215 protein-coding genes, 1 other RNA gene and 2 pseudogenes (2 of these 218 only partly in view) are annotated in these 230,686 nt (G+C 32.9%); 97 read left to right on the forward strand and 121 right to left on the reverse strand.

The genetic code is table 11. The features are described 5' to 3' along the window. From CHB80_RS07520 to CHB80_RS07535, 4 genes are all read left to right on the forward strand, one after another. Positions 1 to 361, forward strand: the 3' portion of a protein-coding gene (locus CHB80_RS07520; protein ID WP_089370841.1) for a hypothetical protein. 41 nt of this gene lie to the left of the window's left edge; 361 of the gene's 402 nt are visible here — the last part of the coding sequence; the start codon falls outside the window, past its left edge; its stop codon occupies positions 359 to 361. Positions 362 to 583: 222 nt separating this feature from the next. Continuing rightward, the gene (locus CHB80_RS07525; RefSeq protein WP_089370842.1) at positions 584 to 1,447 is read left to right on the forward strand and encodes an ABC transporter ATP-binding protein; all 864 of its coding nucleotides are present in this window, start codon (positions 584 to 586) and stop codon (positions 1,445 to 1,447) included. Positions 1,448 to 1,499: 52 nt separating this feature from the next. Next, the gene (locus CHB80_RS07530) at positions 1,500 to 3,047 is read left to right on the forward strand and encodes an ABC transporter permease (protein WP_089371313.1); all 1,548 of its coding nucleotides are present in this window, start codon (positions 1,500 to 1,502) and stop codon (positions 3,045 to 3,047) included. A gap of 164 nt (positions 3,048 to 3,211) precedes the next feature. After that, entirely contained in the window at positions 3,212 to 3,730 is a 519-nt protein-coding gene (locus tag CHB80_RS07535; RefSeq protein ID WP_089371314.1) for a DUF4494 domain-containing protein, read from the forward strand. A 67-nt stretch (positions 3,731 to 3,797) separates the two neighbouring features. Here CHB80_RS07535 and CHB80_RS07540 read toward each other — a convergent pair whose 3' ends face one another. Together CHB80_RS07540 and CHB80_RS07545 are read right to left on the reverse strand one after the other, a co-directional pair. Further along, positions 3,798 to 5,270 carry an alpha/beta hydrolase family protein gene (locus tag CHB80_RS07540; RefSeq protein ID WP_089370843.1) on the reverse strand — a complete coding sequence of 491 codons (1,473 nt, stop codon included), beginning with the start codon at positions 5,268 to 5,270 and terminating at the stop codon, positions 3,798 to 3,800. A 159-nt stretch (positions 5,271 to 5,429) separates the two neighbouring features. Next, positions 5,430 to 7,268 (reverse strand): S41 family peptidase, encoded by a 1,839-nt coding sequence (locus tag CHB80_RS07545; RefSeq protein ID WP_089370844.1) that lies wholly within the window; start codon positions 7,266 to 7,268, stop codon positions 5,430 to 5,432. Positions 7,269 to 7,423: 155 nt separating this feature from the next. Between CHB80_RS07545 and CHB80_RS07550 the strand changes: the two genes are divergently transcribed. Both CHB80_RS07550 and CHB80_RS07555 read left to right on the forward strand, forming a co-directional pair. Further along, complete coding sequence (locus CHB80_RS07550) at positions 7,424 to 8,434, forward strand: sensor histidine kinase (RefSeq protein WP_089370845.1); 1,011 nt, start codon at positions 7,424 to 7,426, stop codon at positions 8,432 to 8,434. Next, on the forward strand, positions 8,435 to 9,139 hold the full coding sequence (locus CHB80_RS07555; protein WP_089370846.1) for a LytR/AlgR family response regulator transcription factor: 705 nt from the start codon (positions 8,435 to 8,437) through the stop codon (positions 9,137 to 9,139). A 102-nt stretch (positions 9,140 to 9,241) separates the two neighbouring features. Here CHB80_RS07555 and CHB80_RS07560 read toward each other — a convergent pair whose 3' ends face one another. The 3 genes from CHB80_RS07560 to CHB80_RS07570 all read right to left on the reverse strand — a co-directional run bounded on the left by CHB80_RS07560 (position 9,242) and on the right by CHB80_RS07570 (position 12,357). Next, positions 9,242 to 10,759, reverse strand: coding sequence for a serine hydrolase (locus CHB80_RS07560; protein ID WP_089370847.1), 1,518 nt, complete (start codon positions 10,757 to 10,759; stop codon positions 9,242 to 9,244). A gap of 13 nt (positions 10,760 to 10,772) precedes the next feature. Then, a complete protein-coding gene (locus tag CHB80_RS07565) occupies positions 10,773 to 11,186 on the reverse strand; it encodes a nuclear transport factor 2 family protein (protein WP_229746868.1) in 414 nt (137 codons plus the stop codon). 112 nt (positions 11,187 to 11,298) lie between these two features. Beyond that, positions 11,299 to 12,357, reverse strand: a complete 1,059-nt coding sequence (locus tag CHB80_RS07570) for a helix-turn-helix domain-containing protein (protein ID WP_188476169.1) — start codon at positions 12,355 to 12,357, stop codon at positions 11,299 to 11,301. A 341-nt stretch (positions 12,358 to 12,698) separates the two neighbouring features. On the opposite strand from CHB80_RS07570, the gene CHB80_RS07575 reads away from it, so the two are divergent. Beyond that, positions 12,699 to 13,811: an acyltransferase family protein gene (locus CHB80_RS07575; RefSeq protein ID WP_179218108.1), complete on the forward strand. Its 1,113-nt coding sequence runs from the start codon at positions 12,699 to 12,701 to the stop codon at positions 13,809 to 13,811. Between the two features lie 58 nt (positions 13,812 to 13,869). Here CHB80_RS07575 and CHB80_RS07580 read toward each other — a convergent pair whose 3' ends face one another. Continuing rightward, positions 13,870 to 14,193, reverse strand: a complete 324-nt coding sequence (locus CHB80_RS07580) for a hypothetical protein (RefSeq protein WP_089370851.1) — start codon at positions 14,191 to 14,193, stop codon at positions 13,870 to 13,872. Positions 14,194 to 14,478: 285 nt separating this feature from the next. Between CHB80_RS07580 and CHB80_RS07585 the strand changes: the two genes are divergently transcribed. Beyond that, positions 14,479 to 15,045 carry a YceI family protein gene (locus tag CHB80_RS07585; RefSeq protein ID WP_089370852.1) on the forward strand — a complete coding sequence of 189 codons (567 nt, stop codon included), beginning with the start codon at positions 14,479 to 14,481 and terminating at the stop codon, positions 15,043 to 15,045. Positions 15,046 to 15,107: 62 nt separating this feature from the next. Here the strand turns inward: CHB80_RS07585 and CHB80_RS07590 are convergent, their stop codons facing one another. Continuing rightward, the gene (locus tag CHB80_RS07590) at positions 15,108 to 16,004 is read right to left on the reverse strand and encodes a winged helix-turn-helix domain-containing protein (RefSeq protein WP_089370853.1); all 897 of its coding nucleotides are present in this window, start codon (positions 16,002 to 16,004) and stop codon (positions 15,108 to 15,110) included. 212 nt (positions 16,005 to 16,216) lie between these two features. Between CHB80_RS07590 and CHB80_RS07595 the strand changes: the two genes are divergently transcribed. Then, complete coding sequence (locus tag CHB80_RS07595) at positions 16,217 to 16,573, forward strand: hypothetical protein (RefSeq protein ID WP_089370854.1); 357 nt, start codon at positions 16,217 to 16,219, stop codon at positions 16,571 to 16,573. A 243-nt stretch (positions 16,574 to 16,816) separates the two neighbouring features. Here CHB80_RS07595 and CHB80_RS07600 read toward each other — a convergent pair whose 3' ends face one another. Continuing rightward, positions 16,817 to 17,707: a phospholipase A gene (locus CHB80_RS07600; RefSeq protein ID WP_089370855.1), complete on the reverse strand. Its 891-nt coding sequence runs from the start codon at positions 17,705 to 17,707 to the stop codon at positions 16,817 to 16,819. A 178-nt stretch (positions 17,708 to 17,885) separates the two neighbouring features. On the opposite strand from CHB80_RS07600, the gene CHB80_RS07605 reads away from it, so the two are divergent. Beyond that, complete coding sequence (locus tag CHB80_RS07605; protein WP_089370856.1) at positions 17,886 to 19,499, forward strand: FAD-dependent oxidoreductase; 1,614 nt, start codon at positions 17,886 to 17,888, stop codon at positions 19,497 to 19,499. Between the two features lie 17 nt (positions 19,500 to 19,516). Here CHB80_RS07605 and CHB80_RS07610 read toward each other — a convergent pair whose 3' ends face one another. The 4 genes from CHB80_RS07610 to CHB80_RS07625 are packed head-to-tail and all read right to left on the reverse strand — an operon-like array spanning position 19,517 to position 21,849. Beyond that, the gene (locus tag CHB80_RS07610; RefSeq protein ID WP_089370857.1) at positions 19,517 to 19,846 is read right to left on the reverse strand and encodes a hypothetical protein; all 330 of its coding nucleotides are present in this window, start codon (positions 19,844 to 19,846) and stop codon (positions 19,517 to 19,519) included. Then, positions 19,843 to 20,415 (reverse strand): RNA polymerase sigma factor, encoded by a 573-nt coding sequence (locus tag CHB80_RS07615; protein ID WP_089370858.1) that lies wholly within the window; start codon positions 20,413 to 20,415, stop codon positions 19,843 to 19,845. Before CHB80_RS07615 ends, CHB80_RS07610 begins: the two co-directional genes overlap by 4 nt. After that, positions 20,405 to 20,734, reverse strand: coding sequence for a hypothetical protein (locus tag CHB80_RS07620; RefSeq protein WP_089370859.1), 330 nt, complete (start codon positions 20,732 to 20,734; stop codon positions 20,405 to 20,407). The genes CHB80_RS07615 and CHB80_RS07620 overlap by 11 nt, the downstream gene beginning before the upstream one ends. An 11-nt stretch (positions 20,735 to 20,745) precedes the next feature. After that, on the reverse strand, positions 20,746 to 21,849 hold the full coding sequence (locus tag CHB80_RS07625) for a serine hydrolase domain-containing protein (RefSeq protein ID WP_089370860.1): 1,104 nt from the start codon (positions 21,847 to 21,849) through the stop codon (positions 20,746 to 20,748). Between the two features lie 230 nt (positions 21,850 to 22,079). Here CHB80_RS07625 and CHB80_RS07630 point away from each other — a divergent pair, with 230 nt between their 5' ends. The 6 genes from CHB80_RS07630 (at position 22,080) to CHB80_RS07650 (ending at position 28,768) form a co-directional block, all read left to right on the forward strand. Further along, positions 22,080 to 23,861, forward strand: a complete 1,782-nt coding sequence (locus tag CHB80_RS07630) for an AraC family transcriptional regulator (RefSeq protein ID WP_089370861.1) — start codon at positions 22,080 to 22,082, stop codon at positions 23,859 to 23,861. A gap of 89 nt (positions 23,862 to 23,950) precedes the next feature. Further along, entirely contained in the window at positions 23,951 to 24,820 is an 870-nt protein-coding gene (locus tag CHB80_RS07635) for a T9SS type A sorting domain-containing protein (protein WP_089370862.1), read from the forward strand. 623 nt (positions 24,821 to 25,443) lie between these two features. Next, positions 25,444 to 25,593: a hypothetical protein gene (locus tag CHB80_RS24590; protein ID WP_179218109.1), complete on the forward strand. Its 150-nt coding sequence runs from the start codon at positions 25,444 to 25,446 to the stop codon at positions 25,591 to 25,593. Positions 25,594 to 26,043: 450 nt separating this feature from the next. Then, positions 26,044 to 26,427, forward strand: a complete 384-nt coding sequence (locus tag CHB80_RS07640) for a BlaI/MecI/CopY family transcriptional regulator (protein WP_089370863.1) — start codon at positions 26,044 to 26,046, stop codon at positions 26,425 to 26,427. A gap of 1 nt (position 26,428) precedes the next feature. Beyond that, positions 26,429 to 27,784 (forward strand): M23/M56 family metallopeptidase, encoded by a 1,356-nt coding sequence (locus CHB80_RS07645; RefSeq protein WP_179218110.1) that lies wholly within the window; start codon positions 26,429 to 26,431, stop codon positions 27,782 to 27,784. 195 nt (positions 27,785 to 27,979) lie between these two features. Further along, positions 27,980 to 28,768 (forward strand): M23 family metallopeptidase, encoded by a 789-nt coding sequence (locus CHB80_RS07650; protein WP_229746867.1) that lies wholly within the window; start codon positions 27,980 to 27,982, stop codon positions 28,766 to 28,768. Between the two features lie 64 nt (positions 28,769 to 28,832). Here the strand turns inward: CHB80_RS07650 and CHB80_RS07655 are convergent, their stop codons facing one another. Genes CHB80_RS07655 through CHB80_RS07665 form a run of 3 tightly spaced genes read right to left on the reverse strand, consistent with a single transcriptional unit; the run spans position 28,833 to position 35,277 of the window. Next, on the reverse strand, positions 28,833 to 32,429 hold the full coding sequence (locus tag CHB80_RS07655; RefSeq protein ID WP_179218111.1) for an ABC transporter permease/M1 family aminopeptidase: 3,597 nt from the start codon (positions 32,427 to 32,429) through the stop codon (positions 28,833 to 28,835). An 8-nt stretch (positions 32,430 to 32,437) separates the two neighbouring features. Beyond that, positions 32,438 to 33,325: an ABC transporter ATP-binding protein gene (locus tag CHB80_RS07660; protein ID WP_089370866.1), complete on the reverse strand. Its 888-nt coding sequence runs from the start codon at positions 33,323 to 33,325 to the stop codon at positions 32,438 to 32,440. A gap of 23 nt (positions 33,326 to 33,348) precedes the next feature. After that, entirely contained in the window at positions 33,349 to 35,277 is a 1,929-nt protein-coding gene (locus tag CHB80_RS07665; protein WP_089370867.1) for an ankyrin repeat domain-containing protein, read from the reverse strand. A 232-nt stretch (positions 35,278 to 35,509) separates the two neighbouring features. Here CHB80_RS07665 and CHB80_RS07670 point away from each other — a divergent pair, with 232 nt between their 5' ends. From CHB80_RS07670 to CHB80_RS07680, 3 genes are read left to right on the forward strand one after another with little or no spacing between them, the layout of a single operon-like run. Beyond that, complete coding sequence (locus CHB80_RS07670; protein ID WP_229746866.1) at positions 35,510 to 36,700, forward strand: sensor histidine kinase; 1,191 nt, start codon at positions 35,510 to 35,512, stop codon at positions 36,698 to 36,700. Further along, entirely contained in the window at positions 36,697 to 37,398 is a 702-nt protein-coding gene (locus CHB80_RS07675; RefSeq protein ID WP_089370868.1) for a LytR/AlgR family response regulator transcription factor, read from the forward strand. Before CHB80_RS07670 ends, CHB80_RS07675 begins: the two co-directional genes overlap by 4 nt. Positions 37,399 to 37,452: 54 nt before the next feature. Continuing rightward, the gene (locus CHB80_RS07680; RefSeq protein WP_089370869.1) at positions 37,453 to 37,722 is read left to right on the forward strand and encodes an EF-hand domain-containing protein; all 270 of its coding nucleotides are present in this window, start codon (positions 37,453 to 37,455) and stop codon (positions 37,720 to 37,722) included. Between the two features lie 46 nt (positions 37,723 to 37,768). Here the strand turns inward: CHB80_RS07680 and CHB80_RS07685 are convergent, their stop codons facing one another. The 4 genes from CHB80_RS07685 to CHB80_RS07700 form a co-directional block, all read right to left on the reverse strand. Then, positions 37,769 to 38,791 carry a hypothetical protein gene (locus CHB80_RS07685; protein WP_089370870.1) on the reverse strand — a complete coding sequence of 341 codons (1,023 nt, stop codon included), beginning with the start codon at positions 38,789 to 38,791 and terminating at the stop codon, positions 37,769 to 37,771. Between the two features lie 5 nt (positions 38,792 to 38,796). Further along, positions 38,797 to 39,765, reverse strand: coding sequence for a CHAT domain-containing protein (locus tag CHB80_RS07690; protein WP_089370871.1), 969 nt, complete (start codon positions 39,763 to 39,765; stop codon positions 38,797 to 38,799). A gap of 11 nt (positions 39,766 to 39,776) precedes the next feature. Continuing rightward, positions 39,777 to 40,721, reverse strand: a complete 945-nt coding sequence (locus tag CHB80_RS07695; RefSeq protein WP_089370872.1) for a DNA/RNA non-specific endonuclease — start codon at positions 40,719 to 40,721, stop codon at positions 39,777 to 39,779. Between the two features lie 78 nt (positions 40,722 to 40,799). Then, positions 40,800 to 46,193 carry a CHAT domain-containing protein gene (locus CHB80_RS07700; protein WP_089370873.1) on the reverse strand — a complete coding sequence of 1,798 codons (5,394 nt, stop codon included), beginning with the start codon at positions 46,191 to 46,193 and terminating at the stop codon, positions 40,800 to 40,802. 307 nt (positions 46,194 to 46,500) lie between these two features. Here CHB80_RS07700 and CHB80_RS07705 point away from each other — a divergent pair, with 307 nt between their 5' ends. Both CHB80_RS07705 and CHB80_RS07710 read left to right on the forward strand, forming a co-directional pair. Then, entirely contained in the window at positions 46,501 to 47,082 is a 582-nt protein-coding gene (locus tag CHB80_RS07705) for a Crp/Fnr family transcriptional regulator (protein WP_089370874.1), read from the forward strand. Positions 47,083 to 47,132: 50 nt separating this feature from the next. Next, the gene (locus tag CHB80_RS07710; protein WP_089370875.1) at positions 47,133 to 47,756 is read left to right on the forward strand and encodes an HD domain-containing protein; all 624 of its coding nucleotides are present in this window, start codon (positions 47,133 to 47,135) and stop codon (positions 47,754 to 47,756) included. Between the two features lie 3 nt (positions 47,757 to 47,759). On the opposite strand, the gene CHB80_RS07715 is transcribed toward CHB80_RS07710, so the two are convergent. The 14 genes from CHB80_RS07715 to CHB80_RS07780 form a co-directional block, all read right to left on the reverse strand. After that, positions 47,760 to 48,620, reverse strand: a complete 861-nt coding sequence (locus CHB80_RS07715) for a hypothetical protein (RefSeq protein WP_089370876.1) — start codon at positions 48,618 to 48,620, stop codon at positions 47,760 to 47,762. An 82-nt stretch (positions 48,621 to 48,702) separates the two neighbouring features. Then, the gene (locus CHB80_RS07720) at positions 48,703 to 49,266 is read right to left on the reverse strand and encodes a hypothetical protein (protein WP_089370877.1); all 564 of its coding nucleotides are present in this window, start codon (positions 49,264 to 49,266) and stop codon (positions 48,703 to 48,705) included. Positions 49,267 to 49,446: 180 nt separating this feature from the next. Then, complete coding sequence (locus tag CHB80_RS07725; protein WP_089370878.1) at positions 49,447 to 50,088, reverse strand: DUF4291 domain-containing protein; 642 nt, start codon at positions 50,086 to 50,088, stop codon at positions 49,447 to 49,449. A gap of 5 nt (positions 50,089 to 50,093) precedes the next feature. Then, entirely contained in the window at positions 50,094 to 50,822 is a 729-nt protein-coding gene (locus tag CHB80_RS07730) for a metallophosphoesterase (RefSeq protein WP_089370879.1), read from the reverse strand. 5 nt (positions 50,823 to 50,827) lie between these two features. Then, complete coding sequence (locus CHB80_RS07735) at positions 50,828 to 51,364, reverse strand: RNA 2'-phosphotransferase (protein WP_089370880.1); 537 nt, start codon at positions 51,362 to 51,364, stop codon at positions 50,828 to 50,830. A gap of 107 nt (positions 51,365 to 51,471) precedes the next feature. Continuing rightward, on the reverse strand, positions 51,472 to 52,464 hold the full coding sequence (locus CHB80_RS07740) for a hypothetical protein (protein WP_089370881.1): 993 nt from the start codon (positions 52,462 to 52,464) through the stop codon (positions 51,472 to 51,474). Between the two features lie 36 nt (positions 52,465 to 52,500). Next, positions 52,501 to 53,061, reverse strand: a complete 561-nt coding sequence (locus tag CHB80_RS07745; RefSeq protein WP_089370882.1) for an NADAR family protein — start codon at positions 53,059 to 53,061, stop codon at positions 52,501 to 52,503. 50 nt (positions 53,062 to 53,111) lie between these two features. Continuing rightward, a complete protein-coding gene (locus CHB80_RS07750; RefSeq protein WP_089370883.1) occupies positions 53,112 to 53,870 on the reverse strand; it encodes a phosphoribosyltransferase family protein in 759 nt (252 codons plus the stop codon). 10 nt (positions 53,871 to 53,880) lie between these two features. Further along, on the reverse strand, positions 53,881 to 55,335 hold the full coding sequence (locus CHB80_RS07755; protein WP_089370884.1) for a nicotinate phosphoribosyltransferase: 1,455 nt from the start codon (positions 55,333 to 55,335) through the stop codon (positions 53,881 to 53,883). Positions 55,336 to 55,460: 125 nt separating this feature from the next. Continuing rightward, a complete protein-coding gene (locus CHB80_RS07760) occupies positions 55,461 to 56,138 on the reverse strand; it encodes an NUDIX hydrolase (protein WP_089370885.1) in 678 nt (225 codons plus the stop codon). A 192-nt stretch (positions 56,139 to 56,330) separates the two neighbouring features. Next, positions 56,331 to 58,217, reverse strand: coding sequence for a tetratricopeptide repeat protein (locus tag CHB80_RS07765; RefSeq protein WP_143337071.1), 1,887 nt, complete (start codon positions 58,215 to 58,217; stop codon positions 56,331 to 56,333). Positions 58,218 to 58,476: 259 nt separating this feature from the next. Further along, positions 58,477 to 60,576 (reverse strand): flavin monoamine oxidase family protein, encoded by a 2,100-nt coding sequence (locus tag CHB80_RS07770; protein ID WP_089370887.1) that lies wholly within the window; start codon positions 60,574 to 60,576, stop codon positions 58,477 to 58,479. 270 nt (positions 60,577 to 60,846) lie between these two features. Continuing rightward, positions 60,847 to 61,500 (reverse strand): DUF6624 domain-containing protein, encoded by a 654-nt coding sequence (locus CHB80_RS07775; protein ID WP_089370888.1) that lies wholly within the window; start codon positions 61,498 to 61,500, stop codon positions 60,847 to 60,849. Between the two features lie 220 nt (positions 61,501 to 61,720). Next, positions 61,721 to 61,954 carry a hypothetical protein gene (locus CHB80_RS07780; protein WP_089370889.1) on the reverse strand — a complete coding sequence of 78 codons (234 nt, stop codon included), beginning with the start codon at positions 61,952 to 61,954 and terminating at the stop codon, positions 61,721 to 61,723. Positions 61,955 to 62,060: 106 nt separating this feature from the next. Here CHB80_RS07780 and CHB80_RS07785 point away from each other — a divergent pair, with 106 nt between their 5' ends. Further along, complete coding sequence (locus CHB80_RS07785; protein WP_089370890.1) at positions 62,061 to 62,429, forward strand: hypothetical protein; 369 nt, start codon at positions 62,061 to 62,063, stop codon at positions 62,427 to 62,429. Between the two features lie 3 nt (positions 62,430 to 62,432). Here the strand turns inward: CHB80_RS07785 and mazG are convergent, their stop codons facing one another. The 4 genes from mazG to ruvX form a co-directional block, all read right to left on the reverse strand. Further along, positions 62,433 to 63,206, reverse strand: a complete 774-nt coding sequence (mazG, locus tag CHB80_RS07790; protein ID WP_089370891.1) for a nucleoside triphosphate pyrophosphohydrolase — start codon at positions 63,204 to 63,206, stop codon at positions 62,433 to 62,435. Positions 63,207 to 63,274: 68 nt separating this feature from the next. Beyond that, positions 63,275 to 63,703 carry a DUF5606 family protein gene (locus CHB80_RS07795; protein WP_089370892.1) on the reverse strand — a complete coding sequence of 143 codons (429 nt, stop codon included), beginning with the start codon at positions 63,701 to 63,703 and terminating at the stop codon, positions 63,275 to 63,277. A 201-nt stretch (positions 63,704 to 63,904) separates the two neighbouring features. Further along, entirely contained in the window at positions 63,905 to 64,495 is a 591-nt protein-coding gene (def, locus tag CHB80_RS07800; protein ID WP_089370893.1) for a peptide deformylase, read from the reverse strand. Positions 64,496 to 64,498: 3 nt separating this feature from the next. Continuing rightward, on the reverse strand, positions 64,499 to 64,909 hold the full coding sequence (ruvX, locus tag CHB80_RS07805; RefSeq protein ID WP_089370894.1) for a Holliday junction resolvase RuvX: 411 nt from the start codon (positions 64,907 to 64,909) through the stop codon (positions 64,499 to 64,501). A 148-nt stretch (positions 64,910 to 65,057) separates the two neighbouring features. Between ruvX and CHB80_RS07810 the strand changes: the two genes are divergently transcribed. From CHB80_RS07810 to CHB80_RS07820, 3 genes are read left to right on the forward strand one after another with little or no spacing between them, the layout of a single operon-like run. Further along, positions 65,058 to 66,107 carry a TlpA family protein disulfide reductase gene (locus CHB80_RS07810; RefSeq protein WP_089370895.1) on the forward strand — a complete coding sequence of 350 codons (1,050 nt, stop codon included), beginning with the start codon at positions 65,058 to 65,060 and terminating at the stop codon, positions 66,105 to 66,107. 14 nt (positions 66,108 to 66,121) lie between these two features. Further along, entirely contained in the window at positions 66,122 to 66,937 is an 816-nt protein-coding gene (locus CHB80_RS07815; protein ID WP_089370896.1) for a 2,3,4,5-tetrahydropyridine-2,6-dicarboxylate N-succinyltransferase, read from the forward strand. A 12-nt stretch (positions 66,938 to 66,949) separates the two neighbouring features. Then, a complete protein-coding gene (locus CHB80_RS07820) occupies positions 66,950 to 68,011 on the forward strand; it encodes a glycosyltransferase family 9 protein (protein ID WP_089370897.1) in 1,062 nt (353 codons plus the stop codon). Here the strand turns inward: CHB80_RS07820 and CHB80_RS07825 are convergent. After that, positions 68,008 to 68,949 carry an NAD-dependent epimerase/dehydratase family protein gene (locus CHB80_RS07825; RefSeq protein ID WP_089370898.1) on the reverse strand — a complete coding sequence of 314 codons (942 nt, stop codon included), beginning with the start codon at positions 68,947 to 68,949 and terminating at the stop codon, positions 68,008 to 68,010. The genes CHB80_RS07820 and CHB80_RS07825 overlap by 4 nt on opposite strands. After that, positions 68,946 to 69,785 carry a glycosyltransferase family 2 protein gene (locus CHB80_RS07830; protein WP_089370899.1) on the reverse strand — a complete coding sequence of 280 codons (840 nt, stop codon included), beginning with the start codon at positions 69,783 to 69,785 and terminating at the stop codon, positions 68,946 to 68,948. The genes CHB80_RS07825 and CHB80_RS07830 overlap by 4 nt, the downstream gene beginning before the upstream one ends. 72 nt (positions 69,786 to 69,857) lie before the next feature. On the opposite strand from CHB80_RS07830, the gene CHB80_RS07835 reads away from it, so the two are divergent. Beyond that, entirely contained in the window at positions 69,858 to 70,616 is a 759-nt protein-coding gene (locus CHB80_RS07835; protein ID WP_089370900.1) for a glycosyltransferase family 2 protein, read from the forward strand. A 161-nt stretch (positions 70,617 to 70,777) separates the two neighbouring features. Here the strand turns inward: CHB80_RS07835 and CHB80_RS07840 are convergent, their stop codons facing one another. The 14 genes from CHB80_RS07840 to CHB80_RS07905 all read right to left on the reverse strand — a co-directional run bounded on the left by CHB80_RS07840 (position 70,778) and on the right by CHB80_RS07905 (position 83,664). Continuing rightward, positions 70,778 to 71,011, reverse strand: a complete 234-nt coding sequence (locus CHB80_RS07840; RefSeq protein ID WP_089370901.1) for a hypothetical protein — start codon at positions 71,009 to 71,011, stop codon at positions 70,778 to 70,780. A gap of 125 nt (positions 71,012 to 71,136) precedes the next feature. Beyond that, a complete protein-coding gene (locus CHB80_RS07845) occupies positions 71,137 to 71,364 on the reverse strand; it encodes a hypothetical protein (protein WP_089370902.1) in 228 nt (75 codons plus the stop codon). Positions 71,365 to 71,533: 169 nt separating this feature from the next. Continuing rightward, entirely contained in the window at positions 71,534 to 72,052 is a 519-nt protein-coding gene (locus tag CHB80_RS07850; RefSeq protein ID WP_089370903.1) for a hypothetical protein, read from the reverse strand. A gap of 303 nt (positions 72,053 to 72,355) precedes the next feature. Next, on the reverse strand, positions 72,356 to 73,171 hold the full coding sequence (locus CHB80_RS07855) for a prohibitin family protein (protein ID WP_089370904.1): 816 nt from the start codon (positions 73,169 to 73,171) through the stop codon (positions 72,356 to 72,358). 28 nt (positions 73,172 to 73,199) lie between these two features. Next, positions 73,200 to 75,233 carry a hypothetical protein gene (locus CHB80_RS07860; protein WP_089370905.1) on the reverse strand — a complete coding sequence of 678 codons (2,034 nt, stop codon included), beginning with the start codon at positions 75,231 to 75,233 and terminating at the stop codon, positions 73,200 to 73,202. 25 nt (positions 75,234 to 75,258) lie between these two features. Beyond that, positions 75,259 to 76,005, reverse strand: a complete 747-nt coding sequence (gene fabG / locus CHB80_RS07865; RefSeq protein ID WP_089370906.1) for a 3-oxoacyl-[acyl-carrier-protein] reductase — start codon at positions 76,003 to 76,005, stop codon at positions 75,259 to 75,261. Positions 76,006 to 76,201: 196 nt separating this feature from the next. Further along, entirely contained in the window at positions 76,202 to 77,074 is an 873-nt protein-coding gene (sucD, locus tag CHB80_RS07870) for a succinate--CoA ligase subunit alpha (protein WP_089370907.1), read from the reverse strand. A 63-nt stretch (positions 77,075 to 77,137) separates the two neighbouring features. Then, positions 77,138 to 77,551, reverse strand: coding sequence for a nuclear transport factor 2 family protein (locus tag CHB80_RS07875; RefSeq protein ID WP_089370908.1), 414 nt, complete (start codon positions 77,549 to 77,551; stop codon positions 77,138 to 77,140). Further along, positions 77,548 to 78,486, reverse strand: coding sequence for a UDP-3-O-(3-hydroxymyristoyl)glucosamine N-acyltransferase (locus tag CHB80_RS07880; protein ID WP_089370909.1), 939 nt, complete (start codon positions 78,484 to 78,486; stop codon positions 77,548 to 77,550). The genes CHB80_RS07875 and CHB80_RS07880 overlap by 4 nt, the downstream gene beginning before the upstream one ends. Before the next feature lie 21 nt (positions 78,487 to 78,507). Beyond that, positions 78,508 to 79,074, reverse strand: coding sequence for an elongation factor P (gene efp, locus CHB80_RS07885; protein WP_089370910.1), 567 nt, complete (start codon positions 79,072 to 79,074; stop codon positions 78,508 to 78,510). Positions 79,075 to 79,193: 119 nt separating this feature from the next. Further along, positions 79,194 to 79,979, reverse strand: coding sequence for an acyl-ACP--UDP-N-acetylglucosamine O-acyltransferase (gene lpxA, locus CHB80_RS07890; protein ID WP_089370911.1), 786 nt, complete (start codon positions 79,977 to 79,979; stop codon positions 79,194 to 79,196). A gap of 9 nt (positions 79,980 to 79,988) precedes the next feature. Next, positions 79,989 to 81,395: a bifunctional UDP-3-O-[3-hydroxymyristoyl] N-acetylglucosamine deacetylase/3-hydroxyacyl-ACP dehydratase gene (locus CHB80_RS07895; protein ID WP_089370912.1), complete on the reverse strand. Its 1,407-nt coding sequence runs from the start codon at positions 81,393 to 81,395 to the stop codon at positions 79,989 to 79,991. Then, positions 81,392 to 82,414 (reverse strand): UDP-3-O-(3-hydroxymyristoyl)glucosamine N-acyltransferase, encoded by a 1,023-nt coding sequence (gene lpxD / locus CHB80_RS07900; protein WP_089370913.1) that lies wholly within the window; start codon positions 82,412 to 82,414, stop codon positions 81,392 to 81,394. The genes CHB80_RS07895 and lpxD overlap by 4 nt, the downstream gene beginning before the upstream one ends. 23 nt (positions 82,415 to 82,437) lie before the next feature. Beyond that, positions 82,438 to 83,664 (reverse strand): HD domain-containing protein, encoded by a 1,227-nt coding sequence (locus CHB80_RS07905; protein ID WP_089371317.1) that lies wholly within the window; start codon positions 83,662 to 83,664, stop codon positions 82,438 to 82,440. Between the two features lie 106 nt (positions 83,665 to 83,770). Here CHB80_RS07905 and porX point away from each other — a divergent pair, with 106 nt between their 5' ends. From porX to CHB80_RS07930, 5 genes are all read left to right on the forward strand, one after another. Next, positions 83,771 to 85,318 carry a T9SS response regulator signal transducer PorX gene (porX, locus tag CHB80_RS07910; protein WP_089370914.1) on the forward strand — a complete coding sequence of 516 codons (1,548 nt, stop codon included), beginning with the start codon at positions 83,771 to 83,773 and terminating at the stop codon, positions 85,316 to 85,318. 218 nt (positions 85,319 to 85,536) lie between these two features. Continuing rightward, entirely contained in the window at positions 85,537 to 85,944 is a 408-nt protein-coding gene (tsaE, locus tag CHB80_RS07915) for a tRNA (adenosine(37)-N6)-threonylcarbamoyltransferase complex ATPase subunit type 1 TsaE (RefSeq protein WP_089370915.1), read from the forward strand. 359 nt (positions 85,945 to 86,303) lie between these two features. Next, entirely contained in the window at positions 86,304 to 86,903 is a 600-nt protein-coding gene (locus tag CHB80_RS24375; RefSeq protein ID WP_179218112.1) for a hypothetical protein, read from the forward strand. 73 nt (positions 86,904 to 86,976) lie between these two features. Further along, positions 86,977 to 88,176: an alanine dehydrogenase gene (locus tag CHB80_RS07925; protein ID WP_089370917.1), complete on the forward strand. Its 1,200-nt coding sequence runs from the start codon at positions 86,977 to 86,979 to the stop codon at positions 88,174 to 88,176. A gap of 3 nt (positions 88,177 to 88,179) precedes the next feature. Next, a complete protein-coding gene (locus CHB80_RS07930) occupies positions 88,180 to 88,557 on the forward strand; it encodes a DUF4258 domain-containing protein (protein WP_089370918.1) in 378 nt (125 codons plus the stop codon). Between the two features lie 12 nt (positions 88,558 to 88,569). On the opposite strand, the gene CHB80_RS07935 is transcribed toward CHB80_RS07930, so the two are convergent. Continuing rightward, complete coding sequence (locus CHB80_RS07935; protein ID WP_089370919.1) at positions 88,570 to 89,739, reverse strand: proline dehydrogenase family protein; 1,170 nt, start codon at positions 89,737 to 89,739, stop codon at positions 88,570 to 88,572. 86 nt (positions 89,740 to 89,825) lie between these two features. Between CHB80_RS07935 and aroB the strand changes: the two genes are divergently transcribed. Continuing rightward, positions 89,826 to 90,899, forward strand: coding sequence for a 3-dehydroquinate synthase (gene aroB, locus CHB80_RS07940; RefSeq protein WP_089370920.1), 1,074 nt, complete (start codon positions 89,826 to 89,828; stop codon positions 90,897 to 90,899). 15 nt (positions 90,900 to 90,914) lie between these two features. Here the strand turns inward: aroB and CHB80_RS07945 are convergent, their stop codons facing one another. The 3 genes from CHB80_RS07945 to CHB80_RS07955 form a co-directional block, all read right to left on the reverse strand. Continuing rightward, a complete protein-coding gene (locus CHB80_RS07945; RefSeq protein WP_089370921.1) occupies positions 90,915 to 91,433 on the reverse strand; it encodes a DinB family protein in 519 nt (172 codons plus the stop codon). A 78-nt stretch (positions 91,434 to 91,511) separates the two neighbouring features. After that, complete coding sequence (locus CHB80_RS07950) at positions 91,512 to 91,994, reverse strand: Lrp/AsnC family transcriptional regulator (RefSeq protein WP_089371318.1); 483 nt, start codon at positions 91,992 to 91,994, stop codon at positions 91,512 to 91,514. A 79-nt stretch (positions 91,995 to 92,073) separates the two neighbouring features. Beyond that, positions 92,074 to 93,195: a M14 family zinc carboxypeptidase gene (locus CHB80_RS07955; RefSeq protein WP_229746865.1), complete on the reverse strand. Its 1,122-nt coding sequence runs from the start codon at positions 93,193 to 93,195 to the stop codon at positions 92,074 to 92,076. 296 nt (positions 93,196 to 93,491) lie between these two features. On the opposite strand from CHB80_RS07955, the gene CHB80_RS07960 reads away from it, so the two are divergent. From CHB80_RS07960 to CHB80_RS07985, 6 genes are all read left to right on the forward strand, one after another. Beyond that, positions 93,492 to 93,890, forward strand: coding sequence for a helix-turn-helix transcriptional regulator (locus tag CHB80_RS07960; protein ID WP_089370923.1), 399 nt, complete (start codon positions 93,492 to 93,494; stop codon positions 93,888 to 93,890). Positions 93,891 to 93,916: 26 nt separating this feature from the next. Then, complete coding sequence (locus CHB80_RS07965) at positions 93,917 to 94,294, forward strand: DNA topoisomerase IV (protein WP_089370924.1); 378 nt, start codon at positions 93,917 to 93,919, stop codon at positions 94,292 to 94,294. Continuing rightward, positions 94,294 to 95,088, forward strand: a complete 795-nt coding sequence (locus tag CHB80_RS07970; protein ID WP_089370925.1) for a TerC family protein — start codon at positions 94,294 to 94,296, stop codon at positions 95,086 to 95,088. Before CHB80_RS07965 ends, CHB80_RS07970 begins: the two co-directional genes overlap by 1 nt. 183 nt (positions 95,089 to 95,271) lie before the next feature. Next, positions 95,272 to 96,567, forward strand: coding sequence for a hypothetical protein (locus CHB80_RS07975; protein WP_089370926.1), 1,296 nt, complete (start codon positions 95,272 to 95,274; stop codon positions 96,565 to 96,567). Positions 96,568 to 96,745: 178 nt separating this feature from the next. Further along, positions 96,746 to 98,065 (forward strand): dipeptidase, encoded by a 1,320-nt coding sequence (locus tag CHB80_RS07980; protein WP_089370927.1) that lies wholly within the window; start codon positions 96,746 to 96,748, stop codon positions 98,063 to 98,065. After that, positions 98,025 to 98,348, forward strand: a complete 324-nt coding sequence (locus CHB80_RS07985) for a hypothetical protein (RefSeq protein ID WP_143337073.1) — start codon at positions 98,025 to 98,027, stop codon at positions 98,346 to 98,348. Before CHB80_RS07980 ends, CHB80_RS07985 begins: the two co-directional genes overlap by 41 nt. A 9-nt stretch (positions 98,349 to 98,357) precedes the next feature. Here the strand turns inward: CHB80_RS07985 and CHB80_RS07990 are convergent, their stop codons facing one another. Together CHB80_RS07990 and CHB80_RS07995 are read right to left on the reverse strand one after the other, a co-directional pair. Then, positions 98,358 to 99,881 (reverse strand): DEAD/DEAH box helicase, encoded by a 1,524-nt coding sequence (locus tag CHB80_RS07990; RefSeq protein WP_089370929.1) that lies wholly within the window; start codon positions 99,879 to 99,881, stop codon positions 98,358 to 98,360. 104 nt (positions 99,882 to 99,985) lie between these two features. After that, positions 99,986 to 100,501: a DUF6155 family protein gene (locus CHB80_RS07995; protein WP_089370930.1), complete on the reverse strand. Its 516-nt coding sequence runs from the start codon at positions 100,499 to 100,501 to the stop codon at positions 99,986 to 99,988. A gap of 105 nt (positions 100,502 to 100,606) precedes the next feature. Here CHB80_RS07995 and CHB80_RS08000 point away from each other — a divergent pair, with 105 nt between their 5' ends. Both CHB80_RS08000 and CHB80_RS08005 read left to right on the forward strand, forming a co-directional pair. After that, a complete protein-coding gene (locus CHB80_RS08000) occupies positions 100,607 to 100,972 on the forward strand; it encodes a hypothetical protein (protein WP_089370931.1) in 366 nt (121 codons plus the stop codon). A 187-nt stretch (positions 100,973 to 101,159) separates the two neighbouring features. After that, positions 101,160 to 102,044 carry a hypothetical protein gene (locus tag CHB80_RS08005; RefSeq protein WP_089370932.1) on the forward strand — a complete coding sequence of 295 codons (885 nt, stop codon included), beginning with the start codon at positions 101,160 to 101,162 and terminating at the stop codon, positions 102,042 to 102,044. A 155-nt stretch (positions 102,045 to 102,199) separates the two neighbouring features. Here the strand turns inward: CHB80_RS08005 and CHB80_RS08010 are convergent, their stop codons facing one another. After that, on the reverse strand, positions 102,200 to 102,907 hold the full coding sequence (locus tag CHB80_RS08010; RefSeq protein WP_089371319.1) for an SDR family oxidoreductase: 708 nt from the start codon (positions 102,905 to 102,907) through the stop codon (positions 102,200 to 102,202). 138 nt (positions 102,908 to 103,045) lie between these two features. Between CHB80_RS08010 and CHB80_RS08015 the strand changes: the two genes are divergently transcribed. After that, entirely contained in the window at positions 103,046 to 103,324 is a 279-nt protein-coding gene (locus CHB80_RS08015) for a DUF3817 domain-containing protein (protein WP_089370933.1), read from the forward strand. Here CHB80_RS08015 and CHB80_RS08020 read toward each other — a convergent pair whose 3' ends face one another. Next, complete coding sequence (locus tag CHB80_RS08020; protein WP_089370934.1) at positions 103,325 to 103,690, reverse strand: DUF4870 domain-containing protein; 366 nt, start codon at positions 103,688 to 103,690, stop codon at positions 103,325 to 103,327. A gap of 87 nt (positions 103,691 to 103,777) precedes the next feature. Here CHB80_RS08020 and mnmE point away from each other — a divergent pair, with 87 nt between their 5' ends. The 5 genes from mnmE (at position 103,778) to CHB80_RS08040 (ending at position 108,274) form a co-directional block, all read left to right on the forward strand. Then, positions 103,778 to 105,190: a tRNA uridine-5-carboxymethylaminomethyl(34) synthesis GTPase MnmE gene (gene mnmE / locus CHB80_RS08025; RefSeq protein WP_089370935.1), complete on the forward strand. Its 1,413-nt coding sequence runs from the start codon at positions 103,778 to 103,780 to the stop codon at positions 105,188 to 105,190. 91 nt (positions 105,191 to 105,281) lie between these two features. Further along, positions 105,282 to 106,523 carry a toxin-antitoxin system YwqK family antitoxin gene (locus CHB80_RS08030; protein ID WP_089370936.1) on the forward strand — a complete coding sequence of 414 codons (1,242 nt, stop codon included), beginning with the start codon at positions 105,282 to 105,284 and terminating at the stop codon, positions 106,521 to 106,523. A gap of 423 nt (positions 106,524 to 106,946) precedes the next feature. Further along, positions 106,947 to 107,117, forward strand: coding sequence for a hypothetical protein (locus CHB80_RS24595; protein WP_179218113.1), 171 nt, complete (start codon positions 106,947 to 106,949; stop codon positions 107,115 to 107,117). Between the two features lie 292 nt (positions 107,118 to 107,409). Then, entirely contained in the window at positions 107,410 to 107,637 is a 228-nt protein-coding gene (locus CHB80_RS08035; RefSeq protein ID WP_089370937.1) for a hypothetical protein, read from the forward strand. A 115-nt stretch (positions 107,638 to 107,752) separates the two neighbouring features. Next, positions 107,753 to 108,274: a glutathione peroxidase gene (locus CHB80_RS08040; RefSeq protein WP_089370938.1), complete on the forward strand. Its 522-nt coding sequence runs from the start codon at positions 107,753 to 107,755 to the stop codon at positions 108,272 to 108,274. A gap of 71 nt (positions 108,275 to 108,345) precedes the next feature. Here the strand turns inward: CHB80_RS08040 and CHB80_RS08045 are convergent, their stop codons facing one another. Continuing rightward, positions 108,346 to 109,401: an adenylate/guanylate cyclase domain-containing protein gene (locus CHB80_RS08045; protein WP_089370939.1), complete on the reverse strand. Its 1,056-nt coding sequence runs from the start codon at positions 109,399 to 109,401 to the stop codon at positions 108,346 to 108,348. A gap of 327 nt (positions 109,402 to 109,728) precedes the next feature. Between CHB80_RS08045 and CHB80_RS08050 the strand changes: the two genes are divergently transcribed. Both CHB80_RS08050 and CHB80_RS08055 read left to right on the forward strand, forming a co-directional pair. Then, on the forward strand, positions 109,729 to 114,615 hold the full coding sequence (locus CHB80_RS08050) for a M14 family zinc carboxypeptidase (RefSeq protein ID WP_089370940.1): 4,887 nt from the start codon (positions 109,729 to 109,731) through the stop codon (positions 114,613 to 114,615). A 181-nt stretch (positions 114,616 to 114,796) separates the two neighbouring features. Further along, positions 114,797 to 115,525 (forward strand): tyrosine-protein phosphatase, encoded by a 729-nt coding sequence (locus CHB80_RS08055; protein WP_089370941.1) that lies wholly within the window; start codon positions 114,797 to 114,799, stop codon positions 115,523 to 115,525. 75 nt (positions 115,526 to 115,600) lie between these two features. Here CHB80_RS08055 and CHB80_RS08060 read toward each other — a convergent pair whose 3' ends face one another. The 28 genes and pseudogenes from CHB80_RS08060 to CHB80_RS08195 form a co-directional block, all read right to left on the reverse strand. Then, a complete protein-coding gene (locus tag CHB80_RS08060) occupies positions 115,601 to 117,988 on the reverse strand; it encodes a GumC family protein (RefSeq protein WP_089370942.1) in 2,388 nt (795 codons plus the stop codon). A 16-nt stretch (positions 117,989 to 118,004) separates the two neighbouring features. Beyond that, on the reverse strand, positions 118,005 to 118,784 hold the full coding sequence (locus tag CHB80_RS08065; RefSeq protein ID WP_229746864.1) for a polysaccharide biosynthesis/export family protein: 780 nt from the start codon (positions 118,782 to 118,784) through the stop codon (positions 118,005 to 118,007). Between the two features lie 90 nt (positions 118,785 to 118,874). Beyond that, entirely contained in the window at positions 118,875 to 120,848 is a 1,974-nt protein-coding gene (locus tag CHB80_RS08070) for a polysaccharide biosynthesis protein (protein ID WP_089370944.1), read from the reverse strand. A gap of 15 nt (positions 120,849 to 120,863) precedes the next feature. Next, positions 120,864 to 122,003 carry a DegT/DnrJ/EryC1/StrS family aminotransferase gene (locus tag CHB80_RS08075; RefSeq protein WP_089370945.1) on the reverse strand — a complete coding sequence of 380 codons (1,140 nt, stop codon included), beginning with the start codon at positions 122,001 to 122,003 and terminating at the stop codon, positions 120,864 to 120,866. Beyond that, on the reverse strand, positions 122,003 to 122,650 hold the full coding sequence (locus tag CHB80_RS08080; RefSeq protein ID WP_089370946.1) for an acetyltransferase: 648 nt from the start codon (positions 122,648 to 122,650) through the stop codon (positions 122,003 to 122,005). The genes CHB80_RS08075 and CHB80_RS08080 overlap by 1 nt, the downstream gene beginning before the upstream one ends. 2 nt (positions 122,651 to 122,652) lie before the next feature. Further along, entirely contained in the window at positions 122,653 to 123,252 is a 600-nt protein-coding gene (locus CHB80_RS08085; protein ID WP_089370947.1) for a sugar transferase, read from the reverse strand. Between the two features lie 30 nt (positions 123,253 to 123,282). Continuing rightward, positions 123,283 to 124,530, reverse strand: coding sequence for a glycosyltransferase family 4 protein (locus CHB80_RS08090; RefSeq protein WP_089370948.1), 1,248 nt, complete (start codon positions 124,528 to 124,530; stop codon positions 123,283 to 123,285). Positions 124,531 to 124,532: 2 nt separating this feature from the next. Then, entirely contained in the window at positions 124,533 to 126,374 is a 1,842-nt protein-coding gene (locus CHB80_RS08095; protein WP_089371320.1) for an alginate lyase family protein, read from the reverse strand. A gap of 31 nt (positions 126,375 to 126,405) precedes the next feature. After that, a complete protein-coding gene (locus CHB80_RS08100; RefSeq protein ID WP_089370949.1) occupies positions 126,406 to 128,526 on the reverse strand; it encodes a bi-domain-containing oxidoreductase in 2,121 nt (706 codons plus the stop codon). Continuing rightward, positions 128,527 to 128,688 (reverse strand): annotated as a pseudogene (locus tag CHB80_RS25125) (DapH/DapD/GlmU-related protein); the annotation flags it as partial. It abuts the gene before it with no gap. A 355-nt stretch (positions 128,689 to 129,043) separates the two neighbouring features. Beyond that, the gene (locus CHB80_RS08110; protein ID WP_089370950.1) at positions 129,044 to 130,186 is read right to left on the reverse strand and encodes a glycosyltransferase; all 1,143 of its coding nucleotides are present in this window, start codon (positions 130,184 to 130,186) and stop codon (positions 129,044 to 129,046) included. Positions 130,187 to 130,193: 7 nt separating this feature from the next. Further along, positions 130,194 to 131,177 (reverse strand): glycosyltransferase family 2 protein, encoded by a 984-nt coding sequence (locus CHB80_RS08115; protein ID WP_089370951.1) that lies wholly within the window; start codon positions 131,175 to 131,177, stop codon positions 130,194 to 130,196. Next, on the reverse strand, positions 131,174 to 132,382 hold the full coding sequence (locus CHB80_RS08120) for an O-antigen polymerase (RefSeq protein ID WP_089370952.1): 1,209 nt from the start codon (positions 132,380 to 132,382) through the stop codon (positions 131,174 to 131,176). Before CHB80_RS08120 ends, CHB80_RS08115 begins: the two co-directional genes overlap by 4 nt. Next, positions 132,370 to 133,818: a lipopolysaccharide biosynthesis protein gene (locus CHB80_RS08125; RefSeq protein WP_089370953.1), complete on the reverse strand. Its 1,449-nt coding sequence runs from the start codon at positions 133,816 to 133,818 to the stop codon at positions 132,370 to 132,372. The genes CHB80_RS08120 and CHB80_RS08125 overlap by 13 nt, the downstream gene beginning before the upstream one ends. Positions 133,819 to 133,829: 11 nt before the next feature. Further along, positions 133,830 to 134,411 (reverse strand): acyltransferase, encoded by a 582-nt coding sequence (locus CHB80_RS08130; protein ID WP_089370954.1) that lies wholly within the window; start codon positions 134,409 to 134,411, stop codon positions 133,830 to 133,832. A gap of 7 nt (positions 134,412 to 134,418) precedes the next feature. After that, a complete protein-coding gene (wecC, locus tag CHB80_RS08135; RefSeq protein WP_089370955.1) occupies positions 134,419 to 135,627 on the reverse strand; it encodes a UDP-N-acetyl-D-mannosamine dehydrogenase in 1,209 nt (402 codons plus the stop codon). A gap of 4 nt (positions 135,628 to 135,631) precedes the next feature. Next, positions 135,632 to 136,750 (reverse strand): non-hydrolyzing UDP-N-acetylglucosamine 2-epimerase, encoded by a 1,119-nt coding sequence (gene wecB / locus CHB80_RS08140; protein WP_089370956.1) that lies wholly within the window; start codon positions 136,748 to 136,750, stop codon positions 135,632 to 135,634. A 160-nt stretch (positions 136,751 to 136,910) separates the two neighbouring features. Next, a complete protein-coding gene (locus tag CHB80_RS08145; RefSeq protein WP_089370957.1) occupies positions 136,911 to 138,032 on the reverse strand; it encodes a glycosyltransferase family protein in 1,122 nt (373 codons plus the stop codon). After that, positions 138,025 to 139,230, reverse strand: coding sequence for a hypothetical protein (locus tag CHB80_RS08150; RefSeq protein ID WP_089370958.1), 1,206 nt, complete (start codon positions 139,228 to 139,230; stop codon positions 138,025 to 138,027). Before CHB80_RS08150 ends, CHB80_RS08145 begins: the two co-directional genes overlap by 8 nt. Further along, positions 139,230 to 139,757, reverse strand: coding sequence for an acyltransferase (locus tag CHB80_RS08155; protein WP_143337074.1), 528 nt, complete (start codon positions 139,755 to 139,757; stop codon positions 139,230 to 139,232). Before CHB80_RS08155 ends, CHB80_RS08150 begins: the two co-directional genes overlap by 1 nt. 116 nt (positions 139,758 to 139,873) lie before the next feature. Further along, positions 139,874 to 140,707, reverse strand: coding sequence for a hypothetical protein (locus CHB80_RS08160; RefSeq protein WP_143337075.1), 834 nt, complete (start codon positions 140,705 to 140,707; stop codon positions 139,874 to 139,876). An 86-nt stretch (positions 140,708 to 140,793) separates the two neighbouring features. Beyond that, entirely contained in the window at positions 140,794 to 142,233 is a 1,440-nt protein-coding gene (locus CHB80_RS08165) for an MBOAT family O-acyltransferase (protein ID WP_089370961.1), read from the reverse strand. Positions 142,234 to 142,241: 8 nt separating this feature from the next. Beyond that, complete coding sequence (rfbD, locus tag CHB80_RS08170) at positions 142,242 to 143,108, reverse strand: dTDP-4-dehydrorhamnose reductase (protein ID WP_089370962.1); 867 nt, start codon at positions 143,106 to 143,108, stop codon at positions 142,242 to 142,244. Positions 143,109 to 143,112: 4 nt separating this feature from the next. Further along, on the reverse strand, positions 143,113 to 143,664 hold the full coding sequence (rfbC, locus tag CHB80_RS08175) for a dTDP-4-dehydrorhamnose 3,5-epimerase (protein WP_089370963.1): 552 nt from the start codon (positions 143,662 to 143,664) through the stop codon (positions 143,113 to 143,115). After that, a complete protein-coding gene (gene rfbA, locus CHB80_RS08180; protein ID WP_089370964.1) occupies positions 143,665 to 144,519 on the reverse strand; it encodes a glucose-1-phosphate thymidylyltransferase RfbA in 855 nt (284 codons plus the stop codon). Further along, positions 144,516 to 145,559: a dTDP-glucose 4,6-dehydratase gene (gene rfbB / locus CHB80_RS08185; protein WP_179218115.1), complete on the reverse strand. Its 1,044-nt coding sequence runs from the start codon at positions 145,557 to 145,559 to the stop codon at positions 144,516 to 144,518. The genes rfbA and rfbB overlap by 4 nt, the downstream gene beginning before the upstream one ends. After that, positions 145,559 to 146,839 carry a nucleotide sugar dehydrogenase gene (locus CHB80_RS08190; protein WP_179218116.1) on the reverse strand — a complete coding sequence of 427 codons (1,281 nt, stop codon included), beginning with the start codon at positions 146,837 to 146,839 and terminating at the stop codon, positions 145,559 to 145,561. The genes rfbB and CHB80_RS08190 overlap by 1 nt, the downstream gene beginning before the upstream one ends. A gap of 20 nt (positions 146,840 to 146,859) precedes the next feature. Beyond that, complete coding sequence (locus CHB80_RS08195) at positions 146,860 to 147,858, reverse strand: SDR family oxidoreductase (protein WP_089370966.1); 999 nt, start codon at positions 147,856 to 147,858, stop codon at positions 146,860 to 146,862. Positions 147,859 to 148,055: 197 nt separating this feature from the next. Between CHB80_RS08195 and CHB80_RS08200 the strand changes: the two genes are divergently transcribed. Together CHB80_RS08200 and CHB80_RS08205 are read left to right on the forward strand one after the other, a co-directional pair. Continuing rightward, positions 148,056 to 148,937 (forward strand): hypothetical protein, encoded by an 882-nt coding sequence (locus CHB80_RS08200; protein ID WP_089370967.1) that lies wholly within the window; start codon positions 148,056 to 148,058, stop codon positions 148,935 to 148,937. Between the two features lie 56 nt (positions 148,938 to 148,993). Further along, complete coding sequence (locus CHB80_RS08205; protein ID WP_229746861.1) at positions 148,994 to 149,497, forward strand: hypothetical protein; 504 nt, start codon at positions 148,994 to 148,996, stop codon at positions 149,495 to 149,497. 12 nt (positions 149,498 to 149,509) lie between these two features. On the opposite strand, the gene CHB80_RS08210 is transcribed toward CHB80_RS08205, so the two are convergent. The 4 genes from CHB80_RS08210 to CHB80_RS08225 form a co-directional block, all read right to left on the reverse strand. Next, on the reverse strand, positions 149,510 to 150,064 hold the full coding sequence (locus tag CHB80_RS08210) for a 1-acyl-sn-glycerol-3-phosphate acyltransferase (RefSeq protein WP_089370968.1): 555 nt from the start codon (positions 150,062 to 150,064) through the stop codon (positions 149,510 to 149,512). Positions 150,065 to 150,070: 6 nt separating this feature from the next. Beyond that, positions 150,071 to 150,814, reverse strand: a complete 744-nt coding sequence (kdsB, locus tag CHB80_RS08215; RefSeq protein ID WP_229746860.1) for a 3-deoxy-manno-octulosonate cytidylyltransferase — start codon at positions 150,812 to 150,814, stop codon at positions 150,071 to 150,073. Between the two features lie 77 nt (positions 150,815 to 150,891). Then, a complete protein-coding gene (locus tag CHB80_RS08220; protein WP_089370969.1) occupies positions 150,892 to 151,452 on the reverse strand; it encodes a DUF4126 domain-containing protein in 561 nt (186 codons plus the stop codon). A gap of 42 nt (positions 151,453 to 151,494) precedes the next feature. Then, a complete protein-coding gene (locus tag CHB80_RS08225; protein ID WP_089370970.1) occupies positions 151,495 to 152,928 on the reverse strand; it encodes an ATP-dependent DNA helicase in 1,434 nt (477 codons plus the stop codon). Positions 152,929 to 153,043: 115 nt separating this feature from the next. Between CHB80_RS08225 and CHB80_RS08230 the strand changes: the two genes are divergently transcribed. The 3 genes from CHB80_RS08230 to CHB80_RS08240 are packed head-to-tail and all read left to right on the forward strand — an operon-like array spanning position 153,044 to position 155,041. Next, positions 153,044 to 153,697, forward strand: a complete 654-nt coding sequence (locus tag CHB80_RS08230) for a hypothetical protein (protein ID WP_089370971.1) — start codon at positions 153,044 to 153,046, stop codon at positions 153,695 to 153,697. Beyond that, on the forward strand, positions 153,687 to 154,481 hold the full coding sequence (locus CHB80_RS08235) for a DUF3822 family protein (RefSeq protein ID WP_089370972.1): 795 nt from the start codon (positions 153,687 to 153,689) through the stop codon (positions 154,479 to 154,481). Before CHB80_RS08230 ends, CHB80_RS08235 begins: the two co-directional genes overlap by 11 nt. Then, a complete protein-coding gene (locus CHB80_RS08240; protein ID WP_089370973.1) occupies positions 154,478 to 155,041 on the forward strand; it encodes an RsmD family RNA methyltransferase in 564 nt (187 codons plus the stop codon). Before CHB80_RS08235 ends, CHB80_RS08240 begins: the two co-directional genes overlap by 4 nt. Positions 155,042 to 155,177: 136 nt before the next feature. Here the strand turns inward: CHB80_RS08240 and CHB80_RS08245 are convergent, their stop codons facing one another. Then, positions 155,178 to 155,432 (reverse strand): hypothetical protein, encoded by a 255-nt coding sequence (locus CHB80_RS08245; RefSeq protein ID WP_089370974.1) that lies wholly within the window; start codon positions 155,430 to 155,432, stop codon positions 155,178 to 155,180. Positions 155,433 to 155,852: 420 nt separating this feature from the next. Here CHB80_RS08245 and CHB80_RS08250 point away from each other — a divergent pair, with 420 nt between their 5' ends. Then, the gene (locus tag CHB80_RS08250; RefSeq protein WP_143337077.1) at positions 155,853 to 157,838 is read left to right on the forward strand and encodes a VPS10 domain-containing protein; all 1,986 of its coding nucleotides are present in this window, start codon (positions 155,853 to 155,855) and stop codon (positions 157,836 to 157,838) included. 108 nt (positions 157,839 to 157,946) lie between these two features. Then, positions 157,947 to 158,480 (forward strand): hypothetical protein, encoded by a 534-nt coding sequence (locus tag CHB80_RS08255; protein ID WP_089370976.1) that lies wholly within the window; start codon positions 157,947 to 157,949, stop codon positions 158,478 to 158,480. 57 nt (positions 158,481 to 158,537) lie between these two features. Here the strand turns inward: CHB80_RS08255 and rnpB are convergent. The 5 genes from rnpB to CHB80_RS08280 all read right to left on the reverse strand — a co-directional run bounded on the left by rnpB (position 158,538) and on the right by CHB80_RS08280 (position 161,491). Further along, positions 158,538 to 158,846: RNase P RNA component class A (gene rnpB / locus CHB80_RS08260), an RNA gene on the reverse strand. 53 nt (positions 158,847 to 158,899) lie between these two features. Next, positions 158,900 to 159,205 carry a 2TM domain-containing protein gene (locus CHB80_RS08265; RefSeq protein ID WP_089370977.1) on the reverse strand — a complete coding sequence of 102 codons (306 nt, stop codon included), beginning with the start codon at positions 159,203 to 159,205 and terminating at the stop codon, positions 158,900 to 158,902. Continuing rightward, complete coding sequence (locus tag CHB80_RS08270) at positions 159,195 to 159,491, reverse strand: 2TM domain-containing protein (protein WP_089370978.1); 297 nt, start codon at positions 159,489 to 159,491, stop codon at positions 159,195 to 159,197. The genes CHB80_RS08265 and CHB80_RS08270 overlap by 11 nt, the downstream gene beginning before the upstream one ends. A 24-nt stretch (positions 159,492 to 159,515) precedes the next feature. Further along, positions 159,516 to 160,844, reverse strand: a complete 1,329-nt coding sequence (locus CHB80_RS08275) for a histidine kinase (protein WP_089370979.1) — start codon at positions 160,842 to 160,844, stop codon at positions 159,516 to 159,518. A 14-nt stretch (positions 160,845 to 160,858) separates the two neighbouring features. After that, a complete protein-coding gene (locus CHB80_RS08280; protein WP_089370980.1) occupies positions 160,859 to 161,491 on the reverse strand; it encodes a hypothetical protein in 633 nt (210 codons plus the stop codon). Between the two features lie 287 nt (positions 161,492 to 161,778). On the opposite strand from CHB80_RS08280, the gene CHB80_RS08285 reads away from it, so the two are divergent. Next, positions 161,779 to 162,768, forward strand: coding sequence for a VPGUxxT family thioredoxin-like (seleno)protein, type 2 (locus CHB80_RS08285; protein WP_089370981.1), 990 nt, complete (start codon positions 161,779 to 161,781; stop codon positions 162,766 to 162,768). A gap of 246 nt (positions 162,769 to 163,014) precedes the next feature. Here CHB80_RS08285 and CHB80_RS08290 read toward each other — a convergent pair whose 3' ends face one another. Beyond that, positions 163,015 to 163,449, reverse strand: coding sequence for a DUF2141 domain-containing protein (locus CHB80_RS08290; RefSeq protein WP_089370982.1), 435 nt, complete (start codon positions 163,447 to 163,449; stop codon positions 163,015 to 163,017). Between the two features lie 221 nt (positions 163,450 to 163,670). Between CHB80_RS08290 and CHB80_RS08295 the strand changes: the two genes are divergently transcribed. The 5 genes from CHB80_RS08295 to CHB80_RS08310 all read left to right on the forward strand — a co-directional run bounded on the left by CHB80_RS08295 (position 163,671) and on the right by CHB80_RS08310 (position 168,824). Continuing rightward, positions 163,671 to 164,051, forward strand: coding sequence for a hypothetical protein (locus CHB80_RS08295; protein ID WP_089370983.1), 381 nt, complete (start codon positions 163,671 to 163,673; stop codon positions 164,049 to 164,051). 71 nt (positions 164,052 to 164,122) lie between these two features. Further along, complete coding sequence (locus tag CHB80_RS24600) at positions 164,123 to 164,299, forward strand: hypothetical protein (protein ID WP_179218117.1); 177 nt, start codon at positions 164,123 to 164,125, stop codon at positions 164,297 to 164,299. A gap of 171 nt (positions 164,300 to 164,470) precedes the next feature. Then, positions 164,471 to 166,117 (forward strand): SulP family inorganic anion transporter, encoded by a 1,647-nt coding sequence (locus tag CHB80_RS08300; RefSeq protein WP_089370984.1) that lies wholly within the window; start codon positions 164,471 to 164,473, stop codon positions 166,115 to 166,117. A 431-nt stretch (positions 166,118 to 166,548) separates the two neighbouring features. Continuing rightward, positions 166,549 to 168,249: a T9SS type A sorting domain-containing protein gene (locus tag CHB80_RS08305; protein ID WP_089370985.1), complete on the forward strand. Its 1,701-nt coding sequence runs from the start codon at positions 166,549 to 166,551 to the stop codon at positions 168,247 to 168,249. 203 nt (positions 168,250 to 168,452) lie between these two features. Continuing rightward, a complete protein-coding gene (locus tag CHB80_RS08310; protein ID WP_089370986.1) occupies positions 168,453 to 168,824 on the forward strand; it encodes a DoxX family protein in 372 nt (123 codons plus the stop codon). 117 nt (positions 168,825 to 168,941) lie between these two features. Here CHB80_RS08310 and CHB80_RS08315 read toward each other — a convergent pair whose 3' ends face one another. The 4 genes from CHB80_RS08315 to CHB80_RS08330 are packed head-to-tail and all read right to left on the reverse strand — an operon-like array spanning position 168,942 to position 170,991. Further along, entirely contained in the window at positions 168,942 to 169,490 is a 549-nt protein-coding gene (locus tag CHB80_RS08315; RefSeq protein WP_089370987.1) for a DUF4252 domain-containing protein, read from the reverse strand. A 3-nt stretch (positions 169,491 to 169,493) separates the two neighbouring features. Next, positions 169,494 to 170,030 (reverse strand): DUF4252 domain-containing protein, encoded by a 537-nt coding sequence (locus CHB80_RS08320; RefSeq protein ID WP_089370988.1) that lies wholly within the window; start codon positions 170,028 to 170,030, stop codon positions 169,494 to 169,496. A gap of 12 nt (positions 170,031 to 170,042) precedes the next feature. Then, complete coding sequence (locus tag CHB80_RS08325; protein ID WP_089370989.1) at positions 170,043 to 170,495, reverse strand: hypothetical protein; 453 nt, start codon at positions 170,493 to 170,495, stop codon at positions 170,043 to 170,045. Further along, positions 170,482 to 170,991, reverse strand: a complete 510-nt coding sequence (locus CHB80_RS08330) for an RNA polymerase sigma factor (protein WP_089370990.1) — start codon at positions 170,989 to 170,991, stop codon at positions 170,482 to 170,484. Before CHB80_RS08330 ends, CHB80_RS08325 begins: the two co-directional genes overlap by 14 nt. 244 nt (positions 170,992 to 171,235) lie before the next feature. Between CHB80_RS08330 and CHB80_RS08335 the strand changes: the two genes are divergently transcribed. The 9 genes and pseudogenes from CHB80_RS08335 to CHB80_RS08375 all read left to right on the forward strand — a co-directional run bounded on the left by CHB80_RS08335 (position 171,236) and on the right by CHB80_RS08375 (position 180,544). After that, positions 171,236 to 171,556, forward strand: coding sequence for a YbjQ family protein (locus tag CHB80_RS08335; RefSeq protein WP_089370991.1), 321 nt, complete (start codon positions 171,236 to 171,238; stop codon positions 171,554 to 171,556). 8 nt (positions 171,557 to 171,564) lie between these two features. Beyond that, positions 171,565 to 172,010 (forward strand): annotated as a pseudogene (locus tag CHB80_RS08340) (GNAT family N-acetyltransferase). A gap of 9 nt (positions 172,011 to 172,019) precedes the next feature. After that, on the forward strand, positions 172,020 to 173,084 hold the full coding sequence (locus CHB80_RS08345) for a flavin monoamine oxidase family protein (protein ID WP_089370992.1): 1,065 nt from the start codon (positions 172,020 to 172,022) through the stop codon (positions 173,082 to 173,084). Between the two features lie 71 nt (positions 173,085 to 173,155). Beyond that, positions 173,156 to 175,123 (forward strand): endonuclease, encoded by a 1,968-nt coding sequence (locus tag CHB80_RS08350; protein ID WP_089370993.1) that lies wholly within the window; start codon positions 173,156 to 173,158, stop codon positions 175,121 to 175,123. Between the two features lie 120 nt (positions 175,124 to 175,243). After that, a complete protein-coding gene (locus CHB80_RS08355) occupies positions 175,244 to 176,944 on the forward strand; it encodes a glycoside hydrolase family 9 protein (protein ID WP_089370994.1) in 1,701 nt (566 codons plus the stop codon). A 7-nt stretch (positions 176,945 to 176,951) separates the two neighbouring features. Beyond that, the gene (locus CHB80_RS08360) at positions 176,952 to 177,581 is read left to right on the forward strand and encodes a class I SAM-dependent DNA methyltransferase (protein WP_089370995.1); all 630 of its coding nucleotides are present in this window, start codon (positions 176,952 to 176,954) and stop codon (positions 177,579 to 177,581) included. Positions 177,582 to 177,646: 65 nt separating this feature from the next. After that, on the forward strand, positions 177,647 to 178,075 hold the full coding sequence (locus CHB80_RS08365) for a hypothetical protein (protein WP_089370996.1): 429 nt from the start codon (positions 177,647 to 177,649) through the stop codon (positions 178,073 to 178,075). Between the two features lie 42 nt (positions 178,076 to 178,117). Further along, the gene (locus tag CHB80_RS08370) at positions 178,118 to 178,675 is read left to right on the forward strand and encodes a hypothetical protein (protein ID WP_143337078.1); all 558 of its coding nucleotides are present in this window, start codon (positions 178,118 to 178,120) and stop codon (positions 178,673 to 178,675) included. Between the two features lie 102 nt (positions 178,676 to 178,777). Next, positions 178,778 to 180,544, forward strand: a complete 1,767-nt coding sequence (locus CHB80_RS08375; RefSeq protein ID WP_089370998.1) for a hypothetical protein — start codon at positions 178,778 to 178,780, stop codon at positions 180,542 to 180,544. Positions 180,545 to 180,610: 66 nt separating this feature from the next. Here CHB80_RS08375 and CHB80_RS08380 read toward each other — a convergent pair whose 3' ends face one another. Together CHB80_RS08380 and CHB80_RS08385 are read right to left on the reverse strand one after the other, a co-directional pair. After that, a complete protein-coding gene (locus CHB80_RS08380; protein ID WP_143337079.1) occupies positions 180,611 to 181,423 on the reverse strand; it encodes a hypothetical protein in 813 nt (270 codons plus the stop codon). 125 nt (positions 181,424 to 181,548) lie between these two features. After that, entirely contained in the window at positions 181,549 to 185,256 is a 3,708-nt protein-coding gene (locus tag CHB80_RS08385; protein ID WP_089371000.1) for a metallophosphoesterase, read from the reverse strand. Between the two features lie 49 nt (positions 185,257 to 185,305). On the opposite strand from CHB80_RS08385, the gene CHB80_RS08390 reads away from it, so the two are divergent. Then, positions 185,306 to 186,499 carry a Pycsar system effector family protein gene (locus CHB80_RS08390; protein ID WP_089371001.1) on the forward strand — a complete coding sequence of 398 codons (1,194 nt, stop codon included), beginning with the start codon at positions 185,306 to 185,308 and terminating at the stop codon, positions 186,497 to 186,499. A 49-nt stretch (positions 186,500 to 186,548) separates the two neighbouring features. Here CHB80_RS08390 and CHB80_RS08395 read toward each other — a convergent pair whose 3' ends face one another. Beyond that, entirely contained in the window at positions 186,549 to 188,924 is a 2,376-nt protein-coding gene (locus CHB80_RS08395; protein WP_089371002.1) for a GAF domain-containing protein, read from the reverse strand. Between the two features lie 114 nt (positions 188,925 to 189,038). On the opposite strand from CHB80_RS08395, the gene CHB80_RS08400 reads away from it, so the two are divergent. Continuing rightward, the gene (locus CHB80_RS08400) at positions 189,039 to 190,175 is read left to right on the forward strand and encodes a TlpA disulfide reductase family protein (RefSeq protein WP_089371003.1); all 1,137 of its coding nucleotides are present in this window, start codon (positions 189,039 to 189,041) and stop codon (positions 190,173 to 190,175) included. A 368-nt stretch (positions 190,176 to 190,543) separates the two neighbouring features. Here the strand turns inward: CHB80_RS08400 and CHB80_RS08405 are convergent, their stop codons facing one another. Next, on the reverse strand, positions 190,544 to 191,032 hold the full coding sequence (locus CHB80_RS08405) for a hypothetical protein (protein ID WP_089371004.1): 489 nt from the start codon (positions 191,030 to 191,032) through the stop codon (positions 190,544 to 190,546). Continuing rightward, entirely contained in the window at positions 191,032 to 191,826 is a 795-nt protein-coding gene (locus CHB80_RS08410; RefSeq protein WP_089371005.1) for an MBL fold metallo-hydrolase, read from the reverse strand. Before CHB80_RS08410 ends, CHB80_RS08405 begins: the two co-directional genes overlap by 1 nt. A gap of 123 nt (positions 191,827 to 191,949) precedes the next feature. Between CHB80_RS08410 and CHB80_RS08415 the strand changes: the two genes are divergently transcribed. After that, a complete protein-coding gene (locus tag CHB80_RS08415) occupies positions 191,950 to 193,392 on the forward strand; it encodes a nicotinate-nucleotide adenylyltransferase (protein WP_089371006.1) in 1,443 nt (480 codons plus the stop codon). A gap of 70 nt (positions 193,393 to 193,462) precedes the next feature. Here CHB80_RS08415 and bcp read toward each other — a convergent pair whose 3' ends face one another. Beyond that, positions 193,463 to 193,915, reverse strand: coding sequence for a thioredoxin-dependent thiol peroxidase (bcp, locus tag CHB80_RS08420; protein WP_089371007.1), 453 nt, complete (start codon positions 193,913 to 193,915; stop codon positions 193,463 to 193,465). Between the two features lie 111 nt (positions 193,916 to 194,026). Between bcp and CHB80_RS08425 the strand changes: the two genes are divergently transcribed. Beyond that, the gene (locus CHB80_RS08425; RefSeq protein WP_089371008.1) at positions 194,027 to 194,704 is read left to right on the forward strand and encodes an endonuclease III domain-containing protein; all 678 of its coding nucleotides are present in this window, start codon (positions 194,027 to 194,029) and stop codon (positions 194,702 to 194,704) included. A gap of 56 nt (positions 194,705 to 194,760) precedes the next feature. Continuing rightward, complete coding sequence (locus CHB80_RS08430; RefSeq protein WP_089371009.1) at positions 194,761 to 195,681, forward strand: leucine-rich repeat domain-containing protein; 921 nt, start codon at positions 194,761 to 194,763, stop codon at positions 195,679 to 195,681. 815 nt (positions 195,682 to 196,496) lie between these two features. Here the strand turns inward: CHB80_RS08430 and CHB80_RS08440 are convergent. Then, a complete protein-coding gene (locus CHB80_RS08440; RefSeq protein ID WP_089371011.1) occupies positions 196,497 to 197,081 on the reverse strand; it encodes an RNA polymerase sigma factor in 585 nt (194 codons plus the stop codon). Between the two features lie 238 nt (positions 197,082 to 197,319). Here CHB80_RS08440 and uvrA point away from each other — a divergent pair, with 238 nt between their 5' ends. Together uvrA and CHB80_RS08450 are read left to right on the forward strand one after the other, a co-directional pair. Continuing rightward, the gene (uvrA, locus tag CHB80_RS08445; RefSeq protein ID WP_089371012.1) at positions 197,320 to 200,112 is read left to right on the forward strand and encodes an excinuclease ABC subunit UvrA; all 2,793 of its coding nucleotides are present in this window, start codon (positions 197,320 to 197,322) and stop codon (positions 200,110 to 200,112) included. 6 nt (positions 200,113 to 200,118) lie between these two features. Continuing rightward, positions 200,119 to 200,871, forward strand: a complete 753-nt coding sequence (locus CHB80_RS08450; RefSeq protein WP_089371013.1) for a hypothetical protein — start codon at positions 200,119 to 200,121, stop codon at positions 200,869 to 200,871. Between the two features lie 75 nt (positions 200,872 to 200,946). Here the strand turns inward: CHB80_RS08450 and CHB80_RS24605 are convergent, their stop codons facing one another. Next, on the reverse strand, positions 200,947 to 201,117 hold the full coding sequence (locus CHB80_RS24605; protein WP_179218118.1) for a hypothetical protein: 171 nt from the start codon (positions 201,115 to 201,117) through the stop codon (positions 200,947 to 200,949). A 384-nt stretch (positions 201,118 to 201,501) separates the two neighbouring features. Here CHB80_RS24605 and CHB80_RS24875 point away from each other — a divergent pair, with 384 nt between their 5' ends. The 7 genes from CHB80_RS24875 (at position 201,502) to CHB80_RS08485 (ending at position 208,640) form a co-directional block, all read left to right on the forward strand. Next, a complete protein-coding gene (locus CHB80_RS24875) occupies positions 201,502 to 202,677 on the forward strand; it encodes a nuclear transport factor 2 family protein (protein WP_218823083.1) in 1,176 nt (391 codons plus the stop codon). Positions 202,678 to 202,686: 9 nt separating this feature from the next. Beyond that, positions 202,687 to 203,463, forward strand: coding sequence for a sugar-binding protein (locus CHB80_RS08460; protein ID WP_089371014.1), 777 nt, complete (start codon positions 202,687 to 202,689; stop codon positions 203,461 to 203,463). Positions 203,464 to 203,544: 81 nt separating this feature from the next. Then, positions 203,545 to 204,912 (forward strand): M28 family peptidase, encoded by a 1,368-nt coding sequence (locus tag CHB80_RS08465; protein ID WP_089371015.1) that lies wholly within the window; start codon positions 203,545 to 203,547, stop codon positions 204,910 to 204,912. 37 nt (positions 204,913 to 204,949) lie between these two features. Continuing rightward, positions 204,950 to 205,309 carry a four helix bundle protein gene (locus CHB80_RS08470; RefSeq protein ID WP_089371016.1) on the forward strand — a complete coding sequence of 120 codons (360 nt, stop codon included), beginning with the start codon at positions 204,950 to 204,952 and terminating at the stop codon, positions 205,307 to 205,309. 69 nt (positions 205,310 to 205,378) lie between these two features. After that, positions 205,379 to 207,004 (forward strand): M1 family metallopeptidase, encoded by a 1,626-nt coding sequence (locus tag CHB80_RS08475; protein ID WP_089371017.1) that lies wholly within the window; start codon positions 205,379 to 205,381, stop codon positions 207,002 to 207,004. A gap of 24 nt (positions 207,005 to 207,028) precedes the next feature. Continuing rightward, positions 207,029 to 207,835, forward strand: a complete 807-nt coding sequence (locus CHB80_RS08480) for an arginase family protein (RefSeq protein WP_089371018.1) — start codon at positions 207,029 to 207,031, stop codon at positions 207,833 to 207,835. 16 nt (positions 207,836 to 207,851) lie between these two features. Continuing rightward, positions 207,852 to 208,640, forward strand: coding sequence for a hypothetical protein (locus CHB80_RS08485; protein WP_143337080.1), 789 nt, complete (start codon positions 207,852 to 207,854; stop codon positions 208,638 to 208,640). Here the strand turns inward: CHB80_RS08485 and CHB80_RS08490 are convergent. Beyond that, entirely contained in the window at positions 208,633 to 209,025 is a 393-nt protein-coding gene (locus CHB80_RS08490; protein ID WP_089371020.1) for a hypothetical protein, read from the reverse strand. The genes CHB80_RS08485 and CHB80_RS08490 overlap by 8 nt on opposite strands. A gap of 54 nt (positions 209,026 to 209,079) precedes the next feature. Here CHB80_RS08490 and CHB80_RS08495 point away from each other — a divergent pair, with 54 nt between their 5' ends. The 12 genes from CHB80_RS08495 (at position 209,080) to CHB80_RS08550 (ending at position 219,432) form a co-directional block, all read left to right on the forward strand. After that, entirely contained in the window at positions 209,080 to 210,120 is a 1,041-nt protein-coding gene (locus CHB80_RS08495) for a zinc-dependent alcohol dehydrogenase family protein (protein ID WP_089371021.1), read from the forward strand. Positions 210,121 to 210,131: 11 nt separating this feature from the next. Continuing rightward, positions 210,132 to 211,511, forward strand: a complete 1,380-nt coding sequence (locus CHB80_RS08500; RefSeq protein WP_089371022.1) for an amidohydrolase family protein — start codon at positions 210,132 to 210,134, stop codon at positions 211,509 to 211,511. A gap of 107 nt (positions 211,512 to 211,618) precedes the next feature. Continuing rightward, positions 211,619 to 212,221 carry a YkgJ family cysteine cluster protein gene (locus CHB80_RS08505; protein ID WP_089371023.1) on the forward strand — a complete coding sequence of 201 codons (603 nt, stop codon included), beginning with the start codon at positions 211,619 to 211,621 and terminating at the stop codon, positions 212,219 to 212,221. Between the two features lie 147 nt (positions 212,222 to 212,368). Continuing rightward, positions 212,369 to 213,127, forward strand: a complete 759-nt coding sequence (locus CHB80_RS08510; protein ID WP_089371326.1) for an NYN domain-containing protein — start codon at positions 212,369 to 212,371, stop codon at positions 213,125 to 213,127. After that, a complete protein-coding gene (locus tag CHB80_RS08515) occupies positions 213,124 to 213,780 on the forward strand; it encodes a hypothetical protein (RefSeq protein ID WP_089371024.1) in 657 nt (218 codons plus the stop codon). Before CHB80_RS08510 ends, CHB80_RS08515 begins: the two co-directional genes overlap by 4 nt. Positions 213,781 to 213,856: 76 nt before the next feature. After that, complete coding sequence (locus CHB80_RS08520) at positions 213,857 to 214,696, forward strand: hypothetical protein (RefSeq protein WP_089371025.1); 840 nt, start codon at positions 213,857 to 213,859, stop codon at positions 214,694 to 214,696. Between the two features lie 41 nt (positions 214,697 to 214,737). Beyond that, a complete protein-coding gene (locus CHB80_RS08525) occupies positions 214,738 to 215,178 on the forward strand; it encodes a hypothetical protein (protein WP_089371026.1) in 441 nt (146 codons plus the stop codon). An 83-nt stretch (positions 215,179 to 215,261) separates the two neighbouring features. Further along, positions 215,262 to 215,672, forward strand: a complete 411-nt coding sequence (locus CHB80_RS08530; RefSeq protein ID WP_089371027.1) for a DUF3052 domain-containing protein — start codon at positions 215,262 to 215,264, stop codon at positions 215,670 to 215,672. 13 nt (positions 215,673 to 215,685) lie between these two features. Next, complete coding sequence (locus CHB80_RS08535) at positions 215,686 to 216,525, forward strand: helix-turn-helix transcriptional regulator (RefSeq protein ID WP_089371028.1); 840 nt, start codon at positions 215,686 to 215,688, stop codon at positions 216,523 to 216,525. 88 nt (positions 216,526 to 216,613) lie between these two features. Further along, a complete protein-coding gene (locus tag CHB80_RS08540) occupies positions 216,614 to 217,168 on the forward strand; it encodes a YbhB/YbcL family Raf kinase inhibitor-like protein (RefSeq protein WP_089371029.1) in 555 nt (184 codons plus the stop codon). Positions 217,169 to 217,342: 174 nt separating this feature from the next. Then, positions 217,343 to 218,398 (forward strand): bestrophin family protein, encoded by a 1,056-nt coding sequence (locus CHB80_RS08545; protein ID WP_229746859.1) that lies wholly within the window; start codon positions 217,343 to 217,345, stop codon positions 218,396 to 218,398. Between the two features lie 53 nt (positions 218,399 to 218,451). After that, entirely contained in the window at positions 218,452 to 219,432 is a 981-nt protein-coding gene (locus CHB80_RS08550; RefSeq protein ID WP_089371030.1) for a hypothetical protein, read from the forward strand. A 28-nt stretch (positions 219,433 to 219,460) separates the two neighbouring features. Here the strand turns inward: CHB80_RS08550 and CHB80_RS08555 are convergent, their stop codons facing one another. The 7 genes from CHB80_RS08555 to CHB80_RS08585 all read right to left on the reverse strand — a co-directional run bounded on the left by CHB80_RS08555 (position 219,461) and on the right by CHB80_RS08585 (position 228,512). Further along, positions 219,461 to 220,027 (reverse strand): TlpA family protein disulfide reductase, encoded by a 567-nt coding sequence (locus CHB80_RS08555; RefSeq protein ID WP_089371031.1) that lies wholly within the window; start codon positions 220,025 to 220,027, stop codon positions 219,461 to 219,463. Positions 220,028 to 220,058: 31 nt separating this feature from the next. Continuing rightward, a complete protein-coding gene (locus CHB80_RS08560) occupies positions 220,059 to 220,727 on the reverse strand; it encodes a Crp/Fnr family transcriptional regulator (RefSeq protein WP_089371032.1) in 669 nt (222 codons plus the stop codon). 104 nt (positions 220,728 to 220,831) lie between these two features. Beyond that, positions 220,832 to 223,102 carry an aconitate hydratase gene (locus CHB80_RS08565; protein ID WP_089371033.1) on the reverse strand — a complete coding sequence of 757 codons (2,271 nt, stop codon included), beginning with the start codon at positions 223,100 to 223,102 and terminating at the stop codon, positions 220,832 to 220,834. A gap of 283 nt (positions 223,103 to 223,385) precedes the next feature. Further along, complete coding sequence (locus CHB80_RS08570) at positions 223,386 to 224,339, reverse strand: AAA family ATPase (RefSeq protein ID WP_089371034.1); 954 nt, start codon at positions 224,337 to 224,339, stop codon at positions 223,386 to 223,388. Between the two features lie 5 nt (positions 224,340 to 224,344). Further along, positions 224,345 to 225,712, reverse strand: a complete 1,368-nt coding sequence (locus CHB80_RS08575) for a peptidylprolyl isomerase (RefSeq protein ID WP_308489200.1) — start codon at positions 225,710 to 225,712, stop codon at positions 224,345 to 224,347. Further along, on the reverse strand, positions 225,696 to 226,556 hold the full coding sequence (locus CHB80_RS08580) for a peptidylprolyl isomerase (RefSeq protein ID WP_089371036.1): 861 nt from the start codon (positions 226,554 to 226,556) through the stop codon (positions 225,696 to 225,698). The genes CHB80_RS08575 and CHB80_RS08580 overlap by 17 nt, the downstream gene beginning before the upstream one ends. Further along, positions 226,557 to 228,512: a peptidylprolyl isomerase gene (locus CHB80_RS08585; protein ID WP_089371037.1), complete on the reverse strand. Its 1,956-nt coding sequence runs from the start codon at positions 228,510 to 228,512 to the stop codon at positions 226,557 to 226,559. It abuts the gene before it with no gap. A gap of 137 nt (positions 228,513 to 228,649) precedes the next feature. Between CHB80_RS08585 and CHB80_RS08590 the strand changes: the two genes are divergently transcribed. After that, on the forward strand, positions 228,650 to 230,686 hold the 5' portion of the coding sequence (locus CHB80_RS08590) for an ATP-binding protein (protein WP_089371038.1). 210 nt of this gene lie beyond the right edge of the window; the window shows 2,037 of its 2,247 coding nt (coding positions 1-2,037); its start codon is at positions 228,650 to 228,652; its stop codon lies off the right edge, out of view.

The raw sequence follows: 230,686 nt of genomic DNA on the forward strand, positions 1-230,686 counted from the left end.
AGTTCAAACGATGGGATATAGTCAAGTAAATACAGCAGAGACTCTATCAAAAAATGAAAATGCTTCTTTAAAAAATGATCAGATAAAAGAAGAAGTTGATCACGCACAACTTCAAAAATTTGTTGGAAACTACCTTTTAGAAGAAGCAGATTTTGAGCTAGAGATTGTAAAAGAAGATGACAAGATGTATATCATTAGCCCATTTTCTAAAGATTTATTGACTCAAAAAAATGAAACTACCCTACGCGAGCCTACAAGAGGTGTAGATTTAGAATTAATAGCTGATAATAATAATGCATTGAAATTTACTCAAAATGGGTATGAGACTATTATCAAGAAAGTAAGATCTAAAACGGACTAAGTATCAATTTCCTTTTATAGATGTGTTATACGCTTTATCGCTTTGCTCTCCCTATGGTCGTGAACCTCACAAGTTCGCTTTACCATTTCATTCTTCCTTCGGTCGTGAATCTCGCAGGCTCGATTTCGCGAAAGCAAAAAAACATTCTTCCTCATTCTAAATTATATAAAATGCTATGGTAGTACTAGCTGCCATAGCAACTTGAATCAAAAAAATAAATCAATGTTATTAGATATACAAAACGTTTCTAAACGATATAATAAGAACAATTATGGAGTGAAAGATTTCTCTATGACTATCGAGAAAGGTATTTTAGGTTTATTGGGGCCCAATGGCGCTGGAAAATCTACATTACTAAAGATGATAGCTACGGTGAGTACACCGAGTAATGGTATTATTTCTTTAAATAAAAACAACATCGTAAAGGATGCAAATTATATGCGAAAACAACTTGGGTTTCTACCTCAAGATTTTGGTGTCTATCCAAACCTGAATGCCTATGAGTTTTTGAATTATATGGCAGCATTAAAGGGTATAGGAGGTAATAAGTTATCTACTAGGATTGCTCAATTACTAGAGGGTTTAAATTTACTGAGCGTTGCCAAAAAGAGAATTGGAAGTTATTCAGGAGGAATGAAACAAAGAGTTGGCATTGCACAGGCATTGTTGAATCATCCGAAAATTGTAATTTTTGATGAACCAACTGTTGGTTTAGATCCAGAAGAACGAGTGCGTTTTCGGAATCTTATTTCTGATTTAGCAAATGAGTGTATTGTAATTTTATCCTCACATATCGTTTCTGACATTGATACCATTGCAGATACGGTGGCTATAATGAAAAATGGGACGCTTATTTCTTATGGAAATCAAGAAGACAGCATTCAAAAAGTAAAAGGCAAAGTATTTGAAACTACCATTGAAAAAGAAGTATTATCTGATTTTAAGAATCAACATGTTGTTGTGAGTACTACCCGAACAGGAAACTCATTAATAGTTAGATATATCACAGATATTCCTGTTAAAAACTCTATAGAAAAAGAAGCCAATCTTGAGGATGCGTATTTATACTTCACCAAAACACATTAAGACACTACCTGAGATTATTTTGGAAGATCTAAAAACTATTAAAAATCACAGTATGGATTTATTACTTACGATTATAAAATCTGATTATTTACAGCGTACTAGAAGCTATGCTTTTTTAATTACACTTTGTGTAAGCTTAGCTATTGCGTATACATTTGTGCCAGAACCAAATGCAAATTATTCTACAATTAGGATTGCCGATCATGTAGGGTATTATAATTCGGCTTGGTTTGGGTATGTAACCGCAATTTTGACAAGTATATTCTTGTCTTTAATAGGATTCTATCTTATAAATAATAGTATCAAAAATGATATTCATACCAAAATAGGACACATTGTAGCCTCTACTCCTATTTCAAACTTCATCTATTTATTATCGAAAGTACTCAGTAATTTTTTAGTATTGTTTACTATAGCAGCAATGGTTTTTATCATGAGCATCTTGTTATTTATTTTATACAATGATGGTTATCCATTTGAACTTAACCAATTTGTAAAACCATATGTACTTATTGTGTTGCCTGCTCTTTTTGTAATTGCAGTAATAGCCATCGTCTTTGAAGTTTTCTTTGGTAAATATTCAGTACTTCAGAATATTGGTTTTTTCTTTCTTTTTTCAGGACTTTTAGTCATGACTCCTAAAACTGAAATGCAATTTTCAATGGATATTTTTGGGAGTAGCATTGTCATGCATGAATTAGAACAGACGGTAAGAAAAATTTCAAATACTCCTGAAAATACGGATCTTTCTATAGGTTATGTTCTAGGAAATGTAAAACAAACACATTCATTTGAATTTAAGGGAATGGAATTCCCAACCATATTTCTATTAAGTCGCTTTATATGGATTATTATTGGGATTTTAGTAATCTATTTGATATCTCATTTTTTTCATCGATTTCGCTTAAAAGAACGTATCTCTTTACGAAAACACTCTGTAGAAATTAGAAAAGAAGCAGTGTCAAAAGAGCTACTGCTTAACAAATTACCAACTCCAGAGATAAACTACAGTATATTTCCATTAGTGAAAACGGAGTTCTTATTACTCTTTAGAAAAGGGAAAAAATGGTTATGGATCGTTAATGTTCTTGGAATGTTATTGCTAGCAGTGCTTCCTATAGAAAAGGCACATCAACTTGTATTACCTATTTTATGGTTTCTGCAAGTAAGCAGATTGTCTGACTTGACCACAAAAGAATTTTTAAACAATGTTCACTATTTTGCATTTTCTGCTTATAAGCCTATGAGTAGATTATTGTTTTCGCAACTACTAGCGGCTATTAGTTTATTATTTTTATTAGCAGTTCCATTAGTTGTTAGGTATGCAATAAGAGTAGATTTTTATGCTATTTTTTCTATATACTTAGGGAGTGTTTTTATTGTGCTGCTTGCTTGCGCTTTAGGCATCTTATCAAAAGGCAAAAAACTATTTGAAGTGTTTTTCTTTATGATTACATATGCGGTTATCAATGGTATTCCTTTTGTAGATTATTTTGGAGGAAACTCGCATGATTCTATGTATCTAGTGTATCTTTTTATTTTAATATTTGTTTTGGGATGTATTAGTGTTTATATGAGGAGACATCAGTTATCTGAGTGATCTTTCATATAAATAGATTTTCTAGATCAAACAAATTCTTTTTTCCAATTCCTTCCATTCTAAAACATTAAAAAAGACTTTCTAAAATTGTGAATATCTATCTCAATTTTGACTTTTTTGCTTATCGCGAAATCTTATATTTGGCACCCTTAAAACAAAAAAATATGAGCGTAACTTGGTATGAGTGTAAAGTAAAGTATAGAAAAATGGATGAAGTATCTGGAATGCAAAAAGTAAAGACGGAACCTTTCCTAGTAGATGCCATTTCCTATACAGAAGCAGAAAGTAGAATTACTCAGGAAATGTCTGTGTATTTAAGTGATAGTGACGAAATTAATATCACTAATATTAAAGTAGCTAATTATGCAGAAATACATCCATTTGAAAATTCTGATAGATGGTTTAAATCTAAGGTTTCTTTAATTGCATTTGATGAGGAAAGTGGTAAAGAACGTAAAACCAATCAATATCTATTGGTACAGGCAAATGATGTAAAAGAAGCTTATGAAAATACGGAGAGTGTGATGAAAGACTCTATGGGAGAATACACAATTCCTGCTATTGCAGAATCTCCTGTAATGGATGTATTTCCATATTTTTCTGGGGAAGAAAGCGAATTAGAGCGACTAGAGAAATTTACAGCATTAAAAAATTCAGTACCTGTAACTGATGAAGAGGAATAGATAGTACCTTTTTTAAAATCTAAAGAGAGATTATACTATATGTGTAACCTCTCTTTTATGCTTTATATTAGAATTTGTTTCCATTCTTATATACTGTCATATCCAGTAGTTCATACTTCTTTGCTACATTTTGAGGGTCTGCAATTTTATCTTTTTTTAAGTGTTTGTCAAAGAATGAGAGGATGAGTTCGTTTGTTATCTGAATCCCTAACTTAGCATCAATAGTCCCTGTTTGAGCAAGACTTTCTACAGGAATCATTAAAGGTATATCCATAAAATTGGGATGTGCCGCAGTGAGTAATTTGCTTTCATAAAAGTAGTCGGTACTTTTATGCTTATATGTATGTGCATTAATATCATGATGATCTGCTGGCCAATCGGCCGAAATATATAAAAAGGGTTTGTGATACATGGTATCCATCATTTCACCCCATTGTACACCATCAATATTTACAGCTGCTTTTATTCGAGTGTCTTTTATAGTGAGCTGTCCTGCAGCGCCTCCACCTCTAGAGTGCCCAAAAACACCAATTTTTTCGAGATCTAGCCTATTTTTTAAAAAGCCATTTTTATTCCAGTCTTCTAATTGGTCTAAGGTGTATATCATGTCCTTGGTCCATCTCTTTACCATCTTGGTTACATTATATTCTTTAGAGGCCTCTCTAATTATAGCATGTCGCTCATCATATGAATAATCGTTTTCAAAAGCATTTTTTATAGGTGTGATATGTTGCATAGCATCTGCGCCATCTATAGCTTGGAATTCATAATCAAAAAACTTTTCTGAACCATCAGGAAATGTAGTTGCCAAGCTTTCATAAGTATGATTCATGTTGATCACAATATAACCATGACTAGCAATTTCACTTAGTAAGGCATAATATCCAGATGCATTAGATCCATAACCATGAGAAAATAATACTACCGGAAACGTATCTTCTATAATAGGTGCTTCTTGGTAGACATGTGTTGTTACTCTATCTAAATAATTCATAGAGGCTGGAGGTAATATACCACCACCGTACTTTTGTATAAAACTCGTTCTATTTGCTTTATCTAAGTAAGGCACTTCTTTCGCGAAAGCGTTATTATTAGATGGATACCAAACTTTCACCATAATTTCTCTTTTATCGGTTTCATCTTTTGTAATTGGCTCATCCATATCCGTTTTTAGATGAATAGCATGTGTTCCTACTTGATAAATACCAGTAGGTTTTGGTAGCGAAAATACAGGGAGTACATTAGGCACCATCCAACTTGGGAACAAAACGATGATGAGAATCACATACCCCAGGACTCTTATAAAAGTAAGTTTTATAGATAAAGTTTCATTTACTTGGTAAATCCTCCATAGGACAATCATAAGTAATACGTATACAGGAAACATTTGCCATCGCCAACCTTCAAAAATTAAATGACAGATCACTATAAGTGCTAGTATCATTAATAATGGTTTTTTCTTACTAATTTTAAGTACAGGTCGTTTTACAAATGGTAAAATAGTTACGATACATAGTAATACGATTTCTAGAATTCTCATACGTTTATAATTGATAATGAATGATCAATTCAAACATAAAATTTTTGTGATACGTTGTCAATGTTATAACTTGTGGTAAAACGGTTATGTATCGATATAAAAGTGTTGTTTTTAAAAACAAGAAGAATTTTTAAAGGAGTTCTATCATAACTACGCTTATCACTTCTCATTAATATGTTTAACTAATTGCTTTAATTGGGTATCTGTTCCTTTTAAAAGTTGGTCTTGGTTTATAGGAAGATAGATATCTGGTTTGGTACCGTTTCCATCCAATGTTTTTCCATTTCTTTGAAATGATAACATGGTAGAGATTTTTACTCTAATATTTGAATGTTTTAATTGTGTACTTTGCGAATTACCACTTGAACCATCGGTAGTAACACCTGCGATAGTAACATTGGGTAATCCTTTAAAAGCACTCGTAAAAACAGTAGCTGCACTAAAACTACGCTCATTTACTAGAATATAGATAGGCTTGTTATACGAGTGTTTCCCAGCATGAAGGATCATGTAGTGAGGATTACTAAATTTAGTAGTGTCAAACTTTTTCTGTGTATTAAAAAGCTCTAAAAAAGCAGTTATTGATGCCTTATCTGTTTCACTCCATTTGTCTGAAGCATATGGATATAAAAATCGATTGGACATAGAAGAGTGATCTGTATTTTTTGCTTCAGTTCTAAGATAAGCTACATTTGCTACCCAAGGACTATTTGATGTAGGTACTATATAATTTGCAAATTTTTGTATTAAATCTCTCCCTCCTCCAGGATTAAAACGAATATCTATAATAAGTGCTTTTGTATTTTCAAATGCCGTAAAAGTAGAGTCGATATATTCTTGCATGGCTTTTACCTCCTTAAAATGATACATTCTGGGAAGAGATATATAGCCAATATTCTCGTTAAGTAATTTTGAAATCCCGGCTAGCTTTCCGTTTTTAATTTCTTTCGATTTTATATATGTATTCCATGCTATTTTAGAATAGTATGGAGATTGTTTACTTTGTAATTGAACCCATGCGGTTTTATCTGTATGCCCATTGGTAAAAACAATTTTTGTTTGTTTAGGTAGTTGTAAGTTATTTGCAAAATAAATTTTACCAAGTTGCTGTATTTCAGAAACTCCTCTGCTGAGTTTTGCATCTTCTGGTGCTTTTTTATGTTTATAGACTAATGAATCTATCATCGTATGTATGGCAATATCATTAATAGATTTTACAAATGGAAAATCAGCGTGTAGGTATTCATAACTCTCTTCATCTGTAGTACGGCATACAGCAACTACTTGTCCGTTTAAAGAAGCTAGTGAAAAAGGTAATTGTAAAGAATAGGTTGCATGGCTTTCTTTTACAAAGGATTCATTTTTTACACTAGAATGCCTATCCCCTATTTCTGCGAGTATTTTTGCTAATTCATGTGTCAAATAATTTACCTCAATAGCTTCTTTTGAAGCTGTTATAGTATTCTTTAAAGATGCTATTGCCGTTTTATAGTCAAAAGCTGTCAAGTGTACATATGAAGAACGCAATTCAAGAATTTGCTGAAACTCTTCTATATCATTAATTGCTTGTTGAATAGTTATCTTTTGAGGGCTTTTATTGGTCTTTCTAGCTGTATGATTATATGCTACTACCTTTTGTCTATTTTCTAGCGTAAAGATTCCTATAACCTCTTTTTGTTGTGTAGCTTTATTTGAAAGTACCAGTGTTACTTTTTCTTGGGGTTGATATCCTATGGTTTTAAGGACTTCAACCAGATCTTCAGAGAAACGTTTTTTCCATTTAAGACCATATTGTTTTTTACAAAAAGCGACCAATTCTTCCGTAGTATATAGATCTAATTTTTCTAGAGTGTACCATTCATTATTAACGGTTACAATTGGTATATCATTTTCCCATTTTACAGCAGTAAATGGGGATGCTTTTTCAAGTTGTAATTGCTGGCTAATACCTGTAAAACAGATAAAACTTATAGCGAATAACATAAAAGAAGTTCTCATAATTTTAGTATTAAGTTCTTCTCAAACATATAAGTCATTACGTTTGTTTAAAAATAGTATCGACCAACTTGACTTGACAATAGATAATCCATCGCTTTTACTCGACTTAGCTGAATTGCATTTTTCTATATTTACATTAAAGCAAATAGCAACACATGATTCAATTATCTAGTCGTACTATACATACCATTAAACTTCTTTTTAATGTTGGTTTTATTACTGTGATCATATTTCGGTTAGTCAAAAGAGCTTTTGATTTATTACCAGATGATGCGTTATTTTTTATGACTAGTGATGCGGTAGAAAATTTTATGAGTGTTCTTATTGCTTACATGCTTTATTATTATGTTTTTCGATTAAAGCGTATTTGGCAAAAAGTAGTTTGTATTACCTTCTTTATGATAATGCTTATTGGACTAGCAATTTTAAAAGATATTAGAATACACGACGATGTATCTGCTAATGCCACTTTTGAATACTTTACTAGTTTTTTAGGACAAACCTTACTGTTTTATTTATTACTGCATTTTGTAAATAAATTAGATGTATTTAATTATTATAAAAAAATAGAAAATGAATTATACACAGCAAGAGAGCAATTATTACGTAATCAATTACATCCGCATTTCTTATTTAATGCTTTAAACTCGCTTTATAGTTTATCACTTAAAAATAGTACTGAAACTCCGGAGTATATATTGAAATTATCAAGTATGATGCGTTATATAACAGATCAAACACATCTTGCAAAAGTGCCTATAAGTATGGAGCTAGATTTTATAAAAAAGTATATTACACTAGAAAAAATGAGATTTGGTAACGATGCTGCTATTCATATGGCTATTGAGGGTACTATAACAGATGAAAAATTAATTGAGCCACTACTTTTGATCCCTCTTGTTGAAAATGCCTTTAAACATGGATTTTACACAAATGCAAATGACGCTTTTGTAAAAGTAGAAGTGAACATAGCTAATGATCACCTTATATTTTCAGTAAAAAATAATGTACCCGTAAAACAACATTTTCAAGAAAGCAAACGCATAGGCAAAGGACTTGATAATTTGAAAAAACGCTTGCAATTGTTATATCCTAAAGATTCAACTTTAGATATTAACACTACAGAAAATACATACGCGATACAACTTAATATCCATTTGAATTAAATGAACGTAGTATATAAAGCCATAGTAATAGATGATGAGCCATTAGCGATAGATGTTATTACACATCACTTAAAAAGGTTCTCCAATTTTGAAGTAGTCCGTACATTTACTGATTCAGTAGAAGCATTTAATTATTTGAAGGAAGAACATGGAATAGACATTGTGTTTACTGATATCGCAATGCCTGAGATTTCTGGAATTGAATTAGTAAAACTATCTAAAGCAAATACTAGATTTATTATGACAACCTCCTACAGTGAATACGCTGTCGAGAGTTTTGATCTTGAGGTAGTTGATTATCTTTTAAAACCTATTTCCTTTGAGCGTTTGAGTAAGGCAATAACACGCTTTGAAAATTCAAAAAAGACAACGAGTGAAAGCTCATTACAGCCTTCTTTTTATGTAAAAGAAGGTGACGATTTTATTAAGATTTTAATAAAGGATATAGATTACATTCAGGGATTGAAAGATTATGCTAAAATCGTGACTGGGAGTAATTATTGTATGGTTTTAAAAACACTAAAATCCATTGAGTCTATTCTAAACACCTATCAATTTATCAGAATCCATAAATCCTATATAGTACCCTTATCCAAAATAAGTCAGTATAATGGTAAATGTGTACTTATAAATAATACTGAAATACCTGTAGGAAATAGTTATAGAGAAACTTTAAAGGTGTATCTAAATAATAAAAGATTATAATAACAATTACCCAATTTCAATTGTTTTTTATACGCTTTCGCGAAAGCAATAGAAGTTTGAAAATAATTGATTTAAATTTTGGCATACAACGGTATTAAGCCGTTAATTCACTTTTTCAAATACAATGCCACCACTAGCGATGTTTAGTAATACGCCACTGATAGTGTTCGTCTCATTCACTTGAAATGTAAAGTTTAAAAAATTACCCACCACTTGAGACTTTCGCTCTGTAAAATGATCTTGAAATACATTTCCAGCTTCATGACTTAATCGAAAGGTTGTAAATGGTAGCGTTGCATACAGTGTTTTTTCTTCAAAATGTATTATGATATCTCCAAACCCTGGATGATGATAGGTGCCTACAAGCGCCCCTAATTCATATGGAGGAGGATCTGTTGTGTTAATGATGGTAGGTGTTTTAGAATCTTCTAAACCAATCACCGTAGAAAAATAAGGACCATTCGAACCTGTTTCAATATCTATATTTAGAAAACGTTCACTAATACGATCGGTGATCGCATAGGCCGTTCCAGCAGTATTTTGATTAGTTAATACAATAATACCTAGTTGTTCTTCAGGGTAATATGCAACATTTGAAGTATAACCAGATATTCCTCCAGAATGTTCTATTTTACGATATCCTTCTTGCTTACTGTTCATCCATCCAAAACCATAATAACGACTCTCAAGTGTGAGACTATCTGTATCTATGAGCTGTTGATTTCCTGTAGCTTGTTTAATATATGTTGGAGATAAAAAGGGTTGGTTGTTATGTACCCCATTATTCATCCAAACTTGTAACCATCGTGTCATATCTAGGACAGAACTATAGATATTACCACCAGCATCTCGTGTAGGGAAATTTTCAGGCAGCACTTGCATAGGAATTGTATCGTTTCTACTTACCCCATATCCTAGCGCGAAATTGGGATCGTTACTCGCAGGAACTACATTTCCATAGGTTGCATTCATTTCTAAGGGTCTAAATATATATTCAGATAGATTTTCTTGCCAACTTTTTTTCGTAACCCGTTCTGTAATACGTCCAGCCAATGCATATAAATAGTTATTATATATCCATCGCTCTCCTACTCCTGTTTGTGGTGCTATATATTTCAACCTAGGAATAATCACTTTTTTGTCATCAGATCTAAAAAATACGGCAGATGATTCTGTTGGTAAATTAGGAATACCTGTTCTATGGGAAAGGATATCACTTATTTTAATTTGAGCATCCATTTCTGAGTTATAAAATGCTAATTCAGGAATATATGCATTGGGTTTTTCTTCTAGGTCTAAGAGCCCTTTTTGTTCAAAAATACCCATTAATGCTGCTGTAAATGCTTTGGTACAAGAGCCTATTCCAAAGATAGTATTAGCATCTACAGGGTCTTTTTTAGATAGATCTTTATATCCAAACCCTTGTGTATATAGTACCTCGCCATCTTTAAGAACCGCAATAGATGCACCAACAGTATGATACACTTGCATAATAGAGTCTACTTCTTTTTCAAAGCCTTTTAATTCTGTTACTTCTACTTGATGTTCTTGTGCTTGACACGATATACCTATATATACCAATAAGATACTAAGAAGTTGTAGTGATGACTTTAGATTCATGGTAAGAGTGTTTTTAGTAGTTTTCAGAAGTATATGATTTATGGATAATTTTCCATTGTCCCGCTACTTTTAGAAGCATCATATAGTCCGTATACAATCGGTTTCTACTAGGAACATCTATTTCTACTTTTGCTATGGCAGCATTATTTACTACATCTATAGATATGATTTTGCCTACTCTATCTCGCTTCTGCCCTTCTCTAAAATAACTAATATATTTCTGTCCATTAGTGATACTCAATGTATCATTAGAAACACTGTAAAGATTAAGATCTTTGTGAAATGCTTTTTTAATCCGTTCAGGAGAACCATTGGCAGTGCCTTCTATATAATGTAGAAGGGTTTCTTTAATCTGTTCTTTATCTGTTTGAGCAAAACTTATTTGAACACAAAGCATGAAAAGCAGTATTAGATATGGATTTTTCATAGATCGTTTTTAAAAGATTGATTCAACTACGAATCTATAAGAATCCTTAAAAAATCAAGTGTATAAATACCTTGATGATCTGTGAATTTATAATTCTGTAGAAAAAAACACCTTATGAAAGGGATTTTTTAAACTGAGAAGGAGTCATTCCTTGGTTTTTTTTAAATGCCGTGTAGAAAGATGAATTTGATTTAAAACCACATTCATTTCCTATAGCTTCTAAAGTTAAGAGTGTATTCGTTTGAATTAATTGTGTTGCTGTTTGGATACGATAGGTATTGATATAATTTGAAAAACTCAATCCTACATTGTCATTTAGATATTGCGAAAGTTGGTGCGGTGTCACTTCTAATTGAGCGGCAACATCAGAGAGTTTTAAATTCGGGTTTCGATGAATTTGCTGTTGTTTGAATAACTCTTCCAACTTATCAGCCATAGAAGACGCTTTTTCTTCGGTAATCTTTTTATTAGCATATTTTACAGTAGGCGTTAAAAAAGTAAGCGTACTTTTTCTGCGTTTTATAATCCAGATGATAAGTGTGATATAAAATGTAAAAGAAAAGGATAAAGCTCCAACGATATATGATGTATATGTTGTTGTATTATAAGCTAGCCAAATAATAAACCCACCAATAACGATATTAAGAATCCAGAAATCTAAGGTGGTAATCTTTTTGTTTTTATCAAAAAGAGTTTTAAAAGCTCCTCTAGCTTGATAGATAGCAGCGACTGTATATAGAATCCATTGCGTACTTAAAATCACTCCAAATATTCTAGGAGGTCTACGCCACCAAAGATGTTTATATTCACTATATGGATATAAACTACTAATAATAATCATAAAAATGAGTACAGGGATAATATGGAGTAACCAATTCCATTGTTTCACCTTTTGTGGGTGTATCGCAATTCTGGTATAGAGATATAAAAAGGGACCTATTAAAAAGCAGGCAGCAAGTCCTACACTTATAAATACAGTTGAGGTACCTGGATAGAAAGAAAGAAATACAGACTTAGTAACACGTACACTAATCACAAATAACAGGGCCGCAAGAAAATAGGTGGCTCTACTCCTATTCTTTATTAAAAGTCCAAAATAGAGACTTAGAAAAAGCCCATTAAAAGCACCTAAGGCACTAAAAAAGAATAATACGTTTTTACTGAATTCCAAATGTAAGGCGTTAGTATCACAAATATAATCATTGTTCATTCAGTTTTTATCATTCTTAAATTCTCTATTCATACGCTTTATCGCTTCGCTCTCCTTATGGTCGTGAATCTCAGAAGTACGCTTTATCGCTTCGCTCTCTCTATGGTCGTGAATTTCAGAAGTACGCTTTCGCGAAAGCGTATAAAGTATCATTACGAATAGCACATACATTTTATTTCTTGTAGGTGTATCGTCGTATCGAGTCTCTGTCAATCACCCGACATTCTAACGCCATTCGCCTGTAATTGCTAGGTATACCTTTCTAAAAGGTATAGTTTTACAAGATCAATCAAATGAGCACTATGCAAAAAACACAACGACGTTATGACTTAGATTGGTGGCGTGTAATCTCCATCTTTCTAGTTTTCCTACATCATATTGGGATGCCTTTTAACGGGGATGGGTTTCATATTATGAATCCATCCTCCAGTAAATTGTTAGATGATATCATGGTGTTTTTTGAACAATTTAGGCTTCCATTACTATTTATAATCTCTGGAATTGGAACTGTTTTTGCGTTTTCAAAACGCAGCTGGTTGCAATTTATAAAAGAACGCGCTTTACGTTTATTGATTCCGTTGATTTTTGGCGTATTTGTCATTGTACCACCACAAACGTATATAGAGCACATAAATACCTACACATCCTACAGTAACTTTTACAAAGGAATTTTTGATCATATAGAAGTAAATCACCTTTGGTTTATTGAAAACCTATTTTACTTATCGGTATTAAGTATTCCTCTCGTTTTGTTTGTACGATCTAAGCATGCGGTACGATATAAGAATGCTATCACTGTATTTACTTCTAAACGATTAGGAATGTTTGCATTCGTACTCCCGCTTATCATTATAAAAATCGTAGCAAAACACTACTATCCAGAAGATGATAAGGCGATTACAAATCTTTCTTCTACTTTATTTTATGGGTATTTCTTTGTTATGGGGATTCTATTTGCAGGAACACCTACCGTTTGGGAATCATTAAAGAAGTATCGAAAAACGAATCTTTTATTAACCCTTATGGCAATCCTAGTGTTTTATGCGTATTATTTTATGCCAAATGATATAGCCAGTTCGTATTGGGAACTCTCTACACGATGGCGTATTTGGTATGGAGTTAGTGCTTTGGTAAGTTGGAGTGTTATCTGTACGCTATTGGGGTACGGACAAATTTGGTTATCAAAACCTAGTGCTTTGCTTACCAAATGTAATGAGGCGATCTATCCATTCTATATATTACATCAGACAGTACTTATTGTGATTGGATATTATGTGATACAACAACCTTGGAATATTCCTGTAAAGCTTTTAGTACTTGCGCTTAGTTCTTTTATCGTAATTGTTTTTATATATAGATATATCGTATATCCCTTTAAAATCTTGCGTTTTCTGTTTGGAATGAAAAATAAGTAAACCCTGTATACACATTTAATAAGCACCTACTAAACGTGTATACAGGGTTTAATATTCATTAAAATGGACAGGCTCTACGACATTCTCTAAATGCTACCATGCATTGGGAAATAGGTAAAGATGTGGTATTTACACACTCTACAAACTCATTATAACAATGCGTAAAACAACCCGAAGAGCGATTCTCCTTTTTTAAGAGTGTTTTTTTGAACGCTTGCAACGATGCTAGACTCTTTGCATCTCTCGTTGCTTTTTCTAATACTTCAAAATCTGAAATGATCATCGCTTCAATTTCATCATCTGAACAATTTTCGAAAGATGGGTTTGTGTAAAAAGAATTCATACCTACAAATACCATCACTAAAACAATTAATTTTTTCATAAGAATAAAATTTTATGGTTATAGTTCAAATGTATTTATCAATGAAACGAAATGAGTAAAGGATTATAATACTGGACAATTTATTTAGCATGTAACTTGCTTTATATCAGTGTTTAGTGTGGTTTTTGTAGTTGATGTGATTTATGACTTGTACAGCATTCCCGATGTATTTTTACAGTTTTCATTTTTATTGAGATAACTTTTACATCTGTTGACACTTCTTTTGCATCGTTTTGACATTTTTGTAGGTAGTTGGATTTAGTTTTATCTCAAAATTAAATCATTATGCAAAAACTATTTATTACTCTTATGATTCTCACTAGTACTATGGTTACTAGTCAAGTACAAAACAAAGCTGCAACCCACGCCTTAGATCATCAAAAAAGTGTCCTTCACTGGAAAGGTTCTTATACATTCAATATAAGTGAACACAATGGTGTCGTCTATTTTAAACAAGGCGAACTCACTACAATAGATGATCAAATTACGGGAGGTTCTTTTGTTATCAATATGCTATCCATAGATAATGTGCCTAATAGTGATCATAAAGGCCCTATTAAGCATCTAAAAGATCCTGATTTTTTTGATGTTTACAAATTTCCTGAAGCCCGCATTGTATTTACTTCGGTTACGTATTATCCAAATACCAATACTCACGAAATATATGCAGATCTTACTATAAAAGGAATTACACAAAATATCAAATTTTATGCTGATATAGACGGGATTAAAAAGACGATGAAAGCACATTTTAAAATTGATCGTACACGATGGGGAATTACCTATAATAACAAAGCAAAAGATAAAGCAATCTCTGATGCTGTTGAGTTTAGAGCTGAGTTATATTTTTAAAATACCAATTTATTGATGATTTCTTTCTTTGATTTTTCGCTTTGCGTTTAAGAAAGAAATCATCAGTAATTTATCTCTAGCTTATACCCTACTCCATGTACATTGGTAATCTTAATAGAAGTATCGTCTTTTAGTTTTTTACGAAGTTTTGAGATATACGTATCTAAGCTTCTTCCTACAATGACTCCATTATCTTCCCAAACTCTCTTGGTAAGCTCATCGCGTTTAATCACTTGATTAGGTTGTGATACAAAAATGGCTAATAATTCACATTCCTTTTTCGAAAGCCCAATTTCTAGTGCTTCTTTTACCAGTTTGTTTTGATCGGGATAAAATTTAAAAATTCCAATAGAGGTATGCGTATTGTTATTTGTATGATCATTGTTACTTAGTCCGCTTTCGCGAAAGCGTATAAAAATATCTTTCCAATACGCTAAAGCAATGAGCATTACAAAGAGTATACACAATAGGATCAAGCGTTGTGATTTACTCAAAAAAGGTGGTGGGTTTTCTATAAATTGCGCTTTTATTGTAAAACAGTTTTCTGGTAAAATTCTATTTGCACATGGAACAATATCTCGTTCTACATCATTAAAAATAGAATAACTATACGCAACTTCCTGATCTTTACATTGCACAACTTCTATAAGATACTTTTTAGGCAGTTCTGCTCTTTTAAAAGATTCCTTTACGATCGTTACAATTGTATTAGGTGCTATAGCTAGGGAACGTTCAAAAGACAATTCGTAATTTAACTGGTCTATTTCAATTACAGGAAGTACTAAAGAGGTACTGTCTTGATTTTCTAATAATAATTGATTTCCCACATCCCGTAAAGAAATTTTTACTCTTTCAGAAAAATTTACCTCTTGGTGATCTGGTGCAAAAAAAAGCCAGAGTATAGTTGTTAGTACTATAAAAGCAGCTCCGAGATAGGCATGTTTTCTTTTGAATGTCATAGTTGCAAATAACTTGTAAATTCTTGACTTTTTGTAGCGATTGACATTTCTTTTACACTTTTTTGACACTTTTTTATGCTTAAAAAATAGCTGATTTTAAAAAAGTACAATTTTTAGGGATTTTCTTGTAGTAACATACATCTTCTATGCTCGCATCTTTGCATTGTATTATTAAGTACTCAAATTATTATTAATAAAAAACAAAAAAAGACATGAAATTTGTAACAAAAAGAATACACGCATTTTTAGATTATCCAGTGGCTATTGCATTAATGGTACTTCCTTTCGTATTAGGTTTGGGAAGCTCTAATCCATTAGCCCTTCAACTTTCTGTAGCAACCGGAATTGCAGCATTCATTTTAACCCTATTAACAGACCACCATTTGGGTGCATTTAAAGTAGTATCCTATAAGATGCACTTGATTGTAGACTTTGCTGTGGCAGTTGTGTTCCTTCTAGCTCCTTTCGTTCTATCATTCGAGGGAATAGATATGTACTACTACTTAATTAATGGGGCGGCTGTACTTATTGTCGTGAGTTTGCATAAACCAGAAATCGCTGCATCGTGATGAGTACCATAATGTAGCAAACACTAAGATCTGGTGGGAGTAAAACTTCTGCCAGATTTTTTTTTAATAAAAAAGCAAAGCCTATAATAGGCTTTGCTTATCCCCCGTTTAGATATCTTATTTAGTTACTAATCAAAATATGAATCAAAATAAAGAGGACAGGGTAAAAGTACACATAATCCTTTTAATACATGCTGGTTAACAAAAAATATAACAGCAGTATAACACTTTACATATATGTATTTACTGCCATTGTATTAATGAAATTCCCAATCCAAACGTAGTTTGTTTATGATTGTAATCTATTAAGTTTTCTCCATATCCATGAAAAATCTGTGCTTGTATTTGTAAATTATCTAACAGCTGAAATGCGTAATCTAGTCTCACACTTCCTCTATTTTTACGACCACCACGTAAAGAATGTTTTGCTAGTATGCTCACATCATGTTTCCCTTTTGAAAAAACGGTGAGTAATTCTGTGCGTCCCACATAATCTTGTATATCTGGATTATTATCTTCAATACGATCTTCAGGAATACGCCACCATGGGCGTAATACAATACTCCAGGAAGGGCGTTCCCATCCAAACTGTAATACAACTCGATTCCAACTTCTTGAAAAGGGATTTGATCTCCCGTTACTTTCATGATTAATTCCGATGCCACTCAAGACAGCATTAAAACCAAATAGTTGATATGGTGTGTGAAAAACAAGCATTAATTCTGGTTCATAATTGGTTTCTCTGAATGGCCTAGAAATATTGGCACTATATAATTGCCATCGAGATGATTGGGTATACCCTATCCATAGGTCTCCTCCTACTTTATCTCCAAAAAGGTTTTTGATAGCTCTGGATTTAAAACTTAATTGAAATTTAAGTTCTGTATCCAAAAATTCTGTCGGTGTAGCTACTCGGTTTAATGGATTATCACTTGAAGGAAGATTATTTATAGCGGTAGTGTAATTTGCAAAAAGTATATATACAGGCTTGTAAGGGGTGATTTTAAAGAGCTTGGTACTGTCGTTTTGAATAAGCCAACGCTCAGAGAGGCTACTTCCGTTATTATGAAATAACGATTGTCCTATACTATGACTCGAAATAAGACCAATAATAAAAAAAATAAAGATTCTCATGGATGGTATTCAACTATAATTTTATGCAAAAATAAAGGTATATCTGTTGTATACGCTTTCGCGAAAGCGGAAACTTTCAAAAAACTATTTCTGAAATACTATTTATTATAATATTCTATTTGACAAACGATTACATTTTATATCTTACATGGGTTATTAACCATTTCAACAGTATCTTATGGAAAAATATAGAGAAGAGTTTGTAAATAAAGCTCCCAATGATCTTAGAATTATTTCAATAGGAGATCCATTATATCAATATGCACGTGTAATTTCTAATACGCGATTTGGTCATATGCCAACGAGTATTGCTTATTGTAGTAATGCGAGTCATGTACAGTTTTGTATTCATTTTTGCCGCGATTTTGATGTGCCATTTAGAGTACGTTCTGGAGGGCATCAACATGAAGGGATGAGTTCTGGAAATGGAGTGATTATTATTGATTTATCAGAGATGGATACCATTGAATATATAGATCACGATCATGCTTGGATTCCTGTAGGTAAACAATTGGGGAAAGTTTATGAAGAGTTGGAAAAACGAGGTCAGATTATACCCGGAGGAGGCTGCCAGTCTGTAAATGTAGGCGGATTAACTCAAGGTGGCGGATGGGGACTTTCTATTAGAAAATATGGAATGACCTGCGACTCTGTATTAGAATGTGAACTCATTCTTGCAGATGGTACTATTGTATATCCATCTCCTATTAATATGCCTGATTTGTTTTGGGCACTTAAAGGTGGTGGCGGTGGAAATTTTGGTGTTGTTACTCGTTTTCGATTTAAATTATCGTCTCTAGGAAAGGTTACCACTTCCTTTTCTTTATTATGGAAAAATGGTGAAAATGCCGTCAATGTTATGAAACTATGGACGGTACTTCACGGAAATCTAAATGAATTAGATCCTGCTTTATCTACTGCTTGTGGGATGATGGTCGCAGATCCAGGTGATGCCGTACTTCCTGAAGGACATGTGAGCGCTGTACACACACGTATGGGGGGGCTTTTTTATGGAACTAAAGAGGCATTAATTACCTTATTACGAACATATTTTGGAGATCTTATTCCGGAAGAATGTGATTTTGTTTCTTTACAAGAAAAGCACCATAATCAACTTACAAAAAGTAATGTAAGTATAGAAAAGAGTGATGCATCACTTTCTAGGCATCAAAGTATCATTTCAGATTTTGTAAATCCTACAGCATCTATTAATACAGCTTCTATTACTACTTGTGGTGATCGTGACTATCGTGTATTACCTGATGCACCTTCTTCTACTTGTGATAGACCCCATCCTCATAAAGTCACATCTGGGTTTCCAAAAGCAACTACAGATATGGAGCATCATCTACTTGTAGAGTCAATATATAACTATTTAGGGCGTACGTGTTTTTACATAGATGTAAATAGATATATGAGTTTTCATTGCTTAGGAGGAGCAGTAACAGAAAATCCAGAAAAAAGAGTATTTACATTTCCTATGAAACCATATCTATTACAAATACAATGTTGGTGGGATGATGCAGGGAATGCGTTTACTAATGTAGATCGTAATAAAGCGTATGTACAATGGGTAGCAGATTTTAGAAAGAGTCTATTATCGCAAATTGAAGGTGCATTTATTAATTTTATAGACCAATTACTGGTGCCACATCCAGAAACTCCCGAAGGACGATTGCAACTGTTAGAGATTTACTATCAAGAAAAACTAGAAAAACTACGAGATATAAAAACAACTTATGATCGTGAAAACCTATTTAATTTTGAAATGAGTATACCTCTTATAAATTAAGTTGCTTATTTATAATATCATACATTTTTTGAAGTCTCTTGAAGTTTAATAATAGTATTAATCATATATAAAAGAAGAAGTGTAATTGCAACAAACATTGGTGTGATAGGAATATTCTTAAATATGCTTAATACAGCACTCTCTTGACGTAATAGTCTAAATAAAAGACCTGTCGCAGGTATAATAAGTATAAGTGTAGTAATGAGCGTAAATTTGTAGGAATTCCAAAAACGTATTTTTTGTTGCTGTTTAGATACTTCAATGGTATCCATAAGGTTGTTGATAAAGTCATCAGAAGTCTCTAATGTACTTTTTTGCATGATTTTTTTAAGTGATTCTTCTTTCATAATAAATAGTTTAAATCGTCTCCTAATAATTGTTTTAATTGGAAATGAATATTTCCTCTTCCTCTATGTAGTAATACTTTTACTTTTGATGTTTTAAAACGTGTAATGCTTTCTATTTCTTTAATAGAGAGTTCACATAAATAAAAAAGACGTAGTACTAAAGATTCTTCTGGTTTTAATTGTTGTAATGCAAGCTGTATATACTTTTTTTGATCAGCCTCCTTGATGGATGTATCTGATGTAGATGGTAGCATGTAGGCTTCTTGTGTATTATTTATAGAGATATGGTATTTTTTCTTTTGTAACTCATTGTAACAAGTATTTACCACAATTCTATATAACCAGGTTGTAAAAGCTGCTTTAAATGTAAAGGTGTTTAGTTTATGATATACTTTTACAAACACATCTTGTAGTATATCTTCAGCTATTACTGGGTCTTTAATTATAGAAACAGCTAAGGAGAGTGATACATCTTTATGCGCATATACCAATTGTCTAAAAGCAGCTGTATCTCCCTCTATAGCTTTTCTGATTAACTCGTAATCCTTATGTGTAGGATTATTTTTCAAGTCTCTTTCTGATAAAATGTGCTACAATTAACCCTGCTGCACCAAATACTAAAATGGTTCCCCATACTAATAAATCCATGGTGTCTTCTAATAAATCCATTGTTGTAAATATGGAAGAGACAAATAGTCCAATGCCTAATCCAAATACGATACACCCTATATCTAAATATTTAAATTTAGTTGCTTTATTTTCTAAATACACTCCTTTCTCTATCATCATTTTCTTTACTAAGTATGTATATCTGGCTATGATAAACACAATGAGTAATAAGGCTACTATAATGACACTAAATCCTACTAATTCATTTAAATCTTTCATCTGTTTTTATTTTAAAAGTGTTCTCCTAATAATTCTTCTATCGTTTCTAGTAATGGGAATAAGTTATTTGAATTTCCAAACATAACAAATCCATATTTTTGGTCTGGTATAAACATGGTATATGCTTGGAAGTCGTGATTATTACCAGTGTGTAAGTGCATGAGTCCATATGGAGTAGGCTTTTGTGCAAAACCTAATCCCCAACCTGTTTGGCCTGTTTCCTTTATAAGTTTATTACCAGGCTTAAAGTGATTGTGTTCTGTAAGCATGAGATCACGTGTAGACTCTTTAATATTTTTTGGGTACATCATCTCTATTAAGAATCGTGCATAATCCTCTGCATCTGTTTGTAAACTATACCCAGGTCCTACATTTTTATCTCTATGTATTTCTGTGTTTACTTTTCCATCCATATGACCTGTAGCTACATTTTGTTCTAGGATATCATTCCAAGTATAAAAACTTCGATCCATACCTATAGGATGTGCCGCTTCTTTTAAGAAAAGTGTATCTAAAGCACTTCCCCAGCCTATTTCTTGTTTGGTTCCAAATGCGGCTCCTAAGTGCTGATACGCTTCTCCTGAATATGAAAAGTCAGTACCTGGAGTAAATGCAATTTTTATAGGCCCATTTTTTACCCAATTTTCTATTCCTGTACCATGTGATAATATAATACGAGGTGTTAATGTTGTATATGCTTGAAATGAATCTGGAGCAACAGCATCTTTTGGGAAGATAGATTTTAGATAGGGATATATAGGTTTATCTAGATCTAACTCTCCTTTTTCAACCATTTTCATAATAAAATATGCAAATAATGGCTTTGATAATGAAGCACCTTCAAAAATAGTCTGTTTAGTAACAGGTTTTTGTGTTTTTAGATTGGTGACACCAAATGTATTGTGATACACAATTTTATCTTCATTTACGATAGCAATAGAAAGCCCTGGTAATCCAATAGAATCCATTGCTTTTTTAATATGTGCATTCAACTCTGAAGTAGTGATTGTTCTTCCATCAGATCCCTTAAAGGTTTGTGCTGTGCTATGTGTAGTTATTCCTAAACAAAGAAGTATAAATAGGTAATGCTGTATATTTTTAAAAAATGTAATCATCTCGTTAAATTTTTAATGTGAGTAACTTAGTTATTGCGAATTCACATGTATTTGACAAGACGACTTTTTAAAAGGTTACAAATTTTTATAATTCAAAGATTATTAAGTGTTTATACGCTTTCGCGAAAGCGTATTTATTATGATTTCAACAGGTGTTTATGTAGTTTTAGGTCTAAATTATGAGTATTCATCTATTTTTTTATCCTAAAATTGATACATCTTAAAATTTTATGCGTCTATTTATTAAAGTAACCATTTACGTATCAGCTATGTACCATAAGATTTTTATTTTAAGTATATTTCTTTTTTTTACATATTCAATTGAAGCACAGGACCGATCTACGGCGATTCCTGATAGTACAAAAGCATTTATCTCTACATCAGATTCTTTAAGAGAGGTCGTACGATTTCTTAATAAAACTGTAAGAGAAGAAAATGACACCGTACGGGCAATTGCCTATCAGAAGTTATTTTTAGAAAGAGGTGTTGTTGAAAATGATTATAAAATTCAGACGTATGCAGCATACAGATTGGGATATTATTATAACGACCTAGCTGAGTACAGAAATGCGGTAAGTTATACTAAAACTGCTCTAGAAGCCGCTACAACAATCAAGGATACTACTAATATTGTTAAAAGCAATGTGTTATTAGGGAGTATTTATTTTCAATTGGGTATTTACGATAAGTCATTAGAACCCTACCAAGAGGCATTAAGACTTTCAAGAATAAGAGATCATAAAACTAATGAACTTTTATGCCTTGCAAATATTAGTAATATCCGAATAAAATTAGGGCGATATCAAGAAGCACTTGATGTATACACAACGACACTTACGCTTTTGGATAATGACGATTTAAAAGATAGTCCTGTGTACAACCAAACGTACTTGAGTACTTTATTAGGTAAAGGGAAAAGTCAAGAAGAGCTAGGATATTTAGATGAAAGTTTACAAACCTATGAGAAAGGGCTTGAGTTAGCAAAAGAATATAATTTATCTAATTACAATGGAGATTTTTACCTTAATATCGGACATGTATTTTCTGAAAAAGGCCAATACCAGAAAGCGATTGATTACTTAGAAAAGACAAAAACACTACTTGAGGAGTCCTATAACGATACGTATACAAATCTATTACTCGCAAACTTTTACTTGTCACAATGCTTTTATGGTATTCAGGAATACGATAAAGCCATGGAATTGTTACAACATAATTTTGAGTTGATAGGTACTAATTATAAGACCGATAAGATTTTAAAAATGTATGATCTAGGGATTAAAATTGCAGAAATACAAGGGGATAAAGATCTACAGTTAGAATTTTTAAATAAAAGTAATTTACTGAACAAATTACAATTAGAAAATCAAACAAAAACCCGAGATCTGTTATTTGATAATGATGTAAAAGCATTAGAAGATTCTAATAAGCAATTGGATGTTGAAAAAACAAAGCAGGAGTTTAGAAAGAAAGTTGCGATAGTTATAGCCGCTATTTTATTTATCTTATTTGTAGTAATGTATGTATTATACAAGCAGAAAATAAAAACAAATGAGAAGAAATTTAAAGCGATTATTGATAGTTTACAAGAGGTTACATCTAATGATCCGACACCCATAGTTGTCAAAAGGGATGAATTTTCAGTAAAAGATCATCGGGTTGAGGAAATAATGGAGAAGTTAAAGGCATTAGAAGCCTCAAATTTCTTTATTGAATTAGATTGTAATTTATATACCACCGCAAAGCGTATAGATACAAATACAACCTATCTATCAAAGACTTTAAATACCTATAAAAAACAATCATTTAATCAATATTTAAATGAGCTTAGAATTAAGTATGTATTGATACAACTCAAGGAAAACACTAAGTTTAGAGCCTATACATTAAAAGCAATTTCAGAAGAAATTGGGTATAAAAGTATTAATACCTTTACCAAAGCTTTTAAAACATATACGGGCTTAACTCCTTCCTATTACATCAAGCAATTAACTTCTGAAAATGACCAATAAAAATGTCAAATTTATAAATTTGATTTTTTGAGATTCATACTGCTATTAGGTGATCTGTATATTTGAATTCACCTTAAAATTTTAATCTCATGAAAAATTTCATCTTATTAATTATCACATGTTTATGTGTGGTAATCAAAACAAATTCTCAAGAAAATATAATTGCACCATCAAGTTCTTATATCCACCGATATAATGTGATATTGCATATTGAAGATACGTTAGTTGTACAATCTAATGGAGTTATAGGATTAGAACAAAAGTACTCGCTTAGACTTGGTAGATACCATGCCCATAATCATTTTAATCTCAATGATAAAGTTGGATTCCGTGTACTATTAGATTATGATTCTTCTATAACACCTGTAGCGCCGTTAGAATTTGAAGTACGTTTTTTAGATTATGTAGATGGTTCAGAAAATTACCCACTATTTGATGATCCGCAGGTAACACACGAAGGCGGTTTAAAACCTATTGTGATTCCTCCTATTGATGAAGATGACGAAGATGGATTTCCAGTAGAAACAGATGAACAGCAATTTATATTTTGGCAACCTGGAGAAAAGAGACTCATCTTTGAACTTCATCATGTTAATAGCGAACCTGAAAGTCCAAAAATAGCGGGCGTTAGAGGAACTTTTTTTGTTCGAGATTTTAGTAGTCCCTATGAGTCACAAACACAAGCCCCTATTCAATACAATGATATAGAGGTATATCCTAATCCGATACAGTCAGATTTATATATCAAAAGTATTATAAGTGATAAGGACGCAAATGCTCAAATACGTATTTATACTACTACAGGAGTTCAATTATATACTAGTAATCTCCAGTTAGGAGAAACAAAATCTAATCATACCTTATATCATTTTAGAAATCCAGATTTATCTCCAGGTCTATATTATTATACAATACAAATTGGAAATAAAACCTATACAAAACCTTTATTGAAAAAGTAATTTTTAAAAAGAATGTCAAATTTATAAATCTGCTATTCCCTTTCTTTTTATCTAATCAATTTCTTTATAGTTTGGTATTGTAAGCATCTGATAAGCATTTGATTATAATGTATGATGTTGCTTTGTTAAGCATGTTGAATAAATATATATAACACACCTCAAAACGCCTACAGCAATACACTCAAGGTATTTTACAAAAGGAAGGGCTGAATGTATGAGATAGAAGTTTTGAGGTGAAATTTTATCAATTTTTCAGCTCTTTCTATCCTTGGAAATATTGTAAAAGACATACACTGCAAGTGTCTTTAATTGTTTGCAGTATAACTATATTTTTTAAATCAATTATTATGTTAAAAAACATTGAAAAACTAAAAGGAGTAAAAACGATTGCACAATCAGAGCAATTAAAAGTTAATGGTGGAATGAACGCTTGTTTCTTTATCTCATGCAGACCAGGCACGGTATGCATAGATGGAAGATGTGTAGATTGCTAGAAAAGCGTAATCATCATATCAAAAAAGAACAGTAACTCTGATACAACTTACGTTCTATCAGTTTTAAATGACATTAATTGTGAGTGTCTTAAACAAAAATCACATAAAAATCATTTAAAATAATTCATCATGTTAAAAAACATTTTAAACGTAGAAGGTGTCCAAGAATTGGATAAGAAACAGCAAACAACCATTAATGGAGGTATTTTGATATACTGTAATTCAGATAGCGATTGCTATTTTGGACTTTCATGTGGCCCAAGAGGGTATTGTTGTTAATCTGAGCATTTTCACATATGTAAGCACCACACATATGTATTTAAAGAGATCAGTATATGTATATATGCTGATCTCTTATCTTTTTTATACGCTTTCGCGAAAGCGTATAATGAATTATATATTACAATAGTTTCACACCTCCCTACCCCTCCTTCTTAGGAGGGAATACTTAAATGAAAATTTAATAAAACATAACCGTTTTCCTACTAGAAAATAAAAGTCAAGGTGTGCTATTCAAAATAAATCTATATTCTACGAGAGAAGCGATCTATATTCTATAATCTTTTATACGCTTTCGCGAAAGCGTATACTCAAAAATTAAAATGTTAAGTATAATTTAACATTGTTTAAATGTCTGTAAAATAATTGTTTACATTATTTTATGACTATATTTATAGTTGTATGACTATAAATATAGTCATATGTTCAAAAATACTATATATTTGCAGTATGAAAGAACTTACAAAAGCCGAAGAGCAAGTCATGCAATATGTATGGAGATTAGAAAAAGCCTTTCTTAAAGATATTGTAGATGCTTTTCCTGAGCCTAAACCCGCTTATACTACTATTTCTACTGTGGTACGAGTATTAGTAAAAAAAGAGTTTTTAAAATTTGAAACGTTTGGAAAAATTAGACAGTACTCCCCTACTATTTCTAAAGAGGTCTATTTTAAAAGACATATTAAAGATATCATAGGTAGTTTTTTTAGTGGTTCGGTGAGCAAGTTTGCGTTATCCTTTACAGATGGAGAAGATATGAATCTAACTGAGTTGGAGAAAATGAAGCATATGATTGAAGAAAAGATTGAACGTTTAAAAGAAAATGATCAATAATATGTTCCTATATCTTTTTCAAACAACACTTATTTTTTCAACACTCTTTTTAGTGTATAAAGTATGGTTTAGTAAATTTACTTTTCATTCTTTTAATAGATACTTTTTAGTATGTATTCTTCCAGTTTCATTAGTACTTCCATTACTCGTACATCTATTGCCTCCCATTGAACAACATCCAATAGAAGAAATTCCACAGTTATTTGAACATATCACTACTATTACAACTTCCTCCCTTTCATCTACTACTGCCATTACAAAAGAAGATAGTAGTATTCCTATAGATTATATGACCATTGGATATATTATCTACTGTATAGGTGTTGGAATTTGTGTATTCCGTTTTTTATCAAGTATACGTCGTTTGTATCGTATTAAGAGACAATCTGTTCTTATTAAAAAAGATGAATATCTTATCTACGAATCGCCAGTTTCGACTATTTTTTCTTATTTCCATTGGATTTTTGTTCCTAAAGGAGAATCATATGATGCTTTAGTGATTATGCACGAAAGAGCACATATCCTTTTACGCCACTCTATAGATGTGCTTCTTACAGAGGTATACATCGTATTTTTTTGGTGGAATCCATTAGTATATCTATTTAGAAAGTCCTTAAAATCAATTCATGAATATCAAGCAGATCAATATGTACTTGCAAAAGATGTAAAAACTTCGGCGTATTTACAATTGATAGCACAAAGTATCGCTATCACAAAGACGAATCCCCTTTATAACTACTTTCAAACTCCTATTCTCAAAAAACGAATCCAGATGATGACCAAAAACACTTCTCATTACCTTTTAAAACTCACCTATATTGTCATAGTTCCTTTATGTATTTTACTAGTAGTTGCTTTTACAAAACCAAGAGCTAATAATACAATCGTTGTAGAAAATAATATAGACGTAGGGGCAGCGATTCCTCACACAGCTATTTCAGCTACTACTGCTGTTCCTACGTTTGCTTTTCCTATTGAGGGGAGTTCTAGAGAACAAATCACAGCTATTTTTAATGTAACCATAAAAGAACCTAAAACTAAAAAAAGGAAAGTACATACGGGTATAGATATTAAAGCGCCTTTAGGGACCCCTATTATTGCTACAGCAGACGGAACAGTTTTCCTGTCAAAAGATGTTGGGAATTGGGGCAACTTATTAAAAATTAAGCATGATGATAACTATGAAACCTGGTATGCACATTTAAAAGGTTTTGAAGCTCACTACGGGCAATCTGTAAAGAAAGGAGATGTTATTGGATATGTGGGAATGACTGGTAAAACTACAGGATCACACCTTCATTACGAGTTACACCATAATAAAAAGTCAATAAACCCACTTGACTATACAGAAAAATAATCCCCCACACCATAATCTCTATTTGTTTACGTTACGTATGTAGTGATACAACTACTTATATACATCCCTATTTAATATTTTATGAAACGCTTACTTTTTCTCCTTATTTGTATAAGTACTTATCAAATTCATAGTCAGATCATTGACCTTGGAATTATGAGGTTAGATTCGATTTCTTTTTCGAATCAGCTGGATATGATTATAAAAACACACCAAAGAGATAGTTTGGCCCAAGTCTATATGACAGAAAATTGGGACTCAACTACGTTTAATCCTTATAAAGAGTATAAACAAACATTTCCATTTGAAGTTTCATTTGCAGATAGTACGTTTACGTCTCCTATAGGTCGTAAAAAAGTTGTCACTTCTCGTTATGGATGGCGTAATAGAAGAGCACATAAGGGCATTGATATTGATCTGATTACGGGAGATGATGTAATGACCATTTTTGATGGTAAAGTACGTGCTGTGAGAACTTTTCCAGGTTTAGGAAAAACGGTTGTCGTGAGACATGAAAATGGTTTAGAAACTACTTATGCACATTTATCTAAACAAGTAGTCAAAGTAAATGATACCATTACAAAAGGAACGGTTATAGGTAAAGGCGGTAATACCGGTAATTCTAGAGGAAGTCATTTACATCTTATTGTAAGTTATAGAGGTGTATATATCAACCCAGAATACTTATTTGAATTTACAGAAGAAAATAAGATACGCAGTCAAGATATTTGGATAACTAGAAGGTGGGTAACTCCTTATTTACATAGTTCAAGAAGACAAAGTAACATTATTATAGCTACTACTGAAGAAGAAGCACTTCAGAATGAAGAAAAACAGAAGAAAATTTATATCGTAAAAAAAGGCGATACACTTTCAAAAATTGCTAATAGGCATCACACTTCTATTACGGCTATATGTAAAGAAAATTCAATTAAAAAGACGAGTACATTGCGTATTGGACAACAATTAGTTGTCAATAAGTAATAACTATAAATGAGTACGCTTTCGCGAAAGCGCACTCATGTTTATAATTATATCTATTTTAGAATTATTTCTTTTCTAGGATCATAATATTATCATTCTCATCTTTATCCATAAGTTTATTCATGGGGTCTACTCCTGCATTACCGGGTTCTTGACCTACGATGATTTCTAGGGTTGTATGTTGCTTAGTGATCTTATGTTTTTTAAGATATAATAGTTCATCACTATCTTTTGCATAGATTCCAATATCTATCCAATCATTTATAGGGATTCCATTTTCTTGTCCATCTATATCTTGACGAAATTTTGATGTTTCTATTTCTAATGATACTTGATATTGATGATCAGAAAGCTTATCATATGTAGCACTCGTTGTTTTATTTTTATAAAAGGTAACCGTTTCAAATAAATCTGTGATGGTATATTGTAGGCTATCTGGTGTTACCTCTCTAAAATAAGGAAGTAAATCTTTAGTAGTAGGATATTTATCTGTTTGTGACTTTTTAATTCCATCAAAACTATTCCAATCTTCTATAAAACGCTTTAGAGCTAGATTTACGCTATCTTCAGAGATGTAATCTTGAAATGCATATAGATTTACTAATCCTTTGCCATAATGGATATATTGCTGATTTCTATCTACTAAATATAGAGGCATCTCTTGTTCGTTCTCCTGTGTGCGTCCTTTTAAATAACGTTCTTTTTCTCGTGCAAGCAATTGGCGTACTTTTTCATTGGAGAATTCTTTTTGAAATACCATCATAGCTCCATATTGAGCTAATGATTCAGAGATCATGGACTTTCCTTGTACGTTTGCAGGATTTATTTGATGTCCCCACCATTGATGTGCGAGTTCGTGTGCAGTTACAAAAAATGCCATATCTACATCCTCTTCATCATCGATATCAAGTATAAAACCTATATCTTCTGAGAACGGTACAGTTGTAGGATATGACTGCGCTTTACTGTGATAATTGGGTACTTCTACAATACGCATTTGTCGATACGCATAGGGACTCAATACTGTATTAAAGTAATCAAAGGATTTTTTCATCCCGTGCATCATTCTATCAAGATTATACTCATGCCCTTTATGGTAATAAATCTCAAGATCTATAGAAGAATTCCATTGATCTTTAACAAGTTCATATTGAGCAGAAAGCATCGTATAAAAATTTGACATTTGACTATCTGCTTTATAGTGATAATAATGTCGTCCATTTTCTATCCATTCTTTCTGTAAGCTTCCTGGAGCAATGGCAGTTTGGTCAATTTCTGTCCCCATGATCATTTCAAAATGAATCTCTTCTCCGTCTCCATTAGCTCTAGCAGTGGTTAAATAACGGAAATCATCTATAGCAGCTCTTCCATTTTGAGGAGTTAATCCTTGTTTTAAACGTTCATCAGTATTTTCTAGTTCTATATCATTTTGATATCCTATCGTTGGAAAATGGAAATTGGTAAAAAATGTACCGTTATCTACAATTACTTTTTCTTTACCTTCTGTAAAACCTTTAGGAGCAAATACCTGTTTGAAGTTAAAATATAGAGAATCTTGCGATTGTAAAGGGGTTTCTAGTTCAAAAATGTGATACTTGAACTCTTTATATTTAGAATTGATACTTGATCCTTTATCAATTGTAAGATATTCATACTGAACATCATCACTAGGAAGCTCTTGGATGTGAATTTCACGTATAGGGTGATCGTACGTATTCTTCAATATAAAATACCCTTCTGCACTATACTTCCTTTCTGAAGGATACAATTCTACAGTAAGATGTACATCAATGATTTTGGGTTGTGGTAGATACTCAAATTGTTTAAGTTCTTTCTCATAACTTGCCCTATAGGTATTCTCAGTAGAAGAAAATGAATAGTTATTTAAGATATTGGTGTTATAAAATATAAAGCTTCCAGACCCTATTAGTATTACTATGAGTACGATACTAGCTTTTTGTAAAGGTCTTGTAAAGCGTAATTTCCCTTGCTTTAATCGTTTTAAAAAAGAGACTTTGGTTCCTCTTACAGAAATCACTGTAGCTCCTATAAGTAGTAATAATGCAAATGCACTCCAATAGGTTTTAAACCATAAATATGGCGTTAGAAAATGTCCATAACCATTCATATCAGAATACCCTCCTAAATCACTACCTCCAAAAGTGTATAATCCATGGTCAAGTCCTTTTACTTTTAAAGGGATTGTAATTGCAAATACAACAATTACAGTTACAATATGTGATACGAATTTATGATTAATGACAATCTGGAAGAAGAAACTGACGATCGATATTAAAAATATAAATGGAAATATTGCTATAAAAAAGCTAGTGAAATATACGTCCAATTCATATAGATAATACCCTCTATAGGTTTGAAACAATATACCAGCAATGATCATTGCTATCATTAAACTGGTAAGTACAAGCATTAATCCTAAGAACTTACTCATGATATTTAAGGAATCAGATATCGGTAATGCATCGTAAATAGGTTGCATTTTCTTATCTCTCTCTTTCCAAATGAGTTCTCCGGAATAGAAAATAATAATCAATAAAAAGAAAATAGCAGTATTCTCTATAAGCTCTCCAATAATAATATATGAAGTAGGATAACTATCTACTCCAAAAGCAGTTCCAAGGTTTATAGAACTTATTAATAGTATTGACATCGCACAAATCACTATGGCCCAAAAAGAGACTTCTTTTAGGATAGATCGATAATAGAATAATGAATGTTTAATGAATGATTTACAGGTAGCGATATATCCGGTATGTTGTGTTATACTTGGAATAACAGTCATTCTTTTAGGTGTTGAAAACTCTTGTTTTTTTGTTGAGACCTGGAAACCTTTTCGTGCTCGATCTCTTACAGCTATAAATTGAAATCTATAATACCCGATACCTAAGGCTATTATTCCTATTCCTATCCAAATTAAACGGTTATATAATAACACTCCTTCTAAAGAGATCAGCGTGTTATTTTGCTCAACAATGGTCCAGTATTGTGCTATAATCGCAATACTTTGAAAAGTAAAAGGTTCTAGTAAAGAGGCTACATAAAGATATTCACTTCCTTTAACTAACTGTAATGATACTATATAGATCATTAAAAACAATATCCCTTGAGTGTAGACGACTATAAGTTTTCGCGAAAGCGTACCGCTTACAAAGAAAATAGCACCTCCAAAAAATAAGGTTGGTATGACAATAGTGATAAAGGGGTGTATGTAATGCCAACTATTAAACGGAAGTAATAAATTAGGTTCGTGCCATGGTAAAAGATCCCCTAGCATCATTCCAAGTGGTACTGCACAAAATATTAGAATTAATACTGTAAGGGATCCTAAAAAGCGTCCAAGTAAGTAATCTCTTTTTTTAAATGGATTAATAAACATCAAAGATTCCATTCCATGATCAAAATCTCGTAATACGGCTACTCCCATAATCATGGATGAAATCATCATAAATAGTGCAGAAATAATTCCCATTGTTCTGGCAATGATGATTGGAGCATTCCTTTTAAGAGCCCCTAATGGCGCGTCATTTAAAAAGTCAACTGCAATGATAGAAAACAAGAATAATGCTAAAAAATAGATATATGTATCTGCGCGTTTTGCTCTGTATTTTAATTCAAATTTGAATATTTCTAAAAACATCATGTATCGTTTTAATTAGCTAGTGTGGATAGGTTTCCAAATATGTGAGAGAAATACACATCTTCGAGATCGGTAGGAATAGATTCAAAGCCATTCTGAGGGTGTATATCACTTAGAATATGAATGATAGGCTTCCCTAGAAGGAATCTTTCTGCTATGACTCTATACTCTTGTTTGTACCCTTGTAATTCATCTTTTGCAATCGTTTTACGATATACTTTCCCTTCTAATTGTGTTATGGCTTCTTTAGGATTGCCTTTATAGAGTACTTGCCCACTATTTATAATAGCCATATCGGTACATAACTCTTTTACATCATCTACAATATGTGTAGACAAGATGACTACTGCCTGCTCCCCTAGCTCACTCAATAAATTGTAAAACCTATTTCGTTCTGCTGGATCTAAACCAGCTGTAGGTTCATCTACAATAATCAATGAAGGGTTCGCCAGTAATGCTTGTGCGATTCCAAAACGTTGTTTCATTCCTCCAGAATATCCTCCAAGGTTTTTCTTTCGATGTTCGTACAAATTGGTTTTATGTAATAGTGCTTGTACAATTTCTTTCCGTTCGTTTTTATGACTGATTCCTTTTAATACAGCGAGATGATTCAATAATACTTCTGCAGAGACTTTGGGATATACTCCAAATTCTTGAGGGAGATACCCTAGCATTTTTCGTACAGTATCTTTTTGTTTTAGTACGTCTATTTCACCTAAGGTAACAGTACCTTGGTCAGCTTCCTGTAATGTAGCGATGGTACGCATTAAGCTTGATTTTCCTGCCCCATTAGGCCCTAAGAGTCCAAACATTCCTTTAGAGATTTCTAAAGAAACTCCATTGAGTGCTTTAACTCCGTTTGAATAGGTTTTAGAAAGATTATTGATGATAAGTTCCATACTGTTCGTTTTTTGATATTTGATTATTTGAGTTGTAGTTTTTCTCCTGTTAGGTTTCCGCGAATAAACGTATCAGATTCCCATAAGAGAATCTCAGCCATTTCCCCGCTTTTCATATTAGCATCAATAACAATCACTTTACCGTTATATCGTGATTCAATATGTCTGTGTGTCGTATGGCCTACTACAATCGCAGATGCATCATAGTATTGTAATAATTGATCAATTGCTGCTTCTTTTACAGTTTCTCCTTGAAAATATCCTCTATAATAAATAGGTCCATTTTCCCTATGTAGATATGTGCCTAATTCATTACGCCCGTTTGGTAGTTCGCTTTCAATTAATTGATTTGTGAATTCAGTATTAATATGTTGTAACGATATGTTTTTGGTAACCATATCTGGATGTAAACCTCCATGAGTAAATAGCATGGTGTTTATTTTAATAACTACTGGACGAGTACGCAACCAGTTTCCTAATACAGTTTCGCTTGTAAATAACTCTTCAAATGGCTTCCCAATAATAGTAGCTGTTTCTGTATACTTAGGGTGTACAGAACGAAGGTTTCCATTAAGCACCATAACATCATGATTACCAAGTAATACGTGTAGTTTACCACCACTCTTTGCTGCTTGTTTTTCTAAGTCATATAAAAACCATAAAACCTCTGTAACTTGTGGCCCTCTATCAAAAATATCTCCAGCAACTACTAAATGACCTTCCCCAAAATTCCATTTTTCATCTTGAGTTATGATGTTATTATTTTTTAATAATGTGATGAATGTATCATACTGACCATGGATGTCACTTATCGCAGCAATTTTTGAAACATTTGTATAAGTTATTTTTTCTTCCTTTATGGAGCTATTTTCATGAAGAGTAACTTTCGCGCCCTGATATTGAATGGTTTGCGATGCCTTAGTTATATTCTCCTGAACAAATACTTTTCCTTTATGAATCCAAGTAGCAACACGTCCCATTTCAGATTCTTGAATATATGGACCATCACTAATGCCTTCATAAGGAAGATTAAGCACCTCTAGTACTTCTCTACTATTTTCTTTTTTAGCTAGATCAATAGCAGTATACCCATCTTTAATTTCTTGAGTAAGATTTGCTCCATGATCTAATAATAATTGGAGAGCTTTTGTATCTCGTCCTTTTATTGCAAAAACTAATGCCGATTGTTTATCATCACTCACGTAGTTTATATCAGCATTGTGATTTATAAGCTCTTTAATAACGGTATGATTCTGGTAAGCAACTGCATACATAAGAGGAGATATATTTTTGCAGTTTAAATTTGGGTTGGCACCTTGGTTAAGTAAATACGTAGTGACTTTGTGTGATCTATCATTTTTGATAGCATAAAAAAGTAAAGAATACCCATCTTTATTTATTGCATTAATATCATTTCCTGTATTTAAAAAAGAACTTATAGCAGTGATGTCTCCTAGTTGAATATGCTCATAAATAGAAACCTTTTTTGTTTTATTAGAAGTAAAACGAGTACTAATTTCTTCTTTCGTTAATTTTCTAGCCATATTTAGAGGTAAAACCTTACCACTAGCAGAATGCCAATTACCCGTAATTTTTTTATCGCTAATAGTTCCAGCATAGTTTCCTTCAGAATGAATGGTAAATTTGAGTGTTGATTCAGAAAACGTGATGTCTTGCATCGGAAGTGTTGCTATCCCTTTGGAAGCAGGTCCCATATATCCTGAAAGTTTTCCTGTGTCTGATAGTTCAAAACGCCATAGAATACCAACCGTTTTTTGTTCATTTACAACAATGTTGCCTTCCCAATTTCCTACAATCGCATCTATAGAGATTTGAGAAGATTCTTGACCTTGTATGCTTTGGCTGTTAAGAAGCCATAAAGTCATTATAGAAAATGTAATGTATCGAATAGATAGCTTCTTAAAATTTGTATTGATTCTAAACATATTCATGATTTTAATTATTTATGATAATCCTGTTTTGATATGCCAAACCTATTAGAGATATCTTTTTAAAAGAAACAATTGTGACGAACAGCTTTATTGGTGTGAAATAAATTAGTTATGGAAATAGGAAATGGGTTGATCCCGCTTTCGCGAAAGCTTATCCCTATAGAAGACCTGTTTGTCAACTTTTTTGGTAAGAACTCATTATATCCCTAATATTGATTTCATAAACATGCATATGTCAATAATATCACGAAATAAACGTCCCTTAATAGCTATAATTCTTGGATTCCTATTTATGGCAAGTGGTGCTTTTATTATTTTGTTAGGACTTGTAAATACAGGTGGCCTCTTCTTCTATACACCAATTCTTCTATTAACATATATGCCTATTTATTGGTTTATAGAACATAAAGTGACTCCTCAAAAACTGTTGAGATGGAAAAAGAAGGAAGTTTGGGCAATTATACTATGGTTGTCCTTATTACAGATCATAGGTATTATAGAATCTATCATCTATAAAAAATCATTGATCTTCATTTTTATAATTGTATTCATCGCACTTATTGTATTAATAACAAAGTATTTGAATCCTACTAAAGTAAAAATCAATCAGTCATCAAATTATAGTAAAGTCTTTTTTTGGGTTATAAGTGTTGTCATATTCATAATAGTAGCTTTCTTTATTGTAGCGCTATCTACAGAAGTATCAGAAAGAGGTAGTTTAGTACTATTAGAGAACGATGAAGATCTTGTTGAGACCTTACTTTCTATTTTGGTAGTCGTTTTCTTCTTTTTTCTCCTAAGTTGGCTAATCTGGCAGGTTACATCAGCAATACGGTTAAAGAATGAAAAAAAGAAAACGGAAGTATTACACTTACAAAGTCAAGTAAATCCGCATTTTTTCTTTAATACGCTTAATAACTTATATGGCCTTGTTGCAGAAGATACAGAGAAGGCTCAAAGTATGATATTAAAGCTTTCTGATATGATGAGATACAGTATCTATGAAGGACAAAATGATCGTGTATCTATTATACAAGAAGTGACTTATTTAAAAAATTACATTGCACTTCATAAAATGCGTTACCATAAAGAAATAGATATTCGTTTTACCACAGATATTAAAGATGACAAGACAGTATTAATGCCACTGTTGTTTATATTACTATTAGAAAACGCTTTTAAACATGGTATAGAAAGACTACATACCGATGCTTATGTTTCTATTCATATAGAAAATACTTCACAAGAGATTTCTTTTTCAATTGAAAATAGGTATGATAGTTCTCAAATTCAAGAAAATTCAGGAATAGGATTGAAAAATTTAAAACGAAGATTAGCCTTAGTATATCCAAAAAAACATACCTTATCCTTTGATATAACAGAAGACCTCTATAAGGCGCAATTAATATTAAAAACACAATGATTACGTATCTTATTATAGATGATGAACATATAGCTCACGGAATTATTAAGCGCTATTGTGATATGATGCCCAATATGCAATTAATGAAAAATTGCTATGATGCATTAGAAGCTATTGAGTATTTAAATACACATACCGTAGATCTTATTTTTCTAGATCTTAATATGCCAAAATTAAAAGGGTTTGATTTTTTAAAAACACTTGCCTCTCCGCCTAAAGTCATTGTAACAACAGCCTATCAAGAGTTTGCCTTAGAGGGGTACGAACTTAATATTGTAGATTACCTTCTGAAACCGTTTAGTTTTGAGCGTTTTTTAAAAGCAGTAAATAAAGCAACTGTCAATACGACTCCTAACCCAACTATTATTAATACACAAACTACAGAGACGCACTCCTCAAAGATTTTCTTACGTTCTAATAAAAAATATACACAAGTAGCTGTTGATACGATTCTGTTCTTAGAATCTGCTGGCAATTATGTAAAAGTTGTAACGAAGGATAGTACAATTACTGTACGAGATAAAATAACAGATGTATTAGAAAAACTTCCTCAAAAAGACTTTATACAAGTTCATAAATCGTTTGCTGTAGCTAAAAACCATATAGATAGTATTGAAGGAAATCGAATCATTATTCAAGGCACTACAGTGCCTATTGGACAGACCTATAAATCAAATATTCATACCTTATTGCAATAAGATTTTCACCATTTTATTTATCTTTAGAATACTAACCAAAAACAAAACAATACTATGGCCACAAAAGATATGATCTTAGGAAAACTGCAAACACTTATTACAGAAGATTTTAATAATCCAGAGGCAGCATTTGCATTTTTTGATAAAGATGGAGATGGCAAACTAAGTAAGAAAGAAATAGTTCGATTACTTAAAAAAGCAGAAATATCTGGTTTTATAAGAGGTTTTGTTGCATCTAAGCTAATAGATGGATATAGTAAAGATGGTGACGCACAAGTGAGCTGGGATGAATTTAAGGCTGCACTAGACGAGATAAAAGAGTGATGTTTATTTTTTAGGTATGTATATACGCTTTCGCGAAAGCGGAAAACTATTTATTTGCACCGTTATAATGGACGATAAATAATTTGTCTTTTTCTGCATCTGAAACTCCCAAACCATCACCTGATTCAGTAACAAAGTTAACGCCTGTATCTCTTTTAAGAGCTGCTGCTATCTCTTTAGCCTTTGTTTCATTTTCAGATTTATAAAATATGACAACAGGGTATTCAGAGAAAAATGACATTTTTCGCTCCCAATCTGGAAAGAACTCTACATTATAGCCTTCTTCCATAAGTTGCTTTCGTGCAATATATTTTACTTTTTTATTAGGCTTATAGGAATAAAACTGAATATTCCATTTAGAGTTATCTGAAACGGTGTCTGTATCTGTATATTCTATTTGTACGGTTACCTTTTTCCAATCATATCCACGCTTGCCTTTAAATTGTTGTACAAGCTCTATAGGTATATTTTGCTCTCGTAATTTAGCTACAAGCTCATCTACGTATGCTTTTTTAACAAGACTACCGTAGTGAATGGTATTTGCCTGTTTATCAGTATCGCCTATTCCTTCGTAAATAGAATCTATTTTATAGAAAGGAGTTGTACTAGCTTTTACAATTTCTAAAATCTTTTTACTATCGTTAGGTCGTCTATAAAATCTAAAAGGAATAGTGTCTGAGGATAATCTTGAGACTTGTTTAGCAATATTTAATATAGAATCTATAGAGGAAATAATATCTCTATTTGCATAAGTACTACGATCTACTAATTTTTCTCTTATATCTTTTAATTCGTTTACGTATACCTCAGAAGTAAACTGTATAAGAGAATCTTTCTGTTCTTTTTCTTGTAAAATTTCTTTTTCTTTCTTTTTCTCATCAATAGCCCCTTTGTTATTGCTCTTAACGATTTCTTCAACCTTTTCTACTTTTTTTTCAGCCATTTCCGCTAAAAAGAATAAACTAACAAAAACGCCTAATAGTATAAGAGCCATTATGTACTTTAAATAGTTCCTCTTTTTAGTGTCAGATTCGAGCTCTTGTATTTTGTCTTCTAATTCGCTATTCATTATGATTATATTTTTGCCTCTACAATTCTTCTAAATTGATTATTTAATGTGCGTTTTTCTTCATCTGTCATTTCATGAGAGAGTTGAAGCTCATTTTCTAGAATAAGAATAGATTCTAATGCTTTTTTTATACTTTCTAACTTATCAAAAGGCCATTTAAGTGTGAAAAGTGGTAAACTACCTATAGAGGTAAACAAAATACTCTTGTCTTCCAAGCTTAAAGAACTCAAGACTAAAGCTGCAGAAGTAGCTACTAATACTGCTATAATGATATAGTAAAACCGCTTATCTTTAATACGATTTTTTTTAACGAGTGCTACATTTACTGGAGAAACGAGTGATACTGATTTTTGTGCTTGATTTTCTACTACTGGCTGTACTTCTACCTTTTCAGGTTTTAAAAACTCTTGGTCTGGTATGTTACTTTTAATATGCTTAGGAATAAGCTCATCATTAAAACCATCCATTCCCACTACTCCTTTTGCAGTTTCAAAGGCGTCCGTAACAGATTTTCCGTTACAATGGGAGGTATAAAATGCTCTAGCAAAAGCAAGTGCCGTATCATTTGGAACCTCTTCTTTCATACCTATGATATGAAAATTAGGGCTTGTAATAGTATCAATACCAGACATGCTAAAACAAGCATTCAAGAAAACACTATCTATATGGCTATCAAAATTCTTTAGGAATTCATAAAACTTTAATATCGATACTTCTTTTTTATGCCCTTCACTGTCGTGAAAAAACAGAACGCCCTCTTCACTTCCATGCCCAGATATATGAAGAATAGTAGGTTTGATTAATTCTAAATACTGATGTAAATCATCTGTAGTGACTGCTCCTCTAGACTCCAATGTAAATATATCACGATGTATACTTAGGTCTAATACTTGTCGTAAAGCCTTTTCCTCTTCGTCTAATCTAAGATTAACGGTTCCTATAGGATTAATTTTTATGAATAGTATTTTTTTCAAAATAGTAATATCTATAATTTTAGATTACTTCGTGATTGTGATCTACTTCGAGATCGAGTTGTCCCTATTGACTCTTCAGATCTCACATCAATTGCATCTAAAATAAGTTCTTCAGGTGTATTGTCCTTAAATATTTCTTTAGCTTCAGTAAATTTTAAATTTCCAATTGATTCTATAAAAGGGACACTAACCTGATATGTTTCTGCATCTTTAAAACCCTGAAACATGTCATTAGATTCTAAAACATCACCTCTTACTACTGGTTTTACAATCCTACGTTTTTGTAATAATCCTTTTTGACTCGTTAAAAAACCTGTTCTATATAACTCTCCATCACGCAAATAATAGATAATTTTATAAAATAGTGTAGGAAGTTGGATACTTATATTTTCCACTTTAGTTACAAATTCAGGATCTGAATCCAGCAATAGTGGTCCAGTTATTAATGAAATTTTCAAAGACTGCTTTACAACTTCGTGATGTAAAATATAATCTTCTATACGTCTCCATACACCTCGATTTAACCGATCAACTTGTGGAACAGCATTCGTATAATAGAATGTAGAAATTGCTGCATCTTTAGCAGTCTCTATATCATGACCCCATTGCACATCTTCACGTTTTGTTAAGTGCCCTTTATCAAAATCACTTTTTAAAGAACTATAAAGCTCTTTTCCTAATTGACATTCTTTAGGAATTCTATCATCCTTTTTCCAAGAATCACTTCCAGAAAATAATTCACCTCTTTTAATTTTCTTGAATAGCTCTCCATCTATATTTGCTGCAGTGTAATATGGGAATTTCCTAAAAGGATTCTGTAAAACACTATAATTAGCATATTCTAGATAATAATCTGCTACTGAAAAGTTAGTCGCTTTAAACTTTTCTTCTTCTATCACATCAATTTCTGGAACATTGACAATATGTCCTTTAAGAAAATTAGAAGAATATGCCATCAACACTTATTTTATTTATAACTACTTTAAAATTACTATTTATTTTATTAATTTTCAATTGTTTGAAAGTTAGAATGATTACTGTCTTCTTAATTTATTAATTTCTTCTTTAATTTGTTTTAACTGCATTAACACCGTCTCATCTTTCGTATAGTGCTCTATAAAACTAATTTGTAATAGCTCTATACTTATATATCTTGGACTATACAATTGCAGAAAAACATCTTTAAACTTATTGACAATATTAAGATCTTCATTAGCCATAAAATTATCTTTTAAGAGTGCTAATGCATATCCTAATTCAGCAATCCCAATACGTACTTCTAAGGCCACATTTGAAGTGTCTTTTGTAAAGATATCCTTGTATAGTGTTAAAATGTGTGTTTTGATCTCTTTAACACCTGCAAAAGCTTCACAGGTTTTGAGATGATTTATTAATGTTCCTTCACCATGTGTCTCTAAAATATGAGCTATAAAAATCATATTTGTTGTAGCATCTAGACAATCGGCACCATATATATCATTCGAAATCGAGAAACTCTCTGCAAATCCATTAAAAGCTTTATTTAGATAATAAATAGCATCTTTAGTAACTGTTTTTGTCTTTCTCTTTGATTTTGGTTTTACATCTAGTTTCATAGAAGCAAACTTATACGCATTTGCTATAATATTTATTCTTCCAGGATTCCTTCCAATAAGAGATAAAAATTCAATTTCTTGTAATTCTTCTTCTAAGGTATCTTTTTCAAACTTTCTAGTTTTAATAATACAATATTGTTCTAATGCACCAATAGAAAAAGTTCCTTTGCCATATTTGAAGAGCTCTTTAAATTTTTGGCAAGCAATATCATACTCGTCTAATTCATTATATATCAATGCTTCTTTTTCTAAAACTAATGCGTCAAGCAGATTTGATTTTTCTGCTTTCTCCATGTATCGGTTTAATTTTTGTAAGGTCTGTTCTCTATTATTTTTACGATCCCTAATAGCATTTAATAGATTGTCCATATCTGTATGAACTTGTGTGTCTATTACATAATCTAATAAATCTTCTTTACTATATTTTCTGTTACTAAATGTATAAAACTGATTTCCGTAACATTGGTAAGCCCCCCAAGTATTTGTAGAACGATGATTTTGGAAACAAGATAATCTTGCCTTTTGGACTGACGTGCCAAAATTATATCCATCTAGCATGTTTTTATAAAAGGTTTCAGAAAAATCTTCTGCTGCTGCATCATCTACTGCCCAACCAGAAATAATAATGGCTTTCACACCCATTTCTATAAGTTGAGTACCTACATTGGCTGCCAATCGATATCTGTCTCTAGTGTAAGAATCATCACTAGCTTTCATAGCACCAGAATAACAGCAATTTATAAATACAAATTCTGGTACATACCCAATCTGTCTTAACTTCTGTGGATCAATAAAAATACCATCTCCTATTGCAATACCTACTCTTCCGTTATCTATATCATAGAGTCCGTGACCGGCAAAATGCATGATTTTATATTGTTCGTTATATAACTCGGTTGTAATTCTTAAAGACGACTCATTTATGCAAGTAAAGGTCTTATACTCATGAGCGCTTAATGTATTAGAAACCCATTCAGCTTCTTTTTTTGCAGCAGGAAGCTGGGGTAAGGTATTATCATTATATATAGGATCTCCAATAATAAGGACATTCTTATTATTATGAGTTACTTGATCAAAACGCTCTATATCAGCCGTAACTAATTGCCTTATAAATGTTGAACCTACAGCAATAGGTGTATCATCTTCCTTTGAATGATGTATCAATTCCCATGGAATCTCTGCAGACTTTTTATCAACTTTGATAATCAAGTTTCCTTGATTTCTAAATACATTTTTGAAACCATTTGGAATTAACATCTCAAATAATGTCTTTGATAGACGTCTATCCCAATTAGAGGTACTTGCTTGTTGTAATAAAAGATGTTTTATGTCTTTAAAATCAATACCTATAAATTCTTCTTCTACTCTTGCTAATCCATTGGAAGCATAATACTTAAATCCTTTCTTTACAATTCCTTGATTCGTAGAAATACTCGTGTTTGTAATATGTAAGTTAAACCAAGAGGTATATGTGTTTGTTGTGAATGTTTGTTTTTTCTTAGCGCCTGTTCTACGTACTATACCTTTGTTTAATGTAAACGGAATACGATTATCATCATATTTGATTTTACTTAATGAAAAATAAGCTTCACTAGCAATAGATTCGTAATAGTTTATAATCTCAATATGAGTTATAGGTTTTAAACCTTGTTTTGCTCCAGTTTCTTTTAAGTATACATTCGCTTCTGCAACACCTAATAGAATACCTTTTAAAGATTCTTCTATTGGAAGTTTCCCATATCCTATTCCCATTAATATAAAAGAAATTCCTGAGGCATATTTTTTAGCTTGAGGAAGCGTATAATTATCACGCATAAACATTGCATACTTTAATACAGCGTTTTTCACTGTTTTTGAAAGTAAGAATTGGGTTAATGTTTCAGTGCTACCTAAACCACAAATAATAGCTCCTTTTGGTTGTGTTTCTAAATTAAAAAAGACTTCACTCTCTCCTATCTTACCTGGATAATATCCAATACCCATACGATGTGATAAACGATTTTCTAAGTAACCATCTAATGCTTTTTCGGCACTTAAAATAAGATCCATAAAGAAATGCCCTACCATTACTGGATAATACGACTCTTTCAAATCTCCATTAACAACCGTTATTTCAAATGTATCTGATTTTACTTCTTTTTGCTTTTCTGTTCCAAACACTGCGTTTAATACAGCATCAGAATCTGCAAGCGGTTCAACATACTCATGTACATCAGTGATAATCTCTCCACTTCTAGTACTTGCTGGCGGTTGTGTATCTAATTTATTTGTTTTACCACGTTCTAAAAGCTCCATGACTCCATCAAACATGGATGGTTCATTAGCTAATTCACCATGTGTTGTATTTGTATAATACAAGTTATTACTCTTTAATAACTGTTTTGGAATTCCCGTTTTCCACGTAACACTTCCATCTCCATGCGATGTTGCTTTGTAAACTAATTTCTTATGTCTTGATAAAAACTTATTCTTATATGCATAATCAAATACTGTTTTATCTGCCTTTCCACAGACATAATAGATTTTATCAAAGAAATCACTTTTTTCTTCTGCATCTAATCCTTTTAAGAACGCAAGAATTTTACTTCTAAAATCATCAAATTTTGATAATGATTCCTTATTATTAGCTAGATCAGGCATATTTTTTAGATTCGCCTTCTTTTTGACGGTATTCCAAAATGTAGCTGTCCAAAATTTTCGTGAAGGAATCTCTTCAATAGGAAGTAATTCAAAAACTCCTGGATACTTCCAGAAGATTTCTAGTAATTCTTCACGATCATTTCTAAAATCAATCATAGCGAGTTGCTTTACTCTTCTACTATGACCCGTAAGCACTTCCATAATAAGATAGGACCCTAACCAAGGGGTTCCTAACATCACAAATTTATTTTTGGTAGGCTTCATGAAATCATCCCAAGTTGCTGGGAAATCAATCATAAACTGTCTAGCAAGTAATCCTCCCATAGAATGAGCGACTATATGCACATTTACATTTGCTTTAAGCATTCTTTTTACAAGAGCTTCTAAGCCAATAGCTGCTTCTGAGACTGATTTTCTCCAGTCAAACTCATAGGATACTACATTATATTTAGTAGCAAAATGATCCCCAAATTGCTTGTAGAATTTCTCAACTACTCCAGATGCTTTTACATTTTTTGATTCTATGGCAAGTTTATCCACAATAGCTCCTTTATTAAGCGCTCTCATTTGAATCCATTGATCTTTACCACTAGAACTCAATGTAGATCCCATAATACCAGGAATTAAGATGAGTACATCTTTGGTTATGTCATCTAATTTTGGTTCTTCATAAGTAACACCAGATAATGATAGTTTGTCTAATAGTATACCACGTTGTCCGCTAGCATATACTTCTTTCGTGTACAAATTATGAATAGATTCATCTGTAGGTGCTAAAACTTGAAGGATCGCATCACACGAGTTTTTATTTTTAAAATAGTTAAAGTGATTTGTATCACTATCCCTAGAAGTAAATGTATAAAAGCCATCAACTCGTTTTACACCATGAGTCATACTACTAGTATCCACTACAAGGTCATTTGCAGCTCTATAAAATAGGTTTGCAAGAATTACTTTGATAGAATCAAAACTTACCCCTCCTACTTCAGAATCACCTATAATATTGTATAAATCACTCTCTACAGTTGTATCTGCTGCATTGATCATTTTTTGAAATAATGACCCAGGAATCATACTATTTAATCCAGGTAATACATCTGGATCATCTTTTTGACTAACTAATTCCAGTAAGAATGATTTGACAACTCCATATAATGGATTTTTGACCCCAAAGGCTAGTGAAATAGTATTTAATAAAAGATTAAAGAAATGATCCACACGCTGTGATAAAATAGTAGTTCCATTTGCAGGAGCAGCGACACGTACAATTTTGTTTACTGTAATTTGTTTTTGGAGTGCAATTTTGTTGATTTTCTGAATAATATCATACTCCTGTGGTTCTTTACTTCCCTCTGCATCTGCTTTTTGCTTTTTCTTTAGGAAAATATCTTGTTCATTCTTACTAAAACCAACTTCTTGGTTTTCATTATTATTGTAATCGCATTTTGCAAGAATATCTGCTATAAGCCCTCCTCGTGAGTGACTCATAATATCCAAATTACATTTATCCGGACATGCATTTAAAAAATCTAAGGCATTTTGAAGTGGGCTTTCTGATAATGTATAATGGTCAAGTGCCATTATATTGCTTTGATATTTCCCTGTAATTTTTTGCCAAGCATCACTATCATTAAGCTGTGAAAACGCATCTATAGAAGAAGAAATTGTCCCGTGTATTAATAATAAGTAATGATTGTTTTCTTTGTTTTCCTTAAAAGGGATTCTTTTAAAGTCATTATCTATGGCATATAAACCTGGTTTGGGCTGTATTTTTTTATCATACTTAAGTCCAAGAGCTTCCATTGTAATGGCAGCTACAGAGGTATTTGCACTAAAAACACTAAAAAGCTTTACAACAGCTTGTTTTATAATACCCCTAGTTTCACCTTGTGATGATATTTGAGTTTCAAAAATATAATCATCATCTGTGGTAGATCGTTTATTGAGAATACGCTCATCGTAAATCTCTTGTATATCTTCTGGATGACCTATCCATTCTGTATTATCTGCAAACTGTATAGCAACTAAATCATTTTCTTCAAATTCTACTTTAATTTCTTTACTATCAGATCTTGTAGTAGAAAGTTCTATATGTTTTTTTAATGTAAAGTTGGAAGCTACCTCTAATGGTAATGACATACTGATTTCACTTACTTCTCTACTATTTCCATATAGTTTTGCTTTTTTAGTCATAATCTTACCTTTATTTAATACATAAATACACGATGAAAATATTCAATAGCATACAGCCATGAATAGTGGTCACCATGCACCATTAATGATATATTTTAATTATTTGAAAGGGGAATTTGTCTATAAAAGGGAGTTTAAATATACAAAAAAAGATGTTAGTATATTCTTGTTACTCAATTTTATAGACTCCCTTCTCTTTCTATTCAATACCACGCTTTTAAAAATATTGATTCATATACATTGAAGAATATTTTTCTTTATACGCTTTCGCGAAAGCGTACTCAGGAAATAATAGTACATTTATCATATGTCTATTCCTACAGATGCTTTATTTGATTTTATAACGTCTAAAGTTCACCTTACCCCTGAAGACAAGCAGTCTATCTCTGATAAACTCTCTCTAGAGATCTATAACAAAGATGCTATTATTGTAAAACAAGAACAAGTCTGTACTTCCCTACGTTTTGTAGTTTCAGGAGTTTATAGAGTATACCGTATCGAGGATGGTAAAGAAATCACAAGTTACTTTAATTATGAGTCAAGAAATCCTTTTGTAGCTTCTTTTGTGAGTCTATTAAAAAATGAGCCCAGTGTAGAAATTATTGAATGTATTGTGCCTGGACAATTGCTTTCTATTCCATACTCAGAGTGGACTTCTTTATACACAGAAATTCCTACACTAAATACTTTTGGAAGACTCATGGCAGAATATAACTATGTACTTGCCATAGAACGAATAGAATCTTTACAATATAAAACTGCTACAGATAGGTATGTGTCTTTTCTTACACTATATCCTACGTTACTTAATAAAATTCCTCACCATTATATTGCTTCTTATCTGGGGATTACCCCAGAATCTTTAAGCCGTATTCGTAAGCAGCTGTAATCTTACCATACATCAATGCATGCTATTGTTATAGTCAAGACCTTTGACGTATGGAGAACAAACACATATATCAAGATTGGTTAAGTCTTACGCAAACAAAACATACTACTATTTCTGCTGCTTGTTTTATGGAAGTAGAAAAACAGTATACACAACCTAATAGGTATTACCATACCTTAGACCACGTAGCACAGTTATTTGATCAGATAAAGCTTTTAAAGCATTCAAAAACAGAAATACGCCTACTAGTTCATGTAGCTTTATTCCATGATGTTATATATGATTATAAGTCAACAGACAATGAGTTTCAAAGCGCTCAATTTGCTACTAAGTGGTTAACAACATTAGGCATAGAAATGACTAGTGTAGATAGTATTAATGACATGATTATTGCTACTGCTACACATACATCTGATTGTCCATTGACAAAGGTATTTCTTGATATGGACCTTTCTATACTTGGAGCAACTCCAGAAAAGTATCAACAGTATTGTAATGACATTAGAAAGGAATATCAAAAAATACCATTGTTTTTATATAAACAAGGACGTAAACGTTTTTTAAAACAATTATTAAGTCGAAATTGGATTTTTCAGACAAAGCACTTTCAAGTAGCATTTGAAGATAATGCAAGAAAGAATATGAAAAAAGAACTCGAAGAATATTCTAAATAAGTATTATTGTCCTCTTGTGATAAATGTATTAAAAGTATCTCCTATGATTCCAAATTGAGATTTAATAAGTTCTCCGTCTATAACTGCAGTATTTGTTATTGGACTTACTTTATTTGTATATACATTATTATATAATTCTGTAACTGCTTCCCATGAGGCTAAATCAATACCTGTATCACTTCCAATAAGTGTTGGGAATTCTTCTTCTGGTAATTTCAATTTTGAGTATCCACCTACTTTTAGAATAGTATTATATAGCTCGTTAACTAGTACTTTTTGTTTCTTATCACTGATTTCAAAAAGATTTACTTCATCTTTAATAGATGCATAGGTCTGCATTGCATCTTCATATTTTTCGTATTTATTCAGAACATCAGCTTTATTTCTTAATATTTCAAACTTATGACTTTCAGATGCGTAAAATTTATTCTCTAGCATCTCATCATATACTTCAATAGCTCTAGAATACTGTTTTCTATTTTTATATTTGACTGCTTCATCTCGTCTTGATATATATACATCAGTACGCCTTCTTAACTGAATAGTTCCATTCCCTCTATCGTATGGAATACGTTTCTTTTTTACGGTCCATTCTGAAGGTTCTAATACATCTATCTCAACAAATACCCTTTCATTTTGAGGATTAGGTACAGCCCTATTTATAAATCCTGGATATCTATTAAAACTTTCGCTTATTACTTCTTCTCCTACTATTATACTTATAATGATATCAATATTCTCTGCATCAGAAGCAGAAATACCAGGCCTAAAACTTAAACGTAATTTTACATTAGTATTTTGGCTTACTATAATTGAAAAACTAAATAAACAAAGGTATATACTTAATAAAATCTTTTTTCTCATTATAAATTTTTTAAGATAATTTCTCTAGAATAGGATTTAAGGGCTGACATATCTCCAAATTGGAGTTCATAAAACTCATAATTTATAGGGAATACCTGTTATTATAAGAATCTGCTTTTTCTTTAGGTACTAAAAATGAAAAATTCCCTTCTTGATCTGTCAATGTATTTATCTCATTTTCATCAGAAATCACTAATATAGAAGTTTTTCCAACACCAATACCTTGTTTATTTACGACGATTCCTTTAAATACATAATGATCTTTATAGGTTTCTAAAAGGCCAAAACCAGAAGTTAGGTTACAAAATATGAAAATATATATCACAAAATTTAAGAGAATAGGCCATTTAAGTTTTCCTGTGTTTACTTCTTTGCGTTTATATATCAAAATAATCATATAGATGATTGTCAATAGTAGTGCTATGAGAATAAATAATTTCCAATCTGGCCAATATAATAGATCATACTTCCCTAGTCTATTCAATATTATATATATAGAAATACCAAAAAGACTCGCAAAAAAGTTAAAGATAGATTTTAAATTAAAAGATGGGATCTTGAAATGGATATCTAGATTTCGCAACTGCGAAATCCAAGGGAAAGCTCCTACTAGAAAGGCTTCTGCAATGATAGAATAGTCGTACATTATTTTTAAAATAACTTAAAATAAGTAAGATAGGAATATAGACCATTAAAGATAATAATAAGTATTCCTTTTTACATACCTTAAAATTATGCTTTAAATTAACAAAAAAAATACCCAACAGTGGGTATTTCTCTTTAATTAGTATAAGAACTATATATTCTACATCGCTTTACATGAATTTCATAAAGTCATAATTCGTAATCGTTTTACAACCTCAATATCTTTAGGTATATAAGGAGCTTCAGAAGGCAATATTAAATCGTCTAATCTATTAGCAAGAACATGCTGATATTGTTCATTCACATATGCCGAGATATCTTCTATTTCTAGAATATCATCTTTGGCATAGGATACGATTTCTTGATTCCTTATTCCAATTTGGATGGCTCTACGGTCTACTTTGGCACCATACGGATCGTGGTCTGGATCCCATTGTAATCGTATCTCTGAGCTCTTTACAGCTTCTTGCCATGCCTCTTTAGTTTTATAAATGTCTTCCTGATAATTAGAATACACTGCTTTTGATAGATAACGTTCAAAAGCTTCTCTTTTTAAATGAATCGCGAGTACAATCTCCTGTCCTTCTTTAGTGCCCCAACCATTACGGTACATCATCCACAAGAAATTTGGTTTGATCCATGTCATTCTAGTGAGTTTGAAGGGGCCTCCAAAAAATTGATTTCTATAGGCAAAATTCCCAATAGCAGGTCGATATGATTGATATACAATTACTTTTTCATCATCATATTGTGCCATGATATGATGTCCTTCTTGAGGCCATTCTTTTACCTGTTCTTTATAGGGTTTTAGTAGTAGTTTCACAGTTTTTAATTTCTCCCCTTCTCATCTGGATATAAAGAGGGTAACGAATCACTTTGCCAGTATTCTTTGGTGTCTATATCCATCATTGTAAGTTTTCCTTTAAAAGCAGCTCCCGTATCTATATTATATACCTTGTATGCTTGTATAGGGGTATCTTGTTTATAATTTGTGGTAGGAGTATGTCCTATATAAATCTCATTATAATGAGCAAATCGTTGCGGGGGGGTCTTTTCAAGCATTTCTGGAGCAATATTTTTTGCTAATAATGCTGCCTCCCATAACGTTCTATCCCAATAGTAATTGGATTCATATTCTTCTTTTCCAACACCATGCATAGACGTAAATCCAGCATGAAGAAATAATCTGTTTTCTGAATCTATATAGTAATCTTGTAGTTCATTATAGAATGCAAGATGACGCTTATCTGCCAAAAGTCCTGTTTGTATATAGCTTGCCATGGTTTCTTTACCACCATGCGCTAGCCAAATTGGATTTGTAGCGCCTTTTTCTAGCCATAAACCACACCATACATCATGATTCCCTCGTATAAATACACAGGTATTACTCTTTGATAATGCGATTAGTTTTTCTACGGTTTGTGCAGATTCACTCCATCCATCCACATAATCTCCTAAAAAAATAAGCATGTCGGCTGTAGTCACTTCTGCTCTATCTAGTACTTGAAGTAATGCTTTATATCCTCCGTGTATGTCGCCTATAACTAGTGTTCTCATGCTTATTATTTAAAATCTATAAACTCAGAGGGTACATGATCTGTCAACCAAACATTATTTTCTGATTTATAAAATAAATGACCCTTTTGATGCATCTCTGAAGATCGAATCACTAGAATGGTTGGTACTCCTCTTCGAGCACCTACGCGCATCGCTGTAGTTTTATCTTCACTTAAATGTACGTGATGTCTACTCATTTTACGTAATCCTTGCTGTTTAATTTCTCCCATAAACTTAGGTACCGTACCATGATATAGGAAATTAGGAGGTGTAATTGCCTCATAATTCAAATCGACCGAAATAGAATGCCCTTGATTGGCTCTGATCATTGTTTGATCTTCATTAAAAGCAAAGCGTTTTTTATCATTGGTAGCAACGACTTCTTTTAGGCGTTCTACATCTACATTTTTACCTTGTGCATTCATTTTCTGTAGCAAGATATTGACATCTGTCCATCCTTGTGTATCGAGTGTAATCCCAAGTTTATCGGGATTATGTCTAAGTACGAGACTTAGAAATTTACTTATATGTTTTGTATTCATTGTTTTAATTTTTTAAACACGTTTCGTGTTGTTGTATACACTTTCGTACTTTGGCAAGCTCAGTATAAACTTCTGCGTCATTATACTCCTTGAAAGCGTACTCATTATCATCTTAATTTCTTTATAAGATCTCTTACAGCTGTCTGAGAGCTTCCATAGCTTACTATTTGTACATTCAATGGCATATCTTTGCATTTCAAGATTGCTTTATGTAAAGATTCTATAATCCAATCTGTCTCATTTCCAAAAGCACCACCTCCTACTAATGTTAGATATACTTTTGGACAACCTGTTTTTTCATAATTGAGCAATCCTGCATAAAGTGTTGCCTCATACGTAGCTTCTAAAATAACTCTTGCAAAAGACTCCCAATAATAAAAATCTATGATGGAGTATGCTACAGGTAATGCCGAACAATATACCTGAGAAACTAAATGATTTACTTCATTTAATGTAACCTCAGTATCCCATTGAATACCTACTTTGAGCTTCCCTTTAAGTACTTCTCTTTCTTCAATAGATAATTCGGCAATCACTTTATTAATGTGTAATAATCCTTTTTGAGAGACTAACGCATATCCATTTCTCATTTCCCACAAATTGTGCGTATTGTTATTAAGATAATTAGCAATATCCTCCAAACAATCTATCTGATTATCTGATGTTTGTCCTATTTTATGCCTTACGGGTACAAAATAGTTTCTATAGATCGTTCCTGCTCCGCAAGCAATAGCACATGCAGGTCCTTGTGTATAATCAAATTGATATCTCCCAACACCAGATTCAGGTGTTATTTCTGGCCCTACCATCTCTAACAAATTGAATTGAGAAGCTGCTTGAAATAATGCATTTACATTATCAACGTCTTTATGCAATTCTTGTACATTTGCTATACATTCAGATACTCTTATTTGAGAAGCACTACTATTTATGTATGCTACTTTCTCTCTAAGTTCCTGTACTGTTGGAATTTCTAGCGTACCACATTCATAGGATTCTCCGTTCACTTTAGAACGTAGTACTGTTCCATCCATCTCTAGATGTTTCCGTACATCATCTGGAGATATTTCATCAAATCCTACTAATTCTTTAAACCACATCTTATTTTTATTTTATAAGCTTTCGCAAAAGCGTACTCATCCATTTTCACTTACCAATTCATCTCTTACTTCCATCAAGGCAAAACCTAATAGATTTTCTCCTTTCCAAGTATTTGGATCTTCAATATTTGGTTTGCTTTGTGCTAAACCAATTCCCCAAATAGGGTCAAATGGACTTGCTTCTACCAAGATCCTATTAGCAGTATTGATTAAGAACTCCTTTAAATTAGAATGTTGAGAGAATTTATGATAGTTTCCTTCTTTTACAATTTCATATTTATGTGCATCCCAAATATCTGCATCAAAATTAGAGACCTTCCGCCCTAGCTTTTTTGCTTGATTAGGGTGTGATGCATTGATTATTTTCTCAAGAATGACAGTATCATTAAATAATCGAGCTTTCCCAGCCATCATCCAATGTTCTGCTGTTCTATATGTAATTCCGTTTACTTCAAAATCAAGTTCCCACCATTGGCTAAAACAGCTTTTTGTTGTATCTCCATTCTTGGAAGGTGTATGTCCCCAAAAAAAGACATATTTCAGCAATTCCTTTTGGATTCTATATTGATTCTTTATGGTTTCTATTGTGTATTTCATTTTACTATTCTTTATACGCTTTCGCGAAAGCGTATACATCATTTATTATACTATATCACTTCATATTGCGTTACAAATGGATCTTCTATATCTCTATAACTGTTGGTGCAATACACATGGTCAATACTTTGTTTTACTTCGTCAAACCCATAGTTAAACTGTGCATGTGTTACATATAAAAACACTTTTGTGGCACCTTGATTTTTGAGCTCTTCTGCTAATAATTTGAAAGTACGTCCCCCATCTGCGATATCATCTACAATAAGACATTCTTTATTTTTTACGTCTCCTTGTATGCTAATCATGGGTTTTCCATCTATACGTACTTTATTAGAAGGGATTAGATTTGCTTCTAATCGTTCTGCAATGCTATGTGATGTTTTATAGGCGCCCGCATCTGGACTTACTAAAACAGGATTTCCAATTGTATGATACGTCTTTTGTACATATTCAAAATGATCTATTTGTATAGCATTTTCAATCAATGCTAGTGATACATCACTATGTGGATGTAAAATCTGTACAAGATCAAATCTCATGCTATTTATAAAACGTGTAATCACTTTTAAATCAAATGACTCTTTCTCGTGAAACCGTCTGTCTGAACGTTGCCCTATTAAACAATACAAGGTTAGTGTTGTAGTAGCGCTTTTTTCTAAGGCATGATACGCATCCCAAGCATCTTTTATAGATGCTGCAGTAAACAGATCTTCATACGTATTGCCTCGTAAGGAAATATGTAAATCACCTTTTGTTAGTATACTAGCTGTTATTTGTCCGTCTTTAAATCGTTTTATAGTATATGACATGGTGTATTGTTTATAGAAATTGATTTATTCGATCTCTGATTTCTTTTAATGTTATTGATCTTTTAAAAATACCATTTTCATAGATGGTTTTTAGTTCGCCTTCTTGTTCTTCTTGTTCTGATACTTGATCTCTTAATTCATATGTGTTACCTACTTTAACGACTTGGAGTAATCCCTTTGCTGATTTCTTAACACCATTATCGGTAATAGGGTCTTTAAATATCTCTCTGCGTTTTCCATTTACTACTACCGAAGTAGCCTTCATAGCAAACCCAAAGGTATCTCTAGTTTTAAATTGATATGTAAAAGACCCTATTCCTAGCACCACACTAGTACTTGCAAACCCTTTATCGTGTAAACGTTTACAAATTTCTTCAGCTCTTTCTATGGTAATACTATCACCATAAATAGCTCCTATATGAGGATTTAAAATCTTAAATCCTTGTTTGTTTATGGTTCCTCCAAATACGTCCCAAAGCAATTCAACAACTCCTTTTTCTTGCGGTGTTATACCTCCTAAATGATTGTTTTCTCCACAAATAATTGTCACTGGATCACCACTATCTGGTCGTATTACAAGTTTTCCATCTCTACGTATTATTTCGTCTTTTAAAATTGGAAGATACCCTGTGAGTACTTTCCATAAATCCCAGGTATCACTTACTACAGAAAGAATTCCAGTAGGATATGTTTTCATTAATGTTTTAAAAGTGCCTATTTCGTCATCTTTAGTTCCTGCACACATCACCGAATGTTCTGTTGCATTTACAGAACCTATTACAAATCCTGTTGCATCATAATATGTTCGCAAACCTCTTATTACTGGTAAAGTATCTGATCCTAAAAATACAGATGCATGCCCCATTCCTGATGCTAATGCACTTTGTAATCCTCCCATACCTCGCATAGAAAAATCATGCCCTTGAAAATCTATAAAATCAATATGGTCTTTATCAGTAAGCATTGCCCAATGTTTGAAAATACGCTTGTATTGTAATGCTATAGAAGCCGATGTCATAGGCTGCCATAACATGGTAGATAATATGGTTTCTAAAAAATTAGTAATCCAATAAAAATCTTTATGTGTATTTACAATTGTAATCATGGGAATACGAATAGGTACCTCTACTCCTTCGGGTAATGATTTTACTCGTATAGGTAAATATTGTAACTCGTGTAATTGTTCTAAATGAGTAATATCATAATCAGTTCCAAGATATAAGGACAGCTCTTCTTTAATTTCTTTACAAACTTCTGACTTTGATTTTGAAAAGAAATGATCTTGAAAATAATCGTGTAACCATTGGATCACATATTGTTGTCCAAACGAGACTACTTTATTACAACCTTTAGGAGCGTATGTGTTACTTCTTGGAGTCCAATTTGAATATACTTCTTCTGTTCCTTCTGGATACTGTTGATGATGCCCTGTTTTATAACCATCAGTTATTAATATATTGCTCATATTCTTTTTAATTTACAAACTGTATTTGTGTAAATACAACGCAAATGTAAAATGAATATAAAAAATGCGCAAACTTTATTTGTGTTAATTTTACACAAATAAATTAAGTGTTTGATTTTCAGGAGTTAGATTTCAAAAATAATCCCTTCTTTCTTTAACTGGAAATAGCGTTTTTGATTAAATTGGAATAAATTGGCTGGCCTACCCGATCCTTTAGATACTTTTTTATCTAATTCATCTAATACATTTAATCCAAGAATTTTCTTTCTAAAATTACGTCTGTCTATAGGCCTTCCTAAGAGGGTTGTGTATAGTTTTTCTAAATCAGAGAAAGGAAATTTCTTATCTAATAACTCAAAACCTATAGGTTCATAGGTGATTTTAGCTTGTAGTCTAGCAATGGCCGTATGGAGAATCTTTTGATGATCAAAAGAGAGTTCAGGAAGCTTATCTATAGTAAACCATTGTACTTGGGAAGCATCTGTAGAAGCAAAGATTTTAAAAGTATTGGGTCTTACTAAACCAACATAGGCTACTGTAACTACCCTACCTCTAGGATCTCTCTCTACATCTCCAAAGGTATAGAGTTGTTCTAAGTAATTTATTTTAACACCAGTTTCTTCTTGTAACTCACGTTCTACGGCAGTTTCTAAGGATTCATTATTTAAAACAAACCCTCCAGGAATTGCCCATTTCCCTTTAAAAGGATCGTATTTACGTTTAATAAGTAATACAGAGATGACACCTTCTTCATATCCAAAAACTACTGCATCTACAGAAAGTCTAATTTTTTGCTCAACCATATTGTGTATAGTGTACACAAATATAGAAATTTCTACCTTAATTATTCTTTATGCACATTCGTACTTCGGTAAACTCTTTATAAACTCCTATGTCTTAATACGCTTTATCGCTTCGCTCCACATTTGGTCCTGAACCTGTCTGCAGGCAGATCTCACATGTTTGATTTCGCGAAAGCGTACTTAGAAGAGGCTCTATTCTTTCTTATAAAACGGATCTACATTTCTATAAATAGATTTTATTTGATCATTTGTTAATAGGTATAGTTGTGCTATTGGAAGTTTATTTTTATCATACCCCTTTATTTTTGAGGTGTTTTTTTGTATCCATTCTTCAGCAACTTCTACAATCATCGTATTTGCCATACCACTCCCTGTACTACCCGTGCCGGCAACCATATTGGCTAGTTCTAGTTTTGGAGATTCACTAAATACAATTTGTGATAACCGTGCTCTATACTCTATCATGGCAGTTCCTAAACTGCTATATTCACCTTGTAAAACAATTCTGTCTAAAGAATGCCTTCCTTCGTGTGCAAACATGGTTGCATTATCCCTGTAGAGATCATATAACTCTATAAATTTTAATTGTAATGTTACTCCTTTGTATCCTTTTTGCACCAATTGATCATAAAGTTGATCTAATGCATCTAGTTCTAATTTACTTGCGAGACCTGCTAATACTGTATTTTTATCTGAACTTAATGAAGATTCTAAGAGCGTTTTACGAATTTTATTTTCTGATTTTTCCCTTTTTACGGAATCAGTTACACTTTCCCAAGCGCTAATTCCAAGGTATTTAAACATTTTTTTTACTCTTAAAAAACCTCCTTGTATCGCAAAGCCTCCTGCACCCCTATCTTCCCAATACCAACTAGGATACCCGTTAGATACCATCATATCTAATTCTGTAAAGTTAAAATCTGCACTGTGACCATATTGTTCTACTTTACGAATACGTTCATTTACGATTTGCCCCATTACTAATCCCATTACATTAGAACTACTTGTTCTCCCTAATATAGATACGGTACCAAATTGAGTTCTGATAAGATTTCTAAAATTTTGCATAGAGAAAGTATCTTTTACTTTTTCTGTTCTAGTTAAATCTGTATAAAGCTTTTCACTCTTTGAAGTAATAAATGATATATATTCATCTGTGCTTCCTTCTTCTAGTGTCATTTCTCTATAATATTCATTAGTATATGACTTCAATTCTTGTAAGTACGTACTGTATAGAATGATTTTTTCTAGTTCCGTATTATTTTTCTCACCTAATTTCAGGGCCATAATTTTAGCATACGTATAGAATCGAGATTGCCCTAATGCTTTTATTAATTCAATGCATTCTTGATCATTTAATGTTGTTGTATTCCATTTGGAAAGAATTAGCTGAAGTTTTGTTGCAGGCTTTTTTAAATATGCATATACGCTATTTAGATCTGAAAATCTATAGTATGCAAACCAAGCCTTTAAAGCTGTATCTCCATCTTCAAGGAATAAAGAAATACCTAATAGGACTTCTGCAGCATTGACATTGGTTGGATTTACAGCTAGTACATCTTGCAATGTAATAGATGCTTTTTTTAGCAATGCTATATTAATAGGAGTCTCTAATTCGTATTGAGCCATTGCTTGTTGAAGAACTGCTTTACAATATTTGTATTTAGCGTATTGTTTATCAGCATCAGAAGTAGCGATTTGTTCTGATTTTTCTGCAGCTTCAAGGGCTTTTTTATACTGGCCAGCTTCTAATGCAATTCTATTTAGAATCACCCAAGTTTCTGATCTATAATCTCCAATAGAATCTGCTTTTGATAATCTTTTATAAGCGGTTTCTTTATCCTTAAAGAATTTCCAGTCTTGTACTGCTAATGATCTCAGGGCTTTACACTGTTCTTCTTTTGTTGCTTTATCATTGGTAACTACCTTATTAAAAAGATCTCTAGATTTTTTTAATTGAAGGGAACCTTCTGCTTGATATGCAGCCTGTAGTTGAGCACTGGCATTTATGTTTTGAGCAACTACACCACTTGACAACATGCACAAAATAAACACTACTCCTATTTGTTTTAAAAACATCAATATTTGATTTTAAATATGTATTAAAAAGCAAATATAACTAAAAAATTAGTTAAAACTAAGTTTTTAGTTTTGAGAAATGCATTACTAATATGTGTAACCTTTATTATAATAAAAGTTTCTATTCATTTCCTTGATGTATACTTCTTTTATATACCAACAAACAACAAGTCCTTATGTAATTTACATAAGGACTTGCTTTATAAGCGCTGCTCATTATATGAATGTACAGTGCTTCTCTCACTAGCGATTGAGAAATTTATTTTATAGCTACATCTGGAGCTGTGAGTCGACCCCACATTTTTTCCATGATTTTTATCTTTTCGGTTTCTCCCATTTGGGATAATATATTATTTACGGAATTATAAGCAGAATCTAATGCACCTACAATCCATCCATGATGAACAGAGCAGCACTCCCCTGCTATATTTAAATGTCCATTAAATTCAGGAGTTAATAAAGTCTCATATAAATTTGTAAACTGTCCTGGGCCAAATAAAGCAAAAGCGCCTCCTCCTGCATGATTATCCCAAAACCATGTTTTAGTTGTTTCTTCTGGTTTATACCCTGCAAATGATCCATATACGTCTGCATCTGGATATAAATATGCAATTCCTTTTAAACATTCATTTACTCGTTCTTCATCAGAAAGTGCTCCCATGCGTTCTGCATCTTGTGCCCAACAGTATATCTGTAATACACCACCTTGCGCCTCATATCCATAAGATGGATATACAATTTGTCTATTAGCTCTATCTGATGTACCTACGCCTAATCCTTTTCCTTGTCGTTCTCCCAGTTTTGTCCAAAACTGATCTTTAAACGTTATAAATGCTTTAAAAGATGGCATATAATTACATTCCCGTATCGCACGTGCTTTAGCGAAAGAAAGATGATCAAAGAAATTTGTTTTAAGTTCCCCGCTTAAATACGCTCCATTTGGAAGTGTACTTATGACATATGGATACTCTTTAGTAAGTGTTTCTTCTGCAGTTCCTTTTGCTACTTTCACTTTTAATCGTATACCTCCATTTGTATCATATAGTAATGGATCGTGTTCTACTTGCACAACTCTATGATTCATAAATACGCGTTGTTTTTCTTTAGAAGGCTTTCCAGCTACAGGTTTTGGAGGGTTTGCTGGTGGGACTGTAGACGGTGGTTGTGCATCCTTGGTTAAATTTGTAGGAGAATATCCTTTTTGTCCTTGTGCATCTTCTATCATTCCAATTTCAACTTGAGCTCTGTATCCATCTTCTGGTAAAACTCCTTGATCTAAATTTAATACAGATCTACAGGCATCTGGAAAATGTTGCATTCCTTTATTCATTGTAATCATATAAATATTAGGATCACTATGATCATAAGGATTCATACTTCCTTCCCAATCATATAAAGCGAGTACCATTTCTACAAACGAAACAGAATACATGCCAGTTCCAACATTTAAAGTTTCTAAGTAACTGGCAACACTATAAGGCAAATGATCATTCTTTTTACCCATTTTTGGATCATAATATTCACCGAGATGCTTTAATTTAAATTTATTAGTTAAGTACGTCCACATGGAGTAATTATCAAACTTCATGAGTTTTTTAAATGCTTTATCAAAAGGTTCATCTCTAAAGGCATCTAGGAAAGGACCGTTTACTTTTTCAAGAACCATATTAATTGGTAAATACGGCTCACCACCTGGTTGTGAGGTTGGTGTAACCCATACCATAGGGAGATCACCACCTTCGTCTTTTCCAAAATTTAAAGAATTTAATGTTGAGTTTTCTTTAATAATTGGAGCATCCATATTATTATAGCGTAAACGTTGCACATCAGAATCGTAATAAAATTTACGCCATTCTACCATTTTATCTACCATTTTGTTACGTTTAAGAACCGCATTAAGCGATAAACCTAAATGTTGTACAGGTAGCATATCTGGTGAAAATTGAGGAATACGCATCCCTCCTACTTCTCCATATAAACAGGCATTATTTGGATCTTTTGAATTGTATTTTGTAGAATACCAAGTGTCTATTCTTCCACCTACACGATTTGAACTTTCAAAAACTTCAAATTCTATTCCTAATGACTGAAGAATTAGTCCTGAATATAATCCAGCAAATCCTCCACCCACGATACCAACGACAGGGGTATCTGATGATTTTTGAGTGCTACGTAGTTTTGTAAGATTACTTTTAGTTTGAGAACGCTGTTTCTTTAATTCAGATGCATAGGTATCTCCATGATTTTTTATTAACCAATCAGAAAATGCTTTACGCATAGACCCTTTATTGGGTGATTGCGCTCTTTTACTAGAAACTTGCTTTCTCCGATTTGGATTGTTAAATGATAGGTAACTCATTGTTATATTGGATTATAGGGTTGATTGTGATACTTGTAAGTATGCCAAACAATTGGTTATTTAACAAATCTAACGGAGAATTCTATTTTTCTTATGGGGGAAACTACGTGTTTTTACACAAAATTAGTGGCTGTATATGCTTTTGTACTTCGACAAACTCAGCATAAACTTCTGCGTCTTTATACTCCTTGAAAGCAAACTTGTGAGACAAGCCTACCGGCAGGCAGGTTTACAACACCATAGGGAGAGAGAAACGATAAAGCAGATGTATTACTTTCTAAATCTAAGAGCAGTTTCTATAGTAAGTGTCTTATCCCAAACGATAGATACGCCTATATGTTCTTTTGTTTCTTTGATATAATCATTCATATCTGAAAGTCCAACAGTAGCTCTTAAATGGGATAGTTTCTCTAAATTTTCTATTGGCCATACTGCATTTTGATTATTTGTATTTTCAAAGGTTTGGGTTCCATATCGTTGTGGTAATCCTGCATTCATTTGCAATCTATCAAACATGGTTGCCGCATCATCAGGATCTAAATATCCTAAGCTTACCATTTCTTCTACTTTAGGATAATAGGCACGCATTAATGCATCATCACTATGTTGTAGTATGAGATACACAGCGGTATGAGCTTCTTTACTAAGTTCTTTTGGCCAGTCGCAATTTGAAAAAAGGGCGCGTATATACTCTTGATTATATTGATCTTGCTGTTGCATCTTCGTAATCATAGCATACCGTTTTAATGTTTTACTTACATCATCATCTTTTATACGTTCCGCAAGTAATGGCATGAGTTTCAATCTGATTTCTTGTCCTTTATCCTTTAGAGCAACGAGTTCTTTATTTAACTTTTTAATAGAACAGTCCATTACTTTTGGAGTATACATTATGGTAGAAAATGTACTAAATAATACAAGCATATAGCAATTATGTTATTTTGAATGTTAATATAAATAGGCTCTGTAGTTTTAATAGTTACAACACAATGGCATATAACGTGGTGCCTTATACGCCATGTGTTGAACTGGTTTTGAGAATAGACATATTGAGTGTTTCTCAAAAAAAGTAGCGTATATCTATGATCTTACTTTACAAATACGCCACGGTGGGGTGTTCTTTATTTTTAAATAGAGTATTACTCTATTTTTTCTTTGCCAGACTTTTAAGTCTATCTGTGACAATTTGCATTTTAAGCGCTATTAATCCTTCTACAGCTAGTGCAATATCTGGATTGTCTGTTTCTCCTCTAAACCACCTATGAACCGTTGTTCTTTCTATATCTGCCAAGGCAGCAATCTTTACAATATCACCATAGCCAAGCTTAGATTTAAGCTCTTTACGTTCCTTTATTTTACTTTCTATGTTATTATTCATTACTTTGTGCAACAGTTTGCTCTAATGAGTAATCAAAGATAGAGTATTACTCTAATATAACAAAATAAAATAGAGCATTATTCTATTTTAAATGAGGTGTTTAGGTATGAGTATAAAGGATAGGACACGTTTATTTGTAAAGTCTCAACAAATCACAATAAAAGCTTTTGAGAAATCAATTAATGCTTCAAACGGCTATATTAATAATATTACAAGAAGTATTAGTCTTGAAAAAATTGATTTGATTGTAGAGAACTATCCTGTTTTAAATATCGAGTGGTTATTGACGGGTAAAGGTGATATGCTTAAAGCCTTAACAGATTTAAATGAGCCTGAATCACAGTATGTTAATGAAGATGAAAAAACGAGAGCTTCTATGACTGCAAAAGCATTGGTGAAAATTGATGCCTCCGTTACACATTTACTTCAAGAAGTTTCTGAAATAAAAGAACATCTTACTAAGAAAGGAAAGTAATCGTTATAATTTCTTTGCTTCTTCCCAAAAAACATCCATTTCGGCAAGTGTCATATCACTTAACTTTTTATTTAAGATAGTCGCTTTGCTTTCTAAATATTGAAATCGTTTTATAAACTTCTTATTTGTACGTTCTAAGGCACTTTCTGGATCTACCTTTAAGAAGCGTGCATAGTTAATCATAGAGAAGAGTACATCGCCAAATTCGGCTTCAATTTTTTCCTGATCGTTTGCCTCTACTTCTTCTTGTAGTTCTCCTAGTTCTTCTTGTAGTTTTTCAAAAACCTGTTGTGGTTCTTCCCAATCAAAACCTACCCCAGCCACTTTATCTTGAATACGGCTTGCTTTTACCATTGCGGGTAGACTTTTAGGAACACCTTCTAATACAGACTTCTTTCCTTCTTTAAGCTTTAGTTTTTCCCAGTTGCGTTGCACTTCTGCTTCATCTGCTACATCAATATCTCCGTAAATATGGGGATGACGATCCACCAATTTATCCGAAATGCTATGTGCTACATCGGCGATATCAAAATCTTTGGTTTCACTTCCTATTTTAGCATAAAACACAATATGCAACAATAAATCACCGAGTTCTTTCTTAATTTCTTCTAGGTCATTATCTAGAATCGCATCGCCTAACTCATAGGTTTCTTCTATGGTAAGATGACGTAAACTCTGCATGGTCTGTTTTTTATCCCAAGGACACCCTACTCTAAGTTCGTCCATAATGGTTAAGAGTCTATCTATAGCGGCTAGTTGTTGCTGTCTTGTGTTCATACCACTAAACTAAAAAAGCCTTTACAATTAGATTGCAAAGGCCGTATGCTTTTATAAAAAGTTATGCACTATTCTTCTTCGTCAGAAGACTCAGCTGGAGTTTCTTCTGGAGCAGAAAAGTCCATCAAGTCATTTTTCTGTAAGATATTGTACCACTGTACTACTTTCTTAATATCACTTGGATATACACGATCTTCATCATAATCTGGTACTACATTAAAGAAAAACTCTTCAAGCTCATCTTTAGACACTTTATGATTTATCGTTGGTCCTCCATTTTCTTTGGCTTTGATTTTCTCAAAAACCTCACGTAATGGAATCTCTTCAGAAAGCGTATATATTGCGATTTCTGAAAGGATACTCACATTGTGACGTAATCCTACAGAAATACGTTTTCCATCTAATAACGATTGTGCTACAAAGCCACTACGCGTTTGTGCTTTTAATTCGTAAATACCTGGCTTTCCAGAAATGGATAATATTTTATCTAAACCCATATAATTGTAATATCAAAATTGGTCGGCAAATATGCATTGCCCTAATTTAAAATCAAAATTTATTGCCTACGAAAATGAGGTCTTTGTCATTAATTTAACACTTTACTCGATAATCGAGATTTAAATACTCCAAAGCTTACCTTTAAATTTAAAAAGCTCTTCCTTGTAAATACCTCTCATGCTAACCTCATGGTAGTTGTCTTATCTCTTTTTTGAAACACTAGGAAAACGCATACGGTAATCGGCATCACATTTTCCTTTAGAGATATTGGCTAGTCGTCCTTTTAAAATACGTTTTTTAAGGCTTGATAGTTTATCTGTAAATAAAATTCCTTCAATATGATCATATTCATGCTGAATCACACGCGCAATAATCCCATCATAGGTTTCTGTATATTCCTTAAAATTTTCGTCTTGGTATTTTATAGTAATTGTAGATTCTCTAAAAACATCTTCTGTTATACCAGGAATACTTAAACATCCTTCATTAAAAACCCACTCTTCGCCAGTACTTTCTAGAATTTCTGCATTGATAAATACTTTTTTAAAGTCTTTAAATACAGCTTGTTCTTCTTCTGTAAACTCTTTATCGTTTGCAAATGGAGAAGTATCTACCAAAAACATTCTAATAGAAAGTCCAATTTGTGGGGCCGCAAGTCCTAATCCATTTGCACCATACATCGTTTCAAACATATTATCTATAAGCTCAGGAAGCTTTGGATACTCTTTAGTGATTGGTTTTGCTTTCTTCTTTAAAACGGGATCTCCGTATGCAACTATAGGTAAAATCATATACTATTTATTATAGAGGTAATCTTGTAATATTATGGTAGCGCTTATTTGATCAATAAGGGCTTTGTTTTGTCTTTTCTTTTTTCCAATACCACTATCTATCATGGTTTGAAAAGCCATTTTAGAGGTAAACCGTTCGTCTTGACGAATAATTTTAAGATCAGGAAAGGTTTTGAGTACGCTTTCGCGAAAGCGTATAATGTGTGCTTCTACATCTGAAGCTTCATTGTTCATGCGCTTAGGCTCTCCTATTACCATAGCCTCTACCTGCTCTTTTTGAAAATATTCTTTTAAAAATGGAAGTAGCTGTTTTGTTTCAACCGTGGTTAATCCAGATGCAATCATCTGAAGTTCATCAGTAATTGCTATCCCTGTACGCTTCGTTCCATAATCTATCGCAATAATGCGCGCCATCTCTAAAATTTGGTGCAAAAATAAGCAAAACCTAAGTATAAGTCGCTAAGCGCATATACAATTATAAGGACTTGTTAAATTATAGGAAATCTAATGTTGGAAACGATTGCGAAGTTTTATCTTTGAGGTTAAATTTAACAACCAAATAATGCGCCTTCAATTTTCCATTAGTATCGTATGTATACTACTATTTGTTGCTTGTGGTAAACAAACAACAAAAAATACAGCGCATTCTAAAGAACATTTAGACCTATCTGATATCAATCTAGTCATTCAGTCAGATGCGACTATAGATAGTATCTGGGTAGCAGATATAGGTCAAGAAGAAAGCTTTTTCCTTCCTTATAAGGATACGATAAAGGTTGATGTACAGCGTGCTATTAATGATCTTTACAATGTCTATGTGCATACCAACGGTAAAAGAATAGGAACACAACTTTGGTTAGATGGCAAAAACGTACTTATAGACTTAACATTAAACGAACAGCAGCTAACCATAGACAAGGTAGACAGTTCTGCTTTATACAATGGTTCTAAAGACTATGAAGCTGCCTATAAAGAATTACTGACCTCTAAAGCAGATAGCACCACCATTGATAAATTTCTTATCTCAGAAATACGTACTCATATAGACACTCCTCTTTCTCATGCTATTGTGGGAAATTTTTTGGCTAGAAATCAAAATGATCGTGATAAGGTAGATCATGTGTACAGAATCATGCGAATGCAAACCGATAGTTTGAAAGATCATTTTATTACAAATAACAAGCTAATGGTGAGTCTTTTAGATGTAGAAGCGGTAAAATTTGATCAATATGATCTTGGTGATATACACAATCAAAAAACAACGATCACATTAGATCCTTCTAAATTATACTTATTAGATTTTTGGTTTGTGAAATGTCCTCCTTGTCTGGCAGATCATAAACGTATTGCAAAAAACTACACTATTTTTGAAGAAAATAATATAGCGCTTATCGGAGTATCAAGAGATGATAAATACACACTCTGGAAAAATTATTTAGATAAGCACGACTATCCATGGGTAAACGTTCGGGAGCAAAAACCCGAAAAACGATTGACCTATGATTTATCTATTTGGGCATACCCTACCTATGCACTTATAGATCATAAAGGAAGTATACAAGCTCGGTTTAGCAGTTTTGCTCAATTTGAGAACTATATAAATAAAAAATAATAAGAAAAATTGAAATGAATCAGTTACAAAATCTAATTGAAAAAGCTTGGGACGATCGTTCTGAATTACAAAACCCTGTTACCATTAATGCCATTCGTGAAGTCGTAGATATGCTTGACCGTGGTACTTTACGTGTTGCCGAACCTACCGATAATGGATGGCAAGTGAATGAATGGATAAAGAAAGCCGTAGTATTATATTTCCCTATTCAGCAAATGGAAACACTGGAAGCAGGAATTTTTGAGTATCACGATAAGATTCCGCTAAAAAGGGATTTCCAAAATCGAGGTATTCGTGTAGTGCCAAATGCCGTAGCACGTCACGGAGCGTATATTTCTAGCGGTGTTATTTTAATGCCAAGTTATGTAAATATAGGTGCTTATGTAGATGAAGGTACCATGGTAGATACTTGGGCAACGGTAGGAAGTTGTGCACAAATAGGTAAAAATGTACACTTAAGTGGTGGTGTAGGAATAGGTGGTGTATTAGAACCATTACAAGCCTCTCCTGTGATTATAGAAGATGGCGCTTTTATAGGAAGTCGTTGTATTGTTGTAGAAGGAGTACATATAGAAAAGGAAGCTGTTTTAGGAGCAAATGTTGTATTAACAATGAGTACTAAAATCATTGATGTTACAGGAGATACTCCTGTTGAAATGAAAGGAAGAGTTCCTGCGCGTTCTGTTGTAATTCCTGGTAGTTATACTAAAAAGTTTGCAGCTGGAGAATACAATGTACCTTGTGCTTTGATTATTGGTAAACGTAAAGAAAGTACAAATAAGAAAACCTCTCTTAATGATGCTTTAAGAGAATATGATGTAGCAGTATAGTCACATTCTATAATGGATAAAAAAATATTAATTATACAACACAAAATGATAGGCGATGTTTTGACATCGTCTATTCTTTGTGAGGCAATTAAACATAGATATCCAAAAGCAACTGTTCATTATCTAGTAAATGAACATACCTTACCTGTATTAGAAAACAATCCCTTTATAGATCAAAAGGTGGTGTTTACTCCAGAAATGGTAAAAAGCAGGAAAACAGCGAGAAAATTTCGTTCACAACTGGCTTCCCATGCATATGATATTGTCATAGATGTCTATTCCAAAATTGGGAGTGCCAGTATATGTAAAGCTACGAAGGCCACACAACGTATTGGTTATAAAAAGTGGTATACAAAAGCCTTTTATACAGATTTATATACATACCATTATACTCCAGAGACAGAAGCTGGACTTGCGATAGAAAATCGTATGAAGCTACTTCAAGCCATTGATGCTGATTTTCCTAAAGCATTAAAACCTAAATTGTATGTAACTGATGAGGAGATCGCTTCCGCGAAAAAAATACTAGCTGAAGTTAGAACAAACCCAGATCAAAAATTATACATGATAGGGATTCTTGGTAGTTCGTCTAATAAAACCTATCCCCTACGTTACCTAGCCACCCTATTAGATCATATTGTACATAAAACGGAAGCTCAGTTACTGTTTAATTATATTCCGAAACAAATAGATCAAGTAGAAGCATTGTATGAATTATGCTCAGAAAAAACCCAGCAACATATCTTAAAAGATATTTATGGGAAGAGTTTGCGTGAGTTCATTGCATTCACCACACAATGTGATGCATTGATAGGAAATGAAGGCGGTGCTATCAATATGGCGAAAGCATTGGATATTCCTACTTTTACAATTTTCTCTCCTTGGATACGTAGAGCCGCTTGGGCTTTATATGAAAATGATCAAAATCATGTGGTTCATCTACAGGATTTTGAATCGAGCTTATATACTTCAAAAAGTCTTAAGGATATGAAGAAACGAACGGAGTATTATTATTCGTTACTCACTCCTGAGAAAATTGTAGAGAAATTAGATGAATTTATTTCAATGCATTAAAGAAACTTCTCTTGATACCAAGCAACCTGTGCACGAAGTCCTTCTTCAAAATCAGTAGTTGGTTTGTAATCTAATAATTGTTTTGCCTTATCAATAGTTGCTGCTGTTTTTAATTGATCTCCAGGACGTTTCCCTACATGATCAATTAGCGCTTTCTTTCCAATTATTTTTTCAATGAGAGCAATCCCCTGCCCTGTAGTATACACCGCAGTACTTCCAAGATTGATAATCTCCCCATTACACCCCTCTTTATGGGTAATTATCTTTTCTAATCCGTCTATAATATCTCCCACATAGGTAAAACTACGCTCATGATGCTCACTGCCTTCATACAAGGGAAATGAAGTACCATCATAAATCGCTTTAATCAGTTTTGTATATAGTTTTTCCGGACGTTCTCTAGGGCCGTAGACAGAAAATAAACGGATAGAACAAGCATCAAGCTTTCCAGAGCGTTGTGATGCTAGAACTAATTGCTCTGCTGCCAATTTTGTAACACCATAATCTGATACTGGCATAGGTGCTTCTTCTTCGGTAGATGTAGCGTGTAAACCATAAATAGACGATGTGGCTATATTTACAAATAATTGCGTATTCTTATTTTGATGGATAGACCACTGCAATAAGTTTTGAGTTACTTGTATATTATTGCGTTCGTAATCTGTAAATGGTGTGGTTGCTGAAATACCAGGTTGTGCCGCAAAATGATAAATAATATCAATATCGTTAGGCAAGATGATACTTAAATCGTCAAGTAAATCTGCTGTAAGTAAAGTAACTCCAACTTTTTTGATATCATTTGCGTTGATTTCTTTTAATTTAGGGTCATAATACTCAGAAAAGTTATCTATTCCTAATACTTGATGTCCCTGAGACACTAAACGTTCACAAAGGTGAGAGCCTATAAAACCTGCTGCTCCAGTAACTAATATTTTCATTCTTCTATATCGTCGCCTTTTTTAATACCAAAATAGGTATAGGCATATCCTTTTTTTCTTGTGTTTTTTCTTATAGCTAGATTACGCTCCAGGGATTCTTTTGTTTTATATCCTCTAGGATGATCTAAATGCAAACATAATGCTCTATGACGAATTTGTTTGCCTTTAACTCCTGCATTTTCTAAACGTTCTCCTAATTCTCTATCTGGACCTCCATATTGCATACGTTCATCGTATCCATTAATACGAAGTAAATCTTCTAACCAAGCAGAAGAATTACAATTATTAAATGAGGCATTAGAAGGTGTAACAGCATCTAATAACTTTGCTACAGTCTCTCCACTGGCAAGTTTTCTATATTGCGAAGATCCAAGTGATCCATTTTCTTTTAACCACTCAACATTAAAACAATTACCAGATATAATATCTTCTTTAGTAATCCCTTCACTAAGACTCATATCCAATTTGCAGTATCCGCCAGATAAGAACTTACCTTTTTCAGCATAATTTGCATGACGTTCTAAAAAATCTTCTTTTGGAATGCAATCGCCATCTGTAAAAACTACATACTCATTTTCAGCTTTAGTTAGTGCTATATTAAGTATGGTTTGTCTTCGATATCCTTTATCTTCGTGCCAAATGTGACGTAAAGGTACAGGATACTCTTTTTGAAAAGATTTTATAAGATCTTCAGTTTCCTTTCCAGAACCATCATCTGCTATAATTACTTCAAAATCTGTATAGGTTTGTGTACTATAGCCGTGAAGTACCTTTTCTAACCATTTTACATTATTGTAAGTAGCTATGATCAACGTTATTTTAGGTAGTTGTTGCATTTGGTTGGTTTACTACAAAAATAAACTTTTAATTATAAAAAAGATTAGTAGTTTTGCTATCCTACTAAATTTATGGAAAAATTAACCGCAATAATCCCTACTGGCAACGAAGAGCACAATATTCGTGAGGTTCTCGAATCTGTGACTTTTGCTGATGAGATTATGGTCGTAGATTCCATGAGTACAGATAATACAATCTCTATAGCCAAAGAATATACAGATACTATCTTACGTCGCAAGTATCATTATTCTGCTTCACAAAAGAATTGGGCAATTCCACAAGCAAAACATGAATGGATACTCCTAGTAGATGCAGATGAAAGAGTTACGCCAGATTTAAGAGATGAGATTATAGAAATTCTAAAAAACCCACCTTCAGATGGAACTGTAGCCTACTGGATATATCGTACCAACCATTTTATGGGGAAACGTGTACGTTATAGCGGATGGCAAAATGATAAGGTAATTCGTTTATTTAGAAAGAGTAAATGTGCTTATGAAGATAAAATGGTACATGCAGAGATTGTTGCAGATGGTAACGTAGGATTTTTAAAGAATCGTTTTCATCATAATACCTATATCACATTAAACAGTCATATCACAAAACTCAATAGATATGCCGCTTGGCAAGCTAGAGATTATGATAAAAAAACAGGACGATTACATATCTATCATTTTGTAATCAAACCGTTTTGGGGCTTTTTTAAACATTATGTCGTTCAAATGGGATTTAGAGATGGTGTGGTAGGGCTTATTATAAGCTATTTACATGCCTATGCTATATGGATGCGTTATGCAAAGCTATGGTTGTATAGACGAGGATTGAAATAATAATTATTCTTTATACGCTTTCGCGAAATCGAACTTGTGAGATTCACGATCATAGTGAGAGTAAAGCGATAAAGCGTATGCTTCTACTTACTCAATAAAAAATAAAAGACAGCAATTAACTCATTGATTAATTACTGTCTTTACTTAAATTATATGCTATTTTATCTATGAGCTTCATGTCCACAAGAGGCGTCCCAGCCTAGGCTTCCCCAAGCATTTACCCATGCAGTAGCAGATGCTTCGCTTTGATTACCATAAAATGTATGGCTAACACCATCTTTAGTTCGGATACACGCAAAGGCATGATCTTCAGAAATAATTCCTCCGTTGGTATTTTTTAATTGAGCATTATTTAATTCTTTAACGCCATTTAGATTTACAATGTTCTTTAACATACGTATTTAATTTAAAAATTTATGATACTGGAAACATTTAGAGACACTTACAGCTTATGTCTATTATTATAAGAAATTCAATGATATGTTCCTTTTGAAAGAATTCTTATCCTTTGAACATTATTTTATTGTTGATGCTGACTGCCACAGGAAGCATCCCATCCTAAACTCCCCCATGCATTTACCCAAGCCGTTGCAGAACCTTCACTTTGATTTCCGTAAAAAGTGTGACTAACTCCGTTTTTAGTTCGGATACATGCCCAACTACCTCCTGAAGCTCCACCAAGAGTGTATTTTAATTGTTTCTTATTTAATTTCTGAGCACCATTTAATTCTAAAATGTTTTTTAACATAATTGTTTGATTTTAAAGATTACATCTTGAAATTAAATAAGAATTAAATTATGAACAATAGTAAATTCATATTTGCCTATGAAAAGTGTAAAAGCGTATTTAAATACAAAAGCCATCAGCATATGTTACTATACTGATGGCTTTTACGTGTGAATTATTAACTAAGCACTTACTGTTGTTCCATAATTACATAATAATATGCAATTCCAATAGGTCTACCTACTCCTACAAATCCGGATTTTACAAGAACAGCATTGGTGTTTCCTGGATATAGTTTTTGAAGTTTACTTACGGCATCAGCTATAGCAACATTAATATCTGTAGAATTGTATGCATAACCGACTACTTGATTATTAGCTGTTTGAGTAAGTTCTTGTGGAACAGCTCCTTTCTCATCCATTAAGTCGCGTACAGGAATTTTCTGCGTACCAGATTCAGTTTGGAAATACACAAAATCTAGATCTGTAGCATATGGAATTGTTTTGGTAACTGTATATGGAAAGTATCCAATAGCACCACATGGATCTCCAACCACCATAAATATTGGAGGATAGATTTGTGCTGCAGATTGTTCAATTCTAATTTTGCAATATCCGTCTTCATGACCTTTTGCTACAATGGTTACTTTTGGATCATTTCCAATTCGATATGCAAATACTTCTTCTGGGTATAAAACTTGACTACTCATAATATTAGGTGTTTTAGTGTTATGTTCTTACTCTATTTATATTGGTTTTTCAGAATCCACCAACTCTGTAATAGAAATGAAGTAGCTACTTAATAATCACATTTCAATTACATTGTAAAATTCTGATTATCAGTACTTTTTATTAAGAGCAAAAACCCCTAATTATAGAAATCACGTATAAACACTTGAAAACAAGGTATTTACACTCGTATTGTAATTAGTTAATATAAAACACAAAAAACCTCTAAAGAAGCTACTCTTTAGAGGTTTTACTATAAAATTGTTTTTAAAATGTGTGTATGCTTAGTTATTCCCTAAAATCAATGGGAGTCCACTATCGCCAGAACCTACTACCACTACTTTAGCATTAGGTGATTCAGAAAGTTTTAAAGTTGCTTCTATTCCTTTGTCTTGAAGAATCTTATCTGTAAGTGATGCACTTAGTATTCTGTTTGCATCTGCTTTTCCTTGTGCTTCAATACGAACTTTTTCTGCTTCTTTTTGAGCCGTAACTAATCTAAACTCATACTCTAAAGATTCTTGCTCTTGTTTTAGTTTACGTTCAATTGCTTCTTTTATAGTAGGAGGAAGTGTAACATCACGTATTAATATATTATTCAATTGGATATATTGATCCTTCACAATTTTTTCTGTTTCTTGAAAAATTTCTTCTTGAATAGCATCTCTTTTACTACTGTATAATTGTTCTGGTGTATAACGCCCTACCACACTACGAGCTGCGCTACGAATTGCTGGTTGAATAATTCTCTCTAAATAATCTTTTCCTTTTTGATTATGAAGTTTTCCTATATCTGCAGTTACAGGATTGTACCATGCCGTTGCATCAATTTGAATTTCAAGACCATTTGACGAAAGCACTCTCATTTCTTCAAATAATTGCTGCTGACGTGTTTCATAATCAATTACCTTATTCCAAGGAGCAATTAAATGAAATCCAGGTCCTAAAGGTTCTTTATCAGGATCTACTCCATCTCCTAATGTTTCATATAATACGCCTGCGTGACCTGCATCTATAGTAACAGCAGATTTTGCTAATACTACAATGACAAGAATTAGTATGACAATAATAGGTAATCCAATTTTTGGTAATTTATCCATAATCTATTTTTTTAGTTAATTTTTAGTTTTAAGTAAGACCATTGTATTTGCGCATAAACCACTCTATTCCAAGAAGCAATGCTAAAACGGCTAAGAGCCATTTCCAATCTATTAAAGGTACAACATTTTCGGTGCTTTTTTGAACAGGTCTATATCTACTGTCTTCTACTAAAGAAGTTATTAATTGATCAATATTTGAAATAATGTATTGTGTACCATTTGTATTTGTTGCTACTTGTGATAAGGCAGCTACATTAGCATTTAGAAACTGTTGTTCAACTTCAAAGGGAACAATGGTAAATGATCCTGATCTGGCTAACCCTTGATCTTGTACTGTCACTGTAAAAGAATAATCACCAGGCACAAGATTACTTAAGTCAATTTCATAGGCATTACGCTGTAATAGAAAAGGAGCATCATAAACATCTTCAGTTTCTTTATTTATTACTTTAATGGTTAGTGCTGCTCTATTATCAAACACATAGTTTTTATCAAAGTATTGTGCATAAAGTTTTACAGAACCATTGCCATAATAAAAAGAGTCATAATCTAAGTTAAGCCTACTCTTACGTTTATTTGAAGCGGCATATTGAATTAAGTTATCTATAAAATTATCAAAAGATTCAAAACTTCGAGTATCAACATAGCTTTGTGCTCTCCATCGCCAGAGACCTTCTCCAAAAATATATACTCCTCTTCTACCATTTTGATCTGTAGTAGCTAATAAAGGAGCATCTGTAGTAATGGCACCTATTTTTTGATATAAAGCAATGTCTGCCTCCGTTTTTAACGTGATATCCCCAAAACTCGTTTTTAAGGGAGGGAAATCTGAAAAGTTAAGATCATTTAAAACAAACGTAGAAAAATTAGGATTACTAATCCCTTGGACATCTTCATCTTGTGCTGTCACTTCATGAAATACCTCTGTTTGCAATTGATTAAGAATATTCCAATCTGTTTTGGCCCCTGTAATGGTCATGCTATTTTTTCCTAAAGTTTCTAGTTCCCTATAAACAGGTTGAAAAAGACCATTGGGTTGATACAAAATCACTAATTGGTACTCATTTAATGTTCCAATAGCCTCAGCAGGTTTTGCAAAAGTAGCAGTACGTAACCTATTACTTTCTATGCTCTTTTTAAGCATCCCAATATCTGGATGAGTAATATCTGAGACAATAAGCACATTGGTTTTTTGATCAATAATTTCTACAGCAAAATTCTTGCGATTATTATTTTTATTTTTTTCGTTTTCTATAGATTGAAGACTTACAGTATATTGTTGTACTCCAACACTATTTGCAGGAATTAGCGCCGTAATGATTTGTGATTTTTTCTGATTAGAAAAATTAATATTTTGCTGATATACTGTAGTATTTCCAGATCGTATGGTTAATCTAGATGAAACATCATTGCTCCCATTATAATTTGTAAAGACTTCTACTGGAAATTTATTGTTGATATATGCGTATCTATTTACATTTACCTGACTTATAATAAGATCGTCATATACAAGAGTATCACCTACAACAACTGGATATACATTCTGATTAAAGTTTTTACTCGTGTATTCAAATGCTTCTCCAAATGTTTGATTTCCATCAGATACCAGTATTACAGGCGCGACATCATTTCTATATAAAGAATTAAATGATGAAAAAACAGTTGCAATATTTGTTTGCCTTTCGGCGAAATCTAATGAATCTAGTGTTTCAACATTGGTTCCGAATCCAAAATACTGAATATCAAAGGCGTCATTTAAGTTTTTGCTTTCGCGAAAGCGTACCAATGCATCTTCTACTTGCGTATCGTACTCTAAATACCGAATACTTGCAGAATTATCTATAGCAACTGCTAAAGAGGGTTTTTCAGTATAAAAAGTTTGCTGCTTGTATTTAGGATTAATCAATAATAGTAATAATCCAAAAACAGTACAAAAGCGAAATAAAGCATATATTTTATTTCGCTTTGTTTTATATGTAGCCTTATAAAAATATTGAAATACAGCAACTGCTAAAGCAACAATCGCAGCTCCAATAATTAATAATAAGGTTGTACTTGTCATATAAATATAAGTCTTCTAATGACTTTTAAGTTAACATTCCTCCGTCTACATTAAGTACCTGTCCAGTAACATAGGCACTTAAATCACTTGCTAAGAAAACACATGCGTTTGCAATATCTTCAGGTGAACCGCCTCTTTTTAGCGGTATTGCATTACGCCATCCCTTAACCGTTTCTTCATCAAGCTTTGCTGTCATTTCTGTTTCTATAAACCCAGGAGCAATTACATTCGTTCGGATATTACGTGATCCTAATTCTAATGCCATTGATTTTGAAAAACCAATCATACCGGCTTTTGATGCTGCATAATTTGCTTGACCAGCATTCCCTTTTACTCCTACAACAGAGCTCATATTTACAATACTTCCATGACGTTGTTTAAGCATAGTACGTTGTACAGCTTTCGTCATATTAAAGATAGACTTAAGATTTACCTCAATTACTTTATCAAAATCTTCTTCAGACATACGCATTAAGAGGTTATCTTTAGTAATCCCTGCGTTATTGATAAGAATATCGATGCTTCCAAAATCTTCTATTACATCTTTTACAAGTTGTTGTGCTTGTTCAAAATCGGCTGCATTACTTTTATAACCTTTAGCTTTTACTCCTGCAGTATTAAGTGCATTTTCAAGTGCATTTGCTGCATCTACAGAAGAGCTATATGTAAATGCTACATTTGCTCCATGTTGTGCAAAAACTTCGGCAATACCTTTTCCAATACCACGACTGGCTCCGGTAATAATGGCTGTTTTTCCTTCTAGTAATTTCATATATGTTGGTCGTTTAATCTGTACAATGTGTGTCGTATTGCCAAGAAACAATAAAATACATTAAAAGACGTATTTCATCAATTAATTGGTAGTATCAAATATAAGGAAATGCGTAAGGGCTTACACAAAAAAACCTCTTGAAAATTCAAGAGGTTTTTAAAGTTTATGATAAGTTTATCATAATTATTTTTAGCAGTTATCCTAAAACTTCTGCTATTCTTTTTCCGATTTCTGCAGGACTATCAACAACATGAATTCCGCATTCTCTCATAATTGCTTTTTTAGCTTGAGCTGTATCATCACTTCCTCCTACGATTGCACCTGCATGTCCCATTGTACGACCAGCTGGGGCTGTTTCACCTGCAATAAAACCTACTACTGGTTTTGTGCTACCACTATTTTTATACCAATTTGCAGCGTCTGCTTCTAATTGTCCACCAATTTCTCCAATCATAACAACAGCTTCTGTTTCTGGATCATTGATTAATAACTCTACAGCTTCTTTTGTTGTCGTTCCAATAATAGGATCTCCTCCTATTCCGATAGCTGTTGTAATTCCAAGTCCTTGTTTTACAACTTGATCTGCAGCTTCATAAGTAAGCGTTCCTGATTTTGATACGATACCTACACGTCCTTTCTTAAAAACAAATCCTGGCATGATTCCAACTTTTGCTTCTTCTGGAGTAATTACTCCTGGACAATTAGGTCCTACTAAACGACAGTCTTTATTTTTTATATAATCTGATGCCTTAATCATATCGGCAACAGGAATACCTTCTGTGATTGTAATAATAACTTTAATACCCGCATCTGCAGCTTCCATAATTGCATCGGCAGCAAAAGCTGGTGGGACAAAGATTATAGTTGTATCTGCTCCTAGTTTTTGAACCGCTTCTTCTACAGTATTAAAAACAGGACGATCAAGATGTGTTTGCCCTCCTTTTCCTGGGGTAACACCTCCTACTACATTTGTACCATATTCAATCATCTGACCAGCGTGAAATGTACCTTCACTACCTGTAAATCCTTGAACAATAATTTTCGAATCTTTATTTACTAAAACGCTCATTGTATGTTTTTAAGTTTTGCTGTTGCAAAAATAGTTTTTTGTGGGCTTTTGTCGAAGGTATTTTTACAAATTTACACCTTGATAAGAAATCATAGCTTCTTGACTTTCTTCTGCGGGTTGACTCATTTGATATCCTTTATACATCAAACCGTCTTTTATCTCCCAAATAGCTACAAAATGAGCTACGGGAACTTCTTCATTTGGGTTTTCAATAGTACTAACAAAAAAAGTAAATCGTATGGTTACATTATTTCCATCTTCTAGTAAGTGTGTGATCTCACAACGTACACTTTCAAAAGACTTGGAAGCTTCTGAAGTCACTGCAGAGATATCTTCTATACGCATATGCGAATATCCAGTTCTTGCATTCCAGAAAAGTTCCATTTCGGGATGAAGATGTTTTTTAACATTAGCATTTTCATTAAAAAAGTCTGATGTGTAAAAATCACTTACAATACTTTTACCGCTTGTACTCATTTCTTATTCTTTAATTGTTCTATTAATTCTGGCACCATTCTAAGATTGGCAATCTCTTTATATTTCTCTCTAAAATCTCCTGCAGGAGTGCCAAAGTAACTCTTTTTACCTTCTAAAGATTTACTTACACCACTTTGTGCAGAGATTACAGCTTTTTCACCTATAGTAATACCGCTTGTTATGCCTACTTGACCCCATAATGTTACTTCATCTTCTATGATAACACATCCAGCAATACCTGTTTGAGATGCAATTAACACCTTTTTCCCTATAACTGTATCGTGGCCAATATGAACTTGATTATCGATTTTAGTACCCTCTCCTATAGTCGTATCTCCAGTAACACCTTTATCTATAGTACAAGCTGCTCCTATGTCTACGTGATCTTTTATAACAACACGTCCTCCAGATTTTAATTTATCAAAGCCTTCTGGACGTTTTTTATAATAAAATGCATCTGCACCTAATACTGTTCCTGCATGAATAGTAACATTATCACCTATTACTGTATAGTCATAGAGACTAACATTAGAATGAATTAAACAGTTTTTACCAATGGTTACATGATTACCAACAAAAGTATTAGGTTGTATAACTGTTCCCTCTCCTATAGTTGCAGTATCTGCTATCGGATTTTGTGCACTCATAAACCCTTTAAAATACTCTGTGAGTTTATTAAAATCTCTAAATGGATCGTCAGAAATCAATAATGCTTTTCCTTCAGGGCATTCTACTTCTTTATTAATAAGAATAATAGTAGCGGCACTTTCTAAGGCTTTTGAGTAGTATTTTGGGTGATCTACAAATACAATATCTCCTGGTGTTACCACATGAATTTCATTCATGCCCAATACAGGGAAGTTTGCATCTCCCACAGGAGTTGCTTGTATAATTGTAGCTATTTGTTGTAATGTATGTGCTTGAGGAAATTTCACGCTAAGGTTTTTTAAAAAGAATTATTCTTTAATTCTTTCTTTATACGTCCCTTTGGCAGTCTCAATTTTAATCTTGTCGCCTTCATTAATAAATAAAGGAACATTTACTCTTGCACCAGTTTCTACCGTAGCTGGTTTTGTAGCATTTGTTGCAGTATTTCCTTTTACACCTGGCTCGGTATGCGTTACTTCTAAAATAACACTTGCTGGCATATCTACAGATAGCGGTGCTTGATCTTCAGAGTTGATAAGTACTGTTACTACATCACCTTCTTTTAAGAATTCGGCAGCATCTATTGTATTTTTTTCTAATGTAATCTGATTGTAATCTTCTACATTCATAAAGTGATAGGTATCGCCTTCTGGATATAAAAACTGAAATTTATGTGTTTCTACACGTACTTCGTCTATTTTATGCCCTGCAGAAAATGTATTATCTATTACTTTTCCGCTAGTGACACTTTTCATTTTTGTACGAACAAAAGCAGGGCCTTTTCCTGGTTTTACGTGTAAAAACTCTATAACTTTATAAATATCGTGATTGTAATGAATGCATAATCCGTTACGAATGTCTGATGTTGTTGCCATATTTGTAATGCGTATAAATTTATATGATCTATACTGCTATTTTAAGGTTAAACGATTATTATGTGATCTTGTGATCTAACTATATATGCTTTCGCGAAAGCGTATACAATATTTTTATATTAATTATTACTGAAATATCCTTTCATAATACCACGTTGAGAGTTTCTAATAAATTGTAATATTTCATCTCTCTCTGGAGTAGCTTCCATTTCAGCTTCTATAATTTCTACAGCTTGCGTATTGTTATAGTTTTTTTGATATAGAATTCTAAAAATGTTTTGAATTTCGCGGATTTTTTCAGTGGTAAAACCGCGACGGCGAAGTCCAATAGAATTGATACCTACATAACTTAAAGGTTCTCTACCTGCTTTTACAAAAGGAGGTACATCTTTTCTTACTAGAGAACCTCCAGTTACAAAAGCATGACTTCCTATAGTACAAAATTGTTGTACAGCTGCCATTCCTGCTAATACAACGTGTTCTCCTACTGTAATATGTCCTGCTAGCGTACTATTATTAGAAAAGATACAGTTGTCACCTACAATACAATCGTGGGCAATATGACAATAGGCCATAATCCAACAGTTTTTACCTACTTCTGTTTTCATACGATCAGAAGTACCTCTATTAATGGTTACACATTCACGAATGGTTGTGTTGTCACCAATAATAGTTACGGTATCTTCATCATTGAATTTTTTATCTTGAGGGATCGCAGAAATAACGGCTCCTGGAAAAATGCTTACATTTTTACCTATTCGAGCACCTTCCATGATGGTTACATTAGATCCTATCCAACTCCCTTCTCCTATCACAACATTATTATGTATAGTACTAAAGGGTTCTATCACTACATTTTTTGCAATTTTAGCACCAGGATGCACATATGCCAGTGGTTGATTCATATATGTATGTTAGTTGTTCTTTACTTTAACAATTTGAGCCATTATCTCGGCTTCTGATACGAGTCTACCATTTGCATAGGCTCTCGCTTGCATTTGACATATTCCTCTTCGTATAGGAGACATCAAATCTAATTTAAAAATGAGGGTGTCACCAGGGACTACTTGTTGTTTATAACGTACATTATCTATTTTTAATAAATAGGTTAAGTAATTTTCTGGATCAGGTACTGTACTAAGTACAAGTATTCCTCCTGTTTGAGCCATCGCTTCTATTTGTAAAACACCTGGCATTACAGGCGCTCCTGGGAAATGACCAACAAAAAACGGCTCGTTCATTGTCACATTTTTCATTCCTATCACATAGGTATCGGTTAATTCCAATATTTTATCTACTAATAAAAATGGTGGGCGATGCGGTAGCATTTCCATTATTTGATTTACATCCTTCACCGGAGGTGCGTGTAAATCTACATCAGGAACGTGATTACGACGTTCTGTCTTAATGATTTTTTGAAGCTTTTTTGCAAACTGTGTATTTACATAATGCCCAGGTTTATTAGCAATTACTTTCCCTTTTATGCGTGTACCTATCAAAGCTAGATCGCCAATAACATCTAACAATTTGTGGCGTGCTGCCTCATTTGGGTGATGTAAGGTAAGATTATCTAAAATACCATTTGGTTTTACTGCAATGTGTTCTTTATTAAATGCAACTCGTAATTTCTCCATGGTTTTAGGAGACAACTCTTTGTCTACATATACAATAGCATTATTAAGATCACCTCCTTTAATTAGGCCATGCTCTAATAACATTTCGATTTCGTGTAAAAAACTAAATGTACGACTATCAGATATTTCCTCTTTAAATTCAGAAAGGTGTTTAATACTTGCATTTTGAGTACCTAACACTTTAGTACCAAAATCAACCATGGTTGTGATTTGGTATTCATCTGCCGGCATTAGAATAATTTCACTTCCAGACTCTTCATCTACATACGAAATGACTTCTTTTACTACATATTCATTACGACATCCTTCTTGTTCTTGAATACCTGCTTTTTCTAATGCTTCTACAAAGAATTTTGAAGAACCGTCCATTATAGGTGGTTCTGATGCGTTAAGCTCTATTAAGATATTATCTATTTCTAGGCCTACACATGCTGCAAGTACATGTTCTGTAGTTTGAATAGTAACTCCATTCTTTTCAAGGTTGGTACCTCTTTGAGTATTTGTTACTAATGAAGCATCTGCAGCTATGACAGGCTCCCCTTCCAGATCAACACGTTTAAACTTATAGCCATGATTTTCACTAGCAGGTTTAAACGTCATCGTCACATTGGCTCCCGTATGTAATCCTACACCGGTAAGTGTGACTTCCTTAGCTATTGTACATTGTTGTGCTCTAGCTTCACTCATTGATTTATTTTTTTGTCAAGTTGATTAACCGTTTGAACTATTTTTGGCAAATTTTTAAAATGGACATAGGATTTATTATAATCTCCATAATTAAGCGCTGGAGATCCTTGAAGAACTTCATCGTCTTTAATATTACGTCCTATTCCTGATTGTGCTTGAATACGTACTCTATCACCAATTGTAATATGTCCTACAATTCCTACTTGTCCTCCTATGAGGCAATGTTTTCCAATTTTTGTAGATCCAGCGATTCCTGTTTGAGCAGCAATGGCCGTATGTGCTCCAATTTCTACATTATGCGCAATTTGAATTTGATTATCAAGTTTTACGCCTTCTCTAATAACAGTAGAACCTAAAGTAGCTCTATCTATTGTAGTACCAGCACCTATGTCTACATAGTCTTCTATAATTACATTTCCAGTTTGAGGCACTTTACTATATTCTCCCTTTTCATTGGGTGTAAAACCAAATCCATCTGCTCCAACAATAGCACCACTATGTATATAAACAGAATCACCTATGATACATTCTGAATATACCTTAGCACCAGAAAATAATACGCAATTATCACCTATGGTAACATTATCACCTACATATGCATTAGGGTAAATTTTTACGTTATTACCAATTTTCACATTGTCACCTAGATAGGAAAATGCTCCTAAATAAAGACCTTCTCCATAGGTGGCTGACTCAGAAATATAACTAGGTTGTTCTATTCCTAATTTATTAAGTTTTACTTGATTATAATACTCTAATAACTTTGAAAAAGATTTATAAGCATCTTCTACACGTATAAGTGTAGTGTCTATTTTATTTTCAAGTTCAAAATCTGTATTAACAATAGCAATAGATGCTTTTGTTGTATATAAGTATGAAGTATATTTTGGATTAGCTAAAAATGTAAGTGATCCAGATGTTCCTTCTTCTATTTTTGCAAGCTTAGAAACTTGAACTTCAGGATTACCCTCTACTGTTCCTTCTAATATACCTGCTATTTGGGCTGCTGTAAATTTCATGTATGGCAAAAATAACAAAAAACTTAGTCTTTAGGTTTGGGGTAACAGATATAGTTTTTAACTACTTCTTTTGTTAACGATTTTAAGCTTAATTGGTCACTAGCTTTTACTACGTCTACAATCTTGCCATTTGGCAATACTATATTTATCCCTCCTTGTGTATAATTATATCCTTGATTTGATATTTTGCCTGTAAAAACAAAATAAGAAGCTTCGTAAGAACTAATGTCATAACGCTGCATTAATTGATTAATATGCTTTTGTTGTTTTTCTTCTGAAAATGGTTTTTTACGAATCTTAACCTTTAATAAATCTCTATTTATAATAGACTTAGATAATTCTCTAAGTACAAAATCTTCTGTGTAACACCATTCTTTCATAGCAGATATGATATCATAATCATCTAATTTTGAAAAAGTATCTAATGCATCTTTAAAATTATGTTGATCAATTTTATTTTTTAAAAAATATGATAAAGCACTACTCGCAGGCAGGTCAATTCCCGTATGTGATACTTCTTTTGCTCTTTTTAATACACGGGTTATTAACTGTTCAGCAACTACTCCTGTTTTATGTAAATATACCTGCCAATACATAAGACGTCTAGCAACCAAGAATTTTTCAACGGTATACACGCCTTTTTCTTCTACAACAAGTTGATCATCAAAAACATTAAGCATTGCAATAATACGATCTGTATTAATATTTCCTTCTGCCATACCCGTGTAAAAACTATCTCTCTTTAAATAGTCTGTACGATCCATATCTAATTGTCCAGAAACAAGCTGATTTAAAAATTTACGAGTATACGTTCCCTTAAATATTTGAAGTGCTAGCGTTAAACTTCCGTTAAACTCTTCATTCAAAGCTTCCATAAAAGCAATAGATATTTGCTCATGGTGAACACTTTCAATAATCGCTTCTTCCATAGCATGCGAAAATGGACCATGTCCTATATCGTGTAATAATATGGCAATAAGTGTAGCTTCTTCTTCTTCTTTAGAAATGACAACTCCTTTGTTTTTAAGGGTTGTGAGTGCTTTCTGCATAATATGCACACAGCCTATTGCATGGTGAAAACGAGTGTGATGTGCGCCCGGATATACCAAGTATGAAAGCCCCATTTGAGTAATGCGACGTAAACGTTGGAAATATGGATGCTGAATTAAATTAAAGATGATACCATTAGGTATGGTAATAAAACCATAGATAGGATCGTTAATTATAGTAACTTTGGTAGCCTGTTTTATCACAGAATTATTTAAAGAGTTTAAACAAATATACCACTAATCATACTAGCTTTTATGAGAGTTATTATTTGCTTTCGCGAAAGCGTATAAACACACCACACAATATATGAGTACAATCAACATTCTATGGGTAGATGACGAAATTGATTTATTAAAACCACACATCCTCTTTTTAGAGAAGAAAAACTATGCTGTTACTAAATGTACAAGTGGTACTGAGGCAATAGAAATTATAGATGAGCAAAATTTTGATATTGTTTTTCTAGATGAGAATATGCCTGGTTTAACAGGACTAGAAACACTTAATGAAATCAAAAACAAACGAGAGAGTGTACCTGTAGTAATGATTACTAAAAGTGAAGAGGAATATATTATGGAAGAAGCCATAGGTTCTAAAATTGCTGATTATCTCATAAAACCTGTTAATCCAAATCAAATCTTACTTAGTTTAAAGAAAAACTTAGATCACAGTCGTTTGGTGTCTCAAAAAACAGCTTCTTCATATCAACAAGAATTTAGAAAAATAGCCATGGACCTTTCTATGGTAAACTCTTTTGAAGAATGGTCAGAGTTGTATCAAAAATTGATTTATTGGGAAATGGAATTAGAAACCATTGAAGATCCTAGTATGTTTGAGATTTTAGAGTCTCAAAAAACAGAAGCCAACCATCAGTTTTGCAAGTTTGTAGATAAAAATTATCCAGATTGGTTTGCATCTCATGATGGCCCAATTATGTCACACACATTATTTAAGGAAAAAGTAGTGCCTGAGATCAAGAAAGATGAACCTATATTGTTTGTAGTCATAGATAATCTTAGGTACGATCAATGGAAAGCGTTTGAACCACATTTGTCATCTTATTATAAAAAAACAGATGAAGATGCTTATTATAGTATTCTCCCTACTGCTACGCAATATGCTCGTAATGCGATTTTCTCAGGATTAATGCCTAGTGAAATGAAAAAAAGGCATCCTAATTATTGGCTTGACGATACAGATGAGGGTGGGAAAAATATGCATGAAGCAGATTTTTTAAGAGAACAACTTAAAAGGCTACACTTAGACATCAATTGGGAATATCATAAAATTACCAATCTAAAAAATGGAAAAAAACTAGCTGATAACTTTAAGTCTCAAAAGAATAATGACCTCACGGTTGTGGTATATAACTTTGTAGATATGCTTTCACATTCTAAAACAGAAATGGAAGTGATTAAAGAACTTGCAAGTACTGATAAATCATATAGATCTCTTACAGAAAGCTGGTTTAAAAACTCTCCGTTACTAGAAATGATACAGCAAGCTCAACAAATGGGCTTTAAACTTATTATCACTACAGATCATGGTACTATTAATGTAAAGAACCCATCAAAAGTAATTGGAGATAAGAATACAAGTCTAAATTTACGTTATAAAACTGGGCGTAGTCTTACGTATGAAGATAAAGAAGTACTTGCAGCTAAAGACCCAAGAACGATTCACTTACCAACTATAAATATGAGTAGTTCATTTATTTTTGCTAAAAGTGATCTGTTTTTTGCATATCCAAATAACTACAATCATTATGTGAGTTATTATAGAAATACATACCAACATGGAGGGGTATCACTTGAAGAAATGATTATTCCAATAGCAATATTAGAACCTAGGTAGTTTTAAATTTGAAAATAAATATTATAATAAGCAGCATATAATTTATATTTATACTTAATTGTATGCTGTTTTATTTTTTATTAATTTATGATAGTATTTAAAACATCACTTTACTAAATGAAGTATTTACTTACAAAAGTCTTATGTAGTGTAGTTTTGTCTTCGTAACCTCTGATTCATTTTTTATATATTTAAAGTCCCAAGTTGAATTATATAAAATGGAAATAACCTACATACTATCACAAATAGATAGTATTTCTATGCGTATTATTGAAAATGCAAAAAGTAATATCTTACTTTTTTATGGCGAAATGGGTGTTGGAAAAACAACACTCATTACTTCATTAGCAAAACATTTAGGCGTTACTGATAACGTCTCAAGTCCCACTTTTTCAATAGTTAACGAATATAAGGCTAAAGATGATATAACTATTTATCACTTTGATGCCTATAGAATCGAGCAAGAAGAAGAAATACTTGATATTGGTTTTGAAGAATATATTGACCAAGGCGACTGGATATTTATAGAATGGCCAGAGAAAATAAGAAGTTTTATACCAGAGAATAGTCAAAAAATACATATTTCAATGAATGAAATTGGCGAAAGATTAATAAAACTAAACTAACAATGTTAAAATAATGTTAAAATTTTAAGCATTAGGTAGGAGTATTTTGTAGGTGAATTCTGAATTTATTTTAATATAATGCGATGAAAAACAATTTAAAATTCTCTTTAACGAAAAAAATGTTTTTAAAGGATAGTTAATAAACCAAGTGTAATCATAAGAAAAGCATGTATTTTTTTATAAAAACGCGCGAATATACAAAAAAAATGGAATAGCTTAACTTTTGAAGTGTTTAATGATTTTTGTTGTAACAAATCATTAATATTAAACACTCACGATTATGAAAGTTAAAGCTTTACTATTAGCTCTGCTTATAGCAGGCGCTACTGCTCTTATGTACACTGCAACTAACGAAACAAATGCAACCCAAGCAATTGACAAGAAAAAAGTCAAAATCCCAGGACAATACAATAACGTATAAGAAAATCCATGTAAATAAAAAGAAAGGATTATTTTATGGTAGCATAATTGCATTATTTATCATAATATCACCTTACTTTTTTTATCTTTATGAGGGAATCCCGGATGGTGACGTCTGGGATTCTCCTTTTGGTGTAATAAGTAGTAACTATTATGGAAGTGTTCAAGTATTGTTTTGGACATTGTTCAATAAAATTGTTCCTCTCTTTTTATTATTAATTTGGTTTTTTACCTGTAAACACTGGTGGTATCATGCGATTTTAGTACCTATTTGCATGATTATTATTCAGATATATACAATATTGAATGATGAAATTGAATTTCCAGATTCAAAAGTATTGTATATACTTGGGCCTATTATTTTTATCATGCTTATTTTTTCTTATACAGTTAGAACTAAAATTTTTGATAAATTATATGGGATTGACTTGAGTGAATTAAGTCGTGTGAATTGGAAAGGAGAAATTCAGTCATATCATACTATAGATGAAAATGATGATGACGAAGATGATGATGATCCAATGTTTATGAGTAATTAACACCCTACTCAATTTAACTAATAAGAATTCTTTTTTAAATCCGTATTTTTGGGTAACAACCTGACATATATTTATGGATACTCCCAATAGTCCTTTTACGAAAGCACAATTATTACCTCAAGAAGAAACCCTTGAAATTGCTAAGAAGAAAGGTGAATTATTTATAGGCATTCCTAAAGAAGCTCATTTTCAAGAACGCCGCGTATGTCTTACCCCAGATGCTGTAGCTGCTCTTACGGCAAATGGTCATCGTGTTCTTATAGAATCTAAAGCTGGTGAAGGAGCTCACTATTCTGATAAAGATTACAGTGAGGCTGGAGCCGAAGTTACTAACGATACCGCCAAAGTTTTTTCTTGTCCAATGATTCTTAAAGTAGAGCCACCCTCTATTGAAGAATTAGAAATGGTAAATCCACAAACGGTTCTTATCTCTGCATTACAATTAAAAACACAATCAAAAAATTATTTTGAAAAATTAGCTAGCAAAAGAGTTACAGCTATTGCTTTTGAATTTATTAAAGATGATGATGGCACCTACCCTGCTGTGCGTACGTTATCTGAAATTGCTGGCACTGCAGCTGTTCAAGTAGCGGCAGAGCTTATGAGTAATTCAGAATTAGGAACAGGAACGCTTCTAGGGAATATAAGTGGTGTTCCACCTGCTGAAGTCGTTATTATTGGAGCAGGAACTGTTGGTGAATTTGCAGCGCGATCTGCCATAGGACTTGGCGCTAACGTCAAAATTTTTGATAATTCAATCACCAAACTACGGTGTATACAAACAAATATTGGGAGACCTACATACACATCTACATTACAACCTAAAAATTTAATTAAGGCTCTAAAAAGGTGTGACGTTGCCATTGGCGCTATACGAGGAGCAAATAGATCTCCTGTTGTTGTTACCGAAACAATGGTGCAAGGAATGAAGGCTGGAGCCGTAATTATAGATGTAAGTATTGATATGGGTGGGTGTTTTGAGACCAGCGACGTAACTTCTCATGACAAACCTACTTTTGTAAAGCATCAAGTAACGCATTATTGTGTTCCAAACATACCCGCTCGATTTGCTAGAACTGCCTCAATATCATTGAGTAACATCTTCACTCCTTACCTTTTAGATATAGGTGAAGAAGGAGGGATTGAAAATAAGCTAAGATTTGATAAAGGATTGAAAAACGGTTTGTATTTTTACCACGGCGTTTTGACCAATAAGTCGGTAGCAAATTGGTTTAATTTGCATTATCGTGATATCAATCTTCTTATATTCTAATATATGCGTTTATTACATCGAATAGGTTACTATTTAGGTGGTTTCTCATTAGGCTTGATCGTTTTAGCCTTTTTCTTTAGTGGAAAAAAAACAAGTTGTGCATACTTTCCTCAAGCACGTGTTTCAAAAAACATTAATACAAAAATGTATACGCTTTCGCGAAAAGCGCACCAGTCTTTATCTCAATTAAAATTAGATACAATAGCTGTTAATGACGTATTGCAAAAAGGAGAAGTTGATTTTGGCGAAAGCCAACCCAGAAAAGAACCTTGTAGCGAATATAGCATCTATGGTAAAACTCAAAAAGAGCAAGATCTCAAACTAATTCTTATAAATTGTGAAGAAATAGTACAAGTATTAGATGTGCATCTGGTAAAATAAATAGTTGGATAGTTATATCTTCCTACGTTTTCTTTCAGATTTAATCAATTCTAATTCGCGATTTGTTTGCCCTGCCACTGAAGTGTTCTCCTCTGCTCTTCTAATCAAATAGGGCATCACATCTTTTACAGGTCCAAATGGCATATACTTGGCTACATTATAGCCTTCTGATGCTAGATTAAAGCTTATATGATCACTCATTCCGTATAATTGCCCAAACCAAACGCGTTTATCATTAATGATTATTCCTTTAGATTTCATAATATCGATAGCTAGCAAACAACTAGCCTCATTATGAGTTCCTAAAAATACAGAAATGTCATCTAAATTATCAAAAATGTATTTTAGTGTATTATCAAAATTTTGATCTGTATCTGCTTTACTAGCGCATATTGGAGTTGGATATTTCATTTCTTGTGCTCTGTCATTTTCTTTTTCCATATAAGCCCCGCGCACAATCTTCACTCCTATTTTAAAACCTTTTACTCTTGCGTCTACATGAAGTTTTTTAAGATATTCAAGTCTATCCCAGCGATAGCACTGTAATGTGTTAAATACAATTGCTTTTTCTTTATTGTATTTTGCCATCATTTCTGTCACAAGATCATCGGCTGCGTCTTGCATCCAGCTCTCTTCCGCATCAATTAAAACGGCAACATCGGTTTCTTTTGCTTTTTTACATATTTGATCAAATCGATCTACAATTTTATTCCACTCTTGTTCTTCTTCAGATGTAAATGCTTCTCCAGCTGTTTTTTTCTGCCAAATTGCAAAACGTCCAAAGCCTGTAGGTTTAAAAACAGATATAGGCATTGCTTCTTTTTCTTCAGCAAAATCAGTAAGCTCCATTACTTTAGTGAGACATGCATCAAACTGCTCTTCATTTTCTTTGCCTTCTACAGAATAATCTAAAACAGAACACACTCCTGCTTGAAAGAGTTTGTCCATTACTGGAATACAATCATTTTCATTTACGCCTCCACAAAAATGATCAAATACTGTAGAGCGAATAAGACCTTCTACAGGTAAATTGGCATTCAACGCAAATTTTGTCATTGCAGTACCTATACGTACAAGTGGCTCTTTTGAGATCATTTTAAATAGAAAATACGCACGTTCGAGTTCGCTATCAGATTTAAGTGCAAATGCGCGTTCTGTATTATCAAAAATAGATGATGGCATAGTATAATTTTTAGTGTTACAAATATAATTGAAACTGAATGTGAATTACACAAAAAGATGTAATTTGGCACCTTAAATTAAAATCTATGCAGCCTATCAAAGCGTCAAGCTATGAAATTGTTTTTAACACCTCTGGATATGAGGGACTCAATACACTATTACAAGAGTCAATTTATTCAAAAATATTCATTATTGTTGATAGCAATACGCAAGAGCATTGTTTAGCCTCATTTTTAAGTTTACTAGAAACTTCGATTACCATCGAAGTGATAGAGATTACACCTGGAGAAGAAAATAAAACCATAGCTACCTGTTCTGGAGTTTGGGATGCCTTAGCTGATCTTGATGCAGATCGCAAAGGATTAGTTATAAATCTTGGTGGTGGTGTTGTTACGGATTTAGGAGGATTTGTAGCTAGCACTTTTAAAAGAGGAATGGATTTTATTAATGTTCCTACTTCCCTACTTTCTATGGTAGATGCATCTGTTGGCGGTAAAACTGGTGTAGATTTAGGAAATTTAAAGAACTTAATTGGAGTGATTAATAATCCGAAATTGGTATTAATAGATACAGGATTTTTAGCCACGTTACCTAAAGTTGAAATGCGTTCTGGTCTTGCCGAGATGTATAAGCATGGTCTTATTGCAAGTGATTCTTATTGGAAACGGTTGTCAGATTTAACATCAATGACTACAGAAGATCTTAATACATTAATTTATGATAGTATTGTCATAAAAAACGAAGTAGTTCTTAAAGATCCAACAGAAAAAAACCTCCGGAAAACGTTAAATTATGGTCATACACTAGGACATGCTATAGAGTCTTATTGTCTTAGCAATGAAAGCTTAACAACACTATTACACGGAGAAGCAATAGCCATTGGTATGATTTTAGAGAGCTACATTTCTACTAAACTTACAGGCTTATCACAAGCAGATCTTGAACAAGTTACCCAGGTGCTTTCAGATATGTATGACGCCGTTACCTTTTCTAAAAATGATATAGATCGCATCATTGAATTACTTAAATACGATAAGAAAAATGCCAATGGTAAAATCTATTTCGTTCTTCTAGAGTCTATAGGTAAAGGAGTTATAGACCAAGAAGTTTCTAATGAATTGATTTATGAAGCATTCGAATTTTACGCTGCAAATTCTTAATGATTTTTTAAAGTTTTACAGATAACGTTCTTTAATGAGTGAAACATGATGTTTTTCATGCCCTACAGTGATAAACCCTAATGCTCTTACTGACATAGGGCTTCCGCTTCCCATTCCAATTTCTTTAAGCATCGTTTCATCAAAGTTTTTAAAAAGTACAACTGTGGCATTTCTAACTGCTTCATACTCTTCTATTAGAGATACTATAGATCGCGTATCTGCATTTGACGGGGGTATAAAGTCATTCTGATCAAACCCAAGAAGATCTAACTTATCTTTTCTAGCAAAGCGTAATGCTCTATAAGCAAAGATTCGCTCTGTATCTATAATATGCATTAAAACCTCTCTAGGAGTCCATTTATCAATATCATATCGATAGCTTAGTTTTTCAGTAGGAATTTCCTTAAAAAAAGCAATGACTTCATCTTTACTTTTTTTGAGTATTTCTACCAAAGAAACTTCAGTGCTAATTATTTTTATAAATGGCTCGTAATATGGATTATATTCTGAAGGATTTAAATCTGTAGTGTACATCGTTATTTTTTTAAGTAAAGGTACTAAAAAACCCTTCTAGGTAGCTAGAAGGGTTTATATACAATTACATTGAGATAATTATATTAAATCTTGGAATATAGAATGCATTAAACGCTTTTTATCATTAATGCTCTCTTCAAGAGAAATCATTGTTTCAGTACGGTATACTCCTTCTATATCATCTAATTGAAAGATGACATTCTTTGCATGATTCGTATCTCTAGCTCGTATCTTGCAGAAAATATTAAACTTACCTGTAGTTACATGTGCTACGGTTACAAAAGGAATTTGAGCAATACGCTCTAGCACAAATGTAGTTTGTGAGGTTTTGTTCAAAAATACACCTACATATGCAATAAAAGAATATCCTAGTTTTGCATAATCAAGACTAAGCGAAGAACCGATAATGATTCCAGCTTCTTCCATTTTCTTAACACGTACATGTACAGTTCCTGCAGATATTAGTAACTTTTTTGCGATATCTGTAAAGGGGATTCTGGTATTCTCTATGAGCATATCCAGTATTTGGTGATCAACTTCGTCAAGTTTGAATTTTGCCATTATTGTGTGATTCATTGAATTTAATTCAAAATTAAATCATTTTTATTGAATAATATGCAATTTTATTGGTTATTTAAAACTACAACGTTATCGTAAGTTGCTCATCTATTATTAAATGTCTTATATCGGGTTTCCCTATCACATTTTCTTGTAATAGTTTTTTAATTTTTAATCCCGAAACATCGATAACACGATGTCCAAACATAGAAGATGTTGCTTCTTTGGAAGCAAATTCAGGAATAAACTTGATTTTATCACTAGTCAATTTTTCTACATACAGAATTCCTATATCTCCATCTAATGAATTTTTAAATAGGATATCACAATAACACTTTTGATGCTCAGGAATATTAAAATACAAGGTTTCATCAAAAACTGTATTATTGAAAGTATTTTCAATGGCAGTTATTATTGCAATAAACATAAATTGCCTTGTTATCTCTCGATCATAATCATTAGGATAATGACCCGCTTCAAACAGTATGGTTGGAGTGCCGTCAGCCTGAAAAGTGTCTCCTGTACAATTATGATTAAAACCATCATCGTAAAGCCCGATATTTTTAGATAAGTACGGTGATAATGTATTATACATATGTGTAATCACTTGCATAGACCGCTTTCGCGAAAGCGTAATACTCCTTTCTTCATCTGCCGAAGGGGCTAAAAACGAAAGGATAGACGGTTTTCCAGTATCTTCAAAACCATAAATAGTGCGTTGTCCATGAAGATTGAAACAAAAATCTGGAGCAAAATCTTTATAAATATCCCAAAGTAATCTACTCTCTGGTTGAGATTTGTTTTGAGCATCTCTATTTAAATCTACATTATTTGCATTTATACGTGTATATCCATGCGCTCCATCTGGATTTAAAATAGGAATAAAACAAAGTGTACAAGAAGATAAAATAGTATCAAAGAGTGGTAATTGATCTGTGGTTTGAAAGGCATTAAAAAGGTCAAAAACTGCTTTAGTTGTAGTGCTTTCGTTTCCATGCATTTGTGACCAGAGTAATATTTTAATTTTACCAGTACCAATTGTAACTGTATGGATAGGTCTTTTTTCTACAGAAAGTCCGCGTTGTTTTACTTCAAATTCAGAAGGTAATTTATCTAATAACTCACGAATAGATTCCAAATGAATATAACGACCAAAGAGTTGTTTTTCGTGATTTTTTTTATGCCAGTTTAAAAGTGTCTCCAACAAGGTTTTCGTTTTATGTTTACAAAGTTAAACTTTATAAAATTTACATTTGTAAACATATGTATTTGTAGAAAATATTCCATTTGTAAACAATTCTGAGATATAATAACTAGTATGACTTGGAAATAATCCACTTGTATAATCAATATAATTCAAAACATTATTAATCAATGGATTAAGATGTTAATATAAAGTAATAAGTTAAGTATTTTTAAAACTTATCAAAATAAAAATTGCCTACTAAACATCAAAAATTTACATTTGTAACGTATATATAAGGAAAGGTGTTATTTACAATGGTAAACAATAAAATTTTTGCACAAAGACTGGATAAAATCCTTAAAGAATATGAATTATCTGCTGCTAATTTTGCAGATAAAATTCAAGTAGGTCGCGCTACTATATCACATATTTTATCAGGTCGTAATAAACCAAGTTTAGACTTTGTGTTAAAAATTACGCATGCATTTCCCGAAGTAGATTTGTATTGGCTATTAGAAGGAAAAGGATCTTTTCCTAAAGTTGAAGAATCCACCTCCTCTACTCTAAATAATATTTCAACTAAAGTAGACAGTCCTGAACAAAATGTATCTACTACTATTGAAAATACATATAAACAGATTTCACAGAAAAAGATTAAGCGTATTATTTTATGTATGGAAGATGGTACTTTTGAAAATTATGAAATAGGATAGGCTGTCCATTTTCGTATTTTTGTTGTATGATTAAAAAAATATTGCTTCCTGCTTGTATTCTATTATTGATTATTGCTTGCAAAACACCTGAAAGAGACTGTAATGCTTTTAAGACTGGTGAATTTAGTTATGAAGAGCTTATAGATGGAGTGCTTGTAACGACACGCTTCACTCGTAATGATACGCTTGAGGTTGCCTATTTTAATGAAGTAGTAGATTCTTCTAGTGTGCGTTGGATTAATGATTGTGAATGGATTGTACAAAAGATCAATCCTAAGAGTATGAGCGAAGAAAAAGCTGTTCATATGAAGATTTTATACACCGAAGGAGAATTTTATACCTTTGAGTACTCCCTAGTAGGGAAAACCAAAAAACAAAGAGGAACCGCCAAAAAACTAAACTAATGTTCGATATTTTTGCTTCATCTGACGCATGGATTGCCTTATTGACACTTACTTTTCTAGAAGTTATCCTGGGAATTGATAATATTATCTTTATCACACTGGCCTCAGATAAACTTCCAGAGAAAAACAGAAAAAAAGCAACTAACATAGGTCTATTTCTCGCCATGATTATGCGTATAGTCTTATTATTTGGGATATCCTACCTCATTGCGTTAAGTGTACCATTCTGGCATATCAATACTTCATGGATGACTGCGGGTATAAGCTGGCAAGCAATTATTCTCTTTGCCGGTGGGATTTTCTTATTATGGAAAAGTGTTCATGAAATCCATGAAAAAGTAGACGAAGCTGGTGTTGAAGAGCAAGAAATTAAAGATAAAAGCTCCTCCTCTCTTTCTAAAGCTATTATACAAATAGCAGTGATAAATATTGTTTTCTCATTTGATTCTATCCTTACAGCTGTTGGGATGACTAGTGGTCTTTCGCCAAATCCTGATGATGTACTAATCATTATGATTATAGCTGTCGTTATATCTATCCTTATTATGATGTTATTTGCAAACCCAGTAGGAGAATTTATAAATAAACATCCTTCATTGCAGATATTAGGGCTTTCATTTTTAATACTCATTGGTTTTATGCTTATAGCAGAAGCAGCCCATTTATCACATCTTAAAATATTTGGTTCTGAAATTGGAAGTATTCCAAAAGGGTACCTCTATTTTACTATTGCTTTCTCATTACTTGTTGAGTTTCTTAATTTTCAATTTCGAAAAAAAGCAGTCCCTAAATAGGTAAGAAACACTTAAAATTCTAAAAGCGATTATGATTTCATGATCGCTTTTTTTGTGAAATAAAATTTGTTTTTGATTTAAATAGCTGAAAATCAGTATTATAATATTTTTGGCACGCAACTTGTTATGTAGATAGTGTGTTCATCAATCAAACACACAGTTATGAATCTAAAAACTCGTATTATGAAAAAGTTTGCTTTATTACTCATCGGTCTTCTTACTATAGGATCAACTGCATATGTTGCAGCAGAAACTACAAACACTGTTCGTCGCGGTACTGTTTATGACGGTAGTAAATATATATTTGTAGAAAATGGAATTGAATTTTCAGTATTTCCTGACGGCGAATTCGATTTTTACATCCCTCAATACACAGACGGTCTAGCCGTAAGTGTAAATGCAGGACCTGTAGGAATTAGTTTCAATACTGGTTTTGATTATGATCCATATATCCAGTATGATGATTATGGAGCTGTTATTCAGATAGAAGGTACTCCATTATATTATGATTACTATGGACGTTTAACACAGGCTGGTGATGTACGTATCAATTATAGAAACAATAGATTAGTACAAGTAGGTGGATTATACGTACACTACAATAACTTTGGAGTATATTCTCATTACACTGGTTTTATAAATCCGTATAACAGATACTATGTATACAGCCCATTTCACGCTTATTTTTACAGACCAGTATTTAATAGATGTTTAGTATTTACAACTCCATATAGAAGATATTATACTCCAGTTCGCTATAGCTATACATATCACAGAAACAATTACTATAGAGGCTATGCAAATGGATATCACAATTCAAGACGTGACTTTAGACGCCCTTCGACTGGTCGTGTAGCACATAACAATGGACGTCGTGATAATGTAGATCGCAACAATGCACGCTTTAGAAGTGTTACTCCTACCTCTAGAAATAACTCAAGAGGAATTGCGAGCAGAAGCGATAGAAATACATCTAGAGATAACTCAAGAGGAATTGCAAGTAGAAGCGATAGAAATACATCTAAAGGAAACTCAAGAGGTGTTGCAAGCAGAAGCGATAGAAATGCATCTAAAGGAAACTCAAGAGGTGTTGCAAGCAGAAGCGATAGAAATGCATCTAAAGGAAACTCAAGAGGTGTTGCAAGCAGAAGTGATAGAAATACATCTAGAGGAACTGCAAGTAGAGCATCAAAGTCTTCTTCTAGAAGCGGAAATTCAAGAGGTGTAGCTTCTCGATCTACTACAAAAAGATCTAGTAGTGCTTCAAGATCATCTTCTAGTAGTCGTGCAAAAAGTTCAAGAGCACAGCGCTCTAGTGCCCCTAAAGCATCTAGGAGCAGTTCTTCAAACAAAAGATCAAGTAGTGCGACAAGAAGTAGTTCTTCGAGCAAGAGATCAAGCAGCGCAACAAGAAGTAGTAGCAGTCGCTCTAGTTCTTCAAAAGGAAGAGCAACCACTAGCAGATCTCGTAGAGGATAAAAAAAATAGATTTTTGGTTGGTTAGTTTGGGAAGTCCCTAGTAGCAATTAGCACTAGGGACTTCTCCTTTATACGCTTTCGCGAAAGCGTATAATTGCATATTAAAAACTAAAATACATGCATCTATAAGATTAACACACATTACGTATCTTTAGACAACAAAATTTAGAAACTAACTATGAATAAATCAATCATCCTTGTGGCGATCTTACTTTTGTCTATCGCTTGTAAAGAAAGCAATACTGAACAGCCAGAAACTACAACCCCTATGACGGAAGCAGAAATACTTACCAAAGCTAAAGAGATTCATAAAAATGTAATGACACTAGATACCCATTGCGATATCAATGTCAAGAACTTCACTGACTCTATTAACTATACGCAAAAACTTACATCACAAGTAAATCTTCCAAAAATGAACGAAGGAGGGCTTGATGTGCCGTGGTTTATTGTATATACAGGACAAGATTCTTTAAATACAAAAGGATATGCAGCTGCTTATGAGAATGCAATGTCAAAATTTGACGCAATTCACAAGCTTTGCGAAGAGATTGCTCCAGATCAAATTGAACTTGCTACTACTTCTGAAGAAGCAAGACGTATATGGAAATCTGGAAAAAAAGTAGCTATGATTGGTATTGAAAACGGATATCCTGTAGGTGAAGATATTGGGAATGTGAAAAAGTTTTATGATCTAGGAGGACGCTATATGTCTTTAGCACATAATGGTCATAGCCAATTAAGTGATAGTAATACTGGGGAAGCTGATGATGTATGGTTACATAATGGTTTAAGTGATTTAGGAAAGGAAGTAATTGCCGAAATGAATCGTGTAGGAATGATGATAGATGTATCGCATCCTAGCAAGGAAGCTATGCGTCAAATGATTGAACTTACAAAGGCACCTATTATCGCATCACATTCATCGGCACGTGCACTATGTGATCACAGTCGTAATCTAGATGATGAGCAATTACAATGGATGAAGGAAAATGGCGGTGTAGTACAAACGGTCGCATTTAAAAGTTATTTGAATACAGAAAAATTTGAAACACGTGTAAGTCATGAGGTAGAAATAGCCAAAGAGATTGCAGATTCTATGGGAGTTACCTGGTTAGATGGAAGAGCAGCAGTTATGGCATTAGATAATGAAGCTAGAGAAAAATATTTTGATTTCCTAGGAACAATGGCTGCCATACGTCGTGAAAAAATGAAAACTATGGATGACCTCCCTCCTGCTGTAAATGTGGCTGACTTTGTAGATCATATCGATTATCTTGTTGAAAAAATGGGATTAGAGCACGTAGGTATCTCTTCCGATTTTGATGGTGGAGGTGGTATAGAAGGCTGGGAAGATGCTTCAGAGACGATGAATGTAACTATAGAACTTGTACGCCGTGGCTACACAGAAGATCAGATTGAAAAACTGTGGAGCGGTAATCTTTTACGTGTACTTGATGAAGTGCAAGCCATCGCTCAAGAAATACAAAAAGGATAATGGAAATCTGTTGACAGAAGAAGAAAAAAATAAAGAAAGACGTAAAATAGCTTCTCTAACTACAGAAGAATATCTTACGTTTTTCTTTTTTCCTTATAACGATACAGGTAGATTAGGGAGCTTCACCAAAAGCTATAATCAATCTGAAGATGAGCGTTTTGCAAAACATGGCTTTGAAACCAAAATAAAACAAGCAAAAAGTGCAAGAAAATTAGGATTCCTTTTTTATGCAATTATGGTGTTTATCCTTATAGTGCTAGCAAAATACTTAGATTTCATATAAACAAAAGCCTTACATATCCCTTTCAGTACAAATTTGATTGATACGAAGGCGTAATTTACGTTCATAATCTTCTTGTAGCCAGTCTCTATAGTTTTGTGTATTATTCATGATACTATACGAATACTGTCTCACACGATACGCAATATCTTCTTTAAGCTTTCTAGCAAGAATACGAGCGTCAAAAACATCTTCACTATTCTCAATCACCATCATAGCGTGTTGCTCTACAGCATTATCGAGAGCGACTTTTGCTTTCTTACCTTCTGCTACTACCTTCTTATATTCTTTTTTGATATCAAAATATACCTTATCTGTATTTGCAAACTCTTTACGCAAATCTGGAGGCATAACGTATGCAAAATTACGTTCAATCTCTTCGTCACCAATTAGATTTTCTAAATAGAAATCTGGGAATTGGAAAATTTCTTTCCAATCTATAGGAGCTTCCCATAATCCAAAACGAGCCGCATTGTTTCCTAAGTCTAAAACTTTGAAATTCTTTTTATTTGGTAAAACACGAGAACCACGCCCTATCATTTGAAAATACAGCGTCAAAGATTTAGTTGCTCTATTCAGTATGATTGTATCGACTGTAGGTTCATCAAAACCAGTAGTAAGGATACTTACTGAGGTAAGAATAGCATCTGGAGTGTGTTTAAACCATTCTAAGATCTCTTTACGTTCTTTAGCACTATTTGTATTATCTAAATGTCGTATGGCATATCCAGCTTCTAAAAAAGTCTCCTGAACATATCTAGAGGTATTGATTCCATTATTAAAAATAAGTGTTTTCTTTCCTTTTGATTGATCTTCATAGGCTGCAAGTAACTTTTCTTGCATCGAAGTATCTGTATACAGGATGTCTGATGATTTTACTGTATAGTCTCCATTAATTCCCAATTTTAGAGAAGATAAACCTACATTATAGGAGATAGTTTGTGCTTTCGCCAGGAACCCTTTTTCTATCAAAGTAGGAATACTTTCACCTATCAGCAGTTCTTCATAGTTATCCTTCATAGGTAACTTTATATTTGAACTTAATGGTGTTGCTGTAACACCTAGGATAAATGATTTATGGAAATAACTAAATAGTTTTCTAAAAGAATTATAATGTGCCTCATCTATAATCACAAGCCCAACATCGTCAAAACTTATTTGCTCTTCTTGTAGTCTATTGGTAAGAGTTTCTACCATTGCTACATAACACATATAATCTTTGGCACCTTCTAAAGACTTTACATCACTAGAAATAATCATGTTGGGTACTTTAAACCCAGAAAGCATGCGTGATGTTTGTACAGAAAGCTCTATTCGGTGTGTAAGAATAACTACTTTCTTATTATTCTTTTCTATATATCTTCTTACAATTTCTGAAAAAATTACGGTCTTCCCTCCTCCAGTTGGAAGTTGATATAACAAATTGTAATCCATATTAGATCTATCCATGCAATCAAATATGGCATCAAGATCCTTTAATTGATAATCGTATAATTCTTTTAGTGGTGCTTTATCTTCTTGTATAATCTGGCTCAAAAATGAAGTTCTTTATTATGTTTAAATAGTAATCTTGCAAAACTAAGTGATTTTTACGCTTTCGCGAAAACATAATTAGAAAATCTCACAAGGGCTATCAACAATTAATCAACAAAATCGTTTGCAACTTCTTCAAAAAGATCGGTATTAGGCCAATTTTGTGATTCAGATTGATCTATGACTCCCTCTATTCTACTGCTAAATTCTTCTTTTAGTTGATAATAACTTACATATTGCATTACTTCTTTAAACGAAACAAGCATGCTTTTAAAGAATGCATCTGGCATTTTTGTAGCAGTATCACTATACGTTTGAGCGACTTCAATATTAAACAACATCAAATCACCTAGTAGTTTTGGGTCTACACCTAATAGTTTGTATTGCTTGATATATTTTTGCGCTACAGACCTTCTTTTACGTGCTCTTTTCCTTTTGGTTGGGAAATATTCGTTGCTAATTTTAATTTTCGCTTCTTCAATAAGCGCTTCTTCTTTAGGGTTAAATACAAAATCATAAAATGTCTTTACCTGCGGAATACGCTCATACAAATCTATAATCTGCTCTTTCAGTGCTTTTTCATCTAATGCATCTATATATTTTTTAAGTGCTCGTTTACTCATAAACTAATATTGAAATACAAACGAATTTATAACAAATTTTACTGGCAAAAAGCGATACAAAAACTTAAATTTGCAAACTACTAAATACTAAATCTACATCACCATATGAAAACACTTCAAAATTCTAAAGCCGTAAAATTGATTAACAAACTCATTGAAGATGTAGTTCAAAATGGTATTATCACAAATACCGTAGTAGAAGATTTAAAGGCTTTGCGACCATACACTATAGATGAGCAATTACCATTACTAGCAAAAGCAACACGTCTTTCTGCAGAACATATAGAAGAGCACGAAACATTTGATATTCCTATTCCACAGGATGAGCCTATTGAAGGAGAAGAGATAGAAGCTGTAGAAAGTGATCCAAAAGAGAGCCTACATTACTTTTTCTGCTTAATACGTGATATCAATAAGAAAGTAAACGAAGAAGAATTAAGAGAGTATGTAAAAGCACTAAACGAGTACTAAACACATCTCATCATCATACTATAAAGACCAATTATCATATGGATAGTTGGTCTTTTTATTTTTACACAATACCGTAATTAGATTACGGCATACCCACAAAATACCCTACATTGGGTATTTTAAAGGTTCTTGGAAAGCAGTAGGTTTATCCCATCACTATTTTAAACTTTTTAAAAAGAATTGAACCATGAAAAGAACCCTATTTATGATGTGCTGTTTAGGCATAACAATAATTAGTTGCTCTGTAGATGAAGAAGCTACTACTAGTACTACAGAAGACACTTTAACTACTTTAGAAACTCAACTCATACCAGATTTTCCAAACCCTGAAAACGATTATACAAGACAAGGTCTTTATCAAGGAACTATTGTAACCCAAGATCTTAGTTTTCATGAAAAAATCACATTAAACTTAGGTGACAATGGCTTTTATAATGCTAGAATAATCACTTCAGATAATCAGCAGTATATATTTAAAAGTCAAAATACTATAGAAGATTCTGTTTTGGATTTTGAAGGCGATCAAGGAACATTTTCGGTACAGTTTCTAGACGATAATAGCGTGAGTTTTACAAATGTTATCATCCATAATAAAGAAGCGGTAGCCACAGTATTTAAAGATCAAAGCTTTCAAAGGATGATGCCTTCATTAGGAAGCTTTTCAAGTACTGATAATGCTATTACTGGAACATGGGATTTTACATTTTCTCCAACAAGTTCTTTAGGGTACTCTATCACAACTACTACGATATTTATTAATCAAAATAGCGAGACATTTGTACTTGATATTTCTGGGAATTATCAACGTTTATGTAGCGCTCCTGGGACTCCAGTGCCTATTGGCGTTGTCAACTCTAGTTTTTTTAATATCCAAAGTTCAAATAATGTGCCTTTAGGAAATAGTGATCTAAACTTCACATTTGTTGCTAATAGATTAGAAGCTACTAATGTAGGATGCTTGGACCAACCATCTACAGATTTAAATATTACTATAGCAAATTGGAGCTGGAATGGTATATCAGGAACGTCTACAGTAGATACCTCTAGTCTTCCAGATTTTAGTGGTTTTTAGAATCATTTTAATATAAAAGTGGATGTCTAAAAAGGTATTATTTTTTACCAAACTTAACTTGTTTCGGTTTCTCATCATACTGATAATCTTTATAATGGGATGCTGAAATACATTCAGAATAACGTTGGTTCCTTTTTAGACACACTCTTTTATATCTACGAGCTTGCAGTTTTACTGGGTCTTACTTCAATTTTACTTGGTAATGTTCTTGGGTGCATTTGCAATAAATCTACCACCATTTGCCCTAGATCTTCTGGCTGTATACGCCAGTCTTTACCATCTTCAGGAGATCGTCCTCCAAAATGACTACTTACAGAACCAGGCATGATGGTAGTGACTTTTACATCGTCATTACGTACGTCAAGCATTAAGGCTTGTGTAAAACCAGTTAAGCCAAATTTACTAGCATTATAAGCAGTTCCTTTTGCAAAGAAATTCGTTCCAGCGAGACTTGAAATAGTGATGATATATCCTTTTGATTTCTTAATAGCTGCTAGGCTTGCTTTTACAGACAAGAAAACTCCTGTAAGGTTGGTATCTATCGTATCTTCCCATTGTGTAACACTCATATCTTCTATAGATGCAAAATGTCCTACGCCAGCATTAGCTAGTAATACATCTAACTGTCCAAAAGCTTCTATTACAGCTACAACAGCTTTCTCTTGACTCTCTAAACTTTTCACATCGGCTTGAATTCCTATGGCATTTGGACCTAAGCTTGCTGCTGCTTGTGTTGCAGATGCCTTACTACGTCCTGTGATAGCAACTTTCATTCCTTTGGTTAGTAGTGCTTCGGCAATCCCATACCCTATTCCTTTTGTGCCTCCTGTAATAAGAGCTACTTTCCCGTTTAATTGACTCATTTTCATTTTATTTTGAGGTAAAGTTACGATTGCTTTCGCGAAAGCGTATAAAGAATATATCAATTTTAACATCTTAAGAAATCACTAATAGATTGCTTATTCTTTTATCCAATAGTATCTTTGCAAAAAAATAAAACAATGCTCAAATCATTCCGAATTTTAAGTTTTCTAGAAGGTGTTTCGTATCTCTTAATTCTATTTGTAACCATGCCTTTAAAGTATATTTGGGACAATGGCTATCCAAATAAAGTGATCGGAATGGCACATGGGTTTCTTTTTCTTGCCTATATCGTAATGGCTATATTGATGAAACCAGAACGAAAATGGGACAACAAAACACTAACAATCGTATTGTTATGTTCTATCATCCCATTTGGAACTTTTTGGATGGATAAAAAATATCTAAGAGATTCCTAATTAACTAAAGAAAGGAATACTGATATAGTAATTTGGTTTTTCACCATTACTTGCTTTTACAGCATTTACAATAGGTAATACAAATGCAAGTATTCCAATGGCTATAATTCCTAGAATTCCTAATCCCAGAAGGAATACTGCTGGAATACATAGTATGGCATAAATAAAGATACTAATCTGGAAATTAATAATAGATTTCCCGTGCTCATCCATAGCGATCACTCTATCTTTATTGACTACCCATAAAATAAGTGGTACAATAAACCCTCCAAATCCTGTCACATAATCCAATAACTGCGATAAGTGCGTAAGGACTAATAACTGTTTATCTTCTCTAAGTGCTGTTTCGTGATGTACTATTTCCATGTTGATTTTTTGATTTTTTTGATTGATTTACACTATATAAGTAGCATTATTCTATAAAATGTTACAGGTTTACGTAATTTTGCTTTGATGAACACACAAGACACCATTGTTGCACTTGCAAGTCCTGCTGGAGCTGGCGCTATTGCAGTTATACGTGTATCTGGTCCAGATGCAATCACTATATGTACGCCTTTATTTAAATCGAAACGAGGAAAAGATTTATCCAAACAAAAAACACATACGATACATCTTGGTCATATTATAGATGAACAACGTGTGCTTGATGAAGTTTTGGTTTCCTTATTTAAAGGAACCAATTCCTATACAGGAGAACCTACTGTTGAGATTTCCTGTCATGGTTCTAGTTATATACAACAAGAAATTATACAATTATTACTTCGTAAAGGCTGTCGTGCTGCACAGGCAGGTGAATTTACCCTACGTTCATTTATCAATGGGAAAATGGATCTTTCTCAAGCAGAAGCCGTCGCAGATCTTATTGCAAGTGATAACGAAGCGAGTCATCAAATAGCGATGCAACAAATGCGTGGTGGTTTTTCTAACGAAATAGCACAGTTACGTCAAGAACTCCTCAATTTTGCTTCGCTTATTGAATTAGAGCTTGATTTTTCTGAAGAAGATGTAGAATTTGCAGATCGTACACAGTTTAAAGAATTGGTAGCACGTATCACCAAAGTTTTAAAACGTCTTATTGATTCATTTGCTACAGGAAATGTGATTAAGAATGGAATTCCCGTGGCCATTGTAGGAGAACCTAATGTTGGGAAGTCTACGCTACTCAATGCCTTGTTAAATGAAGAAAGAGCTATTGTTTCAGATATTGCGGGTACTACTCGTGATACCATAGAAGATGAGCTTACCATAGGCGGTATAGGCTTTCGATTTATAGATACTGCGGGTATTCGAGAGACCAAAGATGTCATAGAAGGTCTTGGTATTCAAAAAACCTTTGAAAAAATAGGACAAGCACAAGTCGTTATCTATTTATTTGATGCATCCCTCTCTGCCTTTCAGGCATCTCTTTCAGAAGGAGAGAAATATCAAGCTATTATCATAGAGATTGAGAAAATAAAGAATCAGTTTCCGCTGAAACCACTGATTATAGTTGCAAATAAAGTAGATCAACTTAGTGAATCAGAAATCAAAAATCTTCAATCAACAATCTCCAATCTACACATATTATCTGCAAAAAAAGGAATGGGTGTAGATGCGCTTAAAGCGAAATTATTAGACTTTGTAAACACTGGAGCATTGCGTAATGATGAAACCATTGTAACTAATTCTAGACATTACGATGCACTCTTAAAAGCACTCGAAGAGATTGAAAAAGTACAATATGGTCTAGATACTGATCTTTCTGGAGACCTCATGGCTATAGACATACGTCAAGCTTTATATCACTTTGGAGAGATTACTGGTCAGGTCACCAATGATGAGTTGCTTGGGAATATTTTTGCTAATTTCTGTATTGGGAAGTAAGTTATTAACTAAACAATTATATGTTTCTATTAGTTAAATACTTCTAACTCTAAATTGATTAATTTCACTATCTAAATATATCTTTTATAATATGAGCAAAGCTTTTTTATTTATTGTAATACCACTTTTATTTATTTCAATACGTTCCTACTCACAAAGTGATACAATTTGGTATGACAATAACTGGAAAACTGTTAATAAAGAAAAGGCTTCTTTTTTTAGATTACCTATCATAAAAGAGAACGATAAATATATTATATCTGATTATTATATTAATGAAACTATCCAAATGACAGGAACATCATTATCATTGAATGAAGAAATTTGGGATGGTGTTGTTAATAGATATTATGATAATGGTAACATACAATCAATATATAATTATAGTAAAGGAATATTAGAAGGGCCACATAAAGAGTTCTTAAGAAATGGAAATTTAAAAGGGATTGTTAATTATTCTAATGGAATATATAACGGTCAATTTGTTGAATACTATGAAAGTGGACAAATTAAGAGAACAGGGGATTTTAAAAATGGAGTAAAGCATGAAGATTGGGTTGCTTATTTTGAAGATGGTTCATTACACTACAAAGTATCTTATAGCTTAGGAAAAAGAGAAGGGCAACTAATTGAATATTATCAAAATGGTCAAATAAGAGGAAATGGGACATACATCAATGATAAAAAAAATGGTGCTTTTGAATACTATTTCAGTAACGGAGATATCATATCAACTTGTGAGTTTATAGATGATAAAATTAACGGGCGTTTATTTCACAATGATATTAGTAGAAATGTTATTGGTGAAGGTATATTTAAAAATGGCAATTTAATTAGCTATACCAGAAAATACAATAAACCAATTCGGGGAAGTAATTTTATGATGAAAGCTCGAATAGAAGACAACATTGAACACTGGGAAATATATAGAGATGAAAAACTTATAGTAACATCATTTTTTAAAAATACTCATAAAATTGGCAACTGGAAAATGTATGATATTGATGGAGAAAAATTATACAGGAGTGTTAATTATACTGACTATGCCGACTGTGAAACAATAATAGAAGTAGAGAGCAAAGAATTATCCTTACCTATATATGACCTCCCAAGCTATTATATTGATATTGAAAAACATAATATAAACCCTAGTTCATATATAGTAACTCTTGAAGGGTGTTTGAATGGTTTGTATAAAGAATATGACGTAGCAGGAAACTTATTATATGAAGTCAATTATAACAATGGAGTTTCTGATCCAGAATCAATTCGTAGATCAGACAATAAGAATGCAATCGAAATTCCAAACCCACTACTAACAATTAAAGAATAGTATTGTTATTTAAGAAAAGATACTCCAAAGATATTTGTAAAGTTATTCTACCAAAAGAAAACAAAATCCCCCACCCTACATACACCTCATAACGGTACAATCCCTTTAACTATAAGTATTATTAATATTTATTGGGTTGAAAAGTAGATGACTCTATACTATTACCTAACCGTCTAACTTTACATTAGATTCAAAAGCTGCTGTTACAATACGTATATAAAATGATATATAGGTGCTGTATAAAATCGTAAGGTTTTGTAGGGGAGCTAGTTACTTTATCGTAATTCATGAAAATCGAAATACATTTCTTTGAGATTTTTATAAATGCATATACTTTTAAGTTATACAAAACTAGTTTGTTAGACAGAAACTCTGGATGTCATTAAATAGATCAGAGTGTGTATAATTTAAAAATTTATTAGTATGTTAAAAAAGATTTCAAGTGTAAAAGGTGCTCAAAACTTAAGTCAAACAGCACAAAAGGAAATTGCTGGAGGAAGACCTCCTAGAAATATCTGCCATTCTGATGCAGAATGTACGTATCCGCAAAGATGTATCGCATGTATTTGTACTGCTCCTGGTGATCCAGTCTAATTAGAGAAAATATTGTTAAAAAGTATGAAAGCGAGCCTGTAGGTTCGCTTTTTTGTTTTAACTAATTAGGAATCAATCTTTAAAAGAAAAAAGCCTCCCATCTCTAGAAGACCTTCTCTCACTAAGTTTCAAATATAAATAATATTTATGAGTGTTATTTGTATTTAACAAAATGCTATTATACAGTCGGTTATAGACATGAATTATGATTCCTATAATTATAATTTATAGTAGAAATTTGCTAGATTAAAAATGTTTAACTAATTTTATATAATATTAAACAAGTCAAAGCATGGATATATTACAGGAAGCTTCAAACTTTGAAAATGCAAAAATGAGTCACATGTCAACAAGTGATCGTGTGGTAGCCTCTAGAGAAGCAAAACGCCTTATCCTTGCAATTAATGAAATCTATAAGAAAACTAAAGATTCAGAACTTATGGATATTATGAAACGACTTACTGCAAAGAAGAAGAAGATTGAAATACGTTTAAAAGGCAGACCAGATTCAGATATATAAAGGAAGTATCCTTTTTTACATTTATAAATTGTTATGAAAACTCGAAACACTTCTATAGAATAATAGAGGTGTTTCCTGTTTTATAAAATACATTTAATACATAGATAAAAATATTATGAACTTGATTAATAAAGCAAAAACTACATCTTCTATTCAAAAAAATACAGGACAATCATTATATGATATTACTATTAATAGTATAGATGGAAAACCTATAGATTTATCTAATTTCAAAAATAAAAAGTTATTATTTGTCAATGTAGCATCCGAATGTGGTTTTACCAAGCAATATAAAGATCTTCAAAAATTAAGTGATACCTACCCTACAGAACTTGTAGTGATAGGATCTCCTTGTAATCAGTTTGGGAAACAAGAACCTGGAAATGCAGAAGAAATACAAACTTTTTGCGAACGAAATTTCGGCGTTACTTTTTTGCTTACTGAAAAAATAGACGTTAAAGGCAGTAAGCAACATCCGTTATTTAAATGGCTTACGTCTAAAGAGTTAAATGGAAATAAAAACTCTAGTGTAAAGTGGAATTTTCAGAAATACTTAGTAAGCGAATCTGGCAAACTCATTGATTATTACTATTCGATTACAAGCCCTACAAGTCGCAAAATCACAAAGCATTTGTGATTATTTTCAAGGTGTAATTGTAGTAACTCTTTATGTAGAGGTAATTTATTATACGCTTTCGCGAAAGCGTATTAAGAAAGAATTGAATTAGAAACTGAATAAATTTGAACATTCGCTTGCTTTCCCCTCAGCATAATATCTCCTAAAAGTTCAACGTGATTATTTTTTAAATCTAATTTTGTCTTTAAACTCTCTGAAATCAATAATTCTTGTTGAAACTCATTACATTTTCCTTGTATTCTAGCAGCTGTATTAAGGGTGTCTCCATGATAAGCAATTTCCTTTTTATACTTTCCAACCTCTGTCGCTGCAACTACTCCATCATTGAGGCCGGCTTTAAAAAAGGGAACTAGGCTATAGTTTTCTTTATAATATTGCTGCTTCTTAAGTAATCTATTCTTAAAGTTAAAAAAAGCATTAATACAATTTTGATTTCGTAATCCATCTTCTAATTTCCAAGTTAGAATGGCCTCATCACCAACATATTGGTAGACTTCGGCTTCATTTTCTATTACCACGCCTAGGTCATTAAAACAGTCTCTGATAAGCATACTATACTTAAGATGCCCCAATCGCTCTGCATGTTCTGTAGATGATTGTAAGTCTAGGAACATAAAAATTCGATGCTCTTCGTGTGGAGTATAAAACTTACCTCGAAATATCTTCCATAAATTACTACCTCCTAGCATCAAATTAATTTGAGAAAAAGCTCCCATGAATGCATCTACACAAAACACATATATATAAATAGGTAAACTTCCATCATCAACTACAAAGTCTATAAAACTAATATCCACACTGAATAGCGGTGGTATAATGATATATGAAATTAAAATCAATATCAAAATAAAAAGAAGTGAAGAGGATATTCTTATAAGAAATAATTTACGGGCAGAAGCACGCTTGTAAATACGCTCATTAATATAAATTTGAGCATAACCAGAAATAGCACCAAATATAGGCCCCATTATGACTGAGTAAAGTACACTTGTTTTAAAATCAAAATCAAAAGCCCCATCTTCTGTAGCGCCTATACCCCTTATAATGCTTAGAAATATAAATGCTAATGTCCATCCTATACAATATGTAAGTATAATGGACCATCTATGTTTATTTCTAAAATTCATGGATCTTTTAAAGATTGATGTTTTAGTAAATTCAAAGTTATATAAATAATGTACTGCTATTAAATTAAAGATTATAAAAATAGCCTACGTATACGATTTACATAAAAACCTGTAATGCAGTATATTATAACCTAATTTTGAAAAATCATTAAATTTAGTAAGAGATTACCTACAATATTTAACTTTTTAAAACTAAAAGTCTACAAAACTACTAGGAATTACAACTGATTTCAAAAACACGTAATTATAACCATTTGATTATCAAGTATTTTTAATTAAATTTAAGTTCTCCCCCCTTATTGTAATTATTAATTAAAATCAATTTTTATGATTCGTAAACTATTTTATGGAGTATTCCTCCTATGCGTAATTTCTTCATACGCTCAAACTAACAAAAGGGTAAAAATTTCAAACATTACACAACAACAAGTATTACAATTAAGTAATGTAGGTATTGACATGCATTGTGGGGTTTATCAAGATGGCAATGACCTAATTTTGGAATTAACGCCTTATGAACAAGATCTTATATCATCTTTAGAACTTAACTCACAAACACTTATAGAAGATCTTTCTATATTTTATGCTGAGCGAGCAATCTCAGATATGGATATTGCTACGACAACACTAAATACAATGAAATCTAGACAACCAGAACCATTCCAACAAAGGTCTAGTGTTGCATCAGAAAGCATTACTAACATTGGACAGTATACCGGTGAGAATGAGATTAATTGGACGGTACCACAAAATTTTAATTTAGGAAGCTATGCAGGCTCGTTAACGCTAGATGAAGCACTCGCAGAACTAGACGCTATGCATGCGCAATATCCAAATCTAATTACTGCACGTATAGCGGCAGCTACAGAGACCACCATCGAAGGCCGTACTGTGTATTATGTCAAAATATCTGACAACCCAGATATAGATGAAGATGAACCAGAAACACTTTATAACTCATTGATTCATGCTAGAGAAATTTCTAGCCTCATGAATCAGTTATATTATATGTGGTATCTGTTGGAAAATTATGATACAGATCCAGGTATCAAAAACTTAATAGATCATCATGAGCTTTATTTTATTCCTATATTAAATCCAGATGGGTATCAATTTAATATTGATAATAACCCAAATGGTGGAGGTTTACAACGCAAAAACAGAAGAGTAACTAGTGGTTGTGGTGGGGATAATGATGGTGTCGATTTAAATCGAAATAGCGGTTACTTCTGGAATAATGGCGGCGCTTCTGGAAATCCATGTGCGCAAGACTTTAGAGGTACAGGACCTTTCTCAGAACCTGAGTCCCGTATTGTACGTGATTTTGTATTATCAAGAGATTTTAAAGTAGCATTAGATCATCATGCGTTTAGTAATATACTATATCATTCGTATTCAAGTATTGGTAGTGCTACAGGAAGAGAAGATGAATTTGCTCAATATGGGCATGACATGAGTTATTATAATAGATACGGTTATGGAGCTGTAACACAAACGGGACCGCCCGTAGCAAGTGGTAGTCATATTGATTGGTTATTAGGGGGTACTATACCGGATGGAACTGGATCTACTGGGTCTGGAAAAAATATTATTTCATTCAGTCCTGAAAATGGTAGTAGTGCAGAAGGGGGCTTCTATCCTTCTCCATCTAATATCCTACCAATTGCACAACGGGCTATGCGTGTAAATTTATTGGCTGCCTATTACAGTGGTAAATATGCAAAATATAAAGATTTAACACCCTCCAGTCTCTCTGCTATAACTGGGCAATTGCAAATAGGAATAGAATATCTAGGACAAACCCTCTCTCCTATTACAGTAACGGTTACTCCTATTTCTACTAATATAAATAGTATAGGAACTTCACAGACCGTAAATCTTACAAAATTAGAACAAGTAGGCTTGAATTTCTCATATCAGTTAGATCCTGGAGTACAATCTGGAGATATGATTCAATATGAAGTAACAGTAGCAAATGAAGACTATACACTTTATCAAGCCATTATTGAAAAACAGTATACTCCTACAATACTATTTGTAGATAATTCGGATGTTAATGGGCTTTCTAATTGGGCCAATAATGGTTGGGAATTAACAACCGATACTTTTTCAAGTGCTAGTGCCATCACAAATACTTCTACTAGTTACGGAAATAACATTTTTGAAACACTTACGCTTGTAAATCCAATAGACTTATCGGGATCACAGCAAAGTGTTATTCAATTTTTTGCAAAATGGGATATAGAACGTGATTTTGATTTTGCGCAATTGGAAGGATCTATAGATGGCGGGGCTTCATGGACACCATTAATAGGGAAATATACTAAGCCAGGAAGTCCATCTGACACAAATCCGTATAGTCAAAAATCAAGTTCGGACGAAGCGCATCAACCAGATGGAGAGCCTTTATATGATGGAGACACACAAGATAAATGGTCTTTAGAAGAGATTGTTATAGATGCAACAAACAATAGTTTTATGCAAGGCGCTCCCAATGCTTTAGTACGATTTGTTTTTGATTCGGATAGTTCCAATCTCACCAGCGGTTATACAACCACTTTTGAAGGGTTTTCGTTTGAAGGTTTTCAAATCGTAAATACCATTCCGATGCCACTCAGTACACAGTCTATTACATTTCCAGCTATTCCGGATCAGATTACGACTGCAGGGCCTATTACACTAAATGCTACAGCAAGCTCTGGACTTCCTGTGAGTTATAGTATCACATCTGGTCCAGCAACCATAAGTGGTAATTTACTAGTATTAGATGGAACTGTTGGTATTGTAACTGTAGAAGCTACGCAAGATGGTAATACTTCATTTGAAGCGGCAACACCGGTATCTATTTCATTTACAGTTAATCTTCCTGCTTGTGATACTGAGATTCCTCAAAATGTCATAGTAAACGCTATTACAGCCACTACTGCTACGGTACAATGGGATGCAACTAATGGGGTTTCATATGAAGTACGCTTTCGCGAAAGCGGAAACAACATATTTCAAACAATAAATACAACAGCATTACAGGTAGATTTGGCAAACCTGACAGGAGATACCGTTTATGAAGTAGAGGTTAATAGTAGCTGTTCAGATGGATCTACTTCTGCTTATAGTACTCTTGTTAGCTTTACTACATTAACGCCTCCTGTGACCTATTGTAATGCTTCCAGCAACAATGCTACCGAAGAGTTTATAAGCAGGTTTGAACTCAACACGATTAATAATAGTTCTGGAAGTCAAAATTATAGTGACTTTACAAACATATCTACTACGCTAGAAACAAACATATCTTATCCCTTTACCATTGAGCCTACCTGGACTGGAACCAATTACCCGGAAGCTTATGCCATATGGATAGATTATAATCAAGATGGTATTTTTAATGACGCTTCAGAGCGCGTTTTCACACAAACACCTACGACCAATCCATCTATCTCTGGTATCATTTCTATACCTAATAATGCACTTACCGGTCCTACTCGATTGCGAGTAATTATGCGTTATAATACAGTTCCCACAAGTTGTGGTAGCTATGATTTTGGAGAAGTAGAAGATTATACGGTAATCATTTCTCAAGGAGTTCCAGATACAGAAGCTCCTACAGCACCTGAAAACCTTATTGCCTTTGATATTACACAAATTGCAGCTACATTATCTTGGGATGTCGCAACCGATAATATTTGGGTTACAGATTATACCGTTTTTCAAGATGGACAGCCTATTGCAACGACAATAGGTACTACCTACACAGCCCTTAATCTGACACCAGATACCATATATTCATTTTTTGTTGTAGCAAATGATCTAGCTGGTAATGTTTCTGATCAAAGTAATAGTATTCAATTACAAACACTTGAGCTAGGAAATGGTTGTATAGAAGGGATTACCGCGCTACCCTATTTTCTAGGTTTTGAAAATGGTTTTGACAATTGGACTCAAAATACAGATGATGACATAAACTGGATAATAGATGCCAATGGTACTCCTTCTAATGGAACGGGGCCAAGTAGTGCTATAGAAGGTCAGAATTATATGTATACAGAAGCCTCTGGAAATAATGTAGGTTTTCCAAATAAACAAGCTATTCTAACATCTCCATGTATAGACTTAACGGCTAGCATTAATGCATATATTAGTTTTAAATATCATATGTATGGTACGAGTAATAATCTAGGTAGCTTAGATGTAGAGGTGAGTCTTAATGATGGTGCTAGTTGGTTTTCTATATGGAATGAAGATCAAAATCAAGGCAACCAATGGAACACTCAAATTATAAGCTTAGACCCATATATAGGGTTTCCTATACAATTACGATATAATAGAATTACAGGAAGTGATTTTAGAGGAGATGTAGCCATAGATGATATACAGATTATCCAAGGAGAAATACCTCCTGTACAGTCATGTAATGCTACAGAAAATGGATATCCATACCAAGCAAGTTTTGAAACAGATTTTAATAATTGGACACAAAGCACTGCAGATGATCTTAATTGGATCAGAGATGCAAATGGAACACCTTCAGCTAATACAGGGCCAAATAGCGCTAGTAATGGTGGTATATATCTTTATGTAGAAGCCTCTGGTAATGGTACAGGTTTTCCAAATAAACAAGCCATTTTAAACTCTCCTTGCTTTGATCTATCCATTTTAAATGGAAGCACATTTACGTTTGATTATCATATGTTTGGGAGTAATGACTTTGGGAGTATCTCTTTAGAAGCTAGTATAGACGATGGTAATACTTGGATTGAATTATGGTTTCTTAGCGGAAATCAAGGAAATCAATGGAATACACAAGTGATTGATTTATCACCTTTTGAAGGTGGCTCTGTTCAATTACGATTTAATAGAATCACTGGTGGTACTTGGCAAGCAGACCTTGCATTAGATAATTTTGAATTGAATGGAGCTGTTCCTTCATTTAATAATATATCATCAGGCAAATCTCAATTAGATCTAGATTATAACACAAGCATAAGTTCTGAAGATATTAGCTTATATCCTAATCCTGCTGAGAATGGAACATATATTCAAATTCAAACAACGATTCCTGTAGATTTTGATATCTATACTGTGCAAGGTAAATGGATCTATTCAGGAACTCAACAGGAGTCATTTATAGATACTCAAAAATTTAGCGCAGGAGTTTATTTCGTTCATTTTAAAAGTAATAATCGCATTGTTACTACTAAACGTTTTATTATTAAATAAGGATCCATCATAATCACCCCTGATTTAAAGGCTATTCATATTCTGGATAGCCTTTTTTACAGTAATGTTATTTAATTATATGCTTTCGCGAAAGCGTATAAAGAAACATCTATAGAAATATCAATATGATTTTAATAATTTTTAGATATCTACTCATTTAAATTTGGTTTATTTTTGTGGTATGTTACAATTTTTTAAAAAGAAAACCCCATTTGTAGATATATGGAGTGGTACTCCAGAAATGCATTGTCATGTGTTGCCAGGTATAGATGATGGTGCAAAAAATAGCCAAACGAGTATCATTCTTATTGAAAAATACAAAGAGTTAGGATGTCCTCACATTATTGCTACTCCTCACACAATGCATGGTATTTATGATAATACACCTAGTTCTATAGAAAATGCATATACGAGTATTAAAGATCAGATAGGGTCTATAAAGCTTAGTTTCTCATCTGAATATATGGTAGATGATAATTTTGAGACATTACTAGACAATAAAAGTATTTTGCCTTTATATAAAAACTATGTGCTTATTGAAATGTCATATTTTCAACCTCCTGAAAATATTAAAGATATCATTTTCAAAATCGGAACTTTAGGATATATTCCTGTATTAGCACACCCTGAACGTTATGCATATTATCATAATAAGATAGAAGTTTTTCAGGATTTTAAAGCTAGAGGATGTCTATTACAATTAAATGCACTTTCATTATCAGAGCATTATGGAGATTCTTGTCAAAAGACTGCATTAAAGTTATTGAAAGATGAATTTTATGATTTTATAGGAATAGATACCCATAAAATTGAGCACCTTACTAAAATTGAACATATGAAAATCGGAAACTCATATGTTCCTGCCTTAAAAAAGGTGTGTGATAAAACATCTTCTTTACTTACTTCATAAAAGTAAAAAACATATAAATAAAAAAACCTGTATGAATTTCATACAGGTTTTTTTATTTAAGTTTATAAAGAGGTATTATTTTTTTAATTTAAGAGCTCTTTTTAGTCGACTAAAAACACTTGGTTTTTCTTGTCCATACCCATACCCATAACCATACTTACTACCATAGCCAAAGTTAGTAAGCTTAATACCATTTATTGCAAAAGCAATATTTTTTATTTTTCCTTCGTCATACAATTCCTTAGGATATTGTAAGAGTTTTTTATCTGTATATTCTGCACGACAAACATATACAGTAGTATCTGCCATCTGACTTATAAGTAAGGTATCTGTTACTAATAATGTAGGAGCTGTATCTACGATTACATAATCATACTTGTCTTTTACCTCTGCTATAATTGTCTCAAAGCGTTCACTCATTAACAATTCTGCAGGATTAGGTGGTATTCTACCAGAAAGAATTACATCAAAGTTTTGCCCTTCTATATCTACTTTATTAGTGATAGAATTAACATCAACAGAAGAATCAAATAAATATTCTGAAAGACCAATTTTCCATTCGTTTTCATCAATATATCTATGTATCTGAGGATTACGGATATCTGCTCCAATAAGTAGTACAGATTTTCTAGTACTTGTTAAACTTATAGCTAAGTTATAGGCTACAAAGGTTTTTCCTTCTCCTTTTATAGTAGAAGTAACGAAAACAACATTCCCGTTTTCTTTTGAATTAATAAAATAGCCAAGATTTGTTCTTAGTATCCTAAAGGCTTCTGCCAATACAGATCTATCATTATTTGTAATAACCTCACTGTCTTTGCTGTCAATAACTGGAATTTCTCCAAGAATTGGAAGACTAGGTACTTCTTTTTCTACATCTACCCTATTATGAATTTTAGTATCAAAAAATGTTTTTATAAATATGATCACAAACGGAATTGCAAATCCAACGATGAGTGCAACTAAATAGATAAATTTTGGTTGAGGAGATACAGGCTCTTTTGCTGTATAAGCTTTATCAACTATTTTAGCTTTAGGCGTAGTTACAGCAAGTGAAATTGCAGTTTCTTCACGCTTTTGTAGTAAATATAAATATAATGACTCTTTAATAGTTTGCTGCCTTTCTATATCTCTTGAAGATTTTGCAATAGACGGTATTTGTGATATCTTACCTCCTATCTTATTGATTTGTTTTCTAATATCTCTATCTTCAATATCTAAGGCAAGTGTAACTGTATTAAGGTTTTCTTTTACATTTTCTTTGAATTGACTTATCTGATTAGATAATTCAATAACTATTGGGTTTTCTTCTGTAGAGCTATTGAGTAATCTTTGTCTTCTAATGATTAAGTCATTATATTCATTTACAGCTTGTACGACTCCTCCATTTTCGATTCCTAAATTAGAAGGTAATAATGTATAATCTTTACTAGTAGCAATATAGTCAGTCATTGACTTTAAAAGCTCTTTTTGAGTAGCAACAACTATTTGCTTTTTATTTAATTCACTAGCATTTTCTAAAAATAATTGTCCCTCTGCTCGTATATCCGTAAGTCTATTTTTTTCTTTAAAATCTACTTTACCGGTTTCTACAGAATCAAGTTCTCTTGTAATGATTTCTAATCGATTAATTATAAAATCAGCTGTATTTTTGGATACTAAGTTTCTATCATAAATTGCATCCTTATTGTATACAGCAACTAGTGTATCTAATGTAGCTTCTGCTTTTAATTTCTGAGCAGATATTATAGTAAGTTTTAGAATACTACTACTACTATTTTTACTTACAGATTGAACTTTTATTTTCCTTCTTAAATCATTAACTGCTTTATCAACCGTTCCAATAGCAACAATGAAATTTTCTTTCCTAAATTGAAACTCATCACTATCTACATTAGGTTCTAGAGCAACTTCTCCAATTCCTATTTTGAAAGGTTGATTAAAACTATATTTCTTAACTTCTCCTTCTTCTCCTTCTTTTATTTCAAACTCTGTATCTGAAAGTATTTTTATGATAAGGCTTTTAGAAGAAAGCTGATCTATATTTGTAGTATCAAATATGGTTAGTTTAAAAGGAAGATCCTCATAGAGTTCTGAGGTTTTAATGCTCCCTACTTTAAAATATCTAATATTAGATTTTAATTTTCTAACAACTTCTGATAATAAACGTCTTGACTTTAAAATCTCAATTTCATTTTCAAATTGTGATTTATTAAGTGCGGATCCTGTAAGTCCTAAATCTTCAAATATTGCAATTTCTGAAAGCGACGCATTCTTATCATCCTTAATTAAAATAGTTGCTTCAGAAACGTAACTATATGTACTATATCGCATGTTTAAAAACGCAATCGTAATACATATAGTAAGAGATAGTATAAACCAAAACCAGTATTGAAGATAATGCCTGATTTGATCTTTTAAGCTAACTTCTTCTTGACGAGAAAGTGATTCGTTTTCTTTCATAAAAATATAAAACCTATTAGTTGCGAGTTAAAACACTAATTACTGATATGATGATACCCGCTATAGAAATAAACACACTTGTATTTCTATTAAAGCTTGAACTTTGTATTTGAGCTTGATTTGGAGAAACTATAACTACATCGTTTTGTTGTAGGTAATAGAATGGAGAACTAATGATAGCAGATGATGTAAAATCTAATTCACCATATGACTTAACTCCATCTACTTCTCGTATAATCTTTACATTTTTACGATCTCCAAAGATTGTCATATCTCCCGCAAGACCTAATGCTTCCAATATTGTAATACGCTCATCATTTATTGTAAAAGTACCAGGTCGCTGTACTTCACCTAAGACAGATACTTTAAAGTTAAGAATTCTAATATTTATGATAGGATCTTTTACATATTTACTAACTAACCCTTTAATTTTTTCTGTAGCATCTGTACGTGTTAATCCTAATAAATTAACAGTCCCAACTAATGGAAATTCTATGGTCCCATCTACACTTACTAAATAGGTTTGTAATTGTTGAGAATTTTGAACAATTCCAGTTTGAGAAGGAAGGGTAACTAAAGGTAAGTTAAAAGGAACCACTGCTTCGGCATTAAGAGCAGAAACATTAATGGTAAGCAAATCATTTGCTCTAATTTTTATATTATAATTTGTATTTGCAGGATTATCTGCAATTTGTTCTATATCTTGAAGATAAAGTACTTTTTTCTTGGAAACACAAGAAGTTGCTAATAATGTTATCGATAGCAGAACGAAGCTAAATTTTATATATGATCTCAAAATTTATATCTCTAAAAATGAATGTGCAAAAGTAATCTTAAAAAGGTATATCAAGCAATCTTTTATAGCCCATCTTTATCACTTTTATAACTATTTTTGTTTCTCAACTTGAATATCTAAAATTTCATATTCTGAGTTGTTACTTTTAAATTCGGGAATTAGTTGTTTAAGCTTAGCTACTGTCTTATTATTCATATTTTCTGTTGCAGCTTCTACAATAGCTTTTATTGACTCATTTACAAGGTGATACTCTTTAGTTTCATCTTCACTTATCATAATTTTATCATGATGTGTGGGAAGTGTTCTACTTTTATCACTTAATAATTCTTCATAAAGTTTTTCTCCAGGTCTTAATCCTGTGATTTTTATATCAATATCTTCATTTGGAATATGACCAGCTAGCTTTATCATTTTTTCTGCAAGGTCCATAATTTTTACAGGTTCTCCCATGTCAAAAATAAAAATCTCCCCTCCTTTTCCCATAGCGCCAGCTTCCAGTACTAATTGACAAGCTTCTGGAATTGTCATAAAGTAACGGATAATATCTGGATGTGTAATTGTTACTGGACCTCCTGCTTCGATTTGTTTTTTGAATAAAGGAACTACTGAACCATTAGATCCTAATACATTACCAAAACGAGTGGTAATAAATTTAGTGATTTTGGTATTACTAAGCGCTAATTCCTTTTGTTCAAAATATAATGATTGCACATACATTTCTGCTGCTCTTTTTGAAGCACCCATTACATTACTTGGATTTACAGCTTTATCTGTACTTACCATTACAAAATGTCCTACTCCAAATTCTGTTGCGAGATCAGCCATCAATTTTGTTCCTAATACATTGGTATGTATAGCCTCAGATGGATTATCCTCCATTAATGGGACATGTTTGTATGCAGCTGCATGATATATTACGTCTATCTTATAGGCTTCAAAAAGTACACGTAACCGTTTCTTATTAACAACATCGCATATTACATAAGTGACTGTAAGATCTGGAAATTTGTCTTTAAGTTCTATATGTAGTGCATGTAATGGAGATTCTGCTTGATCTAAGATAATAAGTCTCTTAGGACTATATGTCGCAACTTGTCTTACAATTTCACTCCCAATAGAACCAGCTCCTCCTGTTACTAATATATTCTTATTACTAATTTGAGCAGTCTTATTCTTAGCATTAAGTACTATAGGGTCTCTATTTAATAAATCTTCTATTTGTAAAGATTTTAATTGATCAGTTACGGTTGTGTTTTCTGACCAATTTATAACTAATGGAGAATTGTAAACTTTAATATCATTCTCTAAACAATCTTTTACCAATGCATAACGCTCTTCCGCATTCAATGTATTACCAGAAAATATAATAGCCTGTGCATCCAATTTATGAACCAGACTACTAATAGAAGTGTTCATTTCTAAAACTGGTTTTCCTAAAATACGTAAGCTTTTGTTCTGTCTACTAGAAGCAAAACCTTGTATTTTAAAACGTTGTGGATGCTCAATATCTAATGCAGCTGCTATTGAAATAGCACCATCATCTACACCAACAATAACAGCAGTTATAAGTTCTTCTTCTTGTTGAGCAACTTTAAAATATTCATATAATTGCTTTACCGATAATCTAAAAACAAATAAGGCAGAAAAAGAAATAAACAGGAATACTATAAGGCCTGTACCAATAAAGATTTTATTCCCTATTACCGCTAGACTTATAATATTAATAATTAATAATGTCAGAAATGTAGAAACCGAAGCAAAAAAGAGTTTCAATGCATCCATATATGATGAATGTCTTATTAATCCTGCATAGGTTTTGAATAATAAAAGGAAAATGAAATTTATTCCAACAATAAGTCCTATTTGTTGTGAAACTCTTAATGTCTTTAAAGGAACAATGTTAAGGTCTTTTAAAAGAAAATAGGTGAGAAATAAACTAGAAGTAACGAGTATTGTATCAATAAATAATACAGCCCACCTAGGAAGATATCTAATATTCCTAATATCTAACTTATTATCGTCAGAAAATAAATTTTCAACAGCAATTTGTAATTTATTTTTCATACGCGTTAATCGTACCTATCTTGATAGTAGGTCAAAGATAACCTTTTCTATTCTTTGTCTATCTTTTGATATTAAATTTGAACCCGAAGGTACGCATAATCCGTTTTTAAATAGACGAAATGCAACATTTTCTCCATAAAAAGCACAGTTTTCAAAAATAGGTTGCATATGCATGGGTTTCCAAAGAGGTCTAGATTCTATATTTGCTTTCGCGAAAGCGAGACGAATATCCTCTCTCGTAACCCCATTGGTTTTTTCAGGATCTACTAAAATTGCTGATAACCAATGATTGCTGTAAAAATCTTCATTAGGTTCTGTAAATACAGTAATACCATCGTATTTTTCAAAAAGCTCTTGATAAAAAGAATTCATCTGTCTACGAAGGTTTATGTGTTTGTCGAGCACTTCCATTTGTCCTCTACCAATTCCTGCAGATATATTACTTAACCTATAGTTATAGCCTATATTACTATGTTGATAATGCGGAGCATCGTCACGAGCTTGCGTTGCTAGAAATACAGTATTCTTTTTTGCTTCTTCAGATGGACAAACAAGAGCCCCACCTCCACTCGTAGTAATGATTTTATTTCCGTTAAAAGATAAAACACCATAAGTACCAAAAGTACCACAGTTTCTTCCTTTATAGGTAGAACCTAATGCTTCGGCACTATCTTCTACAACAGGGATTTCATATTTATTGGCAATTGCATGTATCTCGTCTACTAAATACGGCATACCATATAAATGTACCGCAACTATTGCTTTTGGTTTTTTTCCTTTTGCTATACGATCAGTAATAGCTTCTTCTAAATATTTTGGAGAAATATTCCACGTTACGTCTTCACTATCTACAAAAACTGGAGTAGCCCCTAGATATGTAATAGGATTTGCGCTTGCAGAAAATGTAAATGATTGGCAAATAACTTCATCACCTTGGCCAACACCGCATTGTAATAATGCAAGGTGAAGTGCGGCAGTCCCAGAGCTCAATGCAGCTACAGGGTTATTATTAAGATAGGTACTTAAATCGTTTTCAAAGCCATTTACATTAGGTCCTAATGGAGCGATCCAATTTGTATCAAAAGCTTCATTTACATATTTCTGTTCTGCTCCTCCCATATGAGGAGAAGAAAGCCATATTTTAGCTTCACTCATTATTTTGAAAATTTAATAGGTTTTGCAGGTATTCCTACTGCTGTACAATTTTCGGGCAATGATTTAGAAACAACTGCACCTGCTCCTACAATAGTATTTTTTCCTATATGAACTAGATTTATAATTTTAGCCCCAGTACCTATATAAGAACAAGCACCTAATTCTACTTCTCCAGAGACATTAACGCCTGGCATTATTGAACAAAAATCCTTTATCAGAGTATCATGACCTATAGTACATGCTAAATTTAAAATCAAGAAATTACCAATTGTAATATCTACTGTAAGTATATTATTAGCACAAATTATACATCCATGACCAATGGTATAATTATTTGGGTTTCCAATGACACTTGGATGAATCAAATTCGGGAAACTTACTTTAGGATTATTAATTTTTTGAACAATACTTTTTTTAGTAATTGGATCACCAATTGCAACAGCTATAGAAATTTCATCATTCCAAGCGTTTAATTCTTTGATGCCTCCTAAAATTGTATAGTTATTTATAGTGTTTTTTATTTCAGGATTATCATCAAAAAAACCTATAAATTCATACTGTTCTTTATTTGTATTAATATCTTCAATTAGGCTTTTAACTTCTCGTCCAAAACCTCCAAACCCATAGATAGCTATTTTCTTTCCCATAATTACCCCTTAAAACTTTCTGTAGTTGCTTGTCCAGAAGAATTAATCCCTTCTCGCAAAAACACTTTCTTTACTGTTAACATTAATATTTTTATATCTAAAAGAAATGTTTGATTATCTACATACCAAACATCCAATTCAAATTTTCTTTCCCAACTTATTAAATTTCTACCGTTTACCTGTGCCCACCCAGTTATTCCAGGCTTAACATGATGCCTTCTAGCTTGTTCTTTTGAATATAGTTCTAAATATGAAGGAAGTAATGGTCTAGGTCCAACAATACTCATTTCACCTTTTATCACATTAAATAATTGTGGGATTTCGTCTAAAGACATTTTTCTAATGATCCGACCAATAACTGTCAATCGATCTGCATCTGACAGTAAATTGCCGTCAGCATCTCGCTCATCTGTCATAGTTTTTAGCTTGATAATATTAAAGATACGACCATTCTTCCCTGGACGTTTTTGCACAAAAAATGGAGTTCCAAAATTAACAATACTTAGACCTATAATTGAAAAAATTAGTATAGGACTTACTAATAACAGTACAATTATAGCAGTTACAATATCTAATAATGGTTTAAAGAAATTTGGGTACATATTTCTTATTCTTACTACAAAGTAACACTTCTATTTTTTATCACACAAGCTTTGTATATGATTTATATATTGTTGAGCTAAAATAGATCTATCGAAATGAATTTTCGCATAATTATATCCACGAATTCCACTTTCAATTAATTCTTCCCTATTTTGAAGTATTAACCTTATTTTGGTTTCTATATCTTCAATATTTTCTGGTTCTACATATACACCACAATCTGCTTTCTCAATTAATTCCCTTGATACTCCATCTATAGCTAAGAAAACGGGGCGTTTACAAGACATATAATCAAAAGTTTTATTAGAATAGATCGTTTTAAAGGTATCTACTTTCTTTAAAACTGAGGCTCCCATATCTGAAGCAAGAATATATTTAAAAACATCATTTTTTGGGACAGCGTTTCTAAAAATAACATTATTAAGGCCTCTATTTTTAACTTCATCCTGTAACATCTGTTTTTGCATTCCAGAGCCTATTAACTGAAAAATTACTGGAGTATCTTGTAGTTTACTAGCTGCGTCAACTAACTGTATTAAATGATTTGCAACACCATGAGCTCCTACATAGGTAATTACAAACTTCCCTTCTAGTCCTAACTCTTTTTTAAAGGCATCTGCATCAAAGTCACTATTTTGAATTTGTTCTGCTAGTGTAAAATCTGCGGCATTTGGTATAAATAAAATTTTCTCTTGAGAAACACCTTTTTCAATAAGTTTTGTTTTAAAAGCTGGTGTTAAAACATTTATTAGTGCAGATTTTTTATAAATAAAATTCTCAAACCAATATGCCATTTTAATAATGAGTTTATTTTTCAAAACTCCAGTGTCTATTGCAGATTCAGGCCATAAATCTCTTACCTCAAAAACAATTGGAACACGCTTGAAAATTGAAAGTATAAAAGCAGTAATTCCAACAAATAATGGCGGAGATGTTACGACTATAGCATCATACTTCTCTCTAGTTTTAAACAAACCTGCAATTGTAGAAGAAAAGACAAATGAGAAATACCCCCATAGTCTTCCTAAAAAATTTGTGTTATATGATTCAGAAACGTGACATCTGTATACATCTACTCCATCATAAAACCCAGTATCTTTATAAAAAGATTTTCCTTTATATTTTTCAGGTTTTTTTCCAGTTGCATAATTAACCATTCCGGATATGACATCAATCTTCACTCCGTCACTTGTCCATGCTTTTACCATTTCATTAAATCTAGAACCTCCCCCTTCATTTTTCTCCAGAAAATACTGATGAATTAATAATATGCGCATAATTAATTAGAACTCTTTATTTTGATGGTTGTAATAAGCTTGCCAGTTGTATCTTTAAATGACAGTTGCAAAGATGGGATTTTAACTCCATAATAACTGGAATACCAAGCAGTATTTTTTAACAGTTCTACTGGGTTACCATCTCTATTTACGGCTGTAATCTCTATAAGATCTTCTATATCAGGATTAATATGCCAAAATTGTTCTATAAAATCTCCTTTCTTTAAAGTCACTTCATCAATCACATTCCATTCTAATCGATTTTTAATTTTATCGACCTTACGTTTATGATTATATCCACCTATATGTTTGAATGCTTCTATTTGTCCTTCAAAAACATAGTTATTAGTAGTTTCTGAAAGATTACCTATTGCGTTTTTAATCCAATTATACCATATAAAACGACTTCCCTTTAACATTTGATCTTTTCCATTCACACTTATCGTATTATGGCCTTTTGTACCCATAAAAAAATCAAGCTCTTCTTTAGAAGTATTATACTTATAACTCCCTGCATCTCTTAAATAATTGATTCCATTTACCCAAATATCTAAATGTAGATTATCAGCCTGTGCTGGTCGATCTTTATACGAACCGCATTTAATAAATGTTTTAACACTCTCTTCTTGAATAATATAATATCCGCTTTCGCGAAAACTAAAGATACCATCTTTCCTAGTAGGATCTATTTTAAGGTCTTGTAAACCGTACCAACCTTGACTTTCAGAAGATTGTCTAACCGTTCCCGAGAGTACCGCCCGTAGGTCATCTAATTGTGATTGATAATTGCGATAATCATCATCGGTTAATTTGAAAAATAATGCCCCATCATTAGATCCATAATTAGGCAACTGTTTTGAGACAGGATCTTGAGAAGCTTCTAAAAAATCAAGTGATTTCTTTGCTTTTTCATATACTGCTTTTGTAAATGTATCATTATGCAGTTGTGATAAACGGATTCCCCAAGTAAGTAATTGTACAGCTACTCTATGATAATTCATAGAAAACTGAAGAAAAGTACCATCGTCATATATCTGATAATCAATTTCCTGTTCAAACCATTTTTTCCCTTGTCTACTCCATTTTTTAGTTTCAGGTATAAAAGGGAAAAGTAATCCAGATATGTAAAGCATTAAAGTCTCTGTAATTGCGTGATTATTACGAACAGCAATTCTAGAGAAATTAATATTATTATAAACGTGATGCAATTGCCAGTAAATACTATTTAAAATAGCCTCAAAACGCTCTGAAGTTAAATGTGTAGAGTGTTTATAATAATACAATGCAAAAGTCCAATTAAGAATACGCAAGCTAATCTCTTGACTACACTTATAATTGGGACCTAAATTAATTGGATTCTGATTTATAAAGCTTTCTATCTCTGAAAAAACAAATGCTGCTTGATTACTATCATTATGATAATCATGTCTTATAATATCATATAAGTATGAAAACCGTGCTTTCTCCCATACATATTTGATATCACCCGCTTCTGCAGAAAGGTCTTCAATTTCCGACCAGTGTTTTGTAATATCATAACGATAACCCGTTGCAGAGTTAACAATCCAATCATACGCTGTTCCTAAATCATATTTTTTACTACTAAAGAAGGTATAGGTTCCGTTTTTGCTTTCGCGAAAGCGTGACGCTAATACATCATTTTGTTTTTTATCTACAGGGATAGCATCTTTATCATCAAAAAAGAATAAAGGGGTATTGGCACGCCATGATGCTAACGTAATAAAGGATTTAGAATCTGGAGAGATTGGAAACTTATTCTTATGTATGCCTAACTTTGAAGACACCATATACTTCACTCTAAAAGTGACGTAACGGATCCCCATATTATTAAATAGGTCAATTAATTTCCGTAGTTTATTCAACATCTACCCAAGCGGCTGTTTTGAGACTTTCTATTGCTGCAAAAGAAGCTTTTGTTGTATTAATTAATTCATCAAATGGAATTAATGCTTCTCCTCCATTGTTTATTTGGTTTACTAAAAGTTCAAATTGATCTTTATGTCCTTTATCCATTTTAGTTTTCATTTTTGAAAACCCTTTAAAGCCATATCCTTTTAGATTACGCCAGTTGTCCAATATTAATGTACGTTCTTGAGAATATACTTCTACACGCTCTTTTGAGTATGATTTACTACCATTTGCAAAGTAATTAATCACCCCGTTAGAACCATTTGCGTATTTAAGTAATAAGGTTGCATTGTCTGTATTTTCTTCGGGTGCTTTTCCCATTGCATTCATACAAACAGCAATCACTTTACTTCCTGTAAAGTAACTTATTAAATCAATAAAGTGGCAAGCTTCTCCTATAATACGCCCACCTCCTACTTTTAGATCATGTACCCATACATTTGCAGGAATCATACCAGCATTCATCGTTGCGATTACATGAATAGGCGTATTTGAGTTTCCTAGTAAAGATTTCATCTTAACTGCATAAGGTGAAAACCTCCTATTAAATCCAACAGTTAATGTACTATTACCATTAGTATAGGCATCAACAATTTCATTAAGCTCTTCTGTATTGAGTGCCAATGGTTTTTCTACGAAGACATTTTTATTAGCCTGTAATGATTTAATAACCATAGGGGCATGTAAATTATGTCTTGTTGTAATAGCAACAGTATTTACAGTTTCTTCTTTTAATACCGCTTCATAATCTGTAGCACTATTTGAGATATTAAATTTCTTTGCTAATGCTGTTCCTGAGACTCCTCCAGAGCTTATGATATGTGATAGATTTGCATTGGTACCTTTAAGAGCTGGTAACATGGTCATTTTTGTAAAATTACCTGCTCCTACAATTGCTAATCCGTTTGATTTAGATTCACTTTTACGTGATTCACTCACAACAATGTCATTAGCATATACTGCATCTTTATAACTTAAAATGGAGGCAATGGATTTTGAACTACCAATTTCTCCATAAATTTTAAGGTAATCGTCTATATCTATTACTTCAGATATTAAAGGTTTTACATTAATGTCTGAAGCTTTAATAGCATTAAGTATTGTTTGAAAATTACGTTGTTCTGTCCATCGTACAAAAGATAATGGATAGTCCTGCCCTTTGGCTTCATAATTATCGTCATAACGTCCAGGTCCGTATGAACAAGATACTTGGAAGGTTAGTTCTTTTTCGTAAAAATCGGCTCTACTTATATCTAAGCCTATAACTCCTACAAGGATAATTCTACCTCGTTTACGAGACATTTGAGCTGCTTGCGCTATAACATCATTCGTTTTTGTTGATGCCGTAATAATTACACCATCAGCACCAATATTATCTGTAAGTTCTAATACAGTCTTTACAGGATCGTCACCTTTTCCTGGATTAATTGTTTCAATTCCCCACTGTTTTGCTAGATCAAGTTTAGACTGATCAAAGTCAATTCCTATAACTTTACATCCATTAGCTCTTAGTAACTGAGCTGTCATAAGTCCTATAAGTCCCATTCCTGTAACTACAATAGTTTCTCCGATGGTTGGGTTACATAAACGTATTCCTTGTAAACCTATACTTCCTATAACTGTAAAAGAAGCTTCTTCATCAGACACACCATCTGGAATTAAGGCTACTAAGTTTTTGGGTACAGAAACAAACTCAGCATGTGGACCATTAGAAGCTACTCTATCTCCCACTTTAAATTCAGAAACCCCCTGTCCTACGGCTTCTACAACACCTACATTACAATACCCTAATGGTAAGGGTTCTCCTAGTTTATTAAAAACAGCTTCTAAAGTAGGCATTAACCCTTCTGTTTTAATTTTATCTAAAACTTGTTTTACTTTATCAGGTTGTTGTCTTGCCTTTGCTATTAAACTAGATTTACCAAACTCAACTAGCATTCGTTCGGTTCCTAAAGAAACTAAACTCTTAGTAGTTCTTATTAATACTTGGCCACTCTTTACTTGTGGTGCTGGCACTTCTTCTAATATGGTTTCTCCTGTTTTGAAGGATTGTATAATTTGTTTCATTTAGTTTCTATTCTTAATAAATTTTGCTGGAATTCCACCAACGATTGTATAAGGTGCTACATCTTTTGTAACAACGCTTCCTGCAGCTACGACAGCTCCTTCTCCTATTGTAACTCCTGCTACAATAACAGAATTCCCACCTATCCATGCATCTTTTCCTATACTCACTTTTTCAGGAACATGACCTGCACCAAATATTCTACCTTTATTTTCTGGAATTGTGTGATTAGCGGATGATATGATTGTTCTATACCCTATTAAAGTTCTATCTCCAATTTCTACTTCTCCTCCAGTAGTAATAATAACTCCCCAAGCTAAATCTACATGATCTCCTAGGGTTATATTTCTAGCAGGGTTGATACGTATACCCGGATAGTATGTAATTCCTTTACCAATTTTTGCTCCTTGTATTCTCAAATAATTAGACTTAAAGAAGTTAAATAACTTATGCCTAGGTAAGTTAAACACAACAAAAGACATGCTTTCATATGTACACACTAAGAAGTTTTTTACTGTTTTATTCATTTAAAAGTTGTTGGAGGAACTCTATTTGTAAATTTACTTTTTCTTCAGGACTTGGATAATCTAAAAGAATTTTTTTAGCATTTTTTATATACAAATCTTGTTTTTCTTTGTTTTTAATATACGTGTCTATTTGTTTTGCAATATCCTGTGCATTATCTCTATTTACATATATAGCGGCGTCTTTACATATAGCCCTAGACCATTCGGCATCTGATATAAATAATGGTTTTTTGAAAAACCATGATTCAATTATATTATTACTAAAGCTTTCTAATAAGCTTAATAATCCTACACCGTCTATTTTATTATATAAATGAGGTAATTCATGAGGTCGAACACTTCCAATAAAAGATATGTGGTTGTCTACTTGTCGCGTTTTTGCATCACTAAGTAAAGCTTGCGATTCGGGGTGTGATTCAGCAACGGATATTACACAATTAACAGTGTTGCATCCTAACTTTTTTAATTCTTCTAAAAATAAAGGAATCATTTGTAGATTCTTATTTTTATGCCACCCTGTAAGAAAAAGGATATTAAAATGATCAGTATTAATTCTTTTTAATCTTGTTTCTAACTCCTCGGATATAGGAGTATCAAGATATTCTGATATTGATGGCAAAATAAGTTTTGTTCTATTTTCAGGAACCTTAAATAATGAAATTGCTCTAGATTGCATTGCTGCATTTTCAAAGACTATAGCGTCAGATCTTAATGTTGATTTTAATCTATAGTAATCAATAAGCTTTAGTTTTACTTGTTTAAGCTTTGAATAAGCAGACCAAAAGTCAATTTCGGGAAAAAACAAGTTAGAATAAGCACAGCCAGTAACCGTTTTAACACCATGTCCTTTAAGCGATGGACCAAAAAGTGTATAAATAATATCTATATCATGTTTTTTAATTATTTTTTTTAAATCAAATAAATTAAATACTAGTCTTGATGTAGGTTTAGGATCAACTATAACAAAATTCACATTCTCAGAATTTTCTAAAAGCTTATGTATTTCTGTTCCTTTAGTGACTAAATATGTACAATTAATGGAATTAATTTTTTGAACATGTGTCACAAAATTAGTTGCGACTTGTTGACCGCCTCCCTTTTTAATAGGTATTAAGTTTATGAGTATATTTTTCACAATTATGTTATGATATTTTCTTATACTTTAAATACATTTTTAATAAAACGGGAACTCTAATCATCATATACATGACCATTGTTTTTTTATCTTTTAGAGTATCAGATGAATACGAGAAAGATTTTTTTAGAAGAGCTTGACTTCTTTTGATTGCTTTTTTAAAGTCATAATCTTTGCCTCTAATAATGTATTGTAATGAAAACTCTACGATTCTTTTATTCAAGAAAAGTTTATAGTCTTTGTCAAAATTGTTTTCTTCAAAAAAACTTACAATATCTGTTATTGAATTAAATGAATCCTCATGTTTTTGTTTTGACATTGAAGATTTACGACTTATAGAGTTCTCTCTATATACCCATCCATATTCGGGATTACTTACAAACAAAAAGGTAGTTGCTTTTGGAAAAATTTTACAAGATATATTCCAATCCTGGCTATATGGTAAATCAAGAAAGTGCACACCTTCTAATAGCTCTCTATTTATAAATCTAGCACAAATATTAGTTCCAAAATTATTTATTATAGTTTTATAATCAATGTTTATGTCTAATAATTTATTTGGTTTTTGAAAATTATAGACTGTATTTTTAGAAGTGTATTTGTCATTTACATAAGTAGCATTTTCTAAGTTTAAAGAAATTATATCTATAGGTGTTTTTTTGAGTAGCGTTATAATTCTATCAAAACTAGAAGTATCATTTATTTGGTCATCACTATCAATAAAAAACACGTATGGTTTTGTAGAAGTACTGAATCCTAATTTTCTAGCATTATTTGCCCCTTTTTCCTCTGTATGGATAAACTTACAATCAATACTTCCATTAATTACAGTTTCCATAGATGCTTTAATCTCTTTAAATGCTGTTTCAGAAATAGAATTTCCTACAACAACTAATTCAAAGTCTTTAAATGTTTGATTTAATAAAGAAATCAACATTCCCTTTACATACTCATTATAAAAATAAACGGGGACTATTATTGAAAAACTCATTGTATACTATTTTTTTTCTGAAGTGAAATAAAAATTACGAGGATAAGCATAAAAACATTACCACTAAAAGAACCTAACCTAAAGTAAAATAACCCTGACACAATAAAATGTACATAGAATGTATATACCAATAAATATCGCAAACTGGAATTTTTAGATTTCTTAAATTGATATCTAAAATATTCTGTAAATAATACGCTTAGTATTATTAATGACAAAAAGCCATTTACATTATAGAAGTCTGTTAGAAAAGTCCCAAACGTCCACTCGTATGGCTCGGTTCTATCAAACTCTTCAATTGGTATTCCTAAGACACGATTAATCAATGGAAGTCGTAATGATGTTCCATAATAATATTGATCTCCATACCCTTCTCTTTGTATAATATTTTCTGCAAAAACATATGGCTGTGTAGCAATATACCCCATAGTACCTGCATCAGAATCTCCAAATCGGTCTTGAGTAAATGATCCCAAGACAAATACACCAATTGCTAATACAGAAAAACCAAAGATTTTAATTCTCTTTTTTAATCTATCATTAAAATAGCTCCAGTAATTTGTAACAAATATTGATCCAAAAATAATATAAAACAAAAACCCATCTCTAGCTGTATATGCAAGTGATACAACTATATAAGAAAGCGATGCTATAAAAAGTAAATATCTCCAAGTTTTTGAAAGATTACTTTTTAAAGACATAAAAAAAACAGCTAAAAAGACTGAGAAAAATGATGCAAATGCAACAGCTATGGTTGTAAATATAGAAATTGGTAATACTGTATTTGTTTTATCTTTTAAAAAACTATTTCTAATCTCTGAAGCTCCTAAAGCTACAGATTTAAATGCATGCGGAAATACATAGATAATAGCATAAATACCACCTAGAACTCCAAACATCAACAATCGTCTTTGATTTATGTTAAAGTTGACATGCTTAAGTTCAGGCTTATATTTAGGATTTCGTATGGTGTACAACGGACTTAGGCAGTAGCAAGCAAAAATACCATATAAGATAAAATATGAATCTGGATAATCGCTAAATCTTGTGAACCCTCTTATGTCTCCAGGATCAAAGAAAAATGCTAGTACGCTAGACATAAAATATAAACCCCAAATGATAAACACATCAAGACTTGTTCCTTTTCTCAACAGAGGAACAATAAAAATAATCGTTATTAATAAGTTTATAATTAATCCAAACAAGACAATCTGATTTTAATTTTTACATTCGGGTCATATGTAATATACTTAAACAAAATAAGTAACAAACCATAAACAATAGATGTTATTACTATATCGAAAAATATATTCAACTCAATAGATATTATTTGTATTAGCTCGGATACAATAGTTCCTATAAATGCCGATAGAATAATTACAGATAATTTCTTGTAAGGTATTAATTCAAGTATAGAAACTCCAAACCCTTTTGAAATCACCGAAAGATTAAATGGAACTGTCCAAAATAATACACTAATAATTAAACCATACGCAATACCATTTATGCCTGCTAATTGATAAAACAGTAAACTCAACACTAAACTTAGGATTAACTCTATAAGACTCCTCTTTAAAAGTATTGATGCCTTATCAAGAGCTATTAACACATTCCCATATTGTATAATTCTAATGGGTAATAAAAAAAGATAAACTTTAAATATATAATGACTTGCCTCATAAGTTTCTCCAAATAAAAGCAAAATTACATCCTTAGAATACCAAAATAAAAATGCAAAACTAGGAAAGAGCACTAATGCAGATGTAATTGTTATTTTTTTAAATAATGATAATGCCAGCGTGTAATTTTTATCCTTACAATATTGAGTCATAACACCAAAAGTAGCACCAGCTATAGATGAAGTGACAATTGATATTAAAGGCACTTCAAACGCTCCGTTTATGTATATTGCATAATCCTCTGGACTCGTAAAATTTGAAACTAAAATTTTATCGATTTTATAAGAAATCACTCCTACCAGCAACGACAATCCTACTGGATAAGAATACATAAATATTTTATTAAGATCTATTTTAAAATTACCCCAATTTTTATACTGAAAAATATAAGCCTTTGTTTGTAATAACATTAAAATAAAAATAATAGCAAATACTACAGTCCTGAAAATTAAGATAAACTCTAAAGAACTATAGTACATAGCCAAAAATAACATTCCAAGTAATAAAATGATATTACCAATAAAATTTATGACGAGGCTTGTTTTCGTTTTTTTGATCAAAATGAAATAAGAATACATTACAGTATTTGACAATGAAAAAAATGAAAATAAGCCTAGTATATAGAAGTAATTAATTAATGAATCATTTTTTAGAAGTGTTGCTATATGATAATCGGCACCTAAACTTATTATTAACTGAAATATTATAGAAATAACTAATACAATACTTAAACAAGTTTGAAGCAATTTAATTTTATTTTCAAAACGAGGAAAAAAATAAAAAATGGTATTTGATAACCCAAGCCCTAGAAGAGGCGCCAATACTTCAAATGGTAAAAAAAATTGCCTGTACGTGGCATAATCTTCTTGATCGAGAAAACGACTTAAAATAAGTACTAGAGCAAACTGCGTAGAAGAATTTACTAGATTAAATACAAATAATAAAATGACGTCCTTACGCATTGTACTTATTTCTAATTATTAGGGTGTTTTTTTGAATAAAAAAGATCTTGATTTGCAAGTTCTTCAAAGCGCTTCATATCCCTTTCTCCTACAACTCTTTGACCTTTACCTACTACAATTTCCCCTGGTTTTACATCTTTAGAAATAATTGTTCCCATACCTATAATCGCTCCATCACCTATAGTCACTCCTGGAGTGATTGAAGCTCCCATTCCTATCCACACACCTGAACCTATTGTAACTTTATCATGTATATAGTCATTAGAATAAGGAATCATAGTGCCATTATAATCATGATTGCTACTGTAAATTGTAATTCTTCTAGATAAAATAGTATTACTCTTTATTTCTATCCCTCCTTTTCCATAAAGAAAGCAATCGTAGCCTATACGTACATTATCTCCTAAAATGATATTTTCTGGATTCAAAAAGCGAGTGTATCCCATTACCTTTACATTCACTCCTTTGTTTTTTATTTTTCGAAGATTAGCAATACCCCAAGCTCTCTTTATTCTGAACATTAAAAAACGCTCATAAAAAAACAAAAAAAAACTTAGTATAGTAGCAAATAGATTTTCTAAAGAATTTCTCATTACTAAATTATTTATTTACACCTGCAAAATCTAAAATAATTTTATCTGATTTTTTAGGTAAGGTCTTAAATTCATCGTGAGCAACTAGGTATACTACGATTTCCGCTTTCGCGAAAGCATCCTCATATTGCGTTAATTTAAAAACTTTATGTTCTTCTATATTTGGCTCTACAATATAAAATTCTTCATCATTTGCATCTTGCAATACCTTTTGAGCAATATATTTTGCAGGAGACTCCCTTAAATCATCAATATTTGGTTTAAATGCAAGTCCCATTATTGCAATTTTTGGTTTACGACCATGATCTAATTGAAATTGAAGTTTTGCATTTTTAACCTGTTCTGCACACCAAAAAGATTTATAATTATTAATTTCTCTTGCTTTACCAATAATTTGAGATTCCATTGGGAAATCTGCAACTATAAAATAAGGATCTACTGCAATACAATGCCCTCCTACACCACAACCTGGTTGTAAAATATTAACACGAGGATGTTTATTTGCAAGATTAATAAGATCCCAAACATTTATATCTGCTTTAGCACAAATAAGAGAAAGTTCATTAGCAAATGCGATTTGAACATCTCTAGAAGAGTTTTCTACAAGTTTACACATCTCGGCTGTTCTTGCATTGGTAGGATGTAATTCTCCTTTTACGTAACTACTATAAAAAGCAATTGCTTTTTCTGTACTTTCACTATTAACCCCTCCGATAACTCTATCGTTATGAACTAATTCATACATAACATTACCTGGTAGAACACGCTCAGGACAATACGCTATATATAATTTATCTTTTAACTCTGGACGTTCTGAATAAATCAAATCCATCATTTTTTCTGTAGTCCCAACAGGTGAAGTAGATTCAATAATATAGAGATCTCCTTCTTTTAATAATGGCAAGATTCCTTTTGTAGCAGCTTCTACAAAAGAGATATCCGGTTCATTTTTTCCTTTAAAAGGAGTAGGCACTACGATTAAATAATTATTTGCTTTAACAGCTTTTACATCGGCTTTAAGGAAACCTCTATTTACTGCCTTAGCAACAGCATCATCAAGTTCTGGTTCAACAATATGTATTTCTCCTCTATTAATGGTTTCTACAACCTTAGGGTTAATATCTACTCCATGTACATTTACTCCATTTGAAGCAATTAGGGCTGCTGTTGGAAGGCCTATATATCCAAGGCCTATCATGACTACTTCTGGTTGCATGTAATTATTTTTGGTTTTTTATGAATTCAACGACGCGTTTACAAGCTTTACCGTCTCCGTAAGGGTTATGTAATTTGCTCATTTTTGTAAAGCGATCTGGATTATTTAATAAATCTAAAGTTTCTGATACAATTAAATCTTTATCAGTACCTACTAGTATAACTGTTCCTGCTTCTACAGCTTCTGGTCTTTCTGTAGTGTCTCTCATAACTAATACAGGTTTTCCTAAACTAGGCGCTTCCTCTTGTACCCCTCCACTATCTGTAATAATAAGTTTAGATCGATTCATTAACCATATAAAATCTTGATAGGCTAATGGATCTATAAGCATTATATTAGTTACTTCTGAAAGAATACGTTTTACAGGTTCTTGAACTTTTGGATTAAGGTGTACTGGGTATATAATAAGATGATTAGGTTTTTGTAGTGCGATTTCTTTTAATGCTTCACAAATTCTTACAAAACCATCTCCATGATTTTCTCTACGGTGACCAGTGACCAAGAGGACATCTTTTTGACCTATAGTAAGTTCTAAATCTTTAATAAGATCACTAGGATCACTATTCACTTTATTTACACTATCTAATAATGCGTCAATAACTGTATTACCTGTAACTATAATCTGATTAGATACTATATTTTCTTTAAGTAAATTTTGTTCTGACGTTATAGTAGGTGCGAAATGAAAATCTGCTATTCTACCGGTTACTTGTCTATTAATTTCTTCTGGAAAAGGAGACCATTTATCATTTGTACGAAGTCCTGCCTCTATATGACATACTTTAGATTGGTTATAAAACCCCGCTATACTAGTAGCCATCGTGGTTGAAGTGTCACCATGAACAAATACATAATCAGGATTAAAAGATTCCAAAACTGGTTTCATACCTGTAATAATATCTGCTGTAAGTGAATAAAGGTTTTGACCCGGTTTCATTAGATTAAGATCAAAATCAGGAGTGATTTCAAAAAAGTCTAAAACTTGATCTAACATTTCTCTATGTTGAGCAGTAACACATACCTTAGTTTCAAATATATCAGAAGAGCTTTGAAATGCTTTTACAAGTGGCGCCATTTTTATTGCCTCTGGTCTTGTGCCAAATACTATCAGAACTTTTTTCAAATCAATTAAAATTTGGTTATTTATATATGTAAATAAGGGGGGTGCAAATATAAAGTCTTTATACTTGATAAACTAATTTTAAGATTTATCTACATATAATATTTAATATATTGATTTTCAGATAATTGACATTGACAGCTAAACCTCATTACATTCAAATTTAACTTAGGCTAAATATTTTTTTAATATTCATATTAAAACATGGAATATCTTTCCCTAATTCCAAAGCGCGTTTTTTTAAAATATCTACTTCATTTTTATGCTCTGATAGATATATAATTTTAGATTTTAAAGCATTAACATCATTATAATATAACCCTATTGCTACTTTAGTGTCTATTATTTTTTTAGCGCTTATAATCTCTTTATTTACAATAATACCTATACCAGTTTTTAAAGCATCTCCCCATTTATTTGAAGCAGCATATCTGTTAATTTCCGAAATAGGATCATAATATGTGAAAACAAAATCTGATGCATAATATGAGGCCAATGCTTCTTGATTTGAAACTTCGCCTAAGTATTGTACATTACTTTTTTTTGAAAGTGAAATTGCCTCATCACAATCTAACTTGCCTGCCATAATAAAGCCTATATCATGATTTTTTAAAGAATCACATATTTCTAAAATAATAGCAAGTCCCCTACTTCTTGAAAGCCAACCATTAAGGTTAATTGTTAATGAGAACTTCTTCCATTCCTTATTATCATATATAGTTTTTGCTTCCTTTAATACGATATCACTTGGTACATTTTCGACCAAAAAGAAGTTTTTAGACGTAAAGTTATACCGTTCAAAAGATGGGATAATATGTTTATAAACAAGCTTCGAAGTTAAAAACTCTAGTGTTTTGACGATGAATCGAAGTATCTTATTTTTGATCAACATAGAAAAACGATCTGCATCATCAAAACATAATGTATATCCTTTAATCATACTAGATAATAGCAATGGGAATGCACTTTCAAACCCTAATGCCCATACAACATCATTTCTTTTTATTTTAAAACCATAAAAAAAAACGTTAATCATCCATAACACATATAAATAACGTCTTCCACTACCATAACCCCCTCCTTTTAGAAGAATTTTTTTTTCAACTGGAAAATCAAGTCTATGTTCTATACATTCTCCTGGAAGACGCTCCCATGCAATGTGAGTGATTTGAGGACATTTAGTTTCAAATAAAAATAGTGCTAATTTATAAAGCCTTGTTCTTAAAGACAAAGAAGACAGAGGCGCAACAATTATAACATTTGATTTTAATGTAGTATCAGACAACTGCTTTCTTATTTAGAATACGTTTTATATATATATTTGAAATAACAAATCTTGATATCCAGTTTATCAATGATAAAACTGAAATGATTTGTGCTGTAAATATACCTGAAAATAAAAATAATGCAACTACAACAGCAATCAAATATAACGCAGTAAATATTCCAAAATATCTAGCGATTCCTAATAATTCAGATTTATTAGCATATAAACCTACATAGACAGAATTTGTAACATAAATGCCTCTAATAAAACTTACGCCTGATAAAATTAAAATTAAGGAAAAATCAAAATCTTGTATTTCTATATCTAGGTAATATTTAAGAAACAAAACTCCAATGATAGATGAGAACAGCGTATTAACAATAGAAAAAAGGAATACTTTATGAAATAACTGCTTATAACTTTTGTGAGATTTTGAGTTTGATTCTCTAATGATTTTTGGGCCTAGATAAAATCCTAAAAATCCATTTAAACTCAATGCAATCGGAGTGATAACTGCAAAATATTTAAATAAATGCGCAGATGCTATTTCATCACCACAGAGATTAATTAAAAATTGCTCTCCGTAAATAGCCAATAATAAAGTAACTGAGGTAATTAAAAATGCTCTTGAAAGTCCTTCTGCTTCATTAACAGAGATATCATTAGTAAGAGTTTTATTATTTTTTGAGATATAACCTTTAAAGAAAAATACAAAAACCACTGTTATACTAAAAGCGATAATGAAGTATATAAATATATCTTGAACAAAATTACTCAGTAATAGAAGTAGAATGAAAAATTTCCAAAAGTTTTTTGAAAATTGAGATTTCCATAAATTATTATTTGCTCTAGACGCTGCTGTATTATAATTCATAAGTCCATATAGTACAATACCTAAGAAAATTAAAAATGCATTCTCCCAAGAATAATCTTTTATAAAAAAGATTATTAATGTACTACACAATGAGACAACTAATGCTCGTAGAAAAAACTTCTTAAAATGAATTCTAATTAATTTAGGATCTCTGAGTAAAACTTGATCATACCCTAAAAGAGTAAATGAACCAATTAAAATAATAGTAGATTTATAAAAGGCCCAATTTGCAATACTTGTTACATTGTATTTTTTTATGATTACTATTTCAATTATAAGAAACGATAGTAATCCAATACCATATATACCAAATGAGGCTAATAAATCTATCTTTTTTCTCATTAATCTAGAATCCTTCGGTTTGTAGTTTTTTGAGCTGGATTTCCAGTGTAAACACCGTAAGGCTCTGTATTTTTTGCAAGGATTGCCCCTGCTCCAATAATAGACCCTTCAGCTATATGAGTTACAGAAGGTAATATAATTGAACCAGCACCTACCCAAACATAATCCTCTATTTTTAGTGATGAAAAAACAATAGGATTCTGTTTCCAGTTTTTATGACCGTCATGGATCTTATGATTATGAGTAAAAATTTTAACGCCTTCAGAAATAGCTATTTTATCACCCATTGTAATACCTCCTGAATAATCAATATATGTATCTGCTCCTATATTAACTTCTCCTTTACATAAGAAATGGGCGTCTTTATTAAAATGAGCCATTGAAATGATTACTTTCTCACCAACATATAGTTGTGGTGAACGATAATATGTACGATATAAAAACCATTTCAACCTTCTGAAGCCTCTTACATTAAACAATGGAGAGTTTCTCACTAAAAGAATAAATAATTTGATGATTTTTCTCAAGATGACATTCTGTTTCTAGATGCTGAATATAATCATATTATCCTTTAAATACATAGCCTTTAAAAAGATAATAATGTAGGAAGATACTTTTTAAATTTTAATAACTAGCACATTAGTTATTGTAATAATTTCAATTCTTCTATAAGCTTATTATTAAAAATTGTTGCACCTTTTTGATTAAGGTGGTGTCTATCATAGAAATACGTGCTGTCAAGGGATAGTATTTTATTAAAATCATGGTATCCCCCATAGATATTCATCAAGGATTCAAAATCTAGCTGTTTAGAAATGCTAGTATATAAGGGTTTTGTTATTGGCACATAAACTAAGTGATACGTAATGCCTTTATTTTCTAACAATGTAATTATTTCATCAAATGCTTTTAACTGTATCTTTTTAAATTCAAAGTCAGTAATAATATATTGATTACCTCTATATCCAGTATCATTACTTTCTACATAACCTCCTGATACATACACAGTACTAGCAAAGCTATTTTTTTCTTTGTAACTAGATTTTTTATTAAAAAAATCTTCAAATGAGGAATATATTAATGCATTACTCACATTGATATCTTTCAATTTTGTTGCCAAAGCTACTGATTGTATATCGACAAAATCATTAGAAACTATATCTACCGTAGATTCTACACCATCTATAGCAAAAATAAAAGGCGATACCTGTAATACAACTTCTTTAGGGATAACTTTATCTAAATAACGACTTAATAAAAATTTTGTCTGTAATGGTGTTTGAGCACTTGTTCCTAGATTAAATGAAGTAATGCCTTTCTTTTCGTAAATACGTGTATCAAAGCCGTGATATGCATGGGAACTTCCTAAAAATAAAACATCAATATTAGAAACTGTTTTAACTTCCTGAAGCCTCGTAAATGTATATCCTCCTAAATTCTTTGTAGATTTTAAATTTGGTTTTAAGAATGGAGGCATTATTTCCCCAAAAACAAAAATTCCAATACAGTAAAAAACTATAAAAAAAGGAATAAATAATAATATTTGTTTGATAAACCGCCTCATTAAAATTGAAAATATATAAATGGTACTTCATCTGTATTTGCATACATTCCAATAAAAAATAATAACAACGCATAAAAAGACCATCGTATCATTTTTATCCTATTGTAAAACAGGAGTTTAATAGCATATGGCTCTTCTCTTCCTCTCCACTCTACTATTAATAATACGGATATAAAAAATAACAGAACGCTAAGACTTCGAATATCTGTAAAATTTGGAATACTAAATAAAGAAACAGAAAATAAGTTGCCTATGTATACAAAGGCATTGTCTAAACTTTCTGCTCTAAAGAAAATCCATGCAAATGACACTACAGAAAAAGTAATCAAAACCTGAATAACATATTTAAAGCCATACACTTTAGCTTTTGCTAAGTCCTTCCGTTTTCTCATAATATAATACGTTATTAAGTAGAGTATTGCATGAAAAAATCCCCAGAAAATAAATGTCCATGATGCGCCATGCCAAAAACCACTGATGATAAAAACCAAAAGAATATTACAGATAAAACGACTAGTACCCACCTTACTTCCACCCAATGGAATATACACATAATCCCTGAACCATGTAGAAAGTGAGATATGCCATCGTTGCCAAAACTCAATGATAGACTTTGAAAAATAAGGTGTTGCAAAATTTTGTTTAAGTTTAAAACCAAATAGTTTTGCTACTCCTATAGCGATATCTGAATATCCTGAAAAATCTGCATAAATCTGAAACGAAAAAAACAGAACTCCCAAAACTAAAGAGCTACTGGAATAATCAGACGAATTAGAAAATAGTATATCTACATAACGTCCACAATTATCTGCAATAACCATTTTTTTAAATAATCCCCAGAGTATTTGTTTCAAACCATCTACACCATCATTATAATTAAAATGGCGTTTCTTTTGAAATTGCGGCAATAGATGTTTTGCTCTCTCTATAGGACCAGCAACCAATTGCGGAAAGAAACAAACAAAAGCTGTAAAAGCAAAAAAATTAGTAGTAGGCTCGATGTTCCGTTTATACACATCAATACTATAAGACAGTGTTTGAAAAGTATAAAAACTAATTCCCACAGGTAAAATAAGATTTAAAGTAGATGCAGAAATATCTTTACCAAACAATGAAAAAGCATTTACAAAGCTTTCAACAAAGAAATTATAATATTTAAAAAACACCAGTATTCCTACATTAGTAATAATACTTAATACCAACAGCGCTTTTCTACTTTTTACTGAATGATACTTCTTGAGACCTATACCTACAAAAAAATCTACTAGTGTACTTGTTACAATCAAAAATAAAAAATGCCAATCCCACCACCCATAGAAAAGATAACTTGCAACTACAATAAAGATGTTTTGAAGCTTAATAGACTTATGAGTAACACCCCAATAGAGTAAAAAAACTATAGGTAAAAACAGTGCAAAATCTACAGAGTTGAATAGCATTATGCTTTTTATATAATTTGTTGCAACGCTTTATTCCAATCAGGGGAATTGACACCAAAGGTTTCAACTATTTTTGTGGAATCCAAGATACTGTTTTTTGGACGTTTTGCCACTGTAGGGTAAGCATCAGATGTTGTCGCTCGTAATTTTACATCTAATTGTGAATAATCAAATATCGCTTTCGCGAAAGCGTACCAAGTAGTAACACCGCTATTGCTATAATGATATATACCTCTATATGAATCATCAAATCGAGTGATCATTTGGAAGATCGCATCTGCCAAATCATTTGCGAAAGTTGGAATTCCATGTTGATCATTAACGACAGTAAGCTCCTCTCTTTCGTCACCTAAGCGTACCATCGTTTTATAAAAATTATGACCGTAACCACTAAATAGCCATGAAGTACGCACTATAGCATACGTAAGATTATCTGTGTTTTGAATGGCATGTTCTCCTGCTAATTTTGACTTTCCATAAATAGTCTGAGGATTGGGTATATCTTCTTCTGTATAAGGTGTATCAGAATTCCCATCAAAAACATAATCTGTAGAGATGTGAATAAGTGTTATGGAATATGAGGCACATAATGTAGCCAAATGACCAACAGCATGTTCATTTAGCAAATATGCATCTTCTTGATGACTTTCTGCAGCATCTACTGCTGTGTATGCCGCTGTGTTAATTATGACATCTGGTTGATGTACCTCAATAGCATCTTTAATAGATGCAACAGCGGTTATATCAAGCATTTCTCTTGTGGCAAATACACATTCATAGGTAACAAACTGAGAAGCTATTTCTTGAAAAGCATTTCCTAACTGACCATTTGCACCAGTAATAAGAATTTTTTTATTTGATGTAGTAAGACGCATTGTCTTATAGTTGCTGTTTTATAGTCTCAAAATCAGGAAGGTTTTGATCTTTTTCTGATAATATCAAATCATTAGCATCTAACTGCCAGTCAATTCCCAATTGCGGATCATTAAATTTGAGCCCTCTTTCACTTTCTTTATGATAATAATTATCACATTTATAAAAAAAAGTAGCTTTTTGGCTTAATACTAAAAAACCATGAGCAAATCCTTTAGGTATAAATAATTGCTTTTTATTTTCTGAAGATAATACAATAGAAAAAGACTGTCCAAATGTAGGCTCATCTTTACGAAGATCTACAACTACATCTAATACTTCTCCTTCTATGACACGTACTAATTTTGCTTGAGCCATTTCTCCAATTTGAAAATGCAATCCTCTTAGTACACCATATGTAGATTGTGACTGATTATCTTGTACAAATTGTGGTGACAATCCCGTTTTTTCTTGGAAAATCGTGTCTTTATATGACTCATAAAAATACCCCCGTTCATCATTAAAAACGGTAGGTGTACAAATTATTAAATCTTTAAAAGAAGTGTTTTTTACTTCCATTTATAGGGTTTTAATGTAATTTGCATAACTTCCTTTTCCATAACGCTTTGCGCTATCTTTCAATTCTTCATAAGAAATCCAAGACATTTTATATGCAATTTCTTCAAGGCAACTTATCATGGTACTTTGGTTACGTTGTAATACTCGTATAAACTCTGTTGCGTCATCAAGAGCATCTACCGTTCCTGTATCAAACCATGACATACCACGACTCATAACAACTACATCTAGTTTTCCCTTAGAAAGGTATTCTTGATTTATAGCTGTAATTTCTTTTTCTCCTCTAGCAGAAGGAGTTATAGATTTAGCGATTTCTATCACATTATTATCATAAAAATACAAACCAGGCACGGCATAATTAGATTGTGGAGACTCCGGTTTTTCTTCAATACTAGTTGCCTTGTTATTTTCATCAAAAGTAACGACTCCAAAACGTTCTGGATCCCTTACAGGATATGCAAATATAGCACCCCCATCAATTGCTGTCTTACTTTGAAGCATCTTGCTAAGACCGTTTCCATAAAAGATATTATCCCCTAGTACTAATGCTACTTTATCATTTCCAATAAACTTTTCGCCTATAATAAATGCCTCTGCAAGACCATTAGGCTCTGGCTGAACAGCATATTGGAATTCACACCCTAAAGTACTACCATCGCCTAAGAGCTTTTTAAAGGAGTCTTGATCTTCTGGTGTAGTAATAATCAATATTTGTCGTATCCCAGCTAGCATAAGAACTGAGATAGGATAATAAATCATTGGTTTGTCGTATACAGGTAATAACTGTTTACTTACCGCTATTGTAAGTGGATATAATCTAGTGCCGGCACCACCTGCTAATACGATTCCTTTCATGATGTATACATTTTTGAGTAATACTCTTTATAGTCACCAGAAGTAACATTTGTTAACCACACTTTATTGTTCATGTACCAATCTACAGTAGCTTTTAATCCTTGTTCAAAGGTAACTGAGGGCTTCCACCCTAGCTCTTTGTTTATTTTTGATGCATCTATCGCATAACGTTTATCGTGACCAGGACGATCTTTTACATATGTAATAAGGGATGCAGATGTACCACGCTTTCGCGAAAGCGTATCATCCATCATTTCACATAACAAATGAACAAGATCAATATTTTTCCACTCATTAAAACCGCCTATATTATAAGTTTCACCTATAGTTCCCTTATGCAGAATAGTGTCAATTGCAATCGCATGGTCTATTACATATAACCAATCTCTAGTGTAATTGCCATCTCCATAAACCGGTAAAGGTCGCATCTCTATGATATTATTGATAAATAATGGAATTAATTTCTCTGGAAAATGATTTGGCCCATAATTATTTGAGCAATTTGAGATAATATAGGGCAAATCGTAAGTTTCTCCATAAGCTCTTACAAAATGATCAGAACTTGCTTTTGAAGCTGCATAAGGCGAATTAGGACTATAAGAAGTATTTTCTGTAAAAAGCCCTTCTGCTCCTAATGAACCATACACTTCATCTGTACTAATATGGTAAAATAAGTGCCCTTCTTTCTGTTGCCATATAGACTTGCAGGCATTTAACAAATTCATGGTTCCCATGATATTTGTCTTTACAAATGCAAGTGGATCTTTAATAGATCTATCTACATGAGATTCGGCGGCTAGATGTATTACTTTATCAAATTTATAATTCTCAAAAAGGGTTTGTATATGAGATGCATCAGTAATATCTGCTTTGATAAAAGTATAATTAGGTAATGTGTCTATATCATGTAGGTTTTCTAGATTACCAGCATACGTCAAAGCATCTAGATTATAAATATGATATTCTGGATACAAAGTTACTAGCCTACGCACTACATGCGAGCCTATAAAACCAGCGCCTCCTGTAACCAAAATCTTCATTATAATTTTCCGTTTACAATATTTCCTAAAACACCTTTTACATCGTAAATAACTGACTTTTCCTTTTTGAAAGCCGTAATATCTATATCAGAAAATTCCTTGTGAGATACTGCGTGTACTATAGCATCAAACGTTGCATTAGGTGCTTCTGTAATAGCATCAAGGTTATATTCGTGTTTTACCTCTTCTGGATTTACCCAAGGGTCATATACTGTAACATCTACTCCGTATTCTTTTAAATCCCTAATGACATCAACAACTTTAGTGTTACGTACATCTGGACAGTTTTCTTTAAAAGTAATACCCAGCACTAATACTTTTGCATCTTTTACTCTAATATCATTTTGAAGCATCAATTTTACAACTTCTGATGCTACATAGGCTCCCATACTATCATTAAGTCTTCTTCCTGCAAGGATAATTTCTGGATGGTACCCTAATTCTTGAGCTTTTTGTGCAAGGTAATAGGGATCTACCCCTATACAATGTCCTCCTACTAATCCTGGTTTAAAAGGCAAGAAGTTCCATTTTGTTCCCGCTGCAGCTAGTACATCCTGTGTGTCTACCTCCATTAGGTTAAATATTTTTGCTAATTCATTGACAAAAGCAATATTAATATCACGCTGAGAGTTTTCAATTACTTTAGCAGCTTCTGCTACTTTAATAGTAGGAGCCAAATGAGTACCCGCAGTAATTACTGATGCATATAAGTCGTCTACTTTCTTACCTATTTCAGGTGTACTTCCTGAAGTAACTTTAAGTATTTTATCTACCGTGTGTAATTTATCTCCTGGATTAATACGTTCTGGAGAATATCCAACAAAGAAATCTTTATTAAAGGTAAGTCCGCTTACTTTTTCTAGTACAGGCACACACTCTTCTTCTGTTACACCCGGATATACAGTACTTTCATAAATAACGATATCTCCATTTTTAAGAACAGCCCCTACAGTCTCACTACTTTTATATAATGGAGTAAGTACAGGTCTATTATTTTTATCTATGGGAGTTGGCACAGTTACAACAAAATAATTGCAACTTTCTAAATCTTTAATATCATTAGAGCAATAAAGTCCAACCTGATCTGAATTAGTAGTTTTTAATACCGATTGAAGATCTTCTTGAGATACCTCAAGCGTACTATCTATTCCTTTATTAAGCTCTGCTATTCTATCATCTTTTATATCAAACCCTATTACATCATAGGAAGTCGCAAATAGACGAGCAAGCGGTAATCCCACATATCCTAATCCAATAACTCCTATTTTAATATCTTTCATATGTTCTTTGTCTTTGTGCTTTATTTTAAATTTTTCCAATACCAGGCTACCGAAGCTTCTAATCCATTTTTAAGATCAAAGTTAGGACTATATCCTAACAATGTTTTTGCTTTTTCTATAGAAGCTAACGAATGAGGAATATCCCCTACTCGTTCAGGTCCGTGAATGGTTTGTATATTTTTAATCTCATCATCATAATGAGATAATAAATCTTTTAATATATCAATAAGTTGATTGAGTGTTGTTTGTTCTCCATAAGCAACATTATAGACTGTATTCAAAGCTTCTTCATTAGAAGCAAGCATTGATTTTACATTCATTTCTATAACATTATCTAAATAAGTAAAGTCCCTAGAAAAAGAACCATCACCATTAACTACTGGTGATTGGTGGTCTATTAATTGTTTAATAAATTTAGGAATTACGGCAGCATATGCTCCATTAGGATCCTGCTTACGTCCAAATACATTGAAATAACGCAAACCAATAGTATCTATACCGTATGTTTTATGAAAAATATCAGCATATAATTCATTTACATATTTTGTAATCGCATATGGAGATAAAGGCGCTCCTATAATATCTTCTTGTTTAGGTAATGATTCCGAATCTCCGTAAGTAGATGAACTTGCAGCATAAATAAACCGCTTTACTTTCTCATCTCTAGCAGCAGTAATCATATTTAAAAACCCACCAATATTGACATCATTAGTTGTCTTTGGGTCTTTTATAGATCTAGGCACAGAACCCAAAGCTGCTTGATGCAATACATAATCTACAGAGGTAACAGCTCTTTTGCAGTCTTCAAAATTGCGTATATCCCCAATAAATAATGTAAAATTGGGGTGATCAAGTAACGAACTTATATTTTTCTTATGACCCGTAGCAAAATTATCTAAGCAATGTACAATAGCCCCATGATCTAATAGATACTCACAAAGATTAGAGCCTATAAAGCCTGCACCTCCTGTTACTAGTACCTTTACATCTTTTAAGCCATCTACAATTATATTGGTCATATATGCGTTATTTGAGCAGTGCAAATATAATACTTCTTAAGATGTAGATTGCATTATATATAAGACTCAATTATAACTATTTTTTATCTAATGATTTGTCCCATAAAGTAAGGTTTTACAAAAAAAATGAACCAAACATAATAGACATTACATACCTTTACTTCTATTACACCATTTTATACTATTGATATAAACACATGAAGTTGTTTTCAACACTTATTTTTCTCACACTAGTAGTAACACAATGCCAACCGCAAGATTATGGAGTATTAGATTACTATATGACACTACCTGATCTATTGGAAGAAAATTCAGGTATTTCTATCTCTCAGAATAAGACTCATATATATGCCATTAATGATTCAGGAGGTACAGCAACTGTATTTTCAATAAATATAAAGCATCAAGAAATCACTCAAGACATTACAATCACCAATGCTCAAAACATAGATTGGGAAGATCTCGCTAGTGATGGAAATAATTTATTTATAGGTGATTTTGGGAATAATGAAAATAAGAGAAAGGATCAAACCATATATTGGATAGAAAATATTGATCAAACTAAACCTGGTTCTTTTTCCGCTTTCGCGAAAAAGACCACATTCATTTTTGAAGATCAAAAGAAATACCCTCCTAAAAAAGGAAATCAAAATTTTGATGTAGAAGCTTTTATAGTATTCAAGTCTCATTTTTATTTATTTACCCGTAATCGTTCAAGTCACAAAAAATTTGACGGCACAACCAAAGTCTATAAAGTTCCTGTAAAAGAGGGACCACAAACAGCTATTCTTATAGATGAATTTAAAACCTGTCCAGACCGTGATGATTGCCAGGTAACTAGTGCTGCTATCCATCCAGAAACGGGAAAAATTGCACTTTTAAGCTATAATAAAGTTTGGATACTTGAGGGATATAAAGAGGATCGTTTCTTTTCAGGATCTGTAACTAAAATTAAACTAAAACATAGCTCTCAGAAAGAAAGCGTTACTTTTAAAGATGCCAATACACTCTTTATTTCTGAAGAGGCATCTTCAAAAAAACAAGGAAATCTATATACGTTAGATTTAAAAAAAATCTGAATATTCGCTGTTAGTATTGATCTTAAATGCCGACTTAAGCGTGTAAATCAATCATTATGAAAGCATCCATTTCTATTCTAGTAGTATTATTTTCAAGTTTTTTTGCGCAAGCACAAATGACCAATGAATTATTAGAAGAAATTCTTACAAGAGAAGTAGATAGTATTGAAGGCTATAGCGGAAGATGGCAAATGAAACTAAAAGAACTTCCCATGATTGTTCTTACGGATGAAACAAACGACCGTATGCGTATCATAGCTCCTATCATTGAAGCTTCAAGACTAGATGAAGATCTTTTATTAGATTGTATGACTGCAAATTTTCACTCAGCATTAGATGTAAAATATGCAATTTCTGATGGAATCTTATGGTCTGTATATATTCATCCATTAAGTCCACTTAATGAAGAACAAGTAAAAAGTGCTATAGAACAAGTATTTTTAGCAGCTGCTACTTTTGGCACCAGTTTTTCCAGTACTCCCTTGTTATTTGGTGGTGGAGATCAATCGCAGCAAAATGTTCCTGCAAAAAAAGACTCTCTCATTTTTAAGAAAACCTAAGGAAGTTTGTAATTACTTATTAGGTGTAAAACTATATTCAGGTACTTTACCAACTGCGCCTTCAAAAAAATCATGAATCATTGCCATATCTTGTTCCAAACTACCAGAAGGGTATAAAGGCTTTGATATACGATGTTCTTTTTTACCAAAATCGAAAGCAACCATAATGATAGGTACTTTTGCTTCCAGTGCGATATAATAAAAACCAGTTTTAAGTTTATCTACCTTTTTACGAGTACCTTCTGGAGCTAGTGTAAGTCTAAATTCTTCTTTATTTTCAAATACTTGCGCAATAGATTTTACTTTATCTTGACCCGAAGTTCTATCTATAGGAGCACCTCCCATCGCTCTAAAAAAATAACCAAAAGGCCATTTGAAAAGTTCTTTTTTTCCAACAAATCCTATTTTAACACCTAAGGTTGTACGCAGCAATACACCCATATAGAAATCATGCCAACTTGTATGAGGCACAGCAATTACGATACATTTTTTTACAGTATCTTCAGAGAAGTCACCTATAGACTTCCATCCAAGTACACTTTTATATATCCATTTTGATAATCCCATATATTCCTATTTCTCTATAAGTTGACGTGCTTTTTCTAAATCTTCGGGAGTATCTATCCCGATAGCTATATTATGAGAACGCACCATTTTTATTTTTTTTCCGTACTCTAAAAACCGAATGCATTCTATTTTTTCGGCAGCTTCTAAAGGGCGCATTTCCAAAAGAGAAAAATCTATAATTGCCTGTTTTCTAAACGCATAAATCCCTTTATGTTTATAAACCGTTAAAGGTGACTTAGGATCTCGTACATATGGTAAGGGTGATCTAGAAAAGTATAACGCATAATCCATTGCATCTACAATTACCTTTACATTATTTGGATTTTGGATGTCTTCTTCAGTTTCTAACGGAGTCATGACACTTGCTAGGTCAATTTGAGAAGCATCATCTCCATAAAACACTTGTAATACAGGAGCCAAATCTTCTCTCGTTGTAAAAGGTTCATCACCCTGTACATTTACTACGATATCACAATCTATTGCAGCTACTGCCTCGGCAATACGATCGCTACCACACTCATGATCTTCACGACTCATCAGTGCTTTTCCTCCTTCTGCAATGACTGCATCATAAATTACAGTACTATCTGTAACCACATATACATCATCAAAAAGTTGTGTCGCTACAGTACTTTCATACGTACGTACGATTACTGGTTTTCCTGCTAAATCTTTCATCATTTTACCAGGAAAACGAGACGCTGCATATCGCGCAGGAATCATTGCTATAATTTTTAATGATGTGCTCATGATGTTGTATACGCTTTCGCGAAAGCGTAAAATTTAAGATTAAATACAGATGCAAACATAGGTAAATTCATTTCGAATCAAGAACGTCTTAACTTTTTAATAAAACGCCAGATTCCTACTACTAATATTAGTACCACAATAAGCGCAATAAATGGAGAAAACACACTAGCAACTGAGATTGTTGTCGCTGCACCCGCCTCTGCTGTGGCCACTACAGGATTTGCGATCCCTCCTGTAGTTGCGGTAGAGGTAAGTCGTGTAGCTCCTGTAGTACCTGAAATAGCTGCCGCAGCTCCGCCACCTGCTACAATAGCAAGCGCCCAAGTAAATGCGGGATTTACATCTCCCATCGTTGCCACCATTAGCAAGGTGCCTGCAATGCCCGCTAAGGGCACAGAAACAGTATCTAAAAGGTTATCTAACCAAGGGATAAAGTAAGCAAACGTCTCAATAACCGCTGCAATCCCTAATAACCATAAAGCGGCACTACTGCCTACCCATTGCCAATTTTCATCGACCGGAAACCATCCATAATGAGCAGATAAACTCATAACAAGTAAAGGGATAAAGATTCTAAACCCTGCAGCTGCAGCGAGAGAGAAACCTAATACGATACTTACAATTAATTCAAAATTCATATAATAATAGTATAGAATACTGTTAAGATACAGTATTTGTTCTTATTCTTCTACAAACATATCTCCTTTAAACCCTATAAGATATACTTTTGATTTTGCTCTGGTTACAGCAGTATATAACCATCTCAAGTAATCTCTATTCATTCCATCAGGAAGATAAGGTTGTTCTATAAACACCCTTTCCCACTGCCCTCCTTGAGATTTATGACACGTGACTGCATACGAAAACTTTATCTGAAGCGCATTAAAAAACTTATTGTTTTTAATTTTTAAAAAGCGTTTATAGTTTGCCTTCTCATCTGCATAGTCTTTTTGTACTTCTTGATATAATCTATTTGAATCTTCATAAGGTAACGAAGGAGTTTCCATAGATAATACATCTAGCATGACAACGGTATCAAATGGTTTCATTGTTGGGTAATCGATCATTTGTACTTTTACCTCTGCAAATCTGAAGCCATATAATTCTTTTATAGCATAAATCTCTAAGATTTTAATAATATCACCATTAGCTATAAAACCTGCATCACTCTTTGCATCTATCCAGAAGTAGTTATTTTTTACTACCATAAGATGATCTCCTGCAGATATTTCTTCTTCTTGAAAGAGAATACGTGATCGTATTTGCTGATTATAAAGGTTTGCTCTTTTATTAGAACGCACAATAATTGCTGTTTCTTCATTGCCTACTTGATCATATGAATCTTGTATAGCATCCATGATCTCATGACCATCTATAAGTCTGACAATATCTTCAAAACCGTGTAAATCAAATTTATAATCTTCATAAAAACCTTCGGCCAGATGTTCTCGTAATGTTGTTGCATTGGAGAGAATACCGCTACTTTCTGCCTGACGCATAACTTCATCAAGCTGTAAACTTTCTATTTCTTTATTGTATTGTAATGACAAAACATTTCTATCTAACGCGGGAGAGATATCTAATTTTACAGGCGGTAGCTGTGCGTCATCCCCAATCAAAATAAGTTTGCATTTATGACCACTATACACATATTGCATCATATCATCTAGCAAAGAACCATTTTCAAATAATTTAGATTCACTAACCCTATCAGATATCATAGACGCCTCATCAACAATAAAAACACAATTACGATGCTTATTAGGTTGTAATGTAAAGGAAACACCTCCTCCTCTATCTTTTTTAGGGAAATAAATTTTTCTGTGTATTGTAAAAGCTTGTCGTTTGCTATAATTACTTATCACCTTAGCAGCTCTACCTGTAGGTGCCATAAGTACTGAAGACAATTGAGCTTTCCATAAATTTTTAACTAAAGTTCCAATAATTGTTGTTTTTCCTGTTCCTGCATAACCTTTTAATAAAAAAACGGTATCATATTTGCTGTCTAAAAGGAAATTTGAAAGCTTTTGCAAAAGTATATCTTGCTTAACTGTAGGGGTATACGGGAAGTCTGTTTGCAATAGTTTATAAAAGGACGAAGGGTCTGTAGACATAAAAGATTATTAGCTGGGTTAAATATAACGAAGGAAAATATCTTAATATGTTTTTACGAATAAAAAAAAATTGTAGATTTGCGAGTATACGTAAACTAATATAAAAACTCTACGAATGAAAATTGTTTTACAAATTGTACTTTGGGTAATCATAGGTGTGTTATCATACTTACTTTTTAATGCCATCTATGGAGAAGTGAAATTTAATGAGATAAAAGAAAAAAGGTACAAAATGGCTATTGAAAACTTACGTGACTTACGTATTTCTCAAATAGCACATAAAACAGTTACTGGAACTTATGAAGCTGATTTTGATAAATTAGTTCGTTTTATTGACACTGCTCAATTTACATTAACACAACGTAGAGATTCTATTGTACGTGATGAAGAGCAAAGTAAACTCTTTAGTGTAGATATAAATAAAGAAATAACTATTATAGACACATTAGGCTATAAATCTGTAAAAGACTCTTTATTTGGAACTTCAGATCGTTATAAAACAATGATCAATGTTCCTATCGAAGGTGCAAATGCTAAATTCGAAATGAAAACAGGAACTATTAATAAAAGTAATATTGACTTTCCTGTATTTGAAATCAAAGTACTTAAAGAAGTATTATTATATGATCAGCCTAAAGATTTCTTAACAAAAGAAAAGCAAGTAATTTCTGTAGATGGTGTAAATGGAGATGCACTTACAGTAGGATCACTTTATAAAATTGATACAAACGGAAACTGGCCGAAGAGTTACGGTGCAAATGACGAATAATAATCAATCACATACCATATCAAAGAAATTGTCCATCCAAGTATGCTTAGATGGACTTTCTTTTTTTACTCAAGCTATCGCTTCAAAAGAAGTGATAAGTTATAAAGCTATTGTATTTGAACAAAAAGTAGATCCTGCTTCTTTGCTAACAGAAATCACTACTATTTTCAATACATACCCTGAATTAAAAACATCCTACTCTAAAGTAGAAGTCGTCTATAGTAATCAATTATTTACATTGGTTCCTAAAGCTGTATTTGATCCTGAAAAACTAACAGATTATTTAAAGTTCAATACTAAAATCTTAGCAACAGATTTTATAGCGTATGATCATATAGAAACACAGGATATAGTTACTGTATATATCCCATATACAAACATCAATAACTTCTTTTTTGACACCTTTGGCTCCTTTGATTACTATCATGGAATGTCACTTTTTATCAAAAAAACATTGGAAAAAGATGCGCAGTATGAAGACCCAAGAGTACACATTCATGTCCATAAAAATAGTTTTGACCTAGTGGTTACTCAAAAAAAGAAACTACTCCTTGCAAATGCATTTGATTTCCGTTCTAAAGAAGATTTTATGTATTACACATTATTTACTCTAGAACAATTAGAACTAAATCCTGATACTATAGAAGTATTCCTTACCGGAGCTATACAAAAAAACGATGCCTTATTTGAATTAGCCTATACCTATATTCGAAATATAGAGATCAAAGAAGATTCAACAACTAGTATTCCTACAACAGACTATATTTTAAGTTCGCTTTTATGACACGCATTATCTCTGGAAAATATAAAGGACGCCGTATACAGGCTCCTAAGAAACTACCGGTACGACCTACCACAGATATGGCAAAAGAAGCCTTATTTAATATCATACGTAGTCAATTTCATATCAGTGCATTAAGAATATTAGATCTTTTTGCAGGTACTGGAAATATAAGCTATGAATTTGCATCTAGAGGTTCACAGCAAATCGTAGCTGTAGATGCCAACTATAACTGTGTAAAGTTTATAAATAAAACAGCCAACGAATTTGGTTTTGATGCCATACAAACTATCAAAAGTGATGTGTTCAAATATTTAGAACGAGTACCTGGTAACTATGATATTATTTTTGCAGATCCACCATATGATATTTCTATAGAAGACTTTGAGAAAATAGCGGTCCTTATTTTTGAAAATCAATTATTAGATCAAGATGGCACCCTTATTATAGAACATAGCAAGCATACTAAAATGGATCATGTAAAAAACTATGTGGAGACAAGACATTATGGTGGAAATGCATTTAGCTTTTTTGTATGGCCAGAAAGCGATGAAGAAGAATAATATTATTTTTATTTTTTCGCTTAAAGCGAAATGATATACTACTACCCCTATTGAGTTTACTCGTATATACAAAAAAGCAGTATGCTATACATACTGCCCTTTCCCCCAACTTTTTAGTAAAATTAGTTTTACTTTTTTAACTTTCTTCTTCTCCTACAGATTCTGTTTGTGTTGTCACAGATCCTGTAGTTGAATTACCATAAACAGGAGTTTCATTTCTTAAAATATCGATCACTCTTGCAAAATTCTCTGCATTCATATATGGTGTTTCTTCTCTTTTACCTTGAAATGTAGTAAAGTAAAACTTCCCTAAATCGATTTTTGGATCCCAAAGAGCTTGATAGCTATTTAACTTTGTCCAACCAGTGGTTCCTTGTGCATGATGTGGCATAATTCATAATTGTTTTAGTGAGATAAAATTGAATGTGTTTCAATTCTGATGCAAAACTAAGGCAGGAATCCTTTCTTACAATAGGGCATTTACCCCTTTTAGTAGGGATATAAGAACTGAAAATGAAAAGTAGATGTATATATTAGCTTCCATATTCATTTTTATAGTTGCCATCAGATCATTTAAAAACTCACCTCTTATAATCATATTATGAACATATATAATGTTTTTGTAACCCTATTATTTAGTAAGTTAGCGTATGTAAAATTGTATATTAGTTTTATGCTAATATTACTCACAACTATTATAAAACCGTAATATTGATGAACTTAATAGTTAACTAACTGATAAGCATAGTTCACTCAATCTGATTTTTTAATTTGAACAAACAGAATTAGTTTCGTGGAAACTGATGAAACAATGAGAAAATCACTTTTACTTATAACATTAATTTTACCACTAGTAATATTTTGTCAAGAAAATTATTTAGCAAACCTGCCAATAAGTGGAGGGATTTCAGAAATAGGAATTTCACCTTCCGAAAGTATTTGGGTTGCAACAACAGCTGGTAACACATATTACACAAATAAAATAGGCGAACTATGGTCTATGGGGCCTTTCGGTTCTTTTGATACTTATAATTTTAGTTCAGGAAAAACCTTTGAAAGAGTAAATTTTTTTGATGATAATACCTTAATGATTTCTGGATTTATACAAGAAGACGGGAAACAAGATTTTATTTTTCGTTCAACTGACAAAGGAATGACTTGGAATAAAGTAAAATTCGGTAAAAGCAGTTGGATTGATGCAGCTTACATTAATGATAACGGGAAAGCCTGGATGAGTGGAAATTCCCAACTTATTTACTATACTGAAAATAATGGGAAAACTTGGAAAAGCTTTGATAAAGCAGGTAATGAAAATGCATTGAGATTTGCAACCATTCATTTTGCTAAAGATGAAAAAACAGGTTTGTTTGGTTCTTTTTGGAACGTGCTATATAAAACGACTGACAATTGTTTAACTTGGGAAAGAGTATCAACACCTTTAGATCAAAAAAAATATAATAGACTTTCTAAAAAACATAGACCAGACATAAGAAAAATAAGGGTATTTGGAGACTATTACATTATCAATCAACAGGGAAACATTTTCTATACAAAAAGTAACAATATAGACTGGATAGAATTACCAAAAATAGTCGACTTTGAAACTACATCTGATGAGTCTATTTATTTAATTGACACAGATTTGAAAATAGACTTAAGAAACTCAAATTTCGTTTCTATTTGGCAATCCAAGAAACAATTGAGAAGTTTACCAATAGCCATAAACACAAAGAATAATAGCCTTTTTGCTTTTACTAACAGTGAAATTTATAAAATCAACAAAAACGATTTTATTGTTTCAAAACTTATGACAAATGAAATCCCAATTAGAGTGCCTTATTTAAAGGTGAATTTCAGAGGTGAAGAAATTGGTTTTGATGAAAATACAGTTTTAAGATTTGATGAAAAGAGAGCAAAATGGTATCGATTTATGGAACTGCCTATCAATGTTTCAAATGCAGTTATTTTCAAAAATCAAATTGTAGTTGCAGACAATTATTTAGACCAAAGGTTGATTGTAGATATTGATGAACAAAAAACTACTAAATACGAACTTCCAAAATCACTATTCAATCTATTGAAAAATAATATCGATAAATTTTCTATAGAAATAGGTAGTCAAGGTTGTTTTCATAATGTCAGACAATTTAAAGAGTATCACTTAAAAAATAATTCATTTAAGCTCCAAAAAAATGGTAAACGATTTTTACCCAAAATGAATAAAGAAATAAATCCTCAATTATTAAATAAAATAGTTGAAGAGATTAACGATTCTCGTTTCAAGAAACTAACAGTAAGTGATTTAGAAGTTTCGAAGGAAGACTTAAAAAACTTTAAAGACTTTATAGATCATGAGGAACAAAAAATAAAGAAAAAAGGTTACGACCATTTTGACTATGAAAATTACTATACGTTCCCAGGTGAAAATACAAATTTCAGTTTTTATAAAAATGTTGCTGACAGATTTGATTTGATTCCAGATACTGTGATTAACAAAGTGTTTAATACTAGATATGGAAATTGGAGTACTACAACTGATTGGAGAAAAATAACAATCGAATTTAAAAATGGAGAAATTTTGACAATCAAAAATTTAGATGATAAACCAAATTATTTATACACACCTTGGCATATAAATTTTAATGGACTAATTATTAAAAGTAACTCACTAAAATTGGGTCAAATGATTAATGAACTAACCGAAGGTAATTTATATTCTGACGTTACAAAAGATAAGAATTATGCTATTTATAAAGTAGCGGATTTTCTTTACAAACAAGCATTGAACAAAAAATAACTGTAGGCGATAATGTATAAAAATAATTTCTCAATTTTGAACTTAACCAAATGGTAATAATCCGCCACTATTCTTATACAAAACTGTTATCATAAATTATTGAAACCTATGAATAAAGTTAACATTCTTCTTCTGATTTGTATGTTTGGATTTTTTATAGAATCCTTTTGCCAAAATGAAGGTTTAGAAATTTATTTAACGAACCTAGACAACCCGTTTAATAGAGAATATAAATCGAATGAATGTGTTTGCTGTCTTGAGCCAAAACCAAATAATCTTATCGGAGAACCTATTCTGCTAGATTCAGATATTGAATCCTTTAATTGGAGTAAACAGATAATTTATTTGAATGAATCAGGGTTAAAAAAAATTACTGAATTTGATTTTATGAAACCTGGAAGATTACCTGGTGTTCCAGCCGCAATCACTTTATTCAAGATTCCAATATATGGCTTTATGATTTACCCTTATGATTCTTCATACGGATGTGATCGAGTTTTTACGCGATTCAATTCAAAGGAAATTATTTTAAGATTCGGTTCAGGAAAAAAATCGACAGAAGGTGAATGGAGATATGGTCTTGATCCAAGGTTTGACAAGCGAATAAAGCACTATTTAGATAATCGCTCGAGTAATAACTAGTCACAATATTATAGTTTTTGAGTAGATCTCACAGATGTATATATAGTAAGTTTTTATAAAAAAAGCAGGTCTATAAGCCGGATTCTGTATTACACGAGTGTAACCCTTATCATTTATCTGGGATGATTATTACTAAGCACCTCTATCTGCCTACCCTCCCGCAACGCGCGAGTAACACTTAACTGCGGGTATACTTGACATTGCACCGCATAGAGTTTACCTGATTGCACTACAGCATTACCTGTACATTCTTTCTGTTGCACTTGTCCTATCACGCATAAACGTGACGACGGCCGTTAGCCGCTATGCTACTCTAAGGTGTCCGGACTTTCCTATCACAAAGTGATCGATAAGGCGACCTGCTTAGGCAAAGGTACAATATAAATTATGCTATTATAAGTATTTTAAAAGGTAGTTTTTTAACTTTCTTCATCCATTTCCATAAACTCTCTAAGCTTACGTTCTTCCCATTTCACAAAGGGTTTAAAACGACCTAAAACGACAAGACCATGAATCAAAACACCAATTCCCCAAGGGATAAATCCAAGAAGATTCATCCAATGATTATCAGAAAAGCAAAAAAAACAAATCGTAAAGTTTAAAAATGGACCTACTACAGCTATAAGTACCACAAAAATATAAATAGCGAGATGTCCATAAAAACCACGAATACGTTTTACAGCATCTTTTGCACGTAAATACCTTAATTCATTGTTATTTCTCATAGCGATCTTCTTTATCAATATATTCCTTAATCTTACGTTCTTCCCAATCTCGCCCAAAGAATGCTGATTTGCTAAAAAGTTTATATGCTTTAAATATAAGTCCTATACCCCATCCAAAAGCTGGCCACAAAAACCACATATAACGCCAATCATTAAAGTAATAGTTAATTCCAGCAAGCACAGCCATAAACAAGAAGTAGCTCATGATCTCGCCATAAAACTTCTTCAAGTCAGCTACACGCTCTTTTGCTCGTTCATATTTATCTCGTTTCTCTTCTGGTGTCATCGCTAGTATTATTTATATAATTCCTTAAAAATCATCATCATTCATGAGCTCGTCTATCTTTTTAGCCTCCCATGCTTTATTAAAAATAGGATTCCATCCAAAAGTTTCTGCTGCATGCCCTATGACACCCCAACCCCATCCTCCTATAGGAAATATAGCCCAAGGAAAAGAACCAGAACGTGCATTTAAAAAGATAAAAACAGGCACCATAATCAAGTAAATAGTAAAGTGAATATAAAACCCTTTTAATTTCTCCACCTTCTCTTTAGCTCGCTTATAACGCTTATCTTCAATATATTCCTTTTGTTTAGGTACAAATGCTTTTTGTTCTATAAGCATAGGAATCGCAATCTCAAACGTAGCTCCATCATTTTTAATTCTAACTTCAGAATCTGTTAGTAAATGGTAACGTTGTTTGATATTATGCAATCCTACACCACTACTCTTTTTGACTACTTGTTTTGCTTGAATATTATTTTTTACCACTAGCCTATTCCCATCTTCATAAATTTGAATATGTAATTTTTTACTAGGAGTTACCATATTATGCTTTACAGCATTTTCAAGTAATAACTGTAATGATAATGGTACTACTTTCAACTCAGAATTTGATATATGATCAGGTATCTCTACAATGATACTATCTTCAAAACGCATTTTGATCAAGTTCATATACGTACGAGCAAAAGCTAGTTCTTCATCTACAGGAACCAATTCTTTATTCTTTTGTTCAAGTACATAACGATATACTTTAGAGAGAGATGTAGTAAACTTCTGAGCTTGTCTTGGATTTTCTTCTATAAGACTCGCCAATACATTCAAGCTATTGAATAAGAAATGCGGGTCTAATTGGTTTTTGAGTGCATCAAATTTCGCGGAAGCGGTTTTAGCAATAATCTTAGACTGCTTGACTTTACGATCTTGTATGTTTTTCCAATAATAAAAACCATAAAAAAGCCCTGTAGAAACTAATGCGATGATAATGGATAAATAATAATCTTGTAAACGTTCACTTTCTAGGAAGGTTTCTAGAGGTTTACCAGCTCTTATAACTTGTAAGAACACACGTATTAAAAATACCGTGATAAAAGTAGCCATCACACCGCTAAGTAGTCCAACAGCCACATTACGCATTTTCCAAAACTCAACACCATAACGGTCTATAAATGTTTTAAAAACAAACATATTGACCATATAAAGCGTTACAGAATACACTTGGTTTTGAAAAAAGAACTCAAAAACTTCTCCGCCATACCATGGGTTTCCTATAAGATATAGGATAATCCCGTGAACTATAAAGAAGACAAGTCCAAATACAAATGCTTTACCAAACTCTTTTAGGATATCCTTCATCAGTGGTTTTGTTCTTATTTATTACACGCTGCATACGCTTCTTCTGCACGTTCTAAGCCGTAACTAGGATGAAACTCTGTAGCTGGTTTAAAGGTAGCAAAAAGATCTATGGCGCGTTTTATTTCATTACAATAGGGTGTTGTATCACTTCCAAAATAACGAGCAGCTCCTATATCCCACTCTGCTTTATTAAAAATAAATATAGGATTTTCTGGTTCTGCTTTTTGTGCTTGCGTATATAATTCTGAAACTTTTCCAGAATATTTCATTCCATACTTGGCACCGTCATATGCTACCCAAACGGTATATAATTGGGCTTGCATCTGTTTTGCATAAGGATTCTCTTTATCTATCGCAAGGATATTATTAACATGCTCTTGTGCCTTATCTAGATTGACCTTTAAAGTTTCTTCTTTTCGGTCTTCCCAAGTACTCCAGCATTTTAATACGTGTATTTGTGCAATGTAGTAATCTGGAAGCCATTGTTCTTCTTCTGCAGCAGCAATACGTGCAAAAAGATTAGAAGCATCATCCATTTTATTTGCCTCCCAAAGTTCAAAAGCTTTGCGCATTCCTTTCTCATATGGAGTTTGTGAAATGCCTAAAGTTGTAATAAAAAGAAATGCAAAAGTGATTATAGTTTTCATCTGTGTTGTTTTTTGATGGTGTAAAAGTGTGCATTTATACGCTTTCGCGAAAGCAAAAACAACCCAACTGTCATTTTTAGCGACCGAACTGTTATTCTAAAATGAATCAAGACCTACATAAATTAAGAATCATGACTATAGCGTCGTCTTAATTTCTAAATCTTAAAGCGATCATGTGCCATTTTCGCGGAAGCGAAACAAAAATTAATATGTTAAAAAGTGCTAAAAAACAACGAATCTGTAAGCAAGACTGCTTATAAAAGACTTAATTTCAAAAAAGAATTGCTATGAAGAATAATCATCTTACACTTATCGGAATCTTAGTTTGTTGTTTTTCATTTCTATCGCTTACTGCACAAGAGCGCACCAATGCTTTACAACAGGAACAAGAGCTAGGAAAAGTAAGTTGGTATCGTGATTATGACATTGCTACTTCCCTATCTGAAAAAGAAAATAAACCCGTATTAATTCTTTTTCAAGAAATACCAGGTTGTGCAACCTGTCGTAATTATGGGGATAATGTATTAAGTAATCCTTTATTGGTAGAAGCTATTGAAGATTTATTTATTCCATTAGTCATTCATAATAATAAAGGAGGAAAAGATCGTGTGATTTTAAATCAATTTAATGAGCCCAGTTGGAATAACCCTGTGGTACGCATAGTAGATGCAAATGGAAATGCATTAGCGCCTAGAGTCGCTGGTAATTACTCTACCAAAGGATTATATAATGCGATGCATACCGCGTTAGCCAAAACGTATACAGAGATTCCTGAGTATATGACCTTATTAGGAAAGGAATTAAGTGCGGTACATAGTACCAAAGAGAAATATTACGCTATGTACTGTTTCTGGACTGGTGAAAAACAATTAGGTGCACCAGAAGGAGTACTCAATACGGAAGCAGGGTTTATGAAAGGCCGTGAAGTGGTAAAAGTAACCTATGATGATCGTAAAGTAGATATAAAAGAACTGGATACGTATGCAAAACGAAATAACTTCACTCCTATTACTGAAGATAACTCCTATCTTCCAGCACGTAATGACGAAGATTATTATTTGCGACACACACTTTATAAATACCTTCCTTTAAGTAATTTACAAAAAACAAAAATCAATAGTGCTTTAGGAAAACGTAAAGATGCAACGGTGTATTTGAGTCCGCGACAGCAAGAATGGCTTAAAGAAATACAAGCCCAAAAAGCAAAACGTGAAGTTTTATTTGATAAATCATTTGCGACAGCTTGGGAACGTAAACTCGTGTTAAGTAAGGGATAAAGAATTCGCTTTCGCGAAATAAAAAACGATATGAATTAGAAAAAACACTATGAGTAATTTATAATTGCATTAACACCTAAAGTAACCTACTCAATTTAGTGTTAAGAGACAATCATTTGGATCATGATTGTCTCTTTTTTATATACAAACTGCTAGTTATGTGTTGAATGTTGAGTAAATAAAAAATAGTCAAGTTTTAGTCTATATTCCATTCTCTATGTTCTAAAAGCAAAGCGGTCTTAAAAACTACATATTAATTTCTATAATGGCAGTAGTATCACTAAGTATAAACTTAGCATCTTTCCATTTAGGAGCGCTCATAAAACCCTTCGCATTATTAGAGCACCCTGTGTCTTCCTTAGGAATTCCCATAAAATTAGTATCTAACTTCTGATTGCTATTCTCGTCATGAAATACAGTAACAGCATACGTACCTTCAGGAATATCTTGAAAACTCACAACTACTTTCCCATCTTTGATGTTGCTTCTAGTACCTTTATAGCGCTTACTTAAAAACGTATCTTCACTATTGTATAGTCCAATATAAAGCATTCCTTCATCGCTATCTATATCAGTAATAGTCACATGAATATCCTGTAGATTATCAGAAAGATCTTGTTGTGCATATATAGTAGTAGTTCCAATAATAAGTACGATTATAAATTTTATAAGAGTAGTCATAACAGCTTGTTTTTAATTGATGGTTCAAAAGTCCTTTAAAAATATGTGGTTTTAAAAGGGAATCTGCTGAACTGTCGAAATGATAGGATGAGTTGTTTTTTTTGATTCTACCGATCATAGATAGATTCGTAAAATAGCCATAGAACCCCTTTATAGTACATTATAAGCTATTAAAAATCAAAATTTTATTGTGTTTTATGAAATAACCATATCTTTACTCTATGTATACACTGCATCATCTTAAACACAAACTATTATCTGTATGGCTTCTCATAGGGATTTCGCTTGCGTTTGGATATGAAACACAAGCACAAACATCGGTAATTACTCCTGTTGAATTAGTTGAGTCATATGCTACGACTACGAAGTCACGGGTTGTATCCTACACCAAGCTTGTTAATGCAATTGATATTACAAAACATGCAGCTCCCTATACATTATTTTCTTTTACTACTTTCTTAGCAGTACAGCAACAGACATTACACTGTCAAACGAAAGTACTTGAAGAAGTATTTTTACACACAAAACCTTCTTTAAGAATACGTTTACTACAGCGTATTTCCTTACCAAATGATACAGAAGATCATCTTAAGTTGTCTTAATTCAAAGACATTTTAGAGTATTCACTTATTGTATCATCATACGCTATCACTAGCGTAACAACTTTTATTCAATGAAATTTAAACGTTTTCTGCGCTTATTGGCGCTTATACTCATGGTTGCTATTGCAGCTGCCATTCCTGTACCTTTCAAATTTGCTTTTAAAGATGATTTACCTAAAAACCTATCAGAACAAGTTGATACTAAAGAAGAAGATGACGAGGAGGATGAACAAGAATATATTATGTAAATATATGAGGTATACGCTTTATCACTTCGCTCTTCTTAAGGGTCGTGAATTTCATAGGTTCGCTTTCGCGAAAGCGTAAAAACCTCTCGAAAACGCTATCGTAAAAACACTAGTTTCTACTAGGGCTTCGTAATAGAATACTATATCTTTGCACGCTTAAAATTTACCGTAATGCAACGTATATTCAAAAATTTTACATTTAATCCTAAAGATGATATCCTCTCTGGACTTACGGTTGCTCTGGCATTGGTGCCAGAAGCTGTAGCATTTGCTTTTGTAGCAGGTATTGATCCATTAGTGGGATTGTATGGTGCTTTTATGATGGGGATTGTAACAGCACTCTTTGGAGGACGACCAGGTATGATTTCTGGAGCTACAGGAGCCATGGCGGTTGTCATGGTGCATATGATTCAGAAAGGAAATGAAGTAGGTGATGCACTAGCAACGCCCATTGATAATTTAGGATTACAATGGTTGTTTATTACACTTCTTTTTGTGGGAGCTATACAGATTACAGCTGGAATTTTTAAGCTTGGAAAATTTGTACGTTTAATTCCACATCCCGTAATGATGGGATTTGTAAACGGTCTTGCAATAGTTATTTTTCTATCTCAATTAGGTTTATTTCCTAAAACAGGTACTAAAGATATTTCGATTTGGTCACAAACAGGAGAATGGTTTTCTACTATTTTTTCAAATGGCGCTTTATGGATGATGCTTGCGTTTGTAGGTCTTACCATGGCTATTATGTATTTCTTACCTAAGATTACAAAAAAAGTTCCCGCAGCACTAACTGCTATTGTTGTGGTAGCTGCTATAGTAATCTTTGGGAAACTAGATATGAGTACCGTAGGTTCATTTATACGTGATGGAGGTGGTACTGGATTAGAAGGAGGTTTACCTACATTTCAATTTCAGATTTTTGGTCTCCTAGATACATTAGAAGGCCATTGGGGATTAATTGTCTCTACTGCTTTTATACTTGCTGCTGTTGGATTAATTGAATCATTAATGACATTAAATCTTATCGATGAGATGACAGAAACTCGTGGTAGTGGTAATCGTGAGTGTGTGGCACAAGGAAGCGCAAATATTCTGAATGGACTTTTTGGAGGTATGGGAGGTTGTGCTATGATTGGACAATCTATTATTAATGTAAATTCTGGAGGGCGCGGACGTTTATCTGGTGCTGTAGCAGCTGTCGCTCTTTTATGTTTTATATTATTTGCAGCTCCTCTTATTGAACAAATCCCAATCGCTGCATTGGTAGGTGTGATGTTTATGGTGGTTATCGGAACTTTTGCATGGTCGAGTTTTAGAATTCTTCATAAAATCCCTCTAGCTGATGCTTTTGTACTTATTGCTGTATCGGCGATAACGGTTTGGAAAGATCTTGCTGTAGCGGTAATTGCAGGAGTTATTATGAGTGCATTGGTTTTTGCATGGAAAAATGCAACTATGATTCGTGCTCGTAAGCGTATCAAAGAAGATGGTACCAAAGTGTATGAAATATGGGGACCTTTGTTCTTCGGGTCTATTCAAAATTTCAATTCCAAATTTGATGTGAAAAATGATCCTGATATTGTAGAAATTGATTTTATAGAATCTCGTGTAAATGATCATTCTGGAATTGAAGCTTTGCGAAGTATTGCGAACAAATACTTAGATGCTGGCAAACAAGTGAAATTAACACATCTTAGTCCAGAATGTAAAGCTCTATTGTTAAAAGCAAACCCAAAATTTGAACAAGTAATCGCTACTGCGGTAGATGATCCTCGTTATCACGTAGTGACAGATTTATTAGATACAGAAGTATAATTTTATATAACTAGTATATTCAAGGCCTCAAATAAAAGCTTATTTGAGGCTTTTTAATGTTATAAAGTCTTTTAGATCTCTCAATGCTTTAAGTTTTCTACCATTACGCTAAACCCATAGTAATTAAATAGAATTTTCTTTCAAAAGTTCTTAAAATCATTTACATTTTTGATAACTAGACAGTTACTTAATTATTTCTATAAAGAGTATTCCTAACCTTATTAAACACAGGTCTGACATGCTTTTAGGAAAATTGACATGCGTAAAATCTTACAATAAATATAGTAATTGCCACAAAACCATTATAAATCATTATACGTACGGAGGTTAGAAATAGGGGCAAATGCCCCTATTTACTATAAAAAGTACTAGTGAAAGATTTTTTTGTGTAGATTTGTATCATAATTATCTCACTAAAACAATTATTAATTATGAAAATTTTTACTCTAAAGAGTGCATTACTATGCGCACTTTTAACAACTTTTGTAGGTTTCTCTCAAGGAACAGGAACTACAGACAATTCAACAAACGTACCGATAGGAATTCAAAACAACCATGGTGTTGAAGATACACGTGGAGCAGAAGTGCCTTCTGTACTAGTAGCTGCAGCTCCTGGAAATGCTGATTGGATTGATGATGTAGAAGCAAAACTAGATGGAACAGGTCTTGTTGCTGCTGATACTTTCTTAACAGGTGCTGGAACTCCTACCCTTGCAGAGCTTCAATCGTATGATGCTGTATTAGTATTTACAGATGCTGGTGTTGCAGACCCTATGGGATTTGGAGACATTTTAGCACAGTACATTGATGGTGGTGGTGCTGTAGTAGATGCTACATTTACACCTAATGTTTCTATCACTGGTGGATTTACAGCGTATGAGTTATATTCTAACTCTGGACAATCTAATGGTGCAAATTTAGGAATAGGTACTATTAATGAGCCTAACCATCCTATTTTAGATGGTGTTTCTTCTTTTGATGGAGGAACTGCTTCTTTCCATAATACGGGAGGAACTATTGCTGGGGATGCTACTGTAATTGCAGAGTATACAACAGCAGCTCCATTTATTATTGTTCAAGAGAATGTAGGTCCTGCAAGTGCAAGACGTACTTTCCTGAATTTTTATCCACCTTCTATCGATGCGCGTGATGATTTTTGGGATACAGCATCAGATGGTGCTTTAATTATGGCAAATGCGTTACGTTGGACTTCTTTTTTCAGTGATGGGCCTTCTGTACTTATTGTAGCCTCTCCAGGTAATCCTGATTGGATTTTTGATGTAAGATCTAAATTAGAAGAAACAGGTACGTTAAATGCTGACACCTTCCAAAGTGGTAGTGGTACACCTACGCTTGCACAACTTCAAAATTATGACGCGGTATTCTTATTTACAGATGCTGGTGCAGCAGATCCTGCGGCATTAGGAGATGTACTTGAAGATTATATCGATTCTGGAAAACCTGTTGTAGATGCAACATTTACACCTAATGTTGCAATTACTGGTGGATTTACGCAGTATGAGTTATACTCAAATTCTGGCCAGTCTACGGGTACTAACTTAGGGTTTGGTACAATCTTAGAACCAGGAGATCCTATTCTTACTGATGTAAATACATTTGATGGAGGAACTGCTTCTTTCCATAATACAGGAGGAACCATTGCAAGTGGAGCTACAGTAATTGCAGAATATGCAGATGGTTCTCCATTACTAATCAGAGATAGTAATGTAGGTCCTGCAAATACAAGACGTGTATTTATTAACTTTTATCCACCATCTATCGATGCGCGTGATGATTTTTGGGATACAACATCAGACGGAGCGTTAATTATGCGTAATGCATTATTATGGGCTATCAATGGTGTGGTACTTAACACAGATGATAATGAGTTAGGTATTGATATTTCTGTATATCCTAATCCTGCTCAGAATGAGTTAAATATTACGAATACATCTGGTGTTTCTATAGAGAAAACACAAATTATTGACATGGTAGGTCGCATTGTAACAACTATCGAGCCTAGTAATGCTGTCAATAGAACTATTGATATTTCAAACTTAACTACAGGTATTTACTTCTTACGCTTAGAAAGTGTAGATGCTAGTAGTGTAGTCAAATTTATTAAGAAATAAATTTGATGTAGTTTCTAATATATATTTATGATTATAATAGTAAACCTCGCCTTTGGCGGGGTTTATTATTTCATAGTATTTGGTAGTGTAACGAGGTTAATAGTATCTATAATGAAAGCTAGTTATAAGATGTTTTTTTAAGATAAATAGAGTGAATACATACTTTTTAGTAACTTTATATGATCAACCCCAAAATTTAAAACATGTCAAAAAATACAGATCTAGGTTTATTGATATTACGTGTAGGTGTTTCAGGATTAATGCTTACCCATGGTCTTCCCAAATTATTAAAATTACTTCAAGGAAACTTTGAATTTGCAGATCCCATAGGATTAGGTAGTACAATCTCTCTTATTTTAATAGTTATTGCAGAAGTAATCTGCCCGGTACTTATTCTTGTAGGAATAAAAACACGTATCGCTACCATCCCTCCTATTATTGCAATGGCTGTTGCAGCTTTTATGGTACATGGAGCTGATCCTATAGGTACAAAAGAAAAAGCGTTACTCTATTTAGTTGCCTTTATAGCCATAGGTCTTATGGGAGCTGGAAAATTATCTTTAGATAAAAAATAATATCGATTCACAATACATACATTTTCTATTATATACATGAAAAAACCTCGTCGCCAAACGAGGTTTTTATTGTTTACATTCTAAAATATACAGATATCTAGTATCTGATCATATGACTTATTGCTGATTAAAAACATCCATTACTCCATCAAATTGAGATACATCTATATCTCCTGCTTGGATGGTCTTGGCAAGATTTGCCATGTCTGCAATATTCATATCATTTCCTAATAAACGAGCTAATACAAACCCTTTAGAATCTTCTGAAGCAAAGACAATTACTTCGTCTATTGCATCTTCTTCTCCTCTAAAATAAAGCTTCATATTTCCCATATCAGAATTAACTTTCATTAATTCTTCATAATCATCACTAGCAAGTATGGTTGATACTTTTGCTACTTCACTGTCAAAAGTTGCCGTGGTTCCATCTTTTAAAGGATACGCCATGATATTAATTTTACGTACCGTTTCAAGAACTTCTTTTTGTTTTGCGTCTAATGCTTCTGAATCCTTACTTATTAAACTAGTAGGTACATCTACTAAGATAAAGTTGGTGTTGTCTTGATTTGCTACATAATATTCTTGTAGCGTTTCTCCATTGTTACAACTTGTAAGGGTTATACCAGCAAATAAGACGATGGCTATTATTTTTACTATTCCTTTCATGATTTATCCTTTTTTTGCTTTATCTACATCCTTAAGTGCTTCACTTCCTTTAAAGTTTAGCTCTTGTGCAAGTTTTGAAATTTGTTTTAAATCTATGTTTCCTGTTACTTGAAAGAATACAGTGCGGTCTTCACCATCTATATCACCATTAAGAAACATCACAAATTCTTTTACATAATCATCATTACTTCCTGGCTTGTAATAGAACTTTACATTCTTACCATCATCTGTAGCTCTTAAAAGCTCTTCAAGATTAGAAGAAGAAATATAGTTATTCATGGTGCTATTCATTTGAGATGCTAAGTTTTCTTTGGTAGTCGTAAACATTTTTACATTTTCAAGATTGTTTACTAAGTCTATATAAGCTTGCATTTCAGGATCTGATGAGTTAAGATCTACTTTACTCAATAATTTGAACATTTTTTGATTCATCACCATAGATGAAACACCTTTCATAGATTCAAATTTATCAAACTGATTTTGTGCGACCATCGTCATAGATGATACTAACAATACTACTGCAATAATTATTTTTTTCATTTTTTGTATTTTTTATTGTTTAAAAAAGTTGCTGGTTGTTGTATTAAATTCATTTACTGCACCCAGCTGTGCAGTGCTTTCACTAAACATTTTTCCCATTAATCCTAATGCTTGTTTGGTTTTTAGGACACCTACTTCTTCAGGTACGTTCCCAACATATTCTCCAGTATTAAAATTATCAGGTTCACTATCGATTTGAGTTGCAATTCCTATGGCAAGTATGACTACGGCTGCTACTCCAGAAATCCAACGAAGCATAGGCTTCTTTTGCTTTGGTAAGTGTATAGGAATATCATAGGTGTCTTGCGATGCAATCGCAAAGGCTGTAAATAAATCTCTATAACTTTCTAAATGAGGTGCGACAAGATCACTTGTAAAATACGTGCGTAGTTGCTTTTCTTGTGCAAGCGTTGTTGCTCCCTCAAAATAGGCTTCCAGTAACTGCTCAACTTTATTGGATTCCATAGTTTTGTTTTTTAATTAATGCTTCTCTTATGGTTTTTCTAGCTCGTGATAATGCAACGCGAACTGCTGTTTCATTCATTTCTAACATAGCGGCAATTTCTGAATTATCAAATTGCTCTACATCTCTTAATTGCAGGATTAACTGCTGTTGTTCGGGTAAATTTTTCATTAACTTATATACCCATTCTACTTCATTTGAAGCTTCAATTTGTCTTCCAGTATTACGAGAATGATCTTCGTAATTATTGTGAACTATTCTAAGGTTATTATTTCGTTTTGCCTTTAATGAGTCGTAACAATAATTTTTTGTCATAGTCATCGCAAATGCTTCGACACTTCTGTATTGCTTCATTTTAGATCTACGTGTCCACAAACGCAACAAAATTTCTTGAGTTGCATCTTGTGCTTCATCTTCAGAGATAAGTAATCGTTTGGCCACACGATATATTTTATCTTTAAAAGGGTTTACAAGATCTATGAACGTTGTTTGATCCATTTGTTATTTCGGTTAGTTACTAGGGAGACGAGTTGCTATATATTTTGTTACAGCAAACTTTATTTTTTTTTATAAAAAAGTTAATTTTTAAAGATTCTCCTTCAAAAATAAGTACATTCAATACGACTAATAATTTAGCAATCAATATATAAAGAAAGTGGTATACGCTTTCGCGAAAGCGTACTCAGCACCCTACTTTGTAACATCTTGGTTCGTTCTAATACTAATTAGCAAAGCAATATATATGATCTTAACAACTACGAACAGTATAGACGGAAAACAAGTTACTAATTACCTTGGAATCATTGTTGGAACTACCTATACATCAAATACAGGAGCCACAAAAGGAATGTCTTTTAAAGATATATTTAACTCTAAAAAGTATTATGAAAACTATGAAAAAGGACTTGAAGCAGCAAAAGAAAGTGCCTTTGACAAATTAAAAGTACAGGCTTTAGAAAAACAAGCCAATGCTATTATTGGAGTTTCAATAGACATAGAAATGATGAGCACAACTGGAGTTACCATGATATCTGTTATAGGAACTGCAGTAAGAGTACAATAATAAAAACAATGATATGTAAAAGAACAACCTCTCAACATCCAGATTTTATACAATTAGTTCAATATTTAGATGCAGAATTAGCCGAAAGAGATGGTGATGAACATGCATTTTATCATCAGTTTAATAGTATTGACTCATTACAACATTGCATTGTTTTATATGAAGGATCTGAAGCAGTAGGCTGTGGCGCTATAAAAACGTATGATCATACAACTGTAGAAGTAAAACGCATGTATGTCACAAATACTCAAAGAGGTAAAGGCTTGGCAACACAGGTATTGATGCATTTAGAAGCGTGGGCTACAGAATTAGGTTTTCAAAGATGTGTATTAGAAACTGGAATACGACAACCAGAAGCGATTGCATTGTATAAAAAAATGGATATCATCAAATTCCTAATTACGGTCAATATATAGGCGTAGAAAACAGTGTCTGTTTTGAAAAGCTTTTATAGATTTGAGCCATGAAAGAGAATGTCTTAATTATTGGCGCTGGATTAACAGGGCTATTACTTGCCCATCGTCTTAAAAAACAAGGAGTTCCAGTTATAGTACTAGAAGCAAGAGATCGTATAGGAGGACGTATTTATACACATCTTTCTGCTCAAGAAACACCTATAGAAATGGGAGCTACTTGGTTAGGAAGACAACACACAGCTTTAGTTAGTTTACTACAAGAATTAGATATTTCAATATATCCTCAATACACTGAAGGGTCTGCTTGGTATGAACCAGCACCAATGCAAGCTCCTCAAGAAGTACTATTGCCTCCTAATGAGAGCCCTAGTTACAGAATACAAGGCGGAAGCAGTGTATTAACTCATACGCTAGGTAAAGCCTTAGGTACAGATGTTATTCTTCTAGATACAATTGTCACTAGTATAAAAGCTACTGACAAGGCAATAGAAGTGCACACAAAAGATAAAGTGTATACAGCATCTAAAGTAGTAAGTACCTTGCCTCCTAACCTATTAACCACATCCATACAATTTTCACCTACACTCCCTGAGGACATTACAGCTATTGCAAAGAAAACACATACTTGGATGGGAGAATCTATTAAATTTGGTATTTCGTATGCCAGTCCATTTTGGAAAGAACACCATTGGTCAGGGACGCTATTTAGCAATATAGGGCCTATTACAGAAATGTATGACCATACCACATTAGAAAGTGGTAAATACGCCTTAAAAGGCTTCCTAAACAGTAATTTATCTATAGTAACAAAGGAGATACGCCAAGAAAAGGTATTTGCACAACTTAAACGAACCTTTGGCGAGAAAGCATTGGAATACATCGCCTATGAAGAAACCGTATGGCAAGAACAAACATTTTCATATGCTCCTTATGAAAATTATGTATTACCACATCAAAATAATGGGCAAGCATGTTATCAAGAAACACATTATGACAATCGATTTTACATAGCTGGGTCAGAAACAGCTTCCTATTATGGTGGATATATGGAAGGTGCTGTACAAAGTGCGCAACAATGTTATGAACATATCCTCAAAAACATAAGCTATTAAAGTGTTTCGTTGTGTATAAAACATAACTATATGTTCATATTTAGATGCAATAATCGGCGTATCTTTGCAATATGCGCACTTATCAAATCATCTTAAGCGCTTGTTTAGCTATAGCAACCTATACTACTCAAGCACAAATTGTTATCAATGAATTAGATTCTGACACTCCTAGTACCGATACGATGGAGTTTATAGAATTAAAGTCAGATACCCCAGAAATGTCATTAGACGGTTTTGTTTTGGTCTTATTTAATGGCTCAACAAGTGGAAATGACTCTAGTTATTTCACTTTAGATCTAGACGGGTTTACCACAGATATTAATGGGATATTCCTGATCTCCAATAATGATGTATCGCCTGTAGGTGGTTTTATATTATTTGATAGCACCATACAAAATGGTGCAGATGCTGTCGCTATTTATCAAGGAAATGCATCCGACTTTCCTGATGGTACACTAGCCACTACTACCAATCTCGTTGATGCATTAGCACATGATACAAATGATGCCGATGACACTGTTCTATTGGGATTATTAGGCCTCACTGAACAGATCAATGAAGGAGAAAATGGTAATCAAACAACAGAATCTATACAATTAGATAATGACGGAACTTATTTTGTTGCAACTCCTACCCCAGGCGTTCTAAATGATGGTTCTGGTCAATTTATAAATGGAATTGGGTTTACAACAAGTAATGATCAATATACAGAAGGAGATAGTTTTGATATTGTATTCAGTACTGTAGAAGAGGTCACTGAAGAACTTACTTTTGAATTTTCGCTTTCTAATGGAAGCTTTAATACGTCAGATTATACAGGAGCTACTACTATTACGATTCCTAATGGATCAAATACAGCGACTACAACAATTCAGCTTGTGGATGATAGTGATGATGAAGGTGATGAAGTATTACAAATCACTTTTGGAGAACTTCCTGATACCTTTAGCCGATTAAATGATAATAATCAAATAAGAGTGATTGATAATGATTTTACAGTTGCTGCATGGGGTACACCACTCAATCCTACTTTTGATCAAGTAGAAAGTACACAACCAGAAGGATATTATGACACTTTAGACGGACTGGCTGGTGATGAGCTTGTACAAGCAATTCAAGACATTATTGCAAATCCTGACGTAGTACGTGCACAAACATATGCAGATGTCATTGATATCATAAATGAGGCAGACCAAAGTCCATTAAATAGCAATCAAGTATGGTTAGTGTATACAGAGCAACAACGAGCCAAATTAGACTTTCAAACCTCTGGAGGAAGTAATGTAGGGCTTTGGAATAGAGAACATACCTACCCTAGATCACGTGGTGGTTTTGATGATATTGATATCGATGAAATTGCCGATGGTATAGATGTATTTATTACTACCGAAGCAGATTCATTACGTCATGCAAATAGTGATGCTCATGGGTTACGTGCTGCCGATGGCCCTGAAAATAGTAATCGTGGAAACTCAGATTATGGAGAATATTCAGGTCCTGAAAATACACAAGGAAGTTGGCAAGGCGATGTAGCGAGAGGGATTTTCTTTTTAACCATACGCTATAATGGTCTAGAAGTCGTTTCTGGAAACCCTCCTAATAGTACCGTGGGAGAATTAGGTGATTTAGACATCTTATTAGATTGGTATCGTAATGATCCTCCAGATGACTACGAACTCAACCGAAACAATGTAGTATATACTTGGCAATTCAATAGAAATCCATTTATAGACCTTCCTGATCTTGCAGAATTTATTTGGGGAGAAAACGCTGGAGAGGTATACAATCTTCCATTAAGTACAGAGACATTTACAACTTCCAATATTCGTATGTACCCAAATCCTGCAAAAGAGATTCTTACCTTAGAAACTCCAAACCTTTCTGGGGAAGCTAGTATCTATACCCTTGTAGGGCAAAAAGTACTCACAACGTCTATTCATCATACCACACGTATTCCGCTTACATTATCGACAGGAATCTATTTAGTACAAGTAACCACTCAGGAAGGAATAGAGACATTACGTTTGGTAATAGAATAGTATTATGGCGATATACGCTTTCGCGAAAGCGTATACCACATCATAACCATAGCGAAAACGTTATCGGCGAAATTGATCCCAAAAACGGTCATAAAACCTAGTATTCTGTATCTTTATGGAATGAGAAACTTCATACTATTACTAGCCATCCTAACATTGGTAAGCTCTTGTAAAGAAGCCTTACCAGAATACACAATAGCAAATGCAAATACCATTAGACTTAATCAAGTTGGGTATTATCCACAGGCTTCAAAAAAAGCCATTATAACAGATACAACACAGGCAACTGTTTTCTATCTTGTTGATCAACAATCACATGAATCTATATTTCAAGGAACTCTTTCTGAAAAACTAACTTGGAAACTTGCGGGCGAAACGGTACGAGTTGCTGATTTTTCAACCTTCACAACACCTGGAAATTATAGTGTATATATAGAAAATGTAGGGTACTCCTACCCTTTTGAAATAAAAGAACATGTGCTCTCCGATGCTTTTACAGCAAGTGTCAAATCCTTATATTATCAACGTGCAAGTATTGCTTTAGAAGAAAAGCATGCAGGCGTTTGGGCACGTAATGCAGGACATCTAGATAAAGCGGTTACATTTCACTCTTCATCAGGTCGCGAAGGCACAAAAGACGCTCCAGGAGGTTGGTATGATGCCGGAGATTTTGGAAAGTATGTTATTAATGGTGCATTTCCATTAGGGCAAATGATGACATTATATGAACAATATCCTTCAGTATTACCCGACACGAGTCTTAATATTCCTGAAAGCGGTAATAAAACACCAGATATTCTAGATGAATTTAAATATGAACTTGATTGGTTATTAACCATGCAAGATGATGATGGAGGTGTATTTTTTAAATTGACTACCAAGCGTTTTACAGGGATGACACTTCCTGAAAAAGGAAAAGAAGAACGTTTTATTATAGGGAAAGGTACTGCGTCAAGTCTTGATTTTGCAGCAGTAGCTGCAAAAGGCTATCGACTTTTTAAAGAGATAGATGCTGCGTATGCAAATAAATGTCTCGCTTCCGCGAAAAAAGCCTGGGAATGGTCAAAAGCAAATCCTACGGTTGCCTTTTCAAATCCAGAAGATATCGTTACTGGAGAGTACGGAGATGGCAATTTTTCTGAAGAATGGTTTTGGGCCGCTGCCGAGTTATATCTAAGTACTGGAGATGAAGAGTATGTAACCTCTCTTAAGCAAAGCACTGTCAATCTCAATAATTATAAAGGCGGGAGTTGGAATAATTATATGAAATACATTGGGGCTTTTGCATTGATAGATCAGTCTAAAGATGAAGCCATCGTGAATGTATTAAAGAACAATATTGTACAAGCGGCAGATAAGCTTGTATCTACTGCAACAACCAATGATTACTTTCAACCTATTACGGTTTTTAATTGGGGTTCTAATAGTGATGTTTTAAATGCAGCTATGATTATTGCACAGGCATATCGTATTACTAAAAAACCAGAATACTTAGTAGCTGTACAGGAAATCACAGATTATGTGTTTGGTAAAAATGCGATTGGTTATAGTTTTATTACTGGACATGGCGATAAAACGCCTCTATATATCCATCACAGGCAAAGTGCTGGAGATGGCATAGAAGCACCTGTACCAGGTTTTATTTCTGGCGGACCTAACAATGCAAAACAAGATCGTAACGATGTTACGTATCCTGAAAACACCTCTCCTATGAATTCATGGGTAGATCAAACACCAAGTTATGCGAGTAACGAAATTTGCTTGAACTGGAACTCGGCTGCTGTATATGTTTTAGGGTTTCTAGAACAGGAAAGTAAATAAATACCTTATGGATTCGTATGAAGAAACCCATGAAACATGGAATCGTATGGCAAAGCTGTATGAAGAAGTGTTTATGGATCTTGATATATATAACGCTTCTTATGATCAATTTTGTGAGCTTATAGGTACCGAAGAAGCGGCTATACTCGAAATAGGTTGTGGGCCAGGGAACATTACGAAATACCTATCTAAACAACAGCCTAGCTATAAGATACTCACAACAGATGTAGCTCCAAATATGATAGCCTTAGCTCAGAAAAACGTACCAAATGCTACGTTTAAGATTTTAGACATAAGGCAACTACATACGTTAAAAAAGCTCTTCCATGGGGTTATTATTGGTTTTGCTCTTCCCTATATCTCAAAAGAAGATACGATACAGCTTTTCAAAAATGTCTATGAAAAATTGTATTCAGAGGGAATTTTATATATAAGTTTTGTCGCTGGTAATTATAAAGATTCTGGATTTATAATCGGTAGCTCAGGAGATCGTTCTTATTTTTATTATCATCATATAGATGCTATTACGGAAGCACTATTATCACAAGGGTTTATAATTAAAAGGCACCTTGAAGTGCCCTACAAAAAAAGAAATGATACTACTGAAATACATACCATACTTATTCTTCAGAAGTAGTCTTTAACATTTTTTTGGCTTAATTATTGGTGAAGAGTATGCATCATCATACTAACCATTTTTTTATGAAGTCAATTATTACGCTACTACTGGTTACCAGTGCTATTTTACCATCTTCACAAACAACTCCTTATTCAGGAGAATACGCTAATAAAAACAAAACTGAAAATGGAGAAGTCTATGAATGGCATCTTTCCCTTAAAGAAGATGGCACATTCTTATACCATTTTTATAGAGATTTAAACTGTAATCAATGTATTGAAGAGCATTTTTATGGAAAAGGAACTTGGAAAGGATCTAAGAAAGTGATTACATTTTATGCAAAAGAAACAGATATAGATGTAAATCATACCATCAACTTCAACAAATCTAAAGCACGAGTTTATAAAAAGACTTCTAAAAATAAATCCAAAAAAAATCACAAACAATCAATTTGGTTTTATGCTTCTGAAACTCCTTCTATCAAAGGATTACAGTTATATAAGGAGAAATAAATTAAAATGTATATTAGTACTCTTAATTCAATATATTACCAAATGATGAGATTTTTTATTTTGCTTGGACTTATACTTATAACCTCTGTTACACATGCTCAAAAAGAAGGGCAAACATTTTGTGAAGCCTATGCAGAAGATAGTTACTTTCCATTAAGTATTAAGGTGAAAAAAATCTTTTGGCAAGACACACATTACACAGAAAAACGTTTAGAAACTAAGACCATAAATGGTAAAGAATATATAGGATTTTCACAGCTTTGGAAAGAAGGCAACTCAGATACTATGTATTTAAGAGAAGAAAACGGTATTGTATATCAATATGAAGAATGTTGCGAGACGGAAACAGTACGTTTTGATCCTTCATTTAAAGAAGGGCATACTTGGACTACTGTTGACAAGGGAGCAACATATACGATAGACACACTAAATGGAACGCTTAAAACCCCATTCTGTGAATACAAAAACCTTATTGTTATAGATTTTAAATTAACCACATTTCAATGTAAGTTCTACTACAAAAAAGGATATGGATACATTGGTGCTACATTTAAAGATACTCTTATCTCATGTGTAACACCAACATTTGATTTGGATTAATAATAATAATACTATGTTTTAATATCATCAACGCAACCCTTCATATAATCTAAAGTCTTTTTAATGTGTATACACTAACATTAACAAAGACAAAATAATTATATGATACAACAACTCAAAAAACTAGTATTTCTCGTCTTAATTATTACAGCGATAGCCTGCGAAAAAGATGATGCTATTATAGATTCTGAAGTAACAACACCAACTATCGAAACACCGTTTCTTGAAGGTTTTTCAGATAACTTTGGGGCAGAAATCACACGTTCGTTTATAGGAACAATTATAGATAATAATCGACAACCTATTGATGGTGTTCAAGTTACCATAGGAAGTAGCACAGCAATAACCGATACCAATGGAATATTCATTATTGATGATGCGACTGTCAATGAACGATTTGCCTATATAAAAGCCTCTAAAATAGGATATATACATGGTTCTCGCGCTTTAGTTCCAACACTTGGGGCAAATAAAGTAACCATCATGCTACTGGAAGAAACTGTTGCAGGAACAACAACTAGCGGCACTTCAGAAACTATTAGTTTAAGTAACGGAGCATCTGTAAGTCTTAACGGTGAATACATAAAAGAAGATGGGAGTCCATACCAAGGAACTGTCGATGTCATCCTACATCATCTAGACCCAGTAGATCCAGAAGTCAACGAGCAAATGCCAGGTATGTTATATGCTGCAAATGCTAATGGCGAAGAACGTTTATTACAGACATTAGGAATGCTTGCCGTAGAATTACGGGGAACTAATGGAGAAGATATAAACTTAGCAGATGGAACTACCGCAGAAATTAGAATTCCTGTAGATGCTTCCTTAATGGATAGTGCACCTAATATAATTCCGCTTTGGTATTTTGATGAAGAAAGAGGATTTTGGGTAGAAGACGGAGAAGCTACACTTATAGGAAACGAGTATGTAGGAACAGTCACACATTTTTCTTTTTGGAATTGTGATATCCCAGCAGAGGCGATCTCTCTTTGCATTACTATAACCTCACAAGATGGAGGCCCTTTATCTAATACATATGTTGGTATCACTAGTGAAAATTATGGAACCAGATATGGCATAACTAATTCTTTAGGAATTGTATGTGGATTAGTCCCTCACAATGAAAGTCTAATAGTAAGCGGAGGATTAAATTGTAGTGCCGGGGATACTATTTTCTCCGAAAATATTGGTCCATTTTCTTCAGATACTAATATAGAAATCACCCCTACATACAGTGAGGCAAACGAAGAAACTATCACTGGGATATTTACTAATTGTGATGGCGATCTAATTACCAATGGATATGTAGAAGTTACTCATGGAGGCAATCAATATGTAGATCTAGTACAGGATGGAACTTATGAAATTAACTTTATTCGTTGTTCGGAAGATGAAGTGTTTACTATTAACGCAGTTAATAATGACACTTTTCAATCTAGCGGAGAAATTAATTACACATTTACCTCTCCTATAACTAATCTCACTGCTATATCTTCCTGTGATGAAATAATACAATTTATCACCTATCAAATTGATGATAATCCGACTATTAGCTATTTATCTATAACACAAGCATTTGATGATCCAAACCTTTTTTTAAGTGGATCTAGCCAAGATGGAGCTATATCTTTTGCTATAGCTAACATTACCAATAGTGAATCTGAATTACTAACTATCTTTTTAGAAGATGCTAATGGAGATAGTATTGATCCACCTTTAGGGGACACTTTAAATATGACACTAAATGTAACTTCTGTTGGAGAATATGAAGAATACATAGACGCTAACTTTTCTGGAACATATACAAATATTAGTGATAATACGACACATACTTTGGACGGTGCTATTCATGTAATACGATACTTTTAAAAAGAACTGCTCTGAAAAAGTAAAACCCACCTTTAATAAGTGGGTTTTACTTTTTATGTAAGTATATCACTCCTTTTTAACTTCTCTAGTTTTAAATGGCTTTGAAAGGCTACTACGTCCTAAAATATATCCTGAGATTCCTCCAAGTAGCGCAGAAATCTCTTTACCACCTAGAATCTCCGTAATTCCAAATAAGATAATGGCAATAATGATAGAAAATATCGTAATAAATTGTAACCCTGCATCTCCAGTAAATATGGATTTACGTATCTGATCATCCCTATTTGCAATAATAAAGAAACCCACAATCACAATACCTACTAAAAAAGCAAATGACCAGCTAATTTGTTTTTTGAAATTCTGTCCCACATAAGATGTATTGTTAAGCTCAGTCACCTTTGCCCCAACACTTGATAATTCATCTGTCTTTTTAAGAACATGCTGTACCTTATTTTCTATAATACGTCTAAAGCCTTCTGAAACACTCATAGATTCTAAATCTAAAGAACTTACATCAATATCAGAACTAAGTGCTGGCAAAATGATCTGTGTTTTAATATCTTGAAGACGTTTGAGTTGTAACTCATGATCTGTGGCAAACATGCTAGTATCTCGATGAGTTTTCTTTAGCTCTTCATAATTTTTTACCAATTTTTCTAAGCTCTCTGATCGCTCTAATTCTGTAAAAAGACTACTAATTTCATACATCATCCCATACATATTTGAGATGAGTTCCAGACGTTCTATTTCCAACTCATGTAAGTCATTAGGGAGTACTACTTTATCGTTTGATGGGTAAGAAGTCTCGTCTATTTGACCGAATGAATTATGAATAATAAAGAATAACAGAAAAAACAAAACTGATTGGATAGTTTTCATACGTAGTATGGATTAGAGGTTAGAAATCCAATCTAACTACTATCCGTTACAAATAAACAGGTATTTATACCTGTTTATTTGTAAAAAAGTATGTATTACTCATCCTACAAAAAGGCATACAATGGCTATAGTCGTAATCCAAAGCCAAAATTAATTCGGAGGCCATCATCAGAGTTAAAAGCTCCAAACTGCCCAGATATCATATCGACAGCATTTATCCAGAAACCGCCTCCTACAGAAGTGTGCCACACATCTCTATTACTTGTAAAATCATCAGGAAACCATACTCGCCCAATATCGGCGCCTCCAAAAATTCCTATTTGAATAGGTAGTAATCCTGTTTTAAAACGATTAAAACTATATCTTAGATCAGCGCTTCCCGCTAAGGCAGATTTTCCAGTAAATCGCTCATTTCTAAAACCACGTAATCCATTACGCGCTCCAAGCGTTGCGCCTTGATAGAATTCAAAAGAATCGCCTAGATTAAATTGCCCTTGTACTTTTGTTTTTAGTACCAGTTTTTTATTTCGCGAAAGCGAGTTATAAAACCCAAGGGAAGGTGCGATATATCCATAACCACTTTTGGTATCTTCAAGATTTAATTTTGATCCTATTTTAAACAAAAACTCCATTCCTTTAGAAGGGTTTGCTGGGTTATTTGAACTTAAAAATTCATAAGCAAATTCTACACCTCCAAAAAACTGAGCATCAAAAACACTAGAGAATGAAGGATTAAAGGCTTCAGTAATAAAACGACCCTCTGTTGCTTCTACTTCTATACGTTCTACTTTTGCTGTAGCACTTAACCTACTTCCATAATTATTATCCTTGACAACGCCTATATGTGCTTCAGAAATACTTGTTTTAACACGGTTAAAATCCAAATCTAAATCATCATCAAAGTTTTCTGTTCCATTTCCGAAACCAAAAAAGTTTAAAGCAAAGTTCTCACTAGTAAATCGAGCGCCTACTTTAAGATTCCACTCCCCTAGCGAGTTTGCAAACTCTCCATTATAACTAAAATCAAAACCACTGGTTGCAAAGAAATACCCTGCTTTAAAAACGTGCTTTCTATGAAAAGGATCATTCTTAAATCCTTTTACAGTATAGGTGTCTTGAAGCCCAATTACAATACCATCATCTGGATTAAAACCAATAGATGGTAATACACTGTTTACTTTGGTAATGGTTTTATTGAAATCATAGGTATTATGAGAATAAATATTTGATTTTTTAATGTGAGCGCCTCCTCTTTTTACAATCGTATTAGGTTTTGTTTTATGATCGTAAATTTTGATTTTACGTCCATCTTCAATTGTATACGTATCATTATTCTGACCTCCTATAATACGTGTGAAAATTGGTTTTCTCCCTTTTCCGCTTACGCGAAAAGTATCATCGTCATCTAATCCGTAAATCCATAATTCTTTAGTCTCATTTGGATTAATCAATCTATCAATATATGGTTCTTGAACTCCTCCATTTTTAATACGTGATACTCGTACACGTGTCCCATTTGCCTCTCTAGTGATTTCAAAATGATCGTCTTTATCGGTTCCTTTAATGACTACTAGTTTTGAAAGATGATCGTAATATCTAGCTGCAATATCTACGAGATTCCCTCTACGTTCTTTGAGTTTGCTTTTGATGGTTTCTAGAACATCATCTTGAACTTCTTCTGGAAAAGCTAAGAAGGCATTATCAATAACTGCATCTGTTAAGTTTTCTTGAATATATGTGGCTTGAGCGATCCAATGCGCTTTTGTGGAATTAGGCAATAATGCGTGGTCTAGCTTGCTTCCTGCTATATTTACCCATTTTATATCATCTAACGTTCCATCATATTCCTGAAATTGTCTTGCTGGAGGGATTAACGCTCTTGTAAAATCTAATAGACGTCCATCATAATTTGAAAAAGCTTGATCACGGTCTCTAGGAATAGGTTTGTACTCTTTAATACCATTAGCATCAAAACGTGCCCAACGCCACTGATCTGCATGACGATCCCAATCGCCTAATAACATATCAAATAAACGTGCTTTTATGAATGCTCCTTCATGTATTTGGTATTCTTCATCTTTTCTAAGATGCTCAAGAACATCTGAAGTGCTTTCAATCTTATCTGGTTTTCCAAAAGAAGCCACATCTAGAAAACCATCATCTGGACGTTCTTCTATAATATATAATTCGTCTCCATATGTCTCATTATATTTTCCTAAAGCTGGATGTTTAGGCATCCATACTAGTTGAGGATTTGTATGGTATACATCTATAGCATCTGCAAGATCTCCTATTGCAAGACTTGCATATGGATGGCTTGATGTATAAAAATCAAGAATCACCTCTTCTGTAAACGTATCTCTAAACTCTTCTTGTACAAAGTTGTCTTTAAACACTACTGATTGTAAAAATTGCACCGCGCTCTTTTTAACAGCACGTAGGGCAAAATTTCTTCCGTCTTTATCTACTAATCGTAGTGATCTAGTTTGGTGTCCGCCTCCTTTACGATCTATAGTAACGCCTCCCATTAGGGTATCTAATGTCAAAACGGGGACTTTAACATCAGTTCCATATACGTAGCGATAATGATCTCCCCATAGTCTAGTGTACGACGCACTTTTTTCTGTATCTTCTTTGGAATAGGCTGTTGCTTTTTTTGTAGGGTCAAAACGTGAAGGTAATCCGCTAGCATCATAGGTAGCAGTTTTGGGATGTACTTCAGTTTCAAATAAAAACGATGCATTTCCATCTTTTGCACTATAGTAACGCACTTTTGAAGAACCATCATTATAAACATCTAGTACCGCAAAACCTTGCCCTCCGTAAGCAAATAGTCCATTATCTCGTAAAGTTACTGCCGATTTTTTTGCACCAGATCCACTTACAATCTGTTTAATTCCGTTATTATCTATATACTGCAAATTATGCTCATGACCAGAAACAAAAATGGCCTTATTCGTATCATACGCCAATGTTTCCAATCGACTCATAAGCTCATCATATCTTTGATTTGCTCTATCTTGAGGTGATACGCCTCCTTGGCTACGTATTTGAGTTATTAAGGTAGCTAATCCAGGTAATGGAATCTTTGATTGAAATGGAAACAAATGTTTTTCTAAGGCATACGCACCTCCATGAATACCGTTAGTATACATAGGGTGATGCATCGCAATAAGAATCGTTTTTTCATTATTCTTTTTAAATTTACTTTCTATCTCTAAGAAAAACTCATTTCTAGTTCGGATGTCACACTCGTCATTCATAGTGGGGTTTTTATCCCAATCTTCAAGATACCACTGTGTATCTATAAGGAGTAATTCAATTTCATCCGAAACAGAAACCGTTTCTATAGGACATCCGTTTTCTGGTAAGAATGTGTTTTTGCCTAATACATCTTCTACATATTTTTCTTGTCGTTTTAGGCCTTTTAAACCATCTCCAAACCAATCATGATTCCCCGGAATAAAGACAACCTTTCCATTAAAATTCTCAACAATATTTAGTTGGGCTTTTAATTTATGTTCTGCATCTGCCCTATCCTCTGATGTTTTTGTTGGTAGTCCTTCTTCATAAATATTATCTCCTAAAAAAATGGTATAATCATTTGTAGAAGTTACCGTATCCAATACTTTTTCTAAAGCAATTAATGCATCTGTGCTTCCATTAGGTACCGCACCACCGGCATCGCCTATTAAGTAAAAGGAAGCCGTTTTTTTATGCTTTCGCGAAAGCGTACTTTGCCCATTAACCTCTACATATTGAGGCATATAAGTAGCACAACCAAGCATAAAAATGAGAATAAAACTATAAACAAAAAGGTATTTTATCTTCATATGTAATTTTTAGTGTAATTTTAGGTCTAAGAAAAATAAAATTCTACGTATGACATCTTTGGTTGAAAAAACTGATGCTTTTGTTGCTGATCTTTTAGAGAAACAGCTTCCAAAAACATGCATTTATCATAATTATGTTCACGCAAAACGCGTTTATAAAAGTACTAAAGAAATTATAGAAAAGAGTACTCTTACCCCAGAAGAAAGACAGGACATTCTTCTTGCTGCATTATTACATGATACTGGATATATACATGGAAGAGATGATCACGAAGAAAACTCTGTAAAAATCGCTGAAGATTTCTTAACACAAGAAGCATATCCTAAAGATCGAATCGCTCGCATATCACAAGCGATTATGGCCACTAAGATGGAGAATACTCCCGAAAGTGAAATAGATAAAGTTTTACGAGATGCAGATGCATCGCACTTTGCAAAGAGTTACTTTGAAGAAGCGAGTGAGTATTTACGACAAGAACTTCGTATTCAGGGTATTGCTGAGCATTCTCTAGAAGATTGGCGTAAGTGTAATATTGAGATGTTTACAACAGCACATCATTACTATACTCCATATGCTATAGAACATTGGAAACCTAAAAAAGATGCAAATCTTTTAAAAATGATTAAGGAACAAAAAGAGATAAAAAAGGCAAAGAAAAAAGAAAAACTCAAAGCCAAATTAAAAGATGAAAGCCCTGAAAAAGGAGTGCAATCTATGTTCCGTATCACGTTACGTAATCACATAAAACTAAGTGATATTGCAGATACAAAGGCTAATATCTTATTATCAGTAAATGCCATTATTTTATCTATGGCATTATCAAATTTAATCCCAAAACTAGATAATCCATCAAACTCCTATCTGATTATTCCAACTGTTGTTTTTATTGTATTTAGTATCATCTCAATGATCTTATCGGTATTAGCTACACGACCTAATGTAACGATGGGCAAATTTACAAGAGAAGATGTTGAACAAAAGAAAGTAAATTTATTGTTCTTTGGTAATTTTCATAAAATGAGTCTTACAGATTTTGAGTGGGCTATTAATGAAATGATGCAAGACAAAGATTATATCTACTCTGCACTTACAAAGGATTTATATTTCTTAGGAATTGTATTAGATAGAAAGTATCGCATTTTAAGAATTACGTATACGGTATTTATAGTAGGTATTATCGCCTCTGTAATTGCATTTGCCATTTATTTCAAAATGCAAGAGCCTGCTACAGTAATCACATAATTTTACATCAAATCATAAAAAATGCCTAGTATAATTACTAGGCATTTTTTTAAGATCTAATCTCTTCTATAAGATCTTCGTAGGTATAATATTGTTTGTTTTCGTTTTTAGTAGGTATCTTATATAATACTTCTACTCGAATCGCTTTTAAACCTGTTACTGCCTGCAAATCTTGTAATTCTACAATTTCAACAGTGTCACCTAAGTATTGTTTTGCTTGTAAAAACTTGATATAACGCATATACTCGCGTTCATCATCTTTTTGGCTGTATACAATGGCTATTTTACCTGGTTGCGTTACACGCTCACTAGTCCCTTTTATATACGCTTTATCTACACGTTTTTTGACGACCTCATAACGAGCGTTATAAGTACCATCTACATCAAAACGCTTTTCATCCATTCTAAATCGAACAGACAAAGACGTATTAAAGACCAAGATCATAGATGCAACATCTAGTGGGTGTGGCAACTGTTTTGAAAGTTCATAATGTGCGTTTTCCATCTCACACATGGCCTGTAATTGCCATAGTCTAAGATTATAAAGGTAAATTTTATTAAAGCTATTCTCTCTTGTAATAGACTCACCTATATACATATTATGCTCTACTCCGTCTGTTTTAAAACGTTCAAAAAAGTGAGGATACATACGTTGCGCTTCTTCTTGCTTCTGATCTAGTACAGAAGCCATACGCTTATTGATAAGCATCACTGACTCATCATAATCTTTTCTGTATTTATAAATAAGCCCCATAGCATCTTCTAGTGACTCATTGTATTTTTTAATAAGTGATGTAAGTATACCTTCTTTCTTTTTTAAATGATCAAATAACGGATGGATATCATGATTTAAGAAATTAAGGATACCTCGCTCACTATCTACTTGCAATCCTTCATTTAAATCTCTAGTAAAAGACGCTATACGATATAAAAACTCTTCATAAACTGGAAGTTGTTGGTCTTTATTTGCAAATTCAATAATGTTTTTCACCTCATTGAGTTGTAACAATAAATCTTTTTGCACAGCCGTATTCCTTGCATTAGAAGATCCTTTAATATCTACTTGTCCAAACAAGGGGTATACTTCTTTAAAAATAATATCTCTAAAAGAAACAGAGATTTCTCCATCTATCTGAGCCGTCATAACCCTTTTTGCTTCTTTTCTAAATTTCCAATAAACACTAGGATGAATAGAAGTACACTCTTTTTGAATAATCACTTCTTGTTCATTTTCTAATTGTTCTCTAGAACGTTTTACTGAATCCAAAAGGTATGGCATCACATCTAATAACTTATTAGCATTAATACTATTAAGTTCTCCTTTATGAGGTGATACTATTTCTAAAAGTCCTAAAAAATTATCTCCATCAGAGATCGGTGCAAAAATGGCACTCTTTATATTTTGATCTAGTAAATTTTTATAAAAATGCTCTGAAGGATCTGAGCTCAAATAGCGCTCAACATCAGAAACAGCAAAGAATTGTTTTTGTGTGAATATGGTATAAAAAGATCCACTACACAAAGCACTTTTACATGCTCTCTTTTGCTCTGCATTTAAAACAAAGCTTTCTACATTATTATAAGGAACCCTTTCTAATGTTTCTTCTTCTTCATTATAATTAGAAAACCCTACTTTAATTTCAGGAAGATTAAATATTGCTTGAAATATATTATGAAAACCTTCTATAAAATCAACATCGCTCTTGTCATATTTTAAAAGACTTGTTTTAAATTCAGATAATGACACATCTGAAGTTGCGTCATAAAGATTTGCAAGTATAAACCCTTTAAAAATCCAGCTACGAGGTGGAAATTTTTCTTTCCACATCTCTATATTATCAAAATTATCAAGTAGTTCTTCTACATCACTATCTGTAATATCTGGAGCATCTGGTCCTTTCTCTACACCCACATAATCAGCATTATATAACATTCTATAATACCTCATAATCCCATCTGCATCCGGAATATCATAAAAGAAAGGGCGTCTAAAGTCTATTTTATAACCTGACATCTTTAAGATAATACTACATCCCATGATGTACATATGATCTTTATCAAAATTACTAATCTCTACTTGGTAATCATCCCCTGCCTCCTTTATGATCTTCTTATAACGCCTAGATGATTTAATGATAAACTCATTAAAAGGTAAGCATGCAATTTTAATTTCGTTTTGTTGCAAAATATCAGAAAACAAATCTGCAAGAAGCAAATCTATTTGTGGCTGCAGGTCTTGTACTTGTTGGATACTAGTAAGACCATCTATTAATTCTGGATACTCTTTTGCAATAGCAATAACACGATTAGCACGTTCTATATGAAGTGCATCACTATCATCTGTAAGGTATGTCTTATAAGATTCTATTAACTTCTCAAAGCTAACGTGAATCTGCATCGGAAAATCTTCTTCTAAAAAAGCCATGAGTCTGTTGGGTATATTATTTTCTAACGACTACTTAGTACCTATAAAACAAAGTACGATCATAGTATATTAGACGGATAATAATTACTTTTGTTACTCAAATTTACGCATTTTATGAAAAGAATATTCATAGCCGCTCTAGGACTTTTGGTTTTTGCTTGCGCGAAAAAAGAAAACTATAGTATAAAAGGTACTGCAATTGGCATTCCAGACGGTACCGAAATATATCTTCAAGAGCTAGGAAAAAACAACAAACGTAATTCGTTAGATACTGCCAAGGTAATGGACGAAAGTTTTGTATTTACAAAACCTTCAGCTGAAGGTAAAGGATTACTCCTACTTTCTACGGCCTTAGATAGACAGCAACTCATCCTTGTAAAAGATCAAGCGCCTCTTACAGTTACATTATACAAAGATAGTATCCCGTCTTCTATTGTAACAGGAAGTGCAGAGAATGAGCTTTTTAATACGTACACTAAAAAAAGCAGACAACTAAATAAGAAAAAAGCTGAACTCAGATTAGCATTAAATAAGGCTAGACAAGAAACTGATGGTATCATGGTTACTGAGTACTCGTCTCAAATACAAGAACTTGATAAACAATACATCAATTCTAAAAAAGAAATCATAGATGGCAATTCTAATAGTATGGTAGCCATTATGGCGCTGTCTGATCTTATAAACGCTAAAGCGCTTAAAATAGAAGAAACAGAAAACTATTATGACGGATTAGCTTCAGACATACGTAAAACTACCTTAGGAAATAGTATCAAAGGATATATTGCACAAAGTAAATCACAACGTGCTGCATCTAATTTGGCAAGTGTAGGTAATAAAGCTCCTGCGTTTAGTGCACAAACCCCAGATGGGAAAGAATTAGCATTATCAGAAACTCTTGGAAAATATACTATTGTAGATTTTTGGGCATCTTGGTGTAAGCCTTGTCGTTTAGAGAATCCTAATGTAGTACGTGTCTATAACAAATATCACGACAAAGGATTAAATATCATAAGTGTTTCTTTAGACAGACCTGGACACAAAGAACGATGGATCAGAGCTATTGAAAAAGATCAAATGGATTGGTATCACGTTTCTAATCTTCAACATTGGCAAGACCCGATTCCAAAATCGTATGGTGTTCGTGCAATTCCTGCTACTTTCTTATTAGATGAAGAAGGCACTATTATCGCAAAAAACCTACGAGGACAAGCCTTAGAGAATAAGATTGCTGAGTTGTTGGGAGATAGTTAATCATCTATACTATAAAACTTAAAAAAGCTCAAGTAGATCCTACTTGAGCTTTTTTAGTTTTTAATCATATAATAACTGTGATTGTTTTCTACCTATGGACTCTTTTATGTAGTCAAAAATTAATATAACTGATAACGGAAAGTTTCATTTTTTTTGTACATCAAAAAATTACAAAAAAAAGTAAAACAACCACCCCTATCACTGGTAAGAATCAAGGATACAATAAACTCTCTACCACGCGATAGTCTATACTACTATCATCATTGATAAAGTATTCAAAGAAAAATTAGAAACGGAAAGTTTCATTTTTTTTGTACATCAAAAAATTACAAAAAAAGTGAAACAACCACCCCTATCGTTAGTAATAATCAAGGATACAACAAGCTCTCTACCACACGATAGTCTATACTATTATCGTCATTGATAAAGTATTCAATTAACAATTCTCCCCAAGTATTGCCATCAGAAAAATCAGCAATAATCCAGCGATGGTTTAAAAGATGTACTTGATTTACTTGAAAAGGACGTTCATCTCCTTCATAAGGAATAAAGTCATTTCCAGACGAAGTATTCTTTCCTATAATACCATCAGTAACTTGTTGTGTGACAAAATTAATATCTATAGTGTCATTTTCATAGTACTCATATGCATTAGAATTGGTTCGCAAACCAAAGTAGGTTGCTTCTTCCAAACGTTCTTGTAATACACCAATACTATCTATAGCCGTTTGATGTTTAACTTCCAACTTTGTCATTATTTTTTGCTGACTCTCATAAAACTTTTTGTTATGTACATATTGATATACAATCCATAAAGCAGCAAATAAAAATAGATATAAAAAGATATTACGTTTCATTAGGGTATCGTTAATGTTAATCCATCATAAGCAAGATGCACATTGTCAGGAAGTTTAGCCTCTACTTCAGCATGGAATCCCATATGATGACTTATATGTGTAAAATAGGTTTTCTTTGGTTGAATTTGTTTTATAAGTTCTAATGCTTCTGCAACATTTAAATGTGTGTAATGTTCTTCATAACGTAATGCATTGATCACAAGTATGTCGAGTCCCTGTAATTTTTTTAACTCTTCAGAAGCAATGGTTTTTATATCTGTTAAATATGCGATTTTATCAAACCGATATCCAAACACTTGCAACTTACCATGATACCCTTCGATTGGAATTACTTCCATCTCTCCTAGAGATAATGACTCATTATTTAGTACTTCATGTGTAGATACACTCGGTGCGCCTGGGTATCTATTTTCGGTAGCAAATATATAGTCAAAACGTTCTTTTAGAGTAGTTAACACCCGTCGATGTGCATAAATAGAGATCGCTCCTTGTCTAAAAACAAAAGGGCGTATATCATCTAGACCTGCCACATGATCTGCGTGTTCATGCGTAAATAAAATACCATCAAGAGAAACAAGATCTCCTGAAGGTGTTCGCTTTCGCGAAAGCGTACCCAGCATTTGTGCCCTAAAATCAGGACCACAATCTATCACATAATGATACTGATCCCATTCGATAAGAACCGAAACACGAAGACGTGTATCTCTAGGATCATCACTTAAACATACAGGATGATCACTTCCTATAACAGGAATGCCTTGAGATGTGCCAGTACCTAAAAATGTAATTGTCAAATCTGTGAGTTATTACAAGTAGTTTCTGTATAAAATTATGATGCAAAAATACAGTTAATTTTTTTGGGTACTCTAGCTATTTAGTATATTTGAAGAACCTACTAAAAAGGCAAACAGTAAGCTATGGCAATTACAATTTTGGGAGATAAGGAATTTGAAAAAGTACCTTCCATAAAGAACAAAGTATTAAGAGTAAATCTTAACGAAAACATATACGGTACCTTTGCAGAAATAGGTGCTGGTCAAGAAACCGTGCGTCATTTCTTTAGAGCTGGCGGTGCAAGTGGTACTATTGCAAAGGCAATGAGTGCTTATGATAAAGACTTTAGTGATGCCATTTATGGCATAGAAGATGACGGGCGTTATGTAACTGAAAAACGTCTCAAGAAAATGCTTACCCATGAGATGCAGCTTATAGAAGATCGTATCTCTCGTTATAAAGAACCAAACAAAATCTTCTTTACCTATGCAAATACAGTTGCAACGATAGATTTTGCCAAAAAATATAAAGGACATGGTTGGGTAGGTATTAAATTTCAAATCACTCCAGAAGGAGAGTTTAATGAAATTATATTACACGTTCGTTTTCACGAAAATGATGCAAGATTGCAACAACTTACATTAGGGACACTAGGTGTTAACCTAATTTATGGAGCTTTTTACAAGCATGACAATCCAAAACATTTACTAAAATATCTATACGATCATATTGATAAGGATCAGATAGAAATAGATACCATAAACTTCTCAGGACCTCAATTTGAAGGAGTAGATAATCGTTTAATGAGTTTACAGCTTGTTAGAAACGGAATGACAGAAGCAGTCATGTTTGACCCTAATGGTAATAATGTATTACCTGCCGCTGTACTTTATAAAAAGAATATACTCGCGTTACGTGGTAGTTTTAGACCTGTGACTAAAGTAAATATGGACATGTACGAGAAATCACTTGCCATGTTTATAGATGCAAATCGTGTAAACGAAAAGAAAACAAAAGTGATTTTTGAAATTACACTCTCAAACCTACGTGCCGAAGGAGAAATTGATGAAGAAGACTTTATGGCGAGAGCACGTCTATTATGTTCATTAGGACAAACGGTAATGATCTCTAACTTTAAAGAGTATTACAAAGTAGTAGAATACTTCTCAAACTATACGAAAGAGCGCATGGGGCTTGTGATGGGAGTTAATAATCTTATTGATGTCTTTGATGCTACATACTATCGTCACCTAAGTGGTGGTATTCTAGAAGCTTTTGGTAAGTTATTCTTTAAGGATCTTAAAGTGTACCTATATCCAATGAAGAATCCGAAGACTGGAGAACTTACAACAAGTGAAAACTTAAAAGTACATCCTCGTATGAAAGAATTATATAAGTTCTTTAAATACAATGGAAAAGTAGTAGATATAGAAAATTATGATCCTTCTATTTCTGGTATCTTTTCGAGAGAAGTACTTCGCATGATTCATGATGGTGAAGAAGGTTGGGAAGAATTACTTCCTGAAGGGATTGCAGAAATGATCAAATCTAGAGAACAATTTGGTTATGATAGTGTTACTTATTAAATAACAATATTATATATGTATATTAAAAAAGCTCCCAATGGGAGCTTTTTAATTATTATATGTAAAGCTTTTATTCTAAGAGCTGTGCGGCGTGATCTTTTGTTTTTACTTTATCAATCACTTCGGTCACAATTCCTTGCTCATCTACCTTGAATGTTTTACGGTGAATACCATCATATTCTTTCCCCATAAACTTCTTTAATCCCCAAACACCAAAAGCATTAATCACACTATGGTCTTCATCTGCTAGAAGCTGAAATGGGAACTCATATTTGGTTGCAAAATTCTTCTGACGCTTTTCTGAGTCAGCACTTACACCCAAAAGTGTATATCCTTGATCTTGTAGCGCTTTATAATTGTCTCTTAAATTACATGCCTCTGCTGTGCAACCTGGAGTAGATGCCTTTGGGTAAAAGAAAACAATTAGTTTCTTCCCAACAAAATCAGAAAGTGATACTGCGTTTCCATCTTGATCTGTAGTTGTAAAATCAGGTACTTTATCCCCTACTTTAAGTGTATTCATTATCTTCGTTTTAAATATGGTTTGACTTTTTATAGAACTCATCATTAAAAAACACTAGAATATATTCAATATGTGTTTTGTTTAATAATTCACCCTGCTAAGATAAACAAAATGACCAAGCAAGAAAAAGTAGATTTCGTTATAGATACGTTAAAAGAATTATATCCTCAAATTCCTATTCCATTAGATCATAAAGATCCATATACCCTATTGATTGCAGTATTAATGAGTGCACAAAGTACCGATGTACGTGTAAATCAAATTACCCCATTACTATTTGAAGTTGCAGACAATCCGTATGACATGATAAAACTAACCATAGAAGAGATTAGAGAAATTATCAAGCCTGTTGGCCTGTCTCCTATGAAAGCAAAGGGTATTCACGGACTTTCACATATTCTAATAGACAAATATGATGGTGAGGTACCTAATGATATTGCATTGCTTGAAGAATTACCAGCAGTAGGTCATAAAACAGCGAGTGTTGTTGTATCCCAAGCATTTGGAACTCCAGCTTTTCCAGTAGATACTCATATTCATAGATTAATGTATCGTTGGGGATTTACTAATGGAAAAAATGTAGTGCAAACAGAAAAAGATGCCAAGCGTTTATTTCCTGAGCATGTATGGAATGACCTTCATTTACAGATTATTTGGTATGGACGACAGTACTCCCCTGCTCGTGGATGGGATCTAGAAAAGGACATTATTACAAAAACAATAGGACGTAAAACAGTTATTAATGACTATTATAAAGCTCTAGAAAAACGAGCAAAGAAGAAGAAATAAAAGTTCAATACATTTCTAGAACTGATTATTATACGTGAGTCAAACTTGTGCATACAATGAAAAAAACACTACTACTTATTTATATAATAGCATTTCAAACCTCCCTATTTGCACAAGAGCATATAAAATACACAACCTTTGAAGAAGCTGTAAAGGTAGCTGAAAAAGTAATTTGGCTTGATCTTGAATGTTCAGAAGTCTCGCTAATAAATAAACAGCTACACAAACTTCCAAATATACAATCACTATACATAACAAGTTGTGAATTAGAGAGTTTACCTAAATCAATCCAACATTTAAAACAACTACAGCTATTGAACATTCAAGGGAATTCTATTCAAGTTTTACCCGAATCACTAAGTCAATTACAAAAAATTAATGTTGTAAACCTCAGAGGTAATACATTTAAAGAACTTCCTAAAGTAATTACGCAATTACCAGAGTTACGGGAAATAGATCTGTCTGATAATCTTCAATTAGAACTAAACGCAACGATAAAGACATTAGCAAAAGTTAAAAAGTTAGACTTCTTATATCTAAGTCAAAACAATCTTACGGAGATCCCTTTAGAAATTAACCAACTAGAAGCTTTAGAAGAAATTCATCTATCAGATAATCCTCAATTAAAATTAAGTAATGTTTTTAAAAATTTAGCAGGAGTTTCATCGCTTAAAATAGTAGTGTTATCAAATACTAATATTATACAAGTCCCTCAAGAACTGAGCTATATGCAACAAATAAATGGGATAGTATTAGATCATAATCCTGAAATAGACATAAAAGAACTACTGAAAAATACTGCACAACTAGAAAACCTAAAAGTACTTTTACTAAGAGAAAATAAACTTAGTAAACTCCCTAGTGACTTAAAAGGATTTAAAAAGCTTGCTGTTTTAGAATTGAGTGGTAATCATTTTCCTATAACTGAACAGGAAAGAATAAAAAGGGAATTGCCCACTACAAATGTGGTATTCTAATTTTTACTACAAAAACCATATGTTTCAGAACATTAATTTATAATGACTTGTTTTTAAAATTCTAATTATCAAGGATATATATCTTTTTAGAAAAACCTTTAAAATTTAACATCATGATGATTTTCATTTACAACCTGTCAATGGCTCAATATCCATTAAAAAATGTATATGACTAACAATCAGAGTGTTAAAAACAGTGGTAAATGTTAAATAATTCAAAAAAATACACGTAAACAACTGATATCCAATAAATTAATTTATAATTTTATTAATGAAATATTATTTAATCTTTAAAAATAGAATTATGATAAAAAGAATCTTGAATATAAGTGGAGTTCAAAGGTTAAACAAATCACAGCAAAAAAACATTATTGGCAGCATAAGAGTCAATACAGGTGATGATGCTTGTGGAGTTCAATCTATTTGTCTTGATCAATCGGAGCCAGTTTGGTCAAATAACATTTGTGAGGATGGCTGTCGCCCAGGTGTATGCCCATCTGGTATAATTTTATATAGATCGTGTGCAAACACAGGTTTTTAATTTTTCTTAATTAAGAAATAGGTAAATAGAAAAAGCCCAATCTTAACGATTGGGCTTTTTGCAAAGTTTAGTTGATGACTGCTTCAAAATTCATCGATTTATAATGTATAACACTTAAAGCCTTAGAATAGTTAAGTAGAAACTTTATTGTTTCTGACTTTGGTTGTAAATTTTCAGCCTGTTTACCCGGCGATGGTTCTGAGTAAATTTTTGACATATAGCTATTTTTGGTTTATAGTTATGTCGATAACGCAAAATCTACCCTATTATTATATTAATTTGTTAAAATAATGTTATGCTTATCTATTACCTTACGTAGGTTAATGAGTGCATAACGCATTCTTCCTAGTGCTGTATTGATACTTACTCCTGTTTTTTCAGAGATATCTTTAAAGCTCATTTCCTGATATACGCGCATGTGAAGTACTTCTTTTTGATCATCAGGAAGTTCTTCTATAAGGCGTCTTACATCGCATTCTACTTGATCCTTAATCAATTGTTTTTCAGCGTTAAGGCAGTTATCGCTCAGTACAGAAAAAATACTAAACTCGCCATCATTATCAAATTTAGGCATACGATTGTTACGTCTAAAATGATCTATAACGAGATTATGAGCAATACGCATTACCCAAGGCAGAAACTTACCTTCTTCATTGTACCGTCCTCTTTTGAGTGTATTAATGACTTTAATAAAAGTATCTTGAAAAATATCTTCAGATACATCTCTGTCATATACTTTAGAGTATATAAAACTATAAATGCGCTGTTTGTGTCTCGTGATTAAGACCGTTAATGCATTTTCATCTCCTTTGATGTAATTACTTACGAGCAGGGCGTCGTCGTTTAACACTGTTTTCATATTACACTTTTGTAGGTTAACTATGAAGGAATAAATCCTTACAATCATCATTTTAAAAAAAGTAATAATATGCTATAGGCAGAAATTTGTTTTATTGTGTTAACTGTGGTAAATATAATAGTATTATTTCAACAATTGCAAAAAAATGTTACAATTTCTTTAAAAAAAATACCAAAACACTAGTGTTTTCGGTATGAAACAGAAGTGCTATCTTTGTCATTAGTTGTAAAAAAATACCATGCCAGTAGACATTTCTCTTGTAAATCCGAAAGATAATATCATTATCAAAGGAGCAAAACTTCATAATCTTAAGGACATAAATGCCGTTATTCCACGTAATAAATTGGTAGTCATTACAGGACTTTCAGGTTCTGGAAAATCAAGTCTTGCATTTGATACATTGTATGCAGAAGGACAACGCCGATATGTAGAAAGTCTTTCCTCCTATGCGAGACAGTTTTTAGGAAGATTAGATAAACCCAAAGTAGATTATATTAAAGGAATTGCTCCAGCTATTGCCATAGAACAGAAAGTGAATTCTACAAATCCTAGATCTACGGTTGGAACTTCTACAGAGATTTATGATTATTTAAAGCTATTGTACGCACGCATTGGGAAAACCATATCTCCAATTTCTGGAAATCAAGTCAAGAAAGATACGGTCACTGACGTGGTTTTATATGTAAACGCTTTCGCGAAAGCGGAAAAACTCCTCCTACTCGCCCCTTTATATTTAGAAAAAGGACGAAAATTACAAGACAAGCTGAAAGCATTACAACAACAAGGGTATGCAAGAGTAAAAATAAAAGACGAGGTAAAACGTATAGACACGTTAGATGATATAAAGAAAGTCAAAGAATCAGATATTCAGCTTGTTATAGATAGAATTGTTACAAATCCTGGCGATGAAGATTTTAGTAATAGACTAGCTGATGCAGTTCAAACGGCATTTTTTGAAGGAAAAGGAGAACTTTGTATCGAAACACTAAGCGATAACACAGTGAGGCAATTTTCAAATAAATTTGAATTAGATGGAATGACCTTTCTAGAGCCCAATGTTCACTTATTTAGTTTTAATAATCCTTATGGAGCTTGCCCTACGTGTGAAGGATACGGAGATGTGATTGGAATAGATGAAGATCTCGTAATCCCAAATACAGGACTTTCTGTATTTGAAAACTGTGTCTTCCCATGGCGAGGAGAAAGTATGAGTTACTATAGAGATCAATTAGTAAACAGTGCTTATAAGTTTGATTTCCCTATACATAAACCCTATTTTGAGCTTTCTGAAGATCAAAAACAAGTATTATGGGATGGGAATGAGCATTTTGAAGGAATCAACCAGTTTTTTGAATTTTTAGAATCTAAAGCTTATAAAATTCAAAATCGAGTGATGCTTTCTCGTTATCGAGGTAAAACAAAATGTAATACCTGTAAAGGGAAACGCTTACGACCAGAAGCTACCTATGTAAAAGTAGGTGATAAAAACATTATTGATCTGGTGACACTTCCCTTGAATGAAGTAGCCGATTATTTTAAGTCTCTAGAGTTAAACGACTATGATGCAACTATTGCAAAACGTTTACTAAAAGAAATTAATAGTCGTCTTGAATTTTTATCGAAAGTAGGCTTGGATTATTTAACGCTTAATCGTAAATCTAATACACTCTCGGGAGGGGAATCGCAACGTATTAATCTAGCTACATCATTAGGAAGTAGCCTTGTAGGGTCTATGTATATATTAGACGAACCAAGTATTGGCCTACATCCTAAGGACACAGAAAAATTAATAGATGTCCTTAAATCTTTACGTGATTTAGGCAATACGGTCATTGTGGTAGAGCATGATGAAGATATTATGAAAGCTGCCGATGAAATTATAGATATTGGCCCTGAAGCTGGAACTTTTGGAGGCCATGTAGTTGCTACAGGAAGCTACCAAGATATTCTTGATAGTGATTCTTTAACTGCACAGTATCTAAATGGAACTAAAGAAATTACAGTTCCTTCAAAACGTAGAGAAACTGATTTTCATGTAGATATTATAGGTGCTAGAGAAAATAACCTTAAAAATATAGATGTTCGGTTTCCACTAGGTGTGTTTACAGCAGTTACTGGAGTTTCTGGAAGTGGAAAAAGTACATTGGTACGCAAACTTTTATATCCAGCTTTACTGAAAGAAGTAGGCGGATATGGTCAAAAAGCTGGGCAATTTACTGAGATTAAAGGAAAATTTGAGAACATCAAAACCGTAGAGTTTGTAGATCAAAACCCTATAGGAAGATCGTCACGTTCTAATCCTGTTACGTATATCAAAGCGTATGATGATATTAGAAAACTCTATGAAAGTCAAAAACTTAGTAAAATCCGTAACTACAAATCCAAGCATTTTTCATTTAATGTAGATGGAGGTCGTTGTGAAACCTGTAAAGGAGAAGGTGAAGTTACTATTGAAATGCAATTTATGGCAGATGTTCACTTAGAGTGTGACAATTGCAAAGGAAAACGATTTAAAAAAGAAGTATTGGAGGTAACATTCAATGACAAGAATATTGATGATATCTTAACCATGACTATAGATGATGCTGTAGCTTTCTTTTCAGAACATAATGAGGCAAAAATCATACGTAAACTAAAACCACTTCAAGATGTAGGTTTAGGATATGTCACTTTAGGACAAAGCTCTTCTACCCTATCTGGTGGTGAAGCACAGCGTATCAAACTAGCATCTTTCTTAGTGAAAGGAAATACCAAAGACAAAGCGCTATTTATTTTTGACGAACCGACAACAGGGTTACATTTTCATGATATTAGTAAATTAGTAGCATCCTTTGAAGCATTAATAGCAAAAGGACATAGTATTATTGTGGTAGAGCACAATATGGACCTTGTAAAATGTGCCGATCATGTTATTGACCTTGGACTTACAGGAGGAAAATATGGAGGAAACATTATTGCACAAGGAACCCCTGAAGATGTAGCTAAAAGCAAAGAATCATATACAGGGCATTATTTAAAAGAAAAAGTATAAAATCATATGGGGCTAAAAAACTTTATTGAAAAAATTAAAGATAGTTTAAAGCCTATACCATTTGATGCGTCAGTATTTAATGATCCATTGGCAGATAAAACTGCTTGGCATCCTCAAGCAAGAGGTGGTGCCAATTTTAAAACTCGAACCCTAAAAGAAATATCTTCTTCAGAATTACATTATAAAGGCTCAACTGGCGGATTATTATTTGCATTAGTATTTACTATAATGCCCCTGATAGTAATTCTTATTTTTATATTCAGTGGTTTTTTTAGTAGCGATCAAGAGTTTTCTTTTGCGTTTTTATTTGTTTTTATTTTTCCAATAGTTGGTTTTTATTTACTCTACATGCACTTTCGTCCTATCGTGCTAGATAAAAGGCTTGGGTATTTTTACAAGAGCTTTAAAAAGCCTGTAAATAGTTTGCAACGCACAAGTACAAAAAATCATATCAAATTAACTTCGATTGCTGCATTACAAATTATTCCTGAACATATTCGATCAAAAAATAGCAGTTACACTAGCTATGAATTGAACTTTGTATTTGAAAATGGCGAACGTTATAATATTATAGATCACGCAAAGTATGAAGCGATTGAAAAAGAAGCGATTACTATCTCAGAATTTTTAGGCGTTCCACTATGGGATGCGTCTACTATGAAAACCTATCTACCTATGAATAATAAAAATAGCATGGATACAGATGCTCCTTATGATTCTGCAGGTTATGACTCTACCAGACGATACAGAGATATGTAATAAACACAAAACAGGAATAATGAAGACTCATTATTCCTGTTTTTCTCTTTCTTAATCATAGTGTTGGTTGATAGCCTACCAGAACTGGCAATAATTATTGCTTCCACAATACGTATCTCCAGGACCTAAAAATTCACAATAACAGTCTGAATTTCTCCAGCACCATCCATTATTAAACCCTCCTTGAATTTTTTCTTGCTCCTTCTTGCTTAGTGCATTACCTAAAGCTGAAATGTTTTTTAACATAGTATAAAGTATTTATGGTTAATTTTCTAAAAAGGTAGGATTTGATACCGATAAAAAAAACAAACAACACCCTATTTCAGATAATTTAAGGCACTACTTAGATGCTGAAAATTAATGTTTTACAAAACAAATCACACTAGTAACAGTGAAGAGTTCTCTTTCGCGAAAGCATACTCAGCCTCTACTATTATTTCTAAATAATGAATAGTAATTCGTAATGATTTTTCATCTTCAGGTATGTATTTCTATCAAATTACACAGGAGGGTATGATTGTAGACACTCAAAATTTTATAGTGAAATAACCGCTATTCGTTATAGGTAAATATTCTAGGTACGCTTTCGCGAAAGCGTATGATGCCTTATCTTTAGAGCAAAACAACTATATGCGCACTTTATTACTCTTTCTTTTGTGTCCATTTTTTGCTGTGGCGCAATCAAATACAGAAGTGTATCTCTTTACGATTACTCCTAGTGAGAATACGATAACACTTACCAATCAGCAAAATATCTCTAACAATGATGGTTACGATAACCAACCTTCTTTTTATAATGATAATCAAGTCATATTCGCAAGTACTCGTAATGGTCAAACCGATATTGCTAGTTATAATATAAGAGACAAAAAAGTAGCTTGGATCAATGATACAGGTTTTGGAAGTGAGTACTCCCCTACTAAAATCCCAAACCAAAAAGCCATTTCGTCCATTCGATTAGATACAACAGGCTTACAACGTTTATATCGCTACGATTTCAAAACAGGCAAACACAAAGAAGTAGTGAAAGATTTAGTAATTGGGTATCATACCTGGTACTCTGAAGACATTCTTATCTCATCTGTCCTAGCCGATGGTGGTCTAGATCTTGTCGTTTCTAACCTAAAAGAAGGTACAAACTATACACAACAAAAGAAGATTGGTCGTTCCTTACATAAAATTCCAAACTCCAACCTGATTAGTTATGTGAGTAAAGAAAATGAGAAATGGGAAATAAAATCTTTAAACCCTATTACAGGAGCAACACAAAAAATTATTGAAACAGTTCCAGAAGCAGAAGATATGTGCTGGCTTATTAACGGAACTATTCTGATGCCAAAAGGAAATATCATCTACGCTTTTAACCCTAAAACAGATACAAGATGGCGCATGCTCACTAGTTTTCAAGATCCCAACTTATATAATATTACAAGAGTTGCTACAAACCCAACATCATCAATGCTAGCGATTGTTTCTGATATTTCTCCAGAAGTCATTGTTCAAAAACAACTAGACGCTTATAATGCAAGAGATATTGATGCATTTTTAGCAACGTATACTAACAATATTCAGCTTTTTGATTTTCCTGATAAAAAAACGAATGAAGGAAAAGAAGAACTCCGCAAAATATTTGATGCATTCTTTAAAAGAACACCAGATTTACATGCCGAAATAAAAAATAGAATTGTCATCGGTAATAAGGTAATTGATCAAGAGTATATTACTGCCAATGGCAATAACTTTAGTGCCGTTGCGATTTACGAAATACAAAACGGTAAAATTTCTAAAGTAACTTTTATTAGATAACCCCTATATATGAAAAACATTTATATCCTAGTATTGATGGTGACTATACTTATAAGCTGTAAGTTAGATAAAGAAGCACCAAAAGAAGAAGTATTTTTACCTAAAACGGACCATCAACTCAGACAAGTAACGAAAGCTATTATTACGCCTTCCATTGATGGTATTGCAGATGATCCAGCTTGGGAAAATGTTCCTTGGAATGCACTAGATCAACGATGGCTAGGTGATGAATATAGTAAAGAAGACTTCTCAGGACGTTATAAACTTACATGGACACCAGAAGCTTTATATCTTATTGCAGAAATAGAAGATGATACTATATATGATCAACATGAAGATCCTCTTACCTTATGGTGGGATGATGACTGCTTAGAAATATTTGTAGATGCCGATAATTCTGGTGGAAGACATCAGTTTACACACAATGCATTTGCTTATCATGTTGCACTTGATGGTAATGTGGTAGATATTGCTCCGGGAGAAGTACCTACCTTATACAATAGTCATGTCAATTCTGCCCGAAAAGTAAACGGCACCATGACTATATGGGAATGTGAAATCTTTGTATATGAAGATACCTATGTAGATCACACAGCAAATGAAGCAAAAATACTAGCCCCTAACCAAAAAATAGGGTTTGCACTCGCCTATTGTGATAATGATGCAAGCGAACAACGCGAGAATTTTATAGGCTCAGTGCCTGTTGAAGGCGAAGATAAAAATAGAGGATGGATAGATGCAGGTATTTTTGGAACCATCCAACTCACAGAAAAAGTGACCGAATAATTCTTAAAATTTTGTTACAAAACTCATAAATACCTCTCTAACGCTTATTTTAGAGAGGTATTTTATTATAAACTCATCACCATGCAACACAAACCAATAACCCGCCTAAAAACGACCCTTTCATTTACTTTTCTATTTTTCCTTATCACATCTTTTACACTAACTGCACAAACAGATACACGTATCTATGATATTATTGATGCAGTGTCTGCCGATAGAATTAAAAACGATGTAAAGACCCTAGCAGATTTCGGAACACGTCATACGCTAAGTGATACGGTATCACAAACTCGAGGAATTGGTGCTGCTCGTAGATGGATTAAAAGTCAGTTTGAAGCAACTTCTAAAGATTGTAATGGTTGTTTAGATGTTTTTTACCAAAAAGACCTTGTTGAAAAAGGACGTAATGGTCGTATTGTAAAAGATGTAGAAGTTGTAAATGTAGTAGCGATACAACGTGGTACAAAATATCCCAACCGCTATATCATTATGAGTGGAGACATCGATAGTCGTGTTTCAGATCCAACAGATTATACTTCAGACTCACCAGGAGCCAATGATAATGCCAGCGGAATGGCAGGAACGATTGAAGCAGCACGCGTACTTTCAAAATACAAATTTGAAAATAGTATTATTTATGTAGGACTTTCAGGAGAAGAACAAGGGTTATTTGGTGGTCAAGGTTTGGCCGCTTTCGCGAAAGCAAATAATTGGGACATCATCGGTATCTTAAACAATGATATGATCGGAAACATTACTGGAGTAGACGGTGTGATAGATAATAGAAGCTTCCGAATCTTTTCAGAACCAGTACCTCCTACCGAAACAGAAAGACAACGTCGTGCGCGTCGTTTTTACGGCGGTGAAGTTGACGGAATCTCACGCCAATTAGCTCGTTATATTCATAAAAATGTAAAAACATATATGCCAGAAATGAATCCTATGATGATTTATCGTCTAGATCGTTTTGGACGTGGTGGACATCACCGTCCTTTTAACGATGCTGGTTATGCAGGAATACGCATCATGGAAGCGCACGAAAATTACACACAACAACACCAAGATATTCGTACAGAAAATGGTATCAATTATGGAGATACTTTTGAGCACGTAAACTTTGATTATGCAGCAAAACTTACAGCTGTAAATGCTATTAATCTTGCAAGCATTGCATGGGCTCCGCCATCTCCAGAAACGGTAGGTATAGGAGGTATTGTACAACCAAGTGCCAAATTTGAATGGAGTGCTGTAGAGGGTGCTGTTGCTTATAAGATTTACTGGAGAGATACCACCTCTCCTACTTGGGATAATGCACGTCTCGTAGGAAATGTAACGTCTTATACACTAGAAGGTATCGTAGTAGATAATTTCTTTTTTGGAGTGGCTGCAATCGGAAAAGATGGGCATGAAAGTCTAGTGGCTTTTCCAAATACAATTGTAAGAAATTAAAATCTCAAATTCCAAAAAAAACAAATCTCAAAATAAAATGTCTAAACCCTATAATTTAGAAGAAAGAACATTTTTATTTGCAAAAAATGTAAGAGATTTAATCTATAAAATACCAAGCAGTTTAGCAAATACTGAAGATGGAAAACAGGTAATTAGATCATCAGGGTCTGTAGCTGCAAATTATATTGAAGCTAATGAACACCTAAGTGGAAAAGACTTTGATTATAGAATTAAAATTTGTCGTAAAGAAGCAAAAGAAAGTCATTTATGGTTAAATTTATTAAATACACCTCATAACAAAAATTATAAAGAGATTTTAAATCAATTAACAAATGAGGCGGAAGAATTAAAGAAAATATTTTCTTCTATTGTTCAAAAACGAAAAAAATTACAATAATCCTTTATTTTTTTGAGATTCGTTTTTTTGTGATTTGTGATTTTTAAAACTAAATATAAGAGCACTCTAATGAAATACATCATCATTTTATTCTTATGCATATCTACTAGTGCATTTAGCCAGAAATTTACTAGAGAAGATACTATACGTGGATCCATCACTCCAGAACGAGCATGGTGGGATTTAAATCATTATGACTTATCGGTAGATGTTGATCCCGATACGCAACTCATCTTAGGAACAAATAAAGTCACCTATACGGTACTTGAAGAAGGTATGGATGAATTACAGATAGATTTACAAGTCCCAATGGAACTTACCGCTATCACTCAAGATGGAATTCCCTTACATGTACGTCATGATGGAGATGCACATTTTATAACATTAAAAAAGAAACAAGAAAAAGGAGCTGTTAACTCATTAGTTCTTGGTTTTGAGGGGCAACCTCGTAAAGCTAAAAATGCTCCTTGGGATGGAGGTTTCTCATGGAAGAAAGATGCAAAAGGACGTCCTTTTATAGCAACTTCAAATCAAGGAATTGGAGCTAGTGTATGGTGGCCCAATAAAGATCATAATTATGATGAGGTAGATAGCCTTGACATGCATGTAACAGTCCCTAAGGACTTGGTAGATGTCTCGAATGGTAGGCTTGTTGGAATTGACTCAACGGCATCTACCAAAACCTATCACTGGACCGTAAAGAATCCAATTAATAGTTATGGTGTTAATCTAAATATTGGGAAATACACACATTTCAAAGAAGTCTATCAAGGAGAAAATGGGCCGTTAGATATGGATTATTGGGTGATTGAAGGAAATGAAGAAAAAGCTAAAGAACAATTTAAACAAGCGCCTATGATGATGGAAGCTTTTGAACATTGGTTTGGCCCCTATCCATTTTATGAAGATAGTTATAAACTAGTAGAAGCTCCTTATTTAGGAATGGAACATCAAAGCTCTGTTACCTATGGTAACAAGTATCAAAATGGCTACTTAGGACGTGATTTATCTAGAACAGATTGGGGATTAAAATTTGATTTCATTATCATACATGAATCTGGTCATGAATGGTTTGCAAATAATATCACTTCAAAAGATGTTGCCGATATGTGGATACATGAAAGCTTTACTAACTATTCGGAGAGTTTGTATTTAGATTATCATTTTGGAAAACAAGCTGCTTCAGAATATGTCATCGGTACTCGAAAAAATATTCAAAATGACAAACCTATTATTGGCACCTATGATGTACGAAAAACTGGAAGTGGTTCAGATATGTATTACAAAGGCGGTAATATGCTACATATGCTCAGAACATTGGTAGAAGATGATGAGCAATGGCGCGCTGCATTACGAGGGTTAAATACTAAATTCTGCCATCAAACAGTAACAACAAAACAGGTGGAAAACTATCTTAGTGTAACATTAAAAAAAGATTTAAATGCTTTCTTTAATCAGTACTTACGTACTACGAAAATCCCCGTGCTAGAATATCAAAAAAACCGTAATAAGATCACCTTTAGGTATACCAATGTGGTGAATGGCTTTGATATGCCTATTCAAATGGTTATTAATGGTGAAAAAGAATGGATATACCCTTCTAAACAATGGCGTACCTATAAAGCTAATGGTAAAATCAAAAACTTAAAAATAGCAGATGATTTTTACGTAGAGTTACGTAAAATAAATCCTTAAGATCAACCCAAAAAATGTAATCCTGTGAAAATTTATTTCCCACAGTGGCAAGGCGCCGGTATAGGTGAAGGAATAGAAGCTGGTGCTAAGACAGTTTTAGACTATTTAGACAATCCAGAATTTATTGCGATACCATTATCTACAGTTCCTGCTGGAGCTAATGGAGTACAAAAACATCAAATCAATAATTACGATGCAATTACAGAACAATTAGCCCGATTTAAAAAACAACTTGAACAAAAACAACCCAAAACACTACAAACCATTGGTGGTGATTGTGGTTTGGAAATAGTGCCTGTCTCCTATCTCAATCAAAAATACCCGAACCTTGGTGTTATTTGGTTTGATGCGCATGCAGATATTAATAAGCCTTGTGACTCGGCCAGTTGTAACTTTCATGGCATGCCTTTACGTACCCTTTTAGGAGAAGGTGAACCTGCAATGAATACGTTGCTTTCAAGTACGATTGAACAACATCAAATACACTATGTAGGGCTACGTGATATTGATGCTACTGAGAAAATACGATTAGATGCGGGAAACATATATCATCCCAAAAAATTAAATATTCAGGAGTTACTGGATACGCTTTCGCGAAAGCGTATAACACATCTTTACCTTCATTTTGATTTTGATTGTTTAGAACCCACTGATTATGATAAGACTTATTACCGTGTACCAGATGGTGTGACTATCAAAGAATCTATTGCTTGTATAGAGGCGTTACAATCTCATTTTACAATCGTTGGAAGTAGTGTTTTAGAATCTACTACTTTATCACAAGATGAGCTGCAACCTATCACACCTATTATAAATTTATTAATGAAGTAATTGTAAGATTATAGCTATGAAAAATACACTACTACTTCTATCCATACTCCTGTCCCTAATGATAGCTGGTTGCTCAGATACTAAACACAAAAATGAAGTTATAAAACCTAAAAACGAAGTCTTAGTATTAGGAGCTATTCATGGAGGTCATACAACAGACTCAGTATACAATACTGCGTATCTGGATAAATTGATTCGAGAAATAAATCCTGACTTTATTTTAGCTGAGATTCCACCAGATCGTATGCAAGCAGCCATAGAAGGTTTTAAGAGAGATGATAGCATTTCAGAACCTCGTGTCATGCGGTTTCCTGAGTATGTAGATGTGGTATTTCCACTCACAAAGGAGCTTGATTTTGAGATCATTCCTACTGCAGGTTGGACACGTCCTATGGCTCAGGAACGAAGTGCAAAATTAAGGGCCATTAGTAAAGATTCTAGCCGTGTAGAAGATTGGACGGCATATAGGGCTGCAAACAAAAAATCGGATTCATTATATAAAGCTACTGGTAAAGTAAATGATCCCTATTTTATTCATACAGACGAATATGACGAGATTCAAGATGTTGCATTACAGACCTATAATCGCCTATTTAATGTAGAGTTAGGTCTTGGAGGTTGGGACAACATAAATATTGCTCATTATTGGAATATTGAAAAAGCATTAGAAAAACACCGTTATAAAGGCAAACGGTTTTTAATCATTTATGGAGCTGGTCACAAAGGATGGTTCTTACGAGAACTTAGAAAAAGAGATGATATTCATTTGTTAGAAATGAAGCCTTTTCTAGATGCTGTCAATTAAAAATAAGATTCAAAACCCCATTTACAATAGCATTACCAAAATTGGTAGATCCATTTGGATTGAAAGAATCAATCTTAGAAATTCGAAATTGATTTTCTAATAAAATAGAAGAACTTGTATACTCATACTTCTCTTTGTAACGAATATAAGTGTCATTAAGACCCGTAACACGATTAAAACGAGAAAATGAGTTGACCCCATCTATATTGGGCAGTCTATTAAAACGAAATGAAAAATTAATATCCATGTTTTGAACTCTTTTAGTTTGTATAAAAAAGTTACTAGCATCTATATCCAAAATACCATTAATAGTAGGTGTTTGTACTTGAGCTTGAAGCATCGTACCCGAAAGGAATAAAAACAGGAATAAAAATCTAAATTGCATATAAATTAGTTATTTAAGTATACTTAAAGATACTAAAAACTGTAAAAACAATCTATGAAAGCATTAGTATATGAAAGTTTCCAAGCGCCATTACGCATTCAGCAGGTACCTGACCCTACTCCTTCTTCTGACGGTGTTGTGATTAAAGTAGCTGCTACAGGGCTTTGTAGAAGTGATTGGCACGGATGGATGGGACATGATCCAGATATCCAGCTTCCGCATATTCCTGGGCATGAATTAGCTGGTACCATTGAAGCAATGGGTAAAAACGTGCGCGGTTTTTCAGTTGGTGACCGTGTAACCATGCCTTTTGTTTGTGGATGTGGAAGTTGCTCACAATGTATCTCCGGAAATCATCAAGTATGTGATACACAGTCACAGCCTGGTTTTACACATTGGGGTTCCTTTGCAGAATATACAACCATCGATTATGCATCAACAAATCTTGTAAAACTCCCAGAAGAAATTAGCAATGAAACCGCAGCTACTCTAGGCTGTCGTTTTATCACCTCTTTTAGAGCAGTAGTAGATCAAGGGAAAGTACAAGGAGGGCAATATGTGGCAATTCACGGCTGTGGAGGTGTCGGGCTTTCTGCTATCATGATTGCACGTGCATTAGGAGCACAAGTCATTGCGATAGATATTAGTGAAGCTTCGTTAGCTTTCGCGAAAGCGGTTGGAGCAACATACACTATTAATGCGCATCAATCTCCCGATGTCGTATCACATATCAAAGACCTATCACAAGGAGGCGCCCATGTATCTATAGATGCGTTAGGAAGTGCTGTGACCTGTTTTAATTCGATTTCTTGTTTACGAAAACGCGGAAAACACATCCAAGTCGGTCTTATGACAGGAGATCATAAACACCAAAAAGTCCCTATGGATCGTATACTTTCGGATGAACTCGAGATTATAGGAAGTCATGGCATGCAAGCACATCGCTATCCAGAAATGCTGGCTATGATAAAAAATGGACAGTTACATCCTGAAATGCTTATAGAAAAAACAATCTCACTAGAAGATGCGATTACGGAGCTTCCCGCTATGGATCAATTTAAAAATAAAGGAGTACTCGTTATTGATACTTTTTAAAAATTACGACTATGAAAACATTATATGCATTATTTGTTACTTGTATACTTTGCATTTCCTGTGCACAACCACAAAAATCAGTATCTCCAACAGCCACTGTAATTACTGATATTACTATTATTGATGTAGTTTCAGGAAAAGGACTTCCTTCACAACATGTGGTTATTGATTCGGGTAAAATAAAAAAGATCACTGCCCAAATGGAAGATCTTACGTCATACTCAACAATTATTGACGGAAAGGGAAAATATCTTATCCCTGGACTTGCAGAGATGCATGCACATATTCCCCCTCCTAGTTCAAGTCCTGAACACATTGAAGAGACCTTATTTTTATATCTGTCTAATGGTATTACGACCATACGTGGTATGCTAGGGCATTCTGAACATTTACGCTTACGCGAAAGAGCACAAAGCGGTGATCTTTTGAGTCCGCGTATCTATACTGCAAGTCCGTCATTGAATGGAAATTCAGTAAAAACAAAACAAGAAGCTATAGATAAGGTGACTGCTTATCAAAAGGAAGGTTTTGATTTTTTAAAGATCCATCCTGGTATTCAGCGAGAGGTGTTTGATCAAGTAGTTACGACAGCAAATGAGGTAGGAATCCCTTTTGCAGGACATGTGCCAGTAGATGTGGGTGTTCGTCATGCTATTCAAAGTAACTACGCCGCAATTGACCATGTAGATGGATTTCTAGAAGGACTGGTTCCTGAAAGTGCACAGGTAAGCCCAGAAGACAATGGCTTTTTTGGCTACAACTTTACACCATTAGCTGATCTTACGAAGATAAACGAACTGGTTACGCTTTCGCGAAAGCATAACATATGGATTGTCCCAACGCAAAGTCTATATGAACGTTGGTTTGCTCCTATCACTGCCGATGTATTACTGAAAGAACCAGAAATGAAATATATGCCCGCTTCTACGCTAGCTAATTGGAAAAAACGTAAAGGGCAATATACTTCTAACAATCCAAATTTTAATGAACCACAGTGGAAACAGTTTAATAGTATACGCAGGCAGTTAATAAAAGCATTACAAGATGATGGGCATGGTATTTTATTAGGTTCTGATGCGCCGCAACTCTTTAATGTACCTGGTTTTTCCATACATCACGAGATTGCTGGAATGACAAAAGCAGGATTAACTCCTTTACAAATCTTACAAGCAGGCACTATCAATCCAGCAACATTCTTTTCTGCAGAAGATGAATATGGTCTTGTTAAAGAAGGTTTAAGCGCAGATCTTGTAATTGTAACTAATAATCCTCTAGAAGATGCAAAACACCTTAAAAACATCGCTGGAGTATTTGTAAAAGGACACTGGCTATCTAAGGAAACTATTGATAAACGATTAAGTGAGATTGCAAAAGTGAGAGCTGAGAAGTAATGAATATCGTAACATTTAGTTTTAACAAACCATACAATTAATAGTATTTCTTTTTAGAAAGAAATCTGACTTCCTCATTTTATTAAGCCTATCTTCACTAAAAAATAATGACGGTAGCGCAAAAAGTAGCATTGGTAGAACGTCTTTTTTATCAATTAGAGCAAGAGAGCGCTCAGTTTCAACAAGCATCGGGAATTCATTGTGTCTCTGGTTGTGGGAAATGTTGTACATCTCCACATATAGAAGCCTCTCCTTTGGAGTTTTTACCATGGGCATTTCATTTATTTTTAGAAGGAGAGGCAGAAAAAACACTCCAACAACTTACTAAAAACAACACTAATACATGTCTCATTTACAAACCTTTAACTGTGATTGATCAAGGTCGTTGTAGTGATTATAAATACCGTGGGTTAATATGTAGATTATTTGGATTTGCCGCTACTACCGATAAGTATGGTAATTTGAGACTAGCAACGTGTAAAATTATCAAAGAAGGACAAGCAAATAATTACAAATCTACGAGTGAAGCAATAACAAAAGGATTGTATATACCTGTATTTACCGAATATTATATGCGATTAAATCAAATAGATTTTTATTTAGGAAAGATTATACTACCTGTAAATAAAGCCCTTAAAAGGGCTTTAGAAGAAGTGTTACACTATTATGCATACAGACCTTCTCCTGATGCAGATAAAAAATGTGGTTAATATAAAAGCAAGAAATACTGGGGTTGAAAATTGAATCTTTTCAATATTACGAATACGATAGTGTTCGTATACCTAATTTAATTCTATCTTTATGCATAGTACACCAAATTAGGGTTAAAATATAGCGTTGTCAAAATGCTTAAACATATGAATAGAAATATAAACTTAGCCGTACTTATAGATGGTGATAATATTCCATCTGCGCATGTAAAGGAAATGATGGAAGAAATTGCAAAGTATGGAAATCCAACAATTAAAAGAATTTATGGTGATTGGACCAAACCCAATCTAACCAAATGGAAAAACTTATTGTTAGAAAATGCTATTACGCCTATCCAACAATATGGATATACGACTGGTAAAAACGCCACTGACTCTGCGATGATTATAGATGCTATGGACATTCTATACAGTAACAAAGTAAATGGGTTTTGTTTGGTCTCAAGTGATAGTGATTTCACTCGATTAGCTACAAGATTACGAGAAGCTGGTATGCAAGTCATTGGTATTGGAGAAAAGAAAACTCCAAATCCTTTTATTGTTGCTTGTGATAAGTTTGTATATATAGAAGTTCTAAAAAACCAAGCTGAACAGAAAAATGATGACGATAAAAATGCAGATAAAACCAATGTAGATAAGATAACCAGAAAAGAGATTAACCTCATTAAAAGTACGATTTCAGATCTTTCTGATGATGATGGTTGGGCTTTCCTAGGTGATGTAGGAAGTTTATTGCAAAAAAAACAACCAAACTTTGATTCTAGAAATTATGGATTTGATAAACTTACGCCATTAATAAGGTCTATCGGTAATTTTGAATTAGAACGAAGAGAAAACCCTAAAAGCAAGCATAAATTGATTTTTGTGAAGAATAAAGAAAAACATACTACAAAATCGAAAAAATGAGATTCACATACCTAATCGCAATGATCTTATTATTTTCTTTTACAGCAAAAAAAAATCAAGATGAGCGTTGCTATCCAGATAAAGGAATAAAAAAAGCGAAAATCACTGCAACATATAAACACAGTACTGAAGAGGTAAGTTATCTAGAAATAAAATTCGATAAAAGTGGCAGGGTTATACGTACTAAAGAAAATGGAGATGAGCGTATTGTGAATCGTGAATACAAGAATCACAAATTAGTGCGAATCATCACTAAAAATAAACTAAAAGATTTTTATACCGTAGGAGAAAATCCTAAGAATAAGAAAGCCGTTATCGACACGGCTCTTGTATTACAATATGACGAATCCGGACGTCCTATAAAAATGACTGGAGCTGATAACACTACCCTACTACTTCACTATGAAGGTTGCGACATAGAGCTACATACACTACTATATAAAAACGGAGATACCATACAGCAATATCAAATAACAGCTAAAAATGGTGTACTTGCAGAAACTATTTGGACTCCATTTACCCCTACAAAATCATCTAGAACATCTAAATATTATGATTACGAGTTCAATAAGAGGGGGCATTGGATAAAAAGAAGCTATCACCATCAAGACGGAGGGGTCATTATTGAAAATAGAAAATTGAAGTATTATTAATCTATCTGATGTAATAATTTGTAACAATTTAGTTTTCTTCCACACTTACATTAAGCAACATCATTAACCATCACTTTTGAAAAACACTAACAGCATTGTATTTTTTAATTTTAACACAAAACTTGATGACGCAGTTATCAATCAATTATCCAAATTAAAACCTGCTGGCACTCAACTACTTTTAGATACTAAGGCAAATCTCATTGAACTTTTAAAATTAACGCTATTTGACTTAACTTTAAAACAAGTACTTATCATCAAAAAGGTTTTAAAGCGAGCTCATGCTAGAGATCCACATCTAAGAGAATACGTAATTGTCGAGACAGGTAAAAACTTCGCTACATATAGTCCAAGTGGTTTTGAAAACTACTTCACAAAGAGAATCGATGAGGATACTTATTTCCAATTAAAAGTATACATAAGAGAGATCTATAAAGAAATAACATCTGAGTACAAGTATAAAAAGGAAATTATTAAAGATTTAAAACTTAATGACTATTTTAAAAATAGTTTTTTTTCTATTATTTTTTCTATTGTTTCTACTAATAAAAAAGGAAAAAAATTAAAACTTGATATTACTGAACACCTTCTTGAAGTAGATAAAAATATTGGTTACTTGATTGAAAATAAACCTGATGATGCTTTAAAACTTATAGTATTCTTAAAAGGAAACATTTTTCTATTAAAGAATTTAAAATTTGAGCTTTTAGAAAAATTAAAAGTAACTTCAATGTCATCTACAGAGAACCATAAAGAGTTAGTAGATGATTGGTTTTGGATTGATTTTATGACTGATCCAGATTTATCATTCTCAGATCTACTATCTGACATCTCTGAGATGTTTGATTCTATCGATGATTATTTTAGTATAGATAGTGGCGCTGATTGGGATGTAGATGTTGATATCGATTTTTAAAATAAAACTTACTAATAGTACAAACCATAACAAATAGATACATGAAAAAAACACTTATTATAGCCATCTTCTCATTTATTAGTCTACAACTATTTGCACAAGACAAATATTTACGAAGTGTCACAGAGACACAAGAACTATCTAAGGAAGTCGTTGCCTTGTTTAAAGAAAATAAAATTTCTGAATCCTTTGAAAAATTAGCCCCATACTGGCCATTACCTCAAAATGAGATTGAATCTTTAGAAGAGAAAACCATAAAATATTTAAACATTATTAAAGACCGATTTGGTAAACCTATTGGAACATTAAAAGTAAAGGATGAAATTATTGCAGATATTGCGATTAGAGAAACCTATTTAGTGCGATATGAAAATACGGCTATACGTATCATATTTACATACTATCAAAACGATTATGGCTGGGTGATCAATGCATTCAAATGGGATGATTCCTTTACGGAAGAGTTTGAAGTAAAACATTAAAAATCATCTAGACATTAGCGGGATATAAATACATTTAAAATGTGTAATTTACACCTACTAGTATTGATCAAAGAATAACGTATATGCCCGCTGGATATTCAAGAACACCTTTAGGAAAGAAATTAGGGATTAAAGAAGGCTATCACATACTTCTTTATAATCACCCAAAGCACTATTTTCATCTATTTGAAGACTTCCCTGAAAACATTACTATCCTGGATGAAATAGTACCAGAGAGTGTAGATTTTATTCATGTTTTCTGTACAACTATGGATGAATTAAAACGCATTAGTGAAGTGCATAAAAGCGCACTAAAGAGAAATGGTCTTTTATGGGTAAGTTGGCCAAAAGGGGCTTCAAAAATTAAAACAGATTTAAAAAGAGAACCTATCCGAGAACATCTATTAAACATAGGTCTTGTAGATATAAAAGTTGCTGCTATAGATCAGGATTGGAGCGGACTCAAGTTTGTATATAGACGTAAGGATAGGTAATACCATATTAGATATGAATATAATTCATTTGCCTGACCATTTTAACTCAGAAATCAAACTGCCATTCTATTTGGTAGACTATCAGACTTCTGAAGAATCTCTTAAACAGATGGTATCGCTAAAACTTAATACTTTTAGTTTTTTACAAGAAGGGTATAAAGAGGTGTTTTCAGATAGGAATACAATCACAATTGAAAACTCTAATTTCTTATTGATGAAGTCTGGACATTGTTTAATGACAGAAAAATTAGCAAATACCTTTGATTCCTATAGAAGTATTTTGTTTTTCTTTTCAAATGAATCGTTAGTACACTTTATTCAAAAACACAAAATACCTACCCCAAAAACAATAAATACATCATCTATTCATTCTTTTGAATATGATACTTTTTTACAAACATTTGTTAGCAGTTTAATACATATCAATACATTAAATCCTAAGATTCAACTCCAATTATTATCTGCGAAATTTGAAGAGCTTATGTTGTATTTAAAAGAGACCAGAGGTAATGACTTCATTTTTTCTCTTATGAATACTATTGATAGTAAACAGCAACACTTCATAGAAATAGTGGAATCAAATAAGCTTAACAAACTTACTCTAAAAGAGCTTTCTTTTTTATCAAACATGAGCATTTCTTCTTTCAAAAGAGAATTTACAAAACACTTTAATAGCTCTCCTAGCAAGTGGTTTCAAGAAAAAAGATTAGAACAAGCTGCACTTTTATTAAAAGATACAGCAAATAGACCTTCAGATATATTTGAAGAGATCGGATATGAGAGTTTATCAAATTTCATTCAAGCTTTTAAAACAAAATTTGGGGTGACACCAAAACAATATCAAATAAATTGAGCTTTTACCAATACTTTTTGAGCTAAATAAGACACTACTAAAACTTCTTCTCGTGATAGATTTGCATTGTAATTAAAACACAAATCTTATGAAAAGCACACATCTTATTTTAGGAATCTTATTAGCAATCTCTACTACGCTATTTGGGCAAAACACCTTTACCTTATCAAGTAATACTATAGGTGGAGAAGCAACTACTCAAGAAGAGTTTAATGGTTTTGGATGTACTGGAAAAAACCAATCTCCTCAGTTATCTTGGAAAAATGCTCCAGAGGGCACAAAGAGCTTTGCAGTCACTATGTATGATCCAGATGCTCCAACGGGCAGTGGATGGTGGCATTGGGTTGTATTTGACATCCCTTCATCAACAACACAATTAGTTACAGATGCAGGAAATATAAAGCTCAATTTAACTCCAGAAGGAACGATACAAAGTATCACAGATTATGGAGCTATGGGATATGGAGGACCATGCCCACCAGAAGGACATGGCTTACATCAATACATCATTACTGTATATGCATTAAAAACAGAATCATTAGGTTTAAATGAAAAAACAAATCCCGCTGTAGTTGGTTATTATTTATGGAATAACACTCTTGCAAAAGCAAGTATTGTATCCTATTACAAAAGAGAGAAATAGCATCTAAAACAATTTTCAATAGCGTAGTATTCAAGCCTTAGAATACTACGCTATTGTAATTTAGTAATACTTATTTGCAATCATACGCTTTCGCGAAATCGAACTTGTGAGATTCACGACTATAAGGAGAGCGAAGCGATAAAGCGTATACATCATATTTCATATCTTTATACAATGCACATTAAAAAAAGATATACAGCCTTTCAAATGGCTGTCTGGACTCGATTTGAAACCTCACTATTTTTATTCATTATTGTAGCTTGGGTAACTGCTTATTTTTTTCTTGATATTTCATGGTTAAAAATACCCTGGACACCACTAGCCCTTATAGGTACTGCAGTTGCATTTGTGATAGGATTCCAAAATAATGCTGCTTATGGTCGTATTTGGGAAGCTCGTAAAATATGGGGAGGTATTGTAAATACTTCTAGAACATTTGGAATGTATGTTCAAGATATGATCACCAATGAGCATGCAAAAACGCCTATAAAAGATGAAGAACTTACCAAAGAAATCAAAGCGCTTACCTACAGGCATATTGCGTGGATGACCGCATTACGACATGCCATGCGAGCATCAAAACCTTGGGAAACCACAGCAAAACATAAGACAAATCGAGAATGGGGTATGCTACCTCCCGAAAGTGATATTAGCGTAGAAGAAGATATAAAACCCTACATATCAGAAAGCGACCATGAATATGCAATGAGTAAAAACAATAAGCAAACTGCTTTATTGTATTTACAATCTCACCATTTAAAAACTCTCAAAGAAAAAGGTATTATCTGGGAGTTTGCCTTTTTACAACTAGAAGGTGTTTTAGAAGAACTTTTAACACTGCAAGGTAAAAGTGAACGTATCAAAAACTTTCCGTATCCAAGACATTTTGCTACTCTTAACCATTTCTTTATGTGGATTTTTGTTTTACTATTACCATTGGCTTTAGTACCTCAATTTGCTGAAATAGGCATGGAGATTTCTAATCAAAATTCACTGATAGGAACCTATTTTATATGGCTTACCATTCCCTTTTATGTTATTGTAGCATGGATTTTTCATACCATGGAACGTATAGGAAGAACTGGAGAAAACCCCTTTGAAGGGACAGCAAATGATGTTCCTATTTCGACAATTGCAAGGGGAATAGAAATTGATTTGAGACAAAATCTTGGAGAATCTCTAGATGAGATTCCTGAACAATTTCCAGTAAAACATGACACACAGTTTTAAAATAAAGAATGTATAATCCTAGTCAAACATATACTCGAAACATTGAGTGCATTATGAAAAAAGTAATGCACATACTTCCTATTATACTATGCATACTATGTATAGCTTGTAAAGAGACGACCTCTAAAGTCATAGAAAAAAAGGAAAGTACTAGAGCAACTGCATTAGATAGTATGGATTTGGCACATTCAAAAAGTGTATGGCGGGCAGGAGATAACATCACAAATGCATATGTATATGATAGCCTACTATATTTAGATGCCAATATTAAAAAAGACCATAGAATATATGGATATGCGCAACCGGACACCTTATCTAAACGGTTATTTCTTTTATCAGTTTTCACCAATGATGTGCAGAACAATCCTTTTAATCTTGATTTAGGAGCCTATTATGAGTTAGAGGAAAACACACAGCTTCGTATAAAATATCAGAATCATAATGAACATTTTGTAGAGACTATTGCAACCGACAGTCTAGGTGAAAAAACAACCTTATATTTTGAAAAGAAATGGGTAGATCTAGAAGATCAAAACAATTCTTTAGATGATGAATTACGAGAATTTGGACGTATTGAAAAGGTAGAAGATGGTAGTTATCCATTTTTTATAGTTACCGCCAAATTTATAAGCAGTAAAGCCAACGTACATTTCAATCTAAACATAGAAGCAATTCCTATGAATATTGAAGAATTAAACAGTCTCGTAGGTGATTATGCAACAATTTATTATACATCTACCTTAGAAAATAATTTACAAGATTTACATGTCTCTGGAACATCGTTATTTGGAACACACACACCAGCATATGACGAGAATTGGCTTCAAATAACAGGTGTTTTACAAGGAGCAGCTACAATAACTTCTGGGGATATTCCTAGTACTATTTCAATTGTAAGCGAAGATGGTACAACCCTAAACTTCAAACTATTTATAGATGAAGATACCGTCAAGGCAAATGGTAAAACGGTAAATGCATTTTACAATATTAATGCTGTAAATACAATTACTAACATAGTACCTGTAGCCAAATAATTTTTGTTACTACCAAGTAGTAACTCTCCTAGCCTGTGATTAGTTTATCTAATGTCTCCCGAACTTGATCGCTATTCCAATCGGCGGCGCCTTTTTCTTTGATGACAATTTTTCCTGTTTTATCAATTATATAATTGGTAGGAATACTACGTTCATATAACTGTTCTGGTGTTTCCATTTGTGGTAAGACTGCTGGTATATTAAGCTGTTTACGTTCTAAAAAACGTTTTACTTTATCGGGCTCTTCATTTGTGATTAATACAAAGTCTACTTTATTTCCATAATCTGCATACAACTTTTCGATACTCGGTAACTCTGCTATACATGGTGGACACCAAGTGGCCCAATAGCTTATAAACGTTACTTTGCCCTGCCCTATTTTAGCATCTCGAGAAAGACCATCGATAGATGTCACTTTATAGGTAAAAGGTTCTAATTGCGTTTGGTCTGCTTTCGCGAAAGCGGAAGGAGAAAAAATCTGAACTTTCAATTTATTAATAGCAACCTGAATAGGCGTTCTTGTTTGCGGAATAATAAGCAATGCAATGACAACTAGAAAGAGGATGTTTTTTATACTGAGTTTTTTCTTTTTCATACTATGTAGATTCTATATACCAAGATACATATTAATCGGTTTGTTTTAAACGAATCTCTTTTCCATTAAAATCAAGTGTATCTACCGATTTTAGTTCGTTTAGAATCGTATTAAGTGTAGGTCTAGATGTTCCTATTAACGTTGCAATATCTTTCTGTGTATACGGATGATTTATAACAGTATCTCCTGTTTCTGGACAACAATACCCATAATCGTCTTCAAGTTCTTTAATAAACTCTAAAACCCGTGTTTTTGTGTCTTTAAAAAGTAATACTTCTAAACGCCTTTCAAGTTTTTTGAATCGAATACCTAAAAACTTATACATTTTAAGACTAAAGGATTCATTATCTCTCATTAAGTCTTGCATCGTTTCTACAGAAACTGGGCAAATAGATGTATTATGATCTAATGATTGAGCAAATTCTGTACGGTTTTCAACACCTAGAATGGCCTTTTCGCCAAAGAGTTCTCCTTTGGTTAAGATAGCTTTAATAACTTCTTCACCATTTTCACCGTAATAGCCTAGCTTTACTTTTCCTTTTTCAATAAGATAAACCTTATTTGCATTATCGTCTTCTGAGTAGATGTAATCTCTTTTTTTATATTGAGAGAATTTATGAGATTTTTTAAAGCGTTTAAATTTATGTGGGCAGAGTAACCCAAAAACATTTACATCTTCAAGAAACCAAGTTTTTTTCATGTGTGGGGAGCAGTTTTACGTTAGGTCGATGTGTTTGGTAAATTCTTACAAAAAAAAAGAGCTATCCTCACGGATAGCTCTTTTATAAGTCTATTTATAATGAATTATGCTGCGTTTTCCTTTTTGATAAGGTTTAAAGCACTTCCCTCATTATACCAATCTATTTGTGATTGATTGTATGTATGATTCACTTTGATAGTATCTGCACTTCCATCTGCATGCACAACTTCAATTGTAAGTTGTTTTTCTGGAGCAAATTCATGTAAATCTACAAAGTTGAATGTATCATCTTCTTGAATTAAATCATAATCTGCTTCGTTTGCAAATGTAAGTCCAAGCATTCCTTGTTTCTTAAGGTTTGTCTCATGAATACGTGCAAAACTCTTTACAATTACTGCAGCAACTCCTAAATGACGTGGTTGCATTGCTGCATGCTCGCGAGAAGATCCTTCTCCGTAGTTATGATCTCCTACAACTACTGTTTTGATTCCTGCGGCTTTATAAGCACGCTGTGTATCTGGCACACCACCATATTCATCTGTAAGTTGATTCTTTACAAAGTTTGTTTTCTTGTTATATGCATTTACAGCACCGATTAGAGTATTATTTGCAATATTATCTAAGTGACCTCTAAAACGTAACCATGGTCCTGCCATAGAGATATGGTCTGTAGTACATTTACCAAATGCTTTTATTAATAGTTTTGCACCTGTGATAGTATCTCCTAAAGGCACAAATGGTGTTAATAATTGTAAACGTTCTGATGTCTCATTTACAACGACATTAATCTTACTTCCATCTTCTTCTGGAGCTAAGTATCCGTTATCTTTTACGTCAAATCCTTTTGGAGGTAATTCCCATCCTGTAGGTTCATCAAACATTACTTCTTGACCTTCTTCATTAATTAATGAATCAGTAAGCGGATTAAAGTCTAAACGTCCTGCAATAGCAATAGCTGCTGTTAATTCTGGTGAAGCAACAAAGGCGTGTGTATTAGGGTTTCCATCTGCACGCTTAGCAAAGTTTCTATTAAAAGAATGTACGATACTATTTTTTGGTGCATTTTTAGGATCATTATAACGAGCCCATTGTCCTATACAAGGACCACATGCATTAGTGAAAATTCTAGCATCTAAGTTTTCAAATACTTCTAAGATACCATCTCTTTCTGCTGTGTAACGCACTTGTTCAGAACCTGGATTAATTCCCAGTTCTGCTTTCATTTTTAATCCTTTATCTAATGCCTGTTGTGCAATAGAAGAAGCTCTTGATAAATCTTCATAAGAAGAGTTTGTACAAGACCCTATTAATCCCCATTCTACTTGTAGTGGCCATTCATTTGCAGTTGCCTTTTCGGTCATTTCTGGTCCTACACTAGTAGATAAATCTGGAGTAAATGGTCCGTTTAATAAAGGGCCTAATTCAGAAAGGTTAATTTCAATTACTTGATCAAAATATTGTTCTGGATTTGCGTATACTTCTGGATCGGCAGTAAGATGTTCTTTTACTTGGTTTGCAGCTTCCGCCACATCTGCTCTTTCAGTAGCTTTAAGGTAACGCTCCATAGACTCATCATATCCAAATGTAGATGTAGTTGCGCCTATTTCTGCTCCCATGTTACAGATAGTTCCTTTACCTGTACAAGACATTGCAGTGGCTCCTGGTCCAAAGTATTCTACAACAGCTCCCGTTCCTCCTTTTACAGTAAGGATTTCAGCTACTTTAAGGATTACATCTTTTGGTGCTGTCCATCCGCTTAATTTTCCAGTAAGTTTTACACCAATTAGTTTTGGAAATTTAAGTTCCCAAGCCATTCCTGCCATAACATCTACAGCATCTGCTCCTCCTACTCCAATAGCAATCATTCCTAATCCTCCAGCGTTTACTGTATGAGAATCTGTTCCGATCATCATTCCTCCAGGAAATGCATAGTTTTCTAAAACTACTTGATGAATAATCCCTGCTCCTGGTTTCCAGAAACCGATTCCATATTTATTAGATACAGATTCTAAGAAGTTAAATACTTCACTACTTACATCATTTGCATGTTTTAAATCTGTTGCTGCTCCTTCTTTTGCTTGGATTAGGTGGTCACAATGTACTGTTGTAGGTACTGCTACTTTATCCTTACCTGCTTGCATAAACTGTAATAAAGCCATTTGTGCTGTAGCATCTTGACAAGCGATTCTATCAGGAGCAAAATCTACATAATTTTTTCCTCTCGTAAAGGCCTTGGTTGGTTTGCCTTCCCATAAATGAGAGTATAAAATCTTTTCAGAAAGTGTTAATGGTCTTCCTACAAGATCACGAGCCGTATCTACACGCTCGGCCATTCTTGCGTAGACTTCCTTGATCATATCAATATCAAATGCCATATGCTTTTTGGTGTATTAAGTTATTTTCAGGTTACTAAGTGTTGTTTTCAGTCTCGCGAAATTACGAAATCAAAGCGACAAAGACAACAGTATATATGACGACTCTCACAATAAAACCCTACAGATTATTTGGGAAAAATAGACTACTATTTATACGATAATCACAAAAACAGCTAGGAAAAATTATGGATTTTATAATCTAAGGTCCTATTTATACGTGTGCGACTGTATACGCTTTCGCGAAAGCGTATATATAAAGTACCCAATTTGTATCAAAAAAGCGTTAAAAAAGACTTTTTATAATATCTTCAATACTCAATCCTTCGGCTTCAGCTTTGTAATTTTTGATCAATCTGTGGCGTAAAATACCAGTAGCAACCGCTTGCACATCTTCTATATCTGGAGAATACTTTCCGTTTACAGCAGCATGGGTTTTTGCTCCAAGAATAAGGTTTTGTGAAGCCCTAGGTCCAGCTCCCCAATCTATATAATCATTTACAATTTGTGCAGCTGATTCGGTTTTAGGTCTTGTTTTACTTACTAGTTGTACAGCGTATTCTATCACATTATCTGCTACAGGAATACGGCGTATTAACTGCTGGAAGTTTATAATCTCCTGATCAGAGAAGAGCGAATTTACAGTAGGTTTATGATCTGATGTCGTTGCTTTGACAACATCTACTTCTTCTTGAAAAGAAGGGTAATCAAGGTTTATAGCAAACATAAAACGGTCTAATTGAGCTTCGGGTAAAGGGTATGTTCCTTCTTGCTCAATGGGGTTTTGTGTTGCTAGCACAAAATAAGGTAAACTTAATGGATACCTATTTCCAGCTACGGTAACAATGCGTTCTTGCATAGCTTCAAGTAGTGCCGCTTGTGTCTTTGGTGGTGTACGGTTGATCTCGTCTGCTAAAATGATATTAGAAAAAACAGGTCCTTTAATAAACTTAAATTGGCGTGATTCATCTAAAATCTCAGAACCTAAAATATCACTAGGCATTAAATCGGGTGTAAACTGAATACGTTTAAAATCCAATCCTAATGCAGTGGCAATCGTATTTACCATTAAGGTTTTTGCAAGTCCGGGTACTCCTATCAACAAGGCGTGACCTCCAGAAAATATAGATAGAAGAATTTCATCTATCACTTTTTCTTGTCCTACAATTACTTTTGCAATTTCTGCTTTTAGTTGTTTATGTTTTTCTACTAATTGATTTATAGCAGCTACGTCTGACATATGTTTTATTTTTTCAACCAGTTACTTACATACTCACAGTCACGGTTATCACCATTTACTTTGATGTAAGTTTCTTCTATTTTTTCTTTTTGCCACTCTGAGATAGCTTTAATTTGCTTTTCTCTAAGTGCCAAATCTTTAATTTTAATGTAATCTTTAGAGTAGTCGGCTTTGTGCTCTTCTAATCTATTTTTTACAGTCAATATTTTATAACGTGTTTTTCCAGTACGACTTGGATCATTAAATACCAATGATACTTCTTGGTCTTTTAGATTATTCACCTTTGTATATAAGGTAGGATCTAACTTATTTAATTCAAAACGCTTATCTAAAGTAACAGGGTTTACTAATACACCTCCATCATATTTGGTTTCTTTCTCATCAGAAAATTCACGAGCAGCTTGATCAAAAGTAAGTTCTCCTTCTTCAATACGTTTTTTAATGCGCTCTATCTTATCTTTTGCTTCTTCTTCTTGAGCTTTACCTACTTCAGGAATTAGAAGTATGTGTCTAATTTCTAATTTATCACCTCTTATTTTTTCAAGAGTCGCAATATGAAAGCCATATTCTGTTTCAAAAGGCTCACTAACTTCTCCTTCTTGTAATCCGAATACCACATCTCTAAATTCTTTTACTAATGGCGTTTTTCTATTGATCGTCATAAAACCACCATCACCACGAGAAGCGGCATCATCTGTATATAATACAGCTTTTGTCGCAAAGCTACTTCCATTATCAAGAATGTCTGATCTAAAGCTATTCAAACGATCAATTATACGTTGACGCTCTTCATCTGTTGCTTTAGGCTCAATAACGATTTGTGCAATTTCAAGTTCAACACCAAAAGTTGGTAATTCATCTTCTGGAATACTTTCAAAAAAAGATTTTACTTCATCTGGAGTTACATCTACACTCGTGATAATTTTTTCATTCATACTTTCTGAAAGACGAATATCTCTACGTATTGCAAATAATTCTGCTCTTAACTCTGCAATATTATCTTTTTTGTAGTATTCTATTACTTTTTGAATAGAGCCTAACTGTTGTGCAAAACGATCAATAATTTGATCTACTTCAGAATTTATCTGAGCATCATTTACAACAATACTATCTTGAATAGCATGATGCGCTAGTAATTTATCTTCTAGTAATTTCCCCATCACTTGACAAGGCGTAATATCTACAGAAGATTGACCTTGACTTTTAATATCAAATAAGAATTTATCGATATCACTTTCTAAAATTAAGTAGTCTCCTACTACACCTGCCACACCATCTACTTTAAACTTAGTTTTAGGGTTTGTATTTCCATCTTGTGCAAATAAAGGTTGGCACAAAAATAATAGGACAAGCGTTTTAATTATAAATTTCAAATTTTTTGTTTTTAATAGCATCATCTTTAATCTCCTTTTCAAGTTGCTTTGTAAGTGTTAACTTTCGTTTGTTTCTTATAATTTGGTTAATTGTTGGCCTTACATATGTTAAGGGAGCTATATCATTACGTGATAAAGTTTCCTTGACAGCGATCAAATATAAACCTAATGAATCTCGTAGTTGTAAGAAATTGGTTTTTTTTAACAATTTATCGGCATTTGAAGCGTCTACAGGTTGAATACTGTTTTGTACAACACTGCGTTTTACCCATGTAGAATCATTTAGAAAGTAGTTCTTAAACTGTAGACGTATGGAATCTAATAGTATTTTATCTTCTCTTTCAAAGCTTATAAAATGTTCTTGTACATTTTTACTATCGTTATAATCAGGAGCTAAATGAATGTATCGTAATTTTACTAATTCTTCATTAAGCCTAAAGTTTTCTTTATTCTGATCATAAAACTGTTGTGCTTCTTGGTCAGATACAACACTATCTAATCGTTGTTGTATTAATCTATCTTTATATAGTTTTATATATAGGTCAGTACGGTAATCTTGTACCAATTTTTCAAACTTATCTTGTTCTTCTTTTGATAAATTAAGTAACGCTCCATCTAATAATAATCGATTTGTTGCCCAGTCATTGATATAACTTGTAACAACCGTGGTGCTATCTAAAGCAAAATCTGTATTTGCAAATAGTTTTTCTACCTCCGAAGTATATAGATACGAATCATTTACTCTTGCAACGACATCCTGATCTGAGGTTGTTTTATTAAAAAAGTCACAGGAGATCATTAGAAAACAACTCACAAATACTACTATATACGATGGTAACTTCATTTACTTTAACGTCTTAATAAAACGATCTAAAACAGCTTCGTTCACCTCTATTGTTGCACTTTCTTTAAGTCCTTGTAACCACGTTTTTTCTATATGTTTCTGATAATCATTAATAATAGCACCTCTGGTCTCTTCAAAAGAAGATAACCTTGAGGCCATTATTTCTTCAACATCATATAATACATGATCAGAATTTAACTCATATAATTTACTAATGCCCTTTACAGGAGTATAAGTAGATGCGATATAGGTAGTGTCATTAGTAGGCACTTCTCTTTTTGTAAATAAAACGTTTACTTGTTCATTTATATTGAATTTCTGTTCAATTTCTTCTTGAGATTTTCCTTTTTTCAATAATTTTCTAACAGCAGTCAATGTTTTTTTATCAGAAGCGGTAATCATAGTCATCTTTACAGTTTCTGGAATTCTATATGACTCTATATTTTTAGTAAAGTAATTTTGAATACCTAAAGAATCAGTTTTTGCTACTTCCCAAACTTTTGTTTCTAATAATTCAAACAGTAATAACCCTTCCCTATATTCTCTAATGAGCGCTTTAAACTCACTATTTACTTCTTCAAAATGATCTTCGTGATATTTTTTTATAGTTTTATTCGTCCAATCAAATATTTGTTTTTTAATAAGCTGTGCTTTATTTGCATAGGTACCACCTCTTTGAAATCGTTCTAAATAACTACCAAAATTGGCATATGTATATGTGGCATCGTTTAGTGTAAGTGCAACGGTACTTTTTTCAAATTCATTTGGTACATACTTCCATCTTCTAGATGTGAAATCTGCATCCGTGAAGAGAGTAGCAAAATACTTTTGGAGCTCTATATTCTCTTCAACCCCATATTTCACTCTTAATTTAGCGTCTAAGGAATCTGATATTTGCTTTGCTCTAATATCTCTTGTAAGCTTTTCTTCTAACGCTGCGCGTTCTTCTTCATAAGATCCTACTGGGAAACGTTCAATTAATTTTGCAATATGCCATCCAAACTCAGATTTAAACGGTTGTGTATAGGCTCCTTTTTCTCTTATACTAAAAACCTGTTCTTCAAATATTTTACTACTCAATTGACCAGACTCAAAGCGGGATATCTTTCCTCCTTTAACTGCAGACCTTTTATCATCACTATGTGCTTGTGCTAATTTTTCAAAAGACTCTCCTTGTTCTAATAAAGCGTATATTTCTTTAATACGTTTTGCAGGATTTAATGTTGAATCTTTTTGTTTTAGTGCAAGCATAATGTGAGCAACTTCAATACCTCCTCTCGCCTGACGCTTATCGGTAGTTTGTACAATATGATATCCAAAACGGGTTTTAAATGGTTCTGACACTTGGCCTACATCTGTAGTAAATGCAGCACTTTCAAATGGATACACCATTTTAAATGCTTTAAACCATCCTAGTTCTCCACCATTTGTTTTAGCAGATGGATCTTCACTATACTCTTTTGCAATGGTAGCAAAATCTTCTCCTGCAAGTATACGTTTACGAGCCTCTATAATTTTAGTATATGCTTTAAGTGTGTCTTGTGGTGAAGCATTAGGCAAATTTTTCACAAGAATATGACGCGCTTTTACTTCATTTATAGTTCGATCATATGCCTCTTTTATTAATGCCTCTGTAACATCTACATCAGTAAGATAATTTTTTATGAGTTGCGCTCTATATCCAGCAAGTTCTTTTACATAGGCTGGGTTTTTATCCAAACCATCTTTATATGCCTCTTGTACTTTAAGCTTATATTCTTTAAATAACTCTAGATAAGCCCTAGGATCCTTTTGAGCTTCATCTTGAACTAAGCTAATATTTTTAAGATAGACAGCTTTAAATTCTTCTACAGTGATGTCTTGTCCATTAATTGTTAATAGAACATCATTATTATTTTGCGCATAGCAAATAGAAAAACTAAACAGTAATAAAAATGTATACAGGTATTTTTTCATAACGAATATAAGGGTTTGCAAAAATAACAAATCTACAAAGGTATACAAGGTTCATCAAGTATATGAAAAGAGTTTCTTTGCCTTAAAATGAGTACAATCCTCTTTTTTCTGTATTTTAACCAAAATTATGATGCACCATGTCCTACTATTCAATTATTGAAAAACTACGCTTTCGTTCTTTTAGATCTAAGGCTATTCTTTCATTTTTGACATTTTTAGCTTCTTTAATTATATGGGTAGCATCCTATTTTTATATCCATAGAAAAGATACGATCTCAGATACAATCTCTATAGAAATATTGGATGTTTCAAAACAGTTTAATGCAAATATTGATAACTATAACACCTTTTTTTATACAGGATATAGAGATGCTGCATTTTATGACAAATCAGAAGCAAGTTCCCTATATATCTATCTCGCTAATCTAAGATCTATACCTGAACAATTAGAAACCATAAAGGATCAGGCATCAAGTATTGATATCCCACTAGATATTAAAACAATCACAGATAATTATAAATCACTTCGGCAAGAGGTTCTTACGCTTGTCGCGAAAATGGAACGTAGAGGCTATAAAAACTTTGGGATAGAAGGTAAAATGCAAGAAAAAGCACAATTGCTTATTGATGGTGGTCATATTGATCAAATCAGCCTTTTAAAACTACGTAATTACGAAAAAGACTTTTTATTACGAGGAGAAAAACAATACTATAGTGATTTTAATTTCTTATCAAGTCAGCTATTAGAAAATGCCCGTTTAAATGATAGTATACGCATTTTATTGAGAGGGTATCAAGAAGATTTTAGAACATTAGTAGCCCTTAATGATGAAATAGGGTATTACTCTAATGATGGCTTACACGAAAAGATCACCACACTTCATAGTACAATACAAAAAGACCTTTCAGATATTAGCATTGCTACAAGTAAAGGAATCGAATCAAAGAAAACAACACAAATAACAGCAACCTCTATCACTAGTATTTTACTAGCATTTATCATGGTATTACTTGTTTTTTATCTTTCTAAAAACCTTACCAAAGGAGTCCAAACACTTAATACGAATATTGCGCAGTTTATAGAAAGCGACTTTGAGGATACCCAAGAAATAAAATCAGATAACTCTATTCTAGAAATAGATTCTCTTTTTTCTAGTTATCAAAAATTAAAAGACACCCTCATTAATACCATAAAAGAACTTGAAATCACTGCAAAAAAAGCAACCGATAATGCAAATTATAAGACGCAGTTTTTATCAAAAATGAGCCATGAAATGCGAACACCGCTTAATGGTATTCAAGGAATGTTACATTTACTAAAGTCATCTGATGAATCTACACAAAAACGGGAGGAATATATTTCTATTGTAGATAGATCTGTACATCAACTATCAGATTTAATTACCATGATTTTAGATCATTCTAGATTAGAAACTGGGAATTTAGAAATCCAAGAACGATCTGTTAATCTCGAACAAGATATTTCGCAATTAATGCGCATTTTTGAATATCAAGCTAGAGAAAAAAAATTAAACTTTGAATATCATAATTATAGCGATACAAACTATAATGTCTATGTAGATTCTCTACGCATACAGCAAGTACTCATCAATTTGATGAAAAATGCTATTAAATTTACGCAAAAAGGTAAAATAGTAATCACACTGGAAGACCTTAATTTTTCAGATAACATCCAACATGTACGTTTCATTGTAAAGGATACTGGTATAGGAATGGATGAAAAAGACTTTGATAGACTACTTACTTCTTTTGAACAAGGTGATAATTCTAAAACACGAAAGTTTGATGGCGCTGGATTAGGACTGTCATTATCAAATAATTTACTAAAACTAATGGGTAGTAAATTATGTGTAGAAAGTAGTCTTGGAAAAGGCACCACATTCTATTTTGATTTACCGCTTAAGAAGGCAGAATCTAAAGTTAGAAAAGAAGTGTCTAAGAAAATTGAAGTTGCACTATCTAATAACCCAGAAAACACACATGTATTGATTGTTGAGGATAATAAAATTAATCAAAAAGTATTGGAACGCTTATTATCTAAGCTCCATATTAGCTGTGACATAGCCGCCAATGGAAAAGAAGGAGTGGCGTTATTTAAGAAAAATACCTACGATCTTATTCTCATGGATATCAATATGCCTGTGATGGGAGGA

The organism is Dokdonia pacifica (assembly GCF_900188275.1).
In the GTDB taxonomy this organism is placed as follows: Bacteria; Bacteroidota; Bacteroidia; order Flavobacteriales; family Flavobacteriaceae; genus Dokdonia; species Dokdonia pacifica.

Bases quoted from the DNA above. Each gene is read 5' to 3' on its own strand.
- CHB80_RS08050 (WP_089370940.1), top strand. From the start codon at position 109,729: ATGATTCGTAAACTATTTTATGGAGTATTCCTCCTATGCGTAATTTCT.
- def (WP_089370893.1), bottom strand. From the start codon at position 64,495: ATGATTTTACCTATAGTTGCATACGGAGATCCCGTTTTAAAGAAGAAA.
- CHB80_RS08355 (WP_089370994.1), top strand. From the start codon at position 175,244: ATGAGAAACTTCATACTATTACTAGCCATCCTAACATTGGTAAGCTCT.
- CHB80_RS07985 (WP_143337073.1), top strand. From the start codon at position 98,025: ATGAAGTGCAAGCCATCGCTCAAGAAATACAAAAAGGATAATGGAAAT.
- efp (WP_089370910.1), bottom strand. From the start codon at position 79,074: ATGGCAACAACATCAGACATTCGTAACGGATTATGCATTCATTACAAT.
- CHB80_RS08545 (WP_229746859.1), top strand. From the start codon at position 217,343: ATGCACATTAAAAAAAGATATACAGCCTTTCAAATGGCTGTCTGGACT.
- mazG (WP_089370891.1), bottom strand. From the start codon at position 63,206: ATGAACACAAGACAGCAACAACTAGCCGCTATAGATAGACTCTTAACC.
- CHB80_RS08585 (WP_089371037.1), bottom strand. From the start codon at position 228,512: ATGAAAAAATACCTGTATACATTTTTATTACTGTTTAGTTTTTCTATT.
- CHB80_RS07560 (WP_089370847.1), bottom strand. From the start codon at position 10,759: ATGAATCTAAAGTCATCACTACAACTTCTTAGTATCTTATTGGTATAT.
- CHB80_RS07930 (WP_089370918.1), top strand. From the start codon at position 88,180: ATGCGTTTATTACATCGAATAGGTTACTATTTAGGTGGTTTCTCATTA.
- CHB80_RS07775 (WP_089370888.1), bottom strand. From the start codon at position 61,500: ATGCTTGTATTATTTAGTACATTTTCTACCATAATGTATACTCCAAAA.
- CHB80_RS07635 (WP_089370862.1), top strand. From the start codon at position 23,951: ATGAAAAATTTCATCTTATTAATTATCACATGTTTATGTGTGGTAATC.
- CHB80_RS08320 (WP_089370988.1), bottom strand. From the start codon at position 170,030: ATGAAAAAAATAATTATTGCAGTAGTATTGTTAGTATCATCTATGACG.
- CHB80_RS08290 (WP_089370982.1), bottom strand. From the start codon at position 163,449: ATGACTACTCTTATAAAATTTATAATCGTACTTATTATTGGAACTACT.
- CHB80_RS07655 (WP_179218111.1), bottom strand. From the start codon at position 32,429: ATGATGTTTTTAGAAATATTCAAATTTGAATTAAAATACAGAGCAAAA.
- CHB80_RS08375 (WP_089370998.1), top strand. From the start codon at position 178,778: ATGATACAACAACTCAAAAAACTAGTATTTCTCGTCTTAATTATTACA.
- CHB80_RS08080 (WP_089370946.1), bottom strand. From the start codon at position 122,650: ATGGGAAAGAAAATAGCTATCTATGGGTTTGGAGGTTTTGGACGAGAA.
- CHB80_RS08210 (WP_089370968.1), bottom strand. From the start codon at position 150,064: ATGGGATTATCAAAATGGATATATAAAAGTGTACTTGGATGGAAGTCT.
- CHB80_RS07750 (WP_089370883.1), bottom strand. From the start codon at position 53,870: ATGTCATATACTATAAAACGATTTAAAGACGGACAAATAACAGCTAGT.
- CHB80_RS07600 (WP_089370855.1), bottom strand. From the start codon at position 17,707: ATGAGAATCTTTATTTTTTTTATTATTGGTCTTATTTCGAGTCATAGT.
- CHB80_RS08115 (WP_089370951.1), bottom strand. From the start codon at position 131,177: ATGAGTTTTTCAATAATAGTCCCCGTTTATTTTTATAATGAGTATGTA.
- rfbB (WP_179218115.1), bottom strand. From the start codon at position 145,559: ATGAAGATTTTGGTTACAGGAGGCGCTGGTTTTATAGGCTCGCATGTA.
- CHB80_RS07840 (WP_089370901.1), bottom strand. From the start codon at position 71,011: ATGTTAAAGAACATTGTAAATCTAAATGGCGTTAAAGAATTAAATAAT.
- CHB80_RS08415 (WP_089371006.1), top strand. From the start codon at position 191,950: ATGGCAATTACAATTTTGGGAGATAAGGAATTTGAAAAAGTACCTTCC.
- CHB80_RS08310 (WP_089370986.1), top strand. From the start codon at position 168,453: ATGTCAAAAAATACAGATCTAGGTTTATTGATATTACGTGTAGGTGTT.
- CHB80_RS08370 (WP_143337078.1), top strand. From the start codon at position 178,118: ATGATGAGATTTTTTATTTTGCTTGGACTTATACTTATAACCTCTGTT.
- CHB80_RS07680 (WP_089370869.1), top strand. From the start codon at position 37,453: ATGGCCACAAAAGATATGATCTTAGGAAAACTGCAAACACTTATTACA.
- CHB80_RS07565 (WP_229746868.1), bottom strand. From the start codon at position 11,186: ATGAAAAATCCATATCTAATACTGCTTTTCATGCTTTGTGTTCAAATA.
- CHB80_RS08565 (WP_089371033.1), bottom strand. From the start codon at position 223,102: ATGGCATTTGATATTGATATGATCAAGGAAGTCTACGCAAGAATGGCC.
- CHB80_RS08015 (WP_089370933.1), top strand. From the start codon at position 103,046: ATGCTCAAATCATTCCGAATTTTAAGTTTTCTAGAAGGTGTTTCGTAT.
- CHB80_RS08030 (WP_089370936.1), top strand. From the start codon at position 105,282: ATGAGCAAAGCTTTTTTATTTATTGTAATACCACTTTTATTTATTTCA.
- CHB80_RS07650 (WP_229746867.1), top strand. From the start codon at position 27,980: ATGATTATAAAAACACACCAAAGAGATAGTTTGGCCCAAGTCTATATG.
- fabG (WP_089370906.1), bottom strand. From the start codon at position 76,005: ATGAAATTACTAGAAGGAAAAACAGCCATTATTACCGGAGCCAGTCGT.
- CHB80_RS07550 (WP_089370845.1), top strand. From the start codon at position 7,424: ATGATTCAATTATCTAGTCGTACTATACATACCATTAAACTTCTTTTT.
- CHB80_RS07710 (WP_089370875.1), top strand. From the start codon at position 47,133: ATGGAGAACAAACACATATATCAAGATTGGTTAAGTCTTACGCAAACA.
- CHB80_RS08150 (WP_089370958.1), bottom strand. From the start codon at position 139,230: ATGAGAAAAAAGATAGATTTATTAGCCTCATTTGGTATATATGGTATT.
- CHB80_RS08490 (WP_089371020.1), bottom strand. From the start codon at position 209,025: ATGCAATTTAGATTTTTATTCCTGTTTTTATTCCTTTCGGGTACGATG.
- CHB80_RS07670 (WP_229746866.1), top strand. From the start codon at position 35,510: ATGTCAATAATATCACGAAATAAACGTCCCTTAATAGCTATAATTCTT.
- CHB80_RS07760 (WP_089370885.1), bottom strand. From the start codon at position 56,138: ATGGTTGAGCAAAAAATTAGACTTTCTGTAGATGCAGTAGTTTTTGGA.
- CHB80_RS08225 (WP_089370970.1), bottom strand. From the start codon at position 152,928: ATGTCTACAGACCCTTCGTCCTTTTATAAACTATTGCAAACAGACTTC.
- CHB80_RS07535 (WP_089371314.1), top strand. From the start codon at position 3,212: ATGAGCGTAACTTGGTATGAGTGTAAAGTAAAGTATAGAAAAATGGAT.
- CHB80_RS07850 (WP_089370903.1), bottom strand. From the start codon at position 72,052: ATGAGTAGTCAAGTTTTATACCCAGAAGAAGTATTTGCATATCGAATT.
- CHB80_RS08400 (WP_089371003.1), top strand. From the start codon at position 189,039: ATGAAAAGAATATTCATAGCCGCTCTAGGACTTTTGGTTTTTGCTTGC.
- CHB80_RS07625 (WP_089370860.1), bottom strand. From the start codon at position 21,849: ATGATTACATTTTTTAAAAATATACAGCATTACCTATTTATACTTCTT.
- CHB80_RS08315 (WP_089370987.1), bottom strand. From the start codon at position 169,490: ATGAAAGGAATAGTAAAAATAATAGCCATCGTCTTATTTGCTGGTATA.
- CHB80_RS07585 (WP_089370852.1), top strand. From the start codon at position 14,479: ATGCAAAAACTATTTATTACTCTTATGATTCTCACTAGTACTATGGTT.
- CHB80_RS08245 (WP_089370974.1), bottom strand. From the start codon at position 155,432: ATGCCACATCATGCACAAGGAACCACTGGTTGGACAAAGTTAAATAGC.
- rfbC (WP_089370963.1), bottom strand. From the start codon at position 143,664: ATGGAAGTAAAAAACACTTCTTTTAAAGATTTAATAATTTGTACACCT.
- CHB80_RS08240 (WP_089370973.1), top strand. From the start codon at position 154,478: ATGACACGCATTATCTCTGGAAAATATAAAGGACGCCGTATACAGGCT.
- CHB80_RS08330 (WP_089370990.1), bottom strand. From the start codon at position 170,991: ATGGATCAAACAACGTTCATAGATCTTGTAAACCCTTTTAAAGATAAA.
- CHB80_RS08300 (WP_089370984.1), top strand. From the start codon at position 164,471: ATGCAACGTATATTCAAAAATTTTACATTTAATCCTAAAGATGATATC.
- CHB80_RS08270 (WP_089370978.1), bottom strand. From the start codon at position 159,491: ATGACACCAGAAGAGAAACGAGATAAATATGAACGAGCAAAAGAGCGT.
- CHB80_RS24375 (WP_179218112.1), top strand. From the start codon at position 86,304: ATGCAACCCAAGCAATTGACAAGAAAAAAGTCAAAATCCCAGGACAAT.
- CHB80_RS08075 (WP_089370945.1), bottom strand. From the start codon at position 122,003: ATGAGTGAAGCTAAAATATGGCTTTCTTCTCCTCATATGGGAGGAGCA.
- CHB80_RS08440 (WP_089371011.1), bottom strand. From the start codon at position 197,081: ATGAAAACAGTGTTAAACGACGACGCCCTGCTCGTAAGTAATTACATC.
- CHB80_RS08510 (WP_089371326.1), top strand. From the start codon at position 212,369: ATGAATAGAAATATAAACTTAGCCGTACTTATAGATGGTGATAATATT.
- CHB80_RS07660 (WP_089370866.1), bottom strand. From the start codon at position 33,325: ATGGAACTTATCATCAATAATCTTTCTAAAACCTATTCAAACGGAGTT.
- CHB80_RS08020 (WP_089370934.1), bottom strand. From the start codon at position 103,690: ATGGAAATAGTACATCACGAAACAGCACTTAGAGAAGATAAACAGTTA.
- CHB80_RS07720 (WP_089370877.1), bottom strand. From the start codon at position 49,266: ATGTACGACTATTCTATCATTGCAGAAGCCTTTCTAGTAGGAGCTTTC.
- lpxD (WP_089370913.1), bottom strand. From the start codon at position 82,414: ATGAAATTTACAGCAGCCCAAATAGCAGGTATATTAGAAGGAACAGTA.
- mnmE (WP_089370935.1), top strand. From the start codon at position 103,778: ATGAACACACAAGACACCATTGTTGCACTTGCAAGTCCTGCTGGAGCT.
- CHB80_RS08055 (WP_089370941.1), top strand. From the start codon at position 114,797: ATGTTACAATTTTTTAAAAAGAAAACCCCATTTGTAGATATATGGAGT.
- CHB80_RS08040 (WP_089370938.1), top strand. From the start codon at position 107,753: ATGAACTTGATTAATAAAGCAAAAACTACATCTTCTATTCAAAAAAAT.
- CHB80_RS08195 (WP_089370966.1), bottom strand. From the start codon at position 147,858: ATGACCAATATAATTGTAGATGGCTTAAAAGATGTAAAGGTACTAGTA.
- CHB80_RS08505 (WP_089371023.1), top strand. From the start codon at position 211,619: ATGACGGTAGCGCAAAAAGTAGCATTGGTAGAACGTCTTTTTTATCAA.
- CHB80_RS07875 (WP_089370908.1), bottom strand. From the start codon at position 77,551: ATGAGTACAAGCGGTAAAAGTATTGTAAGTGATTTTTACACATCAGAC.
- rfbA (WP_089370964.1), bottom strand. From the start codon at position 144,519: ATGAAAGGAATCGTATTAGCAGGTGGTGCCGGCACTAGATTATATCCA.
- CHB80_RS07595 (WP_089370854.1), top strand. From the start codon at position 16,217: ATGAAATTTGTAACAAAAAGAATACACGCATTTTTAGATTATCCAGTG.
- CHB80_RS08190 (WP_179218116.1), bottom strand. From the start codon at position 146,839: ATGAAAGATATTAAAATAGGAGTTATTGGATTAGGATATGTGGGATTA.
- tsaE (WP_089370915.1), top strand. From the start codon at position 85,537: ATGGAAATAACCTACATACTATCACAAATAGATAGTATTTCTATGCGT.
- CHB80_RS07820 (WP_089370897.1), top strand. From the start codon at position 66,950: ATGGATAAAAAAATATTAATTATACAACACAAAATGATAGGCGATGTT.
- CHB80_RS07525 (WP_089370842.1), top strand. From the start codon at position 584: ATGTTATTAGATATACAAAACGTTTCTAAACGATATAATAAGAACAAT.
- CHB80_RS07700 (WP_089370873.1), bottom strand. From the start codon at position 46,193: ATGACTAAAAAAGCAAAACTATATGGAAATAGTAGAGAAGTAAGTGAA.
- CHB80_RS08475 (WP_089371017.1), top strand. From the start codon at position 205,379: ATGAAATACATCATCATTTTATTCTTATGCATATCTACTAGTGCATTT.
- CHB80_RS08525 (WP_089371026.1), top strand. From the start codon at position 214,738: ATGAAAAAAACACTTATTATAGCCATCTTCTCATTTATTAGTCTACAA.
- CHB80_RS08045 (WP_089370939.1), bottom strand. From the start codon at position 109,401: ATGAATTTTAGAAATAAACATAGATGGTCCATTATACTTACATATTGT.
- CHB80_RS07810 (WP_089370895.1), top strand. From the start codon at position 65,058: ATGCGCCTTCAATTTTCCATTAGTATCGTATGTATACTACTATTTGTT.
- CHB80_RS07945 (WP_089370921.1), bottom strand. From the start codon at position 91,433: ATGTACACTACAGATTTAAATCCTTCAGAATATAATCCATATTACGAG.
- CHB80_RS07860 (WP_089370905.1), bottom strand. From the start codon at position 75,233: ATGACAAGTACAACCTTATTATTAATTATTGGAGCTGCGATTGTTGCT.
- ruvX (WP_089370894.1), bottom strand. From the start codon at position 64,909: ATGGCGCGCATTATTGCGATAGATTATGGAACGAAGCGTACAGGGATA.
- CHB80_RS07770 (WP_089370887.1), bottom strand. From the start codon at position 60,576: ATGAGTTACCTATCATTTAACAATCCAAATCGGAGAAAGCAAGTTTCT.
- CHB80_RS08460 (WP_089371014.1), top strand. From the start codon at position 202,687: ATGAAAAACATTTATATCCTAGTATTGATGGTGACTATACTTATAAGC.
- CHB80_RS07695 (WP_089370872.1), bottom strand. From the start codon at position 40,721: ATGGCATATTCTTCTAATTTTCTTAAAGGACATATTGTCAATGTTCCA.
- CHB80_RS08265 (WP_089370977.1), bottom strand. From the start codon at position 159,205: ATGAGAAATAACAATGAATTAAGGTATTTACGTGCAAAAGATGCTGTA.
- CHB80_RS08550 (WP_089371030.1), top strand. From the start codon at position 218,452: ATGAAAAAAGTAATGCACATACTTCCTATTATACTATGCATACTATGT.
- CHB80_RS07950 (WP_089371318.1), bottom strand. From the start codon at position 91,994: ATGGCAAAATTCAAACTTGACGAAGTTGATCACCAAATACTGGATATG.
- aroB (WP_089370920.1), top strand. From the start codon at position 89,826: ATGCAGCCTATCAAAGCGTCAAGCTATGAAATTGTTTTTAACACCTCT.
- CHB80_RS07555 (WP_089370846.1), top strand. From the start codon at position 8,435: ATGAACGTAGTATATAAAGCCATAGTAATAGATGATGAGCCATTAGCG.
- CHB80_RS08325 (WP_089370989.1), bottom strand. From the start codon at position 170,495: ATGGAATCCAATAAAGTTGAGCAGTTACTGGAAGCCTATTTTGAGGGA.
- CHB80_RS08430 (WP_089371009.1), top strand. From the start codon at position 194,761: ATGAAAAAAACACTACTACTTATTTATATAATAGCATTTCAAACCTCC.
- CHB80_RS08275 (WP_089370979.1), bottom strand. From the start codon at position 160,844: ATGAAGGATATCCTAAAAGAGTTTGGTAAAGCATTTGTATTTGGACTT.
- CHB80_RS07855 (WP_089370904.1), bottom strand. From the start codon at position 73,171: ATGGATAAATTACCAAAAATTGGATTACCTATTATTGTCATACTAATT.
- rfbD (WP_089370962.1), bottom strand. From the start codon at position 143,108: ATGCGTCTTACTACATCAAATAAAAAAATTCTTATTACTGGTGCAAAT.
- CHB80_RS08360 (WP_089370995.1), top strand. From the start codon at position 176,952: ATGGATTCGTATGAAGAAACCCATGAAACATGGAATCGTATGGCAAAG.
- CHB80_RS08395 (WP_089371002.1), bottom strand. From the start codon at position 188,924: ATGGCTTTTTTAGAAGAAGATTTTCCGATGCAGATTCACGTTAGCTTT.
- CHB80_RS07575 (WP_179218108.1), top strand. From the start codon at position 12,699: ATGCAAAAAACACAACGACGTTATGACTTAGATTGGTGGCGTGTAATC.
- CHB80_RS07785 (WP_089370890.1), top strand. From the start codon at position 62,061: ATGAGTATAAAGGATAGGACACGTTTATTTGTAAAGTCTCAACAAATC.
- CHB80_RS08100 (WP_089370949.1), bottom strand. From the start codon at position 128,526: ATGAAACAAATTATACAATCCTTCAAAACAGGAGAAACCATATTAGAA.
- CHB80_RS08350 (WP_089370993.1), top strand. From the start codon at position 173,156: ATGCGCACTTATCAAATCATCTTAAGCGCTTGTTTAGCTATAGCAACC.
- sucD (WP_089370907.1), bottom strand. From the start codon at position 77,074: ATGAGCGTTTTAGTAAATAAAGATTCGAAAATTATTGTTCAAGGATTT.
- CHB80_RS08235 (WP_089370972.1), top strand. From the start codon at position 153,687: ATGACGAATAATAATCAATCACATACCATATCAAAGAAATTGTCCATC.
- CHB80_RS07835 (WP_089370900.1), top strand. From the start codon at position 69,858: ATGGAAAAATTAACCGCAATAATCCCTACTGGCAACGAAGAGCACAAT.
- CHB80_RS07960 (WP_089370923.1), top strand. From the start codon at position 93,492: ATGGTAAACAATAAAATTTTTGCACAAAGACTGGATAAAATCCTTAAA.
- CHB80_RS07685 (WP_089370870.1), bottom strand. From the start codon at position 38,791: ATGAATAGCGAATTAGAAGACAAAATACAAGAGCTCGAATCTGACACT.
- CHB80_RS24590 (WP_179218109.1), top strand. From the start codon at position 25,444: ATGTTAAAAAACATTTTAAACGTAGAAGGTGTCCAAGAATTGGATAAG.
- CHB80_RS08380 (WP_143337079.1), bottom strand. From the start codon at position 181,423: ATGAAAACTATCCAATCAGTTTTGTTTTTTCTGTTATTCTTTATTATT.
- CHB80_RS07845 (WP_089370902.1), bottom strand. From the start codon at position 71,364: ATGTTAAAAAACATTTTAGAATTAAATGGTGCTCAGAAATTAAATAAG.
- CHB80_RS07735 (WP_089370880.1), bottom strand. From the start codon at position 51,364: ATGAATACAAAACATATAAGTAAATTTCTAAGTCTCGTACTTAGACAT.
- CHB80_RS07795 (WP_089370892.1), bottom strand. From the start codon at position 63,703: ATGGGTTTAGATAAAATATTATCCATTTCTGGAAAGCCAGGTATTTAC.
- CHB80_RS07970 (WP_089370925.1), top strand. From the start codon at position 94,294: ATGTTCGATATTTTTGCTTCATCTGACGCATGGATTGCCTTATTGACA.
- CHB80_RS24600 (WP_179218117.1), top strand. From the start codon at position 164,123: ATGAAATTTAAACGTTTTCTGCGCTTATTGGCGCTTATACTCATGGTT.
- CHB80_RS08005 (WP_089370932.1), top strand. From the start codon at position 101,160: ATGAAAAGAACCCTATTTATGATGTGCTGTTTAGGCATAACAATAATT.
- CHB80_RS24595 (WP_179218113.1), top strand. From the start codon at position 106,947: ATGTTAAAAAAGATTTCAAGTGTAAAAGGTGCTCAAAACTTAAGTCAA.
- CHB80_RS07640 (WP_089370863.1), top strand. From the start codon at position 26,044: ATGAAAGAACTTACAAAAGCCGAAGAGCAAGTCATGCAATATGTATGG.
- CHB80_RS07740 (WP_089370881.1), bottom strand. From the start codon at position 52,464: ATGTGGTTTAAAGAATTAGTAGGATTTGATGAAATATCTCCAGATGAT.
- CHB80_RS08305 (WP_089370985.1), top strand. From the start codon at position 166,549: ATGAAAATTTTTACTCTAAAGAGTGCATTACTATGCGCACTTTTAACA.
- CHB80_RS08385 (WP_089371000.1), bottom strand. From the start codon at position 185,256: ATGAAGATAAAATACCTTTTTGTTTATAGTTTTATTCTCATTTTTATG.
- CHB80_RS08530 (WP_089371027.1), top strand. From the start codon at position 215,262: ATGCCCGCTGGATATTCAAGAACACCTTTAGGAAAGAAATTAGGGATT.
- CHB80_RS08515 (WP_089371024.1), top strand. From the start codon at position 213,124: ATGAGATTCACATACCTAATCGCAATGATCTTATTATTTTCTTTTACA.
- CHB80_RS08540 (WP_089371029.1), top strand. From the start codon at position 216,614: ATGAAAAGCACACATCTTATTTTAGGAATCTTATTAGCAATCTCTACT.
- CHB80_RS07540 (WP_089370843.1), bottom strand. From the start codon at position 5,270: ATGAGAATTCTAGAAATCGTATTACTATGTATCGTAACTATTTTACCA.
- CHB80_RS24875 (WP_218823083.1), top strand. From the start codon at position 201,502: ATGCGCACTTTATTACTCTTTCTTTTGTGTCCATTTTTTGCTGTGGCG.
- CHB80_RS08070 (WP_089370944.1), bottom strand. From the start codon at position 120,848: ATGAAAAATAAATTACAAATTGCTGTTGAAAATTTATTTTCTGACGAT.
- CHB80_RS07610 (WP_089370857.1), bottom strand. From the start codon at position 19,846: ATGAAAGAAGAATCACTTAAAAAAATCATGCAAAAAAGTACATTAGAG.
- CHB80_RS07590 (WP_089370853.1), bottom strand. From the start codon at position 16,004: ATGACATTCAAAAGAAAACATGCCTATCTCGGAGCTGCTTTTATAGTA.
- CHB80_RS07925 (WP_089370917.1), top strand. From the start codon at position 86,977: ATGGATACTCCCAATAGTCCTTTTACGAAAGCACAATTATTACCTCAA.
- CHB80_RS08495 (WP_089371021.1), top strand. From the start codon at position 209,080: ATGAAAGCATTAGTATATGAAAGTTTCCAAGCGCCATTACGCATTCAG.
- kdsB (WP_229746860.1), bottom strand. From the start codon at position 150,814: ATGAGCACATCATTAAAAATTATAGCAATGATTCCTGCGCGATATGCA.
- CHB80_RS07545 (WP_089370844.1), bottom strand. From the start codon at position 7,268: ATGAGAACTTCTTTTATGTTATTCGCTATAAGTTTTATCTGTTTTACA.
- CHB80_RS08000 (WP_089370931.1), top strand. From the start codon at position 100,607: ATGAAAACACTTCAAAATTCTAAAGCCGTAAAATTGATTAACAAACTC.
- CHB80_RS07815 (WP_089370896.1), top strand. From the start codon at position 66,122: ATGAATCAGTTACAAAATCTAATTGAAAAAGCTTGGGACGATCGTTCT.
- CHB80_RS08285 (WP_089370981.1), top strand. From the start codon at position 161,779: ATGAAGAATAATCATCTTACACTTATCGGAATCTTAGTTTGTTGTTTT.
- CHB80_RS08085 (WP_089370947.1), bottom strand. From the start codon at position 123,252: ATGTACCCAAATTTCTTTAAACCATTATTAGATATTGTAACTGCTATA.
- CHB80_RS07975 (WP_089370926.1), top strand. From the start codon at position 95,272: ATGAAAAAGTTTGCTTTATTACTCATCGGTCTTCTTACTATAGGATCA.
- bcp (WP_089371007.1), bottom strand. From the start codon at position 193,915: ATGAATACACTTAAAGTAGGGGATAAAGTACCTGATTTTACAACTACA.
- CHB80_RS08130 (WP_089370954.1), bottom strand. From the start codon at position 134,411: ATGAGAAATTCTTTAGAAAATCTATTTGCTACTATACTAAGTTTTTTT.
- CHB80_RS07645 (WP_179218110.1), top strand. From the start codon at position 26,429: ATGTTCCTATATCTTTTTCAAACAACACTTATTTTTTCAACACTCTTT.
- CHB80_RS07745 (WP_089370882.1), bottom strand. From the start codon at position 53,061: ATGAAATACACAATAGAAACCATAAAGAATCAATATAGAATCCAAAAG.
- CHB80_RS08405 (WP_089371004.1), bottom strand. From the start codon at position 191,032: ATGAAACGTAATATCTTTTTATATCTATTTTTATTTGCTGCTTTATGG.
- CHB80_RS08555 (WP_089371031.1), bottom strand. From the start codon at position 220,027: ATGAAAAAGAAAAAACTCAGTATAAAAAACATCCTCTTTCTAGTTGTC.
- CHB80_RS07765 (WP_143337071.1), bottom strand. From the start codon at position 58,217: ATGTTTTTAAAACAAATAGGAGTAGTGTTTATTTTGTGCATGTTGTCA.
- CHB80_RS08165 (WP_089370961.1), bottom strand. From the start codon at position 142,233: ATGCTATTCAACTCTGTAGATTTTGCACTGTTTTTACCTATAGTTTTT.
- CHB80_RS07620 (WP_089370859.1), bottom strand. From the start codon at position 20,734: ATGAAAGATTTAAATGAATTAGTAGGATTTAGTGTCATTATAGTAGCC.
- CHB80_RS07580 (WP_089370851.1), bottom strand. From the start codon at position 14,193: ATGAAAAAATTAATTGTTTTAGTGATGGTATTTGTAGGTATGAATTCT.
- CHB80_RS07935 (WP_089370919.1), bottom strand. From the start codon at position 89,739: ATGCCATCATCTATTTTTGATAATACAGAACGCGCATTTGCACTTAAA.
- CHB80_RS08570 (WP_089371034.1), bottom strand. From the start codon at position 224,339: ATGTCAGACGTAGCTGCTATAAATCAATTAGTAGAAAAACATAAACAA.
- CHB80_RS07705 (WP_089370874.1), top strand. From the start codon at position 46,501: ATGTCTATTCCTACAGATGCTTTATTTGATTTTATAACGTCTAAAGTT.
- CHB80_RS07665 (WP_089370867.1), bottom strand. From the start codon at position 35,277: ATGAATATGTTTAGAATCAATACAAATTTTAAGAAGCTATCTATTCGA.
- CHB80_RS08095 (WP_089371320.1), bottom strand. From the start codon at position 126,374: ATGGGGATCCGTTACGTCACTTTTAGAGTGAAGTATATGGTGTCTTCA.
- CHB80_RS07780 (WP_089370889.1), bottom strand. From the start codon at position 61,954: ATGAATAATAACATAGAAAGTAAAATAAAGGAACGTAAAGAGCTTAAA.
- CHB80_RS08560 (WP_089371032.1), bottom strand. From the start codon at position 220,727: ATGAAAAAAACTTGGTTTCTTGAAGATGTAAATGTTTTTGGGTTACTC.
- CHB80_RS08035 (WP_089370937.1), top strand. From the start codon at position 107,410: ATGGATATATTACAGGAAGCTTCAAACTTTGAAAATGCAAAAATGAGT.
- wecC (WP_089370955.1), bottom strand. From the start codon at position 135,627: ATGCAACCAGAAGTAGTCATGATAGGCCTTGGATATATAGGCCTTCCA.
- CHB80_RS08535 (WP_089371028.1), top strand. From the start codon at position 215,686: ATGAATATAATTCATTTGCCTGACCATTTTAACTCAGAAATCAAACTG.
- CHB80_RS24605 (WP_179218118.1), bottom strand. From the start codon at position 201,117: ATGTTAAAAAACATTTCAGCTTTAGGTAATGCACTAAGCAAGAAGGAG.
- CHB80_RS08220 (WP_089370969.1), bottom strand. From the start codon at position 151,452: ATGAATTTTGAATTAATTGTAAGTATCGTATTAGGTTTCTCTCTCGCT.
- CHB80_RS08060 (WP_089370942.1), bottom strand. From the start codon at position 117,988: ATGAAAGAAAACGAATCACTTTCTCGTCAAGAAGAAGTTAGCTTAAAA.
- CHB80_RS07830 (WP_089370899.1), bottom strand. From the start codon at position 69,785: ATGCAACAACTACCTAAAATAACGTTGATCATAGCTACTTACAATAAT.
- CHB80_RS08010 (WP_089371319.1), bottom strand. From the start codon at position 102,907: ATGAGTCAATTAAACGGGAAAGTAGCTCTTATTACAGGAGGCACAAAA.
- CHB80_RS07825 (WP_089370898.1), bottom strand. From the start codon at position 68,949: ATGAAAATATTAGTTACTGGAGCAGCAGGTTTTATAGGCTCTCACCTT.
- CHB80_RS08470 (WP_089371016.1), top strand. From the start codon at position 204,950: ATGTCTAAACCCTATAATTTAGAAGAAAGAACATTTTTATTTGCAAAA.
- CHB80_RS07630 (WP_089370861.1), top strand. From the start codon at position 22,080: ATGCGTCTATTTATTAAAGTAACCATTTACGTATCAGCTATGTACCAT.
- CHB80_RS08365 (WP_089370996.1), top strand. From the start codon at position 177,647: ATGAAGTCAATTATTACGCTACTACTGGTTACCAGTGCTATTTTACCA.
- lpxA (WP_089370911.1), bottom strand. From the start codon at position 79,979: ATGAATCAACCACTGGCATATGTGCATCCTGGTGCTAAAATTGCAAAA.
- CHB80_RS08450 (WP_089371013.1), top strand. From the start codon at position 200,119: ATGGGGCTAAAAAACTTTATTGAAAAAATTAAAGATAGTTTAAAGCCT.
- CHB80_RS08125 (WP_089370953.1), bottom strand. From the start codon at position 133,818: ATGCGTAAGGACGTCATTTTATTATTTGTATTTAATCTAGTAAATTCT.
- CHB80_RS07675 (WP_089370868.1), top strand. From the start codon at position 36,697: ATGATTACGTATCTTATTATAGATGATGAACATATAGCTCACGGAATT.
- CHB80_RS08500 (WP_089371022.1), top strand. From the start codon at position 210,132: ATGAAAACATTATATGCATTATTTGTTACTTGTATACTTTGCATTTCC.
- uvrA (WP_089371012.1), top strand. From the start codon at position 197,320: ATGCCAGTAGACATTTCTCTTGTAAATCCGAAAGATAATATCATTATC.
- CHB80_RS07715 (WP_089370876.1), bottom strand. From the start codon at position 48,620: ATGAGAAAAAAGATTTTATTAAGTATATACCTTTGTTTATTTAGTTTT.
- CHB80_RS08485 (WP_143337080.1), top strand. From the start codon at position 207,852: ATGAAAAATACACTACTACTTCTATCCATACTCCTGTCCCTAATGATA.
- CHB80_RS07730 (WP_089370879.1), bottom strand. From the start codon at position 50,822: ATGAGAACACTAGTTATAGGCGACATACACGGAGGATATAAAGCATTA.
- CHB80_RS07895 (WP_089370912.1), bottom strand. From the start codon at position 81,395: ATGAGTGAAGCTAGAGCACAACAATGTACAATAGCTAAGGAAGTCACA.
- CHB80_RS07530 (WP_089371313.1), top strand. From the start codon at position 1,500: ATGGATTTATTACTTACGATTATAAAATCTGATTATTTACAGCGTACT.
- CHB80_RS08090 (WP_089370948.1), bottom strand. From the start codon at position 124,530: ATGCGCATATTATTAATTCATCAGTATTTTCTGGAGAAAAATGAAGGG.
- CHB80_RS08390 (WP_089371001.1), top strand. From the start codon at position 185,306: ATGACATCTTTGGTTGAAAAAACTGATGCTTTTGTTGCTGATCTTTTA.
- CHB80_RS08200 (WP_089370967.1), top strand. From the start codon at position 148,056: ATGAAGTTGTTTTCAACACTTATTTTTCTCACACTAGTAGTAACACAA.
- CHB80_RS07755 (WP_089370884.1), bottom strand. From the start codon at position 55,335: ATGAGCAATATATTAATAACTGATGGTTATAAAACAGGGCATCATCAA.
- CHB80_RS07980 (WP_089370927.1), top strand. From the start codon at position 96,746: ATGAATAAATCAATCATCCTTGTGGCGATCTTACTTTTGTCTATCGCT.
- CHB80_RS08230 (WP_089370971.1), top strand. From the start codon at position 153,044: ATGAAAATTGTTTTACAAATTGTACTTTGGGTAATCATAGGTGTGTTA.
- CHB80_RS08205 (WP_229746861.1), top strand. From the start codon at position 148,994: ATGAAAGCATCCATTTCTATTCTAGTAGTATTATTTTCAAGTTTTTTT.
- CHB80_RS08465 (WP_089371015.1), top strand. From the start codon at position 203,545: ATGCAACACAAACCAATAACCCGCCTAAAAACGACCCTTTCATTTACT.
- CHB80_RS08255 (WP_089370976.1), top strand. From the start codon at position 157,947: ATGAATAAAGTTAACATTCTTCTTCTGATTTGTATGTTTGGATTTTTT.
- CHB80_RS08345 (WP_089370992.1), top strand. From the start codon at position 172,020: ATGAAAGAGAATGTCTTAATTATTGGCGCTGGATTAACAGGGCTATTA.
- CHB80_RS08295 (WP_089370983.1), top strand. From the start codon at position 163,671: ATGTATACACTGCATCATCTTAAACACAAACTATTATCTGTATGGCTT.
- CHB80_RS08280 (WP_089370980.1), bottom strand. From the start codon at position 161,491: ATGAAAACTATAATCACTTTTGCATTTCTTTTTATTACAACTTTAGGC.
- porX (WP_089370914.1), top strand. From the start codon at position 83,771: ATGAGTACAATCAACATTCTATGGGTAGATGACGAAATTGATTTATTA.
- CHB80_RS07965 (WP_089370924.1), top strand. From the start codon at position 93,917: ATGATTAAAAAAATATTGCTTCCTGCTTGTATTCTATTATTGATTATT.
- CHB80_RS07995 (WP_089370930.1), bottom strand. From the start codon at position 100,501: ATGAGTAAACGAGCACTTAAAAAATATATAGATGCATTAGATGAAAAA.
- CHB80_RS08580 (WP_089371036.1), bottom strand. From the start codon at position 226,556: ATGAAGTTACCATCGTATATAGTAGTATTTGTGAGTTGTTTTCTAATG.
- CHB80_RS08425 (WP_089371008.1), top strand. From the start codon at position 194,027: ATGACCAAGCAAGAAAAAGTAGATTTCGTTATAGATACGTTAAAAGAA.
- CHB80_RS08160 (WP_143337075.1), bottom strand. From the start codon at position 140,707: ATGCCTCCATTCTTAAAACCAAATTTAAAATCTACAAAGAATTTAGGA.
- CHB80_RS08335 (WP_089370991.1), top strand. From the start codon at position 171,236: ATGATCTTAACAACTACGAACAGTATAGACGGAAAACAAGTTACTAAT.
- CHB80_RS07605 (WP_089370856.1), top strand. From the start codon at position 17,886: ATGGAAAAATATAGAGAAGAGTTTGTAAATAAAGCTCCCAATGATCTT.
- CHB80_RS08250 (WP_143337077.1), top strand. From the start codon at position 155,853: ATGAGAAAATCACTTTTACTTATAACATTAATTTTACCACTAGTAATA.